Below are 230686 nucleotides of genomic sequence, written 5' to 3' on the forward strand. Positions count from 1 at the left end.
TCAGGCGCCCCTCATCGACACAAAGCAGAGCCGCTCCAGCACCACCGTCACCGGGCAGAAGCGTGAAAGCGCCATCTTTTGCTTTGAACCCCTGCGCCGTCAGAAAAGATGCGTGCTCGCCCAGAAGACCGGCAATCGTCTTGTCATCCTGCACCTTCACCAGATGCACAACGCGGGGTGTTGGAGCCTCGCTGGCGGAAACAAAAGGGAGCTGGATGTGAGAACTCATGAACCTCTTTCCTTAAAAGATCGAACCTTTTGGCTCGAACGCTTGCTTTTGTTCCGCAGGCACCCGACCATTCACACATGAAGGGTGCACACCGCGGTAACCATTCCGCTCATCATATCATGCCAGCAAGCGTCCGTGCGGCACTTGGCCCAACCAATACGGGCAAGACGCACTATGCTCTGACTCGCATGATGGCTCATTCCTCCGGCATCATCGGTTTTCCGTTGCGCCTTCTTGCGCGCGAAAACTACGAACGTCTGGTCGCGGCCAAAGGGGAGCGTTCCGTCGCCCTTATAACAGGAGAGGAAAAAATTATTCCTCCAGGAGCGCGATGGTTCTCCTGCACGGTCGAGGCCATGCCGCTGGACCGAAAAGCCGAGTTCGTGGCTGTCGATGAAATCCAGCTCGCGTCTGACCCGGACCGTGGACACATCTTTACGGATCGTCTCCTCCACGCCCGGGGAACCGTAGAGACACTCTTCCTGGGTGCGGAAACAATTCGTCCGCTGCTGCAAAAGCTGGTGCCCGGAATCGAAATCGACACACGCACACGCCTGTCGAGTCTTGTCAGCACCGGACCAACGAAGCTTTCTCGCCTTCCACCCCGATCGGCCATCGTGGCTTTCTCGATGTCAGAAGTTTACGCTCTGGCCGAAGTCATACGACGCCGAAGAGGTGGTTGTGCTGTCATTATGGGGCAACTCAGCCCACGGACGCGAAACGCCCAGATCGAGCTCTACCAGAACCGGGAAGTCGATTACCTGGTGGCCACCGATGCCATCGGGATGGGGTTGAACATGGATGTCGACCATGTTGCGCTTGCCCAGCTTTCCAAATTTGACGGCACAACACCCCGCCCGCTCTTCCCGCAGGAAATAGCACAGATTGCCGGCCGTGCTGGCCGTGGCATGAAGGACGGTACATTTGGCACCACGGCTGATTGCCCGCCCATGTCTGCCGCGACCATAGATGCCGTAGAACAGCACCGCTTCGATCCGATTCAACGGCTATACTGGCGCAATCACGCACTGGATTTCAGCAATCCCCGGGCTCTGCTCGCAAGCCTTACGGTCGCGCCGCCCTCCCGCGGCCTGATGGCAGGCCGCGTTGCGTCTGACGTTATAACCCTTGAATCCCTGATCCTGGACCCGGAAATTCGGGAGGTCGCCAAAGGAAAGCGTGCAACCTCTCTTCTCTGGGAAGTCTGCCAGATCCCTGATTTCCGCAAACTTGGCGATGACAGCCATACACGGCTCTGCGCACGCCTGTTCCTGCACATCCTCAAGGATGGCGCTGTTCCGGCAAACTGGATGGAAGGACACATCAAGGGGTTTGCACGCACCGAAGGTGACATTGATACCCTGATGCATCGTCTGACAGGCGTACGGGTCTGCTCTTATGTAGCCGCCAGAACAGAATGGAGCCGTCACTCATCCGTCTGGCAACAGCGCGCCCGGGAAGTGGAAGACCTGCTTTCAGACGCACTGCATGAGCGCCTGACGTCCCGCTTTGTGGACAGGCGCGCCACGTCCCTGCTTCGCCGACTGGATGCTGAGACAGATCGTAATCGCCTGTCCGCCGTAACAGCCGATGGAGAGGTCATTGTTGAAGGCCACAGCATCGGTAAGATCCGTGGCTTTTCTCTCCAAACCGACACCACAAACGGGCCTGATCATCAGATCGTTCTCAAAGCCGGACGCAAAGCGCTTCTGCAGGAAATTCCACGTCGGGTCCGTCTTTTTCAGGAGACGCCAGATAGTGCTCTGTCCCTTGAAACAGAAACCGGCATTCTATCGTGGAACAACATCCCCCTCGGCCGATTGACGGTTGGAAAAACGTTTCTACAGCCAGCCGTCAGATTGTTTTCCGCTGAGTTCACTGACACCAATCAGCGAATTCAGGTCGAGCAGCGCCTTCTCCGTTATGTAGACAGCACACTTCAACGGGAACTCTCTGTTCTCTACAAAGCACAAAGCGCCGTAACGGATCAGCCTCAACTCAGAGGCATTCTTCATCGATTGCATGAAGATGGCGGTATCTCCTCTCTCCTGCCGTCAGATCAGTCCCTTCCGCCACCAGCTCAACGCGCCTTGCGGAGGCTCGGCGTGGAAGTGGGTCGTTTTGCCGTTTTCTGTCCCGCACTTCTGCGCCCACGCGCATCGGCCCTTCTGACACTTCTCACACAACTTCGCCTTGGCCTTCCCCTGATGCCCCCGCCAGCCGGTCGTGTCTCGTTGCCATGGCATATGGTGGAAGGCGTTCCAGGCTGGCTGCAGGCAGCCAAGACAGGGGTTAGACTCGATATCGCCGAACGTATTGTGAAAGAGCTGGAGCAGTTGACCCGCAAGCGGGATCATCCTGCTCCCGTCGGTCTCGCCTCACGTCTTGGAATCAAAGCCGATCTTCTTCCTGAGGTTCTTGGTGCCCTTGGCGTTGCCCACAAACCACCGTGCTCTCCCAGCCAAACGCATGCTGGGCCACCTGCACCACTGATGCTCCTGGCTGACCGCCGCAATCGAGCAACACGCAGAAAGGCCAGACCGTCAGGAGCGGCCAGCAACGCAAGACGCCCCATTGTCCGACCAGACAGCCCTTTCGCCGCCCTGGCCATTCTGAAAGATCGTGCTGCCCCATGAGTGATACCTATCAACGCTTGGATCAGTGGCTTTATTATGCCCGCGTTGCCAAAACACGCCCGCTCTGTGCAACCATTGTCAGCAAAGGGCGCATCCGGGTAAACAGACAGCCCACCAGCAAGCCGCATGCCAAACTCAGGGTAGGTGATGTGGTGACCCTGCCGCCTCTCAGCCCCGGTGAAGACGTGCGTGTCTGGCGCGTTCTGGACCTCGGGGAGCGTCGGGGCCCCGCGAAAGAAGCATCCCAGCTATACGAGATCGTGAGAGAAGAGCCTAAGAAGCTTGCTTCCTAGGCCAATCCTTCGCATATCATCCCGCACAATATGAAATTGGGCCGCACAGCCGGGCCCGAATGAGGATCGGAGACACCAATGAGCTATGTGGTCACGGAAAACTGCATCAAGTGCAAGTTCATGGACTGCGTGGAAGTTTGCCCCGTAGACTGCTTCTATGCCGGAGAAAATTTCCTCGTCATTAATCCGGACGAATGCATCGACTGCGGCGTTTGCGAACCTGAGTGCCCGGCAGAAGCCATCTTCCCGGATAGCGACAACCGTGCAGCTCCATGGATCGAGATCAACTCCCGTCTCGCCGCCCAGTGGCCGAACATTACCCGCAAGGGCGAACAGCCAGCTGACGCGGAAGAGTGGAAAGATCAGCCGGGCAAGGCAGCCATGCTGTCCGAGGCTCCCCACAAGGACTGAGACGCCTCTCCCACCAAGACACTATCAAGCCCGGCCATTGTGCCGGGCTTTTTTATTGCGCCTGCCACCCCCTGCTCAGTTGGAAACTGCGAGGGCATTAAGGGGGGGCACCTGAGTACCGATCAGGACAGCAGACATAAAAAAAAGCTGACAGGATTTCTCCTGCCAGCCTTTCCTGCCGTGATCCCAAAAGAGATCTTAGCGGGACATCATGTTGATGGCCGTGTCATGCATGATGAACAGCGTGCCGCCAATAATGACGATGACTGATACTGCTGCAAAGATGAAGCACATCAGGTTCCAGCTCTGCTCGTTGCTGGTGTTCATATGAAGGAAGAACACCAGGTGGACTACGATCTGAACGACCGCAAGAACACCGAGAGCTGCAAGTGCCATCCCCGGGGCCAGTGCGTGTGTCATGACTGCTGCGAAAGACGCAACAGTCAGGACGACCGCAAGAACGAACCCGATGATGTAAGACTGATAGGAGCCGTGGCTACCATCGTGGGTTGTATGTGCCTGGGCCATTACATCACACCTGCGAGATAGACGAAGGAGAAAACACAGATCCAGACGATGTCCAGAAAGTGCCAGAACAGGCTGAGGCAAGTCAGCTTGTCCATCATCCGCGGAGACAGATCCTGCGGGCCCATCATCTGGACCATCAGAACTGCCATCCAGATCAGACCGCAGGTGACGTGAAGACCGTGCGTACCAACCAGCGTGAAGAACGCGGAGAGGAATGCAGAACGGTCAGGACCATTTCCTTCTGCGATCATGTGGGTGAACTCAGTCACCTCAAGACCAACGAAGGAAAGACCCAGAACGAACGTCACGGCGAGCCACAGAAGAACCATCCCCTTGTTCTTTGCCAGCGCACTGAGCGAGGCAAAGCCGTAGGTGATGGACGAGAACAGCAGGATAGCCGTCTCGATCCCGACATTCGTCAGATCGAACAGTTCTTTCCCCGAAGGGCCTCCGGCGTACTGGTTCCGGAGGACTGCGAAAGCAGCAAAGATCGACCCGAAGAGAATGCAGTCGGTCATCAGGTAGAGCCAGAAACCGAAGACGTTCGGGCTCTCGTGGTGATGCTCGTGATCGTGACCGTCAGCGTGTGCCAGAGGCGACATGGTTGCTTCGTGAGCCATTAGCTATGCCCCCCTTACTCTGCTGCCTGAGCAGCGGCGATACGACGGGAATAGACTTCCTCGTTGTGCTCGATTTCGCTGACAGGGACGTAGTAGTCGATATCACGGTTTGCACTGCGCATGATCATGGTGGCAGCGATACCGATCAGACCAAGACCAGCCATCCACCAGATGTACCAGATTGCACCGAAGCCCAGGATGAAGGCGAACGCACCGATGAAGGCACCAGCAGCGGTGTTCTTCGGCATGTGGATCGGAGCAAGTGGCTTGTTGTGTGCACGACGGCCAAGCTGCTTCTCGGTGTGGAACGTGTCCAGACCGTGAATGTCCGGGATCACTGCGAAGTTATAAGCCGGCGGCGGAGAAGAAATGGACCACTCCAGCGTACGGCCACCCCACGGATCGCCCGTCAGGTCGAGGTTTTCCGGCAGGTTACGGTCACGGATGGAGACGTAAAGCTGCGTGAGCTGGCAGACGATACCCAGAGCGATAACAACCGCACCAGCTTCTGCAATCAGCAGCCACGGACGCCAGTCCGGATTGTCGTAGTGGTTCATACGACGCGTCATGCCTTCGAGACCGAGGACATACAGCGGAACGAAGGCAAGATAGAAGCCAACGAACCAGCACCAGAACGCGCGCTTGCCCCAGGCTTCGTTCAGCTTGAAGCCGAAAGCCTTCGGGAACCAGAAGCCCATACCTGCAATGTAACCGAAGTACACGCCGCCGATGATGACGTTGTGGAAGTGGGCAATGAGGAACAGGGAGTTGTGAAGGATCCAGTCAGCGGCCGGCATGGCCATCATGACGCCCGTCATGCCACCGATGGAGAAGGTGATCATGAAGCCGATCGTCCAGTACATCGGAGCCGTGAATTCAACACGTCCCTTATACATGGTGAACAGCCAGTTGAAGATCTTCACGCCAGTCGGGACTGCGATAACCATCGTCATGATACCGAAGAAGGTATTGACGTTGGCGCCTGCGCCCATGGTGAAGAAGTGATGCACCCACACGACGAACGACAGCACCATGATGGAGCACGTAGCGTAAACCATCGTGTTGTAGCCGAAGAGCGGCTTGCGGGAGAACGTTGAGGTAACTTCAGAGAAAACACCGAAGGCCGGGATGACCAAGATGTAAACTTCCGGATGGCCCCAGGTCCAGATCATGCTCAGATACAGCATGACGTTGCCGCCGGCATCGTTCGTGAAGAAGTGCATGCCGAGGTAACGGTCGAGGCTGAGCAGTGCCAGCGTAACCGTCAGAACCGGGAAGGACACCATGATCAGCACGGTCGTGCAGAACGCTGTCCAGGTGAAGACGGGCATCTGCATCCAGCCCATGCCAGGAGCACGCATCTTAACGATGGTCGTGAAGAAGTTCACGCCCGTCAGAAGCGTTCCGACACCGGAAATCTGAACGGCCCAGATGTAGTAGTCAACGCCGACGCCCGGGCTGAACTGCATCTCGGACAGAGGCGGGTAAACCAGCCAACCACACTGAGCAAACTCACCGATGAACAGTGAAAGATTGATCAGAAGGGCGCCGACCAGCGTCATATAGAAGCTGAGCGAGTTCAGGAACGGGAACGCAACGTCGCGCGCACCGATCTGGAGAGGCACCACCAGGTTGAGCAGCCCCGTCATGAACGCCATGGCCATGAAGAAAATCATGATCGTGCCGTGAGCGGAGAAGATCTGGTCGTAGTGGTGTGGCGGAAGGTAACCAGGGTTACCGGCATAGGCCAGCGCGAGCTGGGTACGCATCATGATGGCGTCCGCGAAACCGCGGAACAGCATGACAATTGCCAGGATGATATACATCACGGCAAGGCGCTTATGGTCGACTGTCGTCAGCCATTCACGCCACAGGTAACCCCACTTACCGAAGTAAGTAACGGCACCCAGCACGGCAAGGCCGATGACAGCCACACCCAGGAATGTGCCGACAAGGATCGGCACATCGAAAGGTATGGCTGAAAGGGAGAGTTTTCCGAGCATCTGTCGGTTATTCCTTCATGCCAGTGTCGGACGGTGCAGCGCTGGAAGCGGACTGCATATGCATGACCTTGCCCGTCGTCTTCTCAACCATCATGCCATTGTTGTACTTGGCGACGATGCCGTCGAAGAGATCCGGCTGGACATGCGCGAAGTACTGAACCGGCGCAGCTTCCTGCGGGGCGGAATACTTCGGATATGTCGTGTCATCGAGGTTTTCGCTGCCGCTCTTCACCTTCTCGACCCAGGCGCTGAATTCTTCAGGTGCCATGGCGAGGGTGCGGAACTTCATGTCAGAGAAACCGCGACCACTGAACTGGGAAGCTTCACCCAGATAATCACCGGACTCAGTTGCAAGAAGATGCAGCTGCGTCTGCTGGCCTGGCATGGAGTAGATCATCGATCCCAGACGCGGGATGAAGAAAGACGTCATGACGGTGTCAGAGGTGATCTGGAAGTTCAGCGGCGTGTTCGTCGGGACATCCAGCTGGTTGATCGTTGCGATCCCCAGATCCGGATAGATGAACAGCCATTTCCAGTCGAGGGAGACCACCTGCACGTTCAGCGGCTTGACGTTGTCAGCCGTCTGAATCGGGCGGTACGGGTCGTAAGCGTGAGTGCTGTACCAGCTGATCGCACCGAGAGCGATAATGATCAGGGAAGGTACGCCCCAGATAATATACTCAATCTTCGTTGAGTGATCCCAGGTCGGCAGATACTCGGCCTGGGTGTTGGAAGCACGATACTTCCAAGCAAAGTAAAGCGTTGCGATACAGGTCGGAACCACAACAAACATCATGATGACAAATTCTGCCACCATGACATCGCGGTTCATTTCTGCGATCGGACCGCGCGGCTGAAGCAGATCAACCGTGCAACCCGATAGCATCAGCGCCGGCAACGCTGGGAGATATCGCCAGAGTTTTTTCATCGGTCCTGCTTTCATCATCCGTTCCGGCATGGAGTATTCGCCGGGAAACGGTTTGACACGATAAGGGCCGCATCAGAGCTGCCGAACGCTGCCATAGTCTGCTGCCTTTCTCGTTCGTATCCTGACGTCAGGAACCGGATCAAAGATCCGACCCTGAAATTCATTCAGCATGGGACACGACTGTCCCGGTTCCTCAGGTTTTTTCTGCCTGAATCGCCCGGAAGACAAGGCTTATCACGGATTTCGTGAGGGATGGGGCAGCCCCCTGTCAAACCTACAAATGGCTGTTTTTCGCCACATTTGATTTCATTATAAATTACATTAAACGATAAAGTTACAACTTTTTAATGTAAACCTTTCCGAATGAGACGGAAATAATTCAAGACCTTTTTAGTCCGTAAACAAGAAAGGGAGCGACATTGACTGTCGCTCCCTCTGGAAACTTTCGAGTAACGTGAATGTACTGTCAGTCGCTATTACTGGAGCGAACACCTGTGAACTGAATAAGAAACTGAAAGAGGTTCACGAAATTGAGATACATCGACAGCGCATCGTAAATGCTTAGTCTGGCAATATCATCTGAAGACGCGAACGACATATATTGCTGGTAGTTAATCTTGATACGCTGGGTATCGTAAGCCGCGAGACCTGTAAAAAGAGCAACCCCGATTAGAGAAACAAGCATTGCCAGTGGTGCACTGTGCAGGAAGATGTTCACAACCATCGCAATCATGAGGCCAATCAGGCCCATGAAGAGAAAGGAACCGAGTCGAAGAAGGTTAGCTCCGGTGGTGTATCCCCACAGAGCCATACCGCCGAACATCGCCGCACTGATGAAGAAAGTCCGCGCTACGGAAACACCCGTATAGCTCAGCAGCAGGCTGGCCATGCTGGCCCCCATCGTCGCGCTGAAGAGCAGGAAGATCGCCTGCACCGCAGGGCGCGACAGCCGGTTGATCCCGAAGGACAGGACCATCACAAACGCCAGTGGCGCGAAGATCATGATGCCGCCCAGGAAAGTAGGCCGCAGCACAAAGGCGCCTGTTGAGGTTTCTGCGATGTGGAAGAACAGCGCGCGCAGAGAGGTTTCCGCCACGCCATAAGCAACGAGCCCCGTAACAACGAGGCCAATCGCCATCCAGTTGAAGACGCGGCACATATAGGCGCGAAGACCGGCATCAAGACTGCCTGCGCCCGCCTGAGTGCCGGCCCTGCCGAAGTTGGAATTAAAAGCCATGACACCTTTTCCAGTAAAAGGCCCTTTTAAAAAGGGCGCTTGACGAACCTTGGAAGCTCGCCCGTACTTTCCCTGAATGTGGGGCTTTTCACTGTACGGTCAAGAAGACCCTTCATATCTGTGTTTCATTTCCTCGGGAAACGAGCCTCTTGAGACTTTTTGTCGCACTCGACCTCTCCCCCTCCCAGCGCGAAGCGCTTGCTCTCCTCCGTGGAACGCTTCCTGGCGTGCAATGGGTACCTTCGGAAAACTACCATCTTGCCTTGCGCTTTATCGGCGAAATTACAGATCGGTACGTGATGGGGGAGATTGATCTCGCCCTCTCCCGCCTCTCCTGGACACCATTCGAGATATCGTTTTCAGGGGCTGGCCTGAGAGAAGGCACGACGGCTGACAGCCTGACGATTGGCATTGAACGATCTACTGCACTGGAGACACTTCAGGCGCAGGTAGAAAAGACCCTTCGCAAGGCGGGATGTCCCCCTGCCAAGCGTCGCTTCCAGCCCAGTGTCACGCTAGGCCACCTCGCGACAAGCCAGAGGGCCGATGCGGCTCGCTGGGTTCAGAGGCATAATCTCTTCAGAAGTGAGCCAATGCCTGTCGAGCACGTTACGCTCTTTGAGAGCCTGCGTGGCTACGACCAGCACGTTTATGTCGCGCAGGCCGAATATGCCTGGCACCCTGAAATGCCCCTTCTTCCTGAGGATGAATGATTTCAAGCCCAACGACACAAGATCGTCTCACAGCCCTGGTCCGCGAGGTTCGTGCGTGCAGGGTCTGTGAGGAGCACCTTCCACTTGGCGCACGCCCGCTGATCCATGTTTCAGCAACCTCCAGGCTTCTGATCGCGAGTCAGGCGCCTGGAACCAAAGCCCATTTCAGCAACACATCCTTCAAGGATCCGTCCGGAGTTCGCCTCAGAGAATGGCTTGGCCTCTCGGAAGAGGTATTTTACGATACCCGGCAAGTCGCAATTCTGCCCATGGGACTTTGTTATCCAGGGAGACTCCCAAAAGGAGGAGACTGCCCGCCGCGCCCGGAATGCGCGCCAATCTGGAGGAAGCGGGTTTTGTCCCTCATGCCCGCTCTCCGCCTTACATTATTGGTTGGCAGTTATTCCCAGCATCACGTCTTGGGTCGCGGGTCAGTCACGGAGCGCGTCAGGAATTTTCGCCATTATCTGCCTGAGAATTATTTTCCACTGCCTCACCCATCATGGAGAACGGGTGTTTGGGAAAAAAGGGCGCCCTGGTTTCAGGAAGAAGTCATCCCTGCTCTCCGGGAACAGGTTCAAAAGATCCTCAGTTCCGATTGAAATATCAGTGTCGAGCTAGACGTAAAGTATCAACAAGAACGCCCTGTACGCCTGAAATAAAAATCTGGATTCCGATAGCCAGAAGAATGAGCGCGGCCAAACGACTGACAATTCGCGCGCCAGTGATGCCAAGCATCGAAACGATCCGCTCCGCATAGGCATACGCGATGGCAACGACGATGCCCATGGCAGTCGCCGCTGCTGATACGCCCATATAATAATCCGGCGCGGGCATATGGGGTGGACATGAAGAACTCAGAGCGATTGCTACGGAAATGCTCCCTGGTCCTACAGTAAATGGCATGGCCAGCGGAAAGAAAGCGCGTTCTTTGAGATCAGGCGCGGCAACGGTTCGACCGCCCTGAAGCGCCTGCTTTTCTTTCCGGGCCTCACTTGTCTCCGGCTGCTGCAACATGACCCACGCGCGCGAGGCCACAACAAGACCGCCGGTAATGCGCAGGGCATTCATGCTGATGCCAAAGAAACTCAGAATCCAGCTGCCAAACCAGATGGACACCAAGAGGATCGCCAAAGAATTCAGCGCGACAAGCCGCGCCAGTTCGATAACCTCTTTGCGTGTCCGCCCCTCTGTCGCCTGAGCGAAAATCAGAGACGCACCGAGGGGATTAATGATCGAAAACAGTGCTGGAAATGCAATCAGCCAACTGTTGACCGCATTACCCAGACTGGGAGGCAGGCTCATGACCCTGCTGTGCCTGAGGCGACGTCGGAACGACACGACGCCCGCTTTTTGCGAGCGCGCCGCTCTTCTCCCGTGAGGAATGCCCGGATCATACGATAGTCCTCGGAAAAACAGCAGATCGTGCCTGCCCGGCCTTCCAGACACACCGTCAGACCAAGATCGTTATAGACCGCCATCAGAGACTGGCCAACACGCACAAAAGCAAGTTTTCGGCCTTCCTGACGCGCAAGATCTCTCAACCGCCAGATGGCAGCAATGCAGTTCCGCTCGGCACCCGCCGGATCTCCGAGGCCAATAATGAACTGACCCGTCCGGAAAAAGGGAATAGCTGCGCGGCCTGCTTCATCATGCAGCAAACCACTGGGACGACGCGGGCCCAGTTCCTGCAAAGCATGAGACAGGCTTCGATAATGGCTTTCGTTCTCCGCATTCCACGCTTCGAAGCGGATGCGCGTTCTGCGCATACCAACCCAAAGAGCGAACAGACCGCAAAGCGCAGACAGGCCCAGAAACCACCGACCGACCGCTGTGTGCGCATCATAAATCATGGAGCGCCACCAGATGGGTCCCAAATGTCGTTGCACGGCAACCCAGCCGACCCCAACAAGCCCCAGCGCCCATAAGGACATTGGTGCCAGCATCGCAGGCGTCAGGGGAGCCACAAGAAGATGTGCCCTGCGATAGTAGCAGTTCCGGAAAGGCGCGATCAGTAACATCACGAGCCCCAGCGCAACCGGAGCTTCCCAGGGGGCATGTCGCAACACAAGCAGGACGACTGATGCGCCCAGAACACCGAGAGAAACCTTCCATGCAAGCGCGACGCGCTGGGACAGCCCCATGGCCAGCCCAACAAGCGCAACACCAGACACAGTAAGGAACAAATCCGCAATTTGCGAAACTGCAGCGCCAAGAGAGGTGCGCAAAGGCGGCAGCTCAGCGACCAACGCATAAAAAACGAGAAGAATTCCGGCTACAGCCTGAACGCTGGTTGCAATTGTGACCGAAAAATCCGCTTCGGACTCTCGTACAACCTGACTGGGGCGAATACGCCGTGGCGCCTGTCCCGCAGAGACAAGCGCCTGCTCTCCCCGCAGAAACAGTTCATGCCCGGCAAACATCAGCCCCGCCATGACCAGCGGAATAATGTAATAGAAGAGGCGGAAAACAAGGATCGCGCCCATGATTTCCGGCACCGGAAGATACGGCCGCAATGCCAGAAGCATGGCACTGTCAAAAACGCCGAGCCCGCCCGGAACGCTCGCTACCAGCCCCGCTGTGTAAGACGCGATATAAATGGCAAGGAATGTCCCGAAGCCAAAATGGGCTTCCGGAGGCAACGGCGGCAGTACGCTATACGCAATCAGAGCCGTTGCAGCCATATCAGCCGCACTAACTGCAATCTGTGCGATCGCTATACCCGTGCTGGGAATTTCAATCTCGTAACGCCAGATTTTTACATGCCGGCGGATACGAGAAAAAACGACATAAGCAGCCAGAATACCCCAGCATCCAAGACCAGCCAGCCGCAGCAGGAAAGCGGGCAGATGGGACAAAACCGGAATGGCGTGCGGCTCAATGGTCAGAATACTTCCGACCAGAGCCAGCGTTCCCAGAAGATAGGTTGCTGAGCAAAAGGCAATGATCTGTGCAATATCCGCAGGCGCGACACCCCAGCTCCGATAAAGCCTGAACCGCACTGCAGCACCCGAAATCGCGGCGCATCCAAGATTATGCGACAGGACGTAAGAACAGAAGGCCGCAAAAGAAGAGCGCTTGAAAGAAACATCAGCCCGGACATGCAAGCAGGCCAGGCGATCGTAAAATGACAGGATAAAATACGACAGGAATGTCGCTCCGGCTCCTGCCAGAAGCGCACCATCCGGAATATCGCTGAGACTTCTGGCAATGTCCCGCAGGGAGAGATTGCGCAGCTCGCGCCAGATCACCACAACAGCAGCAATCAAGAGCACGAGCCCGACAATTGCCGGGGCACGTGTCAGCAATAATTTCCAGCGGCTTTTGACAGGCCCGCTCTCGTCTTCCACGTCGAGAGCAAGCCCATCATTTTGCCAGTCGTCTTCCCGAGGCGGGCACATCGACGTTAGGCCTGAGGCGTCCCGGCAGCCGGGCGAGCCAGTGCACCCCTGATCAGGGCTACGGTCTCAGGCAAACCGAAGAGGGACGCGAAAATGCCGAAGCGTGGGCCTTCGCTCTGACCCAAAAGCACTTCGTACAGACAACCGAACCAGGAGCGCAGCTCAGACTTCTCAAAATAGCGCTTGCCCACCTCGAACACGACATCCTGCACATCGCCAGGAGACGTATGAACAGGGAGCTTTTCCAGAGCGACAGCCAGGTCCTCCAGACCCTTCCGTTCAGTCTCAGACGGATCACGATAAACCTTGTTCGGGTACACCTGCTCCTGGAAGTACGTCAGAGCGCAACGAACAAGCTTGTCGACATACGGATGCGTTTCTGGCGACAGCGTCTCGTCATAGCGACGCAGGAATTTCCAGAGTGTCTCTGGATTGTCCGCATTTGCCACGTTCGCGAGGTTCAACAGCGCTGTGTAGGAAACCGGGCTGGTATCTTCCGGGCGCACCGTTCCGCCGTGAATGAACCAGACCGGATTTGCCATCAGGTCTACCGGTTCCTGCGTCTCAGCCTTCTGAACGAGTGTCAGGTAGTCATCCGTTGCACGGGGGATAACGTCAAAGAACAGACGCTTTGCACGCGTAGGCTGCTGGTACATGTACTGGCCGAGGCTTTCCGGCGTGCCGTAACGCAGCCACTCCTCGACAGACAGGCCATTGCCTTTTGACTTGCTGATCTTCTGACCCTGAGCATCAAGGAACAGCTCATAGGTTAGTCCGGCAGGCGGCTGCTTACCCAGAATACGGCAGATCTTCGAAGACAGCTTCACGCTATCAATCAGATCCTTGCCGGACATTTCATAATCGACACCCAGAGCATACCAGCGCATGGCCCAGTCGGCCTTCCACTGCATCTTGGCGTGTCCACCGAAGACGGATGTTTCAAACGTCTTGCCCGCTTCATCTTTCCAGAGGACCGTACCGGCATCCGGGTCCACCTTGATGATCGGGACCTGCATCACCTGCCCTGTTTCAGGGTGGATCGGCAGAACAGGGGAGTAAGTCGCGCGGCGCTCCGGACCAAGTGTCGGAATAATGGTCGCAACAACTTCATCATGCACTTCGAGCATCCGCCGAAGTGCAGCATCAAATGTCCCGCTCGTATAATAGTCTGTCGCAGATGCAAATTCGTAGTCGAAGCCGAAACCGTCAAGAAACTGGCGCAGGCGGGCATTATTGTGAGCGGCGAAACTTTCGTATTCACCAAATGGGTCGGGAACGCGCGTCAAAGGCAGGCCGAGGTGCTTTGCAAGGAGTTCCTGCTGCGGCACATTCGTCGGAACCTTGCGCAAGGCATCCATATCATCCGAGAACGCCAGCAGACGCGTCGGCCGGCCTGTCAGAGCCTCAAAAGCCTGCCGTACCCACGTCGTACGGGCCACTTCGCCAAACGTGCCGATGTGTGGCAGCCCGGACGGGCCATACCCGGTCTCAAGCAGTGCGGGCACTTCTGGAGCGCGCGCGCCAACATGCTCGGCAATTTTTTTTGCCTCTTCAAACGGCCATGCTTTTGGAAGCGGCGCGTCAGATGCGAGGGACGGGATGATATGTGTTCTGGAATTGTGCATGATTATCGGAAAACGTAGGCAGACACGTATCGCGGGTCAAGCAGTACGAGAGCAAACGAAGTTTCTCCAAGGCCCCCAAACCATGACGAAATGTGTCAAATTTACTTCCAAACCGATATGACAGCCCAAGCCTCTTCATTCTTTCACGGTCTGTTCTTTAAAGCACTCGCTCGCTTCTGCCCTTCCAGTTAGACTGACCGCAATGCCGCGCTCGCCATCTTTCCCATCTCCGTTTGACGCACCCGCTCTTGTCGCGAGACGAGGCCTGTCCTCTCTCCTGACACCCGATGGTGAGCTTCTGGACCTCCCGGCCGATGAGGTACGGGAAAGACTGGCGCAGCTTCCGCCTCCCCTTCTCGTTCATGGCCCGGCCGCCCTGCGCGCCCTTGATCTCACACCGCTATCCCAGCCTGTCCCCTGGTTTGATCTTCTGGATCTCTTTCTGTTCGTGTGTCCCGCAACAACCGTTGCGCCTACCCCGCGCGGACTGGCGATCGCTCTTGGACTGACACCGCCAGAAACCACCACGGCGGATCTCCTGCCGCTGCTCTGCGAGACCCTGCTCGGCAAGTTACGGGAAAAAGCTGATACTCCTGAAGGAAAGCGCTTACGGGCCCTCCTGCTCCCGCTGACGCGCGCTGGCTGGATCTGGAGTGGCGAAGTCGCGGATGCCATCGGCACAGCCTCCGACCCAGGCAGTGCGCATCCTTATGATGCCGTCCGCGTCTGGCGCCGCCTGCCACGCTGGGAAGAAACAGCCCCTAGGCCGGTTCCCGGCAGCCAGCCCGTTTCACCGCAGGCCGCGCGTGAAAGACTACGCCAGATCCTTGGCAAAAATGCAGAAGCACGCCCCGGACAGGCCGACTTTGCGTCTGTTGCCACTGCGGCTTTCGAGCCACGGGAAACGCTCGGATCGCCCAATGTCGTACTTGCTGAAGCCGGAACAGGCACGGGGAAAACCCTTGGCTATATTGCGCCCGCAAGCCTGTGGGCTGAGCAGAATGATGGAGCCGTCTGGGTCAGCACTTACACGCGACATCTTCAAAGGCAGATCGAGCAGGAACTTCATCGCCTCTATCCCGATGGAGCAACGCTGAGACAAAAGGTCGTCGTCCGCAAAGGACGTGAGAACTACCTGTGCCTCCTGAATATGGAAGATCTGCTCAATGCCGCCACCTCTCGGGGAAATGACGGAGCGGCAGCCCTGCTTCCCCTCAGCCTTCTCGCACGATGGGCTGAAGCGAGCCGCGACGGTGATCTGATGGGTGGCGACCTCCCAGGATGGTTCGGCGATCTCTTCGGCCAGGGCACGTTGCACGGTGTGGCAGACAGGCGTGGCGAATGCATTCATGCGGCGTGCCCGCATTACCAAACCTGCTTCGTGGAACATGGTATTCGTCGTGCCAGACAGGCAGATCTTGTTGTGGCCAACCATGCGCTTGTCATGTCGCAGGCGGCTTGGAGCGCCCTCGCACCTCCCGGCCTCCCCGATGAAGATGCGACGCCAACGCGATATGTTTTCGATGAAGGACATCACGTCCCCGAAGCAGCAGACAGCGCATTTGCCATGGTTCTGTCAGGGCTTGAAACAGCCGAACTCAGACGTTGGCTCCTGGGCGCAGAAGGAAGCCGATCCAGAGCACGCGGACTCCTGCGGCGGCTTGATGATCTGGTTGAACGTATTCCGACAATAGACGCCCCACTTCATGCCGTGCTGCAAGCTGCCCGAGCGCTGCCAGCTCCGGGCTGGAGCGTAAGACTGAAAAACGGAATTGACGCGCCGGTTCCGCAGGAAGACGAAGCACCCGCGTTTCTTCCGCTCATGGCCCCCGAGCCGGAACTGGATAACCCTGCCGAGCTGTTTCTTCAGGCCCTCGACCATCAACTCAAAGCGCGACGCACCCAAGGCCCACAACAGGACACCACATACATCTCCACCGAGTGCGATCTGCACCCCACGAATGATACAGTGCGGACGAGCGCAGAAGACTTGGCCAGAGCATTGCGGCGCCTGCAAACCCCACTGATCCAGCTGACAAAACGACTTGAAGCAACGGTAGACGACGATCCGGAAATGGAAGCCCCCACGCGCCAGCGGATCGAGGCTTTCATCCGGACTTTGCACCGTCGCGCCATCAGCCGCGTTACAGGCTGGATCGGAATGTTGGATGCCCTTCAGACGCCCCCCGAACCTGACCTGACACCCGTCCATATTGATTTCATCCGGACTGAACGTCTCCCCAGAACACGTGGGGCACAGGGGGACCATGACGTGGGCCTCTATCGTCACTGGCTGGACCCGACAATTCCATTTGCATCGACCATTCAGACCCCGGCTCATGGTCTGCTTTTGACATCTGCCACATTGCGCGATCAGACCGGCTCAGAAGACGGAGAAGAAAGCTGGCACGCAGCAGAACTGCGGCTTGGGGCCACGCATTTCATGAAGCCACCAATCCGCGCTTCACTCATGAGCCCATTCGATTACGCCAAGCAGACGCGCGCTTATGTTGTGACAGACGTTTCCGTCGAAATCGCGTCTCTTGCCCATGCATTTCGGGCACTCTTCGAAGCAGCGGGCGGAGGAGCTCTTGGGCTTTTCACGGCAATCCGCCGTCTGCGCGAGGTCCATCGGCGCATTAACGAGCCGCTGGAGGCTCAGGGCTTCCCAGTATATGCCCAGCACGTTGATGCCATGGATAACGCAACACTCGTCGATGTCTTCCGCACGGAAACCCACAGCTGCTTACTGGGTACCGACGCCATGCGGGACGGGGTGGACGTGCCGGGGGAAGCCTTACGTATGGTGGTGTTTGAAAAGACCCCCTGGCCCCGCCCCGATATTTTGCATCGCGAGCGACGCCGCCTTCTCTCGGAAGGACGGCCCGGTGATTATGATGATCGCATTACCAGAATGCGCTTGAGACAGGCTTTCGGCCGCCTGATCCGGAAAGGTGATGACAGGGGTGTTTTTGTGATGCTCGATCGCAGAATGCCCTCACGCCTTCTCTCTGCCTTCCCCGCAGGTGTCGAAGTCCGGCGCCTCAGTCTGGCAGAGACCATCAGTGATATTGCGGAGTTTCTCACTCCGTCCTGATCCAACCATTTCGAAGACAGTGAAACATAAAAAAAGGCGGTGGAAATTCCACCGCCTTTTTCATGTTCCCGGAAAACCCGAGGATCAGAAGTTCACGCCTGCCTGCAGGAAGACGTAACGTCCCATGTAGAGGTTGCCGTACAGCGCGGCTGCACTGTTGTCCGTTGCGCTGGCAACAAACGGCGGCTTCTTGTCGAGAAGGTTGTTCACACCACCCTCGAAGTTCCAGCTCTTCCAGCGATAGGACACCGTCACATCATGAGAGAAGATGCCCGGGGTGCTGGTACGGCCATAACCGTTGGCACGCTTCAGATCTGTCGTGCCGTCGTTCCAGACCATGCCGCCCATGTACTGCATCATGTACGTCACGCCGAACGCACCATGCTGCCAGCCAACCGTTGCGTAATCACGAACGCGCGGGTTGCCATTGCCGGTTTGATACATCATGCGACCGGCATAGTTGTACCACTGACCGCCAGCTTCGTTCTGCTGCAGGTAGCTGACGAGCTGCTGGAAGTTGTTGGACAGCGTCAGGACATCGTGCTGCGTGACACGGATACGGTAGTCGAGGTCGAAGTCGATACCGCTCGTCTTCAGGCCACCAATGTTGTCATACATGGACGTCACAGCATTCAGCTGCCCGGTGCTTGCAACACGGGTAATACGATCACAGTAAGACGTGTTCGTGCCCGTATAGCACTGGTCCATGATGTACTGGCTGCTCAGGTACGTGATCATGTTCTTGAGCGTGTAGTGCCAGTATTCAACGGACGCAGACAGACCCGGGATCCAGCGCGGCGTGATCACCGTACCGATCGTGTAGGTCCGGCCCGTTTCAGGACGCAGCTTCGCGTTACCGCCATACAGCGTCGGTGCCTGTCCAGAGAAGTTGGACGAGAACGTGCTGCTGTTGATGCCCTGACGCGCACAGTTAGCTGCTACGACAGGAGACTGCGCACCGTAGGATGCGGCCTGTACGGAATCACACGGATCGGTCGCTGAAGCGTAACCCAGGGACTGACCACCATACAGCTCATACACGTTCGGCTGACGATAGGACGTGCCGAGTGTTGCGCGGAAGCGGATGTCCTGAATCGGTGCCCAGTTGATGGAGACCTTCCAGTTCTTCGTGCCACCAAACGTATTGTAGGCAGAGTAACGACCCTGACCGTCGATCGTCAGATCCTTGGCGAGGAAAGCGTTATGCAGCAGCGTTGCCTTGCCTTCGATGTAGCCTTCGGAAACATTGAAGCCACCGCCGGTGTAGGACGCAGAGTTCGTCAGCGTCTGGCCGGATTCAACCAGTGCATCCGGGTGATAGGCAAGCTGCTCGCCACGGTGTTCCATACCGAGCGCAAGACCCAGGTCGCCACCGTTGTTCCATGGCATGTGAACAACATGGTTGTTGTTGATGCGCAGGTTCAGGTCACGAAGCTGGTAGTAATAGTGATCGTGCGACGTGTAGTTGGAATAGGCTGCGGCTTCCGGTGAAAGCTTGCCGAACGGGTTCGACAGAACGCAACCTGCAGCAGCATTACAAACAGACGGATTGTAGCTCAGCGTACTGTCGGAATCACCCGGGGTGTCCTGCTGCAAGCCGTATGTCTGTAGAAGCTTGGAGTAGTTACCAACGCCAGACGTCTGGGACATGACCTGGTTCCAGCCGTAAGTGTAGGACAGATCGTAATTCCAGCCGTGGGTGATTTCACCCTTTACACCAGCAATACCCGTGTACGTATCGGTGGCCGTTTCGCTGCGGCGGTTGCCCCACTCACCCATACGCTTGGACATGTAGGCGTCTTCACCCAGCGTATTTCCAGGATAGTTCTCCGGAACATACAGCGCGGTCGGCAGCGTGGACGGATAGATGCTGCCGGCAACGGGGATCGGCGCCATCGTCGTGGACGAATTACGATGGGCGTAGTTGAAGTTCAGGTACGGCGTGAAGTGGCGGTTGATGTCATAGTGAGCATCAAACGACAGCGTCCCGTTCGTCAGGGAGTTCGTCAGGTTCTGGTCAGCACCATAGTTGTAACGATCAGCCTTCGTGAAGGTGCGCAGGGCGCCGCTCTCACTACCAACATAGTTACCGGTGCTGGTCTGGAAGAGACCACCCGTCGGATAGCCCGAACCAAAGGAAAGATTGGCCGGGTTGATAGGGTCGTTACCCTGAACCGGGGTCGCCCAGGAGCGGTTAGCCTGCTTGATGCCGCTCGAGGTCATGTAAGACCCGAAGAGCGTTACGTTGCCCTTGCCATGATCGAAGTTCCAGCCCTTGTAGCCGGAGATCATGCCTGTCTGGCCGTCGCCATGATCCGTTCCGATGCCGCCACGAACCGTGAGGTTGGCGTCATTGAGGTCATGACGGAGCTTGATGTTAATAACGCCGGAAACAGCGTCAGCACCGTACAGCTCGGAACCGCCATCCTTCAGGATTTCAATGCTGGCAACCTGATGAACGTTGATCGTGTTCATGTCGAAGCAGCTGTTGTTGCCATTGATGGCAGCACGCTTGCCGTCGACCAGAACCAGAACGCGGTTCTGTCCAAGGTTACGCAGATCCATGCAGGAGGAACCGCCCGTACCATTGGTCTGGCTGTTTGTCGTTCCACCCGAACCCATGGACGGCAGACGCTGCAGGTAGTCACCAATCGTGGTGGCACCCGTCTGCTCAATCTGCTTGCTGGTCACGATCTGGACCGGATTGGCATTGGAGTTGTTCGACGTGCTGAGCGCCGAACCCGTTACCACAACGTTCTCGGATCGATTGGAATCGATGGAACGCAGAGCACGTGTATTGCTGACCGCAACAGGCGCAGCATACTGCGGAGCGGCAACCTGACGGGTTGCAGCAACCGGAGCTGTCGTTGCAGGCGTCGCAGCAGAACGCACCGGACTATGTGTCACAGTCTTGTGGCGCACATGTGAGGACGTGGTTTTAGCGTGATCGGTTGTTGCGGCCTGTGCCGCGCCTGACAGCGCACCCACACCCATAACCGACGCGCAAAGTAGCATATTGCGACGCGATACGATCATAATAAGACGAAATCCTTCTAAAGGCAGTGACGTCCTTTAGACATTTCATTGCGAAAGTGTCACCCCAACTTCCAGCGAGTACGATCGCTCCGTGATGGTTTTGTGACAAGCGTTGCATAAGGGTCACATATGTGTCGGACGCATATCAAAACAAGTCAAAAAAAAGCCGCCCCACCCTGAGGTGAGACGGCTTTTTTTGTAATTATTCGACATATTCCCCAGCTTTTTAAAACCGGGGAATCTGAAGCGTTGGATCAGAAATCCATGTCGCCCATGCCGCCCATGCCACCTGGAGCAGCCGGAGCCTTCTTCTCAGGGCGCTCGGCAACCATGGCTTCCGTCGTGATCAACAGACCACCAACCGAAGCGGCATCCTGCAGAGCCGTACGGACAACCTTCGTCGGGTCGATAATGCCTGCGCCAACCAGGTCCTTGTACTCAGCGTTCTGAGCATCAAAGCCGAAGTTGTAGGTGTCGTTCTCGAGCACCTTGCCAGCGATCACGGCGCCGTCTTCACCAGCGTTCTCAGCGATCTGACGCAGCGGCGTCTGAAGCGCCTTGCGAACGATCTCGCCACCGATCCGCTGATCGTCGTTATCGAAGGTCAGACCCTTCAGAGCAACGGAAGCGCGGGCAAGAGCCGTACCACCACCCGGGACGATACCTTCTTCGACAGCTGCGCGGGTTGCGTGCAGAGCGTCGTCAACGCGATCCTTGCGCTCCTTCACCTCAACTTCACTGCTGCCACCGACGCGGATGACGGCAACGCCACCAGCCAGCTTTGCAAGACGCTCCTGAAGCTTCTCACGATCGTAGTCAGAGGTTGTTTCTTCAACCTGAGCGCGGATCTGGTTGCAACGACCCTTGATGTCGTCGCTGTTGCCAGCGCCTTCAACGATCGTGGTGTTTTCCTTCTCGATGTGAACCTTCTTGGCGCGGCCCAGCATGTCGAGAGTAACGGATTCCAGCTTGATCCCGATGTCTTCGGAAATAACCTGGCCACCCGTCAGGATTGCGATGTCTTCCAGCATGGCCTTGCGACGGTCACCGAAGCCCGGAGCCTTGACGGCAGCGATCTTCAGGCCACCACGCAGCTTGTTCACGACCAGCGTAGCAAGTGCTTCGCCATCGACGTCTTCAGCGATGATCATCAGCGGACGGCCGGACTGCACAACGCTCTCGAGTAGCGGCAGCATTGGCTGAAGCGAAGACAGCTTCTTTTCATGGATCAGGATGTACGGCGCATCGAGATCAGCCGTCATCTTCTCCGGGTTCGTCACGAAGTACGGGGAGATGTAGCCGCGGTCGAACTGCATGCCCTCGACAACGTCGAGTTCCGTGTGCAGGCCCTTGGCTTCTTCAACCGTGATGACGCCCTCGGAGCCGACCTTCTGCATGGCAGAGGAGATCATCTCACCGATTTCACGCTCACCGTTGGAAGAGATCGTACCGACCTGAGCGATTTCCTCCGGGGAGGTCATCTTCTTGCTGTTCTTCTTCAGCTCTTCAACAACGACGAGGACAGCCTTGTCGATGCCGCGCTTCAGGTCCATCGGGTTCATGCCAGCTGCAACAGCCTTGGCACCTTCACGGATGATTGCCTGAGCAAGAACTGTGGACGTCGTCGTGCCGTCACCAGCCAGATCGTTCGTACGGGACGCAACTTCGCGTACCATCTGAGCGCCCATGTTCTCGAACTTGTCAGCCAGTTCGATTTCCTTGGCGACAGACACACCGTCCTTGGTGATGCGCGGTGCGCCGAAGCTCTTGTCGAGAACAACGTTACGACCCTTCGGGCCCAGCGTTACCTTGACGGCATTTGCGAGAATATCAACGCCACGCAGCATACGGTCGCGGGCGTCGGCACCAAACTTAACTTCCTTGGCAGCCATGTTCTTAATCTCCTGTTGAGGTTTTTAACGAGAGGAAACGGGGACGGCTTTTCAGCCGATCACACCCATGATGTCGCTCTCTTTCATGATCAGCAGTTCTTCACCGTTGATCTTCACCTCGGTGCCGGACCACTTGCCGAACAGCACCTTGTCGCCTGCCTTGACGTCGAGAGCCACGATCTGGCCCTGCTCGTTCCGGGCGCCCGGGCCTACGGAAACGATCTCGCCTTCGGTCGGCTTGTCCTTGGCGGTGTCAGGGATGATGATGCCGCCAGCGGTCTTTTCTTCACCGGTCAGGCGACGGACTACAACGCGGTCATGCAGGGGACGAAATGTCGTCATGGATCGCTCCATTTTAGGCCGTGCCCTTCTACAAAGCGACGCGGCCGGGTTACGCGCTCAATTACTGCAGCGCAGTTGGCACTCCCATATCGAGAGTGCCAAGAGAGGTAGTGCCGCCACCCGTTTTCGTCAAGAACCATCGCCCTCGGCAGAAAAAAATTTCTTTCCGTCCAACAGGGCTTCGGAACGCCTTTTCTCCAGCATATCCGCCATTTTCTGGCCTTTCGTCCGGCCATGAAGACGACGATTGGTCTCAGCTTCCTTCGCATCCTCTACGGACTTGCGGCGTTTGCGTTCCCGACGGAGATTGATGACGTCGCTCATGGCATCTGCCTTTCCGGCGTTACAGAGACTGGACAGAAATCAATGGACCACAAGCATTCCCAAGAAAAGACCGAGGGCCACATGATCCGCCTCACAGCGGCAGACGGCCACGAATTCGAGGCATGGGAGACGGGCTCCCCCGAGTCCACACGCTCCATTGTCGTCGTGCAGGAAATTTTTGGCCTGACCGGGCACATCAGGGACGTCTGCTCTGATCTGGCTCAGCAGGGCTTCCATGTTCTCGCCCCTGCCCTCTTTGACCGCGTCAAACCCCACACGGTTCTGGCGTACAACGAGGCAGGCCTGAAGGAAGGGCTGGAATTTCGAAGCGGCATTTCTCCAGATCTGATCCAGCAGGATCTGGAAGCCTGCGCTCAAAAACTGAGACAGGATGATGGTCACCGCCCAGTCGGGATTATCGGCTTCTGCTGGGGCGGCCTAATCGCCTGGCTTGCTGCGACACGGACGCACCACTTTAATGCCGCCGTGGGATGGTATGGTGGCGGTATTGCCAACCATTGTGACACAGCCCCGCACTGCCCGACGCAGCTCCATTTCGGCGGAGAAGATGCGTCTATTCCACCAGGCGACGTTCAGAAAATTCGCGCAAGCCGGCCGGAAGTCGAGGTCTTCCTCTATGATCAGGCCGGGCATGGCTTTGGATGCCCCGAACGCTCCAGTTTCAATCAGGACGCCCGTGATCTGGCCTGGAGCCGGAGCGTCGCGTTTCTGAAGCACCACATCAAGCGTGCGTGAGGCCTGACATGGAAGGCATTGCAGGAAAAATTGTTCTCATTACAGGCGGCAGCAGCGGCCTCGGTGAAGCAACCGCGCGTTATCTCGCAGCACGAGGGGCTTACGTTGCTATCGCCGCCCGGCGCCGGGACCGGCTGGACGAAATTGTCTCGGAGCTCGAAGCACTTGGCCAGACAGCACGGGCCTACACACTGGATGTCACGAACCGCCAGAACGTTGCGGACGTTGTAAAAGCCGTTGAGCAGGACTTCGGACGTCTTGATGTCCTCGTGAACAATGCCGGGCTGATGGCGATTGCCCCCATGAAACGACTGATGGTCGACGAGTGGGACCGGATGATCGACATCAACATCAAAGGCGTTCTGTACGGCATCGCCGCAGCACTACCGATCTTTGAGCGTCAGAAATCGGGCCATGTCATCAACCTGTCCTCGGTTGCCGGGATTAAGGTCTTCGCCCCTGGAGGCAGCGTCTATTCAGGAACGAAGTTTGCCGTGCGGGCCATCAGCGATGGCCTCCGGCAGGAGGCTGGCAACGCGTTTCGCGTTACATCCATCGAGCCGGGCGCAGTGGAAAGCGAACTCAAAACGGGCAGCGGCGACACTGAAAGTCGTCAGCATGTTGAAGCGTTCTACAAGATTGCAATTCCGGCGGAATCCGTGGCGAGGGCCATCGCTTTCGCCATCTCACAACCTGACGACGTGGACATCAACGAGATTGTCCTGCGCCCAACCCTTCAGGAGTTCTGATCATGAGCAACAACCCTCTCGAAGCAGATCCAAAACGTGACGCAGCAATCCGCCGCGAGGCCAAATTACTTTGGGAAGCTGACGGCAAACCGGACGGCGGCCCTGAAGCCTATCTGGACAAAGCGACGGACCTGATTTCCATCAAGGGCGTTCCCGAAGGCACACCTGTTGAGGATCTCCCACCGCCAGAGTTGGCGGATGTTCAGATCGAAGATCCCCGCTTACAGGAAAATCTTGGGGAATTCCCAGAGCGTAGCACGGATCAGGGCGATCATCGACATTTTCCCGTCGCGGATCGAAAAGAAGAACGCGAGCTGCTGGATGATCCCAGCACCGATGCCGGTCAGCCGGGCTACGCTCAAATCGACGAGAAGCAGGAAGGGCGCTGATTGCCCTTCCCTTCTGCCGCCCGTTTTTACGCGGGCGGCAAGCCATTCAGGCTTTGTTCAGAACGCGACCTGCAACGGCATCCAGCTTGGCAACAAGAGCCGGATCGCGTTTCTCAGGTGCGGTGATAATCGCAAAATCGAGGGCACGCTCGGCGAAAAGATCAAGAGGGCGCTTCTGACCCAGAACCGGGATCACAGCCTTCACGAGACGGCGGGCATTATCCGCATTCCCCTTCATGACCTTCACCACACCTTCAACCGTCACGCTGTCATGCTCGGTGTGCCAGCAGTCATAATCCGTGACCATGGCCACCGTGGCGTAGGTCATCTCGGCTTCACGGGCGAGCTTGGCTTCCGGCATGTTGGTCATGCCAACAACCGAACAACCCCATGACCGGTAGAGCTCGCTCTCGGCACGCGTCGAGAACTGCGGCCCTTCCATGACGATGTAGGTTCCCCCACGCGTCACCGGAATATCGAGCTTGCGGGACTCCGCTTCCAGCACATCCAGCAGACGAGCGGACACCGGGTCCGCCATGCCGACATGCGCCACACATCCCGTCTCAAAGAAGCTTTTTTCGCGCGCGAAGCTGCGATCAATGAACTGATCGACAAGTACGAAACGGCCCGGCGGCAGTTCTTCCTTTAAAGAGCCCACAGCTGAAAGAGACAGAATATCCGTCACGCCTGAGCGCTTGAGAGCATCGATATTTGCGCGGAAATTCAGACGTGAGGGCGGGATCGGATGACCACGACCATGACGGGGCAGGAAGACGCACTTGATGCCTTCAAACGTTCCGAAAAGGAGCTCGTCAGAGGTTTCGCCCCACGGCGTTTCAACCCGACGCCATTCCTTGTTTTCCAGACCGTCAATATCATAGAGGCCGGAGCCACCAATAACGCCGATAACCGGCTGAATTTCTGTTTCCGAAGACATGATTGTTCAGTCCGCCCCTGATGAACATGTTTGAGGACCGTTCAGGAACACGAGACGGAAGATTGGCGCAAGTCTCCGCTGATCCGTGTCCAAAAAAAATCACGCAGGCATTTACAGAGTGGCAAGATGCTCGCTGCCATCATCGCGCCACAGAGCGACAGCAGACATGCAGCCAGCCAACTGTTCGTCTTGAGCGCAATTTGCTAGGACACTCCGCGTAACAAGAATTCGTCCTTAGGATGGTAGGGGAGAGAAAAATGGACCAGATCAGCCCCGTTTTTGCTGAACTCGTTCGCCCGGATGTGCCTCATGACACGCTGAAGCGTGAGGCGAAGGCCTGGTTTGAATCTCTCCGGGACCGGATTTGCGCGTCTTACGAGAAACTTGAAGACGAAGCGGCCGAAGGCAATTCTCAGGTCCTGCGAGATCGCACACAACCGGGACGCTTCGTTCGCACGGCCTGGGATCGCCCCGATGGCGGCGGCGGCGTGATGTCCGTGATGCGCGGTCGCGTCTTTGAGAAGGTTGGCGTGAACGTTTCTACTGTCTGGGGCGAATTCTCTCCCGAATTTCGCAAAAACATTCCCGGCGCATCCGAAGATCCACGCTTCTTCGCAACGGGCGTGTCCCTTGTCGCTCACCCCTGTAATCCGCATGTCAGTGCCGCGCATTTCAATACGCGTATGATCATCACGACCAAGGGCTGGTTCGGTGGCGGTGGCGATATTACGCCAATGTTCCCAGACAGTGCCGAAGCCCGCAGTGACGCCGACTACTTCCACAAGATGTTTGAAGCCGCCTGCAACAAGCACGATCCGGAGCACTATCCGCACTTCAAGGAATGGTGTGACCGGTACTTCCATCTGCATCACCGCGACGAGCCACGTGGCCTCGGCGGCATCTTTTACGATCAGTTCTCGACTGGAAGCCTTGAAGGTGACTTCGCCTTCACGAAAGATGTCGGCATGGCCTTCCATGACGCCTACCCCGCAGTTGTCAGACGCCGCATGTTTAACCCGTGGACGGACGCCGACCGCGACGCTCAGCTGATCCGCCGCGGACGTTATGTAGAATTCAATCTGCTTCATGATCGTGGAACGCTGTTTGGCCTGAAGACAGGCGGCAACACCGAATCGATCCTGATGAGCATGCCTCCAGAAGTTCGCTGGCCGTGATGCTTCGTTCCCCGACCCGCCGTGACTGCCTGAAAGGGCTGGCCGTGCTCGGTGCCGGAAGCGCCATGTCCTCTCTGCAGGCCAGTGCTGCGGACATGCCTGACGCACATCTGCTCCTTGGTGGAACACTGGCGTCCATCCAGGGGCAGTTCGGGGAACTTGCGGCTGGCGTTATCTCCCGCACGCTGGGACTGGACGCCCCCCTGGAGATCACACCCGATATCGGTCAGGACGGAGTCCGCGCTGCCAATCTTTTTGACGCTAACAGCGCCCCGGACGGAAGCACGGCCCTCATTGCGCCGGGAAGCGTCCTACTGGCCTCACTAACCGGTGACTCTCGCGTCCACTATGATTTTGCACGGTGGATTCCCCTTCTGACGGCTCACACGACAACTGTCGTCATTGCGCGTGCAGAACTGCACAAAACGCTCCGAAGCCGCCTAAAGGGTTTCTTTCACGATCATCCGGTTCGACTGGCCGTTTCTCGCCCAACGGGAACGGAACTTGACGCCCTTCTTGGCCTGACGCTCCTTGGCCTGCGCCCTATTCCGGTGTCTGGGTTCAGCCGAACGGAAGACGCACTGGAAGCACTCGCGAACAATCAGGTCGATGCCGTTCAGCTGCTCCCTTACACGCTGGATGTGCCGGTAGAGACCATTCTCGCCAAGTTGCCGCCCGGTACAGCGCCGCTCTATCATACAGGCGACCTGTCAGACACAGGGTCAGATACGATCCCGAATTTTCTGGAGGCCTATCAGGAGGCTCGCCGCCGTCCGCCTGAAGGAGCACTATACAGAGCCTGGCAAGCAGTCTCCGCAAGTACCTATACAGCTCTGACGGTGGCACTCCCGATGCTCACTCCACCAGATATGGTCAAGAGCTGGAAGCAGGCCTGCTGGGACGCAGCGGTAGATCCAACCGTGCGCCACTGGGCAGAAAAACATCATTTCATGCTGGCTGCAGGCGACAATGCAGCGCCATTCCTGTCCCGGGCAACGCCTGATATTGGCGCAATTCTTGCCCTTAGACGCTGGATTGCCATGAATACACCGCGCTGGCGTATCGGCCAGGAAACGCGACCGCTCTGACCTTTTACCGGCGCTTCGTCCGCAGCAAAATTCGGACGGAGCCATGGTTGGCAGCATGAGGGTGGACAACGGCCAGCACCATGGGTCGGATGTCCGCTCTCTGAAGCCAGAGTGGCAGCTCCCGACGGATCAGTCCGCTCGTGGCGCCACTCCCCAGCCCTGTCACGACTTCAACGCACCGCCAGTTTCGTGCTTTGGCGCGATGCATGAAGTCAAGCAGGCGCTCAAAAGCGTCCTGCACAATATATCCATGCAGATCCAGCTTCGCATCGACCTTGAGCTCCCCGCGGGAGAGGCGCTTCCAGCTCGTATCATCCAGACCAGGTGATCGAACACCGACCCGCAGATCCTGCGGTCTGGGTCGACGAAGAACCGGACGCGCCAAAAGAGCGCGGAATGACAGATCCTGTTCAGCGGGTGGAGGCGGAACAAGCGGAACCCGAGCGGGCTTTACCGCTTCGACTTTTGGTGTGGGTGGCGGAACGGGTTTGGATTTGGGTCTGGAAGGGTGTAGCGGCACGATGTCGCGCACGACCATGCGCCACAGGCTTTCCTCCTCCTCTTTCAGAACCCGTTTTGCCACCAAAGACCCCACCCGACCTGACTCAGTCTTGCATCCCGCAAATAACCTGCACTGCGTGTAACTGTTTCCATGCCGATCGAACAATGGAAAAGACGTAATTTCAGGCCTCTCGCAATTTTGGCATCAGGCTCTTCTTCAGAACGTTCGGTCCTACAACTTTATGACTGGCTAAGGTGGCACTGCCCGCTCACGAGAGATCCGAACATTTCAGGCGCAGTATCAATTCAGAAAGAGACCATTATTTTTGTCCGAGCTGCGCCTTGTAGAACCGTCAGCAGCTTTCCCAAGTCTTCTCATGAAGGAGACAGACCGTGAGCAAACTGACCAAAGAAGAGCGAGACAGCCTACCCGACGATGACTTCGGCCTTCCTGAAAAAAGGGCCTACCCCGTCGACACAAAGGCTCGGGCACGAAATGCGAAGGCGCGTGCAACGCAGGAGCTTGAATGCGGTCTCCTGACGCCGGAAGAGAGAAATGAAATTGATCAGGCGGCAGATCGCAAATTACAGGAAGAATAATCCAGAATCAGAAACGGCCCCGAATTTCTTCGGAGCCGCTCGCTGACGTCATTGGAACATTCAGTTGACTTGCGCGCCCCGAAGCGGCGCATCTGCCGGAACATCCTTGAGCGGAATGCCCTGATACTTTCCTGTCAGAGTTTTCAGGAAGGCCACAATGTCCGTAACATCCTGTTCAGTGATGTCATGATCGGGCGTCTCATAACGGGCCATGGCACGAACCGCAGCGTCCAGCGTCTTTGCTGATCCGTCATGGAACCACGGACCTGTCAGCTCAACGTTTCGCAGGTTGGGGACCTTGAAGCGCTCACGATCAGACGGATTGTTCGTGAAAGCAAAGCGACCATCATCCACAGCCGTCAGCTTGGTGTGACGATCCTCGAAATACGGCCCTTCCAGACCCAGAATTTCGTAAGCGTCTCCACCGACCGCAACACCGCTATGGCAGCCCGAGCAGCCAATTGCCTTGAAGCGTTCATAGCCACGCTTTTCCTGAGCCGTAATCGCGTCAGCCTTGCCCTTCAGGTACAGGTCAAAGCGGCTGTCTGGAGTGATCAGTGTTTTTTCATATTCGGCGATCGCGTCCGTCACCGTGTTCTTGGTAATATCGTCCGAACCATAGATGGCCGTGAACTGATCAGCATATCCAGGCTCAGCACGCACACGATCGGCAACGGATGCCCAGTCATGGGATCCCATTTCCAGCGGGTTCATCACCGGGCCTGCAGCCTGCTCAGCCAGATCCTTGGCACGACCGTTCCAGAACTGACCGATATTGAAGACGGAGTTGTAAACCGTCGGTACGTTAATCGGGCCGGTCTGACCATTAATGCCGGTCGCCGTGGTCTGATTATCCACACCGCCCTTGTTCAGACCATGGCAGCTGGCACAGTTAAGCTGGCCATTGCCTGAAAGCTGCTTGTCGAAGAACAGGGTCCGTCCCAATTCAGCCTTTTTCCAATCTACGGCAATTGTTTCCGGGATCGGCTGAAGAACTTCGCCACGGAATTCTGGGGCCACGTCAGAGCTGGCATAATAGCGCTCACGCTGATCACGTACCCACTTCAGAATGTCCGCACGCTGTTTCTCGTCCAGATGAGCATGGGGATGCATCGTCAAGTAAGCCGCAGGCGGCATACGGTTCTGAACAATCACTTCCTCAATACGGGAAAGCTGTTCAACCGATGGGGGCTTGCCCTGCTGGAACGCTTCAATGATCGGCGCAAACTCAAAGTGACGCTGCCCCTGCTCCAGATCACGGCTCATAATCTGATTGGCGAGCGGCAGTTTGAAGTAGAATGGCAGATCGGCGTTGCGCGTGTGGCAGTAGTCACAACGGACTTCCTGAAACGCTGCAAACGCTGTCATGGCGATAGGGTCATGCCGTGTGGGGCTGCTCGCGGGAAGCTGCGGCGCACCAGCATGATCGAAATGCTCAAGATAGGTGACTGTTCCGCCCCAGGCGACAACGCCCAGTGCCACCAGACCGGCAATTCCTTTGGTAATTGTGCTGCGACGCACCGCAAATCTCCTCACTGTCACGAGAATGTGAGGTTTGGAGATTGTAACACAAGAAGTCAAAACGATTGATCCTGTCAGACCTACAGGTCTGACCGATCATTCGTCTTCCCAGTCTTCCTCCCGGGTCCCAATCGCAGCCCTGAGGCGCTTACGGGCAATGTTGACGTAACGTGTGTCCTTTTCCACGCCAATGCCGGACAACCCCTTGCGTTCCGCCGCAATCAGGCTGGTCCCCACCCCCATGAACGGGTCCAGCAACACCCCGCCTGGCTTGGCGCCATGCAACCGCAGACAGGCTTCCGGCAACGCGATTGGAAACGTCCCCGGATGGCTGAATTTTTCTTTTCGGCTTCGCACGGTCTCATAGGGAATGAACCACGTGTCTCCACGGCATCGACGATCCATCTCATGCTGTCGGCGCGAGATATTGCTTTTGTCCGTAAATGGAACGCCAGCATCCAACCGGGCAACTTTGACGTCTCCCTTTTTCGTCAGATGAAAAATATGCTCGTGATTACGGTTAACAAAGCGGGGTGAATTCAGCGGCTTGAAATGCCCATAGGTAATTTCACCCACCGAAATCGACTTGATCCAGGTGATATGGTTCTGAAGCACAAAGAGCTTCCGCAACCGGGACATCAGTTCGAACGGCAGCCAGGGCTGTGAAGACGATCCAGCGATATTCAGAAAGAACGATCCATCGTCCTTCATGATCCGTTTCACACTGGCGCAGACGTCTTCCATCCAGTCCAGATAGGCATCTTCCGGCAACTGGTCCTGATAGGTCCGATATTCGATCCCAAGATTATAGGGTGGAGACGTCACCACGACATCCACCGTCTGCGACGACATGCGCCGCAGAACTGTGGTGCAGTCTCCCCGGATCAGCGTATGGGCGCCGAGTGTTTCCCGGCGGCTCCGGATCATGGAGTGGACGAATCCACTGGAGGACGCGGCAACAGAATGACCATTCGGCCATTTTCATGCAGATTGCCGGCAACATACTGGGCAAAAGCACCCCACCCGGTGAACAGATCGGCACGTCCCGCCCCCTTGATATCGGTTCCGATATCCTGAGCGAACACGAGGTGCTGCCAAGGCGCTGGCTGGCCCTTTGCATCCGGAAGCTTTGTCTCAACCCAAAGCGGGGTCGCAAACGGCACGATCGATCGGTCAATCGCAACGGATCGCCCAGCAGTCAGCGGCACACCGAATGCTCCTGTCGCGCCCTGTGCCAGACTTCCCGTATCTTTGCGGAAGAAAACGTAATTCGGGTTACGCTCCATCATCGCCATCATGCGATCCGGATGCGCCTCCAGCCATGCACGGATGCTTTCCATACTGACAGCAGAGGGAGCCAGCTCGTTATCCTGAACCAGCACACGGCCAAGCGGGACATAAGGCTGGCCATTCTTGCCGTCATAACCCGCCCGGATCTGCGATCCGTCTGGCAGGATCAGACGACCGGAGCCCTGAATTTGCAGAAAAAACAGGTCCACAGGGCTTTTCAGCCATGCGATTTCCAACCCGCGCCCCGCCAGAGCACCACCGTCAATCTGGGCACGATCATAATACGGTTTGAGCTGACCGTTCTCCCAACGTCCCGTGACCATCTGACCGTTGGTTGCTTTGGCACGAACCAGATCTGCCGGGCGCCCATAAAGAGGCGTCTGATATGACCCCTCGCGCGTCAGGGATGCCTCAATCTGGGGTTCAAAATACCCGGTGTAAAACGCTTTGGTATCGGTCTCGTAGGGCTGGAACCATGTCTGCAGGTAAGATTTGGCATCCGCAGCACTCTCCAGTCCGGCGCACGCACCAGACCAGTCTCCAACCTGACGGCCATACGGAAGGATGTCTGCTCCCCCGAGAGGCGTTTCAGGCGGCAATTGCGTCAACCGATGGCACTCCTGCCGCAGAACGGGCAGGAGCGAAGCGAAATCCTCCCGATCCCACCCCGCGAGTGCATCGAAGCCTACAGGCGTCAATGAAACAGAAGATGACGGTTCATTCGACGTGGTGCACCCGGCCAACATGGCCAGGGCAGCCAGACTCAGCAGCTTTTTCATAATGGACGAACTATTTTCAGGCTGGGCGCGATGCCGCAAGACGCCACCGCGCGTCCGACGTCCCGAACTGACGTTCAAACAGCCACAGATCATGGAATTCCGTCACGGCATCCGTGCCCTGCACCGGGTCTCCGTTACGATCCGTCAGCATATTAACCTGACGGGACACAATCCGAACTTCGATTCGACCGATCTGGGCAGCCGCATCGTCGGTGGGAAGCATTGCATCCAGAATAGCCATACTTTCGATACCGCGCAGATCGCTGCGTTGTGTTTCGCCTGCTTCGGCGCGCACGTTGATCGCGGAGAGAAAGGCGTCTTCCGTCTCCGGTGTCATCAGACCTGACAGAGCCGCGCGGTCCCCTGCAGCGAAAGCCGGAACAATCTGGCGGAACGTGTTCTCAGCATCCTTAAGAAAAGCCTGAGGCGTAAAACCCGCATCAAGCTGGGTCATACGACCCAGTACGCTGCCCACCCGGGTTGCCGGAGCGGGAATGTCGTATTCGACCTGCGCCACGACCGTTTCCTCACCCCGCTGGCTTGTACCAGGCAGCGGTGGAGGCGTTGGACGCGCTGAAGCCTGCCCACCAGCAGCGAAAACCGGCGGACGCTCCTGACGCACACCCTGCATGCCAATGCGACGCCCCAGCACGCGGTACAGGCGAAAGCCCAAGGCAATCGCCAGAATTGCCAGCACCACGATGTCCCATGGGAACGCGTGGCCGGAATGGCCCATCAGAGCGGAGGGAAGATGAATGTCGTCAGAAGACATGAAGATTATGTTTCACACAGATCGTTGGAATTTCCGTTGTCTTACAGATAGGGCGACAGCGGACCAATCTCAACCTTCCGCATGCAGGAAGCCCGTCTTGGCGCGCATGACACATCATGCTACCGCCACTGTATCGCAATCGTTCCATCGCTATCCGCCTCGCGGATCCGGAGACCGTACATGTCCGAGAATACCACCGACAACACTGCACAGAACATGGAAGGCGCTCCGCCGCAGATGCCGCTTGCCGTCAATCTGCAGTACACGAAGGACCTGTCCTTTGAAGTCCCGGCTGGCGCTTCCATTTTCGCAACCCTGCGCGCTGCACCGCAGATCTCCGTGAACATCGATGTTCAGGCAAATCGCCTGGAAGAAGAGCAGCCGGTTTATGAAGTTGCCCTGGCCGTCCGCGCTGAAGCCGCAGAGCCGGCAGCAGAAGAGGGTGGAAAGGCTGGCCGCACAGTGTTTATTGCCGAGCTGACCTATGCCGCCATCGTGACTCTCGGCAACGCTCCGCAGGAACTCGTCGAGCCGATCCTGCTGGTTGAAGTGCCGCGCCTGATCTTCCCGTATGTGCGTTCCATCATCAGCGACGTCACCCGTGACGGTGGCTTCCCGCCGGTGGTTCTGCAGCCGATCGACTTCGTTGCTTTGTGGCAGGCCAAGCGCGCTCAGCAGTTCCCTGAGCCAGCTGGCGAAGCCTGATCCTTCAGGTGACGAAAGGCCCGAGCCGTTCCAGCGGATCGGGCCACTCCACTGCACGCCAGTCCTTTTCGGTCAGGCGTGCAGCGATGGCCTCTGACAGACAGAGCGCCCTCACACCGGACAGAGCATTTCGCTCCGGCGCTCCCAAAGCCTCCATGAAGGCTTCAGCCGTTTTTCCGGAATAAAGAACAACTCCTTCAACACGGTCGCTCAACAAAGCGTCTCGCGCAGCATCCGTGAGAGCTTGCCTCTTCGTCACTGCGTACGCGTCGATGCGCCTGGCCCCCAACGCCACTGCCAGGTCGAGGCCGTAACCCTTGCCACATGCCAGCATAAGGGACTGTCCCGTCAGGTTGTGACGACGGCAGAACTCCAGCAGGGCTTCAGCGTCGCCATCTGCGGCATGAACATTGGAAAAGCCCATGGCGCGAGCATGTTCAGCCGTTTTTGCTCCTACAGTGACCATCAAACGGTCTCGCGGCCAATTTTTGAGAGCGGCCAGCGCATTGGCGCTTGTCAAAGCTACAGCCGCGCAGTCAGTCACCGCTATAGGTTCGTAGGTCTGAATTTCCAGCATCGGGCAGGCAATCGCCTCCCATCCCTGACGCTGAAGGGCCTCCGAGGTAGAAGCCAGACCCGGCTCGGGACGCGTGACCAGAACAGCGCGCCGCGCCATGATCAGGCGCGTGTCATCTCGGCAAAAATTGCAGCAGGCGTATTGCGGCGCAGTTCGTCTGCCAGTTCCGTTCCCATCCGGGCGGCCTCAAGTGGCGCACCAGTAATTTCACGGCGGATCAGGAACGTTCCGTCTTCGCTCGCAACCATACCTGTCAGCTTCAGTACGCCAGCTTCAATTCTGGCATATCCGCCAATTGGTGTTCGGCAGGACCCGTCAAGCTCGGCCAGCAGAGCACGCTCCGCAGTTGAAACGGCCCGGGCTTCCGGGTCTTCGATGGCAGACAGAAGCTCACGCAGCTCCGTGTCACTCTCCCGTACCGTTACACCGACGATACCCTGCCCTGCGGCCGGAAGCATCTGGTCCGGTTCAAGAACGATATCGACACGATCTTCCATTCCGAGACGCCGTAGTCCAGCAAGCGCCAGAAGCGTGGCATCACACGCCCCCGCCTGCAGTTTGTCGAGACGCGTCTGAACATTGCCGCGCAACAGCCCAAATCGGAGATCCGGGCGACGGCTCAGCATCTGCGCCTGTCGACGGACGGACGCACAACCGATCAAGGCACCCTCTGGCAGGGACGCATACGGATCAGCCGGGTCAACTTTGGTGGACCGGTCACGCAGGATAATGGCATCCCGAGCGTCTTCACGCTTCAGCGTGCACGCCAGGACAAGGCCGGGAGGGAGATTGGTTTCGAGATCCTTGAGGCTATGAACTGCGAAGTCGATCCGGCCCGCTACAAGAGCTTCGTGGATTTCCTTGGCAAACAGGCCCTTGCCACCAATTTCCGCCAGACGCTGGCTGAGGTTACGATCACCTTCAGTGCTGATCTGATGTTCCTGGAATGCTCCCATGTCACGCAGGACCGGGCAAAAACGGGTCAGACGTGTCAGGAACGTCCGCGTTTGCCACAGCGCCAGCGGTGACGCGCGCGAGCCCACTCTGAGTGGGAGTTTGCGCTGGCCGGACGGGCTGGCGGCATGAGATCGGCGGACGGCTTCCGCCGCGACCTTTTGAAGGGCGTCGGAAGACAGGACGGAAGCATTCATGGACCGCACCTGTAGCTCATTCAGGCGGGGCTGTCATGATATGAGAGACTCGGTCATAATGCATGCCATGTCTGACCCTGCTGCATCCCGCCCCCTTCTGGCGATCGAAACGTCCTGCGACGATACCGCTTGCGCTATTCTGGCCTATGACGGCACCATTCTCGCTGAAGGTGTTCTTTCCCAGAACGATCACGCCATTCTTGGTGGCGTCGTACCGGAAATTGCAGCACGAGCTCATCTTGATGCCCTGCCCGCCCTTGTCCAGGCCGTGCTCGACAAGGCCGCCCTCACCTTGCAGGACATTGATACTTTTGCAGGAACGACTGGCCCGGGCCTGATTGGTGGGCTTATTGTGGGCAGTTCCTATGCAAAAGGGCTGGCTCTCGCACTGGGTCGACCTTTCATTGCAGTCAATCACATTGAAGGGCACGTCCTGACGGCTCGACTGCCGTCGCTTGAGGCCGATCTTCAGTTTCCATTCCTGACGATGCTGGTCTCAGGCGGTCACTGCCAGTGCATTTCCGTGGAACAGACAGGCCAGTACGTGCGCCTTGGCGGCACCATTGATGACGCCGCTGGCGAGGCCTTCGACAAAGTTGCCAAAATGCTTGGTCTTGGCTGGCCGGGTGGGCCTGCTCTTGAAAAACTGGCACAGGAAGGCCGCGCTGATGCTTTTGCACTTCCCCGCCCGCTTAAAGGGCGTGAAGGCTGCGACTTTTCTTTTTCCGGCTTGAAAACAGCCGTCAGCCGCCTGATTGAGCCCTTGGGATTAGGCGCTCTTCCGCGCCAGTTCGCTGCCGACGTCGCCGCATCCTTCCAGCAGGCTGTGGCAGATGTCATGGCAGACCGTGCGGAACATGCGCTTGCAATGGCGCCTCACACGACTGCACTCGTCGTCGCAGGTGGCGTAGCTGCGAACCGGACACTTCGCGGTGCACTGGAAACTGTCGCAGACCGCCACGGTATCCCATTTATCGCTCCTCCGCTGCGCCTCTGCACGGACAATGCAGTCATGATCGGCTGGGCAGCCCTTGAGCGCCTCCATGCGGGTGAGCATCCCAACGAAATAGATGTCGCAGCCCGCCCCCGCTGGCCTCTTGCGGAACGTCATCCCGCTCATAGCCCTTCCTGATTCCATAACCGGAACCCCTCTCCCGTGAACTACAGACACGCCTACCACGCCGGAAATTTTGCGGATTGCATGAAACACGCGATCCTTCTGGTGCTTCTGAAGTCCCTCGCGCGCAAGCCTGCGGGATTTTGTGTTCTCGATACACATGCAGGCTGCGGACAGTATGACCTGTCTTCTGAAGAAGCCCAAAAAACCGGCGAATGGAAAAGCGGGATCGGCCGACTTCTGGACTCGGAAGATCCGGCTCTTCAAGATTATCTCTCCGCCGTGCGCGATCTCGGCCTTTATCCGGGATCACCGGCCCTCGCTCGCCATGCGCTGCGCCCCCAGGACCAGCTTGTGGCCTGCGAACTTCACCCAGAAGATGTTCGCCCGTTACGTCGCCTTTTCCGGGATGATCCGCAGGTCTCCATTCATCATCGCAACGGTTATGAAGCTCTGCGCGCGCTTCTCCCCCCGAAAGATCTGAAGCGTGGTCTGGTTCTGATTGATCCGCCATTTGAGAAGCTGGACGACTTTACGCAATGTGCTGAGGCGATCTCGCTGATCCGCAATCGCTTTCGCGCAGGCATTGTCGCGGTTTGGTATCCCATCAAGCACCGCACCCCGGTTCGGGCATTTTACAATGCCCTGAAGGATGCAGGCATTCGCGACATTCTGGCGTGTGAATTTCTTCTGCGCCCGGCGTTGGACCCGTCTCGCCTGAATGGATGCGGAATGCTGGTCGTGAATGCTCCTTTCGGATTTGAAGAGGATGCCGCTCGTGTCCTGAATGCGTTGAAGCAGGGGCTTGCGACGGATGACCCGGAAGACGACATGCAGGTGCATATTGAACGTCTGGTAGAGGAATGAACATGAACGGGCGCCATATCGCAGTCATCGGCGCAGGCGCCTGGGGAACGGCTCTCGCATGTGCCGCGGCTCGTACCGGAGCACGCGTTACACTCTGGATGCGAACTCCTGTTCCTGATGGCGTCCGGGAGCTTCCTCGCTTGCCCGGTATCCAGCTTCCTGATGCGGTTACCGTTACAGGCGTTTTCCCAACACATGCGGACGTTGTGCTTCTGGTTGTGCCTGTTCAGACTGCCCGATCCGTATCCGTCGCACTGGAAGGTGTTCTCGCGCCAGGTGTGCCGGTCGTGACGTGCTGTAAGGGCCTGGAACAGGCGACCTCGCTTCTGCCGCTTACCGTACTCGCCGAAACGATGCCTGATCGGCCAACTGCCGTTCTCTCCGGGCCAAACTTCGCCATTGAAATCGCAAAAGGCCTTCCGGCAGCAGCGACATTGGCCAGCACAGATCTGGCGCTGGCAAAAGATCTCACCAGTATCCTCAACTCGTCATCGTTTCGTCTCTATGCCAGTGACGACATTGCGGGCGTGCAGCTTGCCGGAGCAGCAAAAAACGTTGTGGCGATCGGCGCGGGTATCGTGATCGGAGCAGGCCTGGGCGAAAATGGCCGGGCAGCCCTTATCACCCGGGCTGTCGCAGAGATTGCGCGCCTGGCCGAAGCGTTGGGCGGACGTGCTGCCACTCTGGCGGGCCTATCTGGCGTTGGAGATCTGATCCTGACCTGTACTGGGCGGGGCTCACGGAACTACAGTCTCGGTATCGAGCTCGGAGAGGGTCGCCCCCTGTCAGAAATCCTCGCTTCCCGTACAACGGTTGCTGAGGGCGTTTTGACCGCGCCGGCGCTCGTGGCGCTCGCTCACAAGATGGGCGTGCACGTCCCGATCCTTGAGACGATCACCCATCTGCTTTCAGAAAAACTTACACTGGAAGAAGCCAGAACGCTGCTGCTGGACCGACCGCCGACGTTGGAATAATCGGCTTTTCAGACGAACAGCCCGGCGATCACAGCGCTCATGGCGTTGGAAAGCGTACCGGCCACCACGGCGCGAACCGCCAGTTTCGATACGTCCGTCCGCCTGCGCGGCTCCGCACTGCCAAACGCACCAATCAAAATGCCAATGGTGGAAATATTCGCAAATCCACACAGTGCGAAAGACAGGATCGTGATGGTTCGATGCGACAAGACATGCGCGTGAATCATGGGAGAAAGATTCACGTAGGCGACAAACTCGTTGAAAGCGATTTTCTGGCCGAGCAATCCACCCGCCACCACACACTCAGACCACGGCACGCCCATAAGCCATGCGAAGGGCGCAAAAACGTAACCGAGGATTTGCGCGAGAGACAGCCCGACCATCGCCAGAAGACCATCTGTCAGGGCAATAATGCCGACAAAGGCAATCAGAACCGCCCCGACTGCAACCGCGATTTTGGCACCGTTCATGGCACCTTCGGCTAAAGCCTCAAACATACTGTGATGGCCATGATCCGCCCCAGCAATCTCTGTGCTGACATGCCTCGGGCCGGGGAACAGAACACGTGAAAACAGCAGGCCACCCGGAATGGCCATTGCAGATGCAGCGAGCAGGTTCTCCATCGGAACCCCTAGCGACGCATAACCTGCCAGAACTGAGCCTGCGATGGATGACGTCCCGCTGCACAGAACCGTCGCCAGCTCTCCAATAGAGAGACCGGCCAGACAGGTCTGGAGCGCAATCGGCATTTCACTCTGGCCAAGGAAAATGGTCAGAACGGCTGAAAAAGATTCCAGCTGCGTGGTGCCAAGAATTTTCGCGAGAGCGCCACCGATGACGCGCGACAGGAACTGAAGAACACCCCAGTGCTGCATCAGCCCCAGAAGCGCTGCGACATACACGATTTCAGGCAGAACCTTGAGGGCGAAGATAAATCCTCCGTCCCCGAAAACCGTGTCCATTTTCGGCCCTACGAGACCACCGAAAAGGAAGGCACTTCCCTGATCCCCGTAAGACAGGACCTTGGTCACGGCCCCGGAAATCATGTGGAGCCCATGTGCCCCGGCGGGAATCCAGAGAATTACGGCTGCAATAGCCACCTGAAGGGCTAAGGCACGCGCAACCAGTTTCCAGTCGATCGCCCGCCAATTCGTGGAAAATAACGCGCCAAGACAGAGAAGACCGGCCATGCCGATCAGGACGCGCAGGATCACGAAGGCAAGCTCCCTTTCAAAAACAGAACGGTTGCACAACCTGTCTGCATGACAGCGCCATGTCCAGCCCTGCTCTCGCCTCTTTAGCAGTATGATATTACAGTAGATGAAAATGAGGGGGAGAAACCATGACCTGCGCCTATGATTTCCACCTGCCCGGGCTGTCTGGGGAAACAATTGATCTTTCCCAGTTCCGTGGTCGGCCACTCCTGATCGTCAACACAGCCTCGAAATGCGGCTTTACCCCCCAGTATGAAGGCTTGCAGCATCTGTGGTCCCTCTACGGGCGCGATTACCCGGATGGCATGACGGTTCTCGGCGTACCTTCGAATGATTTTGGAGAGCAGGAACCGGGCTCAGCAGAAGAGATCAAGACATTCTGCCACCGCAACTACGGGGTCTCATTCCCTATGGCAGCCAGAGCCCATGTCAAAGGGCCAGATGCCATCCCGCTCTTCAAATGGTTGGGTAAAGAGGGCGGATTTTTATCTCGCCCCCGCTGGAATTTTTATAAGTACCTCGTGAACCGTGAAGGGCATCTCGTGCGATGGTTCACACCGCTTTCAAAACCGACGCCCGGACGGGTAGAAGAGGCCGTCCGCCGGATTCTTCTCGATCACTGAATTATAGGGTGCCCCGGTTTCCGGCCGGGACAGCGCCTCTTCAATCAGGCGGACATTGCGCATGTCGGCTTTGAACACGGTATCGAACAGGTCCCCCATTAGCGGAACAACACCAACTACCGCTTCGATGCCCACATTAAGCAGCATCTTGCGAACGGTTGCTGCTCCCACACCCATCCGGTGGCCTTCCCAGACAATATAGAGGGACAGGAGCGTTCCAAGAGCCAGCCCTCCTCCGGGAATGAGTCCCAAGACCGTATCAATACCCGCCCTCATGCGAAGCCCGGGAATTCGGACAGCCGAGTTCAGAACCCAGGCCAGACGCTTGAGCCGCTCCAGCCTTCGTAAGAGTTCTGCGGTGTCTGATGGAGATGAGGAAAATGCGGTTTTGACCATGATACAAAATAACACGCAGACGGGATCGAGAGTTTCCTCTTTTTCCTTGACGCAGCGTATCAAAAAACGCGAGCCTCATGACAGGAATATGACAGGAGACTTCTCATGACAGCGTCTCTCCTTCGGCCCATTCTGCCGCTTCTGGTCGTTGCTGCCCTTGGCGCCTTCACGCCTTCTGTCGCACATCACGTCACGAGCTTTCTGGGCCTGCCCGGCATCTTCTGGGCGAGCGTCATGCTAACGCTGGAAATCGTTCTGCTTTGTATCGGTCTGGCTGCCGTTCGCCCTTCCATGATGCGTCCTTCGGAAAAACTTTACGCTCGCGAGACTGTTCTTCGCTAAAAATCGTTCCTTCTGGCTTCAGGAGGATATGTTACCCGTCAGCGGGATACGCTAGAGACAGGAAATGCTTCGCAATTTCCTGACAGTTGGCAGCTGGACCATGCTTTCGCGTGTTCTGGGCCTGATTCGTGACCAGCTTCTTGCTGCCTTCCTTGGAGCCGGCCCTGCACAGGACGCCTATCTGGTGTCCCTGCGCCTGCCGAACATGTTCCGGCGACTGTTCGGAGAAGGCGCGTTCAACGCAGCCTTCGTGCCGATGTTTACCGCCAAGTATGAGACTGAGGGACGCACCGCAGCCCTGCGTTTCGCGGGGCAGGCCCTGTCCGCTCTGGTGGCATGGCTGGTGATCCTGACGATCATCTGTGAACTGTGCATGCCCCTCATCATCTCGATTCTTGCCCCCGGTTTTCAGGGCGAGCGTTTTGAGATGGCCCTGACGCTGACACAGATCACTTTCCCCTACATGGTCATGATCTGTGCGGCGGCTCTGGTTTCCGGCGTGCTGAATGGTCTGGGGAAATTCAGCGCTGCATCCGCCGCCTATCTGAGTTTCAACATCATCGGCATCGCAGCGATCTTTCTGGGGGCCTATGTCTGGCACAGTGTTGCCCTGACCAGTGCATGGGGCGTCGTTATTTCGGGCATCGTCCAGCTGGGTGCTCTGTACTGGGCCGCTCATCGGGCCGGTGTCGCGCCGCATCTCGTCCGCCCCAGCTTTTCAAAAGATATCCGTGGTCTGATGCGACGGATGGGGCCGGGTCTCGTCGGATCGGGTGTCACGCAGATGAACCTGATGGTGGACACGATCATTGCCACCAGACTGCCCGTGGGCTCCCCGTCGATTCTGTACTTCGCGGACCGGATCAACCAGCTTCCTCTTGGCGTTCTTGGTGCGGCGGCGGGTACAACCCTCTTGCCGCTTCTAACGCGACACGTTGCCAACAACGACCGAGCTTCCGTACATGCCAGCCTGAACCGGGCCCTCGATTACGCCCTGCTTTTGACGCTTCCCGCAACGATGGGCCTCATTGCACTGGCTCCCTCGATCATGGCTGGCCTGTTCAGCTACGGTCACTTCACGGTCGCAGATGCACTGAAGTCTGCCCAGTCCCTGCGGGCCTACGCCCTTGGGCTTCCAGCATTTGTACTCATCAAGGTCTTTTCGCCCGGCTTTTTCGCGGAAGGGGATACCAGCACTCCGGTCCGGATTGGTTTCTTTACCCTTGGATTAAATCTGGCGCTCAATCTGGCGCTCTACAAGCCACTGGCTCATGTGGGCCCTCCACTGGCCAGCACGATTGCAGCGGTCGTGAACGTTGCCATTCTGGCCGTGCTTTTGCATCGCCGTGGCATCTTCCAGCCTGACCCACGACTCAAAAGCCGCTCAGCCCGCATAATCGGCGCCTCTCTCATGATGGCCCTCTGGGTTGCCGCAGCGCAGAAGTTCGCCGCTCCCGACCTGCCGAACTGGCACGGAATCTGGCGCCTGAGCATGCTGGGCGCACTGATCATGTTCGGGGGCGTGGTCTACGCCATTTCTCTCGACGCCCTGAAGGTTCTGAAACTCAGTGACGTGCTCGCAGCGTTGCAAACGCGCATCGCCAGAAGACGCACACGCTAAGACACTGATCCTGCCGGTTCACACACCGGCAGGGACACGGTAGTTTCCCTTCCCCTCCTCATATTTCACCACCGGAGACCGGACCCATCGGCACGTTCATGCCCCTGCCTTCTGCCGCCAATGCCACGCCTTCCATGGCGCAATGGTTCGCGCTCAAGCATCAGGAGCCAGATGCTCTTCTGTTTTTCCGAATGGGTGATTTCTACGAGCTATTCTTCGCAGATGCCCAAGCCGCCGCGATGGCACTCGATATCGCGCTGACAGCACGGGGCAATCACAACGGCGAGCCGATTCCCATGTGCGGCGTTCCGGTTGCAGCGGCACCGGCCTATCTGTCTCGTCTGATTCGCCGAGGCTTTCGCGTTGCTGTTGCTGAGCAAACGCAGGCACCGCAAAAAGGCCAGAAAGGCCCTCTTCCCCGCGCGATCGTCCGTGTCGTCACTCCTGGCACTCTGACGGAAGACGAACTGCTCGAAGCTGGCCGCGCCAATCTGCTTCTGGCTATTGCCCGCTCCGGAGACCGCCGTTCCAAAATGATTGGTGCAGCCTGGATCGATATTTCTACAGGCGCGTTCGAGACAACGTCCGTGCCTGAAGTCGCCCTTCCAGAGCTGATGGCCCGCCTGGACGCTGCGGAAGTTCTTTCCGATCCAGAGCTCATCCCGGCAGACCACGCCAGCCGGCTTGCACCAGTCGCTGTTCCGCCGTCTCTGGATAGCGCCCGCACTCTGATTTCCCGCGCCTACGGGGTGGCACAGATTGATGCGCTCGGAGACTTTCCGGACGAGCAGGCCATCGCCTGCGCCATGGCACTTCACTATGTGCAGCGCAGTCAGGCTGGAGCACTTCCCAGACTCTCGCGCCCGATGCCGCAGGGCATCAGCGGCGTGCTCGGGATCGACCCTGCAACCCGCGCCAGCCTCGATATTCTGCGCACCCGTGATGGGGAGACGAAATACAGCCTGTTCGGTGTGATCTCCCGCACCATCACAGCAGCAGGCTCCCGCCTGCTCTCTCAGTGGATTTCCTCTCCACTCACTGACGCCATCACCATCACCGAGCGTCAGAACGCATGGCTGTGGCTTCAATCCGTTCCGGGTTTTACAGCCGCATTGGGCGATATTCTTAAACGCACACCAGACCCGGCACGCGCCCTCGGCCGCCTGTCAGCGGGACGTGGCCAACCGCGCGATCTTGCATCCATTCGCGATACTCTGATTGCCGCTGACGACCTGACGGCTCTTTTCCAGCCGGCCTGTGACAAGAGCACACCGTCTCTGATCCGCACATTGACGGCTGGCCTTTATGGCCGCGCCGATGCCCTGTTGGACACGCTGAAAGCCGCGCTTGCGGAAGAATTGCCTGCACGCATCGAGGACGGTGGTTTCATCGCCGTCGGATTTGATGCTGAGCTGGATCGATACCGAACACTCCGGGACGAAAGTCGACGGATTGTCGCAGCACTTCAGGGGCGCCTCTCCGAAGAGTACGGGGTCAGCAATCTCAAGATCCGCCATCATGCCCAGCTGGGTTACGTCATCGAGGTCCCTGTTGCAGCCGGGGCGAAGCTGAAAGAACGACCTGAACTTTCTTTCCGACAAGGCACAGCCAGCCTTGCACGTTTCTCCACCGAAGAACTCGCTGCGCTGGATCGCGCCATCCTCGAAGCAGCAGACAAAGCGAGCACGCGGGAGCGCCGCCTTTTCACAGCGCTCTGCACCCGTATTCTCGAAACTCCAGCGCTGGACGAAGTCGCAGAATATCTTGCCCTGACAGACGTCTTACGATCCTGCGCAATTCTGGCAGAGGGAGGATCGTGGTGCCGTCCAACTGTCACGGACGATACCGATTTCGAGCTTGTCGCTTGCCGACATCCCGTTGTCGAAGCCGCTCTCACAGAAACCGGCAGCGCGGACGCACGCTTCATTCCCAATGACTGCGCCCTTCCCCCAGAACACCGCGCCATGCTCCTCACCGGCCCAAATATGGCGGGTAAATCCACATTCCTCCGCCAGACTGCTCTTGCCGTGATCATGGCGCAGGCCGGGCTGCCGGTTCCGGCGAAAAGTGCCCGTATTGGTGTTGTGGACCGGCTATTTTCCCGTGTGGGTGGTGCAGACGATCTGGCGCGTGGACGCTCCACCTTCATGGTGGAAATGACTGAAACCGCTGCCATTCTTAATCAGGCTGGTCCCAAATCTCTTGTCGTCGTCGACGAGATTGGGCGTGGAACGGCAACGCTGGACGGCCTCTCTATTGCCTGGGCTACGCTTGAGGCGCTTCACACCCAGCTTGGCTCACGCACGATTTTCGCCACGCATTTCCATGAGCTGGGCGCTCTGACCGAGTTCCTGCCGCGCCTGGCTCCGTACACTATGGCCGTCAAAGAGTGGCGGGGCGAGGTCATTTTCCAGCATGAAGTCCGCCCTGGCTCAGCCCGTAAGAGCTGGGGCCTGCATGTGGCCAAACTGGCCGGGATTCCGCAATCGGTGGTGAACCGTGCTTCCCGGCTTCTCAGCACATTCGAACGTGAACAGGCTGAAGCCCGCTCTTCTCTGCCATTGTTCGAAGCCGTTGCAGACGCATCAGAAGACGCCCCGGAGCCGCAGGTTCTGCACTCTCCGGCCCTCGATGCGCTCGCGACCATCAACCCTGATGATCTCTCTCCCCGAGAGGCGCTAGCCGCGCTATATGATCTTAAACGCCTCGCTACAGGAGACAGGACTTGAAAAGTGCTGGTTTCTGGGGCGAAAGTCTTCCCTCCCCTTTCGCTGACGATACGGATACGACCCTGTCTGACCGCAAAGCCATGACCCCGTCGCTGCAAACAGCTCTTCAGACTGCCGCCGCACAGGGGCTGACGTCCCGAGATGACGTCCTCTCCATCCTTCGTCGTCATCTTGGCAATGGCCATGCAGATATCCGCATCAGGTTCGAAAAGCGCCTGATCTCCGGGATCGATGCGGCGCGCGCGCTCGCGGCTCAGGCCGACAGCGTTGTCTGTGCGCTGGCTGATCTTTCTGCCGCGCAGGACAAGGCGTCCTCCGAAGAGCCACTCTGTCTGTGTGCCACCGGTGGCTATGGAGCGGGCCTTCTCGCCCCCTTCAGCGATATCGATATCCTGTTTCTTATTCCGGAAGATGCGTCTCCGGCCCTGACCACACGCATTGAGTTCATTCTCTATGCCCTCTGGGATCTTGGCCTCCGAGTCGGTCACGCGACGCGCTCCATCAGCGCCTGCATCAAGGACGTGGCCGAAGATCTGACCATCCGCACGGCCCTTCTGGACCTGCGCCCCCTTTATGGTGACCGGACGCTCGCCCGTAATCTCCGCTCTGCCCTCGGTGCAGACCTCCAGAACGACACGCTGTGCGATTTCGTCCGTGGCAAGATTGAAGAACGTGAGCTGCGCCATCGCCGTTTTGGCGACAACCCCTACATGGTTGAGCCTAACATCAAGGAAGGCCGCGGCGGCCTCCGTGATCTTCAAACGCTGAACTGGATGGGCCGTGCCGCTCTTGGCTGCGCCATTACAACGCCAGACCAGAGCACGGCTCCTGCCGAAGCCGTCCCGACACCGTCCTTTATTTCCTTTGGCCTCCTGACCAACCGTGAAACCCACCGCGCCCGGCGTGCGTGGGATTTTTTCTGGACGGTTCGCCTGCACCTTCACTACATCACCGGCCGCGCGGAAGAGCGACTCACCTTTGACGTCCAGCCCGTCATCGGTGGCCGGATGGGATATGCCACGCACGGACGTCAGCGCGGTGTCGAACGCTTCATGCGACACTACTTCCTGACGGCACGGGACGTCATGCGCCTGACGCATGTTCTTCAGCCGATCGTGCTGATGCGCCTGCAGGATCAGGCAAGCGACACTCATCCGGAAGCACTCCCGGGGCCAGAAGGTTTCGAACGTATTGCCGGACGTCTCTGCCCTGTTGATCCGGTCACGTTTGCGAAGAACCCGCGTGACATGTTCCGAATGCTGGACTGCGCGCGCCGGCATGATCTGGAACTGCACCCACTTGCCATTCAGCAGCTGATCCGCAACGAACGGCACGCCGTTGAACTGCGGGATGATCCGGAAACAGCGCAGATTTTTCTTAATCTGCTCTGTGAACCAAGTGCAGATGAGACAAAAACCGTTCCGTTCTGGCTTCCCATTCTGAACGAAACCGGCCTGCTCGGTCGCCTGCTTCCGGACTGGTCACGCGTTGTCGGCCAAATGCAGTTCGACAGCTATCACATCTATACGGTGGATGAGCACATTATTGAGGCCGTCCGTATGATGGGCCAGATCGAAGCGGGTCATATGGCGGATGAGATCCCGCTGGCTTATGGGCTCGCCAAGGATCTGCGCTCACGCCGGGCCCTGTATGTCGCGGTCCTTCTCCATGACATTGCCAAGGGCCGTGGCGGCGATCATTCCGAGCTCGGGGCTGATCTGGCCCTTACCATCTGCCCGCAACTAGGTCTGGACCCTGAAGAGACAGAGACAGTTTCGTGGCTCGTTTTGCATCATCTGCTGCTCTCGCAGACGGCCTTCACCCGTGACATCGACGATCCGCGCACCATTCTGGATCTCGCGGACACCATCCAGTCTCCGGAACGTCTGCGCCTGCTTCTCCTGCTGACCATCGCGGACATGCGCGCCGTCAGCCCCAAAGTCTGGAACGCCTGGAAAGCCACCCTCCTGCGCGAACTGTTTTCCCGCGTTGCAGAAGTTCTGGAAGGTGGACTGGCCGCCACAGAACAGGATGGTCGTGTCAGCCATGCACGCGAACTTGCCCGGGACGGCCTGACCCCGCTCCTGCCAGAAAGCAGCATCGAGCATTTCCTCGCCCTCGGTTATCCGAGCTACTGGCTGGGCTTCGATACCGACACACACATGCGCCATGCCCGCATGATCCACGATTCGGACCGCTATCGCTCACCGGTCACGGTCGAGGCTTATCCAATTCCGGAACGCGGCGTGACGGAGCTGACAGTGCTCTGTGCTGACCATCCAGGGCTGTTCTCACAGATTGCTGGCGCCCTTGCTGTCGCAGGCGCATCCATCGTGGATGCGCGCATTCACACCCTCAGCGATGGCATGGCTCTGGATACTTTCTGGGTTCAGGACGCTGATGGATGTTCCTTTGAAGATCCTCACCAGCTTGGGCGTCTTAATCATCTGGTCGAACAGGCCCTGTCTGGTCGCCTCGACCTGAAGAAGGGTATCGCAGAGGCGCGTCATCGCGGAGCTTCCCGCCGGATGCGCGCTATTCACGTTCCACCCCGTGTAGTGATCGATAATACCGCTTCGGACCGGCACACTGTCATCGAGATCAACGGTCGTGACAGATCGGGACTGCTCCATGACATCACAACGACGCTGAGCGAGCAGTCGCTTCAGATTTCCTCTGCTCACATTACCACCTATGGAATGCGGGCTGTGGACGTTTTCTATGTTCGTGACCTTCTGGGCATGAAGATCACAGATCCAACTCGCTTGGCTCACATACGTGAAACACTCCTTGCTTCCCTGACGCCACAAACCGTCAAGAAGGCTGTTGCTGCGCCCACTCCCTGAGGTTTTCGGCCACCTGTTCCACAACGGGTGGCCATGCTTCTGGCAGGAAGCCTTCTGGCCTGAACTGCCGCACATTCTGGTACCAGGGAGTTGTTTTCCAGCGCCAGTCACCACCCCGCCGATTCAACAGCCAAAGTGGGCGCCCCATGGCACCGGCCATGTGTGCCACCGCAGTATCCACACTAATAACAAGCGAGCACCGCCCTACAGCGTCCGCAAGCTCTTCGGGTGTTTCGAGAGAGACCTTTTCCATCCACTTCGGGCAACTTCCCTGCTGAAGAGATACAAAACGAACGCCCTCAACACGTTGCAGCGGCTCCAGCCATTCCAGGTTTAGAGAGCGACGCCGATCAAACCTGTAAGACAGATTTCCCGCCCAGCAGAGTCCAACAACCCGCGGCTCCGGGATCGACGCAGACTCCAGATAGGGCGTTGTTCCTCCCTGGCCCACCAGCCCCAGAACAAATGGTAAGCTCAGGAGACTGATTTCTCCTGCGACAGGTCCTTCTGGTTCCAAAATCCGAGCATGGTCCATCGTAGGCATCCGGCTTACTAACGCAGCCACTGGGACATGCAGTCGGAGAGGTCGTCTGGCAGCGGCTAAAGGCAGAAACCTCAAAAACTGGATACTATCTCCCAGACCCTGCTCTGCCGTTACGGCAATCGGCAATTCACCCTCGGAGCCGTCCCACGCTGGAGAAGACTGCGGCGTGTTTAGAAGGCGATGTCGACTTTCAAATTCCAGCCAGCCTTCCGAAAATTCGCCTTCTCCCAGCAAAATAGTCGCGTGATTGAAGCGAGCCTGGGCTTGCTCGTAACCAGACGTCCGATCAGTGATGACCGAAAAAAGCCGCTTGGCTGTCTCTTCCTCGCCCATTTCCATCAGAATCGTTCCAAGGTTATTGGCAATTTGGGCATCCTCGGGAGCAAAGCCCAGTGCTTCTTCCAAGGCTCGGCGTGCTTCTAGAAAATTCCCAAGAGCCATCTGAACCAAACCAAGACTATTCAGGGTTGCTCCGGTTCGGACTCCCAACTCACATGCCTTTTCCAAAGCCTGTAGGGCTGACTCTAAAAGCCTGCTTTCAAAAAACGCTGCTCCGAGATTAGCCCAGCCACGCCCATCGCGCGGCGCACGTTTCGTCACTCTGTCAAAACAGAAAAATGCCTTATCCGGACGCCCATCCTGCAGATAGATTTCACCAAGCCTTGTAAGATATTCGACATCGTCTCGCGCAAGGGCGCACGCTTCCTCCAGAGCTTCACAGGCCGCTTTACGCTGCCCCAGAAGCAAAAAGACTTCAGCACTCGCGGCATGGGCGCGCGGGTCAGCAGGCTGCAATGTTCGCGCTACGGAAAGAGCTGCACGTGCGGGTTCAAAGTGACCCTCTGCAGCGAGTGCCAACCCCAATGTGATATGAACACGCGCTGATCTTGATGCTGGAAGGCCACCAGACTGCAAAGCCCGTCCCGCCATCGCAATAGCTGTCGCATTCTGCCCGCGAGCACGAGCCAGACAGGCCATGCCGTGCCATGCATCAGGTTGCGCAGGGTCATGAGCCAAGATGTCACGAAAGGATTTTTCGGCGCTCGCGAGGTCGCCTCTGGCGAAGCAGTCAAAAGCAAAACGCGTCGGATCTGGCTTGTAATGACCTGTCATCCGTCAGTGATGCGGCCAAATGCCCTGAAAATCCATTCCCTCGAGAAGATTTCGGCAAGACACCCCAAAGAAACACCATGAGGCGTTAACGAAATTTTCAGACTCTGAGCGTCATAACGTCTTGTAACAAGACTAGCCAGAGGCGTCTGACCATGCATCTTGAACAACGGACAGGCAGCGTTCCGGGCCTGGTTTATGCAACTGTGCGCCAGGGTATGACCACCCGCACGTTCCCTATTGAAATCAGACAAACGGCATCCGGTCATTACATTGCCCGCATGCCCGACCAACGCTGGTCCATTGAGTGTATGACTGTAGATGCGGCGTTGCTTATGCATGCAGCCGTGCTTTTCCCGGTTGAGCATGAACACGCCCCCTGGCTGTCCAACCCACGACCGGCACTGTCGCCCGTGCAACGTCATGCAGCCCGCATTCTTTCTTCGAAAACCCGAGAAGAAAAAACGGAGCGAGAAGCCACGCTGGATTATTAGTCCTGTTTGAGGCTTGCCAAATTTTCTGGACGGGCCGATGTCTGGAGCTATGAAAAGCCGGTTTGTATATTCCGTCGCGAGCGCCCTTCTGGGCGCTGCTGGTCTGTTCTCTTCACCTGCTTATGCAGACCATCCTTGGAAAGATGCTCCGCAGTCAGCACAGATTGTTGCTGATGCTGCGCTTGATCGTGTTCAGCTTGGCTCCCTGCTTCCACATGGCGCAGACACTTTTCTGGCTTTGAGTGAAGAGGGTCGCCCTGTTTTACTCGATTCCCAAAATCACACTCATCCGTTTCCGATTGATACCGCTGCGCAGGAACAAATCTCACCCCTCGCATTTCTGACGCAGGCAGGATCGGATTACTGGGGCCTAGCAGTATCGCCTCAGGCTAAACTTGTTCATCTCTCTGTGGATGGAAAGCTCATTGGAGAGGTGCCATTCGTCGGTGGAACGCTGAAAGGCAGCAATCTCACGGCACTTCAGGTCCATGGCAGCTTTGCCTATGTGACGGATGAAGGAAAACCGGCCCTCGTTGTCGTTTCCCTGAAGGACGGTAAAGCACAGCGCTTTCTGCCCTATGATCCCTCCGTCACAGGACGCAGACCGTTCACGCGCAACGCACAAATTACCAACGGACCAGACGGGCACCCTCTGACTGGCGGAAATGTTCGGCTTTTAGCGCTCGACGCCAAGGGGCAATGGCTGTTTTACATGCCCGCCTGCGGCCCCCTGTATCGGATTGATGCCTCCCTCCTGACAGACCCGGCTTTCACGCCCGTTGAGCAGCTTGATGGCATTGTAGAATGGCGCGATACGCCGAGCCTCGGCGGCATCACCCTAAGCCCTGAAAACGTCTTCTACATGTCTGACCTTACGGATGGCGCTCTCCTTCAGTTCGGCAGCGAACGCAATCCTCTGATCCTCATCCGGGATACTCGCCTTCTCGAGGCTGGAGCACTGGCGGTTTCTGACAGTCATCAGGTTGCCGTTCTGACATCAGAAGATGGAAAACCGCACATTCTTCGCATCGCCTTGCCATAGAAGGTCGTGATATAAACTTCCCATGCGCTACCGATCTACTCGCGGCGACCTAACCGCCGACGCACCCAACTTCTCCGACATCCTCCTTGCCGGCCTTGCTGGAGACGGTGGTCTCTACATGCCGGAGAGCTGGCCAAAAATCAGCGCCCAGACGTTCCGTGAATGGCGCACGCTCTCCTACGCGGACCTGACTGCCGAAGTCATTTCCCTGTTTTCCGAAGGCGCCATTGACCGCGATACTCTTCGCGACATGGCCCGGGACGCCTATGCAGGCTTTGATCACGCCGCCGTCGCGCCACTTTGCGAAGTGGAGCAGGACCTTTTCTCACTTGAACTGTTCCATGGCCCTACGCTCGCCTTCAAAGATATGGCGATGCAGATGCTCGGCCGCCTGTTCGATCATGTCCTGACCCAGCGGAACCAGAAAGTTACGATCGTCGGTGCAACATCCGGTGACACCGGCTCGGCTGCCATCGAAGCCTGCCGGGGCCGCGAGCGCCTGTCCGTCGTCATTCTTCACCCAAAAGGCCGGACGTCAGAAGTTCAGCGCCGCCAGATGACGACGGTTCCGGACGCCAATATCCTGAACATTGCCGTCGAGGGTGACTTCGATACCTGTCAGGACATGGTAAAGGCTCTCTTCGCAGACACGACGTTCCGCGACGAAGTCTCTCTTTCCGCCGTCAACTCCATCAATTGGGCCCGTATCGCCGCTCAGATCCCGTATTACGTCCGGGCAGCACTGGCACTGGGCGCACCAGACCGCGAAGTGTCTTTCTCCGTTCCGACCGGAAATTTCGGCAATGTGCTGGCAGCCTGGGCCGCACGCCAGATGGGCCTCCCCATCCGTCGCCTGTGCATTGGGTCGAACCGCAATGACATTCTCACGCGCTTCCTGATTGAAAACGATATGAGCGTCCGTACGGTGGAGCCAAGCCTCTCGCCGTCCATGGACATTCAGGTCTCGTCCAATTTCGAACGTCTGCTGTTCGAACTTCTGGACCGCAACCCGACGCGTTGCGCTGCGATCATGAAAGAGTTCCGTGAAACTGGCCGAATGGCCGTACCACACGATGCGTGGACGCGCATGAAAGACGTCTTTGACGGCATGACGCTCAGTGATGAGCAGACCAGCGAAGCCATGCGTCACTTCTACAGCGAAAGCCTCTATCTGGCGGATCCCCATACGGCGATCGGCCTGGCAGTTGGCAAGCGCTTTCAGGAGCCGGGCATTCCGATGGTCGCTGCAGCCACTGCACATCCTGCCAAATTCCCGGATGCTGTTTTCGCGGCGACCGGGATCAAGGCTGCTCTGCCGCCTCACCTCGCTGATCTTTTCGAGCGCCCAGAGCGCTATGACACCATGAGCAGTCAGCTCGCCGGTATTCAGGATGCGGTTCGCACCCATATCCGCCGCCACTGACAGGCTTGTTCCTTCCTACAGGCTCCCCATCTCAGGGAGCCTGTCTTTTTATGATTTTACGGAAACTCATGCCCGATACGATTGAAGTCACCACGCTCGACAACGGTCTGACCATCATCACGGAACGCATGGAACGCGTTGAGACCGTATCCTTCGGCGCCTATGTTTCGATCGGCACACGCGACGAAACTGCAGAAAACAACGGCGTCTCCCACTTTCTCGAGCACATGGCCTTCAAAGGCACAGAAAGACGGTCCGCAGCCCGTATTGCCGAAGAAATCGAGAATGTCGGTGGTCATATCAATGCTTACACTGCGCGGGAAACCACTGCGTATTACGTCAAGCTCCTCAAGGAGGATCTGACGCTTGGTGTAGACATTATCGGGGACATTCTTACGCACAGCACGTTTCTGGATGCTGAAATCGAGCGTGAGCGTGGTGTCATCCTTCAGGAAATCGGTCAGGCCAACGATACACCAGATGACATTATCTTCGATCACTTCCAGGAATGCGCCTTCCCGGCTCAACCGATGGGCCGCCCGACGCTAGGAACCGAAGAGCTTGTTTCCGGCATGACGCGTGAGACGCTGATGGGCTACATGCGTGAACATTACACCACGCGTAACATCACGATCGCCGCGGCCGGCAACCTGCATCACCAGCAGGTCGTGGATCTCGTGAAAGAGCACTTCGCCGACCTTCCCACTCATCAGACCCCAACGCCCCGCAATGCGGACTATGCCGGGGGTGACATCCGCACCACGCGTGAACTGGATCAGGCCCATCTGGTGATGGGCTTCCCGTCTGTCAGCTATCACCACCCCGATCATTACGCTGTCATGATCCTGTCCACCTTGTTGGGCGGCGGCATGTCTTCGCGGCTCTTTCAGGAAATTCGCGAACGTCGCGGGTTGGTTTACAGCGTCTATTCGTTTGCCTCTCCATTCAGCGACAGTGGTCTGTTCGGACTTTATGCGGGAACGGGCGAAGCCGAAGTGGCTGAGCTGGTGCCGGTCATGATTGACGAACTCAAGCGCCTTCAGGACGGCCTGACACCTGAAGAGCTTTCTCGTGCCCGGGCGCAGCTCAAATCATCCCTGCTGATGTCTCTGGAGAGCACGGGTAGCCGGTGCGAACAGCTGGCACGCCAGATCCAGGTTCATGGCCGCCCTGTTCCCGTCACGGAGACAGTCGGCAAAATTGATGCCGTAACGGAAGCTGACATCCTGCGGGTTGCGAAGACCATCTTTGCAGGCACTCCAACTTTCACGGCTATCGGGCCAGTGAAGAATGTGCCTGCCATTGAAGACATCACTGCGAGGCTTTCTGCATGACCACTACGCCCATTGAAGCCCTCCTCGCCGCTGCCAAACGACATGGTGCCGATCACGCCGATGCCGTGTTCATCAGAAATGAATCCGAATCCGCGATGGTTCGGAAAGGTGTCCCTGAAGGCATAGAGCGCTCAGAAAGTGTCGCGCTTGGTCTCCGTGTTTTCCGGGGCCAAAAAGCCGCATCAGTGTCAACCAGCGTTCTGGATGAAGCCGAGTTTGATCGCCTGGCAGAACAGGCCTGTGCCATGGCCCTCGTCGTGCCAGAAGACCGCTTTGGCGGTCTTGCGCCTGACAGCATGGTTGGACATTTTGATGCGTCCGGTCTGGATCTGGAAGACACGGCAGCACCGCACATGGACGCGCTCTTGGCGCGCGCGCGAGAAGCGGAAGACGCTGCCTTGGCCGTGTCTGGTGTTACCAACACGAACGGCGCTTCTGCCGGACATGGCCGCACAGTTATTGCGCTTGGCACGTCTGCGGGCTTCATGGGGCGGTACAGCCGTACAGGGCACTCCATCAGCGCCAGCGTACTGGCCGGTGATGGCGCGCTGATGCAGCGGGACTATGCTCATCACGGCACTGTCCATTTGGAAGATCTGGACGCCCCTGCCCTTATCGGCCGTGAGGCAGGAGAACGTGCTGTCTCGCGCGTGAACCCCTCTCGCCCAAAGACTGGCACATACAGCATCATTTATGATCCGCGGGTTTCCTCCAGCCTGTTGGGTCATCTCGCAAGTGCCATCAATGGCGCATCCGTTGCGAGAGGCACGTCATTCCTGAAAGAAGCCATGGGGAAACGTATTCTGTCCGCTGGCCTGACGGTCCGTGACGATCCTCGCCGTATTCGTGGTGCAGGCTCGCGCCCCTTCGACGGTGAAGGCTGCCCTGCGACAGCTCTGGATCTGATTTCAGACGGCGTTCTCACCACATGGCTGCTGGATTCCAGAAGTGCCCGTCAGCTTGACCTGCGGTCCAACGGGCGCGCAAGCAGAGGCGTTTCAGGTCCACCGAGCCCAAGTGTGACAAATCTTCATCTTGAACCAGGTGATCTTTCCGCAGGGGATCTGCGTTCCGATATAAAGGAAGGAATACTGGTCACGGAACTCATGGGGTCATCCATCAATATGCTGACGGGTGATTACAGCCGAGGGGCTTCCGGCTTCATGATCCGTAACGGCGAGCTTGCTGAGCCCGTTGCGGAACTCACGATTGCCGGAAATCTTCGGGACATGTTCTCCCGTATGGTTCCAGCCAGCGATCTTTCCTTCCGGAGCAGCGTGAATGCGCCGAGCATCCGGATTGATGGCATGAGCATTGCAGGACTTTGATGCGTAATTTTCGTCTTTTCTCCGTCGCCTGTGCGCTACTTTGCGTGCTGGGTTCCGCCGATGCCCGTCCGGGTGGCGGTGCCTCTATGGGGAGCCGTGGTTCACGCACCTGGAGTGCGCCTCCACGGACATCCATCACGCCGAGCTGGACACGCCCAATGGACCGGACAATGGCGCCGCAGTCCAACTATGGCGCACAGACCGCTCCTCGTCCGATGGCACCCATGACGCCGGGTTATCGCCCGTCCTTTCCAAACCGTCATCCGTTCATGACAGGTTTTGCAGGGGGGCTACTGGGCGCTGGTCTGTTCGGAATGCTGAGTGGGCACGGGTTCTTTGGTGGCATGAACGGCGGCACGTCATTCCTTGGATTTTTGTTCCAGGTGTTCGTGATTGGTGCGCTGATTATGTTCGTTCTTCGGCTGTTTAATCGTCGCAAGACGGCAGCAAACGGGGTGTCTGGCAGCGCTCCGTTCAGCGCGGCTGGAGGAAGCGCGCCCGTCACGTTGAGCAACGACGATTATACCAGCTTCCAGCGCCTCCTTCTTGATATCCAGGCAGCCTGGAGTGCACAGAACACACGTGCGCTTTCCAGCATGACCACACCGGAAATGGCTGGATACTTCAACGAACAGCTTTCTGATCTCGCCAGCCGTGGCGCACGTAACATTGTTTCCAATGTTCAGTTCCAGCGTGGCGATCTGTCTGAAGCCTGGCGTGAACGCAACCTGACCTATGCAACGGTTGCCATGCGTTATTCCATGACGGACGTCACAACCGACTCGTTTGGCAATGTGATTGATGGAAGCTCAACAGAGCCCGTAACCGTTACGGAACTCTGGACGTTTGTCCGCGCAGACGGGCGCGGCAACTGGATCCTTTCAGCCATCCAGCAGGCTGGCTGAAAGCCCGTTCTTAAAAACGGATCAGTGTAATCACATAGAAAATTGCAGCGAGGGTAATGACCCCTCCTGCAATTCCGACGATACGGCTCTGACGCCGTTTCGCTGCGAGATCAGGCATCGTTGTTTTCATGACAGCAGAACCCGATCCACCAGAAGACCACAAAATAGAAAAAACAGATAAGCCAGCGAGTATCGGAAAGCGAAGCGCGCTGGCTTGTCTTTTGTCAGGCTCACGCCCGTTGCATCCTGCTGGTCCATCAGCACACGCACGGCACACAGGATGAAGCCCAGATCCAGCAGGCTTGTCGTCACTGTGTAAAACATTCCGCATTCATGCGCGAAAGATGGCCACAGTGAGACGGCCGTGAGGATAAATGTGTAAAGAAGGATCTGCCAGCGTGTATGCCGGGCGCCTTTGACGACCGGCAGCATCGGGATCCCCGCTTTGTCGTAATCTTTGCACGCGTAGAGCGACAAAGACCAGAAGTGCGGTGGCGTCCAGAGGAACACGATGGCGAACATGGCAACGGGCAGAACTGCCATGGAATTCATGGTCGCTGCCCAGCCAATCATTGGAGGAAACGCCCCTGCGGCACCACCAATAACGATATTCTGCGGCGTACTCCGCTTAAGCCACATCGTGTAAACGACACTGTAGAAAAAGATCGAGAACGCCAGAATGCCTGCGGCAAGAGCATTTGTTGCAAGCCACAGCACGACAACAGACAATACGGACAGCGCTATACCATAAACCAGCGCACTATCCGCTGGCATTCTGCCATCAGGGATCGGGCGTACATTGGTTCGGCGCATGACTGCGTCGATATCGCGGTCGTACCACATATTGATCGCACCGGCGGCGCCAGCACCAATACAGATGCATAGGATGGTAATGAGACCAATGGGAATGGATGGCCACTGTGGAGCCACAGCCATGCCCGCAGCGCCGGTAAAAACAACAAGGGAAATAACCCGCGGCTTCAGCAAAGCCAGCCAGTCCTTGAGTGACGAGTCTCCTTTATCGCCCAGAACTGAAAAAAGCCCCGAGGGGGCTAGGGGTGTTGCGTCACTCATGCTTTGGCCCGGGCACGCCCGGTCTCCTTGATCAGGAAAAGTCCGAGTATGCCGAATGTCAGCAGGCTAAGGCCCATCAGGCCTTCTCCGAGCACCATCAGCGCTGGCGTCAAGGAGCAAAGAGCCCCCACAAAGGTCAGGCCTGCATGCATACGGCTCAGTGGAGACGGAATATGATCGGGGAGCAAACGCATCATCCAGGCATAGAAACCACCACAGAGAGCCATGATGCCACCAAATGCCGCGGCTGAATGATCTGTTCCATGCCCCGGCATGAACTCTGCAATCCAACCCGCTGAGAAAAGGATCACACTGCCCAGCGCCCAGAGCGTCGTGCCGTCCAATTCCTGGCGCTGCTTCCAGACGTCAATACAGAGCGTAGTCACCAGCAGGACTGACGGTACAAGCTGCGTCAACACCACGAGGCTTCCCTGTACTGCCGCAGGCACACCACCGAAGAGGCCGTCCATCCAGAAGAGCGGACCAACGACGGCCATCACGCCAAAAGCATACGGGGCCAGCCGGTCAGCCAGTCCCGGCTTACTCCGGCTCGACGACAGCAGATAGCAGACCAGCCCCAGAGCTGGCGTCAACATCAGGGATGTTTCTGGAAGATGAAGCAGACTGACAAGTTCATGCGCAGCATTGGCCGGAGCCCCGTTGATCATCATCCGCGTCATGATTGCAGCAAGAACAGGCGCAACAATCGTCACACCTGATGCCGTGGCAAGCATGGACCAGGCCAGTGGGGAAAGCTTCCGGAACTGAAGAACACGCCCTTCAAGAAAAGTCGTGATTACATCCAGAGCGACCGCGAAAACCCCGACAGCCCAAAGCGCGAGTGCAATAATTGGCTGGATTGGAAGAAACACAACGCCGGATGACAGAAAACAGAAGCCTGTCAGTGTCAGAGCCGGAAGGGTTGTTCTGTCTGTCCCAAGTTCAGCGGGGAGTAGCCACTGTCCGAATCCACCGAGCGCAGCCGGGCAGATTACAAAGAAAGCCATCAGAATGCCGTGGCAGAAAGCCTGCCCGGCAGTCGGATGAATCTGAAGGAATGGCAGCGCCAACGACCCACCCAGAAGACCAGCAAACAGAGCCAGTAAAATAAAGGATGCGCCGATCCGTCTATTGGAAAGAGCGGGGGTAGAGTCGAAGGCCTGATAAGTCATGATCGCGTAGTCGGTCCCTGCCAAGGAATACCGCAGCGAGCGTCGGAATACTCGGCGCCGGCTTAACCGGAGCCATACGCCGATCAGGCGACCAGGGCTGCGGCGTCGCTTTTACTCTTGCATTGCGGCAATGTCACGAGTGTAAACAGCCCGGCAGGCGGAACGGGCGTCATAGTCGCGCGTTTCAGGTCTTCTGGTGGCAGAAGAGACTCGATTGCGAAGTCCGGATGCCAGCCGAGAGAACGGGATGCACGGGCCATGCCGCGCTCTACCGTCAACCGCAGGCCACCTGTTGCAAGAAAGTGGTTCACAAACAGGATGTGACCGCCTGGACGAACAACACGCTTCAGTTCGGCAAGAAGGCGGTCGGGGTGTGGAACGACGGACGCTACGAACATTGCAACGGCAATATCAAAGCTGTTGTCTTCGAAAGTCGTGGCTTCCGCATCCATTTCCAGCAAATCGTCGACGTTGGTCAGACGGTCCTGAAGAACGCGCTGGCGGGCACGGTCAAGCATGTCTTCCGACAGATCAATGCCGGTAATGCGTTTATCCGGAGAATATGACGGCAGCGCGAGGCCTGTCCCAACGCCAACTTCAAGAACCCGCTCTCCTGGGAGAGCATTTACGGCTTCAACAGCCCTCTTGCGTCCATAGCCGGAGATACCACCAAAAACAGTATCGTAAACTCGCGCCCATCGACGATAGGCCGCCTTGACGGCCTCCGCATCCAGTGCAGAACGCGGGGAGAGGGTTGAAGACATAATATATGCGACCTTCTGTGTCCGCTCCCCATCAAGACTGGAGAGCTTGTCCGGAAACTTCGTTCAGTTGGGTCCTTCTTGCCCTTCCAGACATGCATCTGGCAAGACACGCGTTGCGGATGACGGGCGAGTTACCCGTTTTTCACCGTTTTGGAGGTCCCGGATGCTGAATTTCCTGCTGATCCTGCTCTGCCTCGTTACATGGGGCGGTGTCTACGTGTTTCATTTTCGGGGGCAAATTACGGAATGGTGGGATAACCGTTTTGTAAAGGACAAGGCACCGGAACCGCAGGACGAGCCTACGCCCGAGTTGCAGCTTCCCATCCGCTATGATGCGGCGTCAGCTGAAACAGAAAAAAAAGACGCCTGAGCTGTACCGCTCAGACGTCTTTCTTGCTCGTCACTTCAGGACGTGTAGCGCCGTTCAATCGCGTCCCAAACCAGCCCGGCACTGTTAATGCCCTCGAACCGGTCCAACTCCTGGAGCCCGGTCGGGGATGTAACATTAATCTCCGTCAGCCAGTCCCCAATCACGTCAATACCAACGAAAATTAGGCCATGATCTCGAAGGTACGGACCGATCGAATCACAGATCTTCCGATCGCGCTCCGTCAGTTCCACCCGTTCTGCACGGCCACCAACATGCATGTTTGACCGCGCTTCACCCGTAGCAGGAACGCGGTTAATCGCACCGATGGGGGTTCCGTCCACGAGAATAATGCGCTTGTCTCCAAGGCGCACAACGGGCTCATAGCGTTGGATCATCAACGGTTCGTTGGTGCGGGCAAAGTGCATTTCCAACAGAGCCTTCAGATTTTCATCATCCGGCTTGATACGGAAAATTCCGGCGCCACCATTGCCGTAAAGCGGCTTGACGATGATGTCCTTGTGCTGCTCGCGGAATGCCAGAATATCCCGGCTATCCCATGCAACCAATGTTGGCGGCATAAGGTGTGGGAAATGCGTGACAAGCAGCTTTTCAGGCGCATTCCGGACGGCGACTGGATCGTTCACGACCAGTGACAGCCCTTCGCCCACCCCATGAACGTGCTCAAGCATATGGGTCGCGGTGATGTACCCCATGTCAAACGGCGGGTCCTGACGCATCAGGATCACATCGGTCTCGCCCAGCGGAAGAATTTCTTCTTCACCAAACGTCGCATGATCTCCACGGACACGGCGAACCTCGACCCGGCGCGCGCGCGCCTGAAGGCGGCCGCCCTTACCCTGACCTTCAATCAGACTGAGCGTGGTTACAGGATAAACCCAGAGCTCGTGTCCACGCGCCTGCGCTTCAAGCATGAGGGCAAAAGTGGAGTCGCCATCGATGTTGACCTGTTCTAACGGGTCCATCTGTACGGCGACCCGGAGTGAGCGGGACATGTCGGAAACTCCGGCTAAGGAAAAATAGGATTTTATTCTGTAGCGGCCGGAATGGCTTTTTCAAAGCCACCCACAGCTCGCTCTCAAAAGATGTCGGCCCGGCTACGCAAAGCGGCCATAGCCTGCACTGTCGGTGTGGTCAGGGGAGAGGGAAGCTCACCCAAAGGAAACCAGCCAAAATCACTATGCTTTTCTGGCTCCATGAGCGTCGGCGTTCCGGTCAGTTTCGTCACCAGATAAACGGGGGCGATCCAATGCGTACCGCTCTCACGATCAGACTGCTCAACCAGACACAGCATGTCCCGGGCGTGGATCGTAATGCCCAGTTCTTCTGCAACTTCCCGTTCGACAGCACGCGAAACAGGCTCAAACAGATCTACTTTACCGCCGGGCAGTCCCCAGCATCCGGCTTCGGGCGCCTTTTTGCGACGAATCAGCAGAAGCTTTCCATCCACAAGAATGGCAGCGCCACATCCAACACGCGGTTCAGATTGCACGACGCCCTCTTTCAGCCCTGTGGCTCAGGATAAGTGATTTTGAGAATTTCGATTTCGACAGGGCCACGAGGCGTCTGCAACATGGCCACATCCCCGACACGGGTTCGCATCAGTGCACGTGCGATGGGTGAAATGAGACTGATCTCCCCTCGCACCAGATCCGACTCGTCCACACCGAGGATCGTTACGGTGTGTTCGACATCGTCCTCATCGACATAAGTCACGGTCGCGCCAAAAAAGACCCGATCCCGCGTGGTCTGCGCCGCTGGATCAACGATGACCGCATTTTCAAGTCTTTTTCCCAGGAACCGCAAACGCCGGTCGATCTCCCGCAATCGGCGTTTGCCGTACTGATAATCGGCATTCTCAGATCGATCCCCATTGCCGGCGGCCCAGGAGACGATTTCGACAATGCGCGGACGCTCTTTCTGCGCCAGTTCCTTGAGTTCAGCTCGCATCACCTCCGCACCGCGCGGGGAAAGATAATGAGAGAGTGGTGTTTTTTCAGACATCAGAGCGCCTGAACCCGAAAGCGCATCCGACCACCAATCCGTGTTTTCGGTTTGAGGAGATGCAGCCCGCTGGCGACAACATCAGTCTGATTAATGGCGTCCGTCATGTTCGTGACGGGTTCCACAGCGACAAACGGGCTATCCGGGGAGGTAAAGACGACCAGATGCTTGAAGATTGGATCCGCCTCAACCGTCACTGCCAGCCCATCGCCCGGACGCTTCAAAACAACCCGCCCGCCAAATCCTGCAAAGCAGTTATCGATAAAACGATCATGAGCGGGCTTGGGCGTATGAAAAGACCACTCCCCGTCACAGGGAGCACCCTGCACAGGCAAACCATCCGGAGACGTCAGCCAGACCTTTTCAGCATCAAATGACAGCGTTGCGTTTTCATCTGCGGCGAGAAATGGATGAAAACCAAACCCGACTGGCTGCTCCGCCTCACCCCGATTTTCAATGGCAATCTGCACGTCCAAACCTGCGTCTGTCAGTTGGTAAGACAGAGCAGCGCGATAGGCGAAAGGCCACGCTTGATCATTGTCCTGCGGGATGTGATCGAGCGTCAGTACCGCATGGCTTTCCCCTTGATGAGCAATAGTCCAGGCCTGCTCCCAGGCGTTGCCGTGAATCGTATGCGGATGATCCGCCATGTTCGGAGCTAAATCATAACTCTGGCCGCCGAACGAAAAGCGGCCATTGGCAATACGATTTGAATACGGAATCAGAGGATACGCACCGACTGCTACTCCGTTCAGTGCGCGCAAAGCATCATTCGGGGTTGGAAGAAAAATATCTTTTTCATCCCGCTGCCAGAGGCCGACAGAGCCTCCTGTTTCGGGAAGAATAGTGAGCCGGCTCTTGCCGCAACTCAGTTCAATCATGACAGTCTGCAATCCTGATAATGGCGGTCGGTCATGGGCAACCCGGGACCCTCATATAGCCGGATCAGCGACGCCCGCCACGTTTGCGCTTGTTCGGGTCATAGCCTCCGCCGCCCGGCCCGAGGGGCGTTGGGCCTTTTGGCTTTTTCCCGCCCCCCGGTCGCCCGGCGGTAGACGTTGCCAGCGGCGGTGGCTCCAACCCCATATCAATAGCCTCCAGACGCCGCACCTCATCACGCAGCCGGGCAGCCTGCTCGAAGTCCAGATTGGCGGCGGCTTCGCGCATCTGCTTTTCCAGCTCCTGAATCGTAACAGGCAGAGACTTGCCAACGAATTCTTCCGTGTCGCCAGCATCGTCAGGCGCAACAGTGACGTAGTCCTGCTCAAAGATAGACGACAGCGCATCACCAATCTTGGAACGAACCGTCATGGGCGTAATCCCATGAGCGTCGTTCCACTCAGTCTGCCTTGCGCGTCGCCGAGCGGTTTCCTCAATCGCGAATTTGAGGCTATCCGTCATCTTGTCCGCATACAGCAGAACTCGACCATCCACATTACGGGCTGCACGGCCGATTGTCTGGATCAACGATGTCCGGGATCGCAGGAAGCCTTCCTTGTCTGCATCCAGAATGGCGACGAGGGCACATTCCGGAATGTCGAGCCCTTCTCGCAGCAGGTTGATCCCGACCAGAACATCAAAAGCGCCCAGACGCAGATCACGGATAATCTCGATCCGCTCCAGCGTATCCACATCAGAATGCAGATAACGCACTTTAATCCCCGCTTCACCCAGATAATCCGTCAGATCTTCCGCCATTCGCTTGGTCAGCGTTGTGACAAGAATGCGTCCGCCCTTGGCAATCGTCTCACGCGCTTCGTGGAGCAGATCATCAACCTGACCTTCCACAGGCTTCACATCTGTTACCGGATCAATCAGACCTGTCGGGCGAATGATCTGCTCGGCAAACACACCTCCCGTTTGTTCCATTTCCCACGGCCCGGGCGTTGCCGAGACGAAGATACTTTGCGGCCGGAAAGCATTCCACTCACCAAAGGCGAGCGGGCGATTATCAATGCAGGATGGCAGCCGGAATCCAAAGTCAGACAGCACGGACTTCCGCGCCCTGTCTCCGCGCTCCATGCCGCCAATCTGTGGCACTGTGACGTGGCTCTCATCTACAATCAGAAGAGCATCTTCCGGTAGATATTCGAACAGCGTCGGCGGCGGATCACCGGGGCCTCGGCCTGAGAGGTAACGGGAGTAGTTCTCAATCCCTTTGCACGCCCCCGTCGTTTCGATCATTTCCAGATCAAACGTTGTCCGCTGTGACAGGCGCTCTGCCTCCAGCAACTTTCCTTCTTCGGTAAACTGCGCAAGCCTCTGCCGGAGCTCGTTCTTGATCCCGATCATCGCCTGATTCAGCGTTGGTCGCGGTGTCACATAATGGGAATTTGCGTAAACGCTGATCTCAGCCAGATCCGCCGTTTTATTTCCCGTTAGGGGATCAAACTCAGTGATCTGATCGATTTCATCTCCGAACAGAGAGACACGCCAAGCGCGGTCTTCATTCTGCACGGGGAAAATGTCGATCTGTTCGCCGCGCACACGGAATGTCCCGCGCTCAAAAGCCGCATCGTTGCGACGATACTGAAGCTCGACAAGGGCTTTGATGAGCTTCTCGCGATCAATCTCGCCGCCCACCTCAAGCCGGACGACCATCTTCGAATACGTCTCAACCGAACCGATACCGTAAATGCAGGATACGGACGCAACGATGATAACGTCATTTCGCTCCAGCAGAGCCTGCGTTGCCGCATGGCGCATCCGGTCGATCTGTTCGTTGATCTGGCTGTCTTTCTCGATATACGTATCTGACCGTGGAACGTAAGCTTCAGGCTGATAGTAGTCGTAGTACGAGACAAAATATTCGACGGCATTATCAGGAAAAAACTGCCGCATCTCGCCGTAAAGCTGGGCAGCCAGCGTCTTGTTTGGCGCAAGGATCAAGGTGGGCTTCTGTGTCCGCTCAATGACCTTGGCCATGCTGAACGTCTTGCCCGACCCCGTCACACCGAGCAGGACCTGATCCCGCTCTCCCGCCTCTACACCCTGAACAAGTTCCCCGATTGCGGTGGGCTGATCCCCTGCGGGCTCATAGTCCGCCGTGACCACAAATTTCCGCGTCTTTGCCTTGGTGGGCTGCTTTTCAGGGATGAATGCCGTCAGGGGCATTTCGGTCGCATTGCGGAGCGCGGAAGGTTTTTTGGCCATAGGGTCCAAGATGGGAAAGAAACGGGAACATCACAAGAGCGTCTCACCGGGCCTGTCGTTTCGTTCTTCGCAAAGAATTCCTGCAACCGGCTATCACTCTAATGCCGCACGAGAGGGGATGAACTTTCGTAAGCCTCCCCAAAAGCCTTTAAATTCGCACCTGTGACAGGATCATGATCCATATCAGCACCTAGCCGCACATGAACGCGAACTCCGGGCCAGACCTGAACATCACGCTCCGTATGCCCATCAGAAAACTGACGCATCAATGGTTCTTTCAGAGCAGGCCGCATTATCGACTCACGGCCCTGCACATGAATGACCTCTCCTTTCACACCGTCCGGCTGTGACGTGGCGGAAAAAGACAAATCCTTTGCAGACAATATCGGCATGCTCGCAAACGTGCTGACAGGCTGGGCTCGCGCCATAGCACCATGCAGGACGATTGCACTGAATATGCCTAAACCAACTGTCCTGCCCCAACCGGGCAAGCTCCTACTGTCCCGCATTCTGACATCCGCCACAGCCACATTTTCCCAGTAGGGCAAGTGATGAAATATCATTCATGACATAACATTTCTAAAAATGGATAGTGAAACTCGTTTTCCCGCGCTATGCAGACCAGCATATTTCTGAAGGAAGACCGATCATGGACGTCCAGACGATCGAACAGACGTATAATCAGCTTCAGCAGCAGGCCCAGCAGTCTGCGCAGGCGCTCCAGGCGCTGGGAGCAAAGATGCAGACCGCGGCTCAAACCGGGGACATGCAGGCCCGCGAGTGGTCTTTGGACCTGCGGGAGTTGGCTCTCTCTTTTCAGGCTGAACAGCAACAGGTCACGAACCTGCTTCAGCAATTGCACGCAGCGCTTACAAATGCGGCTTCAAACCAGCCGCCGGTGGCGACTGCCCAATCGCCATATGATGCTCACCCCCCCGTTCAGGTTGTTGGGCAAGCGCAGGATAACGGATTTTTCTCGAATATCCTTAATTCAGGCTTTGCACGGTCCGTAGAAGCTGGTGCAGGCTTCAGCATCGGCAACGACCTGATCAAAGAGATTTTCTGAGTGTCTTCACTCTACTGCGGCGCTTGAGACGAGCTTTATATTCCTCCTCTCAATGGGGGCATCCATTCGTGCTCCCATTAAATTGCCACCTTTGCCGAAGACACCAGAGTGCGCTCACGCATTGACCGTCTTTAGGCTGACGCGTTAACTCACAACGAACTCATGCGGCCGGAAGACTGTCGCGGATCGGGACCGAAACCGGGATCAGGAAAACCATGACTACAGCGCTTATCACAGGAATCACCGGCCAGGACGGTGCATATCTCAGCCAGCTTCTGCTTAAAAAGGGCTACCGCGTTGTAGGTCTTCTGCGCCGCTCCGCCTCAGCAGATGTTGTCGGAGAAAGACTTCGCTGGCTCGGAATTATTGATGATGTTGAGCTGGTTGATGGAAACCTTACGGATCTTTCTTCCCTGATCCGCATCATGGAAACCGTCCGACCGGACGAGATTTACAATCTAGCAGCCCAGAGTTTTGTTGCGGCGTCCTGGCAGCAACCGCTCCTCACTGGGAACGTGACGGGCATTGGCGTTGTCAACGTTCTGGAAGCGGCTCGCATTGTTCAGAGCAAGGCCAGATTTTATCAGGCGTCTTCGTCTGAAATGTATGGCCTGATCCAGCAGCCGGTTCAGAACGAAAACACCCCGTTCTATCCCCGCTCTCCCTATGCAGTTGCCAAGCTGTACGCTCACTGGATGACGGTGAATTATCGTGAAAGCTTCGGAATGCATGCATCGTCGGGCATCCTCTTCAACCATGAGAGCCCTCTTCGCGGCATTGAATTCGTAACACGCAAAGTTACGGACGGCGTAGCGCGCATCAAGTTGGGGCTTGCGAAAGAACTTCCGCTTGGGAACCTGGACGCCACACGGGACTGGGGCCATGCCCGCGATTACGTTCGCGCCATGCATCTCATGCTTCAGCAGGACACCCCAGACGACTATGTCGTCGCGACCGGTCGCACGACGAGCATTCGCGACCTGTGCCGCATCGCGTTCTCTTACGCTGGCCTGAACTACGAAGACCATGTGGTCACAAACCCGGCTTTCCTGCGCCCCGCTGAGGTAGAAATTCTCTTGGGAGATGCCGGCAAAGCCAAGCGCGTTCTTGGCTGGGAAGCTGAGACAACGCTTGAAAGCATGGTTGCCGAAATGGTGGATGCTGACCTGGCCCGCCATCGCAACCGAACGGCCATTTAAGGACGCTTCATGCGTATTCTTGTTACGGGCCAGCGGGGCTTTGTCGGGCAGCATTTACAAGACCGACTGAAGGCTCGCTTTCCGCAAGGCGAGATCCTTCCGTCCAGTCCGGACATTCGTGATGCAAAAGCCGTCGATGCGGCTGTAGCAACCAGCAAACCAGATCACTGCATTCATCTGGCGGCCATCTCAAGCATTGGAAACGCCAGGCAGGACCCCGATCATGCCTGGCAGGTCAACCTGCAGGGCACGCTCCATGTTGCACGAAGCATGCAGCGTCATGCTCCGCAGGGCCGACTTCTGTTTGCGTCAACGGCTGAAGCCTATGGCTCCACCTTCCAGCGCGGAACTCCCGTCGCAGAAGATGCAGCTCTTGCCCCTGGCAATACTTATGCCGCCACCAAGGCTGCCGCAGATCTGGCACTGGGCGCTATGGCAAAGGAGGGCTTGAATGTCATCCGGATGCGACCGTTCAATCACACTGGCCCGAACCAGTCAGCTGACTTTGTCGTTCCGGCTTTCGCCTTACAGATCGCCCGCATTGCCAAAGGGCTTCAAGCCCCAGAAATCCGCGTAGGCAACCTGGAAGCCCAACGGGACTTTCTGGACGTACGGGATGTCTGTGATGCTTATCTTGACGCCCTGATGCCCGACAACGCTCTGGAACGCGGGACAATCCTCAACCTCTGTTCCGGACAGACACGCTCAATTCGTTCCATTCTGGATGACCTCATCGCCCTCAGCGGGGTCAAGGCCGACATTCTCACGGACCCAAACCGTCTGCGCCCTTCAGACACTCCCGTCGCCCGTGGTGATGGGTCCTTAGCCAGACAGCTTCTCTCGTGGACGCCTCGTATCCCTTGGGAGCAAACGTTGAGTGATATTTACACAGATTGTTTAGAGCGTGCTGGAACTGAATAGTCATATCCTACAATCACAGATGCTGCAGAGCAGTGATTTCAGTCGTACAACGTTCCTGAAGCAGACGTCAGAAAAACACGTGTTTGAACTCTTCGGACCTTATCTGCGGTCGAGCATAAGCGGACACTAATTGTGAGCCATTTTCCTGTCCGACAATGTGTGATTCTGCTCGAACCCACAGAACCAGACGTTGGAACAGATACACCTCCACACGCTCTCATGCAGTGTGGAGACAGACCGTTTCTGGCATGGCTCATGCGTGAAATGCAGCGTTTTGGAATAGAAGATTTCGTACTGCTGGCGACAGAGCAGTCCGTACTGCACTTCGAAACTGCTGTTGAGTTGATCCGCTCACGCCTTCCGAAACCGGCAAACATTACTCTTCTAACAGCACCTCATCAGGCTGGCAGTGGCGGCATGCTTCATCATGCGCGTCAGCACCTTCAGGAATGCTTCCTTTTTTGTGACGGAGAGGTTCTCTTTTCAGGCAATCCAGCACGGTTTCTTACGCATGCCGGACAAGGAAACTGGGCATTGCTGCGTGCGGACGACAGCGACGATCAAGAGAGTTTGGCTTGCCCGGGGGAAGACGACGAAAAGGTTGCTCCGTCTCTTTTAACAACACAGCACAGTTATCCAGCCGCCCCTGAAAAGAGCGGTATCTTTCTATTCGACCACTCCATATTCCAGTATCTGACGGCAGCATGCTCGCTAGAGCAGGACGTCCTGCCCGCTCTCGTTAAGAACGGTGTCCTGAAAGGTTTGTCGCTTCCCGGAGATGTCTGGGATGTGAGGCGACCAGAAGACTGCACCAAAGCAAAGACGGACCTCCCGACCACACTCCTCCGTCCAGCGGTATTTCTTGATCGTGATGGCGTGATCAATCACGATCATGGCTGGGTTGGAAAACGCGACCGCTTCGAATGGGAGCCGGATGTGCTGAAGACCATCGCGAAGATTACTGACAGCGGCCATCACGTTTTCATCGTGACAAACCAATCCGGAATTGCCCGCGGGTTTTATACTGAGGACCACCTCGAACAGCTTATGAGCTGGGTGATCGACACAATTCGCGAGCATGGCGGAACGGTCGATGACTGGCGATACTGCCCCATGCATCCGGAAGCCGTGGTGGACCGGTATCGTGGCCAAAGCCCAAACCGCAAGCCATCGCCAGGTATGATACTCGACTTATCAAGCCGGTGGGAGTTAGACCCCGCGCGTTGCGTTATGTTTGGAGATCAGGCGTCTGACATCCAAGCTGCCGAAGCAGCTGGAATCAAAGGTATTCGTGTTGGTCCGCTGCTTCTTTCTGAACTGGCTTCCCAGATGAGCGCATTCCAGTAAATAAGGGTTTTCAGGCTCCGTCAGATACCCGTTTGCGTAAAATTTATGCGTTTATCGTATGTGGTCTAACAGGACGAAGTTTCTGAAATGAGCGCGTCATCGCGAAAAATTCTTTACCTTCGCACTACCGGTGCGTGTCCGTCATCTGTGCACCCTGCAACGTGCTTTCTGCTCCGTCGCGACACCGACAGATCCAACAATTGTGTCAAAATCAAAGTAATATCGAGAAATAAATAACAACTTCTCGATACTCTGGAAGTTAGGCACACGCCCTTGATCACTGGACGACACTTGTCATACAATCTTCGTTCAAAATGATTTGAATGAATGCCGTTCCCGTCGGCCAAACTGAAGCTAGCCTGGACCCATGAACAAAGATTACGTTATCTGGATCGACGTCGAAGACATCTTTCAGTACTTCGAAAACAATGCGCGTCCTAGCGGAATTCAGCGCGTTGTCTTTGAAATACTGCATGTCATCCGGCAGCAGGCTGCCCAAAAGCCAGGTATCGGTCGCATAGTTCTGACCCGGCGCGGCAAAGAGGAAGCCTGCCTTCTCTCGTCAGTTACTTTTGAGGAACTGGAAGCGCTTTTCTCGGTCCGTTCGGAAGAAAAAATCGCCCCGCCCCGGACGACAGCCGCAAAAAAAACGCGACAGAACGCCCGCTCGCTCATGCGCAGCTTCCGTCACACCGTTATCCGACGCCTGGAAAGTCTGCCACCGGAACTTGCCCGCCCACTCCTGAACATCGCTGTTAATCAGTTGCGCGCATTACAGCTCCTGAAACGTTACGCGCGTTCAAAGCTTCATCGCCAGGCATCAACTGCTGTACAGCCCGCTCCCGTGGCTCAGCCCTCCCCCGCCTATGTCGCAGCACACCCAGAGGCATCACCGAGCCCAGGGGATATTTTTCTGATCCTTGGTGCGGCATGGTCCGAGCCAGATTTTGGGGAGCGCTTGGCGCGCCTACGCAAGGTTTTTGGCGTCAAACCCGTTCTCCTTGTTTACGACCTTATTCCGGCCGTCAGGCCAGAATGGTGCGCTCTTTCACTCATTTGCGATTTCCGTCACTGGCTGGACACGACGCTCCCTCAGTGTGGCCGCCTGTTAGCCATCAGTCATTCCACGGCTAGCAGCGTTGAAGAGTATGCCCGCAAACAGCGCTTGGCTTTACAGGGGCCGGTTCAGACCATTCCAATTGGCAGCGGCTTTGGCCCTCCTCGACACGCTGAGGGCGAAAGACCCCTGGGTCTTCCCGCGAAGGACAGCTACGTCCTTTTTGTCTCAACACTCGAAGCACGCAAAAACCACCTGCTCGCGTTTCGGATCTGGCGGCGTATGGTCATTGACCTTCCAAGAGATCAGGTACCAACGCTCGTTTTTGCAGGGCGCGTGGGTTGGCTGGTTTCCGACCTCATGCAGCAGCTTGAAAACACGGAATGGCTGCGTGGGAAAATTCGCCTTCTGCGGGACCCAAGTGACGATGAACTGGCCCATCTTTATGACGGCTGCATGTTCACTCTTTTCCCATCGCTTTATGAAGGCTGGGGACTGCCAGTGACCGAAAGCCTCGTGAATGGCCGCCCCTGTGTAGCGTCCAATTCAACCTCCATTCCCGAAGCTGGTGGCCCGCTGACGCGCTACTTTGACCCTGAAGACTTTGACGACGCCTATCGTGTTGTGCGCGGAACAATCGAAGACCGAGCTGGTTTGAAGGCCTGGCAGGAGCAGGTCCGCACCCAGTTCAAGCCTGTGCCATGGGAAGACAGCGCAGATGCAGTGTTGGAGGCATGCCACGCTGCTTATCTGAGCGGAGGCCTGTCATGACACTCTGGGTAGATATTGACGACCTGCTGTTCCATCTCCTGCATCATAGTCGACCGAGCGGAATTCAGCGCGTCGTTTTCGAGATTTGTGCTGCTTTGCGTGAGCTTCGCGGCCATGAAATCCAGTACGTCCGCCGTGGGGCAGACTCTGCGGACCCCCGTGGTTTTCGGACAGTAGATTGGCCTTCCATTGAGGCCCTGTTTCGGCAGATCATGGAAGGTAAGAGTGCCCAAAACGGATCTTCTCGCTCAGCCGGATCGTTCCCCGTTACCCCGCCGATTGAAAAAGTGGCCTCGCAGGACGTTCTCTCTACTTTCCTGCAAGCAGAAAGCTGGGCGCTTAAAGAGCTGTTCACTGTCCCTCGCGCCCTTGGACATTTTGCCCTGGATCTCGGCCGGGCAAAAATGCAGGAGCGCCGGCAGGAGAAGCCATCAGCTCAATACGACGAGGGCACCAAGCTGGCGGATGCTGCCCAACCAGGCGACATTTTCCTGACTCTCGGCGCACCCTGGCATCATGCCAACTATGTTCAGAGCATTCGATGGATGCGCGACGAGCTGCGCATGTCGTTTGGAATGCTCATGCATGATCTGGTTCCCGTTCGTCACCCCGAATGGTGCGATCGTGGCATCATCATCACATTTAAAGCCTGGCACAGCGCAATCCTTCCTTTGGCTGATATGATTTTTGCCAACAGTGATGCAACGGCACGGGACGTTCAGTCTTATCTGGCCGAGCAGGATGTGGGCACTCATGTCACGGTCCAGACCGTTCCACTTGGTACGGGCTTTGGTCTTGCCGACGCCCCTATGGCACCTGAGCCGATTGTACAGGAACCATACGTTCTTTTCGTTTCCACCATTGAAGCACGCAAAAACCATGCTCTCCTTTTCCGGGCCTGGCGGAGAATGCTTGAGGAAATGCCGGCAGAAAATGTTCCCACGCTCGTCTTTGCGGGTCGCGAGGGGTGGCTGGTTTCCGACCTCATGCAGCAACTCGAAAACGCTGAGTGGCTGGATGGAAAGATCCGCTTCATTCAGAACCCGACAGATGCTGAACTGCGGCGCCTTTACGCTGATTGCAGTTTCACGATTTTCCCCTCCTTCTTTGAAGGCTGGGGCCTGCCTGTGACGGAAAGCCTGTCCATGGGACGCCCTTGTCTGGCATCAGGAACCACATCCATTCCGGAAGCCGGGGGCCAGCTGAGCCGCTATTTCAACCCGGACAATATCAATGAAGCCTACACGCTCATTCGCAAGACCATTGAAGATACTGAGGGCCTGAAAGCCTGGACGGAACAGGTGCGCTCAGAATTTAAGCCGGTCCCGTGGACTGAAAGCGCCAAAGCCATTCTCAAGTTCATAAGCTGAGAATTTCTTCAGTCATTAGCTTGGCCTGAACTCAAAAAGGGGCGTCTTCCGCATGGAGGACGCCCCTTTTTAATTAGAGGGATGACAGCGCAGGAGGTACTTTGGCCTTAGCCAAAGCTTCTTTCTGACGTGCCGCCAGAACATTCACGTCGAAACCGTCAATCAACTCCTGGAACATCTGATGCCAGTTCAGACGCGCGCCCAGACGGAGGAACGCGCTTCCCAGGCCAATTGCCGAGCGATCCATCAGAACAAACTCACGAGGGAGCTTCACCCCTCCCGTTCGTTTCAACCCGTCATAGACCCTTTCCAGAACCTGCTTGGCTTCAGCTGGATCATTGCTCTCCTGCATAGAGCAAACACGATCTGTCATCAGCGGCCGATAGAAGAAACGAGCCCACTCGTTCAGAACCTCAGCGGTCTCTCGCGACAGACCTTCGAAGCCCCACTTGCTATAGGCGTGGAAAGCTCTGTCTTCATCGTTATCCCGAAGCGCGGCAAACAGATCCACCACGCCCTCAACAAAGCGAGGGGAGAAGATACGGACAGCGCCGAAATCCAGCAGGTTCAAACCGTAATCATCGCGCACGGTGAAATTGCCCATATGCGGGTCACCGTGAATGACACCATAGCGATAAACCGGTGTGTACCAGGCGCGGAACAACGCCCGTGCCATATCGTCCCGCTGTTCCTGCGTCGCCTCAGACGCCAGAACCGCCTTCATGCCGCGACCAGACACCCAGTCCATCGTCAGAAGACGCCCGGTGGACAGTTCCTCAATGGGGGCCGGAACGGTCACAGTCGGGGTTTCAGACAGCATGTCCCGATATAGGCGCAGATGGCTGGCTTCCCGACGATAATCCAGCTCTTCCCGAAGACGGTCGGACAGTTCGGTGTAAACCTCGTCCTGACGGATCGTTGTCTCAAACCGCTTATACACGCCTAGAGCCGCACGGAACTGCCGCAGATCGGAATCTACCGCCCCCTGCATGTCCGGATACTGGAGTTTGCAGGCCACCTCGCGTCCATCAACCAGACGAGCACGATGCACCTGCCCCAGCGACGCCGCGGCTACGGCCTCGTGACTGAAGGAGCGGAAATTCTTTTCCCAGCCGGCACCCAGTTCCGCCGTCATCCGACGACGCACGAAGTTCCAGCCCATCGGGGGGGCATTGGCCTGAAGATGAGCCAGTTCTTCCGCATATTCATCCGGCAGAGCGCCGGGAATGGTGGACAGAAGCTGAGCGGCCTTCATGAGCGGCCCCTTCAGATTGCCCAGCGAAGACTTCAAGCCTTCAGCGTGGACACCCTTGTCCGTCTTGATGCCAAGACGGTTTCCAGCCAGGCGCGCAGCGATGCCGCCGACTGCACCAGATGTCCGTGCCATCCGGCGAAGTTCGCCCATCAAACCGGTATTATCGAGATCGCGCGCCATGGTGCCCTCAGCCCTCCTGCTCGAGCTGATCAATCAGACCCGAGATTACATCCAGTCCTTTACGCCAGAAACCCGGATCCGTCGCATCAAGACCGAACGGCGCCAGCAATTCCTTGTGGCGAAGTGTCCCGCCAGCTTCGAGCATGGTCCGGTATTTGTCGGCAAAACCGTCAGGCTGATCCTGATAGACGCCATACAGAGCATTCACCAGACAATCCCCGAACGCATAGGCGTACACATAGAACGGCGAATGCACAAAGTGCGGAATGTAGGACCAATAGGCGTCATAATCCGGCGTGAAGTGGAACGCCGGACCGAGGCTTCGTTCCTGTACGTCGCGCCAGATGGAACCAAGCTGCTCTGCGGACAGCTCACCCTTGGCCCGCTCATCATGCACGCGAACCTCAAACTGATAGAACGCGATCTGGCGGACTACCGTGTTCAGCATGTCTTCCACTTTCGCCGCCAGAAGATGACGGCGACGCTTTGGATCGGTTTCACGATCGAGCAGAGACTGGAACGTCAGCATCTCACCGAAAACGGACGCTGTTTCAGCCAGGGTCAGAGGCGTCGCGGAGTTCAGATAACCCTGCTTCTGACCTGCAAGGATCTGGTGCACCCCATGCCCGAGCTCGTGAGCCAGCGTCATCACATCGCGGGCGCGACCATGATAGTTCATCAGAATATAGGGATGGACGGACGGTACGGTGGGGTGGGCAAAAGCCCCTGAGGACTTGCCCGGTGCAGCTTCCGCATCAATCCACGGATGCGTCAGGAAGCGGTCCACCAGTGTTCCAAGTGCCGGGTCGAATCCCGTATAGGCGTTGAGAACAATCTCTTTGCCATTCTCCCACGGAATAACCGTGTCAGCCACACCCGGCAGGGGCGCATTCCGGTCCCAGTGCTCCAGCTTTTCTAGGCCGAGCCACTTGGCCTTCATTGCGTAATAACGATGGGATAGACGCGGATAAGCCTCATCAACGGCGCTGACCAGCGCGTCCACAACTTCGTCCTCGACCATGTTGCCACGGTTCCGGCTGCTGGACGGACGCGGATAACCACGGAGTTTGTCCCCGATCGCCTTGTCCTTGGCGAGCGTGTTGGTGATCATCGTCAGAAGACGGGAATTGTCTGCCAGTACAGCGCTGATCTGCTCTGCGGCTGCGGCACGCCTGTCACGCTCTGCGCTCGTCAGGGTGTTGAACGCTGCACCCAAGGGTTTTGTCTCCCCATCAAGCGTGACGGTCAGGCTCGCCATGGTTTCATCGAACAGCCGGTTCCAGGCACTCCGTCCCGTTACGGACTTGTCCATCAGAACCTGCTCAACCTCATCCGAGAGCTGATAAGGACGGAATACCCGCAGATCCCGCAGGAACGGCTGCCATTTGGTCATTTCTGGCGCAACTGACACGTTGTCCAGAACGTCGTCATCCAGACGGTTCAGTTCCAGCGAGAAAAAGAGCAGATCAGCAGAAATATCTGTGACACGCTCCTGAATGCCTTGTGTGAAACGACCCCAAACCGGATCTGTCGTATGAGCGGCAAAACCTAATTGGGCAAAGGAACCGATGCGTCCCAGCCCTTCCTCGATCCGCTCATATTCTGCGAATGCCTTCGCCAAAGCAGCACCATCGGCCTGACCAAGCTTGCCTTTCCAGGTTTCGCTGAAAGCTTTGGCGGATGATGTCAGAGTCGCGAAATCCTGTTCGATCGCCGGATCGTCCAACGACGCGTACAGATCGGACAGGTCCCAGCGCGGCGGAACACCGTTCTCGGCCGAGGGGGCAGACGGGCCAGTGGCCGCTGAGAGATTTTGACTGTTCATAATTTGAATTTAGACGTCCCTGCCGCCGGGTCAAACGGGAGGTTGATGACAAATCGGTAGGAAATGCTCTGGCCCCATTCAGAGCAGTATTTAATCGGCCAATTGAACAGCAATCCTCAGATCTTCAATCGTGTCCTGACTGAAAACCTGAATCCCGTTCTGGCGGAGCAGCGCAGCCGTTACACCTGCTCCGGCATGTTTCTGCCCGCTGAAACTGCCGTCATAAATCATCTGACTTCCACAGGACGGGCTACCTTCCATAAGCAACGCGAACCCGCATCTCTGTGCCTGCGCGACGTTCAGGGCAATCCGGGCTCCCGCTATAAACTCATCCGTCACATCTGCACCGGACGTGTCGGTCACACGCGCCTCGCCCAGAAGAACATCTTTGCCATTCTTCCGTGCCCCGATTTCCGCCGGGGGGCGTGGAACGGGCATCCCACCTGCAAGCTCGGGACAGACCACGACCAGACGTCCCTCTTCCTGCCATTGCTGAAGCAGCGGGTGCAGAAGGGTTTTTGCCTTGCCATCATATCGGACTGGCTGACCCAGCAGACAGGCACTGACCAGAATTCGGTTTTTCACAAGCTGCGGCATCCTGCTTTCGGGGCATCTGAGAATTCTGTTCTGATACCCTCATCTGCCCGAAAACAGAACGACTTCTGGTTCTATTTCAGTTCAGACCCTCCGGCATTGGCCCCAATATGAACGTCGCAAACCCATCCGGACGAATATAGCTTTTGAATGCCGCCTGAACGCTTTCAGGTGTCGCAGCCTGATAGGCTTTAGCGGCATCGTTCAAATGCTCCCAGCCAAGTCCACGCAATATCAGATTTTCATCCGTGCTACTGGGCGCCAACATTGTCGCGTTCGAGATAATCATTCCGCGGATCACATGTGCTTTGGCCCTGTTCAACTCTCCAATAGTGACGGGCGTTGCTGCCATGCTTTGCAACTCTTGCAGAACATGCTCCCGCGCGACCTTCACGGAGCCAGGATCAGCACCAAAACCCACACTGTAGGTACCAAAATTTTTCTGAGCAAAGACCATTGATTCGACAGTATAAACATATCCCGTTTTGATCCGCAGATCTTGATACAAGCGACTGTCAGGGCCTTTGGTTAACATGGTATCAGCCAACATCATGTTGTAACGCTGAGGGTCCGTCCATCCGTGGGCATTCGCCTGTGCGATAATCACCATATCCTGTGACCGAACAGAATCTTTGACGGACTGGACTTCCGGAAGCGTACGCAATGGAAGGGCTGGCAAATCCACATCTGGCTTTGGTCCGCTGGCTTTCCAGCCCCCAAAGGCCGCTGTGATCTGTCTGCGTGCCTCTTCGACGGAAATGTCACCAACAACTTCTATCGTCGTCATATCTGGTCGATAGACGGACGCGTAATAGGATAGCACATCCTCACGGGTCAGATCCGATAGTGTCTTCATGGTTTGCATGCGACGAGAGGGAAAACCTTCCGGCATCAATGTGTTCGTGATGCTTCTCTGAAAACGATAGGCAGGCATCTGCTCAGCACCTGCCTGCAGACGGATCATGTTCTGACGTATCAAATCAAACGCATATTGGGGAAACGCCGGGTGCAGTTCCAAGTCTGCCAAAATGGTAAGGGCAGCACCGAAATCCTGTGTCCGACTTCGAATGGAAAAATTGGTCCCACCTCTTGCAGTAGCTGCCAGATCATCCAGATTCTTCTCTAATATTTCCCGGTCTCGTGTAACTGAGCCAAACGAAAACAACTGACCTGTCAGGGCGGCAACGCCGTCTTTTCCGGTTGGGGCCTGCATGTCCGGGTCGGACTTTATGTACCCAAACAAAAATACCGTTGGACTGATATGTCTGGTTCGCACCAGCACCCGCAGACCGTTTGGAAGCATGAAGTCTGCATCCGGCGCGTCGTAGATTGGGGGCGCGGGAACATTTTCAATCGGCTTGGCCCAATCAGGCAGCGGCCCTGTCGCGCTAGCGTGACTGCCAAAGGATTCTGCGCCACCAAAGCCTGTTCCTGCTGGCAAAACCGCATGATCTGATGCAAGCATCGTCACCGCAACGGCATGTTCCGGATCCAGAAGTTTACGCGCCAGAGCATTGACGTCCTGCACAGTCACTTTTGTAAAACGATCGTAGACAGCATCGGGGCTATCGGCATTCTCTGCTGTCACAGCGGCAGACCATTGACTACCAAGCCCTGCAATGGAGTTCTTTTCAAAAGCCTTCGACGAAAGCACCCGTTTTTTCATACCCTCGAGCACATCCGCTGATACACCCTTGGCCCGAATTTCAGTAAGTGTCGTCTTGAGAAGGGCCATAGCCGCCTTTGGGTCGCCTCCTCTGGGAATTGTCAAAGATGCTTGAACGGTTCCCGTGTGAAGACCCCGAGCGATACCCAATTCCGCCGACAGCGCCTTATGTTGCAGCACCAATTTGTAGAGGGGTCCACGACGGTTCGAAAGAACTGCGTCCAACAGGACTGCAGCGGGAGCATCCCTATCGCGGAGAGTGGGTCCTCTCCAGAACAACGTAACCCCATCGACCGCATAATTTGACTGCACGCTAAAGGCCTGGGGAACAACCGGCGCAACAGGAGCCTTCGGGCGTTCTGGAAGCGGCTGTGCGGGAATAGATCCAAAGATCTGTTCAACCTGCTTCAGGCTCGTAACCGGATCGACATCCCCGACGATAACTAGAACAGCATTATTGGGCACATACCATTTACTGTAAAAATCTCGTAGGAGCTTCACGTCTGTCGCCTCGAAAGACAGCCGGGTTCCTAACGGCGAATGATCGTAGCCGCTGTTTTCAAACAGAATAGAATTCATTTGTTCTTTCAGCCGGAAATCAGGGCTCGAAAGATCCCGCGAAACTTCCTGCTCAATAGCACCCCGCTCTTTCGCCCACTGCCCCGCATCCAATGAAAGATGCTGCATCCGATCCGCTTCCATATGCAGGACGACATCCAGATCCTGCGCCGGAATCAGACAGTGATAGCGGGTCAGGTCCGTCTGCGTGAAAGCATCGAACTGCCCCCCTAGCGTCCCCATCACTGTTGAAAGCTGGTCTCCACTGAGAGAGGGCGTTCCACGGAACATCATGTGCTCAAGCGCATGAGCTGTTCCCGGAAAGCCTTTCGGAGCCTCAGCAGACCCCACCATATAGGTCAGTTGCACGCTGACGGCAGGGGCGATCGGATTGCGGACCACAACGACCCGCAAACCATTCGGCAAAGTTTCGCGCCCAATGTCTGCGCCATAAGCCGTTGAGCAGGCCAGACCCGTGAGCAGGGAAATCGCTAGAAATGTCTTTTGAAAAATATGCATCGACATGACTTCATCAGTGTATCGGTCAATGTAACGTAACAGTTACAGATCCCAAGTCATGTGGATATTTTGTGACCCCACTCGGTGCAGGGATGCTGCCCTTGTGAGACTACTGTTTCACAGGGGCAGCCATTAATTCAGTGACGAATGACTTCGTGGGTATTTTCGTCGTCTTCATCATCTTCGTCATCGTCTGGAGGACCAGCAATCTCGTCGTCATCCACGAGACGACGCGGATCAATAGCGCGCCAGTCGCGCTCCATGGGGGTCGCCCGATTGGCAACGAAGTCATCCAGTTCCGTGGACGACTTCCAGCCATCATCTCCCGCATCAACAACTTCCGCGTTCTCACCAAAAGCCATCCAGCTTTCCAGCACTTCACGACTTGTCGCACCGGAAACGCGGCAGCGCTCAATACTGTCTCGCACATAGGCGCGGGCGTAAGCATTGGCGTGCATCAGGTCCATGAAGTCTTTTACAACTTCTACAGTGTCATCCTCGGATGCACCGGAGAGATCGATGATCCTGACACTCCAGGACTGGCCCTGCCCGGCAGTTTCCGTTCCCGGGTTTTCGGCTTCGTCGCTCATGAGACCTCCTGTTCGGCTTTTGCCTTGTTCAGCAGAAATTCACGCCCAACCTTGACGCGAAGCGTGCCGTCATAGGCCACGATGTCTGCCGTTGCATAGGTCTCGGACCAACGATCAGGAATAAAAGAGCCACTGCCAACAACGTCGATCGGTGCGTGAGCATCGCGCATGCTTGTGCACTTGGACACATTGAACCCTGACGACACCGTGATTTTCACTTTCGGAAAACCAGCCTCATTCAGTGCTTCGCGCATTCGCCAGATCGCAGCAGCCGAAACACCCGTGCCAACCAGATCCCGCAGCTCTGCATCGGAGCGGTAGCGGCGGATCGTACCCGGCGTGTAGCGTTCCAGCACGGCGTAAGACAACTGTGGGTCCAGCCCTTCCAGAAAGCGCCCACCATGCGTATCGAGGCGGACACTTAACTGCCCGGCAGCAGCTTTTTCCGGGAAACGTCGGCAGACTTCAAGCGCATCCGTCACTTCCTGCCCGAAATAGTCCACCAGAATGGTCAGCGGATCATTCGGGTAGACTTCGGCATACATCTCGGCAGCCCGGAGCGTTGAACCTGCATACCCGATCAGGGCGTGCGGCATGGTCCCAAGACCGTGCTCCTGACCAAAGAAGCCAGCTGTTGCGTCATTGGCATTCCCAATGAATCCACGAGCCCCTTCCTTTTGAGCAGCACGGGAGCCAACGGCTGCCGCATAGCCCATTTGTTCCTGCATTTCGAAGCCAGAACAATGACGCGCTTCCATTGCCAGGAACGGGACTTCTGGCAAGGCCATTGCCATTTGATACGCATTATGGGCAGCGACACAGGCAGCACCAAGACGCTGAAGGAGCAGGGTTTCGAGAGGGGCGAGTTTTGTGAACGGGCCAGTCAGATACAGAAGCGGTTCACCCGCGCCGACCCACTGCCCTTCTTCATAAACTTCGCGGATATGGAGGTCGAAACTCTGGGCCTTGGCCACATTTCGCAGCCAGGTGACTGCTATGCCACAGGCCGCGATGACCGGGCGGCGGATAAAAACCGCATAGGTGACTTTCGCGTCACCAAAATGTTCGACGATTTTTCGGGTTCGTCCGAAATAAGCATCGGTCCTGGATTCAATTGTTTGTTGATCCAGCGGGCCGATGGCACCGCTGGACTGTTCTAATGCGCTTTGAGAAACGGAAGAATTCATTCCTGCTTTCCTGCTCGTCGGCCTGTCAGTTCATGCGCAAGTAGAAACGCCATTTCAAGCGACTGTTCCGCATTAAGGCGTGGATCACAGAATGTTTCATACCGATCACCCAGATCGGCTTCCGTCAGACACTGGGCACCACCAATGCATTCGGTCACATCCTGACCTGTCATTTCAAGGTGGATACCGCCCGGACGACGGCCTGCGGCTTCAAATACATCGAAGAAACCAAGCACTTCACCAAGAATGCTCTCGAAGGAGCGCGTCTTGACCTTGCTGGACGTCGTGGTTGTGTTGCCGTGCATCGGATCACACAGCCATGTGACCGTACGGCCCGTCTTGATAACGGCATCCAGAAGCGGCGGCAGATGCTCGCGCACCTTGTCCTTGCCCATACGCGAGATCAGCGTGATGCGACCGGCTTCGTCATTCGGGTTCAGGATCTCGAGCAACTTCTCCAGATCCTCAACCGTCGTCGTCGGGCCAACCTTGATACCGATCGGGTTCTGAACGCCACGCAGGAACTCAACATGCGCGCCATCGGGCTGACGGGTGCGATCACCAATCCACAGGAAGTGCGCAGAGCAGTCATAGTAGTTACCGCTGGTGCTATCGATGCGCGTCAGAGCCTGCTCGTAGGGCAGCAGAAGAGCTTCATGAGACGTATAGAATTCCGTCTCATCAATCTGGGATGCCGCACTATCGAAACCACAAGCCCGCATAAAGGACAGCGTTTCGTCAATGCGATGGGCCAGATCCTGATAACGGGCCGCAAGCGGTGAGCGCTCCACGAAACCGAGGTTCCAGCTATGAACCTGATGCAGGTTTGCATAACCGCCATTTGCGAACGCACGCAGGAGGTTCATCACACCGGCAGACTGGAAATACCCCGTTTCCATGCGGGCAGGATCAGGAATACGGGAAGCCGCCGTGAATTCCGGACCATTAATGATGTCACCGCGGTAGCACGGCAGCGTCACACCATCGATTGTTTCCGTATTGGACGAGCGCGGCTTGGCATACTGACCCGCCATACGGCCAATCTTCACGACAGGCACCTTGGCGGCGAATGTCAGAACCACAGCCATCTGAAGCAGCACACGGAAAGTGTCGCGGACGATATCGGCCGTAAATTCGTCGAAGCTTTCCGCACAGGCCCCACCCTGAAGCACAAAGGCTTCACCGCGGGATGCTGCGGCCAGACGTGTCTTCAGGCGGCGGGCTTCACCCGCAAAAACCAGCGGGGGATATCGATGCAGACGAGCCTCGACAGCAGCAAGCGCAGCTTCGTCTTCATAAGACGGGGCCTGGACGATCGGACGGGAACGCCAGCTTGCAGGAGACCATGACATCGTGTTGTCGGACGTCTGGGTCTTGGTCGAGGGGTGCATTGAATGCCCTCCGGGGGTCGGGAAGTGAACAGAATTGCGGGGCGCTGTTTATGGCTGAAAAAGCGCCGGGTTGATAGCGCGAAAAGTTAGATTGTAACGCATGGCACCTGTCTGCTGATGGAATGTTTCACGCATGGGCGAAACGCCATGCCATGCCAGCCGAGACGGCCCGCCCCACACCATGACGTCTCCATGCCTCACATCAAAGCGCCTGACCGGGTCTGTCTTCAGTAAGCCTCCAAACGCAAATCGGGCCGGAACCCCCAGAGAAACAGACACAATCGGAGATGCCAGATCACCTTCATCCCGATCTTGATGAAGCCCCATCTTCGCGCCTGGCTCGTAGCGGTTCACCAGACACGACACGGGAGTGAAATCTGAAAATCCGGCCTCCTGCGCGGCCGCGGCCGCGATATGACGAAATATATCCGGCATATCCGGCCAGTGTTGGCCAGTCCTCGGGTCGTGTCGAACGTACCGGTATCCGCGTTTGTCAGTATACCAGCCGCAGGCCCCGCAACTGGTCATGGCGACAGACATTGAGCGACCACCCGGTGTCATCATGAAGCGGAAAGGAGAAATCTGGGAGAGAGAATAGATATGCTGCAGGAGCTGGTCCGCAACGGAGTCGACAAAGCCTGGAAGCCAGACCGCGCCTGTCCCGAGCTCTGTGCGAACCCGCATTTCCGCAAAGAGATCCTCCACTGCTTCCTCCTGCTCCCGCCATTCGAGATGAAAAGAACTCTTGAACCTCAGCCCAAGCGGACCGATTATAAAAAAATATGCGGTTCTGCTTTCCATATGGTGATGGGGCCGTTGATTTCCATGATTGGTTCAGGACCAGATCCCATGCTGCCCTCTTCCCGCTTTTTCTGCCATGCCCTGCTGGCGACCGCTCTGCTGGGAGGGGTGGCTCAGGCTCAGAGCACAACTTTCGGTCAGCCCTACGAAACAGCCCCCCAGCAAAACAGCACCCAGTCTCAAGTGCCGGGCGCTGAACAGAAGGCCAATGGCGGAGAGCATTTCCGTGCCCGTGGCCACCGGTCCCTGCCACCTGGCTATCAGGATGCTCCGAGCACAGAATTTGAGCACGGGCCCGATCCGGACCATGAGGCCGGGGTGGAACGCGATAGCGTAACGGGTGCCAACCTCTCCAAATTCGGGTCGTCCTATCAGGGCAGCAACAACACCCAGTCTGGCCAGCTCGGTGATGCCACCGGCAACGGCTATGTCGCTCCACGCGGCAACGGCTGGTAAAAGAAACCAATCTCCAGCGCAGGGGTTCTGCTCTTCAGGATGCGGCTGGTATTATCCAGCCAGATCGTATGAGGAGCAGACTCCATGCCGTATATTACTGCTACTGACGGAACGAGCCTTCATGTGAAGGATATGGGCGTCGGACGCCCGGTTGTTCTGATCCACGGCTGGCCACTGACCGGCGATATGTGGGAAAAACAGACCCTCGCACTTGTCGAAGCTGGCTACCGCGTCATTACCTATGACCGGCGCGGCTTTGGTCTCTCAGGCCACCCCATCAACTGCTATAATTATGACGTTCTGGCCGATGACCTTGCGGTCATTCTGGAACAGCTTGACCTGTGGGATGCGACCCTCGTGGGCTTTTCCATGGGCGGTGGCGAAGTTGCCCGCTATCTGACGCGCCATGGTCGCTCAAGAATTTCAAAAGCTGTGCTTCTGGCCTCCATCGTCCCATTCCTTCTGAAAACTGCGGACAATCCCGAAGGCGTGGATATTTCTGTTTTCGATGGCATCAAACAGGAAATTCGACAGGATCGCTTCGGCTTCCTGAAAAGCTTTCTGCCGGGCTTTTATGGCACGACCATGCTGCACCACCCCGTCAGTGAGGGCGTGCTGGACTGGTCTTTCACACTGGCCAGCATGGCTAGCCCAATGGCGACGCTCGACTGTGTGGACGCTTGGGGGAAAACCGATTTCCGCAGTGACCTTCAGTCTTTCACCATTCCCACGCTCATCATCCATGGAACGGCTGATTCAGCGGTTCCGGCTGATATCGCTGGTCGGCGTGCCGCCGATCTGATCCCGGGATCGATCTTCCGGGAATATGATGGTGCTCCGCATGGATTGTTCTTCACCCATGCCGAACAGGTCAATGCAGACCTGCTGGAATTCCTGGCGTCCTAATCTTGAAACTCAGGTTGTTGCCCTGAGAAACGCCCTGCTGGTCGGCAGTTCTGACTGTACGATCAGCAGGGAGCCAATCGCCAATACAAGATCATGACGAATGGACGGGTCCTGAGACTCACGCTCAAGGGCGTAAAGTTCTGTCAGTGTCGGCTCAATCGTTGCGGCTGTATGGGTGAGCGGCAGCTTACGACGCAGAAGATTGCGGATCAGACCATCCACCGCAGCTACGGCAGTATCTGGCAGACTGCCATGCTGCGCCAGCTTTCGCAGCATCAGCACATTTCGCCCAACCGTCATGACTGATAGCGTTCCACGCAGCATTTCTTCAGCGCGATCGCTTGCCAGAGACCCTGCAAATCGGACGGCACGCTCCATGCTTTGCGTACCATCATTAATCCAGACGTATTCATCCATGACGACGCCTGGAAGCGCCAGACGCCGTAGACTGCGACGCAGCTGATACCGTAGCACCTCAGCCGCCCGACGTGGCGTAAAGGGCAAAACTGCGCGGAAAATTACGACGCCGGCTCCAAGACCAAGCAGCAGGGCGATCGTCGTGTTGAACCACGAAATCTCGTCCATACGTCCCTGATTATCCATTCCGAGAAGGAATGGAAAAAACGTACCATAGGACGCTGCCATGACGGCCGTGCCCGGATTACGCGTCGCAAGACCGCCCAACATCATGAAGAAGCCAACGGTCAGACAGAAAAAGACATAGCTGGCCGTCACAGGCATCACGACGAAAACGGGAATAACACTCGCCAATGCGGCCCAGACTGCGCCGTAAAAGAACGCGCCACTCAACAGAACCGTATTCTCAAAAGTGGCAAACCGCGCGCAGACCACGGCGATAAAGGTCAGGAATACACTGCCCTGCGGCCAGGCTGTCACTTCCCAGACGTAAGCCCCGAATAGAAGAGCAGCCATCGTCCGCACTCCGTTTCGGACGGCCGCGCGCCAGTCTGTGTTCCGGGTCAGGCGGTGACGCTCAGAAATCGGGGCACCATCTACACTCGCGCGATAGGAACGCAGTGTTTCACAGAGGTCCGAAATCATGACCTCCACGCCGGTCAGAATGATGCCTTCATTTAGGGAATCTTCGTCGTCCCGTGGCAAAACTGCCTGCATTCGGCCTCGACATTCAGCGAGTAAGGCTTCTGTCTGAACAAGAGCTGCAATGCCGCGACGATCGCTTTCCAGACGTGCTGGCAGCCCTTCAAGGGCGACCCCCATGTCGTGAAGAAACGGGAGAAGTGCTTCCGGAATATGAGACACAGACGTCATACGCGTCTTGAGCCCCAGTCCGCGCGACAGAACACGCGCCACGAGGCCCAGCGTCACATAGGCATGTTCGACCTCGTTTCCCTGACTGCGAATTTCGATCCGGGAGAACTCGATCTGATCGCTTGATGCCTGAAGCGATCCCATGAGGGCACAGAGCGTATCTGTGGCGTTGGCTTTCTGGTTCAGAACGTCCGTCAGAGCGCCGCTGGCTTTTGTGAGAATAGCCTGCAACCGCTTTCGCAGTTCTTCGCGGGCGCGGTCTGCCACATTGGGAACGAACACCATTCCCATAACCGTCTCGCAGATCACGCCCAGAAAAATGTACGTTCCACGCGCCATGGCGATGTTGAACACATTGTCCGGCTCCTTGACGGCGCCAAGAGCAATGATCGTGCAGGTGTACCCGGCAAGAACGAGCGCATAGCCTCGAAAGTTATGCGTCAGTGTGGCGAACCCGGCGCAAAGTCCGACCCAGATCGCCAAAGCAGGAAGAAAGAGCCAAGGATATTGCGGAAACATGCCCATCAGGGCGATGGCGGCAACCATACCAGCAACCGTGCCGACCAGACGCCAGCGGCCCTTGGAGATACTTTCTCCGCGGGAGTTCTGGGCGACAATCCAGACCGTCATGGCGGCCCATTGCGGCTCACCTAGTTCCATCCACAGAGCGATGGCCAGAGCCAGTAGCGAAGCAATCGTCGTACGCAGGGCGAACATCACGGAGGTGATGGACGGCGCAAACAGCCAGCCGAGTTTCACGCCTGCACCTGCCCTGCTGTGTAATGGCTCATGATCTTCAGAGGCGGCAAAGGATCGTCATGAGCCATCGGAGTATCAGTTCTGTTTGTCGGAAGAAGGAGGAACATGGCGCGTTGGCGTCCGCATGGTCACGAACTCCTCCGCACTTGTGGGATGGAGGCCGATCGTGCGGTCCAGATCGCGCTTGGTCAGACCTGCCGTGACGGCAATGGCCAGCCCCTGGATGATTTCCGGTGAATCCGGGCCAATCATATGGGCACCCAGCACGACCTGGCTTTTTGAATCCACAACCAGCTTCATGAACGCCTTGCCCTTACGACCAGACAGCGACTGGCGCATCGGCGTGAAGGACGACGTATAGATATCAAGCGTATGGTGTTCCGCAGCTTCTTCTTCCGTTAGCCCAACCGAAGCGAGCGGCTGACTGAAGAAAACAGCTTTTGGGGTCGTTCCGAAAGACCACTCGCGGCCCGTTTCGCCGAATAGACGCTCCGCCAGAAGATGACCTTCGGCAATAGCGGTCGGCGTGAGGTTATAAGTGTCCGTCACGTCCCCGATGGCATAAATGCCCGGAACGTTCGTCTTTGCATCTTCAAGGCGTGTGACAATGCGACCGTCTGTGACCTCGACCCCGGCCAGATCCAGCCCTAGGGATGTCAGGTTCGGATGCCGCCCGGTTGCCATGAAAACGCAGTCGGTTTCGAGGACCTTTCCACCCTTCAGGTGAAGGTTATACCCTTCAGAAGTCTTCTCAATCCGTTCCGGCGTGCTGCCCGGATGGGATGTGATGCCATTCAGTGGCACCAATTCTGCTATATGGCGACGCATTTCCTCATCAAAGCCACGCAGCGGCAGGTCCTGCCGATAAACGAAGTCTACCTGCGAACCGAGCCCCGCAAAAATGCCTGCAAATTCAATCCCGATATAGCCGCTGCCAATAATGGCAACGCGCTCGGGGCGGCTCTCCAGATGAAACGCATCATCCGAAACAATCGCGTGCTCCGCACCAGGAATATCGAGGCGCGTCGGTGCACCACCCGTCGCAATGACAATGTTCTTGGCACGAACGGTCTGAACCGCAGCATCCGGAGCAAGCTCAGACGGACCGATTTCAACCGTATTCGCATCCACAAAGCGTGCATCGCCCGTGAATAGCGCGACGCCAGCTTTCTTCAGCATTGAGACGTAAATGCCATTCAGGCGCTCAATCTCACGGTCCTTGGCGCCAATCAGCGTGCGCCAGTCATGCGGTCCCGGAGTTACATCCCAGCCATAAGCGCGGGCATCGTCGATCTCTCGGCCATACTCCGCCGCATAAACCATCAGCTTCTTCGGCACGCAGCCGAGATTGACGCAGGTTCCGCCCCAGTGACGACGCTCCGCAATCGCGACGCGCGCGCCGTTCTGGGCAGCAATACGCGCACAGCGTACCCCGCCCGATCCGGCTCCGATGACGAAAAGATCGAATTCCTGCATAAATCCCGGCCTTCCGTGCCTCTGGTCTCAGCGCTCTGCGAACGCCTTCTCGACAACATACGAACCCTGACGGCTCATGTTGCCTTCTTCGAAGCCCATACGCTCCAGAAGTGCTTCCGTATCCGCAAGCATTTCCGGCGAACCACAGATCATGACGCGATCATGCTCAGGGTCGAGCTTGTCGATGCCCAGATCCTCGAAGATCTTGCCACTTTCGATCAGCTTCGTAATGCGATCCGTAACGGCATAGTCTTCACGCGTCACAGCCGGGTAGTACTTCAGCTTCTCAGCAACGAACTCACCCAGAAACTCATGCTCCGGCAGTTCATGACGGATGTGGTTCTCATAAGCCAGTTCGCCGGAAATACGGACTGTATGGCTGAGGATCACATTCTCATAGCGCTCGTAGGCTTCCGGGTCCTTGATGAGGCTCATGAATGGCGCAAGGCCAGTGCCTGTGGACAGGAAGTACAGGTTACGACCCGGCTTCAGGTTATCAAGAAGCAGCGTCCCCACCGGCTTACGACCGATCAGAACCGTATCGCCCACTTTCACATGACGCAGACGGGACGTCAGCGGCCCCTCCGGCACGGCGATGGAGAGGAACTCCATGTGGTCTTCATAGTTGGCAGACGCGATGGAATAAGCACGCAGAAGCGGCTTACCCTCGACCTCAATGCCAATCATCGCGAACTGGCCGTTCTCGAACCGCAGGCCCGGGTCACGCGTTGTGGTGAAGCTGAAAAGACGGTCCGTCCAGTGATGAACGGTCAGAACCTTTGCAGGATACAGATGAGCGTATTCCTTGCTGGGTTCGGCCAGACGATACTGTTTCGGATGACCTTCATACGGCGTCAGGCCCGTAATGGGTTCGTCGATCTCAGGAGTCGGGGCGGCAAAACTCGGGGTGGACATATCGGTTTCTGTCTCCGGTGTGGCACGGATAACAGGTCTCGGACCTGATAAGAGCCGGACCTTTTAGCGCAATCATCACGTTTCGGAAAACCCATCTGCGTTGAACCCGATAGCCGAATGACGCAAAAGTCTTTTCATGACAGACGACTCCGTGAGCGACGCCCCCCTCTCTCCCGCCGAACGGGCCCTGAACCAGGCTGAAGCCGATTTCGGGACACCACTGGACATTACCCCCCGTGAGCGGCCAGCACTGCTTCGGCAGGTCGCCCGGCGACTTGAGGGTAATGAAGCTACCCTCCCCCACGAGGCCTTGATCGACGCGCTCTGCGTCGTACGGCGTAAGACATGGGCGTCCCAGCTCATGAATGTCGCCCGCCGAGCCGGTGAAGTCTGGGTCACGAAGGCCGACACACAGGAAGCCGCAGCCCGCACGCATGATCCCCGTGCCGACATCGCGGCTCTGCGCCTTAAGCTAGAGGATGTTCTGGTCTCACGCTGGCAGGATCTGGGAGACTCGCCACGCAGCGTTCTGGAAGAGGTTCGTGCCGATCTTGCAGATGCCGGGCTGATCCTGTCTGGCGGCCAGCTTGAAAAGCTTTCCCGCAGTATTGCGAGCGCATTCGGAAGCGTTGACCTGGGCTTCGAAGATGATCTCCGCCTGGCGGAAGAGCGTCGTGCCCGCGAACAGGCTGACATTCAGGCCCGTGCAGAACGTCGCCGGGAGCGTGAGCTCGAACGCCTGAAAGAATGGGAAGCCAATCTTGCCGGGTTTGAAGAAGTCCCGGGCATTCTCCATTGTTCCCGGCGTGAAGCGTTGCGGTGGGTGGCGGAAAACCGTCTTCCCATTGCCAAACGCGAAACACGTGACGACGGCATCGAGCTGTTCTTCTTCGATCCAGACGAACTGAAGAAGCTTCGTGCACGCCTTCCCGAGTGGCGCAGCGGCACACCGGATCGTCCGGAGAAGCTGGAACGTGGCACCAAGGTCGGCAATGCTGCCATTGCCCGCGTCGCGGCGCTGGATCGTTTTGCGGCTCATTTCCGCACGGCGCGTTCTCTCAAGCGCCGCATTACGCTCGTTACCGGCCCGACCAATTCGGGAAAGTCCTACACAGCGCTCAATGCTCTCGCCAATGCAGAAAGTGGTCTAGCCCTCGCCCCTCTTCGTCTCCTGGCGCATGAATTTCGGGAAGCTCTGCTGACACGTGGCGTTCCCGCATCTCTGGCCACGGGCGAAGAGCGCATTGAAATGCCCGGTGCCCGCCACCTGGCAGCAACGGTCGAAATGTGCCCGTTCCACAAGCCGGTGGACGTCGCCATCATTGATGAGGCCCAGATGCTGGCGGACCCGGATCGGGGTGCAGCATGGACAGCCGCGATCATGGGTGTGCCAGCTCGGCATGTATATATTCTTGGCGCTGCGGATTGTATCCCGCTCGTCAAACGGATTGCCGAACTCTGTGACGACCCAGTGGACGAGATCCATCTCGAACGAAAAAGTCCGCTCAAAGCTGGCGGAACGGTTCATCTCAGCGAATTGACGGTCGGCGATGCCGTCATTGCGTTTTCACGGCGTGAAGTTCTGGACATGCGGGCCGAACTTATGGCCCGTGGACGCCGGGTGGCCGTTGTTTATGGCGCCCTCAGCCCTGAAGTGCGCCGCGCGGAAGCCGCCCGTTTCAATAATGGCGATGCAGACATTCTGATTGCAACAGACGCTATTGGAATGGGATTGAACCTCTCCATCCGCCGCGTTGTTTTCAGCGCCCTGCGCAAGTTTGACGGGCGCCAGACCCGCGATCTGATCTCGCAGGAGGTCAAACAGATCGGGGGTCGTGCTGGCCGCTACGGCAAGCATGAGGAAGGCCTTGTCTGCGTTCTTGCAGAATCCGGAAGCCCGACTTTCGTTCGCCACATGCTGGCTGCTCCTCCAGAGCCTGTGACGGAACTGCGTCCACTGGTTCAGCCAGACTCAGACATCGTGCGTGCCGTTGCTGAAGAAATCGGCAGCGACAGTCTTTATGGTGTTCTGACACGCATCAAGCACGCTGTTCTGCGGCCGGATGATCCAAACTACCGCCTGGCGGACATGGAGCAGTCTCTCGAGATTGCGGCAGCTCTGGAAGGCGTGGAAAACCTCGATCTGACCACACGCTGGACCTACGCCATGTGCCCGATTGATGAGCGGGACAATGGGATTCAGCGACTGGTGAGTTGGGCCGCGGATCACGCTGCTGGTCGCCCGGTTCCGCCACCAGGAACAGGTCGCCTGCCCCATCCAGAGCAGGCCGGCCGCGAAGAGCTGGAACGGGCAGAAAAGCGCCATAAGCGCCTTGTCGCCTGGCGCTGGCTCGCATTGCGCTTCCCGGAAGCCTATCCCGCGCAGCAGAACGCTGAGATCAACACGTCGATCCTGAATGACTGGATTGAGCAGGTTCTGCGCACCCAGAGCCGGATGCGCGAGAGCCAGAAGCAGCAGCGCGGCGGGTTCACGCCGAGAGGCCGCAGTGACAAGCCGTTTGCCGGAAAGTCAGGCCATCCTGCCAAGCCGGGCTTCAAGAAAAAAGGGAAGCCTGGTGGCTTCCCTCGGAAACGAAGCTGAAAAGCTGTTCCGAAGGGCAGGAAACATCCTGCCCTTCGAAGCACCTTAACCCTCTGCGGCGTCTTCAGCCTGCCGAACGCGCCGTTCTACCCATTTCTGGGCCTGCAGCTTGATAAGCGGACTGAGCTGCCGATAAAGGTTCAGGAACATGCTTTCATCGGGGGTCAGCGTTTCCTGAATTTCCTTGTATGCCATACCGGTCAGGAGGACTTCAGCGTCCACCCCAAGGGCCTCAGCCAGTGCGCCCAGATGCTTACCGACATGGCCGGAGCGCCCGGTTTCCCAGAAAGCCACGGCAGACCGCGAAATTCCAACCCGATCTGCAAGCTGCTGCTGATTCAGTCCAACCATTTCCCGAAGAAGACGGATACGGCGTCCAAGCTCCAGCCCCGGTGAGAGCCGCTCTGGCCCATTTTCTTCCGTAGGTTGAGTCATTTTTTTCATCCCAAGCATCACCGTACCTTCAAGCACCTGAAACGCACGCTCTTCAGATTGAGAAGGTATCAACAAGACCGCAGCTATCGGAAAAACTTCATCAATTTGCAAATAATTTTTATCACAGGGTAAAGTTAAAAATAATCTGACACAGATTTACGCGTCACGATTACTTCGTATCAGGCGAAATTTTAGCCACCCTTGGTAGCAATCATAATTTTTGACTATCAATATCTGCCGAAGTCAAAACAATCATGGCGATCCCAGATTGTGAGTTTAAAGTAAGCTCTCCTCTCTGACCGATAGACCAGGAGCGCACGTCTTCCAGATTTTTGACGAAATGACTTTCGATCCCCATGCCAGAGCCAATACAGGCCATCCGGGTCATCGCCATCGGGGCGAACCGTATTGTGTTCCCCTTAATCACGGCATGACCCATCAGCCTGTTACAGCCACCAAACCCCGAAACGCGACCGTTTTGATTGAGCGTTAATACAGGCTTTCTGGCCGTCGGCTTCAAGGGCTTGCCGTCCAGTGCCTGCACGCTCCAGGTTCCGTAAGGGGATGATGCAGCAGGCGCAGAAACGCGATGAACCAGAATGTTCGGCTGATCGGGCGCATGAAAATCTTCGGTGGTGAACAGTAAGGTATCACCCACACGAATTTCTGCACGCAGCGCGTAACGAAACCCGCTTTTCAATGCAGGGTAGCGCAATGTGTAAGCAATCGGGCCCGGACGAAGAATATCCTGGCGGCTCTCGGCCAGAGTAATCGCGGGGGCATCTGCGCGGGAAATGTCTTCAAGCTGGACTGTGAGAACAGCTCCAGCCGGGAGCGCCATACGCTCCCGGTACGTCACCGTCCCGCTCAAAGTTTCCAGAGGCTCGGCTTTTGCCATCTGGACAAAGGTACTTCCTGCCACAAGGGAAAGAGCGAAACGGCGTGTTATCATCTTAGCAATAGTCCTTAGCCAATACGGGTTAGCCCACCCATATAGGAACGCAGAACTTCAGGAATGGTTATGCTGCCATCTTCGTTCTGGTAGGTTTCCATCACGGCAATCATCGTCCGCCCCACAGCCAGACCGGAACCGTTCAGCGTATTCACGAAGGCCGGACCATTCTCGGAGCGATACCGGGCTTTCATGCGCCGAGCCTGAAAGGCCCGGGTGTTGGAGCAGGAGGAAATCTCGCGCCAGGCCTGCTGTCCAGGGATCCACGCTTCCAGATCGAACGTCTTGGCCGCACCAAAACCCGTATCGCCCGCGCATAGCAGGATACGGCGGAACGTGATGCCAAGGCGCTCCAGAATGGTCTCGGCGGCCTGCGTCATGCGCTCGTGTTCGGCATCGCTGTCTTCGGGCTTCACGATGGAAACGAGTTCGCACTTCGTGAACTGATGCTGGCGCAGCATACCGCGCACATCGCGCCCCGCAGACCCGGCTTCGGAACGGAAACACTGGGAGAGTGCCGTCAAACGGATCGGCAGCGCATCAGCCGGCAGAATGTCGCCCATGACAGAGGCCGTCAGCGGAACTTCCGCGGTCGGGATTAGCCAGCGGCCATCTTCCGTACGGAAGGAATCCTCAGCAAACTTCGGCAGCTTATCGGTGCCGTACATCGCCGCATCATTCACCAGCAGTGGAACACTGGTTTCGCTGTAACCAAACTCGGTCGTATGTGTGTCCAGCATGAACTGACCCAGCGCACGCTCCAGACGGGCCAACGCGCCACGCAGAACGACAAAGCGCGTCCCGGAAAGCTTGGCCGCCGTCGGGAAGTCCATCAGGCCAAGAGCTTCACCCAGCTCGAAATGCTGCTTCGGCTCGAACGTGAATTCGCGCTTTTCGCCACGATAGTGAACGACGACGTTCTCATCCTCGCTCTTCCCATCAGGAACAGATGGGTCAAGCTGGTTTGGCAGAGACGCCAGAACATCGTCGATACTTTTTTCGATGATGGCCGCACGCTCTTCCAGACCCGTAATCCGGTCACGCAGTTCGACTGCCTGCGCTTCCAGAGCCGACGTATCGGCGCCAGTGCGCTTGCCCTGCCCGATCTCCTTGGCCAGCGTCTTGCGGGTTGCCTGCGCCTCCTGCAACGCGGCCAGAGCGGCGCGGCGCTCTTCATCTTCCGAGACGATTTTCTGCCCCACGGGTGACAGGCCCCGACGCTCAAGAGCAGCGTCAAATGCGGCCGGATCGGCGCGCAGGGCTTTCAGGTCATGCATGGTTCAGGGCTCCGTCAGTCTTCTTCGTCAGTCACGGGCTTCGGCTCAACCAGCCGCGCCACAAGAATGGATACCTCGTACAGCGCCACAAGCGGAATGGCGAGGCTCAGCATGGTAATGGCATCAGGCGGGGCAATCACGGCCGCCACTGCGAAAGATGCCACCACCGCATAACGGCGGAATTTCTTGAGCTGCGCCGTCCCGATCAACCCCACACGCACCAGCAAGGTCAGGATCACCGGAAGCTCGAAACAGATCCCAAATGCGAGGATCATCTTCGTCACGAGCGTCAGATATTCAGACACCTTGGCCTGAAGTTCGATGTCCATTCCACCATTGCCCGATGTCTGGAACGACAGGAAGAACTTCCAGGCAAACGGGAACACGACGTAATAGGCCAGCGCGGCGCCAACGGTGAACATGACAGGCGTTGCGACGAGGAATGGCGCAAACGCCTTCTTCTCACTGCGATACAGGCCGGGCGCGATGAAAATCCACGCCTGAATGGCAATCATCGGAAAAGACAGGCACGTCGCGCCAAACACCGCCACACGAATATACGTGAAGAATGCTTCATAAAGCGCCGTATAGATCAGGTGTGGCTGCTCACCCTTCTCGCGCATGATATTGCCGAGAGGCGCCGCAAGAAACCGGTAGATATCGCCCGCATAGTGATAGCAGATCGCAAAGGCGATCACGAACGTGGCAATGGACCAGATCAGCCGGCGCCGAAGCTCGACAATATGGTCGAGCAACGGCATCGGGGTGTCCTGGATCGTATCGGAGTCCGTCATGCGTCTTTCTCCGCGCTCGAAATGGCAACGCGCCGGCCATGATGAAGCGCACGGACAGGCGGTAGAATATCGGGCGCCCGCCAACGGGGGCGCTCATGCATCAGGCGCCGTGCTGTTGCAGGTGGAAGGATGGATGGCGCGTCCACAATGTCATCATTAAGCTCTTCTTCCGCCTGATCCTGAACCATCGCGTTGTAGGGGCGCCTCTCACCCCCGCCAAAAGAAGATGGAGGCATCGGTGGAGGAGCCGGGACGCGGGGCAGATCGTTGACACTGGAGGACGACACAGCGGCGCCGCTGGTATCAATGTCCAGGCTACGGCGAATGGAATTATCGCTGTCGATCGCCTTCGTGACGCGGTCCCGCAGATTGAAGTTCTTCAGATCCCGAAACTGATCCCGCGCTTCAGACAGGTCCGCTTCCCGTACCATATCGTCAATATGAGACTGGAATTCACCAGCCATCCGGCGCATCGCCTTGATACCGTTTGAGAGTGTACGAATGGCAACCGGCAGATCTTTCGGCCGAATGAAAACCATTGCCACGACGACAAAAAGGGCAATTTCAGAGAAACTGAAGTCAAACATGCAACAATCCTAGCCCTTCCCGTCAGTCTCGCCTACGGGTGAAGACGCATCTGGTGCTGCTTCAGTGGGAGCCCTGTCCAGCAGGAAGTCTTCACGCTTCGGCAATGACCCGATATCGGGCAGTCCGAAACTCTCCAGAAATATGGGTGTCGTTCCCCAGAGAACGGGACGCCCAGGCACTTCCTTTCGGCCTTTCGGCGCAATCAGACTATCTTCCAGCAGCGCATCCAGAATAGCCTGCCCCAAGGATACACCACGGATCGCTTCAATTTCTGCCCGTGTGCACGGCTGGTGATACGCAATAATTGCCAGCGTTTCCATCGCCCCCCGGCTGAGCCGACGAGGTTTCTCCACGATCTTGGTCAGGGCAGACGCATATTCAGCGCGCGTCCGGAACTGCCAGCCTCCCGCAACTTCAACAAGCTCGATAGCATGGGTCGCATAACGCTCTCCCACGGCGTCCAGAGCGTCCGCGGCCGCGATTTTCAGACCCTGTGTACTTAGCAGGTCCGCAATGATGGAAAGACGCACCGGCTCAGGGCTGGCAAAAACAAGTGCCTCCACCAGCAGGCAGGCGCGTTCCATATCGGAAGACATCACGAGACTGCCCGCCATTCAATTTCAGCAAAAGCCTCTGGCTGACGGAGTTCCACCGCACCGCCCTTAGCCATTTCCAATCCGGCAAGTAGCGTTCCTGCAAGAGCGGCGTTGCGGTCATACGGACCGGCCTCCAGCCCTTCCCCCAGATGTTCGGGCAGAAGGGACGTCAGCGTCTGCCAGTCTGCCACGGCATCTGTGCCCAGCATGCGGCGCAGACGGGCTAAGGCATCCTGCACGCTCCAGTACCGGCGGGTGCGTGGCGCATAGACACGTTTGCGGTTCGTACGCCTGCGGGCAGAAAGATAAGCCGTAATCAGCGCTGACAGGTCCACTCGCAGACCCGAACGGTCAATCTCGGTGTGGTCTTCCCCTTCACCGCGACGGAACACATCCATACCAAGCCTGGGTTGTTTCATGAGCCAGGCTGCGGCTGCACGCATACGTTCCAGTTCGAACAGACGCTCCTGAAGCTGCTCCACCGCTTCTTCAGCGTCTTCCCCGTTATTTTCTGCGGGAAGAAGCAGTTTGGACTTCAACCAGGCGAGCCACGCTGCCATCACCAACCAGTCTGCTGCCAGTTCAAGCCGCAGTGCCCTTGCTTCTAGGCGGGCCTGCTCCACAACGGACAGATATTGCTCGACAAGCTGAAGAATGGAGATTTTTGCAAGGTCCACCTTCTGGGACCGGGCGAGGTCAAGGAGCAGATCCAGCGGCCCCTCAAACCCGTCCAGCGTCAGATGCAGAACCTCGCTCAAGCCCGGTCTCTCAGAACTGTGCCGGAGTGCAGGCGATGGACTGTGCGTGCAGCTTCACGCAATATGCCCGGGCAGCCTTCAGATCCGCGAAGCCACCAATACGCAGCCGCACAAACGTCTTGTCTCCATGAGCAGTCTTCTCAAAGAGCGGTGAATGACCTGCGAACAGTCCGGGGGCCTGATGGCGCAGTGTGTCCCACTCCTTGCGCGCTGCGGCTTCGCTGTCGAGCGCGGCAAGCTGAACTTCGCGTGCACCGCCAGCCTCAGCCTTCGGAGCAGCAGCCGTTTTCTGCTGAGGAACAGCATTTTCTGGCTCAGCAACAGGCGCCGGAAGGGGCTTCTGCACAGGCTTTGGCGGAACAGCCTTGTGAACAGGCGCATCAGGGGCCTTAGGCTGCGGCTTGATGGCTGGAACCGGCTTGGGCGCTGGAGCAGCCTCTTCAGGCGTCTCGGCGTCCGCAGGCGCTGAAGCGGCATCTTTGTTTTCAGGAGCCGCGGGAGGCACAGCGGACGGTTCAGCGGCAGCCTTGTCCTTGCCTGCTGCAGCATCTGGAGCAGCCGGAGCCCCGCCATCAGGAGGCGTAGCGTCAGCGGGCGCTGCTGGCTTGTCCGGCTGAGCCGCAGGAGGCGTCCCGGGTTGCACACCATACTGACGAGCCAGCGCCTTCGCGTCCGGCTGTTCCGGTCCCGGAGCCAGATGCGCTTCCCCGTTGCCTGTCAGATCCGTATCGCCACTATCACTCCCCATGATCTGCATTCCTCCGGGATCGGTTGGAACGTCTTTCACAGGGCCTGGCGGTGGGCCAATAATGGGAATTCCGCCGTGATGGCCTCCCGTCAGGGACCATCCCCCGACAGCAAGCAGCAACACGGCGCCGATGCCGATGGCGCCACCGACAAGCTTTCGCGTCGCTGGATCACTGCCAAGAAGGGACGCAAGGCCACCGGCGCGGCTTGCAGTCTCCGGCGCTGCCGCCGTACGACGACGCGGTGGGGCGTCATCATCGTAGTCGTTGCTCAGGCGCTCACGCTCCGCACGCGGAGCAGACGACGGGCGGGGAGAAGAAGGTCCCGCGCCGTAATCACCCGGATCCCGGAAATCGCGATCATTCTCGCTGTCAGGGCTCATCGCATTTCCTCCACTGGCACAACGCCAAGAATGGTCAGTGCGCAACGCAGGGTGCCGGCAATCGCAGAAACAAGCGCCAGTTTTGCCAGGCTCGTCTTACGATCGTTCTCATGCAGAAAGCGCAGGGTCGTGTCTTCGCGTCCACGATTCCACAATGTGTGGAAATCAGACGCCAGATCAATGCAATACGTTGCAATCCGATGCGGTTCACGCGCTGCAGCAGCCGCTTCGACAGAACGTGGGAAAGACGCGATACGGTGTAGAACGGCCAGTTCCACGTCTGACGACAGACCGGAAAGATCAACAGTTGCCAGCGCTTCAGGCGTCACGGATGCAGCACCAAACATCGCTTCTGCCGAACGCAGAACCGAGCGGCATCGGGCGTGAGCATACTGAACGTAAAACACCGGGTTATCACGCGTCTGGGCGACAACGGCATCCAGATCGAATTCCATCTGCGCATCGGCCTTACGGGTCAGCATCGTGAAGCGCACGGCATCACGTCCGACTTCATCCAGCAGATCGCGCAGCGTCACGAACGTGCCCGCACGTTTGGACATACGGACGGGTTCGCCGTTCTTCACAACGCGCACAATCTGGCACATCACGACTTCAAAGCCGGTCTTGCCATCCGTCAGCGCCGAAATTGCAGCACGCATGCGGGAGACGTAACCGCCGTGATCCGCACCGAGCACATCGATCAGAACGTCTGAGTTCTCGGCCTTCTGAGCGTGATAGCCAATATCGTTAGCGAAATAGGTGTTGGTACCGTCAGATTTGCGCAACGCACGATCCTGATCGTCCCCAAAATCGGTAGAACGGAACAGGGTTTGCGGGCGTGGTTCCCAGTCTTCGGGGGTCTTGCCCTTGGGTGGCTCAAGCACGCCTTCATAAAGCAGGCCCTTGCTTTCCAGCTTGGCAATCGCGGCATCAACCCGTCCACTCGCCAGCGTTTCCGCTTCACTGGCGAAGACCTCATGGGAGATGCCCAACCCTTCCAGATCCTCGCGAATTGCGGCCATCATCTGCACCAGCGTTTCAGCGCGGATGATATCGAACCAGACAGACGGATCAGCCGGGCTGCCATCATCGTTGGCGAGAGCGCGACCATGCTTTTCAGCAATGCTCTTGGCAACCGGGATCAGATAGTCACCCTGATACTGCAAACCATTCGGCGTCAGCGGGCTGAACGTGTCAGCATCAATGTCCGTGCCGATAACCTGCAGGTAACGCCAGTAAGTTGCCCATGTCAGTGCAACAACCTGCGTTCCGGCGTCATTGATGTAATATTCGCGCGTGACCTTGTAGCCTGCCGCCTGCATCAGGTTTGCAAGCGCATCCCCCACCACAGCGCCACGACAATGACCCACGTGCATCGGGCCAGTCGGATTGGCGGAGACGTATTCAACATTGACGCGCGTTCCCTGCCCGATCGAGGAACGACCGAAGGCTTCACCGGCCTCCAGAACAGCCTTCGCCACACCCTGCAAGACATATGGCTTGAGCGTCATGTTCACGAAGCCAGGACCGGCGGCTTCAGCATGATCAATGTCTGGCAGGTCGGCGAGCTTCTGTACCAGTTCTGCCGCAATCTCCGCTGGCTTGCGCTTGGCAGGCTTTGCGGCCAGCAAAGCAGCATTGGTCGCCATATGGCCATGGGACGGGTCACGCGGCGGCGTCACTTCAACGCGCTGCACCACCTCTTCCGGCAGGCCGGGGACAACGGACCGCAGCGCCTCGCACACCTGGTCTCTGGCGCGGGCAAAAAGGCAGTCAGTCGTATGGGCAGTGGGTGCAGCGACCATTTCAGCTCGATTCCTGTAACCTGTATCGTCTTGGAGGGGCTTTATCAGCCCAGCACGGAGAGGTCCGTCAACCGTCGATGTTCTTCCATCGCGAAACGATCGGTCATTCCGGCGATATAATTGGCCACCAGACGCCGACGTTCCATATCATCTGCGGCCTTGGCACGATCCTTGAGCGGGTCTGGCAGAAGGCCGGGCTCTTCTGAAAGGATCGTAAAGATTTCAGCCAGCGCGATCTTCGCTTTACGCGCCATGCGATTAACCCGCCAGTGGCGATACATGCGGGCATAAAGAAATTTGCGGATAGCCTTGTTCTTTTCCCGCATCTCGGGACTGAACGCTACAACTGCATGATCGGCATGGCGGATGTCATCCGCGGACTGCGGATCAAGAGCCTCAAGATTGCGGCGCGTCTGATCCGTGAGATCCGTCGCAAGGGCGTTGATCACCACGCGGATTGTCTCATGACGGACACGCTGTGCCTGATCCATCGCTTCGCGACCCGTGCGACACTCCATCTCACGCGACGCCCGAAGCGCATCACCCACCAGGGGAAGATCTTCAATGTCGTCGAACGTCAGAAGACCGGCTCTCAGTCCGTCATCCAGATCGTGCCCATGATAGGCTATATCATCTGACATGGCTGCAACCTGCGCTTCGGCTGACGCGTAGCTGCCGAGATCAAGATGATGGCGCGCATCATATTCAGCCAGATAAGGCGTTGGGCGCTTTACCGGGCCGTTGTGCTTCGCCAGCCCTTCCAGCGTTTCCCATGTCAGGTTCAGGCCATCGAAAGCGTGATAGCGCGTCTCAAGCGACGTCACGAGGCGAAGGGACTGCGTGTTATGATCGAAACCACCCCAATCCTGCATGGCAAGGGCCAGAGCATCTTCTCCGGCATGGCCAAACGGCGTGTGACCCATGTCATGGGCTAGCGCGAGCGCTTCTGTCAGGTCCTCATTCAGGTCGAGACTTCGGGCAATCGAACGGGCAATCTGGGCAACTTCCAGGGAATGGGTCAGACGGGTGCGAAAGAAATCACCTTCATGATTAATAAACACCTGCGTCTTGTACTGAAGCGTCCGGAAGCCGGCGGAATGCAGGACGCGATCCCGGTCCCGCTGCCATGGAGAACGGACAGGGCTTTCTGTCTCCGGGTAGAGTCGGCCTCGCGCACCTTTTTCCTGAACCGCATAGATGGCAGGCATCAACACACTCCCCTGATGATCCTTAGGCGCGGAAAGCACTCTAATTGCTGGATCAAACGCGTCATTCTACGACAGGCTCCCTTCAGCGCAACTCTACCCCTTTGCCCCTGACCCCAGTCTGACCATATAATCAGGACCAGAACCGTCCTGCCTTTCAGCAGACCTCCAGAAACCGGGAACGAGCAATGTCCGAAACCCCTTCCTTCACCATGTCTGCCAGTGCGGCGGCACGGATTGTGGAAATCATTTCCGCCCAGCCGGAACCCGAAGGGCTGGCTTTGCGCGTGGCTGTTCTGGCAGGAGGCTGCAATGGCTTCCAATACCAGTTCAAGCTGGATCGCACGAAGAACGATGATGACGTTCTGATCCAACGCGATGGCGCGACCGTCTATGTCGATGAAACCAGCCTCGATCTACTTGAAGGCGCTGAACTGGAATTCGTCGACAAGCTGATGGGCGCGCACTTCACGGTCACGAACCCCAATGCCGCCTCAGCCTGTGGTTGCGGTACAAGCTTCTCGCTGGCCTGATCGAATGTCCTTTACCTTCGCAAGCTGGAACATCAATTCCATCCGCGCCCGCGCGCATCTCGTTCAGGACTGGCTGGAGCGTCATCCGGAGTGCGATCTGCTCTGCCTTCAGGAAATCAAGTGTGAGGACAGCCAGTTCCCGACGGTTTTCAAGGACGCAGGCTATCACGTCGCCACAACAGGCCAGAAAGCTTACAACGGCGTAGCGTTCATTGGCCGCCGCCCATTTGACGTTACAACGCACACCCTGCCCGGCTTCGATGACCCCACGGCTCGTTATATTGAATGTGAGCTTGACGGTCTGACGATTGGTAACCTCTACCTTCCCAACGGAAACTCCGGCGGAGAAGATGGCTACAGCAAAAAACTATCGTTCTTTGAGGCTCTTGCGGTCCGGGGGAGAGAGTTTCTGGAAAGCGAAAAGTCATTCGCCTTCATCGGAGATTATAACGTCTGCCCCACAGATGAAGATCTCGCGCCCAAGGCTCTGTCGCCTACTGATGCGCTGGTGCGACCGGAAACCCGCGCAGCCTTCCACCGCCTGCAATGGCTTGGCCTGACAGACGCTTTACGCGCTATTCACCCAACGGGTCGTCACTACACATTCTGGGACTATCAGGCCGCCGCATTCCAACGGAACTCAGGCTTGCGCATCGACCACGCCCTGCTGTCCCCGCGCGTCACCGAACGGCTTGTCTCGTTCATGATCGACCGTGACGAGCGTTCGACTGAAAAAGCTTCAGACCATGTTCCGGTGATTGTGACCCTCCGGTAAGCCACAAAAAAAAGCCGCTCCCTTTCAAGGAGCGGCTTTTCCGTTTTAGCCCCGCGGTGAGTATGGCGGCGGCCTGTGGGCTTGCACCCGGGCCAAATGGCCTGGCACCCACTGATAGCCGTTTCCAACCCATTTCCACTGCCCTGGAATCCACTGCATCGTGCGTGCATGCGGTGGAATTCTCTCATTGGGGGGATGTGGCGGAGGGGGGGGCGTCTGGCGATATGGCCCCTGATAAGGAACGAACTGGGCATGGGCCGTGCCACTAATGGGTGGCAGAGCCATAGCTCCGACAAAAAGCGCCGACACGGCGAGCAAGCCCGACAGATGTTTCAACATAACGTCTCACTCCTTTTACAAAAGGCGCTGCGTAGGAGTGCACCTTGCTGCCCTCACAAGGCAGTGATCAGGCGGAGTTGTGGCGGAAAAAAGATTCTCTGCTGCGCTCTGTAACAATTCTCTCGCTGCACGGAAATCAGGGCTACGCCTTCTGAAGACCGTCAACAATTTCAGTTACAAAATCTGCCATGGCCCGCACTTTTGCACTCACCATCCGCCCCGCAGGGAATAACAGCCAGAGTTCTACCGCCTCTAAAGACCAGTCAGGCAGACACCGTTGCACGTGTCCGGCTGCCAGTTCGGGTGCGAACATCCAGTCTGCCGCAATGGTCATGCCCTGCCCCGAGAGAACAGCAGCCCGAATTCCCTCCGCGGCACTCAGACGAAGTCCGGACCGTAGCGAAACCTCCTGACTGTCATTGCTCCTTGTAAAAACGGCTCGGAGCTGTCGGCCCTGTGCATAGAGAACCATCTGATGGTTTTCCAAATCTGCCGGGGCTGATGGTGCAGCAAATTTTTCCAGATATGCAGGGCTTGCCATAACGGATCGGCGCCCGCGCGCCAGACGTCGGCCAATCACGGCTGTATCTTCAGGACGGCCAATCCTGACGGCCATGTCGATCCCTTCCGAAATCAGGTCTACGCGCCTGTCATCCATTTGAACGTCAAGCTCGAGCCCGGGATATCGTGCGGTGAACTGCCCAAGCTGTGGTACCAGATGGATACGCCCGAATGTGGTGGGAATAGCGATCCTCAAGCGCCCTGACAGTTCCTTGCCGCTTCCCCGCGCCAGACTGTCCGCTTCTCTGGCATCCTCGATAATTCTGGCTGCACGCTCGTAATAACGCTGCCCGGCATCCGTTGGGGTGAGACCGTGCGTGGACCGTAAGAGAAGCGCTGTGCCCAAATGGGCTTCAAGCTGTGCGATGACTTTGGAAACCGATGGCTGACCGACGTTCAGCAGGCGGGCAGCCCCTGAAAAAGATCCGACCTCCACCACCTTTACAAACACCGTCATGGCTTGAAGACGATCCATATTTATTCCCTTTGAGAATAATAAATATCTGAAGAACCAAGCTACGCATATTATCAGAGAATAACCATTCTGGCTGTCACAGGACGCATCCATACCGGACATCCTTTTGAGACAACGGAACACCATCAGCATGACGACGCTTCTCTTCACACCACGCTTCGTCGGTCCCACGCGACTGAGCCATCGGGTTGTTATGGCACCACTCACCCGTATGCGGTCCAGTGAGGGTAACTTGCCGAATGATCTGATGCGCACTTATTACAGCCAGCGCGCAACGGAAGGCGGCCTGCTGATTTCGGAGGCGTCCCCCGTCTCCCTCACTGGATATGGCTTTGAGCGCGCGGCCGGAATTTACGATGACAGCCAGATTCCGGGATGGAAGCACATCACGGATGCCGTTCATGCCAAGGGCGGCAGAATGGTTCTTCAGCTCTGGCATGTTGGCCGTCAGTCCGCACGAATCCTTCAGCCGGGTGGTGTTGCTCCCGTTGCCCCTTCAGCCATTCGCGCCAGTGGAGAGGCATGGACGCTCACGGGGACGGTACCCTACGACACGCCACGCGCGCTTGATCAGGATGAAATTCCCGGGATCATCAAGGATTATGAACAGGCTGCCGAACGCGCACTGAAAGCCGGCTTTGATGGCGTGGAAATCCATGGTGCGAATGGATATCTGCCGGATCAGTTCCTCCAGGATGGCAGCAACACCCGCACAGACGATTACGGCGGCTCGGTCGAAAATCGCGCCCGTTTCCTGCTGGAGGTTACTCAGGCTGCAATGACCGTCTGGGGACCAGACCGGGTTGGCGTACGAGTAACTCCAAGCGGGCGCTATGGAACCATGGCAGACAGCAACCGCCCGGCAACGTTCCGCTATGTGGCGTCTGAACTGGATCGTCTAGGCGCTGGGTATCTCCATGTGGTGCAACCCCGCATCGGGGGAGATGCAGAACCTGAGCCTGTAGATGCCGGGACACTTCGGCAGGTCTTTTCCCGCACCATCATTGCCGCGGGCGGATTTGAGCGACAAAGCGCCGAAGCCCTGCTGGCTTCTGGACAGGCGGATCTGATCGCCTTTGGTCGCTCATTCCTTGCAAACCCGGATCTGGTCGAGCGTTTGCGTCAGAACTGGCCGCTGAATTCCTATGATCGCTCTACATTCTATGGCGGCGATGCACGGGGATATACCGACTATCCATTTTATGCTGACGCAGCACAGCATTGAGCAAAAAAACACCCCGACCTGTGTCTGGCCGGGGTCTTTCTGATCAGAATTGCAGAAAAGACAGCAGATCCGCGTTCAGTTGATTGCCATGGGTGACCGCAAAACCGTGCGGCGCACCGGCATAGACCTTGAGAACCGCTCCCGGAACCAGTTTTGCCGTCAGGGCGCCTGTGGCCTCAAAAGGCACGATCTGGTCATCATCTCCATGAATAATCAGGGTCGGGACGGTGATCTGCTTCATGTCTTCCCGATAATCCAGCCCGGAGAATGCCTTGACGCACTCAATCGTGCTCCGCAAGGACGCCTGAAGAGCAATCTGCTGCGTCTGCCCCAGAACACCGTCAGAAATCTCCGCGCCATGATTGATCCCGTAAAAGGGCACCGCAAAGTCTTTCAGGAACTGGGCCCGATCTTTCACCAAGCCTTCGATGATGCCATCGAAAACAGCCGCATCAACCCCTTCGGGATGATCGTTCAGCTTCATGAAAACAGGCGTGACAGCCCCCAGAAGCACCAGCTTCGCAACGCGGTCACTGCCATGGCGCGTTAGATACCGGGTAACATCCCCGCCCCCCATCGAGAAGCCGACCAGCGTCACATCTCTCAGGCCCAGGGTTTCGATCAGTTCTGCAATATCGTCAGCAAAACGATCATAGGTATTGCCATCCCAGGGCTGGCTTGACCGCCCGAACCCGCGCCGGTCAAAGGCAATCACACGGTAGCCGTTCTGTGCCAGAAACAGCATCTGTGAGTCCCACATGTCTGAACTCAGCGGCCAGCCATGGCTGAACAGGACGGGCTTTCCGGTGCCCCAGTCCTTGAAATAAATCTCTGCCCCGTCGGATGTCGTAAATCTGGCCATGAGTGTGCTCCGTTAAGAGGTCAGGAAAGCATCAGCTCCCCCGGAAACCTTGCTCTTACGATAAGCTCTGCTCGTCATACTCAATATAGACATCATGGAATGGTAAGATTTCCATTTATCACTGATGCCACGCTGCACCCGTGTAGAAAAACCGCCCTAACCCCACCGTGAAAATGAGACATCCGTACAGGCTATGTTCAAAGCAGGTCAGGGTGAGCGAACGATGCCGACTGTAATCGCTCGCAAACAGCGCTCCCCCTATCAGCGTCATGCCCACGGCAATCCAGTTCAGAAACAGAATATGCGCAAAGCCGAATGCCACGGCACTGGCTCCGATTGTCACAGGGGCAATACGAAAAAGAGCGCCATATCGCGAGAACAGAAACGCCCGGTACAGAACCTCCTGCGGCCAGACGGACAGAATGGGATAGAGCACCATGACCAGCAGCCAGAACAGCGGTTTTTGTCTCGGCAAGCTCAGGAACACGTCTGGCCAGATCCACCACGTCAGCAACACGATCAGTAGTGCGAGGGCTGTGAAACGCAGTAAAATTCTGCGTGCTTCTCCCGGAAAATCATGGACCTCTGACTTCTGGTGTCTGAGCGAGACGAAAGCCAGAAGCGCGGCAACCCAGAGCAGGCCGAACAACAACCCGGCCCGGCGAAGGGACAGAATGAGCAAAGGGCCACCGCCGTAAAGCGCTAGGAACTCTGCTCCCAGATACAGGCGCCTGCCAAAAGAGACAGTCGGGCGAACGGGCATAGACAACAGACCTTCCGAAGTTCAGCCGGAAAGGCAGACTATCATGATGCCCCTGAGTTTTTCGGAGCGCAGACAAAAGAAAAGCCGATACCCCTTCAGGAGTACCGGCTTTTTCAAACGTCAGGCTCAAATACGTTACTTCGTGACAGCTGGCTTTGGCTTCGGCAGGTCCAGTGCCAGATGCAGCTCCTTTAGACGGGCTGGCTCGACAGGGGCCGGGGCTTCCATCATCAGGTCTTCGCCGCTCTGGTTCAGCGGGAAAAGAATGACCTCACGGATGTTCGGCTCATCAGCCAGCAGCATCACGATACGGTCCACACCCGGAGCGGCACCACCATGCGGCGGAGCGCCGTAACGGAAGGCGTTCAGCATGCCACCGAAGCGCTCTTCCACGACTTCCGGGCCATAACCTGCGATCTCAAATGCGCGCAGCATGACTTCCGGCAGATGGTTCCGGATTGCGCCGGAGGACAGCTCCACGCCGTTGCAGACGATGTCGTACTGGTAAGCGTTGATCGTCAGCGGGTCCTGCGTATTCAGCGCATCCAGGCCACCTTGCGGCATGGAGAACGGGTTGTGGGAGAAATCCACCTTGCCCGTCTCTTCGTTGAGCTCGAACATCGGGAAGTCCACCACCCAGCAGAAGCGGAACGCGTTCTTCTCGATCAGGTCCAGCTCCGTTGCCACCTTGGTGCGGACAACACCAGAGAACTTGGCAACTTCGTCCCCCTTGCCAGCAGCGAAGAAGACGGCATCGCCAGCCTTCAGGCCGCAGATCTCACGGATACTCTCGACGCGCTCAGCTTCAAGGTTCTTGGCAATCGGGCCCTTACCGCCTTCTGCCTCGAAAATGATATAACCCAGACCACCAGCGCCGCTTTCACGCGCCCAGGTGTTCAGCTTGTCAAAGAAGCCACGCGGACGATCACCTGCACCGGGTGCCGGGATCGCACGGATCTGACCGCTGGAAGCTGCAATCTTGGCGAACAGGCCGAAACCGGAATCCCGGAAAGCGTCTGTCACGTCCTTGATGATCAGCGGATTACGCAGATCCGGCTTGTCAGAGCCATAATCGCGCATGGCATCAGCATACGGAATGCGCGGAAATGCACCGTCCGTGATCTTCCAGCCTTCCGGCGTGAACTCATTGAACACGCCAGCCAGAACCGGCTCCAGAACCGTGAAGACGTCTTCCTGCGTGACGAAGGACATCTCGAAATCGAGCTGATAGAACTCGCCCGGGCTACGATCAGCGCGTGAGGCTTCATCGCGGAAGCACGGAGCAATCTGGAAGTAGCGGTCAAAACCCGCCACCATCGCAAGCTGCTTGAACTGCTGCGGAGCCTGCGGAAGCGCGTAGAACTTGCCCGGATGCAGACGTGCCGGCACGAGGAAGTCACGCGCACCTTCCGGGGAAGACGCCGTCAGGATCGGGGTCTGGAATTCCGTAAAGCCTTGCTCGATCATGCGCTGACGCAGACTGGTGATGACCCGGCTACGCAGCATGATGTTCTGATGCATCTTCTCGCGACGGAGATCGATATAGCGGTACTTCAGGCGCAGTTCTTCAGGATAGTTCTCCTGACCCGCTACCTGAAATGGCAGAACAGCCGCGTTGGACCGCACTTCGAGTTCTTCTGCAAGAACTTCGATGTCACCCGTCGGCAGGTTCGGGTTCCGCTGGGAGCCCTGACGGACCACAACCTTGCCGGTGACGGTAATAACGCTCTCAACGCGAAGGCGCTCGGCCTTTTCCAGCAGGTCCGTACCAGCCGGGATAACAACCTGTGTCACGCCATAATGGTCACGCAGATCGATGAACAGCAGGCCACCATGGTCGCGCTTGCTGTGCACCCAGCCGGACAGGCGGACGGTCTGTCCGGCGTCCTGTTCACGCAGGGCGCTACAGTCATGGGTGCGGTATGGATGCATGTCGGGCCTCTTCAACGTCCTGGCGGATAAGTCGGCGCAGGAAGCCGGGACGGCCCGCTCATGTCAAGCTTCGTGCGCGGTTCAGACCTTTTCCTGCACGAAACCTTCGAAATCGACGGCGGCTCTGGCCATGTCATACGCATGACCCGCGCCCGCCAACGCAACAGGCTTTCCGTCCTTAAGATAGGTCGCAAGGAAGCTGAAGCCCTTGATATCCCCTTCAAGGCTGACGTTATCGAAGCTCTCGCCCCAACCTAGCAGCTCGATCTTCTTGCCAAACTGCTGCGTCCAGAACCATGGCGTCGGCATATGGCTGGTCTCGTGTCCCATCATGGCCATTGCGGCGATCCGTCCCTGCACCTGCGCATGACGCCAATGCTCGATTCGCCGTGGTTTCCCCTCATGCAGGATGGCAGACGCATCCCCTGCAGCGTAAACACCGGGCGCTGCCCGCATCAGATGATCGACAACGATGGCACCGTCCTCATCCCGGTCCAGGCCTTGCACAAATCCGGTTGCAGGTGTCACGCCGATGCCGGCCAGAATGAAGGATGCTGGCAGCTTCATGCCATCTTCCAACTCCACTCCTTCGGCCTTTTTTTCTCCGTAAATTTTCACGACTTTTGCGTCGGAAATGAACGCCACACCATTTTCTTCGTGTAACTGGCGCAGACGCGTTCCAATCTCTCGACCAAAGTGTTTTTCCATCGGAACGTCCGTGGAGGCGATAACAGTCACTCCCACACCGCGCTGTCGCAGGCAGGAAGCCACTTCCAGGCCTATGAAACTCGCACCGATGATCGTTACGGCCTGATCCGGGTCAATAACCCGGGCAATGTCTTCCGCATCCTGCTCCCTGTGCAGCGTAAAGACGCGCTTCAGATCTGCGCCAGGAATGTCCAGGCGCTTGGACCGCGCGCCCGTTGCGATCAGAACATGATCGCCGGACAGGCTCGTTCCGTCTGATAATTCAGCCGTCTTGGTAGCAGGATCGAAGGTCTGGATGGTTGCATGCTTCAGACCAATACGGTGCTGGCCATAAAAAGATTCGCTTCGCAGCGAAGGAGCGTGCGCTTTCTCCGGCTCGCTCAGCAATACGGTCTTACTCAGGGCCGTCCGGTCATATGGACGGTGCTTTTCTTCCGTCACCATCGTGATTTTCCCGGCAAATCCCTCCTGACGGAGCGTCACCGCAGCCATCAGGCCCGCTGCCCCCGCGCCAAGGATCAGGACTGTCTCATCCTCCTGATGCGCTGATGGGACATCCCGTTTCATGGGGCTGGTGCCGACCAACACACGGCCGTCAACAATTTCCACCGGATACCGTGGCAGGGGCTCAAGAGCGAGCGGCTCTACGAGACTTCCGTCAACGGCATCGAAAACTGCCTTATGCCAAGGACAGACCAACACGCTGCCTTTTTCAGTCTTGCAGAACGCACCCTGCTCCATCGGCGCTTCCTTATGGGGGCACTTGCCACCCAAGGCATGCACCTCCTCGCCGTCCTTCACCAGAACAACCGAAGTGCCCTCAATGGAAAAAGAGGCAATCTGTCCCTCTTCCAGATCCTTGAAGGCCACTAGGTCGCGAAAATCATTGGTGCTCATCGGACAGCCCCTGAAAATAGTGGAAAATCTCGTTACAGAAACAAACGCAGCATAGGCATTCGGGTTGGCAAACAGCAAAAAACCCGCCGGGACAACGCCCGGCGGGTTTTCTGGATAGAAGCTCTATCAGTCATAACATGCTGCGCCTTTAGAACATGTCGTCGAAGCCACCACCGTCTCCGCCACCGCCGAAGTCTCCTCCGCCGCCGCCAAAATCGGAATCCGTGAAGCCGCCGCCTGCATCCGTGCCTGCACCGCCAAAAGGATCGGAGCCAGCATCACCATAGTTGTTGTTGATGATGGTTTCTCCGCCGCCACCAAAAGCACCGGCGTCCCCACCGGAATGATGATCGCTGAACAGACCTTCAAGCGCATTTGCTGCCATCATGCCGCCAGCCACACCCGCAGCCGTCGTCAGAGCGGAGCCGAGGAAGCCCGATCCACCACGTTGGAACATGCCAGGCTGATATCCTGGCGGATAACCATACTGCTGCTGCGGCTGGAAGTTTGGCGGAGGCATGGCGCCGCCTTGCGCTCCCCAGCCCGGAGGCGGAGCAGAAGCCTGCTGGCGGTTGTTGTTGCCACCGCCGAACAGACCGCCAAACAGTCCGCCACTTCCGGAAGGACGGCTCTGCTGAGCCTGCTGAAGCTGCTGCTGTGCTTGCTGAAGCTGAAATTCCAGCTGACGGATACGGTTCTGCGCCTGAGCAAGCGCTGCTTCCTGCACAACCGCCATCTGCGTCACGCGATAACGGGCTTCCGGATATTTCTGGAAGTTATCAGCAATGAAGCGATCAGCCTCAGGGTCGATCGGCGGAAGAGCTGGCATCTGCTGCTGGCTGAAGCCACCTCCCTGCTGCGCACCGCCAACACGGCCGATAAAGCGGGAAATGACTTCGCGTTCTTCGTTGTTCATCGTCTTTGATCCTTCCAGACGAAGAAGTTACGTTCTCCCCCATCATATGAGGCACCAGCGCTCAATCGACAAGGGATCGACCTGCAGCTCCATCAGGCCTGCTACTAAATTTAGACGTAACGCACCTGACTGCTTTTAAGGCTCACGACGACCTGCATATCATGCAGTCAAACACAGTGTCCGATCTTTAGTTTCATGCTTGGGCTACCCGGGCCTTTCCAGCCATTCCCGCGTCATAGCGATTCGTCCATTTGACGCGGACATCAGCAATGTCACGGCTGCATCCAGGGCGACAGCAAGCCACGTCGAATCATATGATGGCCGGAGCTTCGCCCTGAACGAAATTGCTGCGGATGTATATTCGACCTTCTCCACCTTTGCGGCTCAGACAGAAGACATGCCTCCGTGCTGAAAGTAGCAACCGAAATAAGCGCCAGCTCTGCCGGTAAAGCCGCGTTTGATAAGGCTGGCAGCGAATTTTCAACGATCTAGCAGTCCAATAACCCCGCTCACTTCCGGTTATGGACCTCAGGCTGTAAGGTAACCGCCAATTTTGCCAACCGGAGCCTATTGAATTGTCTGCGACCCGGCCGCTCAGCTTTCAGGACCTGATCCTGCGCCTTCATCAATTCTGGTCTGAAAAGGGCTGTGCTATCCTGCAGCCCTATGACACAGAAGTCGGAGCCGGAACGCTCTCCCCTCATACGACCCTGCGCGCTCTGGGCTCGAAGCCATGGGCTGCGGCCTATGTGCAGCCCTGCCGCCGCCCATCGGACGGTCGTTATGGCCAGAACCCGAACCGTCTCCAGCACTATTATCAGTATCAGGTGCTGCTGAAGCCAACCCCGGAAGAGAGCCAGAATCTGCTTCTGGAGAGCTATCGCGCCATCGGGATTGATCCCGAAAAGCACGATATCCGATTCGTGGAAGACGACTGGGAAAACCCGACGATCGGCGCCTGGGGTCTGGGTTGGGAAGTCTGGTGTGATGGCATGGAAGTCACGCAGTTCACCTATTTCCAGCAGGTCGGCGGTATTCCGACCGTCATGCCCTCCACCGAACTGACTTACGGTCTGGAACGGCTGGCCATGTATGTTCAGGGCGTTGAGAACGTTTATGACCTGGACTTCAACGGCAAAGGCCTGAAGTACGGGGACGTGTTCCTGCGTGCCGAGCGCGACTATTCCCGTCACAACTTCGAACTGGCCGACACGCAGATGCTGCTCACGCATTTCAACGATGCGGAAAAAGAGTCCATCCGTTTGGCGGAAGCTGGCGTCGCACAGCCTGCGTTCGATCAGTGCCTGAAGGCCTCCCATTATTTCAATCTTCTGGATGCCCGCGGCGTGATTTCCGTTTCTGAACGCGCATCCTATATCGGACGCGTCCGGACGCTGGCGAAAGCCTCCTGTGAAGCGTGGCTTGCTGGCGAGGAGGAGACGTCCAATGGCTGAACTGTTGCTTGAACTGTTCTGCGAGGAAATCCCGGCTGGCATGCAGCCCAAGGCTGCAAGCGAACTCGGCGCCCTTCTGACCAAAGCACTCGATGGCCTTAACCCGTCCGGTATTCAGACGTTCTACGGTACCCGCCGCATCGCGACCGTCCTGAACGTCGACGCCGAAATCCCGGCTCGTACCGTCTCCGAGCGTGGCCCCCGCGAAGGCGCACCGGAAAAGGCTCTTGAAGGCTTTACCCGCAAGCATGGCGTAACGGCTGACGAACTCACGCTGGAAAACGGCTTCTGGGTTCTCAACAAGCAGCTTGATCCCGTGAGCGCGGAAAGCCGCGTGGCTGAAGCTGTGCCAGACCTTCTGTGGAAGTTCCCCTGGGCCAAGTCCATGCGCTGGGGTGCTGGCTCGAACTTCTCGTGGGTGCGCCCGCTCCGTCGCATCACCTGCCTTCTTGATGGCAAGGTCGTTCCCTTCTCGCTCGCCCGCGATGGCGACGATGCTCATGGCCTGAAGTCTTCCAATCTGTCCGAAGGTCATCGCTTTCTGGCGCCCGGCGGGTTTGAAGTCCGTTCGGGAAATCAATGGCTGGAAGAGCTGGAAACACGCTCCGTCATCGTGGACGCGGACAAGCGCCGCGACATGATCCGTACCGGTGTTCACCGTCTGGCTGAACAGCAGGGCATTACGGTTGTGGAAGATGAAGGACTGGTCGATGAAGTCGCCGGTCTGGTCGAATACCCGGTTCCGCTGCTGGGCCGCATCGACGACGCATTCATGGACCTGCCCGCCGAAGTCATGCAGGTCTCGATGCGCATCAATCAGCGCTATTTCGCCCTGCGCAATGCAGACGGCAAAGCCGCGCCGTTCTTCGCCTTCGTCGCCAACCTGCCGTTCAAGGATGGCGGCAAGCTGACGATCGCCGGAAACGAGCGCGTTCTGCGTGCCCGTTTCGCCGATGCCCGCCACTTCTGGGATCTGGATCGCAAGACAAAGCTCGCGGACCGCGTGGCAGCCCTCGATGCCGTGACGTTCCATGCGAAGCTGGGAACGCAGGGCGAGCGCGCCAAGCGGATTTCCGATCTTGCAGGAACTGTCGCTGCGGCCATGGGCCTGAGCGGAGAGCAGATCGAACAGGCAAAGCGCGCAGGTCTGCTGTCTAAAGCCGACCTGACAACCGGCATGGTCGGCGAATTCCCCGAGCTTCAGGGCGTCATGGGCGGCTATTACGCAGCACATGATGGCGAAGGCGATGCTGTTTCGAAGGCTGTGGCCGAGCATTACATGCCACGCGGCCAGTCCGACGATACGGCAAAAGCGCCCGTCTCGGTTGCCGTGGCCCTTGCGGACCGCCTGGATCTGCTGTCTGGCTTCTTTGCCATTGGCGAGACACCAACCGGCTCGGGCGACCCGTACGGCCTGCGCCGCGCTGCACTGGGTGTGATCCGCACCATTCGTGACAACGGTCTGCGTCTGGATCTGACGGACCTCTTTGCCAAGGCGGCAAATGGTCGCACCGGCGGGGAACTCGCCAAGCTGCCCGACTTCATGGCAGACCGTCTGCGCGTTCAGCTCCGCAGCGAAGGCGAACGTCATGACGTTCTGGCCGCCACACTGGCAGGCGGTCTGGATGGCGATCTTGTGCGCCTTCTGGCCCGCACTTCGGCGCTGTCTGACATGATCCAGACGGAAGACGGCAAGAACCTTCTCGCCGCAGCCAAGCGCGCCGCTAACATTCTGCGCATCGAAGACAAGAAGGACGGTCCTCACAAGGGAACGCCGGATGCGTCTCTTTACGCGCAGGACGAAGAACGCGCTCTGGCAGACGGCCTGAACAGCGCTGTGCCTGCAATCGAGACAGCCCTGAAAGACGAGCGTTTCACCGATGCAATGCAGGCGATTGCAGCGTTGCGCCCGACATTGGACCGCTTTTTCGATGCTGTTACCGTCAACGCCCCGGAAGCCGACATTCGCGCCAACCGTCTGAAGCTTCTGGCGACTTTCCGCACGACCACAGCCCTGATCGCCGATTTCGGTCAGATCGAGGGCTGAACCTGATGGGAGCGTGGTGGTCCGGCCCAGTCGCCACGTTCCTCAACACGGACCCGGATCGCATTGGAGAGCGCCTCGCCCACGAAGCCGGGCGCAGGCGCTTCTCCAGCGAACCTCAACAACTCCGTGCCTGGGCGCCACCCAACTTGATCTTCTCCGCACCACGCTAACCGCCCTGCCGCAAACGGCAGGCTGGCAAATCCTGTTCGAATTCCCCATTCCCCGTCTGGGCGGCCGGATCGACACCGTCCTCATTTCCCCGGATGCGACGTTTGTTCTGGAATTCAAGGTTGGTGCGTCTCAATTCGACGCCGCGGCTCTCGCCCAGACCGAAGGTTACGCGCTGGACCTTCAGGACTTTCACGCGGGCAGCCGTCATCACCCGATCATCCCCATTCTGATTGCGACAGAAGCCGCACAACCGGCTCAAACATCGCCGCTCCTTTTAGGATCTGGCGTTACGCCAGTTCTGAAGTGCAATTCTCCGAACCTGACCGCGCTGTTGTCAGATATCGCACGCCGGACACTGCACTCCGTAGCGCCCATGCGACCGGAGGACTGGGAAGAGGCACCCTACAATCCCGTCCCAAGCATCGTCGAAGCGGCTCGCCTCATTTATTCCACGCACAGCGTCGCAGATATTCACACAGCGAGAGCAGACGCGACCAATCTGACCCTGACGTCTGAGCGTATTACGGAACTCCTTGAAGCCGCCCGGAGACAACACCGGAAAACAATCATTTTTGTCTCGGGCATTCCTGGCGCCGGGAAAACGCTTTGCGACCTGAAAGCTGCGTTCGGCACTGCGGAGCCCGACAACTCCGCGACATTCCTCACCGGAAACCCAACGCTCGTCCACGTTCTGCGTGAAGCCCTGACCCGTGACGCCGTGGCACAAGGTCAGAAACGCGCAGCCGTAGAACAGCGCATGGAATCCACAATTCAGTCCCTGACCAAATTCCGGGATTACTATGTTGGGCGCACCGCAGAGTGCCCGCCAGAACGGATCATGGTCATCGACGAAGCCCAGCGTTCGTGGAACGCCGATCAGGCTATTCGCAAAAGTGCACAGCGGCCTGTTCGCCTGACGCAGTCTGAACCTGCGCATCTCCTCGACATCATGCACCGGCATGACGGATTTGCCGCCATCATCTGCCTTATCGGACAAGGGCAGGAAATTCATGACGGTGAAGGCGGAATGGCCTGCTGGGGAGACGCTTTGGCGAGCCGGCCTGAATGGCAGATCCACGCATCACCGGATGTCGTCAGCTCCACTTCTAGCCTCACCACCCTGCCTCCGTCCTTGCCAGTTCAGAAAGAGCCCTCTCTGCACCTCACAGTGCCGGTTCGCTCCCTTCGGGACACTGCAACGCCTAAATGGGTGAATGCGGTACTGGAAGGCAATGTCTCTCTCGCGCGCCATATTGCGGAGAACGCCAGTCTTCCATTCCGCCTGACGCGAAGTCTTCCGGAGCTACGCAAAGCCCTACGGGGACGAGCCCGCCTGACCTATCGCTGTGGTCTGATTGCCAGCTCTCAAGCCAAACGATTACGTGCGGAAGGCCTCGGTGCAGAACTGGCTCACATGGACTCTAACGCAGTCGCGCAATGGTTTTTTGAACCGCTGGGTTCCAGACAAAGACGTCCGGGCTTCCGATGCGCTGGAAACCGTCGCCACTCAATTTGCCATCCAGGGTCTGGAACTGGATTTTGTCGGTCTTTGCTGGGATGGAGATCTCATCCGTACTGGGTATCCACAACGTTGGCAGCCCCGGCGCTTTAGCGGGACCACATGGCAGACCGTTAAATCCTCGGAAAAAGCCCTCTGGTCCCTCAATACCTATCGCGTGCTGCTGACCCGTGCGCGGTATGAGACCATCATTTGGGTGCCGGAAGGCAATCCCGATGATCCGACGCGCTGCCCTGACACACTGAATGGCATTGCTGACTTCCTTCTGGCGTGTGGCATTGCCCCCTTAAAAGGTGCGGAAACTCTTCAAACAGTCGACAGATGCCTTCTGGATGTATGAAGGAATAATCAGGCGACCCGCGTCTCCCAAACGTGACTGCCTTTAGCGCACAAGATCGGCCATATCTGAGTAACGTCATTCACGCTGCTCAGATGAAAGAGGCACAGCCATGCCCGGCATTTCCGCCCCTCAGACGACCGAAGCCCTGGTTATTCATGAAAAGGGTGATCTGCGTTTAGAGACTGTTACCGTCCCAGCACTCAAGGCGGGTCAGGTGCTAATACGTCCAGCCTGGGGTGGGATCTGCGGGTCGGACATGCATTATTTCCTGCATGGCGGGGCCGGAGCATCCGTTCTGCGAGAGCCGATGATTCTTGGCCACGAGGTTTCCGGAATTGTGGAAGCTGTCAGCCCGGACGAAACACGTTTCAGGATCGGGGACGCTGTCGCCATCCATCCGGCTCGCCCGTGTGGGCACTGCCCTGAATGCGAACGAGGCGCGAAGCACCTGTGCCGGAACATGCGCTTTTTTGGGAGTGCCGCGTTTCTTCCCCATACGGATGGCGGTTTCCGACGCGATATGGTCGTCGAAACATCCCAGCTTTATCCGCTGCCGTCAGGTCTGGATGTGAAGCGAGCCAGCCTTGCCGAACCTTTCTCGGTCGCGCTCCATGCCATCTCTCGCGCTGGCGATGTTAAGGACAAACGCATCCTGGTTCAGGGAGCAGGCCCGATTGGCGCCCTGATTATTGCCGGGCTTAAAGTAGCTGGGGCCGCGGAGATCATAGCAACCGATTTGCAAGACTTTGCACTGGATATCGCCGTCAAACTGGGGGCAACAGCCACAGTGAACACCGGCCGGGACAGCCACGACCAGGAATACGAAATCGTCTTTGAGGCCACAGGAGTCATACCTGCCCTCCCGACTGCAATCGCCAAGACACAGAAAGGCGGCATTCTCGTCCAGGTTGGGATTTTCCCACCGGGCGACGTGCCTGCTCCCTTAGGGCAGATTATTGCGCGCGAAATCGATTACCGAGGGACCTTCCGCTTCGATGAAGAGTTCGCAAAGGCCCTGAAGATCCTTGCAGATAATCCATGGATTGCGGATGGTCTCATCACCCACAGCTTTCCGCTCGCTCAGTACAAAGACGCTTTCGACGCCTCGCTGGACCGCAAAAGCTCATCCAAGGTTCTCTTGGAACTGTAAGGCATCAGTCGTCTTCGTCTTCAAAACCTGGGTCGCGCTCATTGCGATGGACCCAGGCCGACATCAGAAGCCCAAAGCCAAACATCATCGTCAGCATGGCGGAACCGCCATAGGAAATCAGCGGGAGCGGCACGCCACCAACCGGAATAGCACCCATCACCATCGACAGATTGACGGCACAATACAGGAAAAAATCCATTGCGATGCCGAGCCCGAGCAATCGCCCGAACTGATTGCGGCTCCGCATGGCAATGAGCATTCCTCCCAGTATGAGAGTGGTCAGCAATCCAATGACTGCGATGCCGCCTGCAAAACCCCATTCTTCGCCGATCATGGTGAAAATGAAGTCTGTCTGTTTTTCCGGAAGAAAGTTCAGCTGCCCCTGGCTGCCATGCAGATATCCTTCCCCCCACATTCCGCCCGAGCCAAGCGCAATCTTGGACTGGATGATGTTGTAGCCGGCCCCCAGAGGATCATGCTCCGGGTGCAGGAAGGTATCGATCCGGGCCTTCTGATAGTCATGCAAATGGCCGTAAATGAATTTCCCAAGGAACGGAATTGGCGCCACGAGAAGAACGATTTGCCATAGCCGCATGCCTGCAGCGAAAAACAGCGTTGCACCAATAACGCCAATAATCGTCGCAGTCCCGAGATTGGGCTCTTTGAGCACCAGCACGACCGGCAGAAGCGTCAAGATGGCAGGCATTATCAGGCGCAGCGGGTTCCCCATCCGCTCGTTACCAATCCGGTGAAACCACGTAGCAAGCATCAGGATCAGGCCAATTTTGGCGAACTCTGAAGGCTGGAACTGCATTCCTGCCAGATTGATCCAGCGTTCGGCCCCCTTACCCACATGCCCCATTCGCAGCACGAGCCCGAGCAGCAGAATGGACAACAAATAGACGGGAACGGCCATGATGCGCAGGATGCGTGGGCTGACCAGCGCCACTGCAATCATCATGACCAATCCAAAACCGAACCGAACCATTTGCGGCCCAGCGAAAGGTTTGGCTGATCCGCCACCGGCTGAATACAGCGCCACATACCCAACACCCGCCAGCAAACAGACCAGCAGTATATACAGCCAGTTGACCTGAAGCAGCCGGGCCATAGGGCGGAAATCTGGCTCAGCACGCAGGAGCCGTTTATCAGATTTCAGAAAGCCAAATGTATTCATGACACCGCCCCTCACCCTTGCTCCGGTTCTGCCTGCGCCACAGTCTGCCCTGGAGGCCTGGATTGATTGGATGGATCACGAAGCAAAGTGTCTGTCATGATCTGCTTGGCCAGTGGGGCGGCTTCGTCTGCGCCTGCATTGCCATGCTCCACCACGACCGAGACTGCATATCGGGGGTCATCATATGGGGCGAAACAAATGAACAGCGCATGAGGACGATACTCCCACGGCAAGCTCATGGAATTAAAGTGCCCAGACTCACGCAAAGCCCGGGACACGCGCCGCACCTGAGCTGACCCGGTTTTTCCCGCCATCTGGACATCGGGCAGATCCAAACGAGCTTTCGGGGCCGTACCACGCTGCTCATTCACGACCGCAAACATACCTGCGCGGACAACATTCAAATGTTCCTGCGGGATATCCACTGCCGGAGCGGCATCCAAAGAAGCCAGTCCGGAAATCTGGTCATTCGTTGCGCGGATCAGATGCGGTTGAACATTGCGACCTGAAGCAATCCGGGACACGTAGGTTGCAAGCGCCAAGGGTGTGACCTGCACAAAGCCCTGACCAATACCCGCATTCACCGTATCACCGCCATTCCAGTGAAAGCCGTGCTGCTGCCGCCATTCCGGCGTCGGGATGACACCTGCACGGACATGCGGCAGCTCAATATCGAGTTTCACACCCAGCCCCATGGCGTTCCCGACGGCCTTGATCGGGTCCATGCCACAGCGGCGGGCTACTTCGTAAAAATAAACGTCACAGGAAAATTTGAGGGCTTCACGCATGTTGATCATGCCGTGCCCCCACTTGTTCCAGCAGTGGAACCGCACGCCACCCATGTCGAAATAGCCGGGGCAATTGAAGCGGTCCTGCGGCGTCACGGCACCAGCTTTCAGGGCGCCCATCGCCACAGCGGGCTTGAAGGTGGACCCAGGCGGATACAGCCCGGAAACAGCCTTGTCTACGAGTGGCGTCCGCGGATCATTCGCCCACTCATTCCATTGGGCATGGCTGACACCGGAATCAAACAGGGAGGGATCGAAAGACGGCGTACTGACCATCGCCAGCACTTCACCATTCCGGCAGTCCATGACCACAGAGCTGGCGACGCGATCACCCAGCCGCTCTAAAACCTTTGACTGGAGGCCGACATCCAGAGTCAGGCGAACATCCTCTCCCTGCTGGCCTTCCACACGGTCAATCTCGCCAATCACACGCCCCAGCGCGTTGACTTCCATTTCAACAGACCCCGGATCTCCACGAAGAACCGATTCCTGCGTCTGCTCTATGCCAGCCCGTCCCACGCGCATTCCTGGCAAAGACAACGTCGTGTCCTTGGCCACATCGTCTTCATTCGGCGGAGCGACATAACCGACAATATGCGCCGTCAGGTCCTGAAATGGATAAAGTCGGGTGGACCCGACATCGACGAGAACACCCGGCAATGAAGGCGCATTCAGCTCAATCCGCGCCATGTCATCCCATGACAGGAATTCATGGAGCGTGACCGGAACATATTTATGAACATGCTTCAGATCACGCTCAATGCGTGCCCGATCATGCTCATCAAGCGGCACAATCTGTGCAAACCGTTCGATGACAGAGGCGATGTCCGTCGTTTCTTCCGGCATCAGAAGCGCGCGCCAGCTGACCTTGTTATCAGCAAGGGCCACACCAAAGCGGTCATGGACGGTTCCACGTGCGGGGGCCAGCAGACGCTTGCTTGTGCGGTTACGCTCTGCAAGCTGGCGGAGATGGTCGCCCTCAACGGTCTGAATATTATAAAGCCGTCGCCCCAAAGCCCCCAGAACACCTGCCTGAACCGCCATCACCACGAGGGCACGGCGCGTGAAGACGCCACGCCCTGAGCGAACAGGCGCATCCTGGCTTCGCGAGCGCAGCAGGGTCCGAAAAGGGCGTTTTCTGGAAAACATCAGGTCAGGCGTTCAAGTCCGGAAAAGAAAGCGGCGATTTGCGCGGAGAGCGCGAAAATGCGCCGTCAGGCCTGATCGGGATTGGCAAACGTGCGGCGGCCCCAGACAAACAGCGCGGTAAGACTGGGATAGATACCGATTGTTAGCGCAGCCTGAAAGAGGCCTGGTGCGGGCGATAATAGCGCAAATGCATGCAGACAGACGAGAGCCCACTGAAAAAAGGATGCCAGCGCCGCCAGAAAGCTGAAAATCAGCCAGCAGGCTACGAATCCCAAGCGGGACAACCCATAGCGCCAGTGATGGGCCACTCCGTAAATCACAAGCAGTGACAGAAGAATGGCACCCGGCGGACCAAAACTGAACAGTTCTAGGACGAGTCCGCACACAAAGACTGCCAGGGCCGGCATGGAACGTGGGCGACTAAACGCCCAGAACCAGACTGTACACATGCCGATGCCAAACTGAAGCTCTGCCTGCCCGGGAATTCCAAAAGGCGCAGACAGCAAAACCGCAACCAGAATGATAAACAGCGACGGCATGGCCGCACGAACAAACATGTCCAGCCGTCGGCGGAGCGTCTGTTTCGGCTCAACAGCAGAATGCAAATGGGGGGTGGAGTTTTCGGCAACCATCCGATTATTGCCCTCCCTTCCCCAGAGGTTCAGACATTCCCGGCAATTTGGGAAACGACAATCCACCCGGCAACGCAGGTTCTGAAGGAGGACGCCGGATCTTGACGCGCCCTGGCGCATCAGGGGCCTGGCCGCCGTCGTCACCGTAGTCAAAGACGCGCACGATATCCAGACGGCGCAAGTCAGCGTCCGGCATTACAACCGGCCGGTTGGGAGCGAGGTAATGAACCGTTCCAATCGGAAGGCCCGCAGGCATTGCGCTCTGCCCGCGCGTCTCCACACGTTCCCCTTCAATGGGATGGTGGTCCTGCGGGTAATAAATCAGTCGGGGTGTATCCGTGTCATCCCCGGCCATAATGGCATCTCCATGAGAGGCCGCCAGCGTGACAGGAATTCGGCTGGCATCATCATTGATGAGCAGAACACGAACCGTGTGAGGTCCAACCTCTGTGACACGCCCTAACAGCCCAGACGAATCCAACGCCACATCGCCCATATGAACCTGATGCCCGCTTCCAACATCCAGCAGAACAGCGCGTGAGTAAGGCCCGCCATCATCACGCGTAACGCGGCCGGTCACATACTGGGGGATACTTTCCGGAATCCAGTGAAGGCTATTCTTCAGGCGGCCATTTTCGGCTGCCAGAGCCACAGCAACATCATACCAGTGGCGCAGAGCGCGGTTCTCATCTCGTAGACGGGAATTCTCCCGTGCAAGATCCGTCGCACCCCGTAGATCCACAAGCCAGTCCCGCAGTTTGGCCTGGGGCAGCACAAGAGCCTGATAAGCAGGCGCCAGAATATCGGTGGCCTGCAGACGTGCCCCATCCACTACCGGCCGCCGAACCAGCCCAAGCAGGACCAGTGCCACTGCGAAGAGGATCAGGATCGGCAGAGTTGCTCGTGCGAACACCTGCCGAGTGTGGATGGAGAACACTGAACTGTGTCCTGGTTCAGTACATGCTGCTCAGAACACTGCGCAGACGGCGCATTTCTTCGAGCGCACGCCCCGTTCCCAGCGCGACGCACGACAGCGCATTCTCAGCCACGGTCACAGGAAGCCCCGTGTAGAGACGCAGAACCTCATCGAGGCGGTACAGGAGCGCACCACCGCCGGAGAGGACAATGCCCTTGTCCACGATATCGGCAGCCAGTTCAGGTGGCGTATTTTCCAGTGCTGTCGTCACGGCATCCACGATCTGCATGACCGGCTCTGCCAGACTTTCGGCAATCTGGGCCTGGCTGACCATCACTTCGCGCGGCACGCCGTTGATCAGGTCCCTGCCTTTGATCTCCGTGATGGGGCCATCCGGATTGGATGGATCATCCGGCATCATGGCGGCGCCAAGCTCGATCTTGATACGCTCGGCAGAGCTTTCACCCACGAGAAGATTATAGGTCTTCCGTATGTAGGAGATGATGGCCTCGTCCATCTTGTCTCCGCCTACGCGGGCAGAACGGGCATAGACAATGCCACCGAGCGAGATCACGGCCACTTCCGTCGTCCCGCCACCAATATCCACGATCATGCTGCCAGACGGTTCAGTGACTGGAAGGCCTGCGCCGATTGCGGCTGCCATCGGCTCTTCAATCAGCATAACCTTGCGGGCACCCGCGCTCTCGGCACTTTCCTGAATGGCCCGACGTTCAACAGCCGTTGCACCGGAAGGAACGCAGATGATGATCTGCGGACTCGCGAAAGCCCGACGGTTATGCACTTTACGAATGAAGTGCTTGATCATTTCTTCCGCGACTTCGAAGTCCGCAATGACGCCGTCCCGCAGCGGACGGATGGCGGTGATGTTGCCAGGCGTACGCCCGACCATCTGCTTGGCTTCGTTACCAACAGCCAGAACCTGCTTTTTGCCGCGCACTTCAGCGATGGCAACCACAGACGGCTCATCGAGCACGATGCCGCGGCCTTTAACGTAAACGAGCGTGTTGGCAGTGCCGAGGTCGATCGCCATGTCAGCAGACATGAGACCCAGCAGACGAGAAAACATCCAAAACTCCTGGCGCGGCTCTGTGCGGCAGACAGATTATATATCGTAAAGTGGGGCGGGCTCCCCGCGGGTGGACTTAACGATGCAAAGGCCGTTCAGCAAGGGTAACAGTTCGGATAATGTCATTCATGACGAACAACTTTTCATCACGCGACATCAGGACATGGAAAAAAATCTTTCCGCGCCTCAATCCTGCCACCCTTCAGTCACGTTCTCCACGTTACCACTACATGGTCTTATCCGACATTCCTTTCTGAAAGATGACTGGAGTTCGGAGAAACCAAACAGAACAGGACATAAAAACATGAACATCACCAAGACTCCTCGCCTGATCGCCGTCCTGACTCTTTGTGGCGCTGCCCTTGCTGGTTGCGGCAGCCCGTACGACAGTGGCGCCCGTGCAGGTTCTGGCGCGCTTGTAGGCGCAGGCGCCGGTGCAGCAATTGGTGCACTTGCTGGCGGTGGACGTGGCGCGGCTATCGGCGCACTTGCAGGTGGTGGTACAGGCGCTGCTGTTGGTGCGGCGACCACGCCAAGCCAGCGTTCACGGAACGGTTACTGAGCCTGACACCGGGCTTGGCGACCATGAACTCTAAGGATTTGTGACATGAGGTCCGTTATCGACCGCTCTGCTGTTCGGGGCGTGGCCCTGATTGGAGCTTTTGCGACCGTTCTTTCCCTCGGCGGGTGCCAGGGAAATTATGACCCAGGATCCCGTGCGCTCGGCGGTGGTCTCCTGGGTGGTGGTGCAGGCGCAGCCATCGGCGCACTTGCTGGCGGTGGTCGCGGTGCAGCGATTGGTGCACTTGCCGGTGGCGCCCTCGGCGCGACGACCGGTGCTGTTACCGCCCCTAATCGCCCCAGCTACCAGCAGGGTGGGTACCAGAATGGTTACCCCCAGCAGGGCGGTTACCCTCAGGGGTATCAGCAGCAGAACGGTCAGTACCCGACCTATCCGCAGCAGCAACAGCAGTATCAGTGCCCACCCAACACGAACTGCCAGAACCCGTACCCTCAGCAGCAGGGCTATAACAACGGCGGCTACCCTCAGCAGAGCAATTACGGCTACTGAGTTTCACGGTTTCCGGATGTTAAATCATCCGGAAACCAATAACGGCGAGAAGAATACCCAGAACCCACCGCTGGGTGTCTTCGTGCAGTTTGCCCGCACATAACGTTCCCAAAATAATTCCCGGGATGGATCCCATCAGCAACGCGAGAAGCACGGCCGTATCAACCGCCCCCTCCAGCCAGTGACCTCCCCCTGCAATCAGGGTCAATGGCACTGCGTGGGCGATATCTGTTGCAACGAGTGTTCGTGTTGTCAGACGCGGATACAGCATCGTCAGAGCAGCCATGCCGACAGCCCCAGCGCCCACTGACGACAGCGTCACCAGCGTTCCCAACAAAATACCAAGCAAAACGGTTAAGACGGTTTCAGCCGTACTGCTCAGAGGCTTACGCCCTTCAGCCCATGTTCTGAGCCTCGGCTTCAGCAAAATTGCCGGTGCCGTCAGAAGTAGAGCTACACCCAGAACAACTTGGATCAGACGGGACGCAGCGTCCGACATACCCGCATGGTGCAGGAAAATCAGGCACAGAAGACCTGCCGGAAGACTCCCCGCCATCTGCCAGCCAACAATCTTCCAGTTCACAACGCCCATATGGCGGTTGAGGCCGGTGCCAACAATTTTCGTAACGGCTGCGTAAAGCAGGTCTGTTCCGACGGCTGACTGAGGCTTTGCCCCAAACAGCAGAATCAGCAGCGGCGTCATGAGGGACCCTCCCCCCACTCCGGTCATGCCCACCAGAAAGCCCACAAAAAGACCCGACGCCGTATAAAGCCACGAATGCGGCATAGCTGCCCCTTCCAAATTCAGAAGGAGACAATATCAATCGTGTTATTTTTGTCTAGATCATCAATAAACTATATTAATTAGTTTATTGATGATCTCTCATGGTTCGTTCGAAACTTAGAGTGCTTCAGGCTCGGTGCGCTCACGCTTGGTGAGCAGCTTATTCAGGGCATGGATATAAGCACGAACAGCAGACACAACCGTATCGGCGTCAGCACCCTGACCGTCTACGAGCTTACCATTTTCCTGCAAACGGACCGTGGTGCGGGCCTGAGCGTCCGTTCCTTCCGTGACGTTTGCCACAGAGAACAGCGCCAGTTCGGCTGAATGAGGGAATGCCTCACCGATAGCACGGAATGCCGCATCAACCGGGCCATTTCCACTAACAGCCGCATACTGGATGGCGCCATCAACGCTGATTTCCAGCTTGACTTGAGACTTCTGCTTGGTACCGGACGCAACTTCCAGAGAAATCAGATGAACGCGTTCGTGGTCGCGGCTTTCATCATCGACCAGTGCGCAGATATCATCATCGAACACGACCTTCTTGCTGTCAGCCAGATCCTTGAACCGGGCAAAAGCAGCGTTCAGAGCCTCGTCTTCCAGCGGCGGGTAGCCAAGCTGAGCCAGCTTGTCGCGGAATGCCGCACGGCCGGAATGCTTGCCCATCACCAGCGAGCTCTTGTTCCAACCCACGCTTTCCGGCGTCATGATTTCATAAGTGGCAGCGTTCTTCAGAACACCATCCTGATGGATGCCACTTTCATGCGCGAAGGCGTTCCGGCCGACGATGGCCTTGTTCGGCTGCACGTCGAAGCCCGTAATCGTCGCCAGCATCCGGGACATGCCCAGCAGCTTCGGCGTCTCGATGCCCGTCACCTTGCCGTACTGGTCATGACGCGTCCGCAGCGCCATGACGATTTCTTCCAACGCAGCATTACCAGCACGCTCACCGATGCCATTGATCGTGCATTCGATCTGACGGGCACCGCCTTCGACAGCGGCCAGCGTATTTGCAACGCCCAAGCCCAAATCATTGTGGTTATGGGTGGAGAAAATCACCTGATCCGCGCCCGGCACCCGTTCACGCAGCATATCAAAAATGCGTCGCATTTCTTCGGGCGTTGCAAAGCCTACGGTGTCAGGAATGTTGATGGTGTTCGCACCATTTTTGATGGCGACTTCGACACAACGGCACAGGAAGTCAGGGTCCGTACGGGAACCGTCTTCAGCAGACCATTCCACGTCATCCGTGTACTGACGTGCCTTCTGATTGCCAGACGCAATGATGTCCAGAACCGTTTCCGGCTCCATCCGCAGCTTGTACTTCATGTGCAGCGGAGATGTGGAAATGAAGTTATGAATCCGGGAGCGTTCAGCGCCCTTCAGGGCTTCACCACAGGATTCAATGTCGCGCTTGCCACCGCTACGGGCCAGACCGCAGATCACGGAACCACGGACTTCATCCGCAATGCTGCGCACGCTCTCGAAGTCGTCCTTGGATGCGACCGGAAAGCCAGCCTCAATAACGTCCACGCCCAGAGCGCTCAACGCATGAGCCATGCGGAGCTTCTCTTCGAGGTTCATGGAGAAACCGGGGGACTGTTCACCGTCACGCAGCGTCGTATCGAAAATGATAACGCGGTCGTCGGAAATTGTACCGAAGGACGGGTGTTGGAAAGTCATGTCTTGATCATCTCGCTGGTCAGGAAATTTTCTGGTCTGTCATCCCCTGAACGCAACGGAACGCTGCCCGCCTTGATGTGGCGTTCAGGGGCCGATAAGTCGAAGCGAGAGGATCGAAAGAAATGTCATGGGCACGGAAAATGTCCGATTCTTTCGTCATGCGCAACCCACATGACTAAAAACTCTGCCCTGCGTTCTTTCAGGGTCAACCTGTCATCACACCGGGGCGGGTTGAAAAGTACCGATCAACCGCAGTTTTCATGGCGCTGGCAACCTGCGTGCGATGCACAGCCTGCCGTAACGCAGCCTCATCCAGCCGGTTGGACATGAAACCCATCTCCACCAGAACTGACGGTATTTCTGCAGACTTCAACACCACAAAAGCCGCATGACGTGACGGATGCGTCAGCAGTCCTATGCGACTACGAAATGCCCCTACAACGCTTGATGCCATGTGCGCAGACCCACGCCGCGTTTCTTCAGAAACCAGGCTGGAAAGGATCTGCTGGACGTCGGGAGACATGCCATGGAATGCAGGGCCGCCAAACCGATCTGCACTATTCTCCCGCTGAGCCAGAGCCGCTGTCTGAGCATCCGATGCTCCGCTGGAAAGCGTATAGACACTCGCCCCGCGAACATCACGGTCATGCAATGCATCGGCGTGCATAGAGATAAAGAGATGCGCCTGATGCTGCTGGGCCATTTCCACGCGCCCTTCCAAGGGAATGAAATGGTCCTCCGAACGGGTCATAGCCACGCGGTACTGGCCGGATGCCAGAAGCTGGCGCCGCAGTTCTGTCGCCGCAGCTTCGGCAATATGTTTCTCATACGTACCGGAAATACCGATTGCGCCAGGATCTTTCCCGCCATGTCCGGGATCCAGCATGACCAGCGGTTTGGGCGGCGGCGCATTTCGGTGAACAGCCGGTGCCTGAAGCGGTTTGGCGAATGGGGAATGGGAAGACGGATGCTTAGTCCGGGCGATGGCACTCAAGGGAGCCACCGTGGAGAGGCAGGCAAGACCTTCCATTACCATGCGTCGCGTCAGCATCCGTTTACCCTGCGTCTTTTCGATCATCTGGACCTTCAATCATAACAGACACAGGACAATGTCTGAAACAAGGCAAAGCACCTTTTGGAGAGCCTGAAAAAGCCCTGCTTGCCAGCGGCCCTTCTTTAAGTCATCCTGTGCGCCAAGGACCTGAAGAGAGCGGTCCGATCGTTTGTGGGCTTTTATCCTTTTCCCACAACGCTCCCGCCTCGATCGTCCGAGCCGCGACGCCCCATCGTTTGACATGTGCCGGACATTTTCTGCGCCATGTCCTGATCGGGCTGCTCCGGCAGGATTAGTTCAGTCCGGCACAGGCTCACAACCTGACCGGAGTGCGTTTTCATCCGGTACCAGACCACGGGCCGGACGTCTGTCAGGGGTCGAATGTCACGCGACGTGATCACAGCCAGGAGCCTAACCGAAACGGGACCAGATGCGTCCCGCGGTCTGGCATTCCGGCTGATCCGCCCCCTCCACCCCGTACAATCAGGTGTTCCCTCTGGCCCAAAGCGCCACACTGGAGCATCGTGGAGTTCAGTTTTCCATGACCAAGCGTATGCTTATCGACACCACACACGCGGAAGAAACGCGTGTTGTGGTCATGGACGGTGACCGCGTTGAAGATTACGACGTCGAGACATCGTCCAAGAAACAGCTCAAGGGCAACATCTACCTTGCCAAAGTCATCCGTGTTGAGCCGAGCCTTCAGGCCGCTTTCGTAGAATACGGCGGAAACCGTCACGGCTTCCTCGCCTTCAGCGAAATTCACCCGGATTACTTCCAGATCCCCGTCGCAGATCGCGAGAAGCTTCTGGCCATCCAGGAAGAAGAGGTTGCGTCTGAGCAGCGCGCCGAACTGCCGGACAGTGAGGAAGAGCCCGCTTCTGAAGAAACGGACGAGAACGACAACCAGGATCGTCGCGCACCGGAGACCGTCGGTGGTGAGCATGACACGGGTGAGGAAAGCGCGGCTTCGCGTCGTACCGCCCGTTTCCTGCGCAACTACAAGATTCAGGAAGTCATTCGCCGCCGTCAGGTCCTGCTCGTTCAGGTCGTGAAGGAAGAGCGTGGCAACAAGGGCGCGGCCCTCACCACCTACGTCTCTCTCGCTGGCCGTTATTGCGTCCTGATGCCGAACGCCCTGCGTGGCGGTGGTGTCTCCCGCAAGATTACGTCTGACACGGATCGTCGCCGTCTGCGCGACATCATTGCAGAGCTGAACCTGCCCAAGACGATGGCCATGATCGTCCGGACAGCAGGTGCAGGACGTCCAGGACCGGAAATCATCCGCGACTGTGAATACCTGCTTCAGCTCTGGGACGACATTCGCTCACACGCCCTGTCTTCCGTTGCCCCAACACTGGTTTACGAGGAAGCGAGCCTCATCAAGCGCGCCATTCGCGACCTGTTCTCCAAAGACATCGAAGACATCATGGTCGACGGTGAATCTGCGTGGAGAAGTGCGCGTGAGTTCATGCGTCTGCTGATGCCGCACAATGCTGGCAAGGTGAAGCTCTGGCAGAACCGTGGGCAGAGCCTCTTCGCGCGTTACAACGTCGAAGGGCATCTGGATGCGATGTTCTCCCCGACCGCACGCCTGAAGTCTGGTGGCTATCTGGTCATCAACCAGACGGAAGCGCTTGTCGCCATTGACGTGAACTCCGGTAAATCCACGTCCCAGCGCAACATTGAGGAAACGGCACTCCGCACGAACCTTGAAGCTGCTGAAGAAGTTGCGCGCCAGCTGCGCCTGCGTGATCTGGCCGGCCTTGTCGTCATTGACTTTATCGACATGGAAAGCCGTCGCCATAACGCTCAGGTTGAGAAGCGCCTTAAGGAATCCCTGCGTACAGATCGCGCGCGCATTCAGGTCGGACATATCTCTCATTTCGGTCTACTCGAAATGTCCCGCCAGCGCCTGCGTCCGTCCATCGCTGAATCACTGCTGACGCCTTGCCCGCACTGTCAGGGCACTGGCTTCATTCGCGGTACGGAAAGCTCCGCTCTTCATGTGCTGCGTGCCATCGATGAAGAAGGCACTCGCCAGCGTGCCGCCGAAATCGATGTTCACATCGGATCGGACATTGCCCTCTACATTCTGAACAACAAGCGCGACTGGCTGTCTGACATTGAGCAGCGTCACCGCATGCGCGTGATTTTCCGCACGGAAGAAGATCTGCCCGCAGCAGACATGCGTATCGAGCGTATCCGTCCGCAGACGGCTGCACCGGCACCAGAGCCAGTACCGGCACAGATTGCTGCACCTCACAACGTCCGCACGATCGAAATCATTGAGGACGAGGCACCTGTCGTTCCTCAGGCCGCCGCGGTTGAAGCACGGGCTGAGCTGCCTGCCCGGAGTGAAGACGTCGAAGTCAACACGGGTGACGAGGAAGAGGGCAACAACGGCAACCGTCGTCGTCGCCGCCGTCGTCGTCGTGGTCGTCGTGATCAGAACGGCGAGAACGAGACCGTTCAGGGCAATGCTGCCGAACCAAACGGCGAACAGCCTTCCGTCCACCGGTCTGACGATGAAACCGAAGAAGTCGGTCTTATCCCGGGTCGTCGCCGGACGCGCTTCAAGCGTGTTCAGAAGGAAGACGAAGTCGCAGCGGAAGCCCCGGTGCAGGAAAAGGTGTCAGTTCAGGAAGAAGCACCTAAGCCAGCACGCCACGCTCCGGTTCAGCAGCCTTCCCAGCGCCGCCGGGAAGAACGCCAGCCTGTTTCGCGTGGATATGCAGGCCCGACGCCGGCTGATCCGTTCGGTGGAAGCTTCGATATTTTCGATGTGATCGAACAGGCTGAAATGGAGCAGGCTTCCCGCCCGCTTCAGACATCTACAGCAACCCCTGCCCGCCTTTCTGTCGAGAGCGCTCCGGTAGTTGACGTTGCCGAGATCGCTGCCGAGCCGATTGCTGCAGAACAGGAAAAGCCAAAGCGCACCAGAGGCCGCCGCAGCACCAAGGCTCTGAAGGCTGAAGCTGCGGCACCGGTAGCGGCAGAAGAAGTCGTCGTGGCTGCTCTGACTGCTCCGACGGAAGAGGAAGCTCCGGCAAAGCCAAAGCGCCCACGCACCCGTCGCACGACCAAGGCTACAGAAGCCAAGGCAGACGACGTTGTTGTGGAAGCAATGGCTCCGGAAACCTCAGCTCCTGTCGCCGAGGAAGAGGCAACCGCCAAGCCAAAGCGTACTCGCGCCCGTCGCGCAACCAAGGCTGTCAAAGCCGACGACGCAGCGGATGATGGAAACACGCTACAGCCCATCAACATTGACGAGTTGCCACCGGTGACGCGTCGCATGGGCTGGTGGAAGCGGTAACACCCGCTTCTCACCCCAACAAAAAGCCGACCGGATATTTCCCGGTCGGCTTTTTTTATGCCCGGTTTATGCGTAACGCTTCAGGCAAGCTTCAAGGCTTGTGGAGCCCCGCACGGGGTCTGCGGGGCGGTCATAATGTTGATGAACAAAGAGCCCGGTCATGTTCGCATAAGACTGCGCGGCTTCTTTCGAGAAACCATTTCCACGATAGGCCTCATACCACCTCTCCTGGGGAATGACCTGCACTTGGACGGCGCGTCCTACCAGTCTGGAAAGGACAGCAGCAACATCTGAAGACGTGTAGCTCTCCGGCCCCTCAATATTGTGGATACCCGTCTCTTCGACGTCAGACATCAGTAACTGACCTGCCAGGCTTCCAACATCTTCTGGCGCAACCATGGGAAACGCCTGTGTCGGCGGCAGAAATGTCTGTAGCACTCCTGTTGCTTTTGCAGCGCTTATCGCCCCTGCCCAGTTGCTCATGTAATAGGCTGCGCGGACAATACACACCGGAACGTTCAGGGCCTGCGCACCCTGTTCCAGCTCATACAAAACGCCAAGATCACCACAGTGCTCACCAGGCTGCGCGCCATAGGTGGATTGCACGACGACCTTTTCCAGAGCGACGCCCCGCAATGCTTTCAAAATGGAGCATACGGTCTTGCGTTCTTCCACATCCGTATTGCCAGACACTGCCGCAGGAGGATTGAGAACGAATACGCGTTGCGCCCTCTGAAAAAGCGCCCTCAGAGTATCGGTGTCATTCACATCCACTGCCGCATAATCTACGCCGTCATGGCGTTGTTCAGAGGCCGCAACCACCTGCCGGGTTACTACCGTGACATCATGCCCAGCCGCCAGAACAGTTTGCGCAACAGCGCGGCCGACATGGCCTGTCCCGCCAAGAATGACATACATGCCTGCATCTCCTGTATCGTCGAAAGGCGTATGCCCCAGAACTGCATCAGCCTTCGTAAGGAGACCCCACGAAGGCTGATGAAAGCACACACGATGTAAATAAATGGCGTAACCCGTCAGGATTTTTTTACGAATTCAGACTTCAGGTTCATTGCCCCAATTCCTGCAATCTTACAGGCAATATTGTGCCCATCCGTCGCATCAACAAGACGAATATTCTTCACCTTGGTGCCGCTTTTCACAACCAACGAAGATCCTTTGACCTTCAGGTCCTTCACAACCGTAACGCTGTCACCATCTACAAGGACATTGCCATTGGCATCTTTGATTTCCGCAGATGCGTCGCCAGCGTCGGCCTGACCGCCCTCTTCCGGGTTCCATTCATTGCCGCAGTCCGGACAGACCCATAGGGTCCCATCCGGATAAACATGCTCCGACCCACATTTGGGACATTTCAGCTCATCAGTCATATCAAACCTCACTCTTTCGTGAGATCCACTTTAAAGCACTGAAGATGATAGGGAAATGCGCCAGCTCAATCTGCCCGGAAAACTTTTACCGGCAGACGCTCTTGTTGCCGTTTGCCGCAATGAACGTTCCCGTCAAAGGTTCAAAACACGCATTCTGCGGGCAAGACGACGTTGTGGTGGCCAAACCCTGCGCATAAAGCGCTGATCCTGCCAGATTGGCTTCACGCTGCGCTGTCCCGCAAAGCGGCGTATTTGACGCCGCAGACGGGTCATTCAGAAGCACCTTATGACCATCCGTCGGAGCGTCTTCGGCTAATCCCGGAGCAAAATCCTGCGGAGGAATCTTCTGGGCGGGAGCCTGCACGGCCGCGCTGGAAGATGGGGCGGAAGGCTGCTCCGCACAAGCTGCCAGAAGAGGCAGGACAACAAGGCTCAACCAGAACGAACGCATGTGAACTCCGGATCACAAACCGGGCCACGCCCGGACACTTCACCATTAAAGACCCAGATCGGCCTGGGACGTAAGAAGGGTATCGAGTTTTGCCCCACGTTGGCCGTCAGCGAAAGACAGAACCACACGTCCGTTCAAAGGTTCCGCGTCGGAATGGGTCACGGGGCGCCCCTTGCTATCGTGGACGAGCACATATCCCCGGCTGAGGATCGCCCTCGGGGAGACCGCTTCCAGATGACTTCCCAACCCATCAAGACGCGCTTTCTGAAGCCTGATGGCGCTATTAAGAGTCTCAGGAGACAGTCTCTGTCGTTCTACCCGAAGGTGGAACCGTTGGGACGCGCGCTGCCATGCCGTGACAAGAGCGGTCTCTGACGCACGAAGAGCGCTCTGTCGCCGTTCGATCATTAAACGTGCTGACGGAAGCTGCCTTGAGGGCGCCGTCAGGGCGGCCCTCGCCCGGCTGACAATCAGTTCCGGGGATGGCAGTTGCCGCACCGGAGCATCCAGACGGCTTCTTGCGCGCATGACAAAGGCTGGAAGAGCAAGATCAAGGCGCTTGCTCCGGTCATCCAAACGCATGCGTGCAGTCTCAAGAAGAGACGGCAGATCTGGCAGTCGCGATGTAGCCTGCTCCAGCCTTGCCCGGGATGTCTGCATGATGCGGCTCAAACCGCCTGCGAGACGGGCCGTCCGATGTGCCAGATCCGCAACCAGTTCAGAGCGCAAGGGCACAGCCATTTCTGCCGCAGCCGTTGGCGTCGATGCACGACGGTCTGAGACAAGATCTATCAGTGTGGTGTCTGTCTCGTGTCCGACAGCCGAAATAACCGGGATGGGACAAGCCGCAACGGCACGCAAAACACGCTCATCATTGAAGGCCATAAGATCTTCAAGAGAGCCACCACCACGAGCGACAATCAGAACATCCGGGCGACGAGCCCTTTGTGCCATACCGTCAATGGCCGCAGCGATCTGGCCTGCAGCCCCCTCTCCCTGCACGGCAACAGGCCACAACAACACATCCCGGGGAAAGCGACGTTCAATGGTCGTACGAATATCATGAAGAACCGCCCCGGACCGTGACGTCACGACACCGACAAGCGATGGCAGAAACGGGATGGGCTTCTTGAGATCGGCTTCGAACAGTCCTTCCTCAAGCAGTCTGCGACGCAGGCGCTCAATATTGGCGAGCAGAGCCCCTTCGCCTGCGAATTCCATTCGATCAATGATGAGCTGATAACTGGAGCGCTCGCCGTAGGACGAGACCTTCCCCGTCGCGATGACTTCATTACCGTTCTCGGGCGCCATGCCAAGCCGGGACACCGTTCCACGCCAGATGACGCCGGAGATCTTTCCGCCCTCATCCTTCAGGGACAGATAGATATGCCCCGACGGGTAACGCTTGAGTTCCGTCACCTCACCACGCACACGAACACGCCCGAATCCGGTCTCAAGCGTGCGCTTGATGGCTCCGGAAATCTCGGAAACTGAATATTGCGGCACATTCCCGCGTGCAGACGCGGCATCACTCTCCATCATGGCGCCAGTCTATGCTACGCACGCCGTCAGACGAAGCCCTGATCTCAGGGACCCGCAGATGAAAAAGGGAGAGCGGAATGCGCGTTTTGCTGGTCGGTTCCGGAGGGCGCGAACACGCCCTGGCAACATGTCTGGCGCGCTCGCCCAGTCTTACGGCCCTTTATGCGGCGCCTGGCAATCCTGGCATCGCGTCTTTGGCCACCTTAGTTCCCCTCAAGGTTGATGACGTCGCCGGTCTTGTTGCCTTCGCAAAAGAGCAGAAAATTGATCTGATCGTCCCCGGACCTGAAGCCCCTTTGGTCGCAGGCCTTGCTGATGCCTGTGCGGACGCTGGCATTCCATGTGCTGGCCCGACCAGGGCGGCAGCTCTGCTGGAGGGTAGCAAAGCCTTCACCAAAGAAGTGGCAGACGCCGCAGCCATTCCAACTGCAAAATGGGAGCGCTTTGAAGAAGAAGCTCCTGCCCTTGAATTTGTGCGCCGACGCGGCGCACCGATCGTGGTGAAAGCAGATGGACTAGCCGCCGGTAAAGGCGTCGTCGTAGCGTTGAGCTTAGACGAGGCAGAGGATGCCATTCGCAAGCTGGGCATGCCGCTTGTGATTGAAGAATGCCTTGTGGGCGAAGAAGTCTCCCTCTTCGCATTCTGCTCTGACGAAAAAGCCGTTCTGATCGGTGCCGCACGAGACCATAAACGCCTCGGAGACGGCGATACAGGCCCCAATACAGGTGGCATGGGCGCTATTTCTCCGCCGCCAGCTTTTGACCGAGCAGCTCAGGAAAAAGCCCTTGATCTCAGCGTTCGCCCGATGCTGGCAGAAATGGTTCGCCAGGGAACGCCTTTCCGCGGTGTGATCTTTGCAGGGCTGATGCTGACCAGCGAAGGTCCAAAACTGATTGAATATAACGTCCGGTTCGGGGACCCTGAAGCACAGGCATTGTTGATCCGCCTGAAGTCCGACCTGCTCCCCATTCTTGCAGCGCTTGCTGATGGCAATCTTGAACATGCCGCTGCCGAATTTTCTGATGAGGCTTCAATTTCTCTGGTGCTGGCCGCCAACGGCTATCCGGATGCTCCAAAGAAGGGAGGGCGCATCACAGGTATCGAACGCGCTGAAGCTGTTCCGGGCGTGTCAGTTTTCCATGCCGGCACAAAACTGGTCGATGGAGTGCTCGTCGCTGATGGCGGCCGCGTCCTGACCGTTTGTGCCAAAGCAAGCACCCCGGAAGAAGCACGCCGCCTTGCCTATGAGGGTGCCTCAGCCATTCAATGGGAAGACAAGATCTTCCGGACCGATATCGGCCTCTAGAAAGCCTGCTCAAGAAACAGGCTTTCTGTGTCTTCGCGCATCAGGATGTAGAAAGGGCTCGCAGTGCATCGGTTGTTGGAAGAATTTTCATAAAATTCAACCAGAACCCATGCGGGCCTTTCTGCTCCACCACGAATTCGGTGCATTCTGCAGGGAAATTTACCGCGTAAAAACGGAGTTCGCCTTTTTGCAGCAGAAAGCTGACGGGCATGACTTCGAAGCTGGATGCTACGTCCTTTCCCTTAACATCAAAATGGGATGTTAAATCAGGATCACGCGCAGCCAAGATAAGAGTGTATGCCCCACTCCCCCCGAGCGAAATCGGCAATGCTACCCCGTGATCGAAGAACATTGAGTGGCTTCGTTCGTAACTTGGAAGAGATGCGAAAACTCTTTCGGGAAACTCAGAGTAAACCTGGGTAAGAGCCTGAGTTAAATCTGGCGACATTCCTTCGGACGCCAGATCGAAATCAATCCCCGTGAGAAGCTCACGCGCATCCTCAACAACATCCTCACGCAGAACGGGATTATTGTAGATACGAGGGCAATGGAACAGTCGTGAGTAGACCTCAAGATCATTAATCTTACGAGCTCTATGTCGCGAAAGGCCATTACTGATCTCTTCTTCCGAAATCATGCAATGGTAATCTTGAACGAGGTTTGAAACGATAAACTTTTCATTCATTTCCGTAACCGGATGAATAAACGTTTTTTCTGCTCCATTAACAATCTCTTTTTCAAGATAAACAGGTGCCCAATCATACTGCCTCAAACTATCGCAGTAATGCGCGAGTTCTTCTGTTCTCATACCTGCACTGATAACTTCATGCGACATGACGGCTTCGCCGATTGGCCACGTCAGCAGGCCTTCTTCCCTCTTAAGAAATGACATTTCCAACCGTCTCTTCAGAATAAGCAAGGCTGCCCTTCTCGAAAAGAACGAGATACAGAATAACCCTTTATGGACATGTTGAGAGAGATCGTAATATCCCTCACAACTACCAGAATGAGCCCATGCATGATTTTCAGCTTCAACATGCTTATAGACGGCGTCAATATTTCTCGCTGCCATATCATCGAAGATGCTGTCGAGATCATTTAAAACCGCGACATCATTTTCAATGGAACATATATAATCGTACTCGTTATGATTTAAAATGAAAAGGTTTTGGTGGTAATCTCCATTATACCAATATCCACCATAATTTCCTATTTCCGTACCCCAAGCGAGCCCAAGGCTTTCCACTTCGGAATAAGGAGCCAGAAATATATTTTCGACTTCCTGTATATGCTCGGGGATTTCTACTGTTCCCCTTGAATTATCATAAAGTATATAAAAATCTGATTTGTTAGAATGTTTTTTGCAGCGCTCGTAAGACCGCTGGATGACTGCATCCCAGTTATGGCACTTGAAGAGAACAGCGGTCTTTTTTCCCATGATAATTTATTCTTTCTCTCGGACGGTCATCTCATGCCTATCCCTTAACATGGCTGAAAATTTGTGAATATATGATCCGAATTCAATTTAATCTATCACGCGCCATGGTTCGGCATTAATTTTCGAGCCTTCCTGCACACCTGCGAAGAAGAACCTTTATGAGCACAATATATGAGGGCGATCATTACATTGTTCGTGCATTGGAAGGTACTGACGAAAAAAATATTATTGTTACCAGCTTTACCGGCGTAGGCGCTCCCGAAAGACACGACGGTACATTCTTTGGATATTCACTTGCAAAAAAACTCGATCTTCCTTGGGTAGGAATTATTGCCAAGCATGACTGCTGGTACAGAGACGGAGATTATCTGCAAGCGTTTAGCGCAGCTCTTCACTGGATCCAGATCAGAAAGCAAACTTTGCACACACAGGATATTTCTCTTCTGGGATACGGCGTATCCATGGGAGCCTATGCTGTTATTAAATATTCCAGACTATTTAATTTTGACTATGTTATTTCCATGGCCCCGCAATGGAGCATTGATAAAAGCGAAGTCAATCATCACTCCCACTTCCAGAATTTTTTCCAACCAATACTCAAATCCATGGGCATTCAGACCGAAGACACTCATGGAAAAATTTATGTTTTCTTTGACCCGTATGAAAAACCCGACGCTGAAGAGGTAAAACTTATACAACAGAAGACCCCTGCGTTTTCTGTTCCCGTCTGTCACGCAGGCCACATGGTGACGGCACGTCTCAAGGGCACGAAGATTTTCCAAAAACTCGTGAGCAACCTAGACAATCCCGCCGCTATCCGCCGTATTGCGGCGCGCACTCGCAGAAATGCCCCTGAAAATATTTTCAAAATTCTTCGATATGCTCAGAGAAAAAGTCCACTCTGGGTTTTTCGCTTACTAACCTCTGACCATCCCGCCAATCGGGAGATCCTCGATCATTTCATGCGCCATCATGACGCTGACATGCGTCCTCTGGCTGCTGATCTTGCCCGTGCTGGTCATTCTACGGAGGCGACACAGCTATTTCGTCAACTCGGGGGAAATTACCGTCAGGTTTTCACCCCTTCATATGTCCTGGCCTGGACCGGTGAGTTGCTGTGTTACGACATTGCCGAACAAGCTTTCCTGCAAACCAAGCATCATATTCCCGAGCGTGGCGCACCAGTCATCCTGAATGACGATGATCTTTACGCCTTTACACCCGCAGGCCTTATCCCATTAGCTTGCAAGATCCAGCAGGATGGTTTCTGCTTCTCGGTCCACACCGAAAACGGGCACCTCTCTGCGCGTCCGGACGGAACAGTTGCGCCCGTCTCTCATGTCATGGACTGGGAAAAATTCTGCGTCCTGCAATATCAGCAGACTTAATCCGACACGCGGCCTTATTTTACCCAGACGTGAGAGAACAGCATGTGGCTGAGAAGCGTCGAGTAGTAATTCCCAAGCCTCTTTGACACAAAGTCGATTGTCTTCATCTGGATCATGGGGGCCCCGGGCATTTGCCTCATGATCTCATGGCCAGCGTCCTGCCAGATCGGTGCTGCTAAAGCTGGATCTGTCTGGGTTTTGGCGCGCTCAAAAAGAGACTGAACATGCTGGTCACAAAAGCCGGTAAAGTTCGGAGAAATGGCTGAATTCGGATGGTAATTATCGCATCCAAACAGATCATCGAGAAACGTCGATGCTGAGGGATAATCTGCAAACCAGTAAGACAGACTAATCTGCACATGGTTGGCTGTATTCTGTTCGTAGGACTCTGCCAGTCCAGCTGTTATGGGACGGAGTTGTGCCTTGAAACCGATCTGCTGAAGTATATTTCGCAGATATGTTCCCATCCCAAGCTCAACGGCCCGGTTGGGAACCACCAGCGTTACGGTCGCCCCCTCTTCACCGGCCTCACGCACAAGCTTTCTGGCTCTCTGCAGGTCCTGTGGGCATGAAAGGCCAAGATCAGCACCTGGAATGCCGTGTGGGACCATCTGGCAGAGGGGTTCGGAAATCGCGCCACCACCGAACAAAATCGTCATGGCATGCCGGTTCACAGCCATACTGACAGCCTGACGAACCCGCTGATCTGTGAACGGCTTTTCATGCACATTCATGGCCAGATAATACAGCCCCAGCAGCGGCTCTATATGAACCTGTGAGGTGTATTTCGCGCCGAGCTCACCCAATCGGTCAGAGGGCTTGGCATCGAGCATCCAGTCATATTGGCCCTGCTCGACCGCAGTAATCTGCGCCTCGTCAGAGAGACCAAAATTATACTCGATCCGGTCAGCAAATCCGTCTGTCTGGGCCTGTGGGTTCCAGACATGAAAGTAGGAGTTTCGTTCCAGCACAATGCCATGCTCGGGATCGTAATGCGTGATCCGATAAGGCCCTGTGCCCGGCACGGTCTCATTCCCCACATCGTGCACAGACACTGACACAGGCAGAATAACTGCGTGAGGGAACGCAAGCTTATAGAGAAACTCTCCATCCGGATGAGCTAGATGGAATACGATTGTTCCGTCTGAATGCCCTTCCACACCCGGCAACGTGCAGTGGTCCGGCGCATCCAGGCACTCTTTCGCACCGACAACCCCACCGTAGAATGACGCGGCCGTCGGGCTGCCGACCCGATAGATCCGACGAAAAGACGCAACCACGTCTTCAACACGAACCGGCGATCCATCCGAAAACTTCAGACCGGACCGTAAATGGAGTGTCCATGTCAGCCCATCAGGGCTGATAGTCGGCATGGCGTCCGCAAGATCGGGAACGACCTCCAGCCCGGTAGGGCCACGCGCCTCTCTAAACGTCAGCAGAGGATCGTACATATTGACGAACACCTGCATGTACTGCGTGCCGTAATTAACCTGCGGGTCTAACGTCCCGCCGGGACCATCCGCGGTGAGCCGAAGCGTTCCACCCCGGTGCGGGCTGCCCAGCGTCTGCCCGTTCCAGTCTGGAGGCGTCTGCTCCTGAGCAAACGCCGCCCCGGCCACGCCAAGTGAAAGAGCGAGGAGAAAGGCCGGGACACGCATTGCCATTTAGCGCTTTGACAGCTGACGAAGGCGGGCAATCAACGCATCTGCATCGCCAGTCGCATCGATCGTGCCAGCATAACGGGCACTTGGATCCATGATAACGATCCGCGGGGCCGGAACGTAATGGTCACCCTCTTTCTGATCCGGAGCATGATACTCAGCCGTCATGGCCTTGATCATGTTCGGCGTACCCGTGAACGGCATCACATGGGGAGCAACCGGAATTACATAGTTTCTGAGGGCTTCGTTTTCATCAAACGGGTCCAGAGACACCGCAAGCGGAGAGACACGGACGCCTTCTGCATGAAGGGCCTGATACGCCTGCTCCATGCTTTTCAGCACCGGCTGGCAGCGATCTTCCGGGCAGTTGGTGTCAAAGAACCACACCAGAACCCAGGTCCCGTGGAAGTCTCCTTCCGTGACCGTGCTTTCTCCAAGGGAATCAAGACGGAAGCTACCGCCCACTTCATTTCCGTTAGACTGTACCAGCAGCCCCGGTCCACCGTGAGAGGCCAACTGGAAGCCGACCCCGGCCAGAACTGCCGCAACTGCCAGTACCCCCCAGATGATGCGATTGCTGATCCGCTTGCGGCGTTCGTGTTGGGTTTCCATGGTCGTTCAGTCTCTCAGTGTGCGTCAGCCCAGCTCGGGCCAATACCGGTTTCAACCTCAAGTGCCACGTCCAGCTTTGCGGCACTTCCCATTTCCTGACGGACGAAATCCGCCAATGCCTGCGCATCCTGCTCCTGAACTTCGAAGAGCAGTTCATCATGCACCTGAAGCAGCATCTGCGCTTTCAGGCCCGTCTCAGGAAGCTTCCTCGCCAGACGGACCATGGCGCGCTTGATGATGTCAGCGGCACCGCCCTGAAGTGGCGCGTTGATCGCCTGACGTTCGGCATAGGAACGGCGAGCGCCGTTCTTGTCCTTGATGCCCGGCACATAACAGCGGCGACCAAACGGCGTCAGAACATAGCCATGCTCTTTTGCCTCTTCCTTGGTGCGGTCCATATAGGCGCGAATACCGGGATAGCGGGCAAAATACGCATCAATATAAGAGCGTGCTTCACCCGGCGAAATCTGAAGTTGACGCCCCAGACCGAACGCTGAAATCCCGTAAATAATGCCGAAGTTGATGGCCTTGGCCCGGCGACGGGTCAGCGGGTCCATGCCTTCAATGGGAATACCAAACACTTCGGAGGCCGTGCGGGCATGAATGTCCTGCCCAAGATGGAACGCCTCCAGCAAAGGCTCGATCTTCGCCACATGGGCCAGAAGTCGCAGTTCGATCTGGCTGTAATCCGCAGACACCAGAACATGCCCCGGAGCCGCCACGAAAGCCTTACGGATCAGCGCGCCTTCTTCCGTACGGATCGGAATGTTCTGAAGGTTAGGCTCATTGGAAGACAGACGCCCAGTGGTCGTAATGGCCATCTGGAAGGACGTGTGAACGCGCTGCGTCCCCTGATCCATCTGCTCAACCAGCGCATCGGCATAAGTGGATTTCAGCTTGGCTAACTGACGCCATGACAGGATTTTCTGCGGCAGGTCATGTCCCTGCTCCGCCAGTCCCTCAAGGACAGAGGAATCCGTCCCCCAAGAGCCGCTTTTGGTCCGCTTCCCACCCGGAAGCTCCATTTCATCGAACAGGATCTCACCAAGCTGCTTGGGAGAACCAACATTGAAACTGCGCCCAACCTGCTCGTGAATATCCTTCTCTATCACTGCCATACGCGTTTCAAAATCGGCCGACATACGCCGCAGTTCGACGGCATCCACCTTGATGCCGACGTCTTCCATATCCGTCAGAACTTCAATCAGAGGCCGCTCGATTTCCTCATACAGAGCCAGTGACTGACGAAGACGTAACTGAGGACGCAGAACCTGCCACAGCCGCAGCGTGACATCGGCATCTTCCGCCGCATACGCTGTCGCCTGATCCAGCGGCACTTCAGCGAACGGAATGCGCTTACGCCCCGTTCCCGTTACAGAATCATAAGTGATCGGCGTATGCCCCAGATGAAGCTGGGAGAGCTCATCCATACCCTGCCCGTGCTCACCCGCAGACTGCGCATAGGAAATAAGCATCGTATCGTCGATCGGCGTTATTTCAGGCAGTCCAGCCTTGCGGAACACCGTCAGATCATATTTGGCGTTCTGGAAGATTTTCAGAACCGACGCATCCCGCATCAGCGGGGCAAGACGCTCCAGCGTTGCAGCACGATCAAGCTGCCGATCTGTCGGCTGATCGTCCGGCCCATCCTGCAACAGGTCCCGCTTGCCCTCATGCAGGAACGGCACGTAGCAGGCCTTGCCCGACGCGACAGAGAGCGACAACCCGACCATATTGGCCTGACGGGCATTGAGGCTGTCCGTCTCCGTATCAACGGCGACGACCCCAGCCGTTCGCGCCTCGGCAATCCACCGATCCAGCGTCTCGAAATCCGTAACTGTCTCGTATGGTCCATAAGACGCTTCAGAGAGCGTCACGGTCGGTGCTTCACCCTCCGCTGGCGCTGCCTTGGGACGAGGCGTGGGCCTTGGCTTTGCCGCCAACCCCAAACCCATACGCTGGATCGTGGAATGGAAGCCCATCGTGTCGAGCCAGTCCCGGAGCGTTTCTTGAACCGGCTCACGGCACCCCAGTTCCTCAATCGGCTGGGGCAATGGCACATCATCCGCCAGCAAAACTAGCTTGCGGGACATCCGGGCGGCATCCGCAAATTCAATCAGGTTCTGGCGGCGCTTGGAGGCTTTCATGCCCTCCGCAGCATCCAGAACCTTTTCCAGCGTCCCATATTCATTAATGAGCTGGGCTGCGCCCTTCGCGCCGATGCCCGGCACCCCCGGCACGTTATCGGTAGAGTCCCCCATCAGGGCCTGAACATCGACAACCTGATCTGGCCGCACACCGAACTTGGCCTCAACCTCAGCTTCCCGAATCGGCTTCTGCTTCATCGGGTCCATCAGCTCCACGCCAGGACAGATCAACTGCATCAGATCCTTATCCGACGAGATGATCGTGCATCGCCCGCCCTGCTCCACAACAGCCTTGGCATAGCTCGCGATCAGATCGTCCGCTTCCCAGCCCGCCAGTTCGATCGAAGGCACATTGAACGCCGCCGTCGCATCCCGGATCAGACCAAACTGCGGGCGCAGGTCTTCTGGCGGTTCTGGACGATGCGCCTTGTATTGAGGATAAATCTCGTTGCGGAACGTCTGACGACCAGCATCGAAAATGACGGCCAGATGCGTGCCGACATGATCGCGCAGGAGGCGTGTCAGCATATTCGTGAAGCCATAAACCGCATTGACCGGCACGCCGTCCGGGCTGCTCATAGGCGGGAGGGCATGGAATGCACGGAAAATGAACCCAGACCCGTCAACCAGAACCAGATGAGGCGTTTCAGACGGCACGAATATCTCCCTTCTCGCCCGGAAGGGCCGGACGTTCTAAAATCTTCGCGATGATAGGCTCATTCCCATCCGTTTCAAACCGCCTGTGGCGTCTTTCCTGCACCGTGGCCTGCTTTACGGCCTGCACGCTGCTTCTTGGTGCCTGCACGCACCGGCCAATGCCCGACCTGCATCCGACAGCGAAAGAAACAGCCCTCATCCCCCCGGATGTGACGCTCAGCATGTCCGATGGCGCTCGCATTCCTTTAAGAATTTATCCCGCAATACACCCATTGAAGGCCGTTGTTCTGGCCCTTCATGGCTTTGGAGACAGCCGGGATGCGTGGGAATTCTTTGCACCGCCCCTGAGCGCGGCCGGCATCGAAATCGTCGCCCCAGACCAGCGCGGGTTCGGCGCCACACAGGACGCAGGTGGCTGGAGCAAGACGGCGCGCATGGTTCAGGACACGCGGGAAGAGCTTACGTGGCTCCGCAGGCGTTATCCCAACGTGCCTCTTTATGTCATGGGCGAGAGCATGGGTGGAGCCGTCGCCCTGCTCCTTGCGACCGAGCCGCCACCAGAACTGTCCGGAACCATTCTTCTCGCACCAGCCATCATGAAGCTCGGTGAGCCCTGGCAGGCCGTTCTGGATGGTATCGATACAGTCGCGCCCCACTGGAAACTGGATGGATCAGCCGTTCCCGGAGAACGCGTGGCGAGCGATAACATCCGTGCCCTGCGACGCATGTATTTTGACCCGCTGACCCAGCATAGTTCAACCATTCATCCGCTTTTTGGCCTGACCCACCTCATGGCAGCAGCTTTTGACGACGCACCACGAGTCAGAACACCCATGCTTATGATTTTCGGTGGTCGGGACCAGTTCGTTCTTCCGCCTTACACAGCACGTCTGTTGCAACGCCTTTCCGGCTCAGTACGACTGGATGAATTTCCGACGGCCCACCACTTGATGAGCCGGGATAAACGGATGACAGCACAGGACGTCACCTCATGGATTTTGACGCCCGAAAGCGCCCTCCCATCTGGCGGAGACGTGGCGGCAGCTCTCTGGAAAGCCACCGCGCAACCTTGAACAAACAAAATTCTACTAAGGGCTTGGCAAGCCTATCCTGAACCGTCTATTGGAAACCCGACGGACCCGTAGCTCAGCTGGATAGAGCGTTGCCCTCCGAAGGCAAAGGTCACGCGTTCGAATCGCGTCGGGTCCACCACAAATCTCAGAAATCGCTATTTCCCGCCAGTTTTCGGCAGGTTTGACACTTTCGAAGACAGGTTTGGCATTTCGCCTCAACCTTGACATTGCCGAACGTGCCAATTCAACCGGCTCGGCGGCCCGCGTATAGCGCGCTACTTCGGCCAAACTCCCAAGCCCTGTGATGGCGACGATCTGGTGCATTGTACAGCCAGCCTCCGGGCCTGCGCCTTGCGAAGACCATGCGGATTGCATCCGGACAAAGGCCGCACCTGAGAGCACCAGTTAATAAACTGATTGTAGAAGGTGTTCGCGGACATCGAGCGACGCTGCGCCGTATAAAAACAGCAAAACCACCGTCTGTGTACTCGTGGAAAACTCCACCAAGACGAGTTCTGGCAATAGCCAAAATAACAGGTATGCCACCCCAAAAAGCTACGACCAGATCTATATGAAGGTTCGACATGAGCATTCTGCATACCCTCAAGGGTAAGCTCCGCTCATGCCACCGTCAGCAAGATGCAGTCCTGCTTGTAATCCTTAGTGCATCTCGCTTTCAGGCTTTTGGAGAAGCACCTGCGCAGCGTCGAGCAGATCGCGTCCTAGTTCAGCCGCCGTCTGAGGCGAAAGCGAGAACTGTTCAAGTTTATCACCAGCCGGATAGTGTTCAGGGGATGTGGCAGCTTTTACCTGAAGCACCACAGCGCCGTCCTGAATTACAACCGCACGGAAGCCCGTTACGCTCGAAATATCGAGGTTTCCGTCTTCCTTCAGTTTCCATTCGTCAGCCATGTGTCTTTGCTCCGTTTTATAGTGAGGCGCGCAAGATGGCCGATCGCAGTGCGAGGGTGAAGCCATGAATCATGCCCCTGCCCTCAAGACAGCCACGCAACTGGCCGTCCGTGCGATTGGCGGCATTGATGCCGCAGCAGCAGTCACACGCGTTGGCCGTGCACGGATCTCGGAATATCAGAACCGCAATTCCGCCACGACAGCCCCGGTAGACGTGGCGATTGTGCTGGATGAGTTCGCCTAGGAACCATTCATCCTACAGGCGATGGCACATGAATTGGGCTATCATCTGACGCCGGTTCAGCTTGGCCACGGCGATGTGGCCGAAATCATGGATAGACGTCGCCGACAAGGCTAACGAAACCGTGAAGACGACCACTCGCGTTTTGGCAGACGGCATTGTCACGGTCGAAGAAGCCCACAAACTGGGCCATGAGCTGACGAAGCTTCGTCGTGTAGTGGACAATGCTTTGAAAATCGTTCGCGGATTGGAAAAGGCAGGAGCTTCCAAATAACGCTCCAGATCCCTGCCACATTTGATCGGAACAACATCCCGACCATGACGTTTCTGAAGGTACTACCTGCAGAACAGCGCGGCGTGTTCCGCATTGGTGGCCGCGCACTGGATGACGCTCAGGTGGCGCAGATGGCGTGTGAACACGTCGATGTACTGCTGCAGCGTTGTACTGCCTGAATTCGAATTCATACGGTTCATCCTGCGTGGTGAGGATGGCGTGCTCTATAGCCCTCGCTTGGCAGAACGTCAGATCCGCCGCTAGGAACGCGCTCAGACCCGCGCAGCCGAGCGCTACGAACGCACGACATGCCCGGATGCTAAGACTGAAGATCTGGACCGCTGCCGAGGCACGCCGCGCCCGCGAAGTTGAAGCCAAGCGCAAGCGAGAACAGGCATGAGCCACAATCCCGACGATTACATGAAGGATTCCGCTGGACGCCTTGTCCCGCGTGCGAACGTGAAACCGGAAGACCTGCTCCCGGACGAACTGGTCAAGAAGCTCTTCGAGCGTGCCCGCGACATTCGTGAACTGCGCCAGTTTCGTGAGGATGCGGACAGCGGCATCCGGGCTTTTCTGGACCTTCTGGCTGAACAGTATGGAGCCAAGAAAGGCGGTGCGAAGGGCAAACTGACACTCTCGACCTATGACGACTGCGAGCTCGTGACCATCGCCATCACTGGCACCATCACGGTCGGTCCTGAACTCCAGATTACCGAGCAACTCGAGATTGTCGCCGGCACCCGGCGCAGAAATATCGCATCTGAAGGATAGGAGAAAACAGGCGCGAAAAAGGTGCGAAACCCATGAGACATTAGGTCCAATTCAGCTCTGTAGAAAATGGGCCCATAATGCCTGCAACAAATCGCGTATGGATCACTTCCAAAGCCGGCGATGGGACTTTCGGCCCCGCTTTCAGCGCTTTTACCGCCTTTTTTTGACCTTTCTTCTAGTTGGTATGAAGCACTCTTCCATCAAGTAAGATTTGGCATAATTATTTTTTATATGAAACTGTCTGTTACTTTTTGTCGGGTTGAGAAATAAGTGCCGAGCCTACAGCTCGAGTCACAGTATGAAGATGCTTACATCTCCCCTTCAGTTCGCTCCGTCGTCTCTCCCCTCAGAGCATTCGATTTTTCATGAAAACTGGTGGCTTTCGGCGGCTACTGATGACCAATGCGACAGAATTGAAATTAAAAACAACGGCGCAATTGTTTCTGATTTCAGTTTTTACAAAAAAACGCATTTCGGAATGAAGTATATCATCCCACCGCCCTACACGCGTACTTTAGGGCCTCGGTTTTTTCTTCCTGCCTCAAAAGCGTTTCGTCGATCTCAAAAAATAAGAAACATCGTTTCTGAGCTCATAGAAGCCCTGCCAAAATACGATCATCTGAAAATCAGTCTGGACCCGTCAGACGAGGCTGCCTTCGCATTTTCTATATCCGGGTTACAAATCAGAAATGCTTTTACATTCCGGGTCGACAAAAATACCTCCCCCTGTGTTGTTCTCGAACAATGCGATCAGAAAACGAGAAATCTCATTCGTTCAGCAGCACAAAAACTAGATGTTGTTCAGGGTACAGATATTGAAGACTTCATCCAGATGTCTTTGATTGACCAGCCACACTCGAAAAACAGTCACGATTTTCCAAGAATGACTAAGATTTTTGAGGCTTGCTTATTACGTAATCAAACATGCGTCTTAAGTGCGTATAGTGAGAAAAATCAGAGGGTGTCTTCGTGTGTTCTGATCTGGGACGATAAAAATCTCTATTTCTGGCAATCCGCGCGCGACCGTTCCTTTTCCACGCCAGGCGCGAACATGCTCCTAATCTGGGAAGCCCTGAAACTCTCAGCGTCCAAAAACCTGACTTTTGATTTTGATAGTTTTGCATCTGTTCGTGCTGCAAAAATGCTTGCCAGCTTCGGTCAACCTCCCGTTATCAGACCACAGGTCATCGGATCTTCAGTTCGGTATCAATGGGAGCGTGCTGCCAATTCAACTCTTATTTTTCTAAGAGATAGCTGGAAAAATAAATTGGCATCCTGAAGTCCGGGAATGAACACTCGAGATCAAGATTTAGGTTTGACACCCAACGTTTTACGCGTTGCTTGTCCACGATAGAAATTTGATGGTTTGACCCGATAAGAAACTGTTTTTAGGAACTTTATCTAGTACGTCGGGTCCACCACCAACTTCAGAAATCGCCGTCTTAAACCGAGTGAGTTTTCCTGAGGAGAACAACGGCGCTGCGTTCTTAATGGAACACGCTCCAAAGACCATAACGCGGCCTGCCCAGCATAATTCTGGACAGGCCTCGAAAAGGTTCAAGCGGCAGTGCGGGCCGTAACACCCAGACGGAAGCCTTCTTTCTTCAGCGCCTGAATGGATGCTTCAGAATACTTGGCAACCAGCGGCGTTACGTTACCCGGTGCGCACCAGAAGCCCAGCGTCACGGCGACATTGGCCGGACGAGGCAGAAACGAAACAGATGGCGCGGGCGTCTTGAGAACCAGAGCGTCATTTTCAAACAGCCCCAGAAGCAGTGCACGAGCCTTGTCGATATCGTCGTTGTAATCAATCAGCAGACTGACCGACGCCAGAAGTCGCTCTGACTGCGAGCTGTTGATGACAACATTGTTCGAGAGCGTCCCGTTCGGCACATAGACGATGTCATTGCTGGCATCCTGCAGCACGGTGCGGAACATCTCGATCGAAACAACCGTTCCGGTATTACCCGCTGCGGTAATGGAATCACCGACCTTGAACGGACGGAACAGCAGGATCAGCACGCCACCCGCAAAGTTGGCAAGACTGCCCTGAAGCGCCATGCCAACAGCCAGGCCAGCCGCGCCCAGAACTGCGACGAAGGACGTCGTTGCAATGCCAACCATCGAAGCAACGCTGATCAGCAGAAGCGCCTTCAGCAGCAGCCCGACGACACTGAGCAGAAATCCCCGGAGAGTCGGCTCAATGTTGCTGGCCGCCATCATGCGGCCCATGCCGCGCGTGATCATGTTGATGATGGACCAACCCACCAACAGCACGATAATCGCCAGAACAAGCTGCCCGACGTAACTCAGAAGAGTGGGAAGCCAGCCATAAAACTGTCCCCACAATGTATTAACGTGATTTTCCATGAACCCCTCTGTCGCTCGTTCAGTTGGCACAGCCGTGCCTACAGATGGATCACAGGGTAGTGGGCTTCCATGGGCGGCTTCAAGTCTGGCTTGAAAAGTTGGTCGCCTCTTAATTCACAAATCATCCGGCTCAGAAGGTGCCCGCAGGCGAAGGACAGGAATTCCCATCACGTTCGAGCGAGAGGCGCGTCTGTAGCCCTATGTCACGGTTCCAGAGCACGCGGCGAACGTTGAGGCCCTTGTACGACAACATTTCGTCGTGCCGGGCGATCCCGGCCGCAAGGGATGGCCGCTGCCCGAACCTGGAGAGAAGCCATGTCTGACGAAAACAGAGGGGTCGTTTATCTTGGCCCCAATCATGTTGAAGTCCAGCGGATCGACGACCCCAGAATGGAAACACCCGATGGCCGGAAAATTGACCACGGCGTCATTCTCAAGGTCGTCTCCACCAATATCTGCGGCTCCGACCAGCATATGGTCCGAGGCCGCACAACAGCGCCATCCGGGCTGGTGCTCGGTCACGAAATTACTGGCGAAGTCATCGAAACCGGGTCCGATGTCGAAATGGTCCGCAAGGGCGATCTGGTCTCCGTTCCCTTTAACGTCGCGTGTGGGCGATGCCGATGCTGCCGGGAACAGCACACGGGCGTATGCCTGACGGTCAATTCCAGCCGCGCGGGCGGAGCCTATGGGTACGTGGATATGGGTGGCTGGGTTGGCGGACAGGCCCGCTACGTCATGGTTCCTTATGCCGATTTCAATCTGCTGCGCTTTCCTGACAAGGCTCAGGCCCTTGAGCGCATCAGAGACCTCACAATGCTGACCGATATTCTCCCCACTGGCTTTCATGGCGCCATCAATGCCAAAGTCGGTGTGGGTTCAACGGTCTACATTGCGGGCGCCGGGCCAGTCGGTATGGCCGCAGCAGCATCGGCACGCATTCTTGGGGCTGCTGTTGTCATGATCGGCGATTTCAATCCTGAGCGCCTCGCCCACGCGAAGGCGGTCGGGTTTGAACCCATCAACCTCCAGAACCACGACAGGCTTGGAGACCTCATCGAACAGGTCATCGGAACACCAGAAGTCGACAGCTTCATTGATGCCGTCGGTTTCGAAGCCAAGGGATATGACGGAAAGGAACAACCAGCAGTCATTCTCAATCAGGCCATGGAAGTCACCCGTCCAGCCGGTGCCATCGGTATTCCGGGCCTGTATGTGACGGAAGATCCGGGCGCTCATGAAGCTGCGGCGCAGAAAGGCAACCTGACACTCCGACTGGGTCAGGGCTGGGCCAAAAGTCAGTCATTCCACACCGGGCAAACACCTGTTCTGAGGTATAACCGGCAACTGATGCAGGCCATTCTGCATGGACGCCTGCCCATCGCAGATATCGTCAACGCCACCGTGATTTCACTGGAAGACGCACCACGCGGCTACCATGATTTCGATAACGGCGCGCCGCGCAAGTTCGTTCTCGATCCTCACGGGTTGCTGAAAAACGCAGCCTGACTCCTGCTTTGTGTCATGATCTGTTCCCCTTCGGGTCATGACAACAGGAAATGCGACTCTTCGACGGAGACCAGTCCATGCCCAACGACACGCTCCTGCATTTTGTCACCCTGCTCGGAAGTCTCCGCAAAGCCTCCTTCAACGCGGCAGTTGCGCGCGCTTTACCCGAACTTGCGCCCGAAGGGGTTTCCATTACCCCGCTCGGATCAATCGGGGATTTTCCGCATTACAACGCAGATGTTCAGGACACAGGTTTTCCGCCCCCCGCTCTGGCCATGGCGGAACAGATCCGAGCTGCAGACGGCGTCATCATCGTGACCCCGGAGTATAATTATTCCATTCCCGGCGTACTGAAGAACGCCATCGACTGGCTCTCCCGCGTAACGCCTCAACCTTTCAGCGGCAAACCTGTCGCCATCCAGACGGCGTCCCCCGGGATGATCGGCGGCGCACGCGCACAGTATCACCTGCGCCAAAGCCTGGTGTTTCTGGATGCTTACGTCCTCAACCGACCAGAAGTCATGATCGGTCAGGTCGCAGGCAAGGTAGATCCGGAAACGCTGAAACTGACGGACGAACCAACCTGCAAGTTCATTTCAGGCCAGATTGACGCACTTGCAAAACTGGCACGAAAACTCAACTCATGACCCCCTAAAGCATCCGCAATGAGCAGAAACAAATTTTGGATTTCGAGCCTTTGCTCACCGGCAAATGCCTTCGTCTTTCATCTCGGAAATTTTCTGTTCGATTGTTCCAATGCCCAGCGCATGTCTGCGCTGGTTTACGTCAGTGGGCTGCTCAATAGGTAAAGGAATAAGACGTCCTTTGGTACAGGACATTTGTGATCCATAAATTTGATGCCCTGTCAGGGCAATCGATACGCGATCAGTCAGCAGGGCATAATTGGATTGGTTCACTTCGCCTTTCTTTGCCAGCGGGGTCATGAGCTTTAACGCCCTAGCCTGAAAGGCAATATCGTCATCAGCATGCTGCACCAACAACCACGCAGCCTTCGAGGGAACAGAACCAGCCTGTGTCAGAGTGGGCCAGCCCTTGGATGCTACAATTTGCTGGAGCCAACGGGTGTTAGCGTGGTCAATCTCTTCCATTCGCTCTGCGAGAAACATCGTGCGAAATTCATTCTTCTGAACTGAAGCAGGATGACCCTCCCCTGTTAGATCCAGACCATTCATCAAAGGACGACGGATTGTCTGATCCGTTACCCCACGAATTAGCAATCTCTCAGATTCATGTTCTTTACCGTCTACATCAATAAGATTTTCAGCTTTTTGCGTTTCCTCAACTGCCGTCAGATAAGCACGAATTACGGTACTTTCTTCTGTCAGAAGAGTTTTGAATTCAAGCCATGTCTTGACGTTCTAAGGTGGGGAAGACCAGAACCAGAGCGCTGAACATTTCTCATCCGCATAGGGGATATAAGGCCGTTCCTCCAAAGAATGGCTTACCTTTTCGCCCTCTCTCAGCAGCGCCTCAGTTTCCTGCTTCGTAGCCTCCTTAAGGCAAGCGGTAGAATAAGCCTGCAAGTGTTCCCAGCGCTTTTTATGTTCATCATTAGCTCCGGGAAATGCGCCGCGCATCCACGCAAAATCCCCGACTTCAAAATGGCCATCATGAACATACGACTGCAGCTCAGAAGGAAATGAAACGCTCCCTGCTTTTGCGAGAGAGAAGGTCATCAGCAGACCAGCCGCAGCCGAAACAACACTCCATCTCTTCATTATTTTCCCTATAAATATCATTTTTATATCGATACAATGAGGGGCAGAAAAAGCTACCTCTTCAAACAAAAAAAGCCCGCACCGAAAATCCGGTGCGGGCTTTTCATAGAGCCTGAAAATCTCAAGCTGAAAGCTTGGACAGATCTTCCTGCACATAGCCAATGACCTTGGCATATTCGCGGGGAACGATGTGCCAGAACTGCTCCAGCGTGTGCTCCCAGCAATGCAGCAGGTCCGCGGCGTAAGTGCTGCCCGTTTCTTCCACATGCTGCTCGACAAGCGTGCGTAGTTCCACGTCCCAGCGACTGCCCGGCTGCACGCGGTTCCACATCACCGTGTCCGGATTGATGCGGGCTTCGAAGCGGTCCTTCGGATCAAGCACATAGGCCATACCGCCCGTAAAGCCTGCGCCAAAGTTGTCGCCTGTCTCGCCAAGGATCACGACCTTGCCGCCGGTCATGTACTCGCAACCATTCGAGCCACAGCCTTCAACAACAGCCGTCGCACCTGAATTACGAACCGCGAAACGCTCACCAGCCTGACCCGCCGCAAAGAGCTTGCCACTCGTTGCACCGTACAGGACCGTGTTGCCAATGATCGCATTCTCTTCCGAACGCCACGTGGACGCCGGAGACTGACGGACAACAATCGTCGCACCCGACAGACCCTTGCCGACGTAATCGTTGGAATCCCCTTCCACGATCATCTTCAGACCTTGCACCGCGAAGGCACCAAGGGACTGACCAGCCGACCCACGAAGCGACAGCGTAAGCTGACCCTCTGGCAGTTCGTGCATCCCGAACTGACGGGTGATCATGCCGGAAATACGCGTCCCGATCGCGCGATGCGTGTTCTGCACATTGTAGTGCAGATGCAGCTTCTCACGACGCTCAAACAGCGGGATCGCATCCGCCACGATCTGTGCGTCCAGCGTCTCCGGAACCTCGTTGCGGCCCTCACGGGTGCAGTATCGCGCATGTTCACCCGGATCGGCCTGCACCAGCAGGGAGTTCAGATCCAGATCGTCCAGATAGTCCGCACCACGGGAGACCTGACGCAGCATGTCCGTGCGGCCAATGACGTCCTTCAGGGAGCGAACGCCCAGATCGGCAAGGATATGGCGAATGTCTTCAGCAATCAGCGTGAAAAGGTTGATGACCTTCTCCGGTGAGCCCTCGAACTTCGCACGCAGCTTTTCGTCCTGAACGCAGACGCCGACCGGGCAGGTATTGGAATGGCATTGACGCACCATGATGCAGCCCATGGCCACCAGCGCGGCTGTACCAATACCGAACTCTTCCGCACCCAGCATCGCCGCCATGACCACGTCACGGCCCGTCTTGATGCCGCCATCTGTCCGCAGCACCAAACGATGACGCAGACGGTTGAGCATCAGAACCTGATGCGCTTCGGACAGGCCCATTTCCCACGGCAGACCCGCATAATGGATCGAAGACTGCGGGCTGGCACCCGTACCGCCGGAATGACCGGAGATCAGGATGGCATCTGCCTTCGCCTTCGCCACGCCGGCCGCAATCGTGCCGATACCCGTCCGGGCAACCAGCTTCACGGTAACGGTTGCCGTTGGGTTGACCTGCTTCAGATCGTAGATGAGCTGGGCCAGATCCTCGATCGAATAGATGTCGTGATGCGGCGGCGGGGAGATCAGCGTCACACCCGGCGTCGCGTGACGCAGGCGGCCAATCAGCTCCGTGACCTTGAAGCCCGGAAGCTGTCCACCCTCGCCCGGCTTCGCGCCCTGGGCCATCTTGATTTCGATCTCGCGGCAGTCATTCAGATACTGCGCGGTCACACCGAAACGACCAGATGCCACCTGCTTGATCGCGGAAGACGCATTGTCCCCGTTCGGGCGCGGCTTGGAACGCTCGGCGTCCTCGCCGCCCTCACCGGAATCAGACTTCGCGCCAATCCGGTTCATGGCAATCGCCAGCGTCTCATGCGCTTCCGGGCTCAGGGCACCCAATGAGATGCCCGGCGCGACAAGACGACGACGGATCTGCGTGATGCTTTCAACCTCGTCCACCGGGATCGGTGCATGAGGTGCCTTGAAGTCCAGCAGGTCACGCAGGGCGACCGGCGGCATCTGACGCACAGCATCCGCGTAACGGCGATACAGCGTGTAGCTGTTGGCCGAAACAGCGCTTTGCAGCATGTGCACAAGCTGGCCGGAGAACGCATGCGTCTCACCCTGACGGCGCAGCTTGTAGCGACCACCGACCGGAAGCGCCTCAACCTTCTGATCCCACGCAGCCGCATGAGCCTTCAGGATGTTGCGGGCGATACCCGGCAGACCAATGCCGGAAATACGAGACGGCATCCCCGGGAAAAACTCGGCCACCAGCGCACGGGACAGACCAATGGCTTCAAAGTTGTAGCCACCGCGGTAAGCCGAGATGATGGAAATCCCGAACTTGGACATGATCTTGAGCAGACCCTTGTCCACCGCCTTGCGGTAACGCTCCATCGCCTCACGCATCGTCATCTGGCCAAACAGGCCACGACGCAGACGGTCCGCGATGCTGTGCTGGGCCAGCGCCGGGTTCACCGTCGTCGCACCAACACCGATCGTCACGGCAATGGCGTGAACGTCGATAGCACTGGACGTCCGCACGTTCAGGGACGTGAACGTGCGCAGGGAATGACGCACAAGATGAACATGCACGGCAGCCGTCGCAAGGATCATCGGCACGGCCACGCGATCCGGACCGGTGTTCTCATCTGTCAGGAACAGATGGGTGCAACCGCCACGGACATGATCTTCCGCCTGAACGCGGATCGACGCGATGGCCGCACGCAGCCCTTCCTCGCCGTCCTCAACCGGGAAGGTACAGTCGATCGAGGCAGCGTTCTCACCGCAGACTTTCCGCAGTTCATCAAACTCACCAACCGTCAGAACCGGGCTGGGAAGCTGGAGCAGATCGCACTGTTCCAGGCGCTCATCGAGGATGTTCCCCAGATTGCCCAGACGCGTAATCAGGCTCATCACCCGTGTTTCACGCAAGGAATCGATCGGCGGGTTCGTAACCTGGCTGAAGCCCTGACGGAAATAATGCGACAGGCCACGGTAGATCTTGGACAGAACCTGAAGCGGTGTGTCATCGCCCATGGAGCCCAAGGCTTCGGCAGCCGTCTCGACCATCGGGTGAAGGATGGTTTCCAGCTCTTCATGCGTCAGGCTGACGGCCATCTGCTGGCGACGCAGCACGTCCGCAGCCATACCTTCCGGCTCGACCACATCCCGCACGATCGGCTCGATATTGCGGATGCGCTTGACCCAAGACTGGAAATCCTGACGGGAGGCCAGCATTTCAAGCAGTTCATCCGGCTGGTAGAGGCGACCTTCCTTGAGGTCGAGCGCCAGCGTCTGCCCCGGACCAAGGCGCCCGCGACGCTGAATGCGCGCTTCCGGCACTCGGACCATGCCCGCTTCCGAACCCACGATCAGCAGGTTGTCATTCGTGATGGAATACCGCAGCGGACGCAGACCCGCACGATCCAGCCCGCCGATGACCCAGCGGCCATCCGTTGCACAGACCGCAGCCGGGCCGTCCCACGGCTCGATGACCGCGTTGCAGTAGCGGAACATGGCGCGCGCGGCCGGAGAAATCGCGGAGTTCGCACCGCTGGAGGCCGGAATGAGCATCATCTTGGCCATCGGCGCGCTGCGGCCACCGAAGGTCATGAGCTCGAAGACGTTATCCAGCGCCGCCGTATCCGAACCCGCAGCCTGCACGACCGGTTTCAGATCCTCCATATAAGGATCGAGAGCTGCGTGCGAGAGGCGCGTTTCGTGCGACCGCATCCAATTGGTGTTGCCGGAGATCGTGTTGATCTCACCGTTATGCGCCACCTTGCGGAACGGCTGGGCCAGCTTCCAGGTCGGGAACGTATTGGTCGAGTAACGCTGATGGTAGATCGCGAACCGAGAGACGAAGCGCTCGTCCAGAAGATCCGGATAAAAATCCGTCAGGTTCTCGGCAAGGAACATGCCCTTATAGATGACCGAACGGCAGGACAGCGAGCAGATATACAGATCCACCTGCTGACGGGTCGCCTGCTTCTCGATGCGGCGACGCAGCACATACAGATCACGTTCGAACTCATCTTCCGACCGAGCCAGCGTATTGCGGATCATGATCTGTTCGATCTCGGGGCGCGTCTGGTTGGCCTTTTCGCCAATGCAGGCCGTATCGATCGGCACCTGACGCCAGCCATAGATTCCGTAGCCGAAGTTCAGAACCTCGGTTTCGATGATCTGACGACCAGCTTCCTGAGACGCCAGATCCGTCTTCGGCAGGAACACCATGCCAACAGCAATGCGACCGTCGATCGTGTCATCGCTGGAACTGTTATGAATGGCTTCGGCAAAGAAATCCTGCGGGATTTCAACATGGATGCCCGCGCCATCGCCCGTCTTGCCATCGGCATCGACAGCTCCACGATGCCAGATGTTGCCCAGCGCCTCGATACCGGCCTTCACAACAGCGCGGGACGGCTTGCCATCCAGAGCAGCCACAAGGCCCACACCACAGGAATCGCGCTCCTGCGTCGGGTCATACAGACCTTTCAGGCGCTCGACGTTCTCAGTGTATTCGCGGATGAAATCGGTGTTCTGTGTCATTCCGCGGCCTCCAGCGCCAGGGTCTCGGTCAGAGAAAGGTGAATTGCATCAGCCGCATCACGGCCGTCCTTGATGGCCCAGACAACGAGGCTCGCACCACGGACAATGTCGCCACCAGCGAACACGCCTGGCAGGCTCGTCTGGAAGCCGCCTGGTGGAACCGTCAGCGTGCCCCAGCGCGTCACGGCAAGCTCCGGCTGCTGCCACTGACCCGGCAGATCTTCCGGGTCGAAGCCCAGCGCGCGGATCACGATGTCGCCTTCAATAATGGAATGCTGGCCCGTGCCTTCGATAGAGCGGCGGCCCGTGGCATCCGGTGCACCAAGACGCATTTTCAGCACCTTCACACCTTCAACCGTGCCTTCGCCCAGAAACTCTTCCGGTGCAGCCAACCACTCGAAGTTCGCGCCTTCTTCTTCAGCGTTGTAAACTTCCTGGCGGGAGCCCGGCATGTTCGCACGGTCACGACGATAGACGCAGGTGACCTTTTCGGCCCCCTGGCGGATGGACGTCCGAACGCAGTCCATGGCCGTATCACCGCCACCAATGACCACAACACGACGGCCCTTGGCATGAAGTGCTGCATCTTCGCCGGGGTCTTCGTCATATCCGCGACGGTTTGACGCCGTCAGGAAGTCAATTGCATCCACAACGCCGTTCAGTTCAGCACCCGGAACATCCACGGAGCGCGAACGATACACGCCCGTTCCAAGGAACACCGCGTTATGACGCGTCCGCAGATCATCCAGTGAGGTTTCCCCCTCACCCGCACCGATTGGGGTGGAAAGGTGGAAGATGATGCCCTGCTCTTCCAGCAGCCTGTGACGACGGGCCACGACATGCTTTTCCAGCTTGAAGCTCGGAATACCGTAAGTCAGCAGACCACCCACACGGTCCTGACGTTCATAGACATGAACCTCATACCCGCGTGCCCGCAGACGCTCCGCACAGGCCAGACCGGCGGGGCCGGAACCCACGACGCCAACACTGCCTTTGAGTTCGCGATCCGGCAGGCGCGGTTGCACCCAGCCCTGCTCAAAAGCATTTTCCGTAATAAAGCGTTCGACAGCACCGATCGTGACGCTCTCGAACCCCTTCTGGATCACGCAGTTGCCTTCACACAGGCGATCCTGCGGACAAATGCGACCGCAAATCTCCGGAAAGGTATTGGTGGCCGAAGACATCTCGTAGGCTTCCTGCAAACGGTCTTCCGCCGTGAGCTTCAGCCAGTCCGGAATGTTGTTACCAAGAGGGCAATGCACGGAGCAGAACGGAATTCCACACTGAGAGCAGCGAGAGGCCTGCTCTTCAGCGCGGCTCATCGCAAACCCACGGTAAATCTCTCCAAAGTCTGCACGACGCTCGGCAGCGTCACGCTTCTCCGGAAGGATCTGTGGGTGATTGACGAACTGCAACATCCGTTCGGCCATGCGCCGTGTCTCCTAAAAACAGAACGCACGCCAAGCGTACGAAATTTGTGGAATACCAGCTATTCCGTCAGTTTACGCGATAATAGTCAGCAATGCTTACCAATATAAAAAAACCAGCCTCATAGCGTCACTTTTCTTGCGTCAGTGTCACATTTTATAGGTCCGATACGGAACAATTAGGCTTTTAGCTGGCGATAAAGCTTACAGACGCTTCCATTCAGATACCCCGGAACCACCATTCCCAGTGATGCAGGATGGATTCCGAGTGTCTGCAAGGTCTCAGCCCCCGGCTGCACGACATTATCGACAGACATCATGGCCACCTGGTCCCGCGTCAGCAGATGGCCGGGCAACTTCTCCAGAACAGTCGCCTCAAGGCGGGCTACCACTTGCGGGATCGGGAGCAGAATTCTTTTACGACCCGACGCTTCGAGTACGAATGCCATAAGCTCACACATACTCAGGATATCGGGACCACCGGCCTCAACGGTTAGACCTGCATTCTCCGGCTCCAGAAGTCGTAGCGCTGCTTCTGCAACATCCTCCACAAATACCGGCTGATAATATGTGCGACCAGCAAAAACCGGCAAAACAGGCGATAGCGCTGCGATCAAAGCAAATAGATTGAAAAAGCTGTCGTCCGTCCCGAACACCACAGACGGGCGAAGCAGACGCGCATCAGGAAAAACGTCCCGCACGACACGTTCTGCAGCCGCTTTACTCCGGCCATATGCCCCTGGAGACGTCAGAGAAGCACCAATGGCAGACATATGAACGTAGTGTTTCACACCTGCCAGATGAGCCCGTACAGCTGCGAGCCGAGCGCCCTCGACATTAATGCGATGCAGAGTCTGCACATCTGGCGTCATGACAGACACAAGATTGACGACAGCATCTACACCATCAAACAGACGATCAAGCTGAGCTGCATCATTGACTGACGCTTTCAGGAACTCGACGCGCCCTGTTCCGCGCGCTTTTCCAAGCCCCTGAATTTTTTCGGGATTCTGACTTCCCACACGAACGACATGCCCCGTGGCAACCAGTTTTCTCACCAGGCTGCGCCCGATAAAACCACCACCACCAGTGACAGCGACCTTCTGCTGCCCGGCACCCGAAAAAAGTTTTTCCATTTCCCTGTTTTCTTTCATTCCAACTGTTGACGCTCTCATTCAGTCAATGTAAACGCCTCTTCACCAACCCGGGATGCCTCAGGAAACTGAAAAAACCCGGTGCTTTCTGAGCCCAGATGGCGGAATTGGTAGACGCGCAGGTTTCAGGTACCTGTGTCCGAAAGGACGTGGAAGTTCGAGTCTTCTTCTGGGCACCACAGACGGTCAGGTTCATAAGAACCTTCCCCTCTGAGTTCATAAAAATTCGGTGACAACAAAATGAGCCAGCAGAACGCCATCCATCTTCATGACGGCGATCTGCCGGAAGATTTTGATATTGGCCCTGTTGTCGCCATAGATACCGAGACCATGGGTCTCAATCCCTACAGAGATCGCCTCTGCCTTGTGCAGCTTTCCGCCGGTGACGGTGAAGCACACCTCGTGCAGATCAAGCCTGTCTCCATGGGTGGCCGTGGCTATGATTGCCCTAACCTCAAAGCCTTCCTTTTGGATGACTCGATTACCAAGCTGATGCACTTCGCCCGCTTTGACGTGGCCGTGCTCCAGAAGGCCTTCGACATCACGATCTCTTCCGTCATCTGCACCAAGATCGCTGCCCGCCTCGTCTATACGTTCACGGACCGGCATGGACTGGCCTATCTGTGCCGCGACCTGCTTGGCGTCGAAATCAGCAAACACCAGCAGAGCTCGGACTGGGGCGCTGAAACCCTAACGGACGATCAGAAGCGCTATGCTGCATCTGACGTGCTTTATCTCCATGCCTTGTGGGACAAGCTTGAAGCCATGCTGATCCGGGAAGAGCGGCGCGAGCTGGCTCAGGCCTGCTTCGACTTCCTGTCAGCGCGCACCCGTCTGGATCTTCTGGGCTACGACGAGCCCGACATCTTCGCACACCGCGCGTAATCGCCTACACTGCGCCCCGACATGATAAACCCGGCTACCTCGCCCCTTCCCTCGGCCCTGCACACTCTTGCTGTCGAGCGACAGGGGCTTGAAGCGCTCGAAAGCGCCCTCGGCGGCTCTCTAGGGCAAGCTTTCAGCCACGCCATTGAGCGGATCCTTCTCTGTTCTGGCCGGCTGATTGTCACGGGGATCGGGAAGTCGGGTCATATTGGTCGCAAGATTCAAGCCACCCTTGCCTCTACCGGAACTCCGTCTCTTTTCGTTCACCCTGCAGAAGCCGCGCATGGTGATCTGGGCATGGTGGCGGCAGGTGATGTCATCCTTGCCCTCTCGAATTCCGGCGAAACCACAGAACTTGCCGCAATTCTGTCGTATGCGTCGCACAGACAGCTGGATGTGATTGCCATAACATCCGTCGAGACCTCGGCTCTGGCCCGGGCTGCCAAGATTGCTCTGGTTCTCCCTCCCGCCAGAGAAGCCTGCCCCATGGGGCTGGCACCAACCACGAGCACGCTTCTTCAGCTTGCCCTTGGAGACGCGCTGGCCATCGCTCTTCTGGAAAAACGCGGTTTCACAGCCAACGACTTCAGCGTGTTTCACCCAGGCGGCCGTCTGGGAGCGCGTTTGCGCCCGGTGCGGGAGCTGATGCACACCGGAGAGGCCCTTCCACTTGGGGAAAAATCTCTCTCGCTTCGTTCGGTCATTCTGGAAATGACGCACAAAGCTTTTGGCTGCATGGGCGTGACGGACGAGAATGGCGCGCTATGTGGTCTCATCACGGATGCGGATCTTCGGCGGGCACTCCACAGCGATCTTGACACGACCACGGCGGAAGAGGTCATGAATCTCTCTCCAACCACGACTGCCCCCTCGACCCTGGCACAGGACGTCCTTCTCCTTATGAATGCACGCTCCAAACCGATCACGAGTCTTTTCGTCGTTGGAGAGGACGGACGCCCACAGGGCATCATTCACCTGCACGATCTCCTGAGGGCGGGCCTGGCATGACCGACTCGCCTAAGGATGACAAACGCCCCAAACGGGACGACTTTTCAGGAAACCGGAGCGAAAGCCTCGCCAAGCTTGATGCCCTGCGCCGTGCCGCATTCCAGAAAGTACGAACCGCCCCTAATCCGGAAGAGCTGGCCCGCCGCCGTTCTCTTCTGGGGTTTGCCAAATGGGCACTCCCGGGGCTTGCCCTCGTTCTGCTGAGTTCAATTGCGGCGTGGCCCGAGATCTCTCATCTCGTCAATCAGAACCGCGCCGCTCTGAAAGAAATGGCTCGCCTGCGCGTTGAGAGCGGCAATATGGAAAATGCCGTCTATCGCGGTCTGGACGCCCATAACCACCTGTACATGATCACGGCACGCGTTACGCATCAGGAAGGCCCGGACCGTGTAGATCTGGTTGATCCGGTGGCGGATATCGAGCTGGCAGGCAATTCCTGGGCGCATATCAAGGCGGACCGTGGCGTCTACATGCAGCACGAGCAGACCTTGAATCTGGACGACAACGTAGTGCTTTACCGCGATGACGGGACGCTCATGAACGGCCCTTCCGCCGATATGGACCTGAAGCAGGACGTTATTGCATCCCGCGACTGGGTCCATGCCGAAGGCCCATTTGGCAAGCAGGACGCGCAGGGCTATTTCCTGGACCAGCATGCAGGTATCATGCAGTTTACAGGGCCGGGTCTGACGGTCCGCAACGACGATAACGGCCCCCCTTCCATGGCGGCCCGCCTCCGCCAGGAAGGAGCCAAGACAGAGAAATGATGAGCCGCATCGCCAGACTGCTTCCCGTTGCAGGACTTCTCCTCGCTACCACCGCCACACCTGCCGCTTATGCGGATGGGCTGGATATGTCTCACGGCGAGGCCGTTAAGCTGTTTTGGAAAAGCGAGGAAATCTACGACCGGAACGCTCAGACAGTCACCCTGACCGGCGGTGCCCGCGCCGTACGAGGGGATGTAACGGTCGATGCCGATACGCTGATTGGCTATCTGCGCAAGAAAGCTGCTCCACAGGGGCAACCAGCCACACCGCCGCCGGCCGCAAATGGGCAGACGGGTGAAGCCGACCCGATGGGTGGCTCCCTTGAGCTGTACCGCATCGAAGCCCGCGGTCACGTCCATATCTATAACCAGACGGACCAAGGCTGGGGCGACCGTGCCCTGTATGACATGGATCAGGCCGTCATGGTCATGACTGGCAAAAACCTGAAGCTTACGACGCCGCAGGATGTGCTCACTGCACGTGACGTCATGGAATATCATTCCAAGACCCGCATGTCGGTCGGGCGTGGAAACGCAACTGTCACCACTAATGACGGGCGCCAGATCAAGGCTGACGTGCTGGTCTCCTTCAGTGCACCGGACTCCCCTGCACCAGCAGGACAGGCCCAGCCGGCGAAAAGCGACGGCAGCCCTCTCGGTGGCGGTTCTTCCAAACTGGATCGTGCTTATGGCTGGGGCCATGTCGTGCTGCGCACCCCTACCCAGACAGCAACCGGGGACAGAGGCGTTTATGTCTTTGCCAGCCAGATTGCCCGCCTGATCGGCCACGTGCATGTGACGCAGGGCCAGAACCAGAACAACGGGTCTCAGGCTATCGTCAACATGAAGACCGGCATTGCCACGATGCTGCCAGGATCTGACTCTCCTATTCAGGGACTAGTCGTTCCAAACGAAGCCAACAGCAGCCAGGCACCAAAGTGACAGACACATCCCCCTCATTTCCCGTGCTCCAGACCGGTCTGGTCGCCAGCGGGATCGGCAAGACCTACAAAAAGCGGGCTGTCGTCAAGAACGTGTCCATTCAGGTTCAACGCGGTGAGGCTGTTGGCCTCCTCGGACCGAACGGCGCAGGCAAGACGACAAGCTTCTACATGATCGTAGGACTGGTCCAGCCAGACACGGGCACCATTACGCTGGATGGCGCAGACATCACCCAGTTGCCGATGTATCGACGGGCGCGTCTGGGTGTTGGTTATCTGCCACAGGAAGCCAGCATTTTCCGCGGCCTAAACGTCGAACAGAACATCATGGCCGCGCTGGAAGTGATCGAATCCGATCCGGAAAAGCGCGAAACCATGCTGAACGGCCTTCTCGCGGAGTTTGGCATTACGCACCTACGCCACTCGCCGTCCCTGGCCCTGTCCGGCGGTGAGCGCCGTCGTCTGGAAATTGCCCGCGCCCTGGCAAGCCAGCCGAACTATATCCTGCTGGATGAGCCTCTGGCCGGTATCGATCCGATTGCCGTGGGCGAAATTCGCGATCTTGTGTCTCACCTCAAGGATCGTGGCATCGGCGTGCTGATTACAGACCATAACGTCCGCGAAACGCTCGAAGTCATTGACCGCGCCTACATCATGCATGGTGGTCAGGTTCTGATGGAAGGGACACCGGAGGCCATCGTCGCCAACGAAGATGTGCGTCGGGTCTATCTTGGAGAGAACTTCTCGCTCTAATCTGACGGGATGCTCAGTCCCGGTCTGATACAGCGCCAGTCGCAGTCGCTCGTCATGACGCCACAGTTGCGCCAGGCGATTGCGATGCTGCAACTGGGCCATCAGGAACTGACGCAATCCCTTCAACAAATTGCGGAACTGAACCCCCTTCTGATTCTGGAATCCACGGACACGGCTCCCAACACAGAGCCCGCGGATCCTGCATCTGAATTGCACGACGATGACCCTGAACGGTTTACTTCAGGTTCGGAACGGCCAGAGACTGCGGCCCCCGGCCCCACACTTCATGACGATCTGATTGCCCAGATCCATCTCCGGTTTCCCGTCCAGCAGGACTGTGCTGCCGCTCTTTATCTTCTGGCTTGCCTAGATGAGGCCGGACGATTGCCGGAAGCAGTTTCAGACCTTGCGGTCGAACTTGGTGTCGAGCCCGCTGCTCTTGAAACTATCCGCCAAGTTCTGATGCGACTGGAGCCTGCTGGTCTTTTTACACGCTCCTTGGAAGAGTGTCTGGCGGTCCAGCTAGAACAGAAAAATCGGCTAGATCCTGCCATGAAAGTTCTTCTGGCTAATCTCGATCTTTTAGCTCGAAGGGACTGGCGGTTGCTCCGTCAGAAGTGTCAGCTCGAACAGGACGACCTGCTCGATATGCTGACAGAAATTCAGGCTCTTAATCCCAGGCCAGGCTTTGATCCGCGCCAGCCAGTCTCCCCCATTCAGCCAGACCTGATCCTCCGCAAAAATGGTCCTGGATTCCGCCTGACATTCAATCATCGCCTGCTGCCCCACTGTCACGTGGATCTGGAGATGCAAAGCGCGCTCGACAGTTCAACAGACGCCGGGCGACAGCTTCTTGCTTATGCAAACGAGGCCAATGCTGTCATCCGCGCTCTGGAAATGCGTCGCCAGACTATTTTGAAGATCGGAGCAGAGATTGTCCGTCAGCAGGCGGCGTTTTTTGAAGACGGCCTCTCTGCTCTCCGCCCCCTCACCATGCGCGACCTCGCCACTGGCGCAGATGTCCATGAAAGCACGGTCAGCCGGGTTGTAAACGGGAAGTACATAGACACACCCCGCGGCATTCTTCCGCTTCGTATGTTTTTCTCTACGGCTCTTCAGGCCAGCGACGGCTCTACGCAAAGTGCCAGCGCCATTCAGCACCGCATCAAAACGCTGATCGCTTCAGAAGGCGATGGCATCCTGTCAGATGATGCCCTGACGACCCAACTTCAAAAAGAAGGGTTCGCCATACAGCGCCGGACAGTGGCAAAATATCGGGAAGGCATGGGGATCGCAAAATCCAGCCAGAGGCGACGCCTGAGGAAAGATCATTAATTTTAATTCCTCAAACTGAAATCCAAATCTTTAATAGCATCTCTAAGTATTGGATACCGGAGAGATACATCGTATATATCACCGCTTTCGGCTAAATCTTGAAGACCCTTTATAATTTCTGCCAATCGACCAGAATATTCCAAGAAATCACTCGGTTTTAGAACAAACCTCTCCCATTTTTTTACTTCTTGCCCATCACCGTGCAGACATAAACCTACCTGAGAGGGAGGAGCTTTCAACCATGCCTTTGTACGCAAGTCCTGTAATGCAAGCCCACCATTGAAGCTGCCTCTTTTATAAACCAAAACTGGAGAAGCTTTATTTTCTTTAACAACCATCAGCATAGGCGCATCGTTGTGCTGCGCCACCAAAAATACATATTCTCCCAGCGTAATAGCCAGAATATTGATATCATTTTTTAAGGGTCGCCTAGAATACATTCGCTCGGTCGGACAATGCAAAACAATCGCCTCACCATTTTCTGCATAAAGTATGTTAATATTTAAATTTTTGTTTTTTATAATAAAATTTTTACTATCTATTTCATTTATATTTTTACTTGATAAAATAGAAAATAATTCTTCAGCTACCATATACGGATCAGATAAACTAAATGTTATTCCAAAATTTGGTGAGTTTTTACCTTGGACAATCTGACTTTCTTTTACGTATTTTATAGAGGCACTATGAACAGCGTCCATCAACTGAAAGGAACGAGGAATAGATTTTGTTGGACATAATATTACTGCACGCGGTTTATCTACAAAAATAGACGAATGAAAAGCCGATCCAATTAATCCAATTGATGGTCGATGCAAAGCTGCAATCTGCGTAGCAACAGAACATTCTTCGGGATAAATTATATTGACTCCAAATTTAGAGAGAGCATCCATCAAAGAATATTCATTAATAATCTTTAGGGTTCCACGCTCTATATTGTTTCTAGAAAAATAAACCGGTCCATCTGGAAGGGGAGATGCGTTTCGTATCGCAATATTACCTATCTTTCGACAAGCTGAAGCATAAACTTCATATGCAAAACCATCTTCACTGAACGCTTGTCCAGGAACGACTAGACTCTCCACCACTATGGGACATTTCGAAATAATAATTTGTTCTTTCTCAACTCCCGCGTAACTCAAAAATTCACTCATCCAAGTTTTTTTGTATATCTCTTCAACATCAAGGTTACTATGGAATAGTATTTTATCACTTTTTTTTCCATATAGTATATAATACCATAGAACGTTAAAGCATTCCGTTATAAAATGTCCGTAGTGATTTCCAATAGCTCCACCGTAAATTGCGGTCTTTATACGAGGACGCAGTTTCGATGCCATTAAATTTGTTAATATAGGCTGAGTTTTGAGAATTGATGGCACTTTATGAAAATGAGCATTACTTAAAAGTTGGCGGCCGGTTTCATCATACAAACCAAAAGAATTATCGGATCCTCCTTCAAAATTAGGCACATACAAAACATTCCGACGCAAAAATACTTCCGGCTCTCCGGGGAATATAGAATTTTCAATTTCCTCAAATTCAATATTTGAAATGCTCATAAATAATTATATTCCCCAAGTTTAATTATGAATCAAACAATCATCATCAGTGCAGGCCCGGCGCTTCTTGCCCCGTACGCGCCACATATTCCGTATATCCACCACCATATTGATGCACACCTTCCGGCGTGACTTCCAGAACGCGATTAGACAGGGCTGCCAGGAAGTGACGATCATGGGAAACGAACAGCATGGTTCCGTCATAGTCTGCGAGGGCCGTGATCAGCATTTCCTTCGTAGCCATGTCCAGATGGTTGGTTGGCTCATCGAGTACGAGGAAGTTCGGTGGATCAAAGAGCATCAGAGCCATGACAAGGCGGGCTTTTTCGCCACCAGACAGAACCCGGCAGCTCTTTTCCACTTCGTCACCCGAAAATCCGAAACCACCAGCGAGCGAGCGTAGAGCGCCCTGATTGGCCTGCGGGAACGTATATTCCAGCATTTCAAAGACTGTTCGGTCGCCATCAAGAAGGTCCATGGCGTGCTGGGCAAAATATCCGATCTTTACATTACTGCCGACGGTCACCGTTCCGGAATCCGGCTCTGTTGTCCCTGTCACGAGCTTTAGCAATGTGGACTTGCCGGCACCGTTCACCCCCATGATGCAGCAGCGCTCACGCCGACGGATCATCAAATCCAGTCCATCATAAATTGTGCGGCTGCCATACCGCTTGTCCACGCCCTGAATATTCACGACCACATCGCCCGAACGTGGAGCCGGTGCGAATTCGAAGCTCATGGCCTGACGACGCTTCGGCGGCTCCACACGATCAATCTTGTCCAGCTTCTTCACACGGCTCTGAACCTGCGCGGCATGAGACGCCCGGGCCTTGAAGCGCTCGATGAAGTTGATTTCCTTGGCCAGCATGGCCTGCTGGCGCTCAAACTGTGCCTGCTGGTGCTTCTCGTTCAGGGCCCGTTGTTCTTCATAGAATTCGTAGTTTCCAGAGAACGTCGTCAGGTTACCGCCATCAATTTCAATCACTTTATTGATGATACGGTTCATGAAAGCACGATCATGGGACGTCATGAGCAATGCGCCATCGTAACCAGCAAGAAACTGCTCAAGCCAGATCAGACTTTCCAGATCAAGATGGTTGCTCGGCTCATCGAGAAGCATGACATCAGGCTTCATCAGAAGAATACGGCCCAGCGCCACGCGCATCTTCCAGCCGCCAGACAGAAGACTGACGTCTCCGTCCATCATTTCCTGGCTGAACCCGAGACCATGAAGAACCTCACGCGCCTTGCCATCCAGCGCATAGCCACCAAGATCCTCAAAGCGGCTCTGCACTTCACCAAAGCGCTCGATGATGCTGTCCAGTTCATCCATCCGCTCTGGGTCCGCCATAGCGGCTTCCAACTCGGCCAGCTCGGCAGCCACTTCCGAAACGGCACCTGCCCCGTTCATGACTTCCGCCACAGCACTATGGCCGGACATTTCACCCACATCCTGGCTGAAGAAGCCAATAGTGACGCCACGATCCGTCAGGACATTCCCTTCATCCGGCTCTTCCTGCTTTGTGATCATGCGGAACAGCGTGGATTTTCCCGCACCGTTTGGACCGACAAGACCCACCTTCTCGCCCTTCAGAAGAGCGGCCGAGGCCTCAATAAAAATGACGCGCTGGCCGTTATGCTTGCTGATGTTGTCGAGACGAATCATGGGTCCTCAGAGGAACTGAAAAGCGGGAAACAAGGGATTGTCGGGACTTACCGTTATCCCAACACGGGCGGAACCCCTGAAAGCCAAAGTCTATACGGGAACCCGCTTTATTCACGCGACAGACGACATCTTCTTCACGTCGCACCTACCTCGGGCAATGCTGAAAAGGCCGGTCATTGCAAATGGTTGAGGAGCGCTAACCCTGTCACGGCATGAAACTCACGCATCACGCAAGGACAAGCCTCTCAAATTAAGAATAAGAGCAAAATGATCTTTGACTGGGCTTATGGCGCGTTCCCGTTCCCCCAATCCCAACTGACCTCCATCGAATGTGATCCATGTTCGAGACGGCATAGCAAAGCGAACGAGCATTATCGCTTTTAAAACATTTTATGTGTGATATATCCGCTTAATATAACAACAAACCAATCATATGCGTCTCTCACACAGATACATCCTTAATCCCAAACTTTAGCGCTCAATAAACTTCTGTGAGGCAATCCGTGGCCAAGTCCGATCCTGTCGTCCAGCTCCCGGACGGCTTTTATCTGAACCGCACACCGCTTCTGGCTTTTGGCCTCCTGTGTTGCCTGTTCTCCCTCTGGGGCTGTGCGATGAGCCTCAATGACGTGCTGATCGGGCAGTTCCGCAAAGCCTTCATGCTGTCGGATTTTCAGTCCGCGCTCGTGCAGTTCTCATTCTACATCAGCTATTTCGTGCTGGGCATTCCTGCGGGCATGATCATCAAGCGCTTCAGCTACAAATGGTCGATCCAACTCGGGCTGCTCCTGTATTTGATCGGCTGCTGCCTATTCTTCCCTGCTGCCCATTTCGCGACATACCAGATCTTTTTCGTCGCACTCTTTGTCGTCGCGGCAGGATTGGTCTTCATCGAAACTGCCGCCGATACCTATTGCACCCTGCTCGGCCCTCCGGGACGCGGAACGCATCGCCTGAACTTTGCCAGTGCCTTTCAGCCGATTGGAGCCATTCTGGGGTCCAGCATGGGGGCCTACCTGATTTTCAAAGATGGTGACCTGTCACGCGAGCAGCTTTCCGCCATGCCTGCTGCTCAGGCCTGGCAGCATCAGCTCGGCATGATCCACGCCACCCTTGAGCCGTATGTCTATATTCTCGGCGTGCTGCTGGTCGTCATGATCGCGATTGGCGTCACGCGTTATCCGGCCTGCAAAGGGCGCGATCAGCAGCGTAGCCACGAACTGGATACGGCCGGCGCCCTCAAACGGCTGTTCGCTAACAAGCGTTTCGTCCTCGGTATCCTGACACAGTTTCTGTATGTCGGCGCACAGGTTGGCGTCTGGAGCTTCATCATCCGCCTTTCCATGCGGCTGGGGCACATCAACGAACGACAGGCCTCCGTGTACCTGATCGCCTCATTCTGTGCGTTCTTTGTCGGCAAGCTGGTGGCCAACTTCTTCATGCGGCACGCCCGCCCGGCACGCGTTCTGTTCGTTTACAGCCTGCTCTGCATCGTGGCGCTGGGCTACGCGGTGATGGTGCATGACTTCACGGCTGTGTACGCGGCCATCCTCGTCAGTGGACTGCTCGGCCCTTGCTGGCCAACCATCTATGGCCTGACCGTCGATGAACTTGGCCATGACCGCGCATATGGCGGGTCCATTCTGGTGATGAGCATCAGTGGCGGTGGCATTCTCCCGCTTCTGCAGGGCTATATTTCGGACGCAACGGGCGGCAACATGCAGCTTGCCTATATTGTGCCGATGGGATGCTTCGTCGTGATTGCGATGTTCGCGGCGTACTGCATGAAAAGCGGCGACGAAACGGCAGAACACGTCGTGTTCGACGCCACGCTTTGATCCACAAAAAAGGGCGAGCACTTGCTCGCCCTTCATGACCCAACAGCCTGAAGGTCTCAGTCTTTGATCAACGCGCCATCCCGGCAGTCCTTGGGAGCATTAACCGGGTTGCACCGAGCCACCGCCTGATTGGAAAACTGAACCTTGTAGTCATGCCAGGGCGCAGGCTCGATGGCCGGATAATCGGTGCTGATGATCTGCGCACCGCTCTTGAAGGACACTTCACGGCGGCTCAGGTCATTCTGTCGCGCCTCAATCGTGTTGGCATCCGCCCGCGTCCGAACGAGATAACCCTGCCGAACCAGCTCCGGGATTTTCCGGGCAGCTTCAGCATTATCAAAAGAGGCGCCTTTTTGACCGGCGAAACCTTCATTGACCTCCGTATAGGCCGCATCCGGATCACCCGGTCGACCATTGGTAAACAGAACGCGCCCTTTCAGGCCCGGATGGTTCAGCACATAACGGGCGGTATCCTGAGAACGATCCAGCACGAAGATGATCTTGCCACGCGCAGACGCCAGTGTAGGCCAGCCTTTCGTTCGGATCGCTTCATTGACCGAGGATGCCGTCCCCCGAACATCGTCAGGAATCAGGAGATGATCACGGCCAATAACATCCGTGATTTCCTTGTCGAGACGATCATAGGTTGCAGGCGTAAACGTCTCGGGAACCGTAAAAGTCATCTTGTCGCTTTTGAATGGAATGTCCTGCTTCGTTTCGACATCAATGAACACCGGGAAATGCCCTGGATGCTCATCTGACCACATCCGGATGATCTGAAGGCATTTGCTGAAAGGTTCGCAGTTCGAGTGCTGGTCAATGTCCACAATATGCATGACCTTGAAATCGGTACCCTGCATGGCTGCAGCAGATGCCGGATCAGCATCGGGGGTAATCCCGCTTTTACGCTCCCACTCCGCCCCCTTTGGATGGCTGTATTGGCCGCCCTGCGTATCGGCATAAATATCAATTTCAAGCTGGCGAACGCCACCATCGAGCTGCCGGTCCAGTGTCGTGTGCTTGTAGTCCAACGCTTCTGCGGCTTTTGGGGAAACAGCCTGAAGCCATTTCAGCGTCGCGGGGGAAAGATCCGTTCTGTAACTATTATGGGTTCCAATGATCTGAACCTGATTCAGATGTAAATCCTTGGGGATTTCCTGCGCCAAGGCCGATGATGAAAGACCAAAGAAAGAAAAGACCAGTCCATACGTGAAGCGGTTCATGTGATGTCATCCATTTCTCAGAAGCGACGGGATGACAGATCACTACAAGATATATGACAACCGTAATGTTTTGAACGTTTTATGATGATGACTTATTTATTTCATTTCATGTTCATAAAAACATCCTTTGAAATGATCTGGAAGCGCCCGTAGTTCCACCCATGCCTCCTTCCGGGAGGTGGCCCCAGGCCAAACGTGCCGTGTGATGGAATAACAATGCCTTCCTACAAGAGACGTTCTTTTTATCTGCTCTGCGCCTCCGCACTCGTTCCAGCATTGATCTGCAGCACCGGTCCGGCACATGCCCGCGTCCATCACACCGGAAAAACCCAGACAAAACAGACGCCTGCCACTCCCGCTCCAAAAGCCGCACCAAGAGTTCCACACGATCTGGAAGGCCACTCGGCCGAGAGCATGAACATTCACGCCAGCCGCCGGGCACAGGGCGGCGGCATGATGGTGCATCATACGGAAGCCAAAACCATCAGCACCGTCACGCAGGACTATATTTCCAAACAGGCCCCGACCGTTACGCCCGGCGTTCTGGTCTCCAGCCTTCCGGGCGTGCAGGCCACCAATGAAGGGCCGCTCAGCACGACTGCGGAAACCATCCATATCCGTGGCCTGGATCAGACCCAGATCGGCATGGTGTATGAAGGCATTCCCCTCGCCGACCCGTTCACTTACGGCGCCTATACGTCCGCTATGGTCGATAACGAGAACTTGGGGTCCGTCTCCGTCAGTCAGGGCTCGTCAGACCTCACGGCACCCGTTTACAATGCTGACGGCGCACAGATGACACTGTCCCTGCGACACCCCGCAGACAAAATGACAGCCTATGCGGAAGCGTCAGGCGGTACGCATAGCACGAACAAGGAATTCGTCCGGTTCGATACAGGTGAAATCGGGCATAGCGGCGTCCGAGCCTTTGCTTCCGGCTCTTATTCCAGCGCCAATCTCTGGCGCGGACCGGGTCAGATGGATCGCTGGCATGTGGACGCCGCCATCGAAAAGCGCTGGGCGCCCAAAAGCAGTTCCGAACTGATTTTCGGATATAACAAAGCCAACCAGACGGAATGGCTCTACCCGACGCTGGCGCAGTGGAACACCTACGGCACCGGCTACAACACGCACGGGACCTACACCAAGGGCGACACCCTCTATTACAAGCTCAACACCAAGGCGACGAATGCCGTGGTCGGTGCGCTCAAAAACCATTTCGACTTCGGACATGGCCTGACGCTTGACGCTGAACCCTATGCCATCGAGACGTTTGGCCCCAACAACTACGGCGTCAATATTCCAGCGTCCAACGGCTATGTCGGTACCCAACAGTATTCATCCCTAAACGGATATGAAGGCCAGACCGGAAATGTCACGGCCATCAGTATTCACCCATGGGTCCAGACGTCCAGCGGCATCAACCTTGTTGGTGCGTGGCATCGCGGCTTCAATACGCTGAAACTCTCCTACTGGTACTCTTATGCGGTCCATACCGAGTACCAGAACCATTATCCGGTCAATGCATCCGGTCAGTACACCGAGAATAACGGGTACCTGACGGCCTTCAACAACGTGTCCGTCAGCCAGTACAACATCAATGGCTTCCAGCAGCTGAACGCCATCGGTCTGGAAGATCAGGTCAAACTCTTCCATGACCGCCTGACCATCGACGCGGGCCTGCGTGCCAACATGATCTCCCGCAGCTTCAGTCAGGATTTGCCAGGAGCCAATTTCAAATCCGTGGAGAACATGTTTGTTCCCATCCCGCAGGTCCTGATCAGCTACCAGTTTGATCAGAAAAACCAGATCTACGTGAACGGCACGACCGGCTATCGCGCACCATCTTCTTTCCAGGCACAGGTTCCGGTTTACAGCTTCACAAGCGCAAACAAAGCCTCACTTCCGCTGACAAATTTCCAGCCGGAATACATGATCGGCGAGGAAATCGGATACCGCCATTCGGGCGATATCATGTTCAACGTGGCGCTGTTCAATTACAACCTGACGCATCACCAGATCACCAGCGTCTCTTATCTTCCCAACTCCACCATCATGATCAGCCAGCCAATCGATGCGGGTGGCGAAAGCGCACAGGGCGTGCAGGCTGAAATTTCAACGCGCCCCTGGCACCATATCAGCGCCTATGCGTCCGGGCAGTTCATGCATACGCGTGTCGGCAACAACATCGCCTACCAGGGCGACTATCTGCGCACGAAGGGCAAGCAGGAAGTCGCGTCCCCGAAGTTCACCGGCGCTCTGGGCCTGACCTATGACGATGGCACCAACTTCGCGAACTTCAACCTGCGCTACACGGACTCCCAGTACGCAACGCTCATGAATGACCAGTCCATTCCGTCCTACATCACGTCCGATATTTCGCTGGGTCGATACCTTCCGAAAATCGGCCGGGTTCGCCCGAAGGCCATGCTGAGCCTCATGAATGTCGGGGACAATCACTATCTTGCACAGGTTAACGGCTTCTCCGGCAACGCCACAACAACACGCGGCGTCTATGGAAAGACCCTCTCCGCGTCTCAGCCGACCTACAGCGTTGGCACCGGCTTCGCTGCGGTTGTCTCCGTCTCTGGCACGTTTGAATAAAACCCATACCGGGATCTGAACGCTCCCGGACAAACAAAAAAAGCGGTACAGCCTCTTTGGCCGTACCGCTTTTTTATTGGGAGTTGCTTCTGCTCAGCGCAGGGCAGCAATCGCCGTAATTTCCACCCGCCAGTCCGGATCGGCCAACTTGGCCTCAACCGTAGCACGAGCGGGCTTATGGCCCGTATCCAGCCACACATCCCAGGCCTTGTTCATGTTCCCGATCTCGTTGATGTCGGTCAGGAAGATCTGAACAGACAGGATACGCGTCTTGTCCGTACCCAGATCCGCCAGAAGCACGTCAATCTGGTGCAGGATATCAGCCGTCTGGCCTTCAGTATCCAGCGTGGCATCATCCGCGACCTGACCGGCGAGATAAGCCAAGCCATTATGGGTCACGACGCCAGCAAGACGATTTTCTTCAAGATGGCGAGTAATGTCGGGATTAGTGCTCACGCCGGAACCTTCACTGAAGAAGAGTAGGAATCAATTCGTGTTCGAGGATCGCGTCCATAGCGCTTTCCTCATCCTCAGCAACTGCCATCGGTGTGCCGTCAGCAGCGTGAATCGCCACCATCAGCTCGCCGTCATGCAGCACTGATTTGACATAGGCCAGCTGGGACATGCCCAGCGTCCGAAGCTGCGGCCCCGTGATCCGCCTCAGATCTGCGGGGAGCACGTCTTCCTGCCCATCACTGTTTTCGAACGGGTTGTTCAATTCATAATCCTTACTGACACCTGAGGGCCTTTTCAGCCGCAGTCAGGTTGAAACATTCATACTGTCGATACGTGACTTACTCGTCGTCGAGTTCCCGCACCGGCCGGGTCCGCCGAGCCGTCTTGACCACAGGCGGGACAACTTCGTGCTGAACCGTCTGCGGGCTCCCGCCAGTGCGCCGTCCCTGCGTGATAGCAATCCGTTTGACACGGACTTCAGGCTCCGGACGCAGAAGATCGATATGCAGCAGGCCATTATCAAGCCATGCTCCGCCAATCTCTATGCCTTCAGCCAGAACAAACGCCTTATGGAACTGCCGTGCAGCAATACCACGATGCAGGAAGATACGTCCCTGGCTGTCATCGGTCTGACGTCCACGGATCACCAACTGGTTGTCTTCCTGCGTGATCTGAAGGTCATCCATCACGAACCCGGCTACAGCCAGGGTAATCCGGAGCGCCGTCTGGCTCAGCTGCTCGATGTTGTAGGGCGGGTAACCGTCTGACGTAGACTTGGCGGCACGCTCGAGCATCTGCTCAAGATGATCAAAACCAAGGAACATCGGGGATGTAAACAAGCGACCGGACATAGGGCTAGAGCCTCCTCCATGAGCGAGACAGCGGGAACCAGACCCTCCATGAGGCATCTGACGTGACCCTAAGATATGGTGGAGCAGGCTTTCTATGCAAGTTCTGCCTCGGGAAATGCTTGCTCGGGACTGGCATAAACAGCCGTCGCTCGCTACATCGCAAGGCATGAGCGAATTCGATTTCCTGTCCGGCATCGACGCGGTGCCGCCGACCCCGATCCTGATTGCCCCTGCGCCCGTGCTGCGTCAGGTCACCCGTGACGTCCGAGCAGAGGACATGGCGTTCCTGCGTGAGCAGCTTCCAGGCATGTTTTCCGCCATGTACAAGGCTCCCGGCATTGGCCTCGCGGCCCCGCAGGTTGGTCTTGATATGCGCTTTGCCCTTGTGGACGTCGCTGAAGAAGATGCCCCGCGCGAACCCATGGTTCTCATCAATCCGGAGATCGTCACGGATTCCGAACAGATGGCCGTACGGGAAGAAGGCTGCCTCTCGCTGCCGAACCAGTATGCGGAAGTCATCCGCCCCGAATCGATTCGCGTGCGTTACCGCGACCTCGCGGGTGAGATCATCGAGCGTGATGCTGATGGCCTGCTGGCGACATGCATCCAGCATGAAATGGATCATCTGGAGGGTATCCTGTTCGTGGATCACCTCTCCACACTCAAGCGCAACATGATCATGCGCCGCCTGGCCAAAGAGCAGAAGCTGAGAAGGCGTTAATCTCTGATGCGTCTGATCTTCATGGGTACGCCGGATTTCGCGGTTCCGGCCCTGCATGCCCTCATGGCCGCAGGACACGAAATCGTTGCCGTTTATACGCAGCCCCCTCGTCCGGCAGGACGTGGCAAGGCCGTACGGCGCTCCCCTGTCCATGAAGCCGCCGAAGCGGCAGGCATTGAAGTGCGTACGCCTGCCCGCGTTCGCCGGGACGTAACAGAGCATGAAGCCTTTGCCGCGCTCAATGCAGACGCCGCAGTAGTCGCCGCTTACGGGTTGATCCTGCCGAAAGCCATGCTGGATGCCCCCCGTCTGGGGTGCCTGAATATTCACGCAAGCCTGCTTCCCCGCTGGCGCGGAGCTTCGCCTATCCAGTCCTCCATCGTGGCCGGAGATACCAAAAGCGGCGTTTCCATCATGCAGATGGACGAGGGTCTCGATACGGGCGCGGTCCTGCTGGAGGAAGCCACGCCAATCAGCCTGTCAGACACCGCCAGCACGCTCCACGATCGTCTGGCGGAAATTGGCGGCAGGCTGATTGTTCGAGCACTGAATGAGCAGCCTCAGGCTGTGCCACAGCCTGAAGACGGCGTGACATACGCGCATATGTTGAAGCGCGAAGACGGGCGTATCGACTGGTCACGGTCCTGCGAAGAAATCGATCGCCAAATTCGGGGGCTGACACCATGGCCCGGCGCATTCACGATGCTAAACGATGTCGTCCTCAAAATCGGCGCAGCTACCCCACGCCCCGAAATTGCAGGACCTGTTGCCGGTAGCGCACTGGATGATGCTCTGACCATTGCCTGCGGCACCGGCGTACTGCGCATTGACCGTATCCAGAAGCCCGGACGCAGCATGATGGACGCTGCAGATTTCGTACGCGGACAAGCAATTCCGGCAGGCACACGCTTTGACTGAAATGGATATCTCCCGCTGGGCATTACGTCTCGAATATGACGGGACGGGCTTTGTGGGATGGCAGAAGCAGCAAGACGGCGTCTCTATCCAGAGCCTCATTGAGGCGGCAGCGTCTCGGCTTGTTGGAAATCGTCCGGTCTCCAGCATTACCGCAGGCCGTACCGATGCCGGTGTCCATGCCTCCGGAATGGTCATTCACATCGATTTCCCGGGCGACGCCAAGATCAATGGCCGTCAGATCCGCGATGGCATGGGTTATTACCTCAAGCCTCACAGGGTTGTAGTTCTGGAGGCCGCACAGGTCAGCCTGGACTGGAGCGCACGTTTCTCCGCCATCTGGCGCAGCTACCAGTTCAAAATCCTGAACCGCCAGGCGCGCCCTGCTTTACAGGAGACACACGTCTGGCACGTCAAGCGCGTTCTGGATGTAGACCTGATGCAGGAAGGCGCGAACTACCTTCTGGGCTCGCACGACTTCACGTCATTCCGGGCGATCGCCTGTCAGGCCCGAAGTGCTGTCCGTACCCTTGATGTTCTGACCATTCACCGGGAAGGCGAATTGGTTATTGTGAACACGAAGGCACGCTCGTTCCTGCACCATCAGGTCCGGAATATGGTCGGCTCTCTGGTCATGGTGGGCTCACGCCAGTGGCCACCGGAAAAGATGCGCGAAGTGTTGGAAGCCCGGAACCGCTGCGCTGCCGGGCCAACATCTCCACCGGATGGCCTATGCCTCACAGGCGTCGGCTATCCGGAAGATCCGTTCGCCTAAGCTCCGAACAGATCGGCTATCGCATTGTAATGCGGTGGGACCAGCAAGAGCAGGCCGATCAGGACAAACACGCTCACCGTCTGCAATACCGTCATAATGGCGGCCTGCCATGCCGTCATCACAAGCCCAACCCGCGTGACGTACCAGGTTAGCCACAGGCTATAGAGCCATACACCCACCGCAACACCGGCCAGCGCAGCAGAAGACGAGGCAGCGGCAGGCATGATGATCCTCATGATGCCTTCGGCCATGATCATCATGATAACAGGTAGCCACGCGCACCAGAGCGAAGCCGTCGCATACCGGGTCCACAAGCCTTTCCGACCCACGAACACGGCATAACGTTCCGAGACGATGAGCTGAAGCAACGGGCAAACCAGCTGAACCAGCGCACGTATGGCCTGCAATTCCCGCTGATCGGCTGGCAACAAGAAGACACTCACCAGTTCGATCAGGGTTATGGCAATGGTGGGCGCCAGAGCCGCCATCAGCGGCTGAACCCCGGGGGAGAAACAGTTGATCCCCACCGCACGCCCACGCCCCAGCAGCCAGACGCCCAGTGGGATACTCATTCCTCCAAGCGGGGGAATACCGGTTGGACGGTCTGGGGTCACAGGCCAAATCTTTCCATGAACGTCAGATAGATCTGCGTCAGATCTTCAAGGGTCGAGACGTCAACATGCTCGTCCCGCTTATGCATTGTCGCCCCAACCAGACCAAACTCTGCTACGGCACAGTACTGCGAAATGAAGCGCGCATCAGACGTTCCTCCGCCCGTATCGAGTTTCGGCTGCCGCCCTGTCACATCCTGAACAGCCCGCTCAAGACATTGAACTGCTGGACCCGGCTGCGTCAGAAACGCCTCCCCGCTGATGGAAACCGTAACGTCACTGTCAGGTGCATGCCGGGCCACAACTTCACGGATCCACTCAGTCAGGGCCGCACCGGTGTGACGGTCATTGAACCGGATGTTCAGGCGTGCCCTAGCCTCAGCAGGAATGACGTTCGTCGCAGGGTTGCCGACGTCAACGCTCGTGATCTGCAATGAAGACGGGGAGAACCACTTCGTCCCCTCATCAAGGCAGCGTCCAGTCAATTCACTGAGCGCTGGAAGGAGGCGGTGGATGGGGTTATCGGCCAGATGCGGATAGGCAACGTGTCCCTGAACGCCCCGAACCACAATGTCCGCGTTCATGCTGCCCCGACGACCAATCTTGATCGTATCCCCCAGAGCCGAAGGATTTGTGGGTTCTCCGAGCAGGCAGAAATCAGGCACATCATTTCGAGCCGCCAGCCATTCAATGACAGGCTTCGTACCGAAATGAGCCGGGCCTTCTTCATCACCTGTAATGAGCAGGGAGATTGCCCCCTTGAGGGTATTGTTCTGAAGAAAACGCGCGATGGCTGCCACCGAGCAGGCAACGCCACCTTTCATGTCCGCGATCCCGCGGCCGTACAGTCGCCCATCCTGAATTTGCGCTGCAAAAGGATCGTGTGCCCAGCCCTCACCGGGGGGAACAACATCCGTATGGCCCGCAAAGCAGAGAGACGGACGCCCAGTACCAATTTTAGCGTAAAAATTCGGCGTCGGAGCGTCCGCTGGCCCGAACGGCAAATGGACCACTTCAAACCCCATCCCTTCCAGCACAGATGCCAGAAGAGCCTGTGCTCCGTCATCGGCTGGTGTGACGGACTGACAGCGGATCAGATCCTGCGCGAGAGCAACAGGATCAGTCGGAAAAGATGGGGACGGCATGACTTTAGTCGCGCAGCAGTTCGTTGATGGACGTCTTGGAGCGGGTGCGCTCGTCAACGCGCTTGACGATCACAGCACATGCGAGGGACGGCTGACCTGGCTCCTTCGGCGGTAGCGTGCCTGGGATAACCACGGAATAGGCCGGCACACGTCCCATGAAGATTTCACCCGTCGCACGGTCCACAATCTTCGTAGAGGCACCAATAAACACGCCCATGGACAGGACGGAACCCTTCTCCACGATCACGCCTTCAGCAACTTCCGAACGGGCACCGATGAAGCAGTCATCTTCAATGATGACGGGAGCAGCCTGAAGCGGCTCAAGAACGCCACCGATGCCAGCACCACCGCTGATATGGCAGTTCTTGCCAATCTGGGCGCAGGAACCAACCGTCGCCCAGGTGTCGACCATCGTGCCGCTATCTACGCGGGCACCCACGTTCACGAAGCTCGGCATCAGAACGACATTCGGCGCAATGAACGCGGAGCGACGAACAATGGCACCTGGAACGGCACGGAAACCGGCTTCAGCAAACCGGAACTGATCCCAGCCTTCAAACTTCAGCGGAACCTTGTCAAAAGCAGGCTGACCGCCACATCCACCCACCATCACGCGGCTGTCGTACAGGCGGAATGAGAGCAGAACAGCCTTCTTCAGCCATTCATGGACAACCCAGCCATCTTCGCTCGGCTCGGCAACACGCAGCGTACCAGCGTCCAGCCCTTTGAGAGCGGTTTCGATGACCTCGCGGTCCTCTCCCTCAGTCTGGGCGTTCAGAGTAGCGCGACGCTCCCAAAGAGCGTCAATAGCGGTGCGGAGCGTATCGTGAGGCATCAGGACCAATCCGGAAAAGGAGCAGAAAACCGCCGGACCATGCGGTCCCCGATCCCGACTGTCAACGGCTCTTTCCCTGTGAGCAACATCCAGACCAACGTTAAGGCTTTGTTTACCTTTTGATCCTATGAAAAATCCAAGCCCTTTCGCTTCTGGAAAAGACCCGGAATGCCCAAGACGCCACACGGTGTTCTCACATCGATTCACGACGCAGCACATCTCTCGCTTCAACGATACGGCACGTTCAGCCGCAAAATCATGGATCCTTTGCGGCAATGCATGACATTGGCCTGAAAAGCCCGCCCCCTCCGGTAACCGAGCCCACCTCCCCTCAAAGCTTGCAACTCTTGCGAGAGAGCCTGGCCTGTATGCGCAGCGCCATTCTGCCGCGACTAGGCATGGCAGCGGCTCTCTCCAAAGTACAGGAAGCACTTGGGGCTGAGTGCCTGCTCTTCAGCGCATTCACAGCCTCAGATCATAGTCTGATGTTGCATCAGTCTGCCCCAATTCCAGAGGGGTTTCAGGACGAACTGCAACAGTATGATTTTTTGCTCAATCACGACGTCATTCAGTTTTCTTCAGCGGCCCGTCACGCGATGCTGGTGTGCGAGGCCATCAGAAGCCAGGCACCTCTTGGCCTTCTGTGCTGGAAAGAAACACCGTGGTCAGCGGAAGAGATCGAATTTATCCGTACTCTCCTGGCCTTCATTGCGACGTTGCAAGATTTGGAAGGGCTGCACAGGAACGTCCTGAAGGGCGCTCACTATGACCTCTCGTCCAACCTTTTGAACTGGGAAGGTCTGAAGCAGGAAATGGAGCGACGCATTCCGCGTCTGGATCGTGATTGCCTCGCGGCGACCCTCATGATCGCGCATGTTCCAGGCCTGAGCGAAATAACCCAAACACATGGGTTTCAGGCAGGAGAAGAAGCGCTCACGCAATGCGTTGCTTTACTCCGCAAGGCCGTGCGCCCAACCGATGCTATTGCACGGCTTAGTGGCAACATGTTTGCGCTTTGGCTGGACGGAGGGGATCGCTTTGCTATGGCTGAGCGTGCCGAACGGATGACGGCGCATGGCATCCCGATCCTAATTAATCCGCCAGTGCATCTCCCGTTACACATCGGACTGATGTGCCGCGAAGCGAATGATCCGGAAAATACGGCAGACAATCTTCTGGAGAGAGCCAGTCAGGCTCTCCAGACCGGAGAAGAAGAGCAAAAAAAATGGCGCTTCTCACACGAAGCGCCATAAGCCACATCAGGCTTTAATGAGAGTTCCTGGGCCTGCCCGGGTAAAGAGTTCCAGAAGGCAGGTGTGGGGCACGCGACCGTCGAGAATAACCGCAGCTTTGGCACCGCTCTGAACAGCGTCCAGACAGGTCTCAACTTTCGGGATCATGCCGCCGGAAATCGTGCCATCCTTGATGAGATTGCGCGCTTCTTCTGCGCTCAGCTCTTCAATCAGCTTACCCTCACGGTCCAGCACGCCCGGAACGTCCGTTAGCATCAGCAGTCGTGATGCATGAACTGCACCGGCAATCGCGCCTGCTGCCGTATCGGCATTGATATTGTAGGTCTCACCATTCTCGCCAGCGCCAACAGGCGCGATCACGGGGATCAGACCTGAGCCAAGCAGAGCATAAAGAACGCGCGGATCAATCTTCTCAGGTTGCCCTACAAAACCGAGATCAATGACGCTCTCGATCTGGCTGTCCGGATCACGCCGCGTGCGAGTGACCTTACGGGCTTGGATAAGACTCCCATCCTTGCCCGAAATCCCGACAGCCATGGCGCCAGCACGGTTTATAAGCTGGGCAACCTGCTTGTTCACACTCCCGGCCAGAACCATCTCGATCACATCGACCATGGCACTATCGGTAACGCGCAGACCATCCACAAACTCTGAGCGGATATTGAGACGATCCAGCATGGAGCTGATCTGAGGACCGCCACCATGCACAACGATCGGATTGATCCCGACCAGTTTCAGCAGGGCAATGTCATATCCGAAAGCACTGGCGAGTTTGCCCTCACCCATTGCATGACCGCCATACTTTACGACGATCGTGTCACCGGCATAACGACGCAGGTACGGCAGCGCGCTTGCAAGAATAGCAGCCTGCTGCTGGGCATCATCCATATTCACCGCCGGGGGAATCTCCGGCAGCTTTTCACTGTGGGTCTTTTTACTCATGGCCGGACATCTCCTTCCCCTGACGTCTGAACAGGATCTGCGAAACGGGCAATCTCCGCCCGGAGATCTTCAATCCCTTCCCCGGTCTGGCTGCTGGTGCAGACGATCCGTGGGTAGGCCGCAGCCTGCTTGAGAGCAATCGCTTCAACTTCCGCGATCTTGGCTTTCAGTGCAGTCGGCCGCACCTGATCGCACTTGGTGAGCACAATCTGGAATACCACAGCCGCACGCCCCAGAAGATCCATGACGTCCCTGTCGGACTGCTTGATCTCAATCCGCGCATCCAGAAGCAGAATAACGCGGGCCAGCGTTGTCCGTCCACGAAGATAAGCGAACATCATGTTCTGCCAGTCTTCCTTGACCGATTTTGCAGCCTTCGCGAAACCGTAACCGGGCATATCCACAAGAGAAATGCGGTCCGCGAGATTGAAGAAGTTGAGTTGCTTGGTGCGCCCCGGCTCCGAAGATGCTCTCGCCAGCGCACGACGCCCGGTCAGGGCGTTGATGATGCTGGACTTGCCAACATTAGAACGCCCGGCAAAAGCAACTTCCGGCCGACCGACCGGCGGAAGCTGGTCGATCTTCTGTGAACCAAAAAAGAACTCGCACTCCCCTGCGAAGAGCAGGCGACCGTCTTCGATCTGTTCAGGGGTAGGAGGGCCAGCAGCTTCTTTCATGATGTCTCAGCGTCCACTTTTAGTAACAGGAACCGGCAGCTTGGCGCGGCTCTGAATGAAGGACTGCTGGGCGAATGTCAGCAGGTTGTTCCACGTATAGTAAACCAGAAGGCTGGCCGGGAAGTTGGACATCACGAACACATAGACCAGCGGCATAAACTGCATGATGCGGGCCTGAGCCGGGTCCATGCTGACCATTGTCTGACGCTGGAGCAGCCAGAAAGTCACGCCCAGTGCGGCGCCCCAGATGCTGACGTGCAGGAAGGAGAAATACACAGTCGGGTCGAAGGGGATCAGACCAAACAGGTTAAAGATATTCGTCGGATCCGGGACGGACAGATCGTGAATCCAGCCGAAGAACGGGGCATGACGCTCGTCAATGCTGATGTTCAGCATCTTGTAGAGGCAGAAGAAGATCGGAGCCTGGATCAGAACCGGAAGGCACCCACTGGCAGGGCTAACACCCTCTTCGCGGTAGAGCGCCATGACCTTCTGGTTCATCACCATTGGGTCGTCCTTGTTCTTCTCACGGATCTCCTTGATCTTCGGGGCCAGCAGACGCATGCGCGCTGAAGATCCAGCTGCCTTGGATGCCAGCGGGAAGAGCACAATCTTGACGATCAGCGTCAGCGCCATCAGCGCCAGACCGAAATTGCCCAGATGCAGATACAGCCAGTGCAGCAGATACAGGATCGGACGCGTCAGGAAACTGAACCAGCCAAAGTCGATGGCTTTATCGAGATCCGTAATGTGCAGGCTGCTGCTGTAGGCCTGCAAAAGGCTTGGCACCTTTGCACCAGCAAAAAGATGGCTCGTCTGCGTAACAGTACCATTCGGCATGATCTGCTGCGGAGCCTGAGACACGAAGCCGATACGATAGGACCCTGCATTTTCCGGAACGTAAGCAAAGCTTGCCGTCACAGAAGACGTGGAGTCAGGTGCAACAGCTGTCAGCCAGTACTTGTCGCTGATACCGCCCCAGCCGCCTGTGCCCCCCTTGGCCCAGAACGTGTGGTCAGGATGCTCAGCGCCCTTGCGAACGTTTTTGTAGGTCTCGTCGTTCAGGCGACCGTCCATGACGGCAATAGGGCCTTCATGTGCCGTCCAGAAACCTTCCGGAGCCTGATAGTCACGCTGCACACGCTGGAACGGAAGCAACGCAACAGGCTGGGAGGAATGATTCTCCACCGCCTGCACAGCCGAGAACATATAATGCTCATCAACTGAAAGGCGGATCGAGAAGATCAGACCTTCGCCGTTATCCCATGTCAGTGTGACAGGGTGGCCAGGAGAGAGTGCCTCGTCTGCACTGGTCCAGACAGTGTTCAGATCCGGAACCTTCGCATTGGACCCCGGAGCGTTGCTCCAGCCAATTACGAAGAAGTTCGGATGCTCGCTGCCGGGCTTGTCCAGCAGACGGACAAGCGGACTGTCCTTTGCAAGAGTGGCACGATACTTCGTCAGCACCGCATCATCCAGAAGCGCACCCTTGAGGTTCAGGGAGCCCTGCACGTCGTCGCTGGTAATCGCAATGCGACGAGCGACCACTTCCGGTTCAGGCGAGGCCTGAGCCGGACCAGCAACAGCCGGAGTGGACGGAGACTGTGTCGCAGTGGTCTGCGTCACAGCCGGATGACTGTCCGGACGGGGTTTCGGCATAAAATAGTCGAAACCGATCAGGATGAGGGCCGAGAGGATAATGGCCGCAATGATGCGCTTGATTTCCATCGGGCTGATGCCGGTCTTTCGTCTCTAACGGAGGAATGCTGAGCCTCAAGTGGCCGAAAACCGTTACCAAAACAATAGGCGCACGCGTTTTTAATGCCGATGAGCCTCGGGCGGGAGGTCACATCCCCCTTTTGACCAGGGGTGACAGCGGAGGATTCTCTTCAATGCCAGCCAGCCGCCCCGAACAGGCCCATGCCCCTTGATTGCCATGATGGCATAGGTGCTGCACCCAGGTTCAAAACGACAGTTTCGGCCCAGATAGGGACTGATGAAGAGCTTGTAAGCGTCAATCAACGCAAGCAGGAAAACGGTGACAGCCTTATTGAGAAGGCGTGTCATTTTTCCAAGCCCTTGCGGAGCGCTTTACGAAGATCATCCTGAAGAAGGGGGAATTCTCGTCGGCGCGTACCGTCGCGGCCGATCAGGACAAAGTCTCCCGAAGGAAGACCGTCCTCACGCGCTACAAGACGCAGCGCCTCACGGAGGCGGCGTTTTGTGCGGTTACGGATGACAGAGTTTCCAACCTTTTTCGTGACGGTAAAGCCGACACGACTATCAGGCTGGCTATCATCCTGCAGCATCTGCACAACCATTCCCGGGGTAGCGACTTTACGCCCCTTCCCGGCAACACGCAGAAACTGCGGCCGCTTTTTCAGGCGGCCAGCTGTATGGTTCCGGCTCAGGCGGAGAGCTTCGAGCGGCCCTTGGTGCGACGGTTTGCCAGCACGCGGCGGCCACCGACTGTAGCACTACGTGCACGGAAACCGTGACGACGCTTACGAACCAGCTTGGAGGGTTGATACGTGCGCTTCATGACATCGATCCTTTAAAACCATGCAGACGCCTCTCTGGACATCCGCGTCGATCGGGCGCACGAAACGCCCGGTGAATGAGACCCGGGCTTGTACTCACCCGACCCTCCCCTGTCAATGCTACACCCTCAGGAACTTAAGGATATGAGCCAGAATCCCGCTCTACCACCGTCATCAACTGACGACTCCAAGGCATTTCGACATGATCTGCGAAATGCCCTGTCCCCGGCGATGCTGTGTGCGGACATCCTGACATCTCATTCAGACGAATCCGTCAGAAAACATGCAGGAACAATTGTCGAGGCGCTGGAAAAAGCACTGCGCCTCCTGAAGAAACCTACTTCTTCTCAATAAGCTCGATCTTGTAGCCGTCTGGATCTTCCACGAAGGCAATGATGATCGTGCCGAACTTCAGTGGCCCGGCTTCACGGGTCACTTTGCCGCCGCCGATCCGAACAGCCTCTACAAGCGCAGCCACATCCGGCACGCCAATCGCAAAATGGCCGAATCCCGTGCCGACGTCGTAATCCGTTTCCTGATCCCAGTTATAGGTCAGCTCAATTTCAGCCTGTCCGTTCTCATTATCAGCGAATCCAATGAAAACGAGTGTGTAACGGCCTTCACGAACTTCCTTGCGGCGCAGTTCTTTCATGCCAAGAAGGCTGTAGAACGCCAGACTGCGATCAATGTCTCGAATACGAACCATCGTGTGCAGAAATGTGCTCATTTTTCTTCTTTCAGATCTTCGCTTGTCAGCCCGTAAAGGAATAGCCCGTATCGGTCAGCCAAGGCGACGCAGCGGTCAGGGTCTGTCAACAACGTGACACCAGGCTGAAACGCGACGCCCCGCAATCCGTTCCGGGCCGCATTTTCCAGCGTCTCAGGACCTATTGTCGGCATATCTGCCCTCAGGTCCTGTCCGCTTTTAGGCATTTTGATAAGAACGCCGCCACTGCCAGCCTGCATCAGTTTGCCGCAGCGTCCCAGCATGGCATCCGTACCCTCAAGAGCTTCGACAGCCAGAACCAGACCGCTCTGAACGACACACCCCTGCCCGATATCCAGCGCAGCCATGGCCCGCAGCACCTGAACACCACGCGCTATGTCCTGACGCGCCTGTTCGTCGGGCACAACGCGACCGAGCGTCCCGCTTTTACCGGTAGCATGATCAAGGAATTCGTGGGCGCCACGAACAATGAACCCTTCTTCCCCGAGCACGCGCACAACGGCTCCGAGAAGCCCGTCGTCGCCAAGGAAGATTGCGCGTCCCAGACGCGCAAGAACACGCGCCCCTTCCGCATCAGGGCGAAGGTCACGCCATGCAGGGCGCCGAACCGGCCCGATCAGAACCAGTTCCCGGCATCCATGCTTTTTAAGGGCTGTCAGGATTTCTCCTACAGCAGCAAGGCGGATGATTTCATGTGGATAAGGTGCCAGACGGGACATGTCCGCGAAATCACGAAAGCCGACCACAAAAACCGACTTCCCCTTCTCCAGGGCAGCCGCAGCGACCTTTGCAGGCAAGGGGCCTGCCCCGGCCAGAATACCGACGCAACCTGCCCCCATCATGCTCAGGCCCCTTCGGTTTCGGAAAGCCCCTCATTACGGGCCACACGTGTCAGCCCGCGACGGCTTGGCGCTTCCATAAAGTCCAGCATTTCAGCAATACGCTGCAAATGCCCATATTCACGGCGCACGTCCGCAAGTCGGGCTTCAAGCACCACATCCGTACTGCCATGACGTGGATAAAGCGTCCGGAACGCACGACGCATGGCCTGCATTTCTTCCGGGCCCACACCAGACCGCTTCAACCCGATCCAATTCAGACCGACCAAACGGGCGCGGTTCCCGAGGACACTTCCGTAGGGGATGACATCCATCTCGACACCGCAAACGCCACCAACAACAGCGCCGCGACCAATGCGTACGAACTGATGGAGCGCGGCTGATCCCATGACCTTGGCATCGTCAGCAATCTCGACATGACCACCCATGACAACATTGTTCACAATGATCACACGATCACCGAGAACACAGTCATGCGCCACATGAGCATTTGCCATAATCAGGCAGGACGCACCGATTTTCGTCAGAGCATGTCCCTGCGCCGTTCCACGATGAATGGTGACGTTTTCACGGATGATGGTTTTCGCGCCGATCTCACAAAGCGTCGGCTCACCAGCATATTTGAGGTCCTGCGGTGCCATCCCGATCGTGACGAACGGATAGACTTCCACTTCCTCACGCAGGGTCGTGTGCCCGTCGACAATCACCGAAGCATGCAGGTGCACACCGTCGCCAAGTGTCACATGAGGCCCGACGATGCACCACGGGCCAATGCGAACATTTTCCCCAATTCGGGCACGTTCATCGACAAGAGCAGTCGCGTGAATCTCAGCGCTATCGGATCGTTTTCCTGCAATCTGCATCAGTTCAGCCCATGATCATGGCACTGAAGGTTGCCTCTGCAACAGCAACGCCGTCAACACGTGCAGTACCCTTGAATTTCCAGACATTCGCCCGGGACCGTTCCTTGACCACCTCAATACGAAGCTGATCACCCGGCCCAACCGGACGGCGGAACTTGGCGCCTTCAATGGTCATGAAATACACCAGCTTTCCTTCGAAGGCCTTGCCAAGCGTCAGGACAACGAGCGTTGCCGCTGTCTGAGCCATGGCTTCGATGATCAGAACGCCTGGCATCACCGGATGGGAAGGAAAATGTCCTTGAAAGAAGGGCTCGTTCACCGTGACGTTCTTGATGCCAACAGCGGACTCACCAGCCTTGATTTCCTGCATCTTGTCGATCAGCAGGAACGGATAGCGATGAGGGATCGCCTGCATGATCTGCAGAATGTCGATGCTCTCAGGAACCTGATGCGTTCCCGAAGCCCCTTCTGCCGGGGTCGTCTTTTCAGCCGGAGCGTCCACTCGATCCATTTTGTTCACCATGCCCTTCTAAGGGAAAATTTTGTCAGTTTTCTGCTCTCCGAGCAGTGCGGATGGCCTCCCTTAGCAAAACTGGCTACGGGATACCATCCGTCACCGGAAAGGTCAGTCGCCGCTTTTGCGGGAGAGCTTCCGCAAAGTGGCTACGTTCCGGAAGAATTCCCGGAAGGGCATGGCGGGGCTACCGATAACATCCGCTCCCGCATCCACGTCAGACATGACACCGCACTGAGCCCCAACACGGGCCTTGTCACCAATCTTGATATGACCGATCAGGCCGGCCTGAGCAGCGATCGTGACGAAATCGCCAAGCTCGGTCGAGCCGGAAATACCAGCCTGTGAAACAACAATGCAGCATTTTCCGAGCTGAGCATTGTGTCCGATCTGAACCAGATTATCGATCCGCGTGCCTGCCCCAATGATCGTATCGCGCATGGAGCCACGATCAATCGTTGAGTTAGCACCGATCTCAACGTCGTCCTCAATGACAACCAGACCAAGCTGCGGCACGGTCTCGAAACCAGCAGGGCCGACAGCAAAACCAAATCCGTCCTGACCAATGCGGGCGCCGGGATACAGTGTTACCCTGTTCCCGACACGGGCGTGCGTCAGACTGACATGGCTGCCAATGCGGCAACCTTCACCAATCTCGACACTCCGACCAATCACGGCATGCGCACCAATCAGTGTGCCCGAGCCAATTTTCGCGCCGTCTTCGACAACAGCGAAAGCCCCAATCTCGACATTCTCACCGATCTCAGCCGTCTCACTGACATAAGCCGAAGGATGGCGAACACCCGTCGATGACGGTGCAGGATGAAAGAGCGCTGCAATGCGTGCCCATGCAAGGTAGGGCGTTTTGCAGACAAGGCCCGCCGTATGTGCTGGCAGCTTGTCTGCAAAAGCCGGCGCAAGAATTACTACTCCTGCACGCGTTTTTTCCAGAAGAGGCAGGTAGCGGCGATTATCCAGAAAACTCACGTCTTCCGGTCCCGCAACGTGCAATGGGGCAACCCCGCGGAAACTGACTTGATTCTCCTGCCCTTCAGCAGCGGAACGAACCTCGCTTCCCGATACTTCCGCAAGATGAGCCAGACCAAAAGGTCCAGCTCTCAGGAAGAAGCGCTCATCACCAGGTCGGTTTTCGGTGAGTACCTTATCAGCCACGGGATCAGGCCTCAGTGATGCTGCCGGAGAACGGACTCAGGCTGCGCTGGGGCCGAAGCTGGCGCTGCCTGTTCAGGACCCTGCGGCGCACGCTGTTCGTCTGCCGTCGTTGGCATCTTGCCAGACTTGGCGAGTTGCTCAGGATCCACGCCTTCGTCAGGAATAAACACGTGAGGCAGCGTCTTGTTCAGCTGGTTTGCCACTTCTTCCGTGATGTCCTGCTCGCCCACGTGCAGCACAACCTGCTCTGCATGCAGAACCAGGTTCATGTTATGCGCACCAGCAACGGCGGCAATGATGCCGTTACCCTGTTCAAGCTCACGCTCGATCTGGTGAAAGGCAACCTGCGCAGCTTCCTGAACAATACGAGCCTGATTACCAAAATCGCGCTGATCCTTGGCGCGGCGCTCCTGAAGATGGCGCTCACGAAGCTGGATCTGATCAGCTGTAAGACTGCGGGCTTCGGATTGCAGCTTCTGCTGCTCACCACGCCATGCACCCTCTTCACGCTGCACAGCCTGTGCCAGCTTGTCACGACGTGCGCCAAGAACCTGCTGGATCTCCTGCGCAGCAGACGACATTTGCATGACAGCCTGGACATTGATCACACCGATAACTGCTGCTGGCGGCGCAGCGCCCTTCGCAACAGTTGGCGGATTAGGGATCGGCGGCAAAGGCAGTACCGGTGGAGCCTGCTGTGCATTCGGAGCAGCCTGCTCGTCTTCAACAGGCGCCTCAGCCATGGGCACACTACGGCGAGGTGCCGGACGTGCAGCAGCCGGTGCATCCGGATGTGCGGCTTTGGGAACAAACCATCCACCGTTGTTGGCGGCCTGGGCGTGAGCAGCGGGTGCAACAGCAAGAACCGTCGCAGCCAGAAGCGCACCGACCGAAGCCGGGCGCATCAGGGAAATAAAGGTCATAACCACCTCTGGGAAAGGGGATGGAATTGCTTGGAGCTCGAAATCAGACACGCAGTTCTTAGAACTGCTGTCCGAAGCCAAAGCGCAGCGGGTAAAGACGATCGCCCTTTTCCTTACGCAGCGGAATGGCACCATCAATATTCACAAGGCCGAACGGGCTCTTCCAGGAAATACCAAGACCGGTGGAAACACGCGGGATCATGGTGTCACCATTAATTGGGGTATAAGGATACCCGGCCTCGAAGCGGCGAGAATAGTCTGTGTACTTCTTCTGTACACGTACGCTCGACAGGCTACCAGCATCAACAAAGTAACGACCGGAAATACCAAGATCGTCACCCATCGGCATCGGGAAGTTCAGCTGCGCGGAAGCCGTGTACATGAAACGGCCACCAAGCAAATCTTCCTGACCCTGACGCGGAAGATAATCAAGCGTCGGGCAGGACCCGCTGACATATGCTCCCGTACAGATATGGCCAGAACGCGGGCCTACACCACCCTGCAGGAAGCCTCGCAGGTTTTCACCACCAAGATAGAAGTTATCAATGATGTTGCGCTTGCTGTTGGAATCCCAGTCGCCCATGTAGCCCACGCCGCCCTTGAACTGCATGGTCCAGTCATGGCTGCCAGTAATGCTGTCCAGCGGCAGGTAGTACGCGCCATCAGCCTTCACACGGAAATACTTGGCGTTTCCGCCAACACCCGCGAAATCACCGCCCAGCTTCATCATGTAACCGTCATGAGGATTCATACGACGGTCACGACGGTCATAGGTCAGGGAGGTGCTCAGCTGCGACAGAAGCGACCAACCTGCAGACTGCTGAACGTAAACAGACGGCACCCATTCGATATAGGACGGGTCAGCTGCAACCGTTGCGGCATCATAGAAGTTGCCAACCTGACGATCGACCAGCGTGTAGCTAAAGGACTGCGACAGATAGCGGTTATAGGCATACCCGAGACGCAGGCTCATGCCGTACTGGGATTCTTTGTAGCTTTGATACGTCTGGTAGTTGTTCTGGATGAAGTAGAAATCAGCGCCAGCCACCAGGTTACGGTTCAGGAAGTACGGATCCGTAATGGAGATGTCAGCCTGCTTCTCATAGTACGCAACCGTACCCGAGATACCGGCATCAATACCCGTGCCAAGCATGTTGTGCTGCTTGATGGACGCATTACCCAGCACACCAACGTCTGTGGAGTAACCACCACCCAGTGAGAACTCACCTGTCGGCTTCTCAACCACGTTGGCAGACACGTTCACACGGTCAGGAGCAGAGCCCTGTGTCTGATCAACAGATACCGTGCTGAAATATCCGAGGTCCTGAAGGGCCAGCTTGGAATATTTCTTGTCAAATGGGGTGTACGGGTCGCCCTCTGCCATGGGCAGGTTACGTCGGATCACGTTATCCCGGGTAATGGTGTTGCCGTTGATATCGATACGCTCGACATAAACATGCGGCCCTTCAGTCACATCGAACAGAAGGTCAACAATTCGCTTTTCCGGATTACGGGCGATTTCAGAGCGCACCATCGCAAACGGATGCCCCTGAGCCTGCAACCACTCCTGCATGTTTGTCGTGTTATGCTGGATGGCAGTGCCATCGTAGATCTGATGCTTGAACAGCTCGATGTGCTTGCGCATCATTTCCGGCGTTACACGACGCACCGTGGAACGAACGTCCATCTTGCCAATGCGATACTGCTCACCTTCATGAATGGTGAACGTCACGTAGAAGGACTTGTGATCGGGAGAGAGCTCACCCGTCGCGTCGATCATGTGGAAATCGACAAATCCGTTGTGAAGGTAGAAGCGTCGCAGAAGCTCCGCATCGTACTTGATACGCTCAGGATTATACTCATCCGAGGATGAGAAGAAGCGATACCAGGTATTCTCCTTGGACGAGATCACCTGTGCCAGACGTGCTTCACTGAAAGCGTGGTTGCCAACAAAAACGATCTTGTGGATCAGCGTCTGCTGAGCCTCGTTGATTTTGAAAACAACATCGACACGGTTGTGAGAGAGCTTGATGATCTGCGGCGTGACCGTCGCGCCGAAACGCGCCTTCCCTGCATACTGATTCAAAATCTTCTGACGGTCGGCAGCCGTGGTCTGAGACGAAAATACCGCACGGGGACGAAGACTGATTTCCTTACGGAGATCCTCATCCTTCAGGGCATGATTGCCTTCAAAGACAATACGATTGACGATCGGATTTTCAACCAGATTCACCAGCAGCGTATTACCATCGCGGTGAAGGGTGACGTCCTTGAAAAGGCCCGTTGCATAGAGCGTCTTCAGGGATCGATCCAGATCGTCCTGATTGAAAGAGTCACCCGGCTGAGCAACCATGTACGACAGAACCGTACTGGTCTCGATACGCGTGTTACCAGTGACCGAAATGGCCTGGATCACGTTGTTGCCTGAGGTTGCACCTGATGTCTGGTGCTGACGAGCAGAGCGGGCCTCCGCCACACCGAGAGCGGTCGGGAGAAGACATGCGGATGCCAGCAGCATCAAACGCATGTTCGGGGACCGGGAACCTCTTGACCGTGATCCTGACAAACCGGTTTTCCTTGTAACAGATTTTTCGCAGGCGCCTGACACGCTACGCCATTGGCGGAGGTATCCGAAAATCCCCCCACCATGCAAGATCTCCCTTCACTCACGAAGAGTTACCGGGCGTATCTCACATTAGCTTCCGGCGTGAAACATCCAGTGAAACAGACCCAGATTCGTGAGATCATTCACTGTTGAAAAGAGGAAAAGCGCGCCGATAAGCGCCATTCCGACCTGCATACTGACTTCCTGAACACGGCGTGAAACCGGGCGTCCCTTAATGGCTTCGACAGCATAAAAGATCAGTCGTCCACCATCGAGAACCGGGATCGGAAACAGATTAATCAGCCCAAGATTGATGGAAAGAAGCGCCATGAACGACACAATACTGGCCATGCCATAGCTGGCGACCTGTCCGGAGATCTGCGCGATTCGGATTGTTCCACCCAGTTCCCGTGCACTGCGCTGCCCGGAAATGATCTGCCAGACCCCCTGCAACGTCCGCACTGACATGGTCCAGGTTTCCTGAACACCCATGACCGCCGCCTTGATCGGCGAAACCGGTTTCCCCGGAGAAGCCGCAAAACCAACGCCCAGAACACCAGTCGGATGGGAGCCAGCCTTTACGCTGCCAAGTGTAACGGGCAACGTCAGATCCTGGCCGTTCCGGCGCACTTCAAGTGTGGTCTCAGCGCCTGGTCGTGCCGCTACCGTCCCCATGACATCTTCAGGACCGGAAATGGACAGCGAGCCAATCCGGGTAATGACATCACCCGTTTTTACACCCGCCTTCTCTGCGGCACTGCCTGCCACAACCTGGGAAATATCCCCGCGAAGCTGCGGCTTGCCCACCGTTGCGAACAGCAGGGTAAACGCCACAATCGCAAACAGAAAATTGAAAACAGGCCCCATCACGATCACCAGCGCGCGGGAACCGACAGGCTTGTCATGAAAGGTGCGCCCGGGAATCCAGGCCGCTTTCTGCTCATCCGTGGCATCGTCAGGGCCTTCAAACCCGTGCGGTTTGACATACCCACCGAGCGGAATCGCGCTCAGGCGCCATTCAGTGCCGGATTTGTCGTGCCACCGGCGAAGAGCAGGCCCAAAACCGATGGAGAATGTCTCAACCTTTACCCCGCGCCACCGGGCAGCAAGGTAATGGCCCAACTCGTGGATAAACACGAGAACACCAAGAATCAGAACATAGGCAAGAATGGTACGCAGAAAATCATGCATGCAGGGCAGTCTCGCTTACTGTGTTCCGCAGTCGGCCGCTTTCGCGAAGAATATGCTCTTCTGCCAATGCCCGACCGCGCGCATCCCATTCCAGGACTTCATCCAGCGTCGTCAGTTCAGGATTTTCCGTCATGGCCTGAAGAGCGCTATCGATGGTTTCACCAATACCAAGGAATCCTATCCGACGGTTCAGAAAAGCGTCCACGGCAACTTCATTGGCTGCTGAGAAAACTGCGGGAGCAGCCCCTCCTGCCCTGAGAACCTGACGGGCAAGTCGTAGGGGAATAAAACGCGTCTCATCTGGGGCCTCGAAATCGAGGCGCCCGAAAGCTGTCAGATCCAGGCGCTGGCATGGTGTTTCCATGCGGTCAGGCCAAGCAAGAGTGTGAGCAATGGGGATACGCATGTCTGCTGACCCCATCTGCGCGACCAGACTGCCATCGCGGAACTGAACAAGCCCATGCACCACAGACTGAGGGTGCACCAGAACATCAATGCGGTCTTCTGTCAGACCAAACAGACGTGCGGCCTCAATAACCTCCAGGCCCTTATTGGCCATGGAAGCCGAATCAATCGTGATTTTCGCACCCATCGTCCAGGTAGGATGCTTCAACGCCTTTTCAAGCGTCGCATCACGCATCTCTTCCAGAGTGGACTGACGGAAGGGGCCGCCTGAGGCTGTCAGCACGATCTTTTCGACCGTGCTCATATCACAACCACCTAGAGCCTGGGCGATCGCATTATGCTCTGAATCGACAGGAAGAAGCGTCGCACCAGCTTCGCCAACAGCCCGGAGCATCACATCGCCCGCACAGACGAGAGCTTCCTTGTTGGCGAGCGCGATTGCATGACCATTGCGTGCGGCAGCAAGTGTTGGCTCCAGACCCGCTGCACCTGTGATGGCAGCCATGGTCCAGTCTGCTTCCATCGCACCAGCCTCGATAACGGCCTGACGCCCGGCTGCTGTGCGGATACCGCTCCCTGCCAACCGTGCTTTCAGATCATCGTGCAGGCTCTCATCGTGAATGACAGCAATTTCAGCGCGAAGTTCACGAGCCTGCTCCGCAAGAAGGGCAACATTCCGCCCCCCGACCAGCGCCCGCACTTCAATATCGCCGCCCATCTGCTTGAGTAGATCGACCGTCGAAGTCCCGATGCTACCTGTACTGCCCAGAACGCTGATCCGCCGAGGCTTGGCCACAGAACCGTCAATCATGAGAAGATTCCCCCTGAGGAATGATACGATGCGCAGACCCGCCTATCAGATCCGCAGGAGTGGCAGACCAGAACACCTGCCCCGCAACTGCCAGTGACAAAAGCGCGGCAAGCGGTGCCGCAGCCAGTAGGCCATCAAAACGATCCAGCAGGCCGCCATGACCTGGAATCAGACGGCCGGAATCCTTGACGTTCAGTCTACGCTTGGCCGCACTTTCAAGCAGATCACCACTCTGGGAGAAAACACCCAGAACCGCGCCCCACAGGAGACCACCACCCACAAAACCTGCTCCAGATAGCCACGCCACCATTCCCCCGGCAAAAGACGCACCGATCAGGCCGCCAATTGCGCCCGAGCGGGTTTTTCCGGGAGAGATTGAAGGGGCCAGTTTAGGGCCACCAAAGATGCGGCCTGTCAGATAAGCAAAACTGTCGCTGGCGATCACAACGCACAGCACGAACAGAACGCTCTCCAAACCATAGGGCAAATGTCGAAGCCAGAGGAGTGAGAGACCGCCCAGAATGGAGACGACAACAGGAATACAGGCTGGAATACCAAAAATGAGGCTTGGCCAAACCATCCAGAATGCGCCGCTCCATTCACCGCGAAGGGCCGCAACCCCTGACACCATCGGCCAGAGAAGAAGGAGGACGCCACGCCAAGTGTATAATGGCTGCTTGATGAGGGTAAGCCCTTCCCAAACCAGCCCGAACATGGCCAGAAGGATGAGAGCGTTATAGATCATGCCGCCTTGCCAGAGACATCCCCCGGCAACGACAACGAGAATGACAGCTGACGTCAGACGCAGCTTCAGATCAGACCACCGGGACGATCCGCTCATGCTGGCCGACCGCCAAAACGGCGCTGACGCCCGGCAAAATGCGAGAGCGCCTGAACGAACTCAGCTTCCCCGAAATCCGGCCACAAGACGTCCATGAACACCAGTTCCGCGTAAGCACTCTGCCAGAGCAGAAAGTTGGAGAGACGACATTCTCCACTTGTCCGAATAACGAGATCCGGATCTGGCATATCGGACGTCTGAAGCGCCTGATCCAGACGCTCCTCAGTAATATCTGACGATGCCAATGTTCCATTGGCAACCTGATCCGCAAGACGTCGTGCCGCCTGAACGATATCGGCTCGTCCGCCATAGGACAGGGCGAGCGTCAGAGTCAGGGTCGTGTTGGAGGCAGTCTTTGCTTCCGCACGGCGCAATTCCTCGCGCAACGCTCCTTCGAACCGCTCAGGCTCTCCGATAACGCGCAAACGCACCCCTTGCTCATGCAATTCATTGAGCTTGTGGCGTAGATAGAAACGCAGGAGCGATGTCAGGTCACCGACTTCCTCAGCAGACCGCCGCCAGTTTTCCGAAGAAAAAGCATACAGCGTCAGATAGCGCACGCCCTGACGAATGGCCGAACGAACGCAATCCTGCACAGCCTCGGCACCTTTCCGGTGCCCGGCTGCAACTGGCAAATTGCGTGAGCGCGCCCAACGCCCATTCCCGTCCATGATCATGGCAACATGGACGGGAACAGCGGCGCCTTCCCCATCTCTTGATGAAAGAGAAGGCGTGCTGGTCTGAGGAAGAGATCCCATTGTCAACGAAGGTATCAGACCTGTTTGATCTCGCGTTCTTTCTCCGCGAGAATATCGTCAACTTTCTTGACGTACTGGTCTGTCAGCTTCTGCACGGAATCCGTCCAAGACTTCATGTCGTCCTGGCTGATGTCACCCTTCTTTTCGAGCGACTTCGTCTGTTCCATGCCGTCACGACGAACACCACGTACAGCGATCTTACCGTTTTCGGCATAACGATTGGCTGCACGCGCCAGTTCGTTACGACGCTCTTCCGTCAGCACCGGAATGGGAACGCGGATCGTCTGACCGTCAGCAGCAGGGTTAAGACCCAGGCCACCGTCACGGATGGCACGTTCCACTGCACCAACCAGCGTACGATCCCAGACGGAAACCGTTAGCATCCGGGCTTCCGGTACAGCGATAGATCCCACCTGAGAAAGCGGCACTTCGGAGCCATAGGCTTCAACCCGGATCGGCTCCAGCAGGTTCGGGCTGGCACGACCAGACCGCAGGCCAGAGAGGTCACGACGCAGACTCTCAATCGCACCATCCATACGGCGCGTGAGGTCAGCCATCAGGTCTTTCAGGTCAGCAGACATTAAGCTGTTCCTTTCTGAATCAACGTAAGTTCAGGAGAATATCCTGAAAGGTTCGTTAAAAATGAGGCGATCAGCCTGCTTCGATAACCCGTGTAAAGCGACCTTCGCCACGCACAACGGCTGCAAACGCGCCAGGAGCATGCATGTTGAAGACCACGATGGGCAATTTATTTTCACGGGCAAGACTGATCGCTGCGGCATCCATGACATTCAACTGACGAGCCAGAACATCCATGTACGTCAACTGATCATAACGCACGGCATCAGGATTACGACGCGGATCATCGGAATAGATGCCATCAACCTGCGTTCCCTTGAACACGACGTCGCACTCCATTTCATTGGCACGCAGGGCGGCAGCTGTATCCGTTGTGAAGTACGGGTTGCCCGTTCCGGCAGCGAAGATAACAACGCGCCCCTTCTCCATATGACGGACTGCCCGACGACGGATGTAGGGCTCGGCAATCGCGGCCATCTGAATGGCCGTCATGACGCGCGTTTCAAGCCCCTGACGTTCAAGGCCGTTCTGGAGCATCAGTGCGTTGATGACTGTTGCCAGCATACCGGCATAGTCACCCTGCGCACGATCCATGCCACGTGCCGCCGCGGACAGGCCACGGAAAATGTTGCCACCACCGACAACGAGGCAGACCTGCACACCAGACGCCACAACTGCGGCGATATCGGCAGCAACCATGTCCACCATTTCCGGGTCCACTCCACCCGAGCCCTTACCCATCAGGGCTTCACCTGACACCTTGAGCAGAACACGTTTGTAGGAGGGGCTTTTGTCTCGTTGTTCGGTCATCGTGCCCGTCTCTTGCTGGATTTGTGGTGACTTTGCGCCTGTCATACAGACGCAGAGGGCTGGGAACAAGCGATGTCAGACACGAGGCTTCTTATGAAAAGCCCCGTTGACAGCGTTTTCACCCTGTTACTCTTCGAGGCCAATCGCCCTCAGGCGTGCCTTCTCTTCATCCCAGCCTGCCCGCTCCTTGACGTTCAGGAAAAGATGGCAGGTTCGCTCAAGCAGGCCCTGAAGCTCCATTCGTGCTCGTGCGCCAATGGATTTGATTTTATGGCCGCCTTCGCCAATCAGGATCGCCTTATGACCCGGGCGTGACACGTAGATTGTAACTTCCACGCGCACTGATCCATCGGGGCGCTCCTTGAAGCTCTCGGTCTCGACTGTCGCCTGATAGGGAATCTCTTCATGCGTCTGCATGAAGATCTGTTCACGCACCAGCTCAGCCGCGAGAAGACGATCCGGAAGATCCGTCAGATCGTCTTCTGGGTAGAGATACGGACCTTCCGGCAGTTCACGTGCCAGATGATCCATCAGGTCATCAACGCCGTCTCCGGAACGGGCGCTCAGCATGAACACATATTCAACGCTGATCAGGCTGCTGACATCCTTCGTCAGCGGCAGCAATTCTTCAGCACCAACAAGATCCGTCTTGTTCAAAACAAGCCAGACTCTCTTGCCGCTACCTGCAAGCTTGCCAATGATCTCACGGACATCATCCCGCAAGCCGGCCTTGGCGTCGATCAGGAGAAGCGTCAGATCCGCATCCTGAGATCCCGTCCAAGCCGCGTTGACCATGGCCCGGTCAAGCCGACGGCGTGGCTTGAAAATACCAGGCAGATCCACAAGGATGATCTGCGCGTTATTGCGAACCACAATTCCCAGCGTGCGAAAGCGTGTCGTCTGAGCCTTGGGGCTCACAATCGACAGTTTGGCACCGGCAATCCGGTTCAGAAGTGTTGATTTTCCAGCATTCGGGGACCCGACAAGGGCCACGAAACCGCAGCGTGTGGTCATGTACCAATCCTTTTCCACATGCGCCTCACGACGCTACGTTCTGACCAAGACGTTTCAGAAGATCTATTGCCGCCGCACTTTCGGCCACTCTCTTACTGCCGGCTTCTCCATGTCCCGTCAGGCCAAATGCCTGAACGGCCACACGAAACACGGGCGCATGAGACGGCCCCTCTGCGGCGAGGAGTTCATATTTCGGGAGCGGCAGCCCTTTGGACAGGAGATATTCCTGCAAAAGGGTCTTGGGCTCCTTGTGAGGACGGGCATGACTGTCAATCCGCCCTTCCCACTGTTGACGGACAACACGCCGTGCAGGCTCCAGCCCGGCATCCAGATAAAGAGCACCTAACAGCGCTTCCATGGCATCGGCCCGGATGCTGGACAGGCGCCGAATACCGGCGGCCTCTTCATGCGGCGAAATTGTCAGAGCCGAAGACAAATGGATGTTATCCGCGATTTCAGCCAGAACCGGCCGGGAAACAAGATGGGCATGCCTTGGACCCAGCGCACCTTCCTGCTCCAGCGGATAGTGTTCGAACAGCCACTCCGCCATCAGAAGGCCAAGCACCCGGTCTCCAATGAATTCCAGTCGCTCGTTCGAACCGGTTCCCTTAGGGCCCTGCGTGCGTTTGCCACGACGAGGATCACGCCCGCTAACCGCAGAACGATGGGTCAGAGCTTCCACGAGCAGATCCCGGTTCGCAAAGCGATGACCGAGCGCCTGCTCCATGGCCTCCATGGCCTCTTCCTGTGAAAGTTTCATGTGACAGGATGCAGAAAACGGTTCCAGCGAATTTCGACCGGCCAGTACCAGAACTGCCATGCCGGATGCCGCAAATCCATGGAGAACAGAACAAGCGGCGCACGCCCTACAAGGTTCTGCATCGGGACATAGCCGAGATCATCCGGACCATCGCCCTGAAAACGACTGTCAGCGCTATCGTCCCGGTCGTCACCCATCGCGAAGAAATAACCCTGCGGCACGACATATTCTGGCGTGTCGTTGGCAAAGCCTTCGTCCGTCAGCTTGAGAATATCATGCTCGACAGGTGGGCGCCCGGCACTCCCAGGCAGCGCTTCCCGATATCGGTCACCGCTCAGCAGACGGTTATTTTCGTCGACAACCTCGTAATGCCCCAGGGACGTCCGCGGTACCTCAATTCCATTAAGGAAGAGCTTTCCGCCCGTCATCCGAATGTGGTCACCCGGCAGCCCGACAATCCGCTTGATGTAATCAACGGAGGTGTTCTGGGTGAACCGGAAAACAGCCACATCGCCACGATGCGGCTCAGAGCCCATGATCCGTCCGTTAAAGAGATTGGGCGAAAACGGAAACGAAAACCGTGAATAGCCGTAGCTGGATTTCGATACCAGAACGAAATCACCGATCTGCAAGGTTGGGATCATCGAGCCTGAGGGGATATTGAACGGCTCAAACACCAGAGAACGCACGGCGACGACAGCCAGCACCATAAGGGCAAGCCAGCGCACGCTCTCTCCCAGAGATTCTTCACGGGCCGCCGGCTTTGCACCAGCCTTCTCTGAACCCTTCACGGGGCTTTTCTCCTGAGTCATGGGACGCTCTTAACGCAGCTTGCCCGCAATGGCGAGCGCTTCAAACCCTAACAGACTGAATGATGACCTGCGCCAATGCAAAGGGAGGGTCATCCGTCAGGCTCACAAGGACGTCTGCCCGACATCCTGATGGCGTCAGACGCTCCAAGGCGAGCTGAGCTCCGCCGGAAAGAACGAGCCTTGGAGCACCCTTTTTATCGTTCAGAACCCCAATGTCCTGAAGTTGCACACCTTCAGCAACCCCTGTCCCCAAAGCTTTGACGCACGCTTCTTTGGCCGCCCAACGCTTGGCATAACTTCCCGTTCGCGCCTGACCAGACAGACGCTCGGCATGACTACGCTCGGCTTCGGTGAATACCCGGTCAAGAAAGCGATCTCCAAACCGTTCAATGCTGCGTTCGATGCGGGAAATCATGCACAGGTCTGTTCCCATGCCAAGAATCACGCCGTCATCCCTTCGCGCGCTCCACCTGCATCACACCCACAGCTGTCCGGAACGCGGCAATAAGTGACGAGAGATGCCTTAGGTCACGGACTTCAAGATCAACCAAGATTTCCATAAAATCGAGCTGACGGTTCACAATCTTGAGGTTGATGACGCTGCCATTATATTTAGCTGCGGTATTGGTCAGGGTCGCCAGAACTTCGGGCTCATTTGCCGCAATAACCGACAGGCGCGCCGTGTAAGGAACCGCGTCCTTGCGTCTTCCGAGCGCCTCATAATCCCAGTCCACTTCAATGAAGCGCTCTGGCGTGTCTGCGAAACTCGACAGGTTCTGGCACCCACGTCGATGGATCGTCACGCCCTTACTCTGCGCTATGATGCCGACAATCGGGTCACCCGGCAGCGGACGGCAGCATCCGGCAAAACTCGTCGCAATCCCTGTGCCGATACCCTTGAGAATATTCGTAGACTGAACAACAGGCGACTGACGTGCCGGCCCACTTCCTGCCCCCAAAAGAAGCGACTGACCAAAGCGCGGTGACAGACCCGGCACCATCCGAGGCGCCCGACCATTCTGCCGCAGATCCGGATATGCGGTATTGACCACATCCTTCGGACCCAACTGCCCGTTCCCGACAGCCACGTAGAGATCTTCAATAGAGCTCTGCCGAAGTTCCTTGAGGATTCCATCAAGAACTTTTTCGGAGCCATCGACACCTTCCTGACGGAAGGCCTTGGCAATGGCTGCGCGCCCATTGTCCAGATGTACCTGACGCTGCTGTGCGGCCACAAACCGGCGCACACGCGCACGAGCTTTACCCGTAACAACAAACCGCTCCCATGACGGCGACGGTGTACCGCCACGAGCCGTCATGATCTCGACCTGATCTCCGTTCTGGAGCTCATGACGCAACGGCAGAAGCCGCCCGTTCACTTTGGCTCCGACGCAGGTATCGCCCACCTGACTATGCACGGCATAAGCAAAATCGACAGGCGTTGCGCCCCGGGGAAGCGAGATCAACTGCCCTTTGGGCGTAAAGCAGAAAACCTGGTCCTGATAGAGTTCAAGCTTGGTATTTTCCAGGAACTCATCCGGGGCCTGGCTGTCTTCCAGAATGTCCAGAAGATCCTGCACCCAACGCAGCTTCCGGCTACCGGCGCCAAAAGCCGAAGATAGCGCTGCGGCTTCACGCTCGCTTGGCGTCGCATCTTCTTTATAGGCCCAATGCGAGGCCACACCGTTTTCAGCAAGATCGTGCATTTCCGCCGTACGGATCTGCACTTCAATCTTCTGATTACGCGGGTGACGGAGTGTCACCCCTGTATGCAGGCTCTGGTAGCCGTTGGCCTTTGGGGTGGAAATATAATCTTTGAAGCGGCCCGCAATCATCGGATAGGCGCCATGAATGGCACCCAAAGCCATGTAACAGGCATCACGAGTTGGAACGAGCAGACGGAACGCCATGATGTCCGAAAGCTGTTCGAACGCCACATTGCGTCGCTGCATCTTCTCCCAGATTGAAAAGGGAGATTTTTCGCGCCCGGTCACTTCGACCTTGTCGAGACCCGCCTCCGCACAAAGAGCAATCAGCTCCTTGCGAATGTGTTCAATAATGTCTGCGCCCTGCCCGCGCAGGAAGTTTAGACGCGCACGGATCGTGGCGTCTGCTTCCGGCTCAAGCTGGGCGAAAGAAAGATTTTGCAGCTCCGTCTTGACCCGGTCCATACCAATGCGCTCGGCGAGCGGCGCGTAGATATCCATGGTCTCACGGGCAATACGCTGCCGCCGGTCCAGGCGCTGCACATAATGCAGCGTCCGCATGTTGTGCAGACGATCGGCGAGCTTAACGATCAGGACGCGGATATCCCGCGACATGGCCAGCACAAGCTTACGGAAATTTTCCGCTTGCTTCGTCCGGTCAGACTGCAGCTCAAGCCGCGTCAGCTTCGTCACCCCATCGACGAGGGATGCAACGTCTTCGCCAAATCGGTTTTTCAGAGAGGCACAGGAAACGCCTGTATCCTCAACCGTATCGTGCAGTAGCCCCACGATGATGGACGTCGTGTCCATCCTGAAACCTGCCAGAATATTGGCAACAGCAATCGGGTGAGTGATGTAGGCGTCGCCGTTATCCCGCCGCTGCTCGTTATGAGCATCGGCTGCCAGATCATAGGCAGCCTCGACGCGGGATAGATCAGCAGTCGGATCGTAACTCTCGATCCGACGGAGCAGCCCGCTGATGGAAGGTTTGAAGTCTCCCGTCGCGACAGCAGTGCGCTCAACAGGAGGAGATGCGTCAGGCATGAAGCATACCCCCCTCAGTCAGGATAAAGCAGAGAAAATCAGCGGCGGCCCCGGCCACCCAGCTCTGCCTCAATGGCAGCAGCTTCATCGGCGGACATGTTGTCTGCCATGTGAGCATGCTCTTCTTCAGCCGAAACATCCTGCAGACCAAAAATGTTCTGGTCCGTCGGGATGATGTCCATGACTTCTTCGTCCACAGGCTCCGGCTCGGGAGCGCGGGCGAGCGAGCGGATGATGCCGTCACGCAGGCCACCAAGGTTCAGCTTGTCTTCAGCGATCTCACGAAGTGCAACGACCGGGTTCTTGTCGTTATCACGATCGAGCAGCATCTCTTCGCCACGGGAGAGTGCGCGGGCACGCTGGGCAGCCAGCAGAACCAGCTCGAAACGGTTTGGAACCTTCTCGATGCAATCTTCGACGGTTACACGCGCCATGCGACTGGCCCCCTTCGGGTAAAACTATAGAAAATGAATACAGAAGAGGCTGGCATTAGCACGCTGTTCATGCCAATGCAACGCAGCCCCGCTTTTCTGCCATAATCCTGACCAAACTTAATCGCTGGCTGAATCGTTTCATGTTCTATCGTTGGGGCCTGTCTCTGTCAGGCGAGACAACACATTTTACAACCAGGAATATCATATGATTTTGCGTCAAAACGAACGCACCGCTCTCTTCATCGATGGCGCGAGCCTTCATCACGCTGCACGCAACCTTGGATTTGAAGTAGATTTTCGTAGCCTTCGCAGTCTGTTTGAAAGCCAGAGCCAGTTCCAGCGCGCCTTCTATTACGCCGCTATGCCTGAGACGGACGACTATTCTCCACTTCGCCCCCTGACAGACTGGCTGGCCTACAACGGCTACCATCTTGTTCTGAAAAATGCCCGAGAGTTTACGGATCATTCAGGAAGACGCCGTATCAAGGGAAATATGGATGTCGAACTCACCGTAGATCTGCTTGAGCAGTCCTCCAGACTGGATCACGCCGTCATCATCAGCGGCGACTCGGATCTGCGTCGTGCTGTTGAGGCTGCACAGAGCCGTGGCGTACGCGTGACTGTCATTTCTTCCATGCGCTCGACCCCGCCCATGATCGGCGATGACCTGCGCAGACAGGCTGACCGTTTCGTGGAGTTGGCTGACATTGCTCCGTCCTTCACACGGCGCCAGTCAGAAACGAGACCGCGTCAGGCTCCGCCGGTTCGTCATCCAGCAGACATCAACAGTGACGAGAGCAGCGATACATGACGCCCCAGGCTTCTTCCGGTTCAACACCATCAGACGGTCACTCACCTGTTTGTTCAGACGTCCAGCCATCCTTGTCTTTAAAGGACGGCCTTGGGCCCCTGTCCGCTGAGTTGCTGGTTGTCTGCGTTGATCCAGAAAAAGCCGCCAAGACCCTTGTGTCGTTTCTGGAAGCACAGGGAATTTGTTTTGCTGAAGACAGACGTGATCCGCTTCTCATTCAGGCGCGTATCACGTCTGTCACCCGACACCTGCCTCCGGAGCAGGTATCTCTTCCCACCGATATGGAATCCTGTAGTGCCGCGCTGTGCGACGAGTTACAGGACATGGGGCGACTGCGCCTTGTGCTGGTTCTGGGCATAAGCGCTCACATTGCTGTCCTTGGTGCGTGCGGTATTCCCCTGACACGGCTCGATTTCCGGCCCGGCGAAATTACACGTTTGCCAGACGGACTGCTTCTTGCCGATGCATGCCACCCCCTCTCTGACGACGCCGACCCCGATCTTCAAACCCAGCGCAAAAATGCTTTGATAAAACTTATTCCGCAGATCAGGAGCGTCTTGCGCCCGAGTGCGTGAACACGCGCCTGCCAGCGCTCACAAGCGCTGGCACTCTTGTCAGCAGCACTAGCCCCATTGCCGTCAGATAAAAGGCAGTCGTGCTGTTCAGCGTTTTGAACGAGAGAAAGAAATGTATGCCTGCCAGAACGGCAGCGACATAGACCAGTCGATGCAACCGCTTCCAGTTTCGCTTGAGCCCTCGCATTGAGATGCGGTTTGATGTCACGGCGAGTGGAAACAGCAACACCAGCGCTACCATTCCCAAAATGATGAATGGGCGCCGCGTTACATCTCGCCAGAAAATCGAAATATCAAACTGGAGATCCAGCGCGAGATAAGAGACCAGATGCATTACAGCGTAGAAAAACGCTAGCAATCCGGTCAACCGCCTGAACCTTAGCAGATTGATGCCAATAATTTTTTGCATCGGAGCGAGCGCAAGGCAGATCAGCAGGAACCGGAAAGCCCAAAGACCTAAGCTGCGCTCAAAGACATTGACTGGATCAGCACCAAGCTCTCCGTTTTGTCCCTGCCAGACCAGCCAGGCAGCCGGAATGAGACCAAGGGGATAAAGCACGACGTGCCAGTATCTCCGTAAAAAAGCAGCGCTTTTCCCTGATACTCTAGAAGCTTTCATGCAGGTTCATGCCTTTATAGAGACTGGCGACCTGCTCGGCATAACCGTTGAACATCAGTGTTGGCTGACGTTTCGTGCCAAAGAGAGTCTTGGAGCCAATGACACGCTCACTAGCCTGGCTCCATCGCGGATGGTCAACCTGCGGATTGACGTTGGCGTAAAAGCCATATTCGTCTGGCGCCAATCGGTTCCATGTCGTCGGGGGCTGCCGATCCAGCAGACGGATACGCTGGATGGATTTAATTCCCTTGAAACCATATTTCCACGGCACAACCAGCCGGATGGGAGCACCGTTCTGGTTGGGCAGGCTTTCGCCATAAATACCGACGGCCAGCAATGTGAGCGGATTCATGGCCTCATCCAGCCTCAAACCCTCAACATAGGGCCACGAAATTCCTGAAAACGCACTGCTCTGCCCCGGCATTTCAGAGGGCCTGACAACACTTTCAAAAGCAACATAGCGAGCAGCGCTATCCGGCTCAGCCAATGCCAGAAGCTTCGCCAGCGGAATGCCATCCCACGGGATAACCATGGACCACGCTTCGACACAGCGCATGCGGTAAATGCGCTCTTCAATGTCGGAAGATTTCAACAGTGCTCCAACATCAATGTGTTGAGGCTTTTTTACCATCCCTGAGATTTCGAGTGTCCACGGCAGTGGGTGGAAATCACCTGCATGAGAAACAGGATCATCCTTCTCCATCCCGAATTCATAAAAATTATTGTACCCGGTTACGAATTCTTCCGGCGTGGGCGTGAGGCCGCCCGAATAAGGGCCAGGATGTGCTTTTAGAGCGTCCGCTTCAGCCGTCCCGGCAAGAGCAGCCATGAGACTCATGGCACTCCCTCCCAGCATTCCGCGGCGAGAAAGATAAACCTCTTTTGGGGTGATCTCCGATGGTGCAGGACATGGATAGCGAAAAATCGCCATGATCAATTTCCGATCTGAATGAAACTCTGGCAGCCATAGTGCGTGAACTGAAGCAACGCATCGTAAGGAGCCTGTTTGCATGCCCGATATGAAAATCGGTTTTATCGGCTACGGCGCCATGGCCCAGCGGATGGGCGCCAATCTCCGCCGTGCCGGATATTCCGTCGTGGCCTTTGCGCCCTCCGGCGGCAAAGACGAGACGGAGATGCTTCCCTCCCCGCGCGCCATTGCCGAGGCTGCCGACGTCATCATCCTTTGTGTTCCCAACGATGCGGCTGAAAATCAGTCCCTTCAGGGGGAAAATGGAATGCTTGCGGGTATTTCAGCAGGGAAGCTGGTGCTCGACACGTCAACAGTGTCTCCGGAGCAAGCACTGGCTCTTGCCAAGATCGCCGCGGAAAACGGATTTGTCGTTCTGGACGCCCCAATGTCCGGCAGTACACCCGAAGCCGAAACTGGCGACCTGGTCATGCTGGTTGGTGGAGATGCCGAGACTGTCGAACGCGCCAAGCCGATTCTGGATGTCGTTGGCAAGCTGACAATCCACGCCGGGCCTGCTGGCTCTGCCGCTCGGCTTAAACTCGTCGTGAATGGCGTCATGGGTGCCACGCTCAATGTCATTGCCGAAGGTGTGAGCTACGGCCTGAAAGCGGGTATCGATCGCGATGTCCTGTTCGATACACTCCAGCAGGTCGCTGTTGTCAGCCCCCATCACAAGCGCAAACTGAAAATGGGTCAGGACAAGTCCTTCCCATCCCAGTTCCCGACGCGTCTGATGTCCAAGGACATGGGCCTTCTGATTGATGCGGGACGTAAAGTGGGTGCCTTCATGCCTGCCATGGCCATAGCCGATCAGGCTCTGGGCCTTTCCAACCGCCAGCATGCTGACGAGGACTACTCAGCTCTCATCGGCGCGATGGAACACAGCGTTGCCAACACGCCTCATAAATGAGATCGATTATGACAGTGGTCACCCCTCATTCCTGAGGGAGTGACTTCTTCATTTTGCCAAGGAGTAACATCATGGCCTTCGAACTGCCCTCACTGCCCTACGCCGCCAACGCGCTCGCAGGCGCTGGCATGTGCCAGGAGACCCTGGAACTTCATCACGGCAAGCATCATCAGGCCTATGTCACGGCGCTGAACGGCTTCGTCGAAAGCAAGCCGGAACTGGCTGGCAAGTCCCTTGAAGAGATCATCGCGTTCTCTCATGGCAAGCCTGACATTGCTCCGGTCTTTAACAATGCCGGCCAGCACTGGAACCATATCCTGTTCTGGAAGAACCTGTCCCCGACAGGCGGCAAGCTGCCGACATCGCTTGAAAAGAAGATCACGGAAGACTTCGGCTCCGTGGACGCCTTCAAGACCGCATTCAAGCAGGCTGCCACGACGCAGTTCGGTTCCGGCTGGGCCTGGCTCGTGCTCGACAAGTCCGGCAAGCTTGACGTGACGAAGACGGCCAATGGTTCCAACCCGCTCGCCGAAGGTCAGGGCAAGGCCCTTCTCGGCCTCGACGTCTGGGAGCACGCCTACTACCTCGACTTCCGCAACCGTCGTCCGGACTACATCACGAACTATCTGGACAAGCTGGCGAACTATGAGTTCGCAGAAGCTGAACTGAAGTCTGCCTGAATCTTTCAGACAGTCTGAAGACGGAAAACGCCCCGACCGGTCTCCCGGCGGGGCGTTTTTCTTGGCGCGCTACGACCCGATCAGGAGTCGTTTGCAGCCTTGTCGCGAGACACGATGTTCGTAATCGTGGTGCGAACGATCTTCACACGGACGCCCTGAGCGATTTCGACATCAACTTCGTCGCTACCGTCACGGGTTGCCTGCACGATGCCAACGATACCGCCGGCCGTCACAACCTTGTCACCACGACGCAGACCGCCCTGCTCTTCACGGAGCTTGCGCTGACGCTGCTGCTGCGGACGGATCAGCAGGAAGTAGAAAACCACGAAGATGAAAATCATCGGGGCGAACTGAAGCACCGTCGGGTTCGCTAGGAGCCCGCCGCCATCGGCGGCCTGTGCGGAAGAAATGAACAGACTGCTCATGGAATATTGGTCCAGTCTTGAGTGAAACGTGCGGGGACCATATCGTCCGGAGTTTCCCCGTCAAGGACGGGCGCTTCCTTCATCACTGGCACAAAGCGAATTCCATGACCGATCACGCCCTGCTCAACGTCCTTGAACGTATTGCAGACAGCCTCGAACGCATGAGCCCCAAACCGCCAAGTGCTGATATTCTGAAGCACCATGATGCCTTTATCTGGCAGGCCGCGATGGGAACGCTTGCTCCGGTTGAGAAAGTTTCCGGCGTTACCCTTTCACTGCTTCGGGGGATTGAGCGGCAGATTTCGCAGGTCATGACGAATACACGTCATTTCGCAGAAGGCTTCACGGCCAACAACGTAATGCTCTGGGGCGCTCGCGGCATGGGCAAATCCTCGCTGGTGAAGGCTTCGATTGCCACAGTGAACGCCGAGCAGCGCGCCAAGGGACAGCCGACGCTCGCGCTCATCGAAATCCAGCGTGACGAGCTTTCCACCCTGCCGAAACTTCTGGCCGTTCTACGCACAACCGATCGCCGATGCATCCTATTCTGCGATGATCTGTCGTTCGAAAGCCAGGATGCTGATTACAAATCCCTCAAATCCGTTCTGGATGGTGGTATCGGCGGACGTCCGGACAATGTTCTTGTCTATGCAACCTCGAACCGCCGCCATCTCATGCCGCGTGACATGATCGAGAACGAAACCGGGAGTGCCATTAATCCGTCTGAAGCCATTGAGGAGAAGGTCTCCCTGTCAGACCGTTTTGGCCTCTGGATTGGCCTCTATGGCGCCAGCCAGGACGAATATCTGGATATCGTCCAAACTTATGCTGCAGCCCGCAAGCTTCCTGTTTCGCCAGAAGACCTTCGCCGCAAAGCGCTTCAATGGGCTCTCACGCGTGGCAGTCGTTCTGGACGTGTCGCGGCGCAGTTCATTGATGACCTGAGCGCAGACCTCGGTATTCCAAACTCATGAAACGCCGTTCTTTTCTCGCAGGGGCCACCTGCGCCTTCACGACGCTCCCGCACGTTGCGTCAGCAGAACCCCGGGAGCAGGAGCAATCCGGATGGTGGGCACTGGATCTGGAAACGAACCGAACACTCGGTGAAAACCCGGACATGCACCTGCCCATGTGCTCGACATTCAAATGGTTGCTGGCTGCTGCCACCTTGTCACGGACTGACTACGGCCGTGAACACCTAGGTCGAGAGATCGCCTTCAGCCGCAAGGATCTCATTTCCGCGTCCCCGGCTGTCAAAGACGCTCTCGCGGCGTCAAAAACAGCGCACGCTAGTCTGTCCGTTGGAGAGCTTTGCGCTGCAACAGTTTCACTAAGCGACAGCACCGCCGCAAACCTCCTTCTGAAGAGGCTTGGCGGCCCGGCGGCTCTCACACACTGGCTGCGCGATCATCATGACCCAGTGACAAGGTTGGACCGTTACGAGACGGCGCTGAACCGTGTTCCAATGGGGGATCTGCGAGACACCACCACGCCACGCGCCATGGTCTCGAACCTTCAGAACACGCTCTATGGCAACAATCTGAGTTCGGCTTCTCAGGCCCAGCTTCTCAAATGGCTCCTGGCCACCACAACCGGTCCAAAACGTATGCCTGCCGGATTGAGAGAAGAATGGCGCATCGGTCACAAGACCGGAACCTGGACGGTTAAGCCCGGCTACAATCCAGCCGTGGAACGGGCCGCGTCCGGCGATGTGGCGATCCTGCTTCCTCCTACAGGCAAGCCCGTTCTCGTAGCCGCCTATGCAGCAGGATATTCCATTCCTCAATCAGAGAAAGAGGGCTGGTTTGCCGATATCGCTCATCGTGCAACAGACCCAGACTGGCTACAGCGGCATTAAAAAAGGCTGGGAGACCTGCGTCTCCCAGCCTCTGAACGTACTTAGAACGATGCGCTGACCGTTCCAAAGAACTCACGAACGGCTCCGCGTTCCATGGACTGATAATCCCCTGTCGCAGGATTGTCGTTCTGGCCCATCATGGCGATGTATTTCGTGTTGAACAGATTATAGACGTTGAAGCTCGCCGTGACGTCTTTCAGCACACTCAGCTTGCCGAAACGGTACTGCATCCCGGCATTCGCCAGCCAGTATCCACCAACGGACGTATCATTCATGAAGCTGTAGTAACGGCGGCTATAGTAATTGGCATCGAAATGCGCCGTCGCCCCCTTCCAAGTGTATGAGACGGACGTTTTGTACATCCACGCCGGGTAATTGACGATGTTCTTGCCTGCCAGCGCGTAGAAACCACCCGCCGTATCGACGTCCCGGTCGTAGGTACCCTTGTTGTAGCTCAGGTTATTGCTGATGCTCAGACCTTCGATCGGCGTCAGCGTGATATCACCATTGGCACCCGTCATGGAGATATGACCGAAGTCGATCACCTGAGACACCGGATTGGTCAGAGAACCAACAGCGGCCGCCAGGATCGGATGGATCAGACTAGCGTGATAGACGGTCGCATTCGCCTGAAGATACTTGGACGTGTAGCGGTATCCACCCAGATAGACCCAGGCTTTGGAAGGCTCGAGAGACTTCTTTTGCGCCTGGAAGGTCGCCTGATCTTCAACCGAATAAACCGAGTTCGCCACGCCATAGGCCGAGACTTCGTAGGCACGCATATTCTCGGCCACATCTACATACAGCTCATGGTGGTTGTTGATGTGCCAGTCCAGATTAAGATGCGGCAGGAAGGCCTGAGAAGCGGTCAGAGAGCCATTCGGCAGTTCGTCAGAGCCGGTCCAATCCGCGTTATTGTAGTTCGCGCCACCTGAGGTCGTCGCAACCATGGACTTGAACCCGGCGTGCAACGTCAGACCTTCGGTCAGGCGGATACTGTCCTGCAGATGAAACTGCATGACGTTGGTCGTCCATTGGAAGTTGTACCCTTCCAGAAAGGCCTTTCCGTAAACGTCATAAGGACCGACGGCCTTGAGAGGCGCGCCCTCACCCAGCAATGGCTGCTGATAATTAAACAGGCCAGCCTGCTGGTTGTTGTTCTCGTACCAGACACCGCCCTCGATCGTGTGACGCCCCCACTTGTAGCGCAGGCTGGTGTCAAGACCGTAGCGTTCCTGACGGTTCTGCCAGACTTCTTCTGAGAACGGCGCACCATTTGGGGATGGGTCTTCGGAGTCCGTGTAGCTGTAATAGCCGGTCTGGCTGTGACCGTAGACCGTTGTGTTCCAGGTCAGGTTATCCGTGAGAGCCAGATCGAAGTGCAGGCCACCCATGTAGTTGGTTTCAGCCTGACCGCCATCGTACATCGCGATTTCGGATCCATCGATACCCGGCACGCCACCATACCCAGCCGGAAGCGCTGCCGTGCCTTTTGCGATGCCGTAGGCCAGACCATAATTCGGATAGAGATGCGGTGTCCGCCATCCAAGATTTTTCAAAATCCCGACGGACGTATCCGGGTAGTTCCACTGAGCAAGGCTGGACCAGTTGAAGAAGGCAGACATGCGGCTGCGCTGCCCGATGGGCTGCACAAGCTTGGCATCAACCTGCTGCATGAACTGGTCACCACTGCCCATCCACATGCCCTCGTCGGTACGGGCATAGGACGTGTAGAACTTCGTGCCTGAGCTGTTCAGCTTACCGGAATCCAGCCGAACATAGGTGCGATAAGAATTATAGCTGCCGAAAGACTGGCTGATCTTGCCGCCACGCTTGTCGTTCGGGTCAGACGACCCGATCTGGATTGTTCCACCCAGCGTGTTTGTGGATGGTAGCTCGACGGACCCCGCACCCTGAGACATCCGCATGGACTGGATATCATCCGGGATAATAGCCGAGGCGAGGCTCATGCCACTCACAGACTGATAGGTCTGATCATTCAGGGGCACGCCATCAACCGTCACACCCATCTGGTTCATGAAGAACCCGCGGACGTAAAGATTGGCGCCGAAGCTATCGATTCCGAATGGATCCGTGGATGTGAAGCTGACCCCCGGCATCCGGTCCAGCATACGGTAAGGACTGGTTCCCGGCACAAACTGCCGCATGACGGCCTTCGAAACAGCCTGCTCCGCATCTCGACCCGTCAACTGGCGCGCCGTGACCGAAACGCTTTCTGTTGAACGGGATTCCAGATTCGTCCGCTGTGGGTGCTTCACTGGAACAGCTGTTTTCTGAGCAGGCACCGTCGAAGTTGCTGCCGATGGTGTCACACCATGCCGCGATGGTGCATGCCGATGCCCGGGAGCGACCTGTTTTGTCGTCTCAGCAGCGTGTGCCTGCGATTGAATAGCCAACAGTGCAATGGAAGACAGAAGCAGGGGTTTCGTGCGCACTGAGGCCAATACTCCGGGAACATAAGGGCAAGAAGAAAGGAAGCGGTGTCCTAGCCAAGCAATACTCATAGGCAAAGCCTCTGAGGCTCAGGATGATGTTTCCATGACATCTAGCCTGTGCTTTTCCTGCCTCATGTTGCGCAAATGACGCGACTTGCCTTGATACATCCTGCCCTCTTCCTGCGAGAACCCTTTGCCTGTTAGGCTCGTTTAGAAAACATGCCTTTTGAAGGCCCGCCTTTACTCAGGATCGGGATATCCATGTCGCAGAGTACCTTAGAAGAAGCTGATATTGTCAGCAGCGTCTCTCCAGAGCCCCAAGGACACAATGCGGACCTACGGCGTATCCGTTCCAACCCGGACTACTGGTACCCTGTCGCGTGGTCTCACGAGCTCAAAAGCGGAAAAACCATAGGCACACGTTACGCCGGACAACCCATTGCGCTCGTTCGCCCCCTAGATGGCAGTGTATTTGCTCTGGAAGATCGCTGTGCCCACCGGCAGGTCCCGCTCAGCCTCGGCCGTGTCAGTGGTGAAGCGGTACAGTGCTGCTATCATGGCTGGGCCTACGGGCGCTCAGGTCGGTGCATTGACGTCCCCTATCTGGGCAAGAACAAGCTTCCGAACGGTGTGCGAACCTATCCCTGTCGGGAAGAAGGCGGCCTGATCTTCATTTTCCCGGGTGATCCGGCAAAAGCAGAAACCACGCCCTTCCCCGCGCTCGGCTCAGTTCGTGATCCCGCGTACAAGACGCGCCGTTTCGGCAAAAAAGTCGCCTGCCACTACAGTTTCATGCATGAGAACCTGATGGATATGAACCATCAGTTCATGCACATGAAGCAGATGGGCCAGATGAAGCCCCGCTTCCTTGGTGGCAAGGATGAGCCCACCCTCGTAGAGGCCCGCTATAGCTTCGCACGGACAAGCGGCAAGCAACCCTGGGGCGAAGCGCTGATCTTCGGTGAACGTCGGGACGCCAGCGAACGCTATGCTCACCGCGACGTCATGACGATCCGGACAGAGTATCCTTATCAAACCCTGAGGATCGCCACGGGTGAAGAACCGCCCGTCATGGATCTGTGGATCGTCTACGTGCCGCAGGATGCAGAAGAGAAAACCTGTCGCGTTTTCGGCCTCCTCTCGGTGCGCAAGCCGAAAGTCGGTGTTGTGCTGGATATGGCATGGCCTTTCCTTGTCGCCTTTACGGAACGGATCTTTAAGGAAGACCGTGATATCGTGGAACTCGAACAGGCTGCCTGGAACGAACTGGGCGGAGACCACAATCAGGAAGTTTTCCCTGTCATCAATATGCTGCGCCGACTGTTGGCACGTTGCGGTGTTCCTGAGGAGCAGGATACAACAAGGCCGACATGACACCTGAACTGAAAGCGGGGGATTTTCTTTTACGTCCCCTTCGCCCGGAAGACGCGCCAGCCGTCCATCGCCTCGTGAACGACTGGAGCGTGGTCCGCATGCTCAGTCGTCTTCCCTTCCCTTACCCGCGTGACCTTGCTGAGAAATGGATTGCCTCCACGCTGGAGGACAGTGCCCGGGGAAGCGCTCATCACTTTGCCATCACGCGCGACGGCGTTCTTCTGGGAGCTGTCGGGCTGGTCCTGTCGGACGACAAGCGTTCTGCTTCTCTAGGTTATTGGGCGTCCCCCGCCACATGGGGACAGGGCATGACAACATCTGCGGCCCGACGCGTCACGGAATGGGCCATTCAGGTGCTCAAGCTTGAGAAGCTCACGGCAGACGTCGCGGTTGATAACCCCGCGTCTTCCGCCGTCCTCCGCAAACTTGGCTTTCGGGAAACTGGCCGTTCAAGCCGTCGCTTTGTGTCACGTGGGACCGAATGTCCCATCATTGTGCACGAATTGACGCGGTCGACCTTCCTTCAACTCGACACACCGGCCCCCGTTGAAACGGCTTCTCCGGCTGCACTGGAAGATCAACCGTCCGCTCCCGCACCAACACGCAAACCACGGACTCTTCTGGTCGTCGCAGCAGCTCTGCTGGATGCGCAGGGACGTATTCTTCTCGCACGCCGCCCTGAAGGAAAACGTCTGGCTGGGCTTTGGGAGTTTCCAGGCGGAAAGGTCGAACGGGACGAAACACCGGAACAGGCCCTCATCCGGGAAATGAAAGAGGAGCTGGATGTCGATCTGACAGGAGCCTGCCTCGCCCCTTTCACCTTCGTCAGTGAAAATGCAGGCCCGTTTCATCTTCTGATGCCACTGTATGTTGTGCGGCGGTGGCGCGGCGTTCCTGCCCCACGGGAAGGGCAGGCGCTGGCGTGGGTGGAGGCAGCCGATCTGGCAAAATATCCAATGCCAGATCCGGATCTACCACTCATCCCACTCCTTCAGGAGCTTCTGGGATAAACAGCCGGAACCGCTTTAGGGTTTGTGGGGATTCACATGAGGCTTGGGTTATGATTCAAGCTTCGGATGGAACGCTTTGTGCTGACAGACGCCCAATGGGCGCTGATTGAACCTCATTGCCTTGGCAAATCGACCGATCCGGGCCGAAGCGGTCGCGACAACCGTCTTTTCATGGAAGCGGTGCTGTGGATTGTCCGAACGGGCAGTCCATGGCGTGATCTGCCCGCCGCGTTCGGCAACTGGAGCACGGCCTTTCGTCGCTTCAGCGACTGGCGCAATGCCGATGTTTTCAAACGGATTTTCGAGGCCCTGTCCAGTGATCCGGACATGGAATATGCCATGGTCGATGCAACGATCGTGAAGGTTCATCGTCATGGTCAGGGCGCAAAAGGGGGACTCAGAGCCAGGCCATTGGCCGCTCGAAAGGCGGCATGACGACGAAGATTCTCGCGCTGACGGATGCCTTGGGCAATCTCGTGCGTTTCCGTCTGATGCCAGGACAGCGCTTCGACAGTGTGGAAGTGCCACCGTTGATTGACGGTCTCGAATTCGATGCCTTCATCGCCGACAAGGCGTTCGACAGCAACGCCATCATTGCCGAACTGAATGAAAGAGGCGCAACAGTCGTTATTTCCCAGCATCCGCGACGTTCAAAGCCGCTGCTGCTGGATCGGGAAATCTATAAATGGCGGCATTTGATCGAGAACTTCTTCTGCAAGCTCAAGGAATTCAAACGCATCGCAATGCGGGCAGACAAAACAGACAAAAGCTTCAGCGCCATGATCTATCTCGCCGCAGCCATCATCCATTCACGGTGAATCCCCACAAGCCCTAATCATTCCGGCTGCCCGTTGGTGATCAATCGTTCAGCTGGAACTGATTCTGCGGCACACCGGCAATATCGGTACGAAACGCAAACAGCGATCCGGCCTGAGGCTCCTTGGCAAGAACATCGTCATCCAGACCTTTGCGCGCCGTTGTCACAAAGACCGTCTTGAGATCATCCCCGCCAAACGCAACCTTCGTCACGTTCGTCACGGGCATATCAATGGATGGCAATTCTGTGCCGTCGGGACGGAAGCGCGCGACGCGGCCACCTCCCCAGGTCCCACACCACAGATTGCCTTCGCTATCCGTGACGATTCCATCCGGATAGCCCTTCGTCAGCGTAGCAAAAACGCGCTCGTTCGAGAGATCTCCGTTCTCATCAACATCGAAGGCATAGATCGTCTGTTTCGGGCTATGGCAAACATATAGGACACGCCCGCATGGCGAGACAGCCGGACCATTCGAGACAATATACCCCTCGTTATGGTGCGTGATTTCAAGGCCGTCTTCCGTATGAACCACACGATAGATGGAACCAGTCGGTTCCTCTTCGCCATCATCCATCGTGCCAAACCACACACGGCCTAACGGATCCACACACCCGTCATTCAGACGATTGTCCGGCCGCTCGGGCTCAATTTCCGGACCTGCTTCAAAGTCACCGCTTTCTGGATCAAAACCATGCAGGCCATCGCGAAGGCCTGCAAGAAAAGTACCGTTGGCAACAGGAAGCAGGAAGCCCAGACGGTCCGGAGCATCCCATGTCTTGTGATCGCCTGTTTCCGGCGTAAAGCGATGAACCTTGGCGGCAATGATATCGACGAAATAAAGCGACTTTTCAGCCTCACTCCAGACGGGTCCCTCACCCAGCGTTGCACGCAGATCGAGAATACATTCAGGGAGATGGTGCTTCAGAGTGCTCATGGGTGTCCTGTTTGAAATGGGCATGGCCAGAACGTCCGACCCTGCTCGACAACGCGGCACAACGCGCTACGTTTGGTCCACAGACTATCAGGACGAGACTCATGCTTCAAAAAAACGCCTGCCTGCTCGTCATAGGCAACGAAATTCTTTCCGGTCGCACTCAGGACGCCAACACACAGGTTCTGGCGCGTGCGCTGAATGCCCAGGGTATCCGGCTTCTCGAAGTCCGTGTCATTCCGGACATCGAAGACCACATCATCCGAACCGTCACGGAATGTCGGAAGCGATTCGATGTAATTTTCACATGCGGCGGCATTGGCCCTACCCATGACGACATCACGGCTGAATGTATCGCCAAAGCCATGGGCGTTCCGCTGCTGCGTCACGAGCCGACATTCCAGAAGCTTGAAACCATCATGGGGAAAGAAAAGTTCAACGCTGCCCGCCAGCGCATGGCCATGCTCCCGGAAGGCGCAACACCCATCGAAAACGCCATTTCAGCGGCTCCCGGCTTCAGCATCAGGAACGTGCATGTCATGGCGGGTGTCCCCTCCATTTTCGCAGCCATGGTGGACTCGCTGGTGCCCCAGATGGAGAAAGGACCGCCCCTGACGTCCGTCAGCTGGCATGCCGCGGGGCTGAAAGAAGGTGACTTCGCGGATGATTTGCGCCGTTTGCAGGAACAGTTCCCGGGAATTGATCTGGGGTCCTATCCATACGGCCTGACGAACGGCACGACGGGAACAGCTCTGGTCGCCAAAGGATACGATGCGTCAGCAGTTAAGAGTGCGGGCTCTCTTCTGCATGATCTGATCATGGCACATGGACGCGAGCCAATCAGCGGTGACCCGCCGCACAAAGCGTAAAAGCAAAAAAAAAACCGCTGCTCCGGAGGGCAGCGGTTTTTTTTCAGACTAGTTCAGAGGACCACGGGTCATGGCCAGGAACTTTTCTCTGCGTTTCTGAACGAGAGCCGGGCCTGTCAGCTTCTGGAGTTCCAGAAGTTCTTCAGCAATGACATTGCCGACCGCGTGCACGGCATCATCCGGAAGACGCTGCGCCCCACCGACGGGCTCAGGAATGATACGGTCGATCAGACCAAGCCCCAGAAGATCCTGAGCTGTCAGCTTCAGAGCTTCAGCAGCGGCCGGAGCCAGCTTCGGATCACGCCAGAGAATGGACGCTGCGGCCTCAGGGGAAATAACGGAGTAGATCGAGTTCTCAAGCATCAGAACACGATCACCCGCGCCGATAGCAATCGCACCACCGGAACCACCCTCACCAATCACGGTTGCGATCAGGGGGACAGGAGCCTTGAGGCAGATATCGATTGAGCGCGCGATGGCCTCGGCTTGGCCGCGTGCTTCGGCATCGATACCCGGCCATGCTCCAGCCGTATCGATGAAGCTCAGAATCGGAAGCCCGAACCGACCGGCCATTTCCACAAGGCGCTGTGCCTTCCGGTAACCTTCCGGGCGGGCCATGCCAAAATTATGAAGCAGACGCGTTTCCGTGTCGTGACCACGCTCCGTCCCAACCACGACAACCGGCTCACCACGGAATCGGGCAAGACCACCAATCATGGCCTTGTCGTCTCCGAAAGCACGATCTCCGGCCAGCGGCGTAAAGTCTGTTGTCAGAAGACGAACATAGTCCAGAGCCTTGGGGCGCTGGGCGTGACGGGCAACCTGCACCTTCTGCAGCGGCGTAAGCTTTGCATAGGTTGCACGAAGCTGTTTGTCCGCCTTGTCAGAAAGACGGGCAACCTCGTCATCGATGTTGATGCCGCTGGTGCCGGAGTCCTTCTCCTGGCTGCCCATCTGGCGGAGTTCGTCGATTTTGGTCTCGAGTTCGGCGACCGACTTCTCGAAATCTAGGAATTGGCGCATGGCTGCCGGATAGCACGGCAACGCATCCGGAAACAGCCCCCCGGTTTTTTACGGGGCAGATCAGTCCCCGGACTGGATTTTCGCCAGTGGATGATGCGCCGTCACAAGCTGCCTCAGACGTTCCGCCATGACCTGTGTGTAAATCTGGGTCGTCGCGATATCCGCATGGCCCAGCAGCATCTGAAGCGCCCTCAGATCCGCGCCATGGGCCAGAAGGTGGCTGGCAAAAGAATGTCTGAGCACGTGCGGGCTCACACGTTCAGGGTCAATTCCCGCCTTTAGCGCGCAGGCCAGCAGAATTTTGTCGAACCCCTGCCGGGTCAGTGGCTTGTCAGGATTTCTGCCTGGGAAAAGATACGGGCTTCCCAAATCCCGGTCATAGTAAACCAGAGCTTCAGCAGCCTCCCGCGCACTTCGAGACAGAGGAACCAACCGCTCACGGCCGCCTTTACCCCTCACGAGAAGCATCGCCCCCTTCGCCTTCACACATGTCGCGGGCAAAGACAGGAGTTCTGAAATTCGAAGGCCTGTTGTGTAAAGAAGTTCCAGAGCCGCACGGGACAGCAGATCACGCCGTTCACTGTCGTGCCCTCTGGTGCCTTCTTCTAGAAGCAGTCGAATTTCTTTCTCATCCAGAGGACGAGGAAGCGAAGAACTGACTTTCGGAGCCTGCTGGCGATCCGTTGGATCATCGCTCCGAATCGATTCCAACATCAGGAATCGATAAAATTGCTTGAGACAGGACAGTCTGCGCGCTGCCGTACGGGCAGCCATCCCAGCCTGTGACAGTGATGTCAGGTAACTCCTGACCTGCTCTCCCGTCGCCTGCTCCAAAGACGTTGGAGCACAATGACGGGAAAAATCCGCGAGGTCAGAGGCATAGGCCTGACGCGTTTTCAGAGCTGCGCCCCGCTCTGCCGCAAGCATTTCAAGAAATGCCTCGACATGCCGATCAGCCACCTCTGACATGCGTCAGGCCTGCCTGATCAGTGCGCGGGAACGCCAGCAGGCGCCGGAACAGCAGCTCCCTGCAGAGGAGCAGGCTTGGGTGCAGGCATTGTGGGCAGCGGCGTGGATGGCGTCAGAGCGGGAGCGGCTGGAGCCACGGGTGCCGCAGCAACCGGAGCCGGAACAGGCGCAGGCTGAGCAGCTCCTGCGGCCGGAGCTGTCGGAACCGGCGGCATCGCCGGAAGAGCCGCAGCAGCAGAACCGGACGTAGCGAACATCGCCGCTGGCAGCTCTTTGTGAACCTGTGTCTGCTCAGGCGGGACAACCCCCATCCCCAGACGCAGGAAAAGTCCTCCCAGCACCACCACCAGAACCAGAGCACCAGCTCCAGCAATCATGGGCAGACGGGAAGATGAACGATCAGATTGTGCCATTATGTTCAGGTCTCAAAGTGCGGGCAGGACGTGATGCCCTCTCCTATGATAGGTAGCAGAGCATGTCACCTCTGCCACCCTCACTTTCCGCCGATCCGGCGGTATCTCTTCCCGTCCCGACCTGCACTGTTGTTCTGGTTGGCATGATGGGAGCTGGAAAAACCACTGTAGGCCGCCGCCTGGCGCAGGTCTGCCGCCTGCCCTTCGTCGATGCGGATGCAGAAATCGAACGCGCCGCAGGTTGCACGATTCCGGAAATCTTTTCCCGTCACGGAGAAGCCTATTTCCGTGCTGGCGAACGCCGGGTCATCGAGCGCCTGATCAAAGGCCCTCCCTGCATTCTCGCCACGGGTGGCGGAGCATGGATGGACGCCCAGACGCGCCGCCTTGTTCGCAAACATGCCGTCTCGATCTGGCTTCGCGCGCCTGTGCACGTTCTGCTCAGACGCGTTCAGGGCCGCGGCGGCAGGCCTTTGCTTGCTCAAGGTAGCCCGGAAGAGGTCATGACCCGGCTGGTGGGCGTTCGTTACCCTGTCTATGCGGAAGCAGACATCATTATTGATTGCGGAGACGAAACCGTGGAGCAAGGCGTGCAGCGCGTCCGTGAAACCCTCGCAGAATATCAACATCCACAGAAAGTTCCTGTCGCTCTGACACAGCACAGCTACGATGTTCTGGTCGGGCCGGATCTGATCTCGCGTGCGGGGGCGTGGGTTGCCCCATATCTGCGCCAGAAGAGAGTTGTCGTAATCACGGATGACACCGTGGCGGCCCTCCATCTGCCCCGTCTGCTTCTGTCCTTTCAGGAAACAGGCATTCAGGCAGACGTCATCTCTGTAGCTGGTGGCGAAGAGAGCAAATCCCTTCAGTGCTATGGCGACGTGATGACGCGTCTCCTGTCACTGGGAATCGAGCGTGGCACAACAATTGTCGCTCTGGGTGGTGGTGTTGTTGGCGATCTGGCCGGTTTCGTAGCCGCAACAGCCTTGCGCGGAATCCCGTTCATCCAGATTCCCACGACTCTGCTCGCACAGGTGGATAGTTCCGTCGGCGGAAAAACCGGCATCAATTCCCCGTCCGGCAAGAATCTGATTGGCGCATTCCATCAGCCCATCATCGTTCTCGCAGACAACTCCTCACTCGCGACTCTACCGCGCAGGCAGCGGATTGCGGGTTATGCCGAAATTGTGAAGTCAGGCCTGATCGCAGATCCTGACCTGTTTGCATGGTGCGAAACCAACGGACGATCCGTTCTTGATGGGGATCCGGCGGCTCTCGCGGAAGCCGTTCGACGTACCTGTACTTTCAAGGCTGCAGTCGTCGCAGCCGATGAGCGCGAGCAGGCAAAACTGAACGGTCGCGCCTTGCTAAACCTTGGTCATACCTTTGGTCACGCCCTTGAGGCGGAGCTTGGTTATGATGGACGTCTCCTGCATGGCGAAGGCGTTTCCATAGGGTTGCATCTCGCGATGGCACTGTCTGTTCAGCTCGGATATGCGCCCGCTGAAGACCTTTCCCGTCTGGACGCCCATCTGCGCAGCCTCGGAATGCCGGTCAGCTTTGATTGGTTCGATATTCCCTTCTCAGCACAGATACTTCTCGATCACATGACTCGGGACAAGAAAATGCAAGACGGGAAAATTTCCTTTGTCCTCCTGCACCGTATTGGCAAAGCATTCACAAGTCGTGACGTTCCCATGGATACGGTCCGTAACTTGCTGATAAATGAAGGCTGCAAACCATAAGGACCGTTACAGTCCTTTATGGTTCAGCCTAACTTTTTGTTTTTTAACTGCATTTGAGCAGCAGAAATTCCCGGAAGAGTCTGGCGTCCCTGCAAGTGTTCAGCTATGGCAGCAGGGACGCGAGGCGTAGATCGTGAAGCGGGCGGAATGAAATGTGACTTTTTTGTCACTCCTTCCGCCCGAGTAGGTCTGGAAGGCTCTGTCTGGCTTTGTCCGAGGGAACTCCCCGATCTATATGCGCTTATGCATCGCGCTGGGTCCGTTGGTTGAAGCAGTTTTTCCAACGGCTCGAAACGTTAGTCACTAAGAGGACGAAAACATGCGTCTCCGCACGGCACTCCTTGCCATGACGTCGATGGTCGCCGCACCGTCGCTCGCCATGGCCAGCACGATCACCGGCCCGTACGTCAACATCGGCGGTGGTTACAACCTGGTTCAGCAGCAGCACGGCCGCTTCTCACCAACCACACAGGCTGACGGCACGTCTAGCAACAACGCTAGCAGCTCACGCCTCCGCCACAAGGACGGCTTCACGGGCTTCGGTTCGTTCGGCTGGGGCTTCGGCAACGGTCTGCGCGTTGAAGTGGAGGGTGTGTACAACTACTCCCAGATCAACCACCGCACGCCGACGGCAGTTCGTGGCTCCACGAACGGTTCTGACCAGGCTTATGGCGGTTTCGTCAACGTCCTGTATGACATCGATCTGGCCCACTTCGGCCTGAACGTTCCTGTCACGCCGTTCGTTGGTGTTGGCGCTGGCTACCTGTGGCAGCACTACAACCCGATCACGACGAACTATGCCAATGGTTCCGTCAACCGTATCGGTGGCACGCAGGGCAGCTTCGCGTACCAGGGTATCGTCGGTGCAGCTTACGACATTCCGGGCGTTCCGGGTCTTGCTGTCACGACCGAATACCGCTTCATCGGTCAGCAGTTTGCTGACGGCCCGTACCGCTCCACGGCCTACAACGGCTCTGGCGTTCACAAGGGCAACGTGAACTTCGACCCACGCTTCTCGCACCAGTTCATCCTGGGTCTGCGTTATGCGTTCGACACGGCTCCGCCGCCGCCGCCGCCGGCTCCGGTCATCGTTCCGCCGGCTCCGACGCCAGCTCGTACGTACCTCGTGTTCTTCGACTGGGACAAGTCTGACCTGACGGGCCGCGCTCGTGAGATCGTTGCTCAGGCAGCTCAGGCTTCCACGCACGTCCAGACGACGCGCATCGAAGTTAACGGCTACACCGATAACTCCGCAGCCCACCCGGGCCCGCGCGGTGAGAAGTACAACATGGGTCTGTCCCTCCGCCGCGCACAGAGCGTTAAGGCTGAGCTGATCCGTGATGGCGTTCCAGCAGCTGCTGTGGACATCCATGGTTACGGTGAGCAGAAGCCACTGGTTCCGACCGGCCCGAACACCCGCGAGCCGCAGAACCGTCGCGTCGAAATCATCCTGAAGTAATTCAGTTTGAAAAGACGTCGGAGCCCTCGGGCTCCGGGTTTCTGGAAAAGGCGTCCTTCGGGGCGCCTTTTTCTGTTTCAGAGCCTTTGCAGCCTCAATCTGCACACGCTAGAGCAATACCCACAGCCCCTCCGGAGATGTCCACTTGCGACGCACCCGAATTTTCTATCCCCGTTCACGCCCGCAGGTGATTGATCAGTTCCTTCGATTTGGCGTCGTAGGGGCATTCGGCTTCTTCGTAGACTGGGGAAGCGTAGAGGCTTTGCGGCCAGAAATTGGCCTGATCGCTGCAACCATTGCAGCCTATTTTGTTGCCGCCACCGTCAACTGGATTCTGAACCGCGCCTGGACGTTTCGAACCTCGGCGGCTGATAACCAGCATCTAATCCTTCAGTGGCTCCGGTTCCTGATCGCAAATTCCTTCGGGTTCCTTCTGAACCGCGGAGCAGTCTTCCTGCTTTACGCCTTCGTGCCCTTCACAGTGCACCACCCTGTTACGGCGCTCGCGATTGGTGCGGGTTGCGGGATGATGGCCAATTTCAATCTGTCCAGGCGTCTGGTTTTCAGAGCCAAAATTCCCGAAACCCCAATGGAACTCATGCAGATGGCTGTGGAGATTCCGGCAGCAGGGCTGACCTCTCCTGACCCGGAACCTCAAATGCCCATTCTACAACCAACCATGGAACCCTTTGAGCACAAGGCCCCCTGAGGCGCACATTTCCAAGCTGCTCACAATGGTCTAGGAGTAACGCTGGTTTTTCCCGTTTTCTCCGGAATCTGACGCTTCATCCCATGACCAGCACAAACGACATCCGCTCAGCCTTCCTCGAATATTTCGGGTCGAACGGCCATCGCATTGTTCCTTCAGCGCCCCTCGTACCGCAGAACGACCCTACCCTGCTGTTTACGAACGCTGGCATGGTTCCCTTCAAGAACGTTTTTACCGGCCAGGAAACGCGCCCTTACTCCCGCGCCACAACCGCTCAGAAGGTTGTCCGCGCAGGCGGCAAGCATAACGATCTCGACAACGTCGGTTACACCGCGCGCCATCACACATTCTTTGAGATGATGGGCAACTTCAGCTTCGGTGACTATTTCAAGGCCGAAGCCATCGAGTTCGCCTGGAACCTGCTCACGAGAGACTTTGGCCTCCCCAAGGAAAAGCTTCTCGCCACGGTTTACGCTGAAGATGAAGAAGCAGCAGATCTCTGGAAAAAAGTCGCCGGCCTGAGCGATGATCGCATCATCCGTATCGGTACGTCCGACAACTTCTGGCGGATGGGCGACACCGGCCCGTGCGGTCCCTGCTCCGAAATCTTCTACGATCACGGCGACAGCGTCTTTGGTGGCCCCCCGGGCAGCCCGGACGAAGACGGTGACCGCTTCGTCGAGATCTGGAACCTCGTGTTCATGCAGTTCCTGGATCAGGCCGATGGTTCCCGCGACAATCTGCCGCGTCCTTCGATCGATACGGGCATGGGCCTGGAGCGTTTCGCTGCAATCATGCAGGGCAAGCGCGACAACTACGACACAGACACGATGCGCGCGCTCATTGAGTCTTCTGCTGACGTCATGCACCAAGATGCAGACGGACAGTTCAAGTCCAGCCATCGCGTGGTGGCGGATCATCTCCGCTCCACGGCTTTCTTGATCGCGGACGGCGTTCTTCCGTCCAAGGAAGGCCGAGGCTATGTGCTGCGTCGCATCATGCGTCGTGCCATGCGCCATCTGCACATCATGGGCGCCAAGGAACCAGTTTTCTATCGCCTGCTCCCGGCCCTGATCCAGCAAATGGGCGCGGCCTATCCGGAACTCGTGCAGCACCAGGCTCTCATCACTGAAACGATGAAGGGTGAAGAAGAGCGCTTCACAGCCCTTCTGGAACGCGGCCTGACCCTTCTGTCCGACGAAGTCAGCAACCTTGGAGACAAGCAGGCCCTTCCGGGCGATGTTGCCTTCAAGCTGTATGACACTTTTGGCTTCCCGCTTGATCTGACGCAGGACGCCCTTCGCGAGCAGGGCCGCACTGTCGATGAATCCGGCTTCGAAACAGCCATGGCTGAACAGCGCAAGCGTGCTCGCGCTGCGTGGGTCGGTTCTGGCGATACGGCAGCCGAGACCGTCTGGTTCGACGCACGTGACAAGCATGGTCCCAGCGAATTCCTGGGCTATGTGTCTGAAAAAGCCGATGCTGAAGTGTGGGGGATTTTCCGTGGAAACGACGAACTGGCCGAAGCCCCGGCCGGTGACGACATCATTGCCATCCTGCTGAACCAGACACCGTTCTATGGCGAAAGCGGCGGTCAGGTTGGCGATCACGGCACACTCACGGCGAACGGTCTGCGGGTGCAGATCACAGACACCCAGAAGCGCAACGGCGATCTGATCGTCCACTACGGCAAGGTTGTCGAAGGCACACTGAAGCCTGGCATGGCCGTTCATGCAGAGATCGACCATGATCGCCGTACGGCCGTCCGTGGCCATCACTCAGCAACGCATCTTCTGCATGAGGCCCTGCGTCGCCAGATCGGTACACACGTCACTCAGAAGGGCAGCCTGAACGCCCCTGAACGCCTACGCTTCGACATCAGCCAGCCTCGCCCGCTGACGGACGCAGAACTTCAAGCCGTTGAGGCCGAAGTCAACGCCCGTATCCGCGAAAATGCGCCCGTCGAAACGCGGCTCATGACGCAGGAGCAGGCTGTTGCCGAGGGTGCAATGGCGCTCTTCGGTGAAAAATACGGCGACGAAGTCCGCGTTGTTTCCATGGGCGTCGGAGAGGAAGGCCGTCCCGCCTACTCCATCGAACTTTGTGGTGGCACGCATGTTGGTCGCGTGGGAGAAATCGGCCCGTTCCGGATCGTGTCAGAAAGCGGTGTGTCTGCGGGCGTTCGGCGTATTGAAGCCGTCTGCGGAATTGCCGCAGAAAATCTGGCACTTGAAACTGAAAGCCGCCTGAAGCAGATCGCAGATCTTCTGAAGGTTCCGGTTTCTGATGCCATCACGCGGGTCTCGGCTCTGCTGGAAGAGCGTAAATCGCTCAACAGCCAGATTTCAGAATTGCAGCGGAAACTGGCTACAGGCGAAGGCACGGCGGCAACCGAGACCATCAACGGCATCACACTTTCAGCCCGCAATCTGGGAGACGTGAGCCCCAAGGAACTCAAAAGCCTGGCGGACAGCATCTCCAAGCAGATCGAATCTGGCGTTGTTGCTCTTATTTCAGAAGCCGATGGCCGGGGCAGCATCGTGATTTCCGTCACACCAGATCTCAAAGACCGACTGAATGCTGTCACGCTTGTCCGTGCAGCATCTGAAGTCATGGGAGGAAAAGGTGGCGGCGGACGGCCAGATATGGCGCAGGCTGGTGGCCCCAATGCAAATGCAGATGAAGTCTTTGCGAAGCTGCGCGAGCACCTTGCTGCGTCATAAACCGTAACGACAACAGATGTCAGGGCAGTAACAAATCATGAGACTACCGTTTTACTGCTTTACCTGCCCTGACAAAGCCTCCTAACTGCTCACTAGTTTATAAAAAGGAGAACACCATGGCCTGTGGTCGTGATACTCTGGCAAAACTGCTGAGCGGTGTCCGTACATTCGAGACGGACGTCTATCCTGACAGTGCGGAGCTTTTTGAGAGCCTGGCCTCCAGCCAGTCTCCTTCCACGCTGTTCATCACCTGCGCCGACAGTCGGATCAGCCCGAGCCTCATCACCCAGACTGAACCGGGTGAGCTGTTCATTGTCCGGAATGTTGGCAACATCGTGCCGGCTTACGGTGAGATGCTGGGTGGCGTTTCTTCTGCCATCGAGTACGCCGTTGCGGCACTCAAGGTAAAGAATGTCGTCATCTGCGGCCATTCCAACTGTGGCGCCATGAACGCGCTGCTGGACCTGAACGCACCGAAGCTGGACGCTCTTCCAACCGTTCGCAGCTGGCTGCGCAACGCAGAAGCAGCGCGTGCGGCTATGGGTGATCTGAAGGCAGACGATGCTGGCCCAGCAGACATCCGCCAGCTGGCAGAATACAACGTCCTGCTTCAGCTTGCTCACCTGAGAACCCACCCCGCGGTCGTTCGCGCCCTCTCTCAAGGCACACTGACCCTGCAGGGCTGGTTCTACGACATTCCAAAGGGTGAAATTCTCATTCTGGATGAGAAAACCCGCACGACCCGCTCCATCGAAAGCGTTCTTTCGGAAATGGGCGCCACACAGAAAGAAGCCGTCTGAGGTTTCTTTGCACCCTGACCCTCGCCGCATGTTTTCTATGCGGCGAGGCTTTTCCAGCCCAGGCCAGAGACATCAAGCTCTCAACCTGGAATCTGGACTGGCTCTCCCTTCGCCAGACGGGAGATCCAGCACTCCCCGACGATGTTCACGGTCGCAAACCCCGCGACTTCATTCGGCTGCACCAATACGCGACCCACCTGAACGCAGATCTCATTGCTTTTCAGGAAGTGGACGGCCCCGAACCTGCAGCGCAGGTCTTCGATCCCCAAACCTACCAGATCATTCTGTCCAACGCGCCCGTTATCCAGCGTGTCGGCCTAGCCGTCAGGCGCCCGCTGAACGTGACGGTGAATGAAGAACTCTCAGCCCTGGATGTTGCCGC

214 protein-coding genes, 2 tRNA genes and 1 pseudogene (2 of these 217 running past the window's edge) are annotated in these 230686 nt (G+C 56.8%); 90 read left to right on the forward strand and 127 right to left on the reverse strand.

Features of this window, described 5'->3' with window-relative positions:
• Positions 1 to 229: the 5' end (the start) of a M17 family metallopeptidase gene (locus tag M2305_RS02120; RefSeq protein WP_264648440.1), read on the reverse strand. Its footprint begins 1163 nt before the window's first position; the window shows 229 of its 1392 coding nt (coding positions 1–229); it begins with the start codon at positions 227 to 229; the stop codon falls past the left edge of the window.
• A 77-nt stretch (positions 230 to 306) separates the two neighbouring features.
• Here M2305_RS02120 and M2305_RS02125 point away from each other — a divergent pair, with 77 nt between their 5' ends.
• The 3 genes from M2305_RS02125 to fdxA all read left to right on the forward strand — a co-directional run bounded on the left by M2305_RS02125 (position 307) and on the right by fdxA (position 3569).
• Positions 307 to 2865 carry a helicase-related protein gene (locus M2305_RS02125; protein WP_264648441.1) on the forward strand — a complete coding sequence of 853 codons (2559 nt, stop codon included), beginning with the start codon at positions 307 to 309 and terminating at the stop codon, positions 2863 to 2865.
• Positions 2862 to 3158 (forward strand): RNA-binding S4 domain-containing protein, encoded by a 297-nt coding sequence (locus tag M2305_RS02130; RefSeq protein ID WP_264648442.1) that lies wholly within the window; start codon positions 2862 to 2864, stop codon positions 3156 to 3158. The genes M2305_RS02125 and M2305_RS02130 overlap by 4 nt, the downstream gene beginning before the upstream one ends.
• A 78-nt stretch (positions 3159 to 3236) precedes the next feature.
• Positions 3237 to 3569: a ferredoxin FdxA gene (fdxA, locus tag M2305_RS02135; RefSeq protein WP_046899640.1), complete on the forward strand. Its 333-nt coding sequence runs from the start codon at positions 3237 to 3239 to the stop codon at positions 3567 to 3569.
• Positions 3570 to 3767: 198 nt separating this feature from the next.
• On the opposite strand, the gene cyoD is transcribed toward fdxA, so the two are convergent.
• From cyoD to M2305_RS02160, 5 genes are all read right to left on the reverse strand, one after another.
• Positions 3768 to 4097 carry a cytochrome o ubiquinol oxidase subunit IV gene (cyoD, locus tag M2305_RS02140; protein ID WP_086634521.1) on the reverse strand — a complete coding sequence of 110 codons (330 nt, stop codon included), beginning with the start codon at positions 4095 to 4097 and terminating at the stop codon, positions 3768 to 3770.
• Complete coding sequence (gene cyoC, locus M2305_RS02145; RefSeq protein ID WP_046899642.1) at positions 4097 to 4717, reverse strand: cytochrome o ubiquinol oxidase subunit III; 621 nt, start codon at positions 4715 to 4717, stop codon at positions 4097 to 4099. The genes cyoD and cyoC overlap by 1 nt, the downstream gene beginning before the upstream one ends.
• 14 nt (positions 4718 to 4731) lie before the next feature.
• Positions 4732 to 6720 (reverse strand): cytochrome o ubiquinol oxidase subunit I, encoded by a 1989-nt coding sequence (gene cyoB, locus M2305_RS02150; RefSeq protein WP_086634522.1) that lies wholly within the window; start codon positions 6718 to 6720, stop codon positions 4732 to 4734.
• Between the two features lie 7 nt (positions 6721 to 6727).
• On the reverse strand, positions 6728 to 7666 hold the full coding sequence (gene cyoA, locus M2305_RS02155; RefSeq protein WP_211498049.1) for a ubiquinol oxidase subunit II: 939 nt from the start codon (positions 7664 to 7666) through the stop codon (positions 6728 to 6730).
• Positions 7667 to 8114: 448 nt separating this feature from the next.
• Positions 8115 to 8885 carry a Bax inhibitor-1/YccA family protein gene (locus M2305_RS02160; RefSeq protein ID WP_086634523.1) on the reverse strand — a complete coding sequence of 257 codons (771 nt, stop codon included), beginning with the start codon at positions 8883 to 8885 and terminating at the stop codon, positions 8115 to 8117.
• 149 nt (positions 8886 to 9034) lie between these two features.
• On the opposite strand from M2305_RS02160, the gene thpR reads away from it, so the two are divergent.
• Both thpR and M2305_RS02170 read left to right on the forward strand, forming a co-directional pair.
• Positions 9035 to 9598 (forward strand): RNA 2',3'-cyclic phosphodiesterase, encoded by a 564-nt coding sequence (gene thpR / locus M2305_RS02165; protein ID WP_211500099.1) that lies wholly within the window; start codon positions 9035 to 9037, stop codon positions 9596 to 9598.
• Positions 9595 to 10200 carry a uracil-DNA glycosylase family protein gene (locus M2305_RS02170; protein ID WP_099210352.1) on the forward strand — a complete coding sequence of 202 codons (606 nt, stop codon included), beginning with the start codon at positions 9595 to 9597 and terminating at the stop codon, positions 10198 to 10200. The genes thpR and M2305_RS02170 overlap by 4 nt, the downstream gene beginning before the upstream one ends.
• Before the next feature lie 4 nt (positions 10201 to 10204).
• Here the strand turns inward: M2305_RS02170 and M2305_RS02175 are convergent, their stop codons facing one another.
• From M2305_RS02175 to M2305_RS02185, 3 genes are read right to left on the reverse strand one after another with little or no spacing between them, the layout of a single operon-like run.
• Positions 10205 to 10903: a MarC family protein gene (locus tag M2305_RS02175; protein WP_046899648.1), complete on the reverse strand. Its 699-nt coding sequence runs from the start codon at positions 10901 to 10903 to the stop codon at positions 10205 to 10207.
• Positions 10900 to 12999, reverse strand: a complete 2100-nt coding sequence (locus M2305_RS02180; protein ID WP_211507465.1) for a lysylphosphatidylglycerol synthase domain-containing protein — start codon at positions 12997 to 12999, stop codon at positions 10900 to 10902. Before M2305_RS02180 ends, M2305_RS02175 begins: the two co-directional genes overlap by 4 nt.
• Before the next feature lie 5 nt (positions 13000 to 13004).
• Positions 13005 to 14624: a lysine--tRNA ligase gene (locus tag M2305_RS02185; RefSeq protein WP_264648443.1), complete on the reverse strand. Its 1620-nt coding sequence runs from the start codon at positions 14622 to 14624 to the stop codon at positions 13005 to 13007.
• A 202-nt stretch (positions 14625 to 14826) separates the two neighbouring features.
• On the opposite strand from M2305_RS02185, the gene M2305_RS02190 reads away from it, so the two are divergent.
• Positions 14827 to 17721 carry an ATP-dependent DNA helicase gene (locus tag M2305_RS02190; protein ID WP_264648444.1) on the forward strand — a complete coding sequence of 965 codons (2895 nt, stop codon included), beginning with the start codon at positions 14827 to 14829 and terminating at the stop codon, positions 17719 to 17721.
• A gap of 84 nt (positions 17722 to 17805) precedes the next feature.
• Here M2305_RS02190 and M2305_RS02195 read toward each other — a convergent pair whose 3' ends face one another.
• The 4 genes from M2305_RS02195 to M2305_RS02210 form a co-directional block, all read right to left on the reverse strand.
• Positions 17806 to 20757 carry a TonB-dependent receptor domain-containing protein gene (locus M2305_RS02195; RefSeq protein WP_211500093.1) on the reverse strand — a complete coding sequence of 984 codons (2952 nt, stop codon included), beginning with the start codon at positions 20755 to 20757 and terminating at the stop codon, positions 17806 to 17808.
• Positions 20758 to 21011: 254 nt separating this feature from the next.
• The gene (groL, locus tag M2305_RS02200; protein ID WP_064274005.1) at positions 21012 to 22649 is read right to left on the reverse strand and encodes a chaperonin GroEL; all 1638 of its coding nucleotides are present in this window, start codon (positions 22647 to 22649) and stop codon (positions 21012 to 21014) included.
• A gap of 51 nt (positions 22650 to 22700) precedes the next feature.
• Positions 22701 to 22991, reverse strand: coding sequence for a co-chaperone GroES (locus M2305_RS02205; RefSeq protein WP_046899653.1), 291 nt, complete (start codon positions 22989 to 22991; stop codon positions 22701 to 22703).
• Positions 22992 to 23120: 129 nt separating this feature from the next.
• Positions 23121 to 23315, reverse strand: a complete 195-nt coding sequence (locus M2305_RS02210) for a DUF4169 family protein (RefSeq protein ID WP_264648445.1) — start codon at positions 23313 to 23315, stop codon at positions 23121 to 23123.
• Positions 23316 to 23396: 81 nt separating this feature from the next.
• Between M2305_RS02210 and M2305_RS02215 the strand changes: the two genes are divergently transcribed.
• Genes M2305_RS02215 through M2305_RS02225 form a run of 3 tightly spaced genes read left to right on the forward strand, consistent with a single transcriptional unit; the run spans position 23397 to position 25209 of the window.
• The gene (locus M2305_RS02215; RefSeq protein ID WP_064274187.1) at positions 23397 to 24071 is read left to right on the forward strand and encodes a dienelactone hydrolase family protein; all 675 of its coding nucleotides are present in this window, start codon (positions 23397 to 23399) and stop codon (positions 24069 to 24071) included.
• 8 nt (positions 24072 to 24079) lie between these two features.
• Positions 24080 to 24820, forward strand: coding sequence for an SDR family oxidoreductase (locus M2305_RS02220; protein WP_211496502.1), 741 nt, complete (start codon positions 24080 to 24082; stop codon positions 24818 to 24820).
• Between the two features lie 2 nt (positions 24821 to 24822).
• Complete coding sequence (locus M2305_RS02225; RefSeq protein ID WP_215748869.1) at positions 24823 to 25209, forward strand: DUF2934 domain-containing protein; 387 nt, start codon at positions 24823 to 24825, stop codon at positions 25207 to 25209.
• A gap of 46 nt (positions 25210 to 25255) precedes the next feature.
• Here M2305_RS02225 and M2305_RS02230 read toward each other — a convergent pair whose 3' ends face one another.
• Positions 25256 to 26146: an S-methyl-5'-thioadenosine phosphorylase gene (locus M2305_RS02230; protein ID WP_264648446.1), complete on the reverse strand. Its 891-nt coding sequence runs from the start codon at positions 26144 to 26146 to the stop codon at positions 25256 to 25258.
• Positions 26147 to 26403: 257 nt separating this feature from the next.
• Between M2305_RS02230 and hemF the strand changes: the two genes are divergently transcribed.
• Both hemF and M2305_RS02240 read left to right on the forward strand, forming a co-directional pair.
• Positions 26404 to 27321 (forward strand): oxygen-dependent coproporphyrinogen oxidase, encoded by a 918-nt coding sequence (gene hemF, locus M2305_RS02235; RefSeq protein ID WP_264648447.1) that lies wholly within the window; start codon positions 26404 to 26406, stop codon positions 27319 to 27321.
• On the forward strand, positions 27321 to 28409 hold the full coding sequence (locus M2305_RS02240; protein ID WP_264649921.1) for a hypothetical protein: 1089 nt from the start codon (positions 27321 to 27323) through the stop codon (positions 28407 to 28409). The genes hemF and M2305_RS02240 overlap by 1 nt, the downstream gene beginning before the upstream one ends.
• A gap of 4 nt (positions 28410 to 28413) precedes the next feature.
• Here the strand turns inward: M2305_RS02240 and M2305_RS02245 are convergent, their stop codons facing one another.
• Complete coding sequence (locus M2305_RS02245) at positions 28414 to 28992, reverse strand: Smr/MutS family protein (RefSeq protein ID WP_211500089.1); 579 nt, start codon at positions 28990 to 28992, stop codon at positions 28414 to 28416.
• Between the two features lie 311 nt (positions 28993 to 29303).
• Between M2305_RS02245 and M2305_RS02250 the strand changes: the two genes are divergently transcribed.
• Positions 29304 to 29510: a hypothetical protein gene (locus M2305_RS02250; protein ID WP_264648448.1), complete on the forward strand. Its 207-nt coding sequence runs from the start codon at positions 29304 to 29306 to the stop codon at positions 29508 to 29510.
• Positions 29511 to 29570: 60 nt separating this feature from the next.
• On the opposite strand, the gene M2305_RS02255 is transcribed toward M2305_RS02250, so the two are convergent.
• The 4 genes from M2305_RS02255 to M2305_RS02270 all read right to left on the reverse strand — a co-directional run bounded on the left by M2305_RS02255 (position 29571) and on the right by M2305_RS02270 (position 33872).
• Complete coding sequence (locus M2305_RS02255; protein ID WP_264648449.1) at positions 29571 to 31031, reverse strand: cytochrome-c peroxidase; 1461 nt, start codon at positions 31029 to 31031, stop codon at positions 29571 to 29573.
• A gap of 96 nt (positions 31032 to 31127) precedes the next feature.
• Entirely contained in the window at positions 31128 to 31958 is an 831-nt protein-coding gene (locus M2305_RS02260) for a DNA-methyltransferase (protein ID WP_046899662.1), read from the reverse strand.
• Entirely contained in the window at positions 31955 to 33100 is a 1146-nt protein-coding gene (mltA, locus tag M2305_RS02265; RefSeq protein ID WP_264648450.1) for a murein transglycosylase A, read from the reverse strand. The genes M2305_RS02260 and mltA overlap by 4 nt, the downstream gene beginning before the upstream one ends.
• A 16-nt stretch (positions 33101 to 33116) precedes the next feature.
• Positions 33117 to 33872, reverse strand: coding sequence for a Tim44/TimA family putative adaptor protein (locus tag M2305_RS02270; RefSeq protein ID WP_211507453.1), 756 nt, complete (start codon positions 33870 to 33872; stop codon positions 33117 to 33119).
• A 180-nt stretch (positions 33873 to 34052) separates the two neighbouring features.
• Between M2305_RS02270 and secB the strand changes: the two genes are divergently transcribed.
• Positions 34053 to 34577: a protein-export chaperone SecB gene (gene secB / locus M2305_RS02275; protein ID WP_046899665.1), complete on the forward strand. Its 525-nt coding sequence runs from the start codon at positions 34053 to 34055 to the stop codon at positions 34575 to 34577.
• A gap of 4 nt (positions 34578 to 34581) precedes the next feature.
• On the opposite strand, the gene M2305_RS02280 is transcribed toward secB, so the two are convergent.
• Both M2305_RS02280 and hemC read right to left on the reverse strand, forming a co-directional pair.
• A complete protein-coding gene (locus tag M2305_RS02280; protein ID WP_264648451.1) occupies positions 34582 to 35253 on the reverse strand; it encodes a uroporphyrinogen-III synthase in 672 nt (223 codons plus the stop codon).
• 2 nt (positions 35254 to 35255) lie between these two features.
• A complete protein-coding gene (hemC, locus tag M2305_RS02285) occupies positions 35256 to 36305 on the reverse strand; it encodes a hydroxymethylbilane synthase (RefSeq protein ID WP_064273994.1) in 1050 nt (349 codons plus the stop codon).
• Positions 36306 to 36363: 58 nt separating this feature from the next.
• Here hemC and tsaD point away from each other — a divergent pair, with 58 nt between their 5' ends.
• Genes tsaD through M2305_RS02300 form a run of 3 tightly spaced genes read left to right on the forward strand, consistent with a single transcriptional unit; the run spans position 36364 to position 39263 of the window.
• Positions 36364 to 37437 (forward strand): tRNA (adenosine(37)-N6)-threonylcarbamoyltransferase complex transferase subunit TsaD, encoded by a 1074-nt coding sequence (gene tsaD / locus M2305_RS02290; protein WP_264648452.1) that lies wholly within the window; start codon positions 36364 to 36366, stop codon positions 37435 to 37437.
• A 24-nt stretch (positions 37438 to 37461) separates the two neighbouring features.
• Positions 37462 to 38289 carry a 23S rRNA (adenine(2030)-N(6))-methyltransferase RlmJ gene (locus M2305_RS02295; protein ID WP_099210382.1) on the forward strand — a complete coding sequence of 276 codons (828 nt, stop codon included), beginning with the start codon at positions 37462 to 37464 and terminating at the stop codon, positions 38287 to 38289.
• Positions 38286 to 39263 (forward strand): NAD(P)H-dependent glycerol-3-phosphate dehydrogenase, encoded by a 978-nt coding sequence (locus M2305_RS02300; RefSeq protein WP_264648453.1) that lies wholly within the window; start codon positions 38286 to 38288, stop codon positions 39261 to 39263. Before M2305_RS02295 ends, M2305_RS02300 begins: the two co-directional genes overlap by 4 nt.
• 8 nt (positions 39264 to 39271) lie before the next feature.
• On the opposite strand, the gene M2305_RS02305 is transcribed toward M2305_RS02300, so the two are convergent.
• On the reverse strand, positions 39272 to 40516 hold the full coding sequence (locus M2305_RS02305; RefSeq protein WP_264648454.1) for a NupC/NupG family nucleoside CNT transporter: 1245 nt from the start codon (positions 40514 to 40516) through the stop codon (positions 39272 to 39274).
• 89 nt (positions 40517 to 40605) lie between these two features.
• Here M2305_RS02305 and M2305_RS02310 point away from each other — a divergent pair, with 89 nt between their 5' ends.
• The gene (locus tag M2305_RS02310; protein ID WP_083956279.1) at positions 40606 to 41100 is read left to right on the forward strand and encodes a glutathione peroxidase; all 495 of its coding nucleotides are present in this window, start codon (positions 40606 to 40608) and stop codon (positions 41098 to 41100) included.
• Here the strand turns inward: M2305_RS02310 and M2305_RS02315 are convergent.
• On the reverse strand, positions 41041 to 41496 hold the full coding sequence (locus tag M2305_RS02315; protein ID WP_264648455.1) for a DUF4112 domain-containing protein: 456 nt from the start codon (positions 41494 to 41496) through the stop codon (positions 41041 to 41043). The genes M2305_RS02310 and M2305_RS02315 overlap by 60 nt on opposite strands.
• 105 nt (positions 41497 to 41601) lie before the next feature.
• Here M2305_RS02315 and M2305_RS02320 point away from each other — a divergent pair, with 105 nt between their 5' ends.
• From M2305_RS02320 to M2305_RS02335, 4 genes are all read left to right on the forward strand, one after another.
• Positions 41602 to 41838, forward strand: a complete 237-nt coding sequence (locus M2305_RS02320; protein ID WP_086634545.1) for a hypothetical protein — start codon at positions 41602 to 41604, stop codon at positions 41836 to 41838.
• 64 nt (positions 41839 to 41902) lie between these two features.
• Positions 41903 to 43459, forward strand: coding sequence for a murein biosynthesis integral membrane protein MurJ (murJ, locus tag M2305_RS02325; RefSeq protein ID WP_264648456.1), 1557 nt, complete (start codon positions 41903 to 41905; stop codon positions 43457 to 43459).
• Positions 43460 to 43557: 98 nt separating this feature from the next.
• The gene (mutS, locus tag M2305_RS02330; RefSeq protein ID WP_264648457.1) at positions 43558 to 46188 is read left to right on the forward strand and encodes a DNA mismatch repair protein MutS; all 2631 of its coding nucleotides are present in this window, start codon (positions 43558 to 43560) and stop codon (positions 46186 to 46188) included.
• The gene (locus tag M2305_RS02335; RefSeq protein WP_264648458.1) at positions 46185 to 49034 is read left to right on the forward strand and encodes a [protein-PII] uridylyltransferase; all 2850 of its coding nucleotides are present in this window, start codon (positions 46185 to 46187) and stop codon (positions 49032 to 49034) included. Before mutS ends, M2305_RS02335 begins: the two co-directional genes overlap by 4 nt.
• Here M2305_RS02335 and M2305_RS02340 read toward each other — a convergent pair.
• Positions 49003 to 50691 (reverse strand): tetratricopeptide repeat protein, encoded by a 1689-nt coding sequence (locus M2305_RS02340; protein ID WP_264648459.1) that lies wholly within the window; start codon positions 50689 to 50691, stop codon positions 49003 to 49005. The two genes, M2305_RS02335 and M2305_RS02340, sit on opposite strands and share 32 nt — an antisense overlap.
• Positions 50692 to 50843: 152 nt before the next feature.
• On the opposite strand from M2305_RS02340, the gene M2305_RS02345 reads away from it, so the two are divergent.
• From M2305_RS02345 to M2305_RS02370, 6 genes are all read left to right on the forward strand, one after another.
• A complete protein-coding gene (locus M2305_RS02345; RefSeq protein WP_233126245.1) occupies positions 50844 to 51182 on the forward strand; it encodes a hypothetical protein in 339 nt (112 codons plus the stop codon).
• A gap of 37 nt (positions 51183 to 51219) precedes the next feature.
• On the forward strand, positions 51220 to 52224 hold the full coding sequence (locus tag M2305_RS02350) for a major royal jelly family protein (RefSeq protein ID WP_264648460.1): 1005 nt from the start codon (positions 51220 to 51222) through the stop codon (positions 52222 to 52224).
• 22 nt (positions 52225 to 52246) lie between these two features.
• Complete coding sequence (thrC, locus tag M2305_RS02355) at positions 52247 to 53647, forward strand: threonine synthase (RefSeq protein WP_264648461.1); 1401 nt, start codon at positions 52247 to 52249, stop codon at positions 53645 to 53647.
• Positions 53648 to 53715: 68 nt separating this feature from the next.
• Complete coding sequence (locus tag M2305_RS02360; RefSeq protein WP_264648462.1) at positions 53716 to 54981, forward strand: M16 family metallopeptidase; 1266 nt, start codon at positions 53716 to 53718, stop codon at positions 54979 to 54981.
• Positions 54978 to 56309: a TldD/PmbA family protein gene (locus tag M2305_RS02365; RefSeq protein WP_264648463.1), complete on the forward strand. Its 1332-nt coding sequence runs from the start codon at positions 54978 to 54980 to the stop codon at positions 56307 to 56309. The genes M2305_RS02360 and M2305_RS02365 overlap by 4 nt, the downstream gene beginning before the upstream one ends.
• A complete protein-coding gene (locus M2305_RS02370; RefSeq protein ID WP_211500074.1) occupies positions 56309 to 57214 on the forward strand; it encodes a Tim44 domain-containing protein in 906 nt (301 codons plus the stop codon). Before M2305_RS02365 ends, M2305_RS02370 begins: the two co-directional genes overlap by 1 nt.
• Before the next feature lie 126 nt (positions 57215 to 57340).
• Here M2305_RS02370 and M2305_RS02375 read toward each other — a convergent pair whose 3' ends face one another.
• The 3 genes from M2305_RS02375 to M2305_RS02385 form a co-directional block, all read right to left on the reverse strand.
• Positions 57341 to 58288, reverse strand: a complete 948-nt coding sequence (locus M2305_RS02375; protein WP_264648464.1) for a heme o synthase — start codon at positions 58286 to 58288, stop codon at positions 57341 to 57343.
• Positions 58285 to 59460 carry a cbb3-type cytochrome c oxidase subunit I gene (locus tag M2305_RS02380; RefSeq protein WP_264648465.1) on the reverse strand — a complete coding sequence of 392 codons (1176 nt, stop codon included), beginning with the start codon at positions 59458 to 59460 and terminating at the stop codon, positions 58285 to 58287. Before M2305_RS02380 ends, M2305_RS02375 begins: the two co-directional genes overlap by 4 nt.
• Positions 59461 to 59543: 83 nt before the next feature.
• Positions 59544 to 60224: a class I SAM-dependent methyltransferase gene (locus M2305_RS02385; RefSeq protein WP_264648466.1), complete on the reverse strand. Its 681-nt coding sequence runs from the start codon at positions 60222 to 60224 to the stop codon at positions 59544 to 59546.
• A gap of 163 nt (positions 60225 to 60387) precedes the next feature.
• Between M2305_RS02385 and M2305_RS02390 the strand changes: the two genes are divergently transcribed.
• Positions 60388 to 60594 (forward strand): hypothetical protein, encoded by a 207-nt coding sequence (locus M2305_RS02390; RefSeq protein ID WP_086634556.1) that lies wholly within the window; start codon positions 60388 to 60390, stop codon positions 60592 to 60594.
• Positions 60595 to 60629: 35 nt separating this feature from the next.
• On the opposite strand, the gene gshB is transcribed toward M2305_RS02390, so the two are convergent.
• The 6 genes from gshB to M2305_RS02420 form a co-directional block, all read right to left on the reverse strand.
• Positions 60630 to 61607 carry a glutathione synthase gene (gene gshB / locus M2305_RS02395; protein WP_264648467.1) on the reverse strand — a complete coding sequence of 326 codons (978 nt, stop codon included), beginning with the start codon at positions 61605 to 61607 and terminating at the stop codon, positions 60630 to 60632.
• Between the two features lie 83 nt (positions 61608 to 61690).
• Positions 61691 to 62104 carry an NUDIX hydrolase gene (locus M2305_RS02400; RefSeq protein WP_083956329.1) on the reverse strand — a complete coding sequence of 138 codons (414 nt, stop codon included), beginning with the start codon at positions 62102 to 62104 and terminating at the stop codon, positions 61691 to 61693.
• Between the two features lie 11 nt (positions 62105 to 62115).
• The gene (gene greB, locus M2305_RS02405; RefSeq protein WP_264648468.1) at positions 62116 to 62616 is read right to left on the reverse strand and encodes a transcription elongation factor GreB; all 501 of its coding nucleotides are present in this window, start codon (positions 62614 to 62616) and stop codon (positions 62116 to 62118) included.
• Complete coding sequence (locus M2305_RS02410; protein ID WP_264648469.1) at positions 62616 to 63497, reverse strand: aldose 1-epimerase; 882 nt, start codon at positions 63495 to 63497, stop codon at positions 62616 to 62618. Before M2305_RS02410 ends, greB begins: the two co-directional genes overlap by 1 nt.
• A gap of 64 nt (positions 63498 to 63561) precedes the next feature.
• Entirely contained in the window at positions 63562 to 65769 is a 2208-nt protein-coding gene (gene uvrB / locus M2305_RS02415; protein ID WP_276556446.1) for an excinuclease ABC subunit UvrB, read from the reverse strand.
• Between the two features lie 98 nt (positions 65770 to 65867).
• Positions 65868 to 66035: a hypothetical protein gene (locus M2305_RS02420; RefSeq protein ID WP_211502058.1), complete on the reverse strand. Its 168-nt coding sequence runs from the start codon at positions 66033 to 66035 to the stop codon at positions 65868 to 65870.
• 52 nt (positions 66036 to 66087) lie between these two features.
• Between M2305_RS02420 and M2305_RS02425 the strand changes: the two genes are divergently transcribed.
• From M2305_RS02425 to M2305_RS02455, 7 genes are all read left to right on the forward strand, one after another.
• Positions 66088 to 66312 (forward strand): hypothetical protein, encoded by a 225-nt coding sequence (locus tag M2305_RS02425; RefSeq protein WP_264648470.1) that lies wholly within the window; start codon positions 66088 to 66090, stop codon positions 66310 to 66312.
• Between the two features lie 106 nt (positions 66313 to 66418).
• Positions 66419 to 66835 (forward strand): hypothetical protein, encoded by a 417-nt coding sequence (locus M2305_RS02430; protein WP_264648471.1) that lies wholly within the window; start codon positions 66419 to 66421, stop codon positions 66833 to 66835.
• 215 nt (positions 66836 to 67050) lie between these two features.
• Complete coding sequence (locus tag M2305_RS02435) at positions 67051 to 68034, forward strand: GDP-mannose 4,6-dehydratase (protein ID WP_264648472.1); 984 nt, start codon at positions 67051 to 67053, stop codon at positions 68032 to 68034.
• Between the two features lie 9 nt (positions 68035 to 68043).
• The gene (locus M2305_RS02440; RefSeq protein ID WP_264648473.1) at positions 68044 to 68955 is read left to right on the forward strand and encodes a GDP-mannose 4,6-dehydratase; all 912 of its coding nucleotides are present in this window, start codon (positions 68044 to 68046) and stop codon (positions 68953 to 68955) included.
• Between the two features lie 132 nt (positions 68956 to 69087).
• On the forward strand, positions 69088 to 70302 hold the full coding sequence (locus tag M2305_RS02445) for an HAD-IIIA family hydrolase (protein WP_264648474.1): 1215 nt from the start codon (positions 69088 to 69090) through the stop codon (positions 70300 to 70302).
• 367 nt (positions 70303 to 70669) lie between these two features.
• Entirely contained in the window at positions 70670 to 72130 is a 1461-nt protein-coding gene (locus tag M2305_RS02450; RefSeq protein WP_264648475.1) for a glycosyltransferase family 4 protein, read from the forward strand.
• Entirely contained in the window at positions 72127 to 73500 is a 1374-nt protein-coding gene (locus M2305_RS02455; RefSeq protein ID WP_264648476.1) for a glycosyltransferase family 4 protein, read from the forward strand. The genes M2305_RS02450 and M2305_RS02455 overlap by 4 nt, the downstream gene beginning before the upstream one ends.
• A gap of 73 nt (positions 73501 to 73573) precedes the next feature.
• Here M2305_RS02455 and M2305_RS02460 read toward each other — a convergent pair whose 3' ends face one another.
• The 8 genes from M2305_RS02460 to alkB all read right to left on the reverse strand — a co-directional run bounded on the left by M2305_RS02460 (position 73574) and on the right by alkB (position 83970).
• On the reverse strand, positions 73574 to 74935 hold the full coding sequence (locus tag M2305_RS02460; RefSeq protein WP_086634566.1) for an ABC1 kinase family protein: 1362 nt from the start codon (positions 74933 to 74935) through the stop codon (positions 73574 to 73576).
• A gap of 7 nt (positions 74936 to 74942) precedes the next feature.
• The gene (locus M2305_RS02465) at positions 74943 to 76760 is read right to left on the reverse strand and encodes a M3 family oligoendopeptidase (RefSeq protein ID WP_264648477.1); all 1818 of its coding nucleotides are present in this window, start codon (positions 76758 to 76760) and stop codon (positions 74943 to 74945) included.
• Between the two features lie 90 nt (positions 76761 to 76850).
• A complete protein-coding gene (locus M2305_RS02470) occupies positions 76851 to 77345 on the reverse strand; it encodes a DUF523 domain-containing protein (RefSeq protein WP_456306133.1) in 495 nt (164 codons plus the stop codon).
• Between the two features lie 88 nt (positions 77346 to 77433).
• Positions 77434 to 80103 (reverse strand): M16 family metallopeptidase, encoded by a 2670-nt coding sequence (locus M2305_RS02475; protein ID WP_264648479.1) that lies wholly within the window; start codon positions 80101 to 80103, stop codon positions 77434 to 77436.
• A 131-nt stretch (positions 80104 to 80234) separates the two neighbouring features.
• On the reverse strand, positions 80235 to 80687 hold the full coding sequence (locus tag M2305_RS02480; RefSeq protein ID WP_086634570.1) for a hypothetical protein: 453 nt from the start codon (positions 80685 to 80687) through the stop codon (positions 80235 to 80237).
• Positions 80684 to 81874, reverse strand: coding sequence for a nicotinate phosphoribosyltransferase (locus tag M2305_RS02485; protein WP_264648480.1), 1191 nt, complete (start codon positions 81872 to 81874; stop codon positions 80684 to 80686). The genes M2305_RS02480 and M2305_RS02485 overlap by 4 nt, the downstream gene beginning before the upstream one ends.
• A complete protein-coding gene (locus tag M2305_RS02490) occupies positions 81871 to 83265 on the reverse strand; it encodes a class II 3-deoxy-7-phosphoheptulonate synthase (protein ID WP_099210436.1) in 1395 nt (464 codons plus the stop codon). The genes M2305_RS02485 and M2305_RS02490 overlap by 4 nt, the downstream gene beginning before the upstream one ends.
• 48 nt (positions 83266 to 83313) lie before the next feature.
• Complete coding sequence (gene alkB, locus M2305_RS02495) at positions 83314 to 83970, reverse strand: DNA oxidative demethylase AlkB (RefSeq protein WP_264648481.1); 657 nt, start codon at positions 83968 to 83970, stop codon at positions 83314 to 83316.
• A gap of 96 nt (positions 83971 to 84066) precedes the next feature.
• On the opposite strand from alkB, the gene M2305_RS02500 reads away from it, so the two are divergent.
• The gene (locus tag M2305_RS02500; protein WP_086634573.1) at positions 84067 to 84522 is read left to right on the forward strand and encodes a hypothetical protein; all 456 of its coding nucleotides are present in this window, start codon (positions 84067 to 84069) and stop codon (positions 84520 to 84522) included.
• Between the two features lie 84 nt (positions 84523 to 84606).
• Positions 84607 to 85428: an alpha/beta fold hydrolase gene (locus M2305_RS02505; protein WP_046899706.1), complete on the forward strand. Its 822-nt coding sequence runs from the start codon at positions 84607 to 84609 to the stop codon at positions 85426 to 85428.
• Between the two features lie 9 nt (positions 85429 to 85437).
• Here the strand turns inward: M2305_RS02505 and M2305_RS02510 are convergent, their stop codons facing one another.
• The 3 genes from M2305_RS02510 to M2305_RS02520 all read right to left on the reverse strand — a co-directional run bounded on the left by M2305_RS02510 (position 85438) and on the right by M2305_RS02520 (position 89868).
• Positions 85438 to 87477, reverse strand: coding sequence for an FUSC family protein (locus M2305_RS02510; protein WP_086634575.1), 2040 nt, complete (start codon positions 87475 to 87477; stop codon positions 85438 to 85440).
• A 75-nt stretch (positions 87478 to 87552) separates the two neighbouring features.
• Complete coding sequence (gene gorA / locus M2305_RS02515) at positions 87553 to 88953, reverse strand: glutathione-disulfide reductase (RefSeq protein ID WP_264648482.1); 1401 nt, start codon at positions 88951 to 88953, stop codon at positions 87553 to 87555.
• Between the two features lie 27 nt (positions 88954 to 88980).
• The gene (locus M2305_RS02520) at positions 88981 to 89868 is read right to left on the reverse strand and encodes a ferredoxin--NADP reductase (RefSeq protein WP_046899709.1); all 888 of its coding nucleotides are present in this window, start codon (positions 89866 to 89868) and stop codon (positions 88981 to 88983) included.
• A 136-nt stretch (positions 89869 to 90004) separates the two neighbouring features.
• On the opposite strand from M2305_RS02520, the gene M2305_RS02525 reads away from it, so the two are divergent.
• Positions 90005 to 92470: a helicase-related protein gene (locus M2305_RS02525; RefSeq protein ID WP_264648483.1), complete on the forward strand. Its 2466-nt coding sequence runs from the start codon at positions 90005 to 90007 to the stop codon at positions 92468 to 92470.
• Positions 92471 to 92515: 45 nt separating this feature from the next.
• Here M2305_RS02525 and M2305_RS02530 read toward each other — a convergent pair whose 3' ends face one another.
• The 10 genes from M2305_RS02530 to M2305_RS02575 form a co-directional block, all read right to left on the reverse strand.
• Entirely contained in the window at positions 92516 to 92905 is a 390-nt protein-coding gene (locus tag M2305_RS02530; protein ID WP_099211091.1) for a helix-turn-helix domain-containing protein, read from the reverse strand.
• Between the two features lie 211 nt (positions 92906 to 93116).
• Positions 93117 to 93857: an META domain-containing protein gene (locus M2305_RS02535; protein WP_264648484.1), complete on the reverse strand. Its 741-nt coding sequence runs from the start codon at positions 93855 to 93857 to the stop codon at positions 93117 to 93119.
• A 14-nt stretch (positions 93858 to 93871) separates the two neighbouring features.
• Positions 93872 to 95134 (reverse strand): serine--tRNA ligase, encoded by a 1263-nt coding sequence (gene serS / locus M2305_RS02540; protein ID WP_046899711.1) that lies wholly within the window; start codon positions 95132 to 95134, stop codon positions 93872 to 93874.
• A gap of 14 nt (positions 95135 to 95148) precedes the next feature.
• Positions 95149 to 95928, reverse strand: a complete 780-nt coding sequence (gene tatC, locus M2305_RS02545; protein WP_046899712.1) for a twin-arginine translocase subunit TatC — start codon at positions 95926 to 95928, stop codon at positions 95149 to 95151.
• Positions 95925 to 96515, reverse strand: coding sequence for a Sec-independent protein translocase protein TatB (tatB, locus tag M2305_RS02550; protein ID WP_264648485.1), 591 nt, complete (start codon positions 96513 to 96515; stop codon positions 95925 to 95927). The genes tatC and tatB overlap by 4 nt, the downstream gene beginning before the upstream one ends.
• A 9-nt stretch (positions 96516 to 96524) precedes the next feature.
• Positions 96525 to 97130 (reverse strand): SMC-Scp complex subunit ScpB, encoded by a 606-nt coding sequence (scpB, locus tag M2305_RS02555; protein ID WP_211507419.1) that lies wholly within the window; start codon positions 97128 to 97130, stop codon positions 96525 to 96527.
• Positions 97112 to 97870 carry a segregation and condensation protein A gene (locus M2305_RS02560; RefSeq protein WP_264648486.1) on the reverse strand — a complete coding sequence of 253 codons (759 nt, stop codon included), beginning with the start codon at positions 97868 to 97870 and terminating at the stop codon, positions 97112 to 97114. The genes scpB and M2305_RS02560 overlap by 19 nt, the downstream gene beginning before the upstream one ends.
• A 10-nt stretch (positions 97871 to 97880) precedes the next feature.
• Entirely contained in the window at positions 97881 to 98999 is a 1119-nt protein-coding gene (locus M2305_RS02565) for an SPOR domain-containing protein (protein WP_264648487.1), read from the reverse strand.
• Complete coding sequence (argS, locus tag M2305_RS02570; protein ID WP_264648488.1) at positions 98996 to 100804, reverse strand: arginine--tRNA ligase; 1809 nt, start codon at positions 100802 to 100804, stop codon at positions 98996 to 98998. The genes M2305_RS02565 and argS overlap by 4 nt, the downstream gene beginning before the upstream one ends.
• 44 nt (positions 100805 to 100848) lie before the next feature.
• The gene (locus tag M2305_RS02575) at positions 100849 to 102012 is read right to left on the reverse strand and encodes a deoxyguanosinetriphosphate triphosphohydrolase (RefSeq protein WP_264648489.1); all 1164 of its coding nucleotides are present in this window, start codon (positions 102010 to 102012) and stop codon (positions 100849 to 100851) included.
• A 185-nt stretch (positions 102013 to 102197) separates the two neighbouring features.
• Between M2305_RS02575 and M2305_RS02580 the strand changes: the two genes are divergently transcribed.
• Complete coding sequence (locus M2305_RS02580) at positions 102198 to 102542, forward strand: HesB/IscA family protein (protein WP_046899719.1); 345 nt, start codon at positions 102198 to 102200, stop codon at positions 102540 to 102542.
• A 4-nt stretch (positions 102543 to 102546) separates the two neighbouring features.
• The gene (locus tag M2305_RS02585; RefSeq protein ID WP_264648490.1) at positions 102547 to 103317 is read left to right on the forward strand and encodes an exodeoxyribonuclease III; all 771 of its coding nucleotides are present in this window, start codon (positions 102547 to 102549) and stop codon (positions 103315 to 103317) included.
• A gap of 45 nt (positions 103318 to 103362) precedes the next feature.
• Here M2305_RS02585 and M2305_RS02590 read toward each other — a convergent pair whose 3' ends face one another.
• Positions 103363 to 103656: a hypothetical protein gene (locus M2305_RS02590; RefSeq protein ID WP_080951390.1), complete on the reverse strand. Its 294-nt coding sequence runs from the start codon at positions 103654 to 103656 to the stop codon at positions 103363 to 103365.
• A gap of 142 nt (positions 103657 to 103798) precedes the next feature.
• Positions 103799 to 104692, reverse strand: coding sequence for a LysR family transcriptional regulator (locus tag M2305_RS02595; protein ID WP_264648491.1), 894 nt, complete (start codon positions 104690 to 104692; stop codon positions 103799 to 103801).
• A gap of 130 nt (positions 104693 to 104822) precedes the next feature.
• Between M2305_RS02595 and M2305_RS02600 the strand changes: the two genes are divergently transcribed.
• Positions 104823 to 105917, forward strand: a complete 1095-nt coding sequence (locus M2305_RS02600; protein WP_264648492.1) for an alkene reductase — start codon at positions 104823 to 104825, stop codon at positions 105915 to 105917.
• 43 nt (positions 105918 to 105960) lie between these two features.
• On the opposite strand, the gene M2305_RS02605 is transcribed toward M2305_RS02600, so the two are convergent.
• From M2305_RS02605 to M2305_RS02625, 5 genes are all read right to left on the reverse strand, one after another.
• Entirely contained in the window at positions 105961 to 106779 is an 819-nt protein-coding gene (locus M2305_RS02605; RefSeq protein ID WP_264648493.1) for an alpha/beta fold hydrolase, read from the reverse strand.
• 118 nt (positions 106780 to 106897) lie between these two features.
• Positions 106898 to 107542: a CPBP family intramembrane metalloprotease gene (locus M2305_RS02610; RefSeq protein WP_264649923.1), complete on the reverse strand. Its 645-nt coding sequence runs from the start codon at positions 107540 to 107542 to the stop codon at positions 106898 to 106900.
• A 135-nt stretch (positions 107543 to 107677) separates the two neighbouring features.
• Positions 107678 to 109474 (reverse strand): aspartate--tRNA ligase, encoded by a 1797-nt coding sequence (gene aspS / locus M2305_RS02615; protein WP_264648494.1) that lies wholly within the window; start codon positions 109472 to 109474, stop codon positions 107678 to 107680.
• 81 nt (positions 109475 to 109555) lie between these two features.
• Positions 109556 to 111079, reverse strand: a complete 1524-nt coding sequence (locus M2305_RS02620) for an FAD-dependent oxidoreductase (protein WP_264648495.1) — start codon at positions 111077 to 111079, stop codon at positions 109556 to 109558.
• A gap of 148 nt (positions 111080 to 111227) precedes the next feature.
• The gene (locus M2305_RS02625; protein WP_046899725.1) at positions 111228 to 111995 is read right to left on the reverse strand and encodes a DUF2076 domain-containing protein; all 768 of its coding nucleotides are present in this window, start codon (positions 111993 to 111995) and stop codon (positions 111228 to 111230) included.
• A 575-nt stretch (positions 111996 to 112570) separates the two neighbouring features.
• Between M2305_RS02625 and M2305_RS02630 the strand changes: the two genes are divergently transcribed.
• The 5 genes and pseudogenes from M2305_RS02630 (at position 112571) to M2305_RS02650 (ending at position 118676) form a co-directional block, all read left to right on the forward strand.
• Positions 112571 to 113449, forward strand: a complete 879-nt coding sequence (locus M2305_RS02630; RefSeq protein WP_046899728.1) for a glycine--tRNA ligase subunit alpha — start codon at positions 112571 to 112573, stop codon at positions 113447 to 113449.
• A complete protein-coding gene (gene glyS, locus M2305_RS02635; RefSeq protein ID WP_264648496.1) occupies positions 113442 to 115496 on the forward strand; it encodes a glycine--tRNA ligase subunit beta in 2055 nt (684 codons plus the stop codon). Before M2305_RS02630 ends, glyS begins: the two co-directional genes overlap by 8 nt.
• 544 nt (positions 115497 to 116040) lie before the next feature.
• Positions 116041 to 117328: pseudogene (locus M2305_RS02640) on the forward strand (DNA/RNA helicase domain-containing protein); the annotation flags it as partial.
• 15 nt (positions 117329 to 117343) lie between these two features.
• On the forward strand, positions 117344 to 117526 hold the full coding sequence (locus M2305_RS02645; protein WP_264648498.1) for a hypothetical protein: 183 nt from the start codon (positions 117344 to 117346) through the stop codon (positions 117524 to 117526).
• A gap of 109 nt (positions 117527 to 117635) precedes the next feature.
• Entirely contained in the window at positions 117636 to 118676 is a 1041-nt protein-coding gene (locus M2305_RS02650; protein ID WP_264648499.1) for an L-idonate 5-dehydrogenase, read from the forward strand.
• 4 nt (positions 118677 to 118680) lie between these two features.
• Here M2305_RS02650 and rodA read toward each other — a convergent pair whose 3' ends face one another.
• The 5 genes from rodA to M2305_RS02675 form a co-directional block, all read right to left on the reverse strand.
• A complete protein-coding gene (gene rodA / locus M2305_RS02655) occupies positions 118681 to 119853 on the reverse strand; it encodes a rod shape-determining protein RodA (protein ID WP_264648500.1) in 1173 nt (390 codons plus the stop codon).
• A gap of 11 nt (positions 119854 to 119864) precedes the next feature.
• Complete coding sequence (mrdA, locus tag M2305_RS02660; RefSeq protein ID WP_099210478.1) at positions 119865 to 121790, reverse strand: penicillin-binding protein 2; 1926 nt, start codon at positions 121788 to 121790, stop codon at positions 119865 to 119867.
• Positions 121791 to 121855: 65 nt separating this feature from the next.
• Complete coding sequence (locus M2305_RS02665; protein ID WP_264648501.1) at positions 121856 to 122422, reverse strand: hypothetical protein; 567 nt, start codon at positions 122420 to 122422, stop codon at positions 121856 to 121858.
• Between the two features lie 4 nt (positions 122423 to 122426).
• A complete protein-coding gene (gene mreC / locus M2305_RS02670; protein ID WP_046899734.1) occupies positions 122427 to 123359 on the reverse strand; it encodes a rod shape-determining protein MreC in 933 nt (310 codons plus the stop codon).
• 16 nt (positions 123360 to 123375) lie between these two features.
• A complete protein-coding gene (locus M2305_RS02675; protein WP_007283695.1) occupies positions 123376 to 124425 on the reverse strand; it encodes a rod shape-determining protein in 1050 nt (349 codons plus the stop codon).
• 304 nt (positions 124426 to 124729) lie between these two features.
• Here M2305_RS02675 and M2305_RS02680 point away from each other — a divergent pair, with 304 nt between their 5' ends.
• Entirely contained in the window at positions 124730 to 124987 is a 258-nt protein-coding gene (locus M2305_RS02680; protein WP_046899876.1) for a hypothetical protein, read from the forward strand.
• Between the two features lie 45 nt (positions 124988 to 125032).
• Positions 125033 to 125497, forward strand: coding sequence for a hypothetical protein (locus M2305_RS02685; RefSeq protein WP_046899735.1), 465 nt, complete (start codon positions 125033 to 125035; stop codon positions 125495 to 125497).
• A gap of 19 nt (positions 125498 to 125516) precedes the next feature.
• Here M2305_RS02685 and M2305_RS02690 read toward each other — a convergent pair whose 3' ends face one another.
• The 4 genes from M2305_RS02690 to M2305_RS02705 form a co-directional block, all read right to left on the reverse strand.
• Positions 125517 to 126284 carry a sulfite exporter TauE/SafE family protein gene (locus M2305_RS02690; RefSeq protein ID WP_264648502.1) on the reverse strand — a complete coding sequence of 256 codons (768 nt, stop codon included), beginning with the start codon at positions 126282 to 126284 and terminating at the stop codon, positions 125517 to 125519.
• 114 nt (positions 126285 to 126398) lie between these two features.
• Positions 126399 to 127967, reverse strand: a complete 1569-nt coding sequence (locus M2305_RS02695) for a 2-isopropylmalate synthase (protein ID WP_046899736.1) — start codon at positions 127965 to 127967, stop codon at positions 126399 to 126401.
• 205 nt (positions 127968 to 128172) lie between these two features.
• Positions 128173 to 129018 carry an N-acetylmuramoyl-L-alanine amidase family protein gene (locus M2305_RS02700; protein ID WP_264649924.1) on the reverse strand — a complete coding sequence of 282 codons (846 nt, stop codon included), beginning with the start codon at positions 129016 to 129018 and terminating at the stop codon, positions 128173 to 128175.
• A gap of 182 nt (positions 129019 to 129200) precedes the next feature.
• Positions 129201 to 129422, reverse strand: a complete 222-nt coding sequence (locus M2305_RS02705; protein WP_099210490.1) for a hypothetical protein — start codon at positions 129420 to 129422, stop codon at positions 129201 to 129203.
• A 140-nt stretch (positions 129423 to 129562) separates the two neighbouring features.
• Between M2305_RS02705 and M2305_RS02710 the strand changes: the two genes are divergently transcribed.
• On the forward strand, positions 129563 to 132337 hold the full coding sequence (locus M2305_RS02710; RefSeq protein ID WP_264648503.1) for an Rne/Rng family ribonuclease: 2775 nt from the start codon (positions 129563 to 129565) through the stop codon (positions 132335 to 132337).
• A gap of 66 nt (positions 132338 to 132403) precedes the next feature.
• Here M2305_RS02710 and M2305_RS02715 read toward each other — a convergent pair whose 3' ends face one another.
• The 4 genes from M2305_RS02715 to xseA all read right to left on the reverse strand — a co-directional run bounded on the left by M2305_RS02715 (position 132404) and on the right by xseA (position 135718).
• The gene (locus M2305_RS02715) at positions 132404 to 133255 is read right to left on the reverse strand and encodes an NmrA family NAD(P)-binding protein (protein ID WP_264648504.1); all 852 of its coding nucleotides are present in this window, start codon (positions 133253 to 133255) and stop codon (positions 132404 to 132406) included.
• A gap of 116 nt (positions 133256 to 133371) precedes the next feature.
• Positions 133372 to 133725 (reverse strand): zinc ribbon domain-containing protein YjdM, encoded by a 354-nt coding sequence (locus tag M2305_RS02720; RefSeq protein WP_046899740.1) that lies wholly within the window; start codon positions 133723 to 133725, stop codon positions 133372 to 133374.
• Positions 133726 to 133810: 85 nt separating this feature from the next.
• Positions 133811 to 134176, reverse strand: coding sequence for a hypothetical protein (locus tag M2305_RS02725; RefSeq protein WP_264648505.1), 366 nt, complete (start codon positions 134174 to 134176; stop codon positions 133811 to 133813).
• 45 nt (positions 134177 to 134221) lie between these two features.
• Positions 134222 to 135718 (reverse strand): exodeoxyribonuclease VII large subunit, encoded by a 1497-nt coding sequence (gene xseA, locus M2305_RS02730; protein WP_264648506.1) that lies wholly within the window; start codon positions 135716 to 135718, stop codon positions 134222 to 134224.
• Between the two features lie 77 nt (positions 135719 to 135795).
• On the opposite strand from xseA, the gene purD reads away from it, so the two are divergent.
• On the forward strand, positions 135796 to 137025 hold the full coding sequence (purD, locus tag M2305_RS02735) for a phosphoribosylamine--glycine ligase (RefSeq protein ID WP_264648507.1): 1230 nt from the start codon (positions 135796 to 135798) through the stop codon (positions 137023 to 137025).
• A 40-nt stretch (positions 137026 to 137065) separates the two neighbouring features.
• On the opposite strand, the gene M2305_RS02740 is transcribed toward purD, so the two are convergent.
• Entirely contained in the window at positions 137066 to 138463 is a 1398-nt protein-coding gene (locus M2305_RS02740; RefSeq protein WP_264648508.1) for a hypothetical protein, read from the reverse strand.
• Between the two features lie 158 nt (positions 138464 to 138621).
• On the opposite strand from M2305_RS02740, the gene M2305_RS02745 reads away from it, so the two are divergent.
• Positions 138622 to 139851 (forward strand): hypothetical protein, encoded by a 1230-nt coding sequence (locus tag M2305_RS02745; RefSeq protein ID WP_264648509.1) that lies wholly within the window; start codon positions 138622 to 138624, stop codon positions 139849 to 139851.
• A 14-nt stretch (positions 139852 to 139865) separates the two neighbouring features.
• Here M2305_RS02745 and M2305_RS02750 read toward each other — a convergent pair whose 3' ends face one another.
• The 3 genes from M2305_RS02750 to polA are packed head-to-tail and all read right to left on the reverse strand — an operon-like array spanning position 139866 to position 144928.
• Positions 139866 to 141515, reverse strand: coding sequence for an ABC transporter substrate-binding protein (locus M2305_RS02750; protein ID WP_264648510.1), 1650 nt, complete (start codon positions 141513 to 141515; stop codon positions 139866 to 139868).
• Complete coding sequence (locus M2305_RS02755) at positions 141516 to 142124, reverse strand: SCO family protein (RefSeq protein WP_264648511.1); 609 nt, start codon at positions 142122 to 142124, stop codon at positions 141516 to 141518.
• A gap of 14 nt (positions 142125 to 142138) precedes the next feature.
• Positions 142139 to 144928: a DNA polymerase I gene (gene polA / locus M2305_RS02760; RefSeq protein ID WP_264648512.1), complete on the reverse strand. Its 2790-nt coding sequence runs from the start codon at positions 144926 to 144928 to the stop codon at positions 142139 to 142141.
• A 50-nt stretch (positions 144929 to 144978) separates the two neighbouring features.
• On the opposite strand from polA, the gene M2305_RS02765 reads away from it, so the two are divergent.
• Together M2305_RS02765 and M2305_RS02770 are read left to right on the forward strand one after the other, a co-directional pair.
• On the forward strand, positions 144979 to 146001 hold the full coding sequence (locus M2305_RS02765) for an alpha/beta hydrolase (RefSeq protein WP_264648513.1): 1023 nt from the start codon (positions 144979 to 144981) through the stop codon (positions 145999 to 146001).
• Positions 146002 to 146063: 62 nt separating this feature from the next.
• Positions 146064 to 146140 (forward strand) — tRNA-Arg (locus M2305_RS02770).
• Positions 146141 to 146661: 521 nt separating this feature from the next.
• Here the strand turns inward: M2305_RS02770 and M2305_RS02775 are convergent.
• Positions 146662 to 146913, reverse strand: coding sequence for a hypothetical protein (locus tag M2305_RS02775; protein WP_211500030.1), 252 nt, complete (start codon positions 146911 to 146913; stop codon positions 146662 to 146664).
• Between the two features lie 64 nt (positions 146914 to 146977).
• Here M2305_RS02775 and M2305_RS02780 point away from each other — a divergent pair, with 64 nt between their 5' ends.
• From M2305_RS02780 to M2305_RS02800, 5 genes are all read left to right on the forward strand, one after another.
• Positions 146978 to 147157, forward strand: a complete 180-nt coding sequence (locus tag M2305_RS02780; protein ID WP_264648514.1) for a hypothetical protein — start codon at positions 146978 to 146980, stop codon at positions 147155 to 147157.
• A 121-nt stretch (positions 147158 to 147278) separates the two neighbouring features.
• Positions 147279 to 147428 carry a hypothetical protein gene (locus M2305_RS02785; RefSeq protein WP_264648515.1) on the forward strand — a complete coding sequence of 50 codons (150 nt, stop codon included), beginning with the start codon at positions 147279 to 147281 and terminating at the stop codon, positions 147426 to 147428.
• Between the two features lie 44 nt (positions 147429 to 147472).
• A complete protein-coding gene (locus M2305_RS02790) occupies positions 147473 to 147607 on the forward strand; it encodes a hypothetical protein (protein ID WP_264648516.1) in 135 nt (44 codons plus the stop codon).
• A 217-nt stretch (positions 147608 to 147824) separates the two neighbouring features.
• Positions 147825 to 148202, forward strand: coding sequence for a DUF3164 family protein (locus M2305_RS02795; RefSeq protein ID WP_264648517.1), 378 nt, complete (start codon positions 147825 to 147827; stop codon positions 148200 to 148202).
• 298 nt (positions 148203 to 148500) lie between these two features.
• On the forward strand, positions 148501 to 149481 hold the full coding sequence (locus tag M2305_RS02800; RefSeq protein WP_264648518.1) for a GNAT family N-acetyltransferase: 981 nt from the start codon (positions 148501 to 148503) through the stop codon (positions 149479 to 149481).
• A gap of 278 nt (positions 149482 to 149759) precedes the next feature.
• Here the strand turns inward: M2305_RS02800 and M2305_RS02805 are convergent, their stop codons facing one another.
• Entirely contained in the window at positions 149760 to 150572 is an 813-nt protein-coding gene (locus M2305_RS02805; protein WP_211500028.1) for a mechanosensitive ion channel family protein, read from the reverse strand.
• A 315-nt stretch (positions 150573 to 150887) separates the two neighbouring features.
• Here M2305_RS02805 and fdhA point away from each other — a divergent pair, with 315 nt between their 5' ends.
• Both fdhA and M2305_RS02815 read left to right on the forward strand, forming a co-directional pair.
• Positions 150888 to 152081, forward strand: coding sequence for a formaldehyde dehydrogenase, glutathione-independent (gene fdhA / locus M2305_RS02810; RefSeq protein ID WP_264648519.1), 1194 nt, complete (start codon positions 150888 to 150890; stop codon positions 152079 to 152081).
• A gap of 77 nt (positions 152082 to 152158) precedes the next feature.
• Entirely contained in the window at positions 152159 to 152728 is a 570-nt protein-coding gene (locus M2305_RS02815; protein ID WP_211496597.1) for an NADPH-dependent FMN reductase, read from the forward strand.
• Positions 152729 to 152782: 54 nt separating this feature from the next.
• On the opposite strand, the gene M2305_RS02820 is transcribed toward M2305_RS02815, so the two are convergent.
• The 5 genes from M2305_RS02820 to M2305_RS02840 all read right to left on the reverse strand — a co-directional run bounded on the left by M2305_RS02820 (position 152783) and on the right by M2305_RS02840 (position 161025).
• On the reverse strand, positions 152783 to 153319 hold the full coding sequence (locus M2305_RS02820) for a DUF6624 domain-containing protein (RefSeq protein ID WP_264648520.1): 537 nt from the start codon (positions 153317 to 153319) through the stop codon (positions 152783 to 152785).
• A 141-nt stretch (positions 153320 to 153460) separates the two neighbouring features.
• Positions 153461 to 153976 (reverse strand): hypothetical protein, encoded by a 516-nt coding sequence (locus M2305_RS02825; protein ID WP_264648521.1) that lies wholly within the window; start codon positions 153974 to 153976, stop codon positions 153461 to 153463.
• Positions 153942 to 158462 (reverse strand): glutamate synthase large subunit, encoded by a 4521-nt coding sequence (gene gltB / locus M2305_RS02830; protein ID WP_264648522.1) that lies wholly within the window; start codon positions 158460 to 158462, stop codon positions 153942 to 153944. Before gltB ends, M2305_RS02825 begins: the two co-directional genes overlap by 35 nt.
• Positions 158459 to 159892: an NAD(P)-dependent oxidoreductase gene (locus tag M2305_RS02835; protein ID WP_264648523.1), complete on the reverse strand. Its 1434-nt coding sequence runs from the start codon at positions 159890 to 159892 to the stop codon at positions 158459 to 158461. The genes gltB and M2305_RS02835 overlap by 4 nt, the downstream gene beginning before the upstream one ends.
• Before the next feature lie 176 nt (positions 159893 to 160068).
• Positions 160069 to 161025: a complex I NDUFA9 subunit family protein gene (locus M2305_RS02840; RefSeq protein WP_264648524.1), complete on the reverse strand. Its 957-nt coding sequence runs from the start codon at positions 161023 to 161025 to the stop codon at positions 160069 to 160071.
• Positions 161026 to 161135: 110 nt separating this feature from the next.
• On the opposite strand from M2305_RS02840, the gene M2305_RS02845 reads away from it, so the two are divergent.
• From M2305_RS02845 to rpoN, 7 genes are all read left to right on the forward strand, one after another.
• Positions 161136 to 161222: transfer RNA gene (locus tag M2305_RS02845), tRNA-Leu, on the forward strand.
• 61 nt (positions 161223 to 161283) lie between these two features.
• Positions 161284 to 161928, forward strand: a complete 645-nt coding sequence (locus M2305_RS02850; RefSeq protein ID WP_264648525.1) for a ribonuclease D — start codon at positions 161284 to 161286, stop codon at positions 161926 to 161928.
• Positions 161929 to 161949: 21 nt separating this feature from the next.
• Positions 161950 to 162936 carry a KpsF/GutQ family sugar-phosphate isomerase gene (locus tag M2305_RS02855; protein ID WP_086634479.1) on the forward strand — a complete coding sequence of 329 codons (987 nt, stop codon included), beginning with the start codon at positions 161950 to 161952 and terminating at the stop codon, positions 162934 to 162936.
• Positions 162933 to 163703 carry an LPS export ABC transporter periplasmic protein LptC gene (gene lptC, locus M2305_RS02860; protein WP_086634478.1) on the forward strand — a complete coding sequence of 257 codons (771 nt, stop codon included), beginning with the start codon at positions 162933 to 162935 and terminating at the stop codon, positions 163701 to 163703. Before M2305_RS02855 ends, lptC begins: the two co-directional genes overlap by 4 nt.
• Positions 163700 to 164644, forward strand: coding sequence for an LptA/OstA family protein (locus M2305_RS02865; protein WP_211507387.1), 945 nt, complete (start codon positions 163700 to 163702; stop codon positions 164642 to 164644). The genes lptC and M2305_RS02865 overlap by 4 nt, the downstream gene beginning before the upstream one ends.
• Positions 164641 to 165396, forward strand: a complete 756-nt coding sequence (gene lptB / locus M2305_RS02870; RefSeq protein WP_046899759.1) for an LPS export ABC transporter ATP-binding protein — start codon at positions 164641 to 164643, stop codon at positions 165394 to 165396. The genes M2305_RS02865 and lptB overlap by 4 nt, the downstream gene beginning before the upstream one ends.
• A 9-nt stretch (positions 165397 to 165405) precedes the next feature.
• Positions 165406 to 166731, forward strand: a complete 1326-nt coding sequence (gene rpoN / locus M2305_RS02875; RefSeq protein ID WP_264648526.1) for an RNA polymerase factor sigma-54 — start codon at positions 165406 to 165408, stop codon at positions 166729 to 166731.
• Positions 166732 to 166733: 2 nt separating this feature from the next.
• Here the strand turns inward: rpoN and M2305_RS02880 are convergent, their stop codons facing one another.
• Positions 166734 to 168293 carry a glycosyltransferase family 61 protein gene (locus M2305_RS02880; RefSeq protein ID WP_264648527.1) on the reverse strand — a complete coding sequence of 520 codons (1560 nt, stop codon included), beginning with the start codon at positions 168291 to 168293 and terminating at the stop codon, positions 166734 to 166736.
• 46 nt (positions 168294 to 168339) lie between these two features.
• A complete protein-coding gene (locus tag M2305_RS02885; protein ID WP_046899760.1) occupies positions 168340 to 169959 on the reverse strand; it encodes an ABC-F family ATP-binding cassette domain-containing protein in 1620 nt (539 codons plus the stop codon).
• Positions 169960 to 170462: 503 nt separating this feature from the next.
• Between M2305_RS02885 and fucP the strand changes: the two genes are divergently transcribed.
• Positions 170463 to 171797, forward strand: a complete 1335-nt coding sequence (gene fucP / locus M2305_RS02890; RefSeq protein WP_086634475.1) for an L-fucose:H+ symporter permease — start codon at positions 170463 to 170465, stop codon at positions 171795 to 171797.
• Between the two features lie 56 nt (positions 171798 to 171853).
• Here the strand turns inward: fucP and M2305_RS02895 are convergent, their stop codons facing one another.
• Complete coding sequence (locus M2305_RS02895) at positions 171854 to 173020, reverse strand: phosphatidylinositol-specific phospholipase C1-like protein (protein ID WP_264648528.1); 1167 nt, start codon at positions 173018 to 173020, stop codon at positions 171854 to 171856.
• A gap of 216 nt (positions 173021 to 173236) precedes the next feature.
• Between M2305_RS02895 and M2305_RS02900 the strand changes: the two genes are divergently transcribed.
• Complete coding sequence (locus tag M2305_RS02900) at positions 173237 to 175624, forward strand: TonB-dependent receptor (RefSeq protein WP_264648529.1); 2388 nt, start codon at positions 173237 to 173239, stop codon at positions 175622 to 175624.
• A gap of 93 nt (positions 175625 to 175717) precedes the next feature.
• Here M2305_RS02900 and M2305_RS02905 read toward each other — a convergent pair whose 3' ends face one another.
• The 3 genes from M2305_RS02905 to M2305_RS02915 form a co-directional block, all read right to left on the reverse strand.
• Positions 175718 to 176080 carry a RidA family protein gene (locus M2305_RS02905; protein ID WP_086634472.1) on the reverse strand — a complete coding sequence of 121 codons (363 nt, stop codon included), beginning with the start codon at positions 176078 to 176080 and terminating at the stop codon, positions 175718 to 175720.
• Positions 176081 to 176090: 10 nt separating this feature from the next.
• Complete coding sequence (locus M2305_RS02910; protein WP_046899765.1) at positions 176091 to 176342, reverse strand: DUF1150 family protein; 252 nt, start codon at positions 176340 to 176342, stop codon at positions 176091 to 176093.
• A 76-nt stretch (positions 176343 to 176418) separates the two neighbouring features.
• Positions 176419 to 176931 (reverse strand): Hsp20 family protein, encoded by a 513-nt coding sequence (locus M2305_RS02915; RefSeq protein WP_211497806.1) that lies wholly within the window; start codon positions 176929 to 176931, stop codon positions 176419 to 176421.
• 166 nt (positions 176932 to 177097) lie between these two features.
• On the opposite strand from M2305_RS02915, the gene def reads away from it, so the two are divergent.
• The 3 genes from def to truA are packed head-to-tail and all read left to right on the forward strand — an operon-like array spanning position 177098 to position 179342.
• On the forward strand, positions 177098 to 177652 hold the full coding sequence (def, locus tag M2305_RS02920; protein WP_046899880.1) for a peptide deformylase: 555 nt from the start codon (positions 177098 to 177100) through the stop codon (positions 177650 to 177652).
• 6 nt (positions 177653 to 177658) lie between these two features.
• Complete coding sequence (gene fmt / locus M2305_RS02925) at positions 177659 to 178570, forward strand: methionyl-tRNA formyltransferase (protein ID WP_264648530.1); 912 nt, start codon at positions 177659 to 177661, stop codon at positions 178568 to 178570.
• A gap of 1 nt (position 178571) precedes the next feature.
• Positions 178572 to 179342: a tRNA pseudouridine(38-40) synthase TruA gene (gene truA / locus M2305_RS02930; protein ID WP_046899768.1), complete on the forward strand. Its 771-nt coding sequence runs from the start codon at positions 178572 to 178574 to the stop codon at positions 179340 to 179342.
• Here truA and M2305_RS02935 read toward each other — a convergent pair.
• From M2305_RS02935 to dapD, 3 genes are read right to left on the reverse strand one after another with little or no spacing between them, the layout of a single operon-like run.
• Positions 179339 to 179914: a hypothetical protein gene (locus tag M2305_RS02935; protein ID WP_211501999.1), complete on the reverse strand. Its 576-nt coding sequence runs from the start codon at positions 179912 to 179914 to the stop codon at positions 179339 to 179341. The two genes, truA and M2305_RS02935, sit on opposite strands and share 4 nt — an antisense overlap.
• Before the next feature lie 38 nt (positions 179915 to 179952).
• Positions 179953 to 181098 (reverse strand): succinyl-diaminopimelate desuccinylase, encoded by a 1146-nt coding sequence (gene dapE / locus M2305_RS02940; RefSeq protein ID WP_264648531.1) that lies wholly within the window; start codon positions 181096 to 181098, stop codon positions 179953 to 179955.
• A gap of 4 nt (positions 181099 to 181102) precedes the next feature.
• Positions 181103 to 181933, reverse strand: a complete 831-nt coding sequence (dapD, locus tag M2305_RS02945) for a 2,3,4,5-tetrahydropyridine-2,6-dicarboxylate N-succinyltransferase (RefSeq protein WP_264648532.1) — start codon at positions 181931 to 181933, stop codon at positions 181103 to 181105.
• A gap of 368 nt (positions 181934 to 182301) precedes the next feature.
• Here dapD and M2305_RS02950 point away from each other — a divergent pair, with 368 nt between their 5' ends.
• On the forward strand, positions 182302 to 183186 hold the full coding sequence (locus M2305_RS02950; protein ID WP_264648533.1) for a GGDEF domain-containing protein: 885 nt from the start codon (positions 182302 to 182304) through the stop codon (positions 183184 to 183186).
• Positions 183187 to 183192: 6 nt separating this feature from the next.
• Here the strand turns inward: M2305_RS02950 and argB are convergent, their stop codons facing one another.
• The 6 genes from argB to rpmH form a co-directional block, all read right to left on the reverse strand.
• Positions 183193 to 184128, reverse strand: a complete 936-nt coding sequence (argB, locus tag M2305_RS02955) for an acetylglutamate kinase (RefSeq protein ID WP_086634466.1) — start codon at positions 184126 to 184128, stop codon at positions 183193 to 183195.
• Complete coding sequence (gene yihA, locus M2305_RS02960) at positions 184125 to 184805, reverse strand: ribosome biogenesis GTP-binding protein YihA/YsxC (RefSeq protein ID WP_086634465.1); 681 nt, start codon at positions 184803 to 184805, stop codon at positions 184125 to 184127. Before yihA ends, argB begins: the two co-directional genes overlap by 4 nt.
• Before the next feature lie 6 nt (positions 184806 to 184811).
• Positions 184812 to 186533: a membrane protein insertase YidC gene (gene yidC / locus M2305_RS02965; protein WP_264648534.1), complete on the reverse strand. Its 1722-nt coding sequence runs from the start codon at positions 186531 to 186533 to the stop codon at positions 184812 to 184814.
• Positions 186534 to 186623: 90 nt separating this feature from the next.
• Positions 186624 to 186872 carry a membrane protein insertion efficiency factor YidD gene (gene yidD, locus M2305_RS02970; protein WP_064273914.1) on the reverse strand — a complete coding sequence of 83 codons (249 nt, stop codon included), beginning with the start codon at positions 186870 to 186872 and terminating at the stop codon, positions 186624 to 186626.
• Positions 186869 to 187216, reverse strand: coding sequence for a ribonuclease P protein component (gene rnpA, locus M2305_RS02975; protein WP_046899775.1), 348 nt, complete (start codon positions 187214 to 187216; stop codon positions 186869 to 186871). The genes yidD and rnpA overlap by 4 nt, the downstream gene beginning before the upstream one ends.
• A complete protein-coding gene (rpmH, locus tag M2305_RS02980; RefSeq protein WP_010501271.1) occupies positions 187213 to 187347 on the reverse strand; it encodes a 50S ribosomal protein L34 in 135 nt (44 codons plus the stop codon). The genes rnpA and rpmH overlap by 4 nt, the downstream gene beginning before the upstream one ends.
• Before the next feature lie 142 nt (positions 187348 to 187489).
• Between rpmH and M2305_RS02985 the strand changes: the two genes are divergently transcribed.
• The gene (locus M2305_RS02985; protein WP_232309105.1) at positions 187490 to 187699 is read left to right on the forward strand and encodes a hypothetical protein; all 210 of its coding nucleotides are present in this window, start codon (positions 187490 to 187492) and stop codon (positions 187697 to 187699) included.
• Here M2305_RS02985 and gloA read toward each other — a convergent pair.
• From gloA to rpoZ, 19 genes are all read right to left on the reverse strand, one after another.
• Positions 187683 to 188072 (reverse strand): lactoylglutathione lyase, encoded by a 390-nt coding sequence (gloA, locus tag M2305_RS02990; RefSeq protein WP_046899777.1) that lies wholly within the window; start codon positions 188070 to 188072, stop codon positions 187683 to 187685. The genes M2305_RS02985 and gloA overlap by 17 nt on opposite strands.
• Complete coding sequence (locus M2305_RS02995; protein WP_264648535.1) at positions 188069 to 188914, reverse strand: LpxI family protein; 846 nt, start codon at positions 188912 to 188914, stop codon at positions 188069 to 188071. The genes gloA and M2305_RS02995 overlap by 4 nt, the downstream gene beginning before the upstream one ends.
• A 2-nt stretch (positions 188915 to 188916) precedes the next feature.
• A complete protein-coding gene (gene lpxA / locus M2305_RS03000; protein ID WP_046899779.1) occupies positions 188917 to 189774 on the reverse strand; it encodes an acyl-ACP--UDP-N-acetylglucosamine O-acyltransferase in 858 nt (285 codons plus the stop codon).
• A 4-nt stretch (positions 189775 to 189778) separates the two neighbouring features.
• Positions 189779 to 190297, reverse strand: a complete 519-nt coding sequence (gene fabZ / locus M2305_RS03005; RefSeq protein WP_080951397.1) for a 3-hydroxyacyl-ACP dehydratase FabZ — start codon at positions 190295 to 190297, stop codon at positions 189779 to 189781.
• 102 nt (positions 190298 to 190399) lie between these two features.
• A complete protein-coding gene (gene lpxD, locus M2305_RS03010) occupies positions 190400 to 191461 on the reverse strand; it encodes a UDP-3-O-(3-hydroxymyristoyl)glucosamine N-acyltransferase (RefSeq protein ID WP_264648536.1) in 1062 nt (353 codons plus the stop codon).
• Between the two features lie 11 nt (positions 191462 to 191472).
• Positions 191473 to 192384 (reverse strand): OmpH family outer membrane protein, encoded by a 912-nt coding sequence (locus tag M2305_RS03015; protein ID WP_174694768.1) that lies wholly within the window; start codon positions 192382 to 192384, stop codon positions 191473 to 191475.
• Between the two features lie 58 nt (positions 192385 to 192442).
• A complete protein-coding gene (bamA, locus tag M2305_RS03020; protein WP_086634460.1) occupies positions 192443 to 194911 on the reverse strand; it encodes an outer membrane protein assembly factor BamA in 2469 nt (822 codons plus the stop codon).
• Between the two features lie 168 nt (positions 194912 to 195079).
• Positions 195080 to 196180 carry an RIP metalloprotease RseP gene (rseP, locus tag M2305_RS03025; protein WP_086634459.1) on the reverse strand — a complete coding sequence of 367 codons (1101 nt, stop codon included), beginning with the start codon at positions 196178 to 196180 and terminating at the stop codon, positions 195080 to 195082.
• Positions 196173 to 197396, reverse strand: coding sequence for a 1-deoxy-D-xylulose-5-phosphate reductoisomerase (gene dxr, locus M2305_RS03030; protein WP_046899783.1), 1224 nt, complete (start codon positions 197394 to 197396; stop codon positions 196173 to 196175). Before dxr ends, rseP begins: the two co-directional genes overlap by 8 nt.
• Positions 197389 to 198237 (reverse strand): phosphatidate cytidylyltransferase, encoded by an 849-nt coding sequence (locus M2305_RS03035; protein ID WP_211507370.1) that lies wholly within the window; start codon positions 198235 to 198237, stop codon positions 197389 to 197391. Before M2305_RS03035 ends, dxr begins: the two co-directional genes overlap by 8 nt.
• Positions 198234 to 198995 carry a polyprenyl diphosphate synthase gene (uppS, locus tag M2305_RS03040; protein WP_264648537.1) on the reverse strand — a complete coding sequence of 254 codons (762 nt, stop codon included), beginning with the start codon at positions 198993 to 198995 and terminating at the stop codon, positions 198234 to 198236. Before uppS ends, M2305_RS03035 begins: the two co-directional genes overlap by 4 nt.
• A gap of 14 nt (positions 198996 to 199009) precedes the next feature.
• Positions 199010 to 199576 carry a ribosome recycling factor gene (gene frr, locus M2305_RS03045; protein ID WP_046899786.1) on the reverse strand — a complete coding sequence of 189 codons (567 nt, stop codon included), beginning with the start codon at positions 199574 to 199576 and terminating at the stop codon, positions 199010 to 199012.
• Between the two features lie 70 nt (positions 199577 to 199646).
• A complete protein-coding gene (gene pyrH, locus M2305_RS03050) occupies positions 199647 to 200384 on the reverse strand; it encodes a UMP kinase (RefSeq protein ID WP_086634455.1) in 738 nt (245 codons plus the stop codon).
• A gap of 126 nt (positions 200385 to 200510) precedes the next feature.
• The gene (gene era / locus M2305_RS03055; protein ID WP_046899788.1) at positions 200511 to 201398 is read right to left on the reverse strand and encodes a GTPase Era; all 888 of its coding nucleotides are present in this window, start codon (positions 201396 to 201398) and stop codon (positions 200511 to 200513) included.
• A gap of 25 nt (positions 201399 to 201423) precedes the next feature.
• A complete protein-coding gene (gene rnc, locus M2305_RS03060) occupies positions 201424 to 202158 on the reverse strand; it encodes a ribonuclease III (protein ID WP_046899789.1) in 735 nt (244 codons plus the stop codon).
• A complete protein-coding gene (gene lepB / locus M2305_RS03065) occupies positions 202155 to 202970 on the reverse strand; it encodes a signal peptidase I (protein WP_264648538.1) in 816 nt (271 codons plus the stop codon). Before lepB ends, rnc begins: the two co-directional genes overlap by 4 nt.
• 40 nt (positions 202971 to 203010) lie before the next feature.
• Positions 203011 to 203415, reverse strand: coding sequence for a holo-ACP synthase (acpS, locus tag M2305_RS03070; protein WP_215765825.1), 405 nt, complete (start codon positions 203413 to 203415; stop codon positions 203011 to 203013).
• Between the two features lie 4 nt (positions 203416 to 203419).
• Positions 203420 to 205720, reverse strand: coding sequence for a RelA/SpoT family protein (locus tag M2305_RS03075; RefSeq protein WP_064273905.1), 2301 nt, complete (start codon positions 205718 to 205720; stop codon positions 203420 to 203422).
• Positions 205721 to 205758: 38 nt separating this feature from the next.
• Complete coding sequence (gene rpoZ / locus M2305_RS03080) at positions 205759 to 206154, reverse strand: DNA-directed RNA polymerase subunit omega (protein ID WP_046899793.1); 396 nt, start codon at positions 206152 to 206154, stop codon at positions 205759 to 205761.
• 205 nt (positions 206155 to 206359) lie between these two features.
• Between rpoZ and M2305_RS03085 the strand changes: the two genes are divergently transcribed.
• Positions 206360 to 206965 carry a LabA-like NYN domain-containing protein gene (locus M2305_RS03085; protein WP_046899794.1) on the forward strand — a complete coding sequence of 202 codons (606 nt, stop codon included), beginning with the start codon at positions 206360 to 206362 and terminating at the stop codon, positions 206963 to 206965.
• Positions 206962 to 207540, forward strand: a complete 579-nt coding sequence (locus tag M2305_RS03090; RefSeq protein WP_264648539.1) for a uracil-DNA glycosylase family protein — start codon at positions 206962 to 206964, stop codon at positions 207538 to 207540. Before M2305_RS03085 ends, M2305_RS03090 begins: the two co-directional genes overlap by 4 nt.
• Here the strand turns inward: M2305_RS03090 and msrQ are convergent.
• Positions 207512 to 208159, reverse strand: coding sequence for a protein-methionine-sulfoxide reductase heme-binding subunit MsrQ (gene msrQ, locus M2305_RS03095; protein WP_264648540.1), 648 nt, complete (start codon positions 208157 to 208159; stop codon positions 207512 to 207514). The two genes, M2305_RS03090 and msrQ, sit on opposite strands and share 29 nt — an antisense overlap.
• Complete coding sequence (gene msrP / locus M2305_RS03100; protein ID WP_264648541.1) at positions 208146 to 209090, reverse strand: protein-methionine-sulfoxide reductase catalytic subunit MsrP; 945 nt, start codon at positions 209088 to 209090, stop codon at positions 208146 to 208148. The genes msrQ and msrP overlap by 14 nt, the downstream gene beginning before the upstream one ends.
• Positions 209091 to 209169: 79 nt before the next feature.
• Here msrP and M2305_RS03105 point away from each other — a divergent pair, with 79 nt between their 5' ends.
• Positions 209170 to 210042, forward strand: coding sequence for an NAD(P)-dependent oxidoreductase (locus M2305_RS03105; RefSeq protein WP_211497791.1), 873 nt, complete (start codon positions 209170 to 209172; stop codon positions 210040 to 210042).
• A gap of 71 nt (positions 210043 to 210113) precedes the next feature.
• Positions 210114 to 210722 (forward strand): superoxide dismutase, encoded by a 609-nt coding sequence (locus M2305_RS03110; RefSeq protein ID WP_264648542.1) that lies wholly within the window; start codon positions 210114 to 210116, stop codon positions 210720 to 210722.
• An 80-nt stretch (positions 210723 to 210802) separates the two neighbouring features.
• On the opposite strand, the gene yajC is transcribed toward M2305_RS03110, so the two are convergent.
• Positions 210803 to 211147, reverse strand: coding sequence for a preprotein translocase subunit YajC (gene yajC / locus M2305_RS03115; RefSeq protein WP_086634449.1), 345 nt, complete (start codon positions 211145 to 211147; stop codon positions 210803 to 210805).
• Positions 211148 to 211251: 104 nt separating this feature from the next.
• Here yajC and M2305_RS03120 point away from each other — a divergent pair, with 104 nt between their 5' ends.
• Positions 211252 to 212121, forward strand: coding sequence for an ATP-binding protein (locus M2305_RS03120; RefSeq protein ID WP_046899886.1), 870 nt, complete (start codon positions 211252 to 211254; stop codon positions 212119 to 212121).
• On the forward strand, positions 212118 to 213005 hold the full coding sequence (gene bla, locus M2305_RS03125; RefSeq protein WP_264648543.1) for a class A beta-lactamase: 888 nt from the start codon (positions 212118 to 212120) through the stop codon (positions 213003 to 213005). Before M2305_RS03120 ends, bla begins: the two co-directional genes overlap by 4 nt.
• A 41-nt stretch (positions 213006 to 213046) precedes the next feature.
• Here the strand turns inward: bla and M2305_RS03130 are convergent, their stop codons facing one another.
• Positions 213047 to 215461 (reverse strand): TonB-dependent receptor, encoded by a 2415-nt coding sequence (locus M2305_RS03130; protein ID WP_264648544.1) that lies wholly within the window; start codon positions 215459 to 215461, stop codon positions 213047 to 213049.
• 261 nt (positions 215462 to 215722) lie between these two features.
• On the opposite strand from M2305_RS03130, the gene M2305_RS03135 reads away from it, so the two are divergent.
• The 3 genes from M2305_RS03135 (at position 215723) to M2305_RS03145 (ending at position 218663) form a co-directional block, all read left to right on the forward strand.
• Complete coding sequence (locus M2305_RS03135) at positions 215723 to 216835, forward strand: Rieske 2Fe-2S domain-containing protein (RefSeq protein WP_264648545.1); 1113 nt, start codon at positions 215723 to 215725, stop codon at positions 216833 to 216835.
• A complete protein-coding gene (locus tag M2305_RS03140) occupies positions 216832 to 217845 on the forward strand; it encodes a bifunctional GNAT family N-acetyltransferase/(deoxy)nucleoside triphosphate pyrophosphohydrolase (protein WP_264648546.1) in 1014 nt (337 codons plus the stop codon). Before M2305_RS03135 ends, M2305_RS03140 begins: the two co-directional genes overlap by 4 nt.
• Before the next feature lie 66 nt (positions 217846 to 217911).
• A protein-coding gene (locus tag M2305_RS03145; RefSeq protein WP_197463031.1) for an IS5 family transposase occupies positions 217912 to 218663 on the forward strand; the annotation gives its coding sequence in 2 pieces (ribosomal slippage) (positions 217912 to 218242 and positions 218242 to 218663; 753 coding nt in all).
• Positions 218664 to 218703: 40 nt separating this feature from the next.
• Here the strand turns inward: M2305_RS03145 and M2305_RS03150 are convergent.
• On the reverse strand, positions 218704 to 219597 hold the full coding sequence (locus M2305_RS03150; protein WP_202206456.1) for an SMP-30/gluconolactonase/LRE family protein: 894 nt from the start codon (positions 219595 to 219597) through the stop codon (positions 218704 to 218706).
• A 101-nt stretch (positions 219598 to 219698) separates the two neighbouring features.
• Here M2305_RS03150 and M2305_RS03155 point away from each other — a divergent pair, with 101 nt between their 5' ends.
• On the forward strand, positions 219699 to 220463 hold the full coding sequence (locus M2305_RS03155) for a competence/damage-inducible protein A (RefSeq protein WP_264648547.1): 765 nt from the start codon (positions 219699 to 219701) through the stop codon (positions 220461 to 220463).
• A gap of 48 nt (positions 220464 to 220511) precedes the next feature.
• On the opposite strand, the gene M2305_RS03160 is transcribed toward M2305_RS03155, so the two are convergent.
• From M2305_RS03160 to M2305_RS03170, 3 genes are read right to left on the reverse strand one after another with little or no spacing between them, the layout of a single operon-like run.
• Entirely contained in the window at positions 220512 to 221486 is a 975-nt protein-coding gene (locus M2305_RS03160; protein ID WP_086634443.1) for an acetyl-CoA carboxylase carboxyltransferase subunit alpha, read from the reverse strand.
• Between the two features lie 60 nt (positions 221487 to 221546).
• Positions 221547 to 222455 carry a tyrosine recombinase gene (locus M2305_RS03165; RefSeq protein ID WP_264648548.1) on the reverse strand — a complete coding sequence of 303 codons (909 nt, stop codon included), beginning with the start codon at positions 222453 to 222455 and terminating at the stop codon, positions 221547 to 221549.
• A 17-nt stretch (positions 222456 to 222472) separates the two neighbouring features.
• Positions 222473 to 222868 (reverse strand): hypothetical protein, encoded by a 396-nt coding sequence (locus M2305_RS03170; RefSeq protein WP_099210596.1) that lies wholly within the window; start codon positions 222866 to 222868, stop codon positions 222473 to 222475.
• Positions 222869 to 222930: 62 nt separating this feature from the next.
• On the opposite strand from M2305_RS03170, the gene aroB reads away from it, so the two are divergent.
• The 6 genes from aroB to M2305_RS03200 all read left to right on the forward strand — a co-directional run.
• Entirely contained in the window at positions 222931 to 224613 is a 1683-nt protein-coding gene (gene aroB / locus M2305_RS03175; RefSeq protein ID WP_264648549.1) for a 3-dehydroquinate synthase, read from the forward strand.
• 319 nt (positions 224614 to 224932) lie between these two features.
• The gene (locus M2305_RS03180; protein ID WP_086634439.1) at positions 224933 to 226072 is read left to right on the forward strand and encodes an OmpA family protein; all 1140 of its coding nucleotides are present in this window, start codon (positions 224933 to 224935) and stop codon (positions 226070 to 226072) included.
• 145 nt (positions 226073 to 226217) lie between these two features.
• The gene (locus tag M2305_RS03185) at positions 226218 to 226781 is read left to right on the forward strand and encodes a GtrA family protein (RefSeq protein ID WP_264648550.1); all 564 of its coding nucleotides are present in this window, start codon (positions 226218 to 226220) and stop codon (positions 226779 to 226781) included.
• 83 nt (positions 226782 to 226864) lie between these two features.
• Entirely contained in the window at positions 226865 to 229504 is a 2640-nt protein-coding gene (alaS, locus tag M2305_RS03190; RefSeq protein WP_264648551.1) for an alanine--tRNA ligase, read from the forward strand.
• Between the two features lie 116 nt (positions 229505 to 229620).
• Positions 229621 to 230304: a carbonic anhydrase gene (locus M2305_RS03195; RefSeq protein WP_086634437.1), complete on the forward strand. Its 684-nt coding sequence runs from the start codon at positions 229621 to 229623 to the stop codon at positions 230302 to 230304.
• 14 nt (positions 230305 to 230318) lie between these two features.
• Positions 230319 to 230686: the beginning of an endonuclease/exonuclease/phosphatase family protein gene (locus tag M2305_RS03200; RefSeq protein ID WP_264649925.1), read on the forward strand. The gene runs 478 nt beyond the window's last position; 368 of the gene's 846 nt are visible here — the first part of the coding sequence; it begins with the start codon at positions 230319 to 230321; its stop codon lies beyond the right edge, outside the window.

Origin of the sequence: Gluconobacter cerinus (assembly GCF_025961355.1) — a bacterium.
Classification (GTDB): Bacteria; Pseudomonadota; Alphaproteobacteria; order Acetobacterales; family Acetobacteraceae; genus Gluconobacter; species Gluconobacter cerinus.

Coding starts and splice junctions, on each gene's coding strand:
- dapD (WP_264648532.1), bottom strand. CDS start 181,933: ATGCCTCACGATACGCTCCGCACCGCTATTGACGCTCTTTGGGAGCGT.
- fdhA (WP_264648519.1), top strand. CDS start 150,888: ATGTCTGACGAAAACAGAGGGGTCGTTTATCTTGGCCCCAATCATGTT.
- M2305_RS02590 (WP_080951390.1), bottom strand. CDS start 103,656: ATGTTGAAACATCTGTCGGGCTTGCTCGCCGTGTCGGCGCTTTTTGTC.
- M2305_RS02855 (WP_086634479.1), top strand. CDS start 161,950: ATGATAAACCCGGCTACCTCGCCCCTTCCCTCGGCCCTGCACACTCTT.
- gloA (WP_046899777.1), bottom strand. CDS start 188,072: ATGAGCACATTTCTGCACACGATGGTTCGTATTCGAGACATTGATCGC.
- serS (WP_046899711.1), bottom strand. CDS start 95,134: ATGCATGACCTGAAAGCCCTGCGCGCCGATCCGGCCGCATTTGACGCT.
- M2305_RS03085 (WP_046899794.1), top strand. CDS start 206,360: ATGATTTTGCGTCAAAACGAACGCACCGCTCTCTTCATCGATGGCGCG.
- mrdA (WP_099210478.1), bottom strand. CDS start 121,790: ATGTTTTCCAGAAAACGCCCTTTTCGGACCCTGCTGCGCTCGCGAAGC.
- M2305_RS02480 (WP_086634570.1), bottom strand. CDS start 80,687: ATGAGCGACGAAGCCGAAAACCCGGGAACGGAAACTGCCGGGCAGGGC.
- def (WP_046899880.1), top strand. CDS start 177,098: ATGAGCGAATTCGATTTCCTGTCCGGCATCGACGCGGTGCCGCCGACC.
- M2305_RS02345 (WP_233126245.1), top strand. CDS start 50,844: ATGCATCTTGAACAACGGACAGGCAGCGTTCCGGGCCTGGTTTATGCA.
- lepB (WP_264648538.1), bottom strand. CDS start 202,970: ATGACTCAGGAGAAAAGCCCCGTGAAGGGTTCAGAGAAGGCTGGTGCA.
- M2305_RS02260 (WP_046899662.1), bottom strand. CDS start 31,958: ATGATCCGGAGCCGCCGGGAAACACTCGGCGCCCATACGCTGATCCGG.
- M2305_RS03180 (WP_086634439.1), top strand. CDS start 224,933: ATGCGTCTCCGCACGGCACTCCTTGCCATGACGTCGATGGTCGCCGCA.
- rpmH (WP_010501271.1), bottom strand. CDS start 187,347: ATGAAGCGCACGTATCAACCCTCCAAGCTGGTTCGTAAGCGTCGTCAC.
- uvrB (WP_276556446.1), bottom strand. CDS start 65,769: ATGGCCAAAAAACCTTCCGCGCTCCGCAATGCGACCGAAATGCCCCTG.
- M2305_RS02675 (WP_007283695.1), bottom strand. CDS start 124,425: ATGTTTTCTCGTCTGCTGGGTCTCATGTCTGCTGACATGGCGATCGAC.
- rnc (WP_046899789.1), bottom strand. CDS start 202,158: ATGAAACTTTCACAGGAAGAGGCCATGGAGGCCATGGAGCAGGCGCTC.
- M2305_RS02580 (WP_046899719.1), top strand. CDS start 102,198: ATGTCCGAAACCCCTTCCTTCACCATGTCTGCCAGTGCGGCGGCACGG.
- M2305_RS02420 (WP_211502058.1), bottom strand. CDS start 66,035: ATGCGTCAGTTTTCTGATGGGCATACGGAGCGTGATGTTCAGGTCTGG.
- M2305_RS02985 (WP_232309105.1), top strand. CDS start 187,490: ATGAGCCAGAATCCCGCTCTACCACCGTCATCAACTGACGACTCCAAG.
- hemC (WP_064273994.1), bottom strand. CDS start 36,305: ATGAATGCTTCCGTCCTGTCTTCCGACGCCCTTCAAAAGGTCGCGGCG.
- hemF (WP_264648447.1), top strand. CDS start 26,404: ATGGACCAGATCAGCCCCGTTTTTGCTGAACTCGTTCGCCCGGATGTG.
- fdxA (WP_046899640.1), top strand. CDS start 3,237: ATGAGCTATGTGGTCACGGAAAACTGCATCAAGTGCAAGTTCATGGAC.
- M2305_RS02605 (WP_264648493.1), bottom strand. CDS start 106,779: ATGGCCAGATTTACGACATCCGACGGGGCAGAGATTTATTTCAAGGAC.
- cyoB (WP_086634522.1), bottom strand. CDS start 6,720: ATGCTCGGAAAACTCTCCCTTTCAGCCATACCTTTCGATGTGCCGATC.
- M2305_RS02190 (WP_264648444.1), top strand. CDS start 14,827: ATGCCGCGCTCGCCATCTTTCCCATCTCCGTTTGACGCACCCGCTCTT.
- M2305_RS02780 (WP_264648514.1), top strand. CDS start 146,978: ATGAATCATGCCCCTGCCCTCAAGACAGCCACGCAACTGGCCGTCCGT.
- M2305_RS02425 (WP_264648470.1), top strand. CDS start 66,088: ATGACCTCTCCTTTCACACCGTCCGGCTGTGACGTGGCGGAAAAAGAC.
- M2305_RS02725 (WP_264648505.1), bottom strand. CDS start 134,176: ATGCGTTCGTTCTGGTTGAGCCTTGTTGTCCTGCCTCTTCTGGCAGCT.
- M2305_RS03160 (WP_086634443.1), bottom strand. CDS start 221,486: ATGCGCCAATTCCTAGATTTCGAGAAGTCGGTCGCCGAACTCGAGACC.
- M2305_RS02440 (WP_264648473.1), top strand. CDS start 68,044: ATGCGTATTCTTGTTACGGGCCAGCGGGGCTTTGTCGGGCAGCATTTA.
- M2305_RS02350 (WP_264648460.1), top strand. CDS start 51,220: ATGTCTGGAGCTATGAAAAGCCGGTTTGTATATTCCGTCGCGAGCGCC.
- gltB (WP_264648522.1), bottom strand. CDS start 158,462: ATGACACAGAACACCGATTTCATCCGCGAATACACTGAGAACGTCGAG.
- dapE (WP_264648531.1), bottom strand. CDS start 181,098: ATGCCGTCCCCATCTTTTCCGACTGATCCTGTTGCTCTCGCGCAGGAT.
- greB (WP_264648468.1), bottom strand. CDS start 62,616: ATGTCTGAAAAAACACCACTCTCTCATTATCTTTCCCCGCGCGGTGCG.
- M2305_RS02505 (WP_046899706.1), top strand. CDS start 84,607: ATGCCGTATATTACTGCTACTGACGGAACGAGCCTTCATGTGAAGGAT.
- M2305_RS02685 (WP_046899735.1), top strand. CDS start 125,033: ATGAGGTCCGTTATCGACCGCTCTGCTGTTCGGGGCGTGGCCCTGATT.
- aroB (WP_264648549.1), top strand. CDS start 222,931: ATGTCACCTCTGCCACCCTCACTTTCCGCCGATCCGGCGGTATCTCTT.
- M2305_RS03015 (WP_174694768.1), bottom strand. CDS start 192,384: ATGACCTTTATTTCCCTGATGCGCCCGGCTTCGGTCGGTGCGCTTCTG.
- yihA (WP_086634465.1), bottom strand. CDS start 184,805: ATGAAAGAAGCTGCTGGCCCTCCTACCCCTGAACAGATCGAAGACGGT.
- M2305_RS02390 (WP_086634556.1), top strand. CDS start 60,388: ATGCTGAATTTCCTGCTGATCCTGCTCTGCCTCGTTACATGGGGCGGT.
- cyoD (WP_086634521.1), bottom strand. CDS start 4,097: ATGGCCCAGGCACATACAACCCACGATGGTAGCCACGGCTCCTATCAG.
- secB (WP_046899665.1), top strand. CDS start 34,053: ATGTCCGAGAATACCACCGACAACACTGCACAGAACATGGAAGGCGCT.
- M2305_RS02485 (WP_264648480.1), bottom strand. CDS start 81,874: ATGAATTCTTCCGTTTCTCAAAGCGCATTAGAACAGTCCAGCGGTGCC.
- M2305_RS02895 (WP_264648528.1), bottom strand. CDS start 173,020: ATGAACCGCTTCACGTATGGACTGGTCTTTTCTTTCTTTGGTCTTTCA.
- M2305_RS02740 (WP_264648508.1), bottom strand. CDS start 138,463: ATGGGAAAAAAGACCGCTGTTCTCTTCAAGTGCCATAACTGGGATGCA.
- M2305_RS02170 (WP_099210352.1), top strand. CDS start 9,595: ATGATTTCAAGCCCAACGACACAAGATCGTCTCACAGCCCTGGTCCGC.
- M2305_RS03165 (WP_264648548.1), bottom strand. CDS start 222,455: ATGTCAGAGGTGGCTGATCGGCATGTCGAGGCATTTCTTGAAATGCTT.
- M2305_RS02865 (WP_211507387.1), top strand. CDS start 163,700: ATGATGAGCCGCATCGCCAGACTGCTTCCCGTTGCAGGACTTCTCCTC.
- M2305_RS02195 (WP_211500093.1), bottom strand. CDS start 20,757: ATGATCGTATCGCGTCGCAATATGCTACTTTGCGCGTCGGTTATGGGT.
- M2305_RS02885 (WP_046899760.1), bottom strand. CDS start 169,959: ATGATTCGTCTCGACAACATCAGCAAGCATAACGGCCAGCGCGTCATT.
- gorA (WP_264648482.1), bottom strand. CDS start 88,953: ATGCAGGAATTCGATCTTTTCGTCATCGGAGCCGGATCGGGCGGGGTA.
- cyoC (WP_046899642.1), bottom strand. CDS start 4,717: ATGGCTCACGAAGCAACCATGTCGCCTCTGGCACACGCTGACGGTCAC.
- bamA (WP_086634460.1), bottom strand. CDS start 194,911: ATGCGTTTGATGCTGCTGGCATCCGCATGTCTTCTCCCGACCGCTCTC.
- M2305_RS02375 (WP_264648464.1), bottom strand. CDS start 58,288: ATGAGTGACGCAACACCCCTAGCCCCCTCGGGGCTTTTTTCAGTTCTG.
- M2305_RS02455 (WP_264648476.1), top strand. CDS start 72,127: ATGACACTCTGGGTAGATATTGACGACCTGCTGTTCCATCTCCTGCAT.
- M2305_RS02270 (WP_211507453.1), bottom strand. CDS start 33,872: ATGTCTTCTGACGACATTCATCTTCCCTCCGCTCTGATGGGCCATTCC.
- M2305_RS02450 (WP_264648475.1), top strand. CDS start 70,670: ATGAACAAAGATTACGTTATCTGGATCGACGTCGAAGACATCTTTCAG.
- tatC (WP_046899712.1), bottom strand. CDS start 95,928: ATGACGGACTCCGATACGATCCAGGACACCCCGATGCCGTTGCTCGAC.
- yajC (WP_086634449.1), bottom strand. CDS start 211,147: ATGAGCAGTCTGTTCATTTCTTCCGCACAGGCCGCCGATGGCGGCGGG.
- M2305_RS02950 (WP_264648533.1), top strand. CDS start 182,302: ATGCGCAGCGCCATTCTGCCGCGACTAGGCATGGCAGCGGCTCTCTCC.
- M2305_RS02850 (WP_264648525.1), top strand. CDS start 161,284: ATGAGCCAGCAGAACGCCATCCATCTTCATGACGGCGATCTGCCGGAA.
- rodA (WP_264648500.1), bottom strand. CDS start 119,853: ATGAATACATTTGGCTTTCTGAAATCTGATAAACGGCTCCTGCGTGCT.
- M2305_RS02520 (WP_046899709.1), bottom strand. CDS start 89,868: ATGTCCACCCCGAGTTTTGCCGCCCCGACTCCTGAGATCGACGAACCC.
- M2305_RS02280 (WP_264648451.1), bottom strand. CDS start 35,253: ATGGCGCGGCGCGCTGTTCTGGTCACGCGTCCCGAGCCGGGTCTGGCT.
- M2305_RS02370 (WP_211500074.1), top strand. CDS start 56,309: ATGCGTAATTTTCGTCTTTTCTCCGTCGCCTGTGCGCTACTTTGCGTG.
- M2305_RS02435 (WP_264648472.1), top strand. CDS start 67,051: ATGACTACAGCGCTTATCACAGGAATCACCGGCCAGGACGGTGCATAT.
- M2305_RS02530 (WP_099211091.1), bottom strand. CDS start 92,905: ATGACTCAACCTACGGAAGAAAATGGGCCAGAGCGGCTCTCACCGGGG.
- tatB (WP_264648485.1), bottom strand. CDS start 96,515: ATGTTTGACTTCAGTTTCTCTGAAATTGCCCTTTTTGTCGTCGTGGCA.
- M2305_RS02225 (WP_215748869.1), top strand. CDS start 24,823: ATGAGCAACAACCCTCTCGAAGCAGATCCAAAACGTGACGCAGCAATC.
- M2305_RS02310 (WP_083956279.1), top strand. CDS start 40,606: ATGACCTGCGCCTATGATTTCCACCTGCCCGGGCTGTCTGGGGAAACA.
- M2305_RS02575 (WP_264648489.1), bottom strand. CDS start 102,012: ATGCCTGCCATCTATGCGGTTCAGGAAAAAGGTGCGCGAGGCCGACTC.
- fabZ (WP_080951397.1), bottom strand. CDS start 190,297: ATGGTGAACAAAATGGATCGAGTGGACGCTCCGGCTGAAAAGACGACC.
- M2305_RS02535 (WP_264648484.1), bottom strand. CDS start 93,857: ATGATAACACGCCGTTTCGCTCTTTCCCTTGTGGCAGGAAGTACCTTT.
- M2305_RS02300 (WP_264648453.1), top strand. CDS start 38,286: ATGAACATGAACGGGCGCCATATCGCAGTCATCGGCGCAGGCGCCTGG.
- M2305_RS02935 (WP_211501999.1), bottom strand. CDS start 179,914: ATGAGTATCCCACTGGGCGTCTGGCTGCTGGGGCGTGGGCGTGCGGTG.
- M2305_RS03075 (WP_064273905.1), bottom strand. CDS start 205,720: ATGCCTGACGCATCTCCTCCTGTTGAGCGCACTGCTGTCGCGACGGGA.
- M2305_RS02915 (WP_211497806.1), bottom strand. CDS start 176,931: ATGTCCGGTCGCTTGTTTACATCCCCGATGTTCCTTGGTTTTGATCAT.
- M2305_RS02465 (WP_264648477.1), bottom strand. CDS start 76,760: ATGAACAGTCAAAATCTCTCAGCGGCCACTGGCCCGTCTGCCCCCTCG.
- M2305_RS02755 (WP_264648511.1), bottom strand. CDS start 142,124: ATGGAAACCCAACACGAACGCCGCAAGCGGATCAGCAATCGCATCATC.
- truA (WP_046899768.1), top strand. CDS start 178,572: ATGGATATCTCCCGCTGGGCATTACGTCTCGAATATGACGGGACGGGC.
- M2305_RS02650 (WP_264648499.1), top strand. CDS start 117,636: ATGCCCGGCATTTCCGCCCCTCAGACGACCGAAGCCCTGGTTATTCAT.
- M2305_RS02595 (WP_264648491.1), bottom strand. CDS start 104,692: ATGGATCGTCTTCAAGCCATGACGGTGTTTGTAAAGGTGGTGGAGGTC.
- M2305_RS02210 (WP_264648445.1), bottom strand. CDS start 23,315: ATGAGCGACGTCATCAATCTCCGTCGGGAACGCAAACGCCGCAAGTCC.
- M2305_RS02430 (WP_264648471.1), top strand. CDS start 66,419: ATGGACGTCCAGACGATCGAACAGACGTATAATCAGCTTCAGCAGCAG.
- argS (WP_264648488.1), bottom strand. CDS start 100,804: ATGGTCGCTGCACCCACTGCCCATACGACTGACTGCCTTTTTGCCCGC.
- M2305_RS02125 (WP_264648441.1), top strand. CDS start 307: ATGAAGGGTGCACACCGCGGTAACCATTCCGCTCATCATATCATGCCA.
- M2305_RS02240 (WP_264649921.1), top strand. CDS start 27,321: ATGCTTCGTTCCCCGACCCGCCGTGACTGCCTGAAAGGGCTGGCCGTG.
- M2305_RS02800 (WP_264648518.1), top strand. CDS start 148,501: ATGAAGATGCTTACATCTCCCCTTCAGTTCGCTCCGTCGTCTCTCCCC.
- groL (WP_064274005.1), bottom strand. CDS start 22,649: ATGGCTGCCAAGGAAGTTAAGTTTGGTGCCGACGCCCGCGACCGTATG.
- scpB (WP_211507419.1), bottom strand. CDS start 97,130: ATGGCGGGCAGTCTCGTGATGTCTTCCGATATGGAACGCGCCTGCCTG.
- M2305_RS03150 (WP_202206456.1), bottom strand. CDS start 219,597: ATGAGCACTCTGAAGCACCATCTCCCTGAATGTATTCTCGATCTGCGT.
- M2305_RS02700 (WP_264649924.1), bottom strand. CDS start 129,018: ATGCTGACGCGACGCATGGTAATGGAAGGTCTTGCCTGCCTCTCCACG.
- rpoN (WP_264648526.1), top strand. CDS start 165,406: ATGCTCAGTCCCGGTCTGATACAGCGCCAGTCGCAGTCGCTCGTCATG.
- M2305_RS02880 (WP_264648527.1), bottom strand. CDS start 168,293: ATGAGCATTTCAAATATTGAATTTGAGGAAATTGAAAATTCTATATTC.
- M2305_RS02995 (WP_264648535.1), bottom strand. CDS start 188,914: ATGATGGGGGCAGGTTGCGTCGGTATTCTGGCCGGGGCAGGCCCCTTG.
- M2305_RS02585 (WP_264648490.1), top strand. CDS start 102,547: ATGTCCTTTACCTTCGCAAGCTGGAACATCAATTCCATCCGCGCCCGC.
- M2305_RS02565 (WP_264648487.1), bottom strand. CDS start 98,999: ATGAGCCCTGACAGCGAGAATGATCGCGATTTCCGGGATCCGGGTGAT.
- M2305_RS02490 (WP_099210436.1), bottom strand. CDS start 83,265: ATGCACCCCTCGACCAAGACCCAGACGTCCGACAACACGATGTCATGG.
- M2305_RS02365 (WP_264648463.1), top strand. CDS start 54,978: ATGACCACTACGCCCATTGAAGCCCTCCTCGCCGCTGCCAAACGACAT.
- M2305_RS03135 (WP_264648545.1), top strand. CDS start 215,723: ATGTCGCAGAGTACCTTAGAAGAAGCTGATATTGTCAGCAGCGTCTCT.
- M2305_RS03105 (WP_211497791.1), top strand. CDS start 209,170: ATGCCCGATATGAAAATCGGTTTTATCGGCTACGGCGCCATGGCCCAG.
- bla (WP_264648543.1), top strand. CDS start 212,118: ATGAAACGCCGTTCTTTTCTCGCAGGGGCCACCTGCGCCTTCACGACG.
- M2305_RS02625 (WP_046899725.1), bottom strand. CDS start 111,995: ATGAACAACGAAGAACGCGAAGTCATTTCCCGCTTTATCGGCCGTGTT.
- M2305_RS02805 (WP_211500028.1), bottom strand. CDS start 150,572: ATGGAAAATCACGTTAATACATTGTGGGGACAGTTTTATGGCTGGCTT.
- msrP (WP_264648541.1), bottom strand. CDS start 209,090: ATGGCGATTTTTCGCTATCCATGTCCTGCACCATCGGAGATCACCCCA.
- M2305_RS02475 (WP_264648479.1), bottom strand. CDS start 80,103: ATGTCGATGCATATTTTTCAAAAGACATTTCTAGCGATTTCCCTGCTC.
- M2305_RS02680 (WP_046899876.1), top strand. CDS start 124,730: ATGAACATCACCAAGACTCCTCGCCTGATCGCCGTCCTGACTCTTTGT.
- fmt (WP_264648530.1), top strand. CDS start 177,659: ATGCGTCTGATCTTCATGGGTACGCCGGATTTCGCGGTTCCGGCCCTG.
- M2305_RS02180 (WP_211507465.1), bottom strand. CDS start 12,999: ATGTGCCCGCCTCGGGAAGACGACTGGCAAAATGATGGGCTTGCTCTC.
- xseA (WP_264648506.1), bottom strand. CDS start 135,718: ATGATGGAGAGTGATGCCGCGTCTGCACGCGGGAATGTGCCGCAATAT.
- yidC (WP_264648534.1), bottom strand. CDS start 186,533: ATGGAAATCAAGCGCATCATTGCGGCCATTATCCTCTCGGCCCTCATC.
- M2305_RS02610 (WP_264649923.1), bottom strand. CDS start 107,542: ATGCCCGTTCGCCCGACTGTCTCTTTTGGCAGGCGCCTGTATCTGGGA.
- aspS (WP_264648494.1), bottom strand. CDS start 109,474: ATGCATCCATACCGCACCCATGACTGTAGCGCCCTGCGTGAACAGGAC.
- M2305_RS02185 (WP_264648443.1), bottom strand. CDS start 14,624: ATGCACAATTCCAGAACACATATCATCCCGTCCCTCGCATCTGACGCG.
- M2305_RS02750 (WP_264648510.1), bottom strand. CDS start 141,515: ATGGCAATGCGTGTCCCGGCCTTTCTCCTCGCTCTTTCACTTGGCGTG.
- rpoZ (WP_046899793.1), bottom strand. CDS start 206,154: ATGGCGCGTGTAACCGTCGAAGATTGCATCGAGAAGGTTCCAAACCGT.
- M2305_RS02340 (WP_264648459.1), bottom strand. CDS start 50,691: ATGACAGGTCATTACAAGCCAGATCCGACGCGTTTTGCTTTTGACTGC.
- M2305_RS02220 (WP_211496502.1), top strand. CDS start 24,080: ATGGAAGGCATTGCAGGAAAAATTGTTCTCATTACAGGCGGCAGCAGC.
- M2305_RS02690 (WP_264648502.1), bottom strand. CDS start 126,284: ATGCCGCATTCGTGGCTTTATACGGCGTCGGGTCTTTTTGTGGGCTTT.
- M2305_RS02215 (WP_064274187.1), top strand. CDS start 23,397: ATGATCCGCCTCACAGCGGCAGACGGCCACGAATTCGAGGCATGGGAG.
- M2305_RS02745 (WP_264648509.1), top strand. CDS start 138,622: ATGAGCACAATATATGAGGGCGATCATTACATTGTTCGTGCATTGGAA.
- alaS (WP_264648551.1), top strand. CDS start 226,865: ATGACCAGCACAAACGACATCCGCTCAGCCTTCCTCGAATATTTCGGG.
- M2305_RS02835 (WP_264648523.1), bottom strand. CDS start 159,892: ATGGCCGAACGGATGTTGCAGTTCGTCAATCACCCACAGATCCTTCCG.
- M2305_RS02460 (WP_086634566.1), bottom strand. CDS start 74,935: ATGGCGCGCGATCTCGATAATACCGGTTTGATGGGCGAACTTCGCCGG.
- yidD (WP_064273914.1), bottom strand. CDS start 186,872: ATGACACGCCTTCTCAATAAGGCTGTCACCGTTTTCCTGCTTGCGTTG.
- lpxA (WP_046899779.1), bottom strand. CDS start 189,774: ATGCAGATTGCAGGAAAACGATCCGATAGCGCTGAGATTCACGCGACT.
- M2305_RS02385 (WP_264648466.1), bottom strand. CDS start 60,224: ATGTCTTCAACCCTCTCCCCGCGTTCTGCACTGGATGCGGAGGCCGTC.
- M2305_RS02665 (WP_264648501.1), bottom strand. CDS start 122,422: ATGGTTGCCGAAAACTCCACCCCCCATTTGCATTCTGCTGTTGAGCCG.
- mltA (WP_264648450.1), bottom strand. CDS start 33,100: ATGAAAAAGCTGCTGAGTCTGGCTGCCCTGGCCATGTTGGCCGGGTGC.
- M2305_RS02175 (WP_046899648.1), bottom strand. CDS start 10,903: ATGAGCCTGCCTCCCAGTCTGGGTAATGCGGTCAACAGTTGGCTGATT.
- M2305_RS03155 (WP_264648547.1), top strand. CDS start 219,699: ATGCTTCAAAAAAACGCCTGCCTGCTCGTCATAGGCAACGAAATTCTT.
- M2305_RS02410 (WP_264648469.1), bottom strand. CDS start 63,497: ATGATTGAACTGAGTTGCGGCAAGAGCCGGCTCACTATTCTTCCCGAA.
- M2305_RS03035 (WP_211507370.1), bottom strand. CDS start 198,237: ATGAGCGGATCGTCCCGGTGGTCTGATCTGAAGCTGCGTCTGACGTCA.
- M2305_RS02620 (WP_264648495.1), bottom strand. CDS start 111,079: ATGAGCACCAATGATTTTCGCGACCTAGTGGCCTTCAAGGATCTGGAA.
- M2305_RS02900 (WP_264648529.1), top strand. CDS start 173,237: ATGCCTTCCTACAAGAGACGTTCTTTTTATCTGCTCTGCGCCTCCGCA.
- M2305_RS02205 (WP_046899653.1), bottom strand. CDS start 22,991: ATGACGACATTTCGTCCCCTGCATGACCGCGTTGTAGTCCGTCGCCTG.
- M2305_RS02160 (WP_086634523.1), bottom strand. CDS start 8,885: ATGGCTTTTAATTCCAACTTCGGCAGGGCCGGCACTCAGGCGGGCGCA.
- M2305_RS02775 (WP_211500030.1), bottom strand. CDS start 146,913: ATGGCTGACGAATGGAAACTGAAGGAAGACGGAAACCTCGATATTTCG.
- gshB (WP_264648467.1), bottom strand. CDS start 61,607: ATGTCCCGCTCACTCCGGGTCGCCGTACAGATGGACCCGTTAGAACAG.
- M2305_RS02525 (WP_264648483.1), top strand. CDS start 90,005: ATGACAGACGACTCCGTGAGCGACGCCCCCCTCTCTCCCGCCGAACGG.
- rseP (WP_086634459.1), bottom strand. CDS start 196,180: ATGCATGATTTTCTGCGTACCATTCTTGCCTATGTTCTGATTCTTGGT.
- M2305_RS02840 (WP_264648524.1), bottom strand. CDS start 161,025: ATGGAAAAACTTTTTTCGGGTGCCGGGCAGCAGAAGGTCGCTGTCACT.
- M2305_RS03195 (WP_086634437.1), top strand. CDS start 229,621: ATGGCCTGTGGTCGTGATACTCTGGCAAAACTGCTGAGCGGTGTCCGT.
- M2305_RS02230 (WP_264648446.1), bottom strand. CDS start 26,146: ATGTCTTCGGAAACAGAAATTCAGCCGGTTATCGGCGTTATTGGTGGC.
- era (WP_046899788.1), bottom strand. CDS start 201,398: ATGACCACACGCTGCGGTTTCGTGGCCCTTGTCGGGTCCCCGAATGCT.
- M2305_RS02315 (WP_264648455.1), bottom strand. CDS start 41,496: ATGGTCAAAACCGCATTTTCCTCATCTCCATCAGACACCGCAGAACTC.
- murJ (WP_264648456.1), top strand. CDS start 41,903: ATGCTTCGCAATTTCCTGACAGTTGGCAGCTGGACCATGCTTTCGCGT.
- lptC (WP_086634478.1), top strand. CDS start 162,933: ATGACCGACTCGCCTAAGGATGACAAACGCCCCAAACGGGACGACTTT.
- msrQ (WP_264648540.1), bottom strand. CDS start 208,159: ATGAAAGCTTCTAGAGTATCAGGGAAAAGCGCTGCTTTTTTACGGAGA.
- argB (WP_086634466.1), bottom strand. CDS start 184,128: ATGAGTAAAAAGACCCACAGTGAAAAGCTGCCGGAGATTCCCCCGGCG.
- tsaD (WP_264648452.1), top strand. CDS start 36,364: ATGCATGCCATGTCTGACCCTGCTGCATCCCGCCCCCTTCTGGCGATC.
- M2305_RS02320 (WP_086634545.1), top strand. CDS start 41,602: ATGACAGCGTCTCTCCTTCGGCCCATTCTGCCGCTTCTGGTCGTTGCT.
- M2305_RS02790 (WP_264648516.1), top strand. CDS start 147,473: ATGACGTTTCTGAAGGTACTACCTGCAGAACAGCGCGGCGTGTTCCGC.
- M2305_RS02710 (WP_264648503.1), top strand. CDS start 129,563: ATGACCAAGCGTATGCTTATCGACACCACACACGCGGAAGAAACGCGT.
- M2305_RS02765 (WP_264648513.1), top strand. CDS start 144,979: ATGATAGGCTCATTCCCATCCGTTTCAAACCGCCTGTGGCGTCTTTCC.
- M2305_RS02720 (WP_046899740.1), bottom strand. CDS start 133,725: ATGACTGATGAGCTGAAATGTCCCAAATGTGGGTCGGAGCATGTTTAT.
- M2305_RS02825 (WP_264648521.1), bottom strand. CDS start 153,976: ATGTGCAGGAAGATCTGTCCAAGCTTTCAGCTTGAGATTTTCAGGCTC.
- M2305_RS02600 (WP_264648492.1), top strand. CDS start 104,823: ATGACGACGCTTCTCTTCACACCACGCTTCGTCGGTCCCACGCGACTG.
- uppS (WP_264648537.1), bottom strand. CDS start 198,995: ATGGGATCTCTTCCTCAGACCAGCACGCCTTCTCTTTCATCAAGAGAT.
- M2305_RS02380 (WP_264648465.1), bottom strand. CDS start 59,460: ATGACTTATCAGGCCTTCGACTCTACCCCCGCTCTTTCCAATAGACGG.
- M2305_RS02715 (WP_264648504.1), bottom strand. CDS start 133,255: ATGTATGTCATTCTTGGCGGGACAGGCCATGTCGGCCGCGCTGTTGCG.
- M2305_RS02815 (WP_211496597.1), top strand. CDS start 152,159: ATGCCCAACGACACGCTCCTGCATTTTGTCACCCTGCTCGGAAGTCTC.
- glyS (WP_264648496.1), top strand. CDS start 113,442: ATGGCTGAACTGTTGCTTGAACTGTTCTGCGAGGAAATCCCGGCTGGC.
- M2305_RS03140 (WP_264648546.1), top strand. CDS start 216,832: ATGACACCTGAACTGAAAGCGGGGGATTTTCTTTTACGTCCCCTTCGC.
- M2305_RS02795 (WP_264648517.1), top strand. CDS start 147,825: ATGAGCCACAATCCCGACGATTACATGAAGGATTCCGCTGGACGCCTT.
- M2305_RS03090 (WP_264648539.1), top strand. CDS start 206,962: ATGACGCCCCAGGCTTCTTCCGGTTCAACACCATCAGACGGTCACTCA.
- dxr (WP_046899783.1), bottom strand. CDS start 197,396: ATGATTGACGGTTCTGTGGCCAAGCCTCGGCGGATCAGCGTTCTGGGC.
- purD (WP_264648507.1), top strand. CDS start 135,796: ATGCGCGTTTTGCTGGTCGGTTCCGGAGGGCGCGAACACGCCCTGGCA.
- M2305_RS03170 (WP_099210596.1), bottom strand. CDS start 222,868: ATGGCACAATCTGATCGTTCATCTTCCCGTCTGCCCATGATTGCTGGA.
- M2305_RS02360 (WP_264648462.1), top strand. CDS start 53,716: ATGCCCGATACGATTGAAGTCACCACGCTCGACAACGGTCTGACCATC.
- mutS (WP_264648457.1), top strand. CDS start 43,558: ATGCCCCTGCCTTCTGCCGCCAATGCCACGCCTTCCATGGCGCAATGG.
- cyoA (WP_211498049.1), bottom strand. CDS start 7,666: ATGATGAAAGCAGGACCGATGAAAAAACTCTGGCGATATCTCCCAGCG.
- M2305_RS02500 (WP_086634573.1), top strand. CDS start 84,067: ATGGTGATGGGGCCGTTGATTTCCATGATTGGTTCAGGACCAGATCCC.
- M2305_RS02130 (WP_264648442.1), top strand. CDS start 2,862: ATGAGTGATACCTATCAACGCTTGGATCAGTGGCTTTATTATGCCCGC.
- thrC (WP_264648461.1), top strand. CDS start 52,247: ATGCGCTACCGATCTACTCGCGGCGACCTAACCGCCGACGCACCCAAC.
- M2305_RS02695 (WP_046899736.1), bottom strand. CDS start 127,967: ATGACTTTCCAACACCCGTCCTTCGGTACAATTTCCGACGACCGCGTT.
- frr (WP_046899786.1), bottom strand. CDS start 199,576: ATGTCTGCTGACCTGAAAGACCTGATGGCTGACCTCACGCGCCGTATG.
- M2305_RS03110 (WP_264648542.1), top strand. CDS start 210,114: ATGGCCTTCGAACTGCCCTCACTGCCCTACGCCGCCAACGCGCTCGCA.
- M2305_RS03120 (WP_046899886.1), top strand. CDS start 211,252: ATGACCGATCACGCCCTGCTCAACGTCCTTGAACGTATTGCAGACAGC.
- pyrH (WP_086634455.1), bottom strand. CDS start 200,384: ATGACCGAACAACGAGACAAAAGCCCCTCCTACAAACGTGTTCTGCTC.